Annotated in this window: 208 protein-coding genes, 7 tRNA genes and 1 riboswitch (2 of these 216 only partly in view); of the genes, 109 read left to right on the plus strand and 106 right to left on the minus strand. The window is 60.4% G+C overall.

Features of this window, described 5'->3' with window-relative positions; genetic code table 11:
- Together fadI and ACJ8IJ_RS05345 are read right to left on the minus strand one after the other, a co-directional pair.
- Window positions 1-975, minus strand: the 5' portion of a protein-coding gene (gene fadI / locus ACJ8IJ_RS05340) for an acetyl-CoA C-acyltransferase FadI (protein ID WP_442518333.1). The gene continues 336 nt to the left of window position 1, outside the view; 975 of the gene's 1,311 nt are visible here — the first part of the coding sequence; the start codon lies at window positions 973-975; its stop codon lies beyond the left edge, outside the window.
- 197 nt (window positions 976-1,172) lie between these two features.
- Entirely contained in the window at window positions 1,173-1,469 is a 297-nt protein-coding gene (locus ACJ8IJ_RS05345) for a YfcZ/YiiS family protein (protein ID WP_004936240.1), read from the minus strand.
- A gap of 405 nt (window positions 1,470-1,874) precedes the next feature.
- Here ACJ8IJ_RS05345 and fadL point away from each other — a divergent pair, with 405 nt between their 5' ends.
- A complete protein-coding gene (gene fadL / locus ACJ8IJ_RS05350; RefSeq protein WP_004936243.1) occupies window positions 1,875-3,197 on the plus strand; it encodes a long-chain fatty acid transporter FadL in 1,323 nt (440 codons plus the stop codon).
- A 115-nt stretch (window positions 3,198-3,312) separates the two neighbouring features.
- On the opposite strand, the gene mlaA is transcribed toward fadL, so the two are convergent.
- The 10 genes from mlaA to ccmA all read right to left on the minus strand — a co-directional run bounded on the left by mlaA (window position 3,313) and on the right by ccmA (window position 11,166).
- Window positions 3,313-4,071, minus strand: coding sequence for a phospholipid-binding lipoprotein MlaA (gene mlaA, locus ACJ8IJ_RS05355; RefSeq protein ID WP_033632472.1), 759 nt, complete (start codon window positions 4,069-4,071; stop codon window positions 3,313-3,315).
- A gap of 28 nt (window positions 4,072-4,099) precedes the next feature.
- Complete coding sequence (gene ccmI, locus ACJ8IJ_RS05360) at window positions 4,100-5,314, minus strand: c-type cytochrome biogenesis protein CcmI (RefSeq protein WP_442518334.1); 1,215 nt, start codon at window positions 5,312-5,314, stop codon at window positions 4,100-4,102.
- Window positions 5,314-5,781, minus strand: a complete 468-nt coding sequence (locus ACJ8IJ_RS05365) for a cytochrome c-type biogenesis protein (RefSeq protein WP_015378622.1) — start codon at window positions 5,779-5,781, stop codon at window positions 5,314-5,316. Before ACJ8IJ_RS05365 ends, ccmI begins: the two co-directional genes overlap by 1 nt.
- A complete protein-coding gene (locus ACJ8IJ_RS05370; protein ID WP_015378623.1) occupies window positions 5,778-6,329 on the minus strand; it encodes a DsbE family thiol:disulfide interchange protein in 552 nt (183 codons plus the stop codon). Before ACJ8IJ_RS05370 ends, ACJ8IJ_RS05365 begins: the two co-directional genes overlap by 4 nt.
- Window positions 6,326-8,296, minus strand: coding sequence for a heme lyase CcmF/NrfE family subunit (locus ACJ8IJ_RS05375; RefSeq protein WP_164040020.1), 1,971 nt, complete (start codon window positions 8,294-8,296; stop codon window positions 6,326-6,328). The genes ACJ8IJ_RS05370 and ACJ8IJ_RS05375 overlap by 4 nt, the downstream gene beginning before the upstream one ends.
- Entirely contained in the window at window positions 8,293-8,787 is a 495-nt protein-coding gene (gene ccmE / locus ACJ8IJ_RS05380; RefSeq protein WP_004936264.1) for a cytochrome c maturation protein CcmE, read from the minus strand. Before ccmE ends, ACJ8IJ_RS05375 begins: the two co-directional genes overlap by 4 nt.
- Entirely contained in the window at window positions 8,784-9,020 is a 237-nt protein-coding gene (gene ccmD, locus ACJ8IJ_RS05385; RefSeq protein ID WP_004936267.1) for a heme exporter protein CcmD, read from the minus strand. Before ccmD ends, ccmE begins: the two co-directional genes overlap by 4 nt.
- Entirely contained in the window at window positions 9,017-9,754 is a 738-nt protein-coding gene (locus ACJ8IJ_RS05390) for a heme ABC transporter permease (protein WP_004936270.1), read from the minus strand. The genes ccmD and ACJ8IJ_RS05390 overlap by 4 nt, the downstream gene beginning before the upstream one ends.
- Before the next feature lie 120 nt (window positions 9,755-9,874).
- Complete coding sequence (gene ccmB / locus ACJ8IJ_RS05395; RefSeq protein ID WP_442518335.1) at window positions 9,875-10,534, minus strand: heme exporter protein CcmB; 660 nt, start codon at window positions 10,532-10,534, stop codon at window positions 9,875-9,877.
- Window positions 10,534-11,166: a cytochrome c biogenesis heme-transporting ATPase CcmA gene (gene ccmA, locus ACJ8IJ_RS05400; protein WP_442518397.1), complete on the minus strand. Its 633-nt coding sequence runs from the start codon at window positions 11,164-11,166 to the stop codon at window positions 10,534-10,536. Before ccmA ends, ccmB begins: the two co-directional genes overlap by 1 nt.
- Window positions 11,167-11,395: 229 nt before the next feature.
- Here ccmA and ACJ8IJ_RS05405 point away from each other — a divergent pair, with 229 nt between their 5' ends.
- Both ACJ8IJ_RS05405 and ACJ8IJ_RS05410 read left to right on the plus strand, forming a co-directional pair.
- Window positions 11,396-12,322 (plus strand): formate/nitrite transporter family protein, encoded by a 927-nt coding sequence (locus ACJ8IJ_RS05405; RefSeq protein WP_442518336.1) that lies wholly within the window; start codon window positions 11,396-11,398, stop codon window positions 12,320-12,322.
- 129 nt (window positions 12,323-12,451) lie between these two features.
- Window positions 12,452-12,526 (plus strand) — tRNA-Arg (locus tag ACJ8IJ_RS05410).
- Between the two features lie 93 nt (window positions 12,527-12,619).
- Here the strand turns inward: ACJ8IJ_RS05410 and ACJ8IJ_RS05415 are convergent.
- The 4 genes from ACJ8IJ_RS05415 to ACJ8IJ_RS05430 form a co-directional block, all read right to left on the minus strand.
- Window positions 12,620-13,894: a lactonase family protein gene (locus ACJ8IJ_RS05415; protein WP_442518337.1), complete on the minus strand. Its 1,275-nt coding sequence runs from the start codon at window positions 13,892-13,894 to the stop codon at window positions 12,620-12,622.
- 20 nt (window positions 13,895-13,914) lie between these two features.
- The gene (locus tag ACJ8IJ_RS05420) at window positions 13,915-14,715 is read right to left on the minus strand and encodes a helix-turn-helix domain-containing protein (RefSeq protein ID WP_021505596.1); all 801 of its coding nucleotides are present in this window, start codon (window positions 14,713-14,715) and stop codon (window positions 13,915-13,917) included.
- 703 nt (window positions 14,716-15,418) lie between these two features.
- Complete coding sequence (locus tag ACJ8IJ_RS05425; protein WP_004936288.1) at window positions 15,419-15,640, minus strand: hypothetical protein; 222 nt, start codon at window positions 15,638-15,640, stop codon at window positions 15,419-15,421.
- Between the two features lies 1 nt (window position 15,641).
- Complete coding sequence (locus ACJ8IJ_RS05430; RefSeq protein WP_088381821.1) at window positions 15,642-16,613, minus strand: hypothetical protein; 972 nt, start codon at window positions 16,611-16,613, stop codon at window positions 15,642-15,644.
- 228 nt (window positions 16,614-16,841) lie between these two features.
- On the opposite strand from ACJ8IJ_RS05430, the gene ACJ8IJ_RS05435 reads away from it, so the two are divergent.
- The 3 genes from ACJ8IJ_RS05435 (at window position 16,842) to dsdC (ending at window position 20,120) form a co-directional block, all read left to right on the plus strand.
- Window positions 16,842-18,338, plus strand: a complete 1,497-nt coding sequence (locus ACJ8IJ_RS05435) for a helix-turn-helix transcriptional regulator (protein WP_033632462.1) — start codon at window positions 16,842-16,844, stop codon at window positions 18,336-18,338.
- A 134-nt stretch (window positions 18,339-18,472) separates the two neighbouring features.
- Complete coding sequence (locus tag ACJ8IJ_RS05440) at window positions 18,473-18,724, plus strand: CsbD family protein (protein WP_004936297.1); 252 nt, start codon at window positions 18,473-18,475, stop codon at window positions 18,722-18,724.
- A 466-nt stretch (window positions 18,725-19,190) separates the two neighbouring features.
- Window positions 19,191-20,120 (plus strand): DNA-binding transcriptional regulator DsdC, encoded by a 930-nt coding sequence (gene dsdC, locus ACJ8IJ_RS05445; protein WP_004936301.1) that lies wholly within the window; start codon window positions 19,191-19,193, stop codon window positions 20,118-20,120.
- Between the two features lie 11 nt (window positions 20,121-20,131).
- Here the strand turns inward: dsdC and ACJ8IJ_RS05450 are convergent, their stop codons facing one another.
- From ACJ8IJ_RS05450 to ACJ8IJ_RS05460, 3 genes are read right to left on the minus strand one after another with little or no spacing between them, the layout of a single operon-like run.
- Entirely contained in the window at window positions 20,132-20,434 is a 303-nt protein-coding gene (locus tag ACJ8IJ_RS05450) for a hypothetical protein (RefSeq protein WP_049189250.1), read from the minus strand.
- Between the two features lie 3 nt (window positions 20,435-20,437).
- Window positions 20,438-21,361 (minus strand): DMT family transporter, encoded by a 924-nt coding sequence (locus tag ACJ8IJ_RS05455; protein ID WP_044030759.1) that lies wholly within the window; start codon window positions 21,359-21,361, stop codon window positions 20,438-20,440.
- A 46-nt stretch (window positions 21,362-21,407) separates the two neighbouring features.
- A complete protein-coding gene (locus ACJ8IJ_RS05460) occupies window positions 21,408-21,698 on the minus strand; it encodes a hypothetical protein (protein ID WP_015378635.1) in 291 nt (96 codons plus the stop codon).
- 396 nt (window positions 21,699-22,094) lie between these two features.
- Between ACJ8IJ_RS05460 and ACJ8IJ_RS05465 the strand changes: the two genes are divergently transcribed.
- Window positions 22,095-23,246 (plus strand): porin, encoded by a 1,152-nt coding sequence (locus tag ACJ8IJ_RS05465; RefSeq protein WP_015378636.1) that lies wholly within the window; start codon window positions 22,095-22,097, stop codon window positions 23,244-23,246.
- Between the two features lie 56 nt (window positions 23,247-23,302).
- Here the strand turns inward: ACJ8IJ_RS05465 and mltB are convergent, their stop codons facing one another.
- The gene (mltB, locus tag ACJ8IJ_RS05470; RefSeq protein ID WP_015378637.1) at window positions 23,303-24,391 is read right to left on the minus strand and encodes a lytic murein transglycosylase B; all 1,089 of its coding nucleotides are present in this window, start codon (window positions 24,389-24,391) and stop codon (window positions 23,303-23,305) included.
- A 285-nt stretch (window positions 24,392-24,676) separates the two neighbouring features.
- Here mltB and ACJ8IJ_RS05475 point away from each other — a divergent pair, with 285 nt between their 5' ends.
- Window positions 24,677-25,132, plus strand: coding sequence for a DUF805 domain-containing protein (locus ACJ8IJ_RS05475; protein WP_442518338.1), 456 nt, complete (start codon window positions 24,677-24,679; stop codon window positions 25,130-25,132).
- On the opposite strand, the gene pgaD is transcribed toward ACJ8IJ_RS05475, so the two are convergent.
- From pgaD to pgaA, 4 genes are read right to left on the minus strand one after another with little or no spacing between them, the layout of a single operon-like run.
- Entirely contained in the window at window positions 25,129-25,569 is a 441-nt protein-coding gene (gene pgaD / locus ACJ8IJ_RS05480) for a poly-beta-1,6-N-acetyl-D-glucosamine biosynthesis protein PgaD (protein ID WP_016926824.1), read from the minus strand. The two genes, ACJ8IJ_RS05475 and pgaD, sit on opposite strands and share 4 nt — an antisense overlap.
- Complete coding sequence (gene pgaC, locus ACJ8IJ_RS05485) at window positions 25,566-26,900, minus strand: poly-beta-1,6-N-acetyl-D-glucosamine synthase (RefSeq protein WP_015378640.1); 1,335 nt, start codon at window positions 26,898-26,900, stop codon at window positions 25,566-25,568. Before pgaC ends, pgaD begins: the two co-directional genes overlap by 4 nt.
- Window positions 26,897-28,903 (minus strand): poly-beta-1,6-N-acetyl-D-glucosamine N-deacetylase PgaB, encoded by a 2,007-nt coding sequence (gene pgaB, locus ACJ8IJ_RS05490; protein ID WP_442518339.1) that lies wholly within the window; start codon window positions 28,901-28,903, stop codon window positions 26,897-26,899. The genes pgaC and pgaB overlap by 4 nt, the downstream gene beginning before the upstream one ends.
- Before the next feature lie 10 nt (window positions 28,904-28,913).
- Window positions 28,914-31,370, minus strand: coding sequence for a poly-beta-1,6 N-acetyl-D-glucosamine export porin PgaA (pgaA, locus tag ACJ8IJ_RS05495; RefSeq protein ID WP_442518340.1), 2,457 nt, complete (start codon window positions 31,368-31,370; stop codon window positions 28,914-28,916).
- A gap of 581 nt (window positions 31,371-31,951) precedes the next feature.
- Between pgaA and ACJ8IJ_RS05500 the strand changes: the two genes are divergently transcribed.
- Both ACJ8IJ_RS05500 and ypdK read left to right on the plus strand, forming a co-directional pair.
- On the plus strand, window positions 31,952-32,404 hold the full coding sequence (locus ACJ8IJ_RS05500; protein ID WP_280631342.1) for a hypothetical protein: 453 nt from the start codon (window positions 31,952-31,954) through the stop codon (window positions 32,402-32,404).
- 543 nt (window positions 32,405-32,947) lie between these two features.
- Window positions 32,948-33,022: a membrane protein YpdK gene (ypdK, locus tag ACJ8IJ_RS05505; protein WP_099782600.1), complete on the plus strand. Its 75-nt coding sequence runs from the start codon at window positions 32,948-32,950 to the stop codon at window positions 33,020-33,022.
- Window positions 33,023-33,088: 66 nt separating this feature from the next.
- Here ypdK and ACJ8IJ_RS05510 read toward each other — a convergent pair whose 3' ends face one another.
- The 3 genes from ACJ8IJ_RS05510 to ACJ8IJ_RS05520 form a co-directional block, all read right to left on the minus strand.
- A complete protein-coding gene (locus tag ACJ8IJ_RS05510; RefSeq protein ID WP_015378645.1) occupies window positions 33,089-33,613 on the minus strand; it encodes a cytochrome b in 525 nt (174 codons plus the stop codon).
- A gap of 110 nt (window positions 33,614-33,723) precedes the next feature.
- Window positions 33,724-34,953, minus strand: coding sequence for an alanine transaminase (gene alaC / locus ACJ8IJ_RS05515; protein ID WP_004936329.1), 1,230 nt, complete (start codon window positions 34,951-34,953; stop codon window positions 33,724-33,726).
- A 119-nt stretch (window positions 34,954-35,072) separates the two neighbouring features.
- The gene (locus tag ACJ8IJ_RS05520; protein WP_280631341.1) at window positions 35,073-35,612 is read right to left on the minus strand and encodes a GNAT family N-acetyltransferase; all 540 of its coding nucleotides are present in this window, start codon (window positions 35,610-35,612) and stop codon (window positions 35,073-35,075) included.
- Between the two features lie 168 nt (window positions 35,613-35,780).
- Here ACJ8IJ_RS05520 and ACJ8IJ_RS05525 point away from each other — a divergent pair, with 168 nt between their 5' ends.
- The 3 genes from ACJ8IJ_RS05525 (at window position 35,781) to ACJ8IJ_RS05535 (ending at window position 39,540) form a co-directional block, all read left to right on the plus strand.
- A complete protein-coding gene (locus ACJ8IJ_RS05525; RefSeq protein WP_442518341.1) occupies window positions 35,781-37,025 on the plus strand; it encodes a DUF1479 domain-containing protein in 1,245 nt (414 codons plus the stop codon).
- A 92-nt stretch (window positions 37,026-37,117) separates the two neighbouring features.
- Window positions 37,118-38,809, plus strand: a complete 1,692-nt coding sequence (locus tag ACJ8IJ_RS05530) for a sensor histidine kinase (RefSeq protein ID WP_131165140.1) — start codon at window positions 37,118-37,120, stop codon at window positions 38,807-38,809.
- The gene (locus ACJ8IJ_RS05535; RefSeq protein WP_004936341.1) at window positions 38,806-39,540 is read left to right on the plus strand and encodes a LytR/AlgR family response regulator transcription factor; all 735 of its coding nucleotides are present in this window, start codon (window positions 38,806-38,808) and stop codon (window positions 39,538-39,540) included. The genes ACJ8IJ_RS05530 and ACJ8IJ_RS05535 overlap by 4 nt, the downstream gene beginning before the upstream one ends.
- 4 nt (window positions 39,541-39,544) lie before the next feature.
- Here the strand turns inward: ACJ8IJ_RS05535 and ACJ8IJ_RS05540 are convergent, their stop codons facing one another.
- The gene (locus tag ACJ8IJ_RS05540; protein WP_033632450.1) at window positions 39,545-39,877 is read right to left on the minus strand and encodes a DUF2502 domain-containing protein; all 333 of its coding nucleotides are present in this window, start codon (window positions 39,875-39,877) and stop codon (window positions 39,545-39,547) included.
- 397 nt (window positions 39,878-40,274) lie between these two features.
- On the opposite strand from ACJ8IJ_RS05540, the gene ACJ8IJ_RS05545 reads away from it, so the two are divergent.
- Window positions 40,275-41,504, plus strand: a complete 1,230-nt coding sequence (locus ACJ8IJ_RS05545; RefSeq protein WP_004936347.1) for an L-lactate MFS transporter — start codon at window positions 40,275-40,277, stop codon at window positions 41,502-41,504.
- Window positions 41,505-41,573: 69 nt separating this feature from the next.
- Here ACJ8IJ_RS05545 and glk read toward each other — a convergent pair whose 3' ends face one another.
- Window positions 41,574-42,536: a glucokinase gene (glk, locus tag ACJ8IJ_RS05550; RefSeq protein ID WP_197753410.1), complete on the minus strand. Its 963-nt coding sequence runs from the start codon at window positions 42,534-42,536 to the stop codon at window positions 41,574-41,576.
- A 310-nt stretch (window positions 42,537-42,846) separates the two neighbouring features.
- On the opposite strand from glk, the gene ACJ8IJ_RS05555 reads away from it, so the two are divergent.
- On the plus strand, window positions 42,847-44,094 hold the full coding sequence (locus ACJ8IJ_RS05555; protein WP_306377601.1) for an ion channel protein: 1,248 nt from the start codon (window positions 42,847-42,849) through the stop codon (window positions 44,092-44,094).
- On the opposite strand, the gene ACJ8IJ_RS05560 is transcribed toward ACJ8IJ_RS05555, so the two are convergent.
- Window positions 44,091-44,783 (minus strand): aspartate/glutamate racemase family protein, encoded by a 693-nt coding sequence (locus tag ACJ8IJ_RS05560; protein WP_044030750.1) that lies wholly within the window; start codon window positions 44,781-44,783, stop codon window positions 44,091-44,093. The two genes, ACJ8IJ_RS05555 and ACJ8IJ_RS05560, sit on opposite strands and share 4 nt — an antisense overlap.
- 66 nt (window positions 44,784-44,849) lie before the next feature.
- A complete protein-coding gene (locus ACJ8IJ_RS05565) occupies window positions 44,850-45,302 on the minus strand; it encodes a multidrug/biocide efflux PACE transporter (RefSeq protein WP_160125672.1) in 453 nt (150 codons plus the stop codon).
- Window positions 45,303-45,401: 99 nt separating this feature from the next.
- On the opposite strand from ACJ8IJ_RS05565, the gene ACJ8IJ_RS05570 reads away from it, so the two are divergent.
- On the plus strand, window positions 45,402-46,271 hold the full coding sequence (locus ACJ8IJ_RS05570) for a LysR family transcriptional regulator (RefSeq protein ID WP_031300563.1): 870 nt from the start codon (window positions 45,402-45,404) through the stop codon (window positions 46,269-46,271).
- Here ACJ8IJ_RS05570 and ACJ8IJ_RS05575 read toward each other — a convergent pair.
- A complete protein-coding gene (locus tag ACJ8IJ_RS05575; RefSeq protein WP_442518342.1) occupies window positions 46,268-47,929 on the minus strand; it encodes an alpha-keto acid decarboxylase family protein in 1,662 nt (553 codons plus the stop codon). The genes ACJ8IJ_RS05570 and ACJ8IJ_RS05575 overlap by 4 nt on opposite strands.
- Before the next feature lie 188 nt (window positions 47,930-48,117).
- On the opposite strand from ACJ8IJ_RS05575, the gene mgrA reads away from it, so the two are divergent.
- Together mgrA and ACJ8IJ_RS05585 are read left to right on the plus strand one after the other, a co-directional pair.
- On the plus strand, window positions 48,118-49,107 hold the full coding sequence (mgrA, locus tag ACJ8IJ_RS05580) for an L-glyceraldehyde 3-phosphate reductase (RefSeq protein WP_306377884.1): 990 nt from the start codon (window positions 48,118-48,120) through the stop codon (window positions 49,105-49,107).
- Between the two features lie 222 nt (window positions 49,108-49,329).
- Window positions 49,330-49,740 (plus strand): DUF2502 domain-containing protein, encoded by a 411-nt coding sequence (locus tag ACJ8IJ_RS05585; protein ID WP_004936369.1) that lies wholly within the window; start codon window positions 49,330-49,332, stop codon window positions 49,738-49,740.
- Between the two features lie 41 nt (window positions 49,741-49,781).
- Here the strand turns inward: ACJ8IJ_RS05585 and ACJ8IJ_RS05590 are convergent, their stop codons facing one another.
- Window positions 49,782-51,017, minus strand: a complete 1,236-nt coding sequence (locus ACJ8IJ_RS05590) for an Nramp family divalent metal transporter (RefSeq protein WP_004936371.1) — start codon at window positions 51,015-51,017, stop codon at window positions 49,782-49,784.
- A gap of 377 nt (window positions 51,018-51,394) precedes the next feature.
- On the opposite strand from ACJ8IJ_RS05590, the gene ACJ8IJ_RS05595 reads away from it, so the two are divergent.
- Window positions 51,395-52,582: a NupC/NupG family nucleoside CNT transporter gene (locus tag ACJ8IJ_RS05595; RefSeq protein WP_004936373.1), complete on the plus strand. Its 1,188-nt coding sequence runs from the start codon at window positions 51,395-51,397 to the stop codon at window positions 52,580-52,582.
- A 118-nt stretch (window positions 52,583-52,700) separates the two neighbouring features.
- Here ACJ8IJ_RS05595 and ACJ8IJ_RS05600 read toward each other — a convergent pair.
- Window positions 52,701-52,776 (minus strand) — tRNA-Ala (locus ACJ8IJ_RS05600).
- Window positions 52,777-52,835: 59 nt separating this feature from the next.
- A tRNA-Ala gene (locus ACJ8IJ_RS05605) sits at window positions 52,836-52,911 on the minus strand.
- Between the two features lie 308 nt (window positions 52,912-53,219).
- Between ACJ8IJ_RS05605 and ACJ8IJ_RS05610 the strand changes: the two genes are divergently transcribed.
- Complete coding sequence (locus tag ACJ8IJ_RS05610) at window positions 53,220-54,005, plus strand: formate/nitrite transporter family protein (protein WP_004936376.1); 786 nt, start codon at window positions 53,220-53,222, stop codon at window positions 54,003-54,005.
- Window positions 54,006-54,070: 65 nt separating this feature from the next.
- On the opposite strand, the gene gltX is transcribed toward ACJ8IJ_RS05610, so the two are convergent.
- On the minus strand, window positions 54,071-55,486 hold the full coding sequence (gene gltX, locus ACJ8IJ_RS05615; protein WP_280631337.1) for a glutamate--tRNA ligase: 1,416 nt from the start codon (window positions 55,484-55,486) through the stop codon (window positions 54,071-54,073).
- Window positions 55,487-55,780: 294 nt separating this feature from the next.
- Here gltX and ACJ8IJ_RS05620 point away from each other — a divergent pair.
- The 8 genes from ACJ8IJ_RS05620 to ACJ8IJ_RS05655 all read left to right on the plus strand — a co-directional run bounded on the left by ACJ8IJ_RS05620 (window position 55,781) and on the right by ACJ8IJ_RS05655 (window position 60,506).
- Window positions 55,781-55,856: transfer RNA gene (locus ACJ8IJ_RS05620), tRNA-Val, on the plus strand.
- 29 nt (window positions 55,857-55,885) lie between these two features.
- Window positions 55,886-55,961: transfer RNA gene (locus tag ACJ8IJ_RS05625), tRNA-Val, on the plus strand.
- A gap of 39 nt (window positions 55,962-56,000) precedes the next feature.
- Window positions 56,001-56,076: transfer RNA gene (locus ACJ8IJ_RS05630), tRNA-Val, on the plus strand.
- A 7-nt stretch (window positions 56,077-56,083) separates the two neighbouring features.
- Window positions 56,084-56,159 (plus strand) — tRNA-Lys (locus ACJ8IJ_RS05635).
- A 208-nt stretch (window positions 56,160-56,367) separates the two neighbouring features.
- Window positions 56,368-57,375, plus strand: coding sequence for a Fe2+-enterobactin ABC transporter substrate-binding protein (fepB, locus tag ACJ8IJ_RS05640; RefSeq protein ID WP_004936399.1), 1,008 nt, complete (start codon window positions 56,368-56,370; stop codon window positions 57,373-57,375).
- Window positions 57,376-57,589: 214 nt separating this feature from the next.
- Complete coding sequence (fepD, locus tag ACJ8IJ_RS05645; RefSeq protein WP_004936402.1) at window positions 57,590-58,645, plus strand: Fe(3+)-siderophore ABC transporter permease; 1,056 nt, start codon at window positions 57,590-57,592, stop codon at window positions 58,643-58,645.
- Complete coding sequence (gene fepG / locus ACJ8IJ_RS05650) at window positions 58,645-59,682, plus strand: iron-enterobactin ABC transporter permease (RefSeq protein ID WP_004936405.1); 1,038 nt, start codon at window positions 58,645-58,647, stop codon at window positions 59,680-59,682. The genes fepD and fepG overlap by 1 nt, the downstream gene beginning before the upstream one ends.
- 17 nt (window positions 59,683-59,699) lie before the next feature.
- Complete coding sequence (locus tag ACJ8IJ_RS05655; protein WP_442518398.1) at window positions 59,700-60,506, plus strand: ABC transporter ATP-binding protein; 807 nt, start codon at window positions 59,700-59,702, stop codon at window positions 60,504-60,506.
- Window positions 60,507-60,534: 28 nt separating this feature from the next.
- Here the strand turns inward: ACJ8IJ_RS05655 and ACJ8IJ_RS05660 are convergent, their stop codons facing one another.
- From ACJ8IJ_RS05660 to budA, 3 genes are all read right to left on the minus strand, one after another.
- Complete coding sequence (locus ACJ8IJ_RS05660; RefSeq protein WP_442518343.1) at window positions 60,535-62,121, minus strand: ABC transporter substrate-binding protein; 1,587 nt, start codon at window positions 62,119-62,121, stop codon at window positions 60,535-60,537.
- A gap of 140 nt (window positions 62,122-62,261) precedes the next feature.
- Window positions 62,262-63,947 carry an acetolactate synthase AlsS gene (alsS, locus tag ACJ8IJ_RS05665; RefSeq protein ID WP_004936413.1) on the minus strand — a complete coding sequence of 562 codons (1,686 nt, stop codon included), beginning with the start codon at window positions 63,945-63,947 and terminating at the stop codon, window positions 62,262-62,264.
- A 32-nt stretch (window positions 63,948-63,979) separates the two neighbouring features.
- Window positions 63,980-64,759, minus strand: coding sequence for an acetolactate decarboxylase (gene budA / locus ACJ8IJ_RS05670; RefSeq protein ID WP_004936416.1), 780 nt, complete (start codon window positions 64,757-64,759; stop codon window positions 63,980-63,982).
- 451 nt (window positions 64,760-65,210) lie between these two features.
- On the opposite strand from budA, the gene ACJ8IJ_RS05675 reads away from it, so the two are divergent.
- Complete coding sequence (locus ACJ8IJ_RS05675; RefSeq protein WP_049188764.1) at window positions 65,211-66,113, plus strand: LysR family transcriptional regulator; 903 nt, start codon at window positions 65,211-65,213, stop codon at window positions 66,111-66,113.
- Here the strand turns inward: ACJ8IJ_RS05675 and eutC are convergent.
- Window positions 66,092-66,883 (minus strand): ethanolamine ammonia-lyase subunit EutC, encoded by a 792-nt coding sequence (gene eutC / locus ACJ8IJ_RS05680; RefSeq protein ID WP_049188766.1) that lies wholly within the window; start codon window positions 66,881-66,883, stop codon window positions 66,092-66,094. The genes ACJ8IJ_RS05675 and eutC overlap by 22 nt on opposite strands.
- On the minus strand, window positions 66,880-68,265 hold the full coding sequence (locus tag ACJ8IJ_RS05685) for an ethanolamine ammonia-lyase subunit EutB (RefSeq protein WP_004936427.1): 1,386 nt from the start codon (window positions 68,263-68,265) through the stop codon (window positions 66,880-66,882). The genes eutC and ACJ8IJ_RS05685 overlap by 4 nt, the downstream gene beginning before the upstream one ends.
- A 159-nt stretch (window positions 68,266-68,424) precedes the next feature.
- On the opposite strand from ACJ8IJ_RS05685, the gene ACJ8IJ_RS05690 reads away from it, so the two are divergent.
- Window positions 68,425-68,973: a nucleotidyltransferase family protein gene (locus ACJ8IJ_RS05690; protein WP_049188768.1), complete on the plus strand. Its 549-nt coding sequence runs from the start codon at window positions 68,425-68,427 to the stop codon at window positions 68,971-68,973.
- Between the two features lie 52 nt (window positions 68,974-69,025).
- Window positions 69,026-69,493 (plus strand): FlxA-like family protein, encoded by a 468-nt coding sequence (locus ACJ8IJ_RS05695; RefSeq protein ID WP_004936433.1) that lies wholly within the window; start codon window positions 69,026-69,028, stop codon window positions 69,491-69,493.
- A gap of 1 nt (window position 69,494) precedes the next feature.
- Here the strand turns inward: ACJ8IJ_RS05695 and ACJ8IJ_RS05700 are convergent, their stop codons facing one another.
- Entirely contained in the window at window positions 69,495-70,415 is a 921-nt protein-coding gene (locus ACJ8IJ_RS05700; protein WP_049188769.1) for a LysR family transcriptional regulator, read from the minus strand.
- A gap of 97 nt (window positions 70,416-70,512) precedes the next feature.
- On the opposite strand from ACJ8IJ_RS05700, the gene ACJ8IJ_RS05705 reads away from it, so the two are divergent.
- The gene (locus tag ACJ8IJ_RS05705; RefSeq protein ID WP_049188771.1) at window positions 70,513-71,505 is read left to right on the plus strand and encodes a bile acid:sodium symporter family protein; all 993 of its coding nucleotides are present in this window, start codon (window positions 70,513-70,515) and stop codon (window positions 71,503-71,505) included.
- Window positions 71,506-71,532: 27 nt separating this feature from the next.
- On the opposite strand, the gene ACJ8IJ_RS05710 is transcribed toward ACJ8IJ_RS05705, so the two are convergent.
- The 3 genes from ACJ8IJ_RS05710 to zipA form a co-directional block, all read right to left on the minus strand.
- Window positions 71,533-71,748, minus strand: a complete 216-nt coding sequence (locus ACJ8IJ_RS05710; protein ID WP_004936441.1) for a DUF3820 family protein — start codon at window positions 71,746-71,748, stop codon at window positions 71,533-71,535.
- Complete coding sequence (ligA, locus tag ACJ8IJ_RS05715) at window positions 71,748-73,769, minus strand: NAD-dependent DNA ligase LigA (protein ID WP_049188773.1); 2,022 nt, start codon at window positions 73,767-73,769, stop codon at window positions 71,748-71,750. Before ligA ends, ACJ8IJ_RS05710 begins: the two co-directional genes overlap by 1 nt.
- 79 nt (window positions 73,770-73,848) lie before the next feature.
- A complete protein-coding gene (gene zipA, locus ACJ8IJ_RS05720; RefSeq protein WP_004936446.1) occupies window positions 73,849-74,874 on the minus strand; it encodes a cell division protein ZipA in 1,026 nt (341 codons plus the stop codon).
- Window positions 74,875-75,095: 221 nt separating this feature from the next.
- Between zipA and cysZ the strand changes: the two genes are divergently transcribed.
- From cysZ to crr, 5 genes are all read left to right on the plus strand, one after another.
- Complete coding sequence (cysZ, locus tag ACJ8IJ_RS05725) at window positions 75,096-75,854, plus strand: sulfate transporter CysZ (protein ID WP_033632432.1); 759 nt, start codon at window positions 75,096-75,098, stop codon at window positions 75,852-75,854.
- 185 nt (window positions 75,855-76,039) lie between these two features.
- Complete coding sequence (cysK, locus tag ACJ8IJ_RS05730) at window positions 76,040-77,008, plus strand: cysteine synthase A (protein WP_004936453.1); 969 nt, start codon at window positions 76,040-76,042, stop codon at window positions 77,006-77,008.
- Window positions 77,009-77,407: 399 nt separating this feature from the next.
- Window positions 77,408-77,665, plus strand: coding sequence for a phosphocarrier protein Hpr (ptsH, locus tag ACJ8IJ_RS05735; RefSeq protein WP_004936458.1), 258 nt, complete (start codon window positions 77,408-77,410; stop codon window positions 77,663-77,665).
- 46 nt (window positions 77,666-77,711) lie between these two features.
- Window positions 77,712-79,439 (plus strand): phosphoenolpyruvate-protein phosphotransferase PtsI, encoded by a 1,728-nt coding sequence (ptsI, locus tag ACJ8IJ_RS05740; RefSeq protein WP_004936461.1) that lies wholly within the window; start codon window positions 77,712-77,714, stop codon window positions 79,437-79,439.
- Window positions 79,440-79,488: 49 nt separating this feature from the next.
- Window positions 79,489-79,998, plus strand: a complete 510-nt coding sequence (gene crr / locus ACJ8IJ_RS05745) for a PTS glucose transporter subunit IIA (protein ID WP_004936467.1) — start codon at window positions 79,489-79,491, stop codon at window positions 79,996-79,998.
- A gap of 84 nt (window positions 79,999-80,082) precedes the next feature.
- Here crr and ACJ8IJ_RS05750 read toward each other — a convergent pair whose 3' ends face one another.
- The 10 genes from ACJ8IJ_RS05750 to ACJ8IJ_RS05795 all read right to left on the minus strand — a co-directional run bounded on the left by ACJ8IJ_RS05750 (window position 80,083) and on the right by ACJ8IJ_RS05795 (window position 89,610).
- Window positions 80,083-81,405: an ATP-binding protein gene (locus ACJ8IJ_RS05750; protein WP_342579428.1), complete on the minus strand. Its 1,323-nt coding sequence runs from the start codon at window positions 81,403-81,405 to the stop codon at window positions 80,083-80,085.
- A gap of 6 nt (window positions 81,406-81,411) precedes the next feature.
- A complete protein-coding gene (locus ACJ8IJ_RS05755; protein WP_004936474.1) occupies window positions 81,412-82,092 on the minus strand; it encodes a response regulator transcription factor in 681 nt (226 codons plus the stop codon).
- A 252-nt stretch (window positions 82,093-82,344) separates the two neighbouring features.
- Window positions 82,345-83,226 (minus strand): cysteine synthase CysM, encoded by an 882-nt coding sequence (gene cysM, locus ACJ8IJ_RS05760; RefSeq protein ID WP_004936477.1) that lies wholly within the window; start codon window positions 83,224-83,226, stop codon window positions 82,345-82,347.
- An 82-nt stretch (window positions 83,227-83,308) separates the two neighbouring features.
- Window positions 83,309-84,397, minus strand: coding sequence for a sulfate/thiosulfate ABC transporter ATP-binding protein CysA (gene cysA, locus ACJ8IJ_RS05765; protein WP_004936479.1), 1,089 nt, complete (start codon window positions 84,395-84,397; stop codon window positions 83,309-83,311).
- Window positions 84,387-85,262, minus strand: coding sequence for a sulfate/thiosulfate ABC transporter permease CysW (gene cysW, locus ACJ8IJ_RS05770; protein ID WP_004936482.1), 876 nt, complete (start codon window positions 85,260-85,262; stop codon window positions 84,387-84,389). Before cysW ends, cysA begins: the two co-directional genes overlap by 11 nt.
- Window positions 85,262-86,101, minus strand: coding sequence for a sulfate/thiosulfate ABC transporter permease CysT (cysT, locus tag ACJ8IJ_RS05775; protein ID WP_004936486.1), 840 nt, complete (start codon window positions 86,099-86,101; stop codon window positions 85,262-85,264). The genes cysW and cysT overlap by 1 nt, the downstream gene beginning before the upstream one ends.
- Window positions 86,102-87,124: a sulfate ABC transporter substrate-binding protein gene (locus ACJ8IJ_RS05780; RefSeq protein ID WP_049188786.1), complete on the minus strand. Its 1,023-nt coding sequence runs from the start codon at window positions 87,122-87,124 to the stop codon at window positions 86,102-86,104.
- Window positions 87,125-87,324: 200 nt separating this feature from the next.
- Complete coding sequence (locus tag ACJ8IJ_RS05785; protein WP_004936493.1) at window positions 87,325-88,224, minus strand: Dyp-type peroxidase; 900 nt, start codon at window positions 88,222-88,224, stop codon at window positions 87,325-87,327.
- 177 nt (window positions 88,225-88,401) lie between these two features.
- Window positions 88,402-88,989 (minus strand): RpoE-regulated lipoprotein, encoded by a 588-nt coding sequence (locus tag ACJ8IJ_RS05790; protein ID WP_004936494.1) that lies wholly within the window; start codon window positions 88,987-88,989, stop codon window positions 88,402-88,404.
- Between the two features lie 156 nt (window positions 88,990-89,145).
- Complete coding sequence (locus tag ACJ8IJ_RS05795; RefSeq protein ID WP_286093497.1) at window positions 89,146-89,610, minus strand: DUF2919 domain-containing protein; 465 nt, start codon at window positions 89,608-89,610, stop codon at window positions 89,146-89,148.
- Window positions 89,611-89,783: 173 nt separating this feature from the next.
- Here ACJ8IJ_RS05795 and ACJ8IJ_RS05800 point away from each other — a divergent pair, with 173 nt between their 5' ends.
- A complete protein-coding gene (locus tag ACJ8IJ_RS05800) occupies window positions 89,784-90,182 on the plus strand; it encodes a YgiW/YdeI family stress tolerance OB fold protein (protein ID WP_033632426.1) in 399 nt (132 codons plus the stop codon).
- A 41-nt stretch (window positions 90,183-90,223) separates the two neighbouring features.
- Here ACJ8IJ_RS05800 and ACJ8IJ_RS05805 read toward each other — a convergent pair whose 3' ends face one another.
- Window positions 90,224-90,649, minus strand: a complete 426-nt coding sequence (locus ACJ8IJ_RS05805; protein ID WP_004936504.1) for a GNAT family acetyltransferase — start codon at window positions 90,647-90,649, stop codon at window positions 90,224-90,226.
- 204 nt (window positions 90,650-90,853) lie between these two features.
- Here ACJ8IJ_RS05805 and amiA point away from each other — a divergent pair, with 204 nt between their 5' ends.
- The 3 genes from amiA (at window position 90,854) to ACJ8IJ_RS05820 (ending at window position 93,176) form a co-directional block, all read left to right on the plus strand.
- Window positions 90,854-91,735, plus strand: coding sequence for an N-acetylmuramoyl-L-alanine amidase AmiA (gene amiA / locus ACJ8IJ_RS05810; protein ID WP_021505629.1), 882 nt, complete (start codon window positions 90,854-90,856; stop codon window positions 91,733-91,735).
- A 65-nt stretch (window positions 91,736-91,800) separates the two neighbouring features.
- Window positions 91,801-92,721, plus strand: a complete 921-nt coding sequence (hemF, locus tag ACJ8IJ_RS05815; protein ID WP_015378680.1) for an oxygen-dependent coproporphyrinogen oxidase — start codon at window positions 91,801-91,803, stop codon at window positions 92,719-92,721.
- Window positions 92,721-93,176 carry a YaiI/YqxD family protein gene (locus ACJ8IJ_RS05820; RefSeq protein ID WP_004936514.1) on the plus strand — a complete coding sequence of 152 codons (456 nt, stop codon included), beginning with the start codon at window positions 92,721-92,723 and terminating at the stop codon, window positions 93,174-93,176. The genes hemF and ACJ8IJ_RS05820 overlap by 1 nt, the downstream gene beginning before the upstream one ends.
- A gap of 22 nt (window positions 93,177-93,198) precedes the next feature.
- On the opposite strand, the gene ACJ8IJ_RS05825 is transcribed toward ACJ8IJ_RS05820, so the two are convergent.
- The 4 genes from ACJ8IJ_RS05825 to ACJ8IJ_RS05840 form a co-directional block, all read right to left on the minus strand.
- Window positions 93,199-95,460 carry a TonB-dependent receptor domain-containing protein gene (locus ACJ8IJ_RS05825; protein ID WP_442518344.1) on the minus strand — a complete coding sequence of 754 codons (2,262 nt, stop codon included), beginning with the start codon at window positions 95,458-95,460 and terminating at the stop codon, window positions 93,199-93,201.
- A gap of 122 nt (window positions 95,461-95,582) precedes the next feature.
- The gene (locus ACJ8IJ_RS05830; protein WP_442518345.1) at window positions 95,583-97,709 is read right to left on the minus strand and encodes a S9 family peptidase; all 2,127 of its coding nucleotides are present in this window, start codon (window positions 97,707-97,709) and stop codon (window positions 95,583-95,585) included.
- Window positions 97,710-97,763: 54 nt separating this feature from the next.
- Window positions 97,764-98,561: a TonB family protein gene (locus ACJ8IJ_RS05835; RefSeq protein WP_442518346.1), complete on the minus strand. Its 798-nt coding sequence runs from the start codon at window positions 98,559-98,561 to the stop codon at window positions 97,764-97,766.
- 102 nt (window positions 98,562-98,663) lie between these two features.
- On the minus strand, window positions 98,664-99,503 hold the full coding sequence (locus ACJ8IJ_RS05840; protein ID WP_049188790.1) for a ChaN family lipoprotein: 840 nt from the start codon (window positions 99,501-99,503) through the stop codon (window positions 98,664-98,666).
- 176 nt (window positions 99,504-99,679) lie between these two features.
- On the opposite strand from ACJ8IJ_RS05840, the gene mmuP reads away from it, so the two are divergent.
- Both mmuP and mmuM read left to right on the plus strand, forming a co-directional pair.
- Window positions 99,680-101,089, plus strand: a complete 1,410-nt coding sequence (gene mmuP, locus ACJ8IJ_RS05845) for an S-methylmethionine permease (RefSeq protein ID WP_015378686.1) — start codon at window positions 99,680-99,682, stop codon at window positions 101,087-101,089.
- The gene (gene mmuM, locus ACJ8IJ_RS05850; RefSeq protein WP_442518347.1) at window positions 101,079-102,017 is read left to right on the plus strand and encodes a homocysteine S-methyltransferase; all 939 of its coding nucleotides are present in this window, start codon (window positions 101,079-101,081) and stop codon (window positions 102,015-102,017) included. Before mmuP ends, mmuM begins: the two co-directional genes overlap by 11 nt.
- A gap of 49 nt (window positions 102,018-102,066) precedes the next feature.
- On the opposite strand, the gene maeB is transcribed toward mmuM, so the two are convergent.
- The 5 genes from maeB to ACJ8IJ_RS05875 form a co-directional block, all read right to left on the minus strand.
- A complete protein-coding gene (gene maeB, locus ACJ8IJ_RS05855) occupies window positions 102,067-104,346 on the minus strand; it encodes an NADP-dependent oxaloacetate-decarboxylating malate dehydrogenase (protein WP_016926766.1) in 2,280 nt (759 codons plus the stop codon).
- 214 nt (window positions 104,347-104,560) lie between these two features.
- On the minus strand, window positions 104,561-104,734 hold the full coding sequence (gene lysC / locus ACJ8IJ_RS05860; protein ID WP_004936544.1) for an Rz1-like lysis system protein LysC: 174 nt from the start codon (window positions 104,732-104,734) through the stop codon (window positions 104,561-104,563).
- A complete protein-coding gene (locus ACJ8IJ_RS05865) occupies window positions 104,715-105,095 on the minus strand; it encodes a DUF2570 family protein (protein ID WP_060444452.1) in 381 nt (126 codons plus the stop codon). The genes lysC and ACJ8IJ_RS05865 overlap by 20 nt, the downstream gene beginning before the upstream one ends.
- The gene (locus ACJ8IJ_RS05870) at window positions 105,092-105,493 is read right to left on the minus strand and encodes a M15 family metallopeptidase (protein WP_004936549.1); all 402 of its coding nucleotides are present in this window, start codon (window positions 105,491-105,493) and stop codon (window positions 105,092-105,094) included. Before ACJ8IJ_RS05870 ends, ACJ8IJ_RS05865 begins: the two co-directional genes overlap by 4 nt.
- Window positions 105,483-105,809: a phage holin, lambda family gene (locus ACJ8IJ_RS05875; protein ID WP_033643982.1), complete on the minus strand. Its 327-nt coding sequence runs from the start codon at window positions 105,807-105,809 to the stop codon at window positions 105,483-105,485. The genes ACJ8IJ_RS05870 and ACJ8IJ_RS05875 overlap by 11 nt, the downstream gene beginning before the upstream one ends.
- A 294-nt stretch (window positions 105,810-106,103) precedes the next feature.
- On the opposite strand from ACJ8IJ_RS05875, the gene ACJ8IJ_RS05880 reads away from it, so the two are divergent.
- A complete protein-coding gene (locus ACJ8IJ_RS05880; RefSeq protein ID WP_442518348.1) occupies window positions 106,104-107,603 on the plus strand; it encodes a glycosyl hydrolase family 18 protein in 1,500 nt (499 codons plus the stop codon).
- 85 nt (window positions 107,604-107,688) lie between these two features.
- Here ACJ8IJ_RS05880 and ACJ8IJ_RS05885 read toward each other — a convergent pair whose 3' ends face one another.
- The gene (locus ACJ8IJ_RS05885; RefSeq protein ID WP_033645764.1) at window positions 107,689-108,630 is read right to left on the minus strand and encodes a LysR family transcriptional regulator; all 942 of its coding nucleotides are present in this window, start codon (window positions 108,628-108,630) and stop codon (window positions 107,689-107,691) included.
- Window positions 108,631-109,033: 403 nt separating this feature from the next.
- On the opposite strand from ACJ8IJ_RS05885, the gene ACJ8IJ_RS05890 reads away from it, so the two are divergent.
- Complete coding sequence (locus ACJ8IJ_RS05890; RefSeq protein ID WP_004936574.1) at window positions 109,034-109,627, plus strand: lytic polysaccharide monooxygenase; 594 nt, start codon at window positions 109,034-109,036, stop codon at window positions 109,625-109,627.
- A gap of 63 nt (window positions 109,628-109,690) precedes the next feature.
- On the opposite strand, the gene ACJ8IJ_RS05895 is transcribed toward ACJ8IJ_RS05890, so the two are convergent.
- From ACJ8IJ_RS05895 to ACJ8IJ_RS05920, 6 genes are all read right to left on the minus strand, one after another.
- The gene (locus tag ACJ8IJ_RS05895) at window positions 109,691-110,653 is read right to left on the minus strand and encodes a sugar-binding transcriptional regulator (RefSeq protein ID WP_004936575.1); all 963 of its coding nucleotides are present in this window, start codon (window positions 110,651-110,653) and stop codon (window positions 109,691-109,693) included.
- Between the two features lie 95 nt (window positions 110,654-110,748).
- Window positions 110,749-111,405, minus strand: coding sequence for a dihydroxyacetone kinase subunit DhaL (gene dhaL, locus ACJ8IJ_RS05900; protein WP_004936578.1), 657 nt, complete (start codon window positions 111,403-111,405; stop codon window positions 110,749-110,751).
- Between the two features lie 3 nt (window positions 111,406-111,408).
- Complete coding sequence (locus ACJ8IJ_RS05905) at window positions 111,409-112,410, minus strand: dihydroxyacetone kinase subunit DhaK (RefSeq protein WP_004936581.1); 1,002 nt, start codon at window positions 112,408-112,410, stop codon at window positions 111,409-111,411.
- A gap of 29 nt (window positions 112,411-112,439) precedes the next feature.
- Window positions 112,440-113,210, minus strand: coding sequence for an SDR family oxidoreductase (locus ACJ8IJ_RS05910; RefSeq protein WP_131165018.1), 771 nt, complete (start codon window positions 113,208-113,210; stop codon window positions 112,440-112,442).
- A 35-nt stretch (window positions 113,211-113,245) separates the two neighbouring features.
- The gene (locus ACJ8IJ_RS05915) at window positions 113,246-114,514 is read right to left on the minus strand and encodes an MFS transporter (RefSeq protein WP_004936588.1); all 1,269 of its coding nucleotides are present in this window, start codon (window positions 114,512-114,514) and stop codon (window positions 113,246-113,248) included.
- Between the two features lie 66 nt (window positions 114,515-114,580).
- Window positions 114,581-115,693, minus strand: a complete 1,113-nt coding sequence (locus ACJ8IJ_RS05920; RefSeq protein ID WP_004936590.1) for an erythritol/L-threitol dehydrogenase — start codon at window positions 115,691-115,693, stop codon at window positions 114,581-114,583.
- A 318-nt stretch (window positions 115,694-116,011) separates the two neighbouring features.
- Between ACJ8IJ_RS05920 and rpiB the strand changes: the two genes are divergently transcribed.
- The 3 genes from rpiB (at window position 116,012) to tkt (ending at window position 119,627) form a co-directional block, all read left to right on the plus strand.
- Window positions 116,012-116,470 carry a ribose 5-phosphate isomerase B gene (gene rpiB, locus ACJ8IJ_RS05925; protein ID WP_004936593.1) on the plus strand — a complete coding sequence of 153 codons (459 nt, stop codon included), beginning with the start codon at window positions 116,012-116,014 and terminating at the stop codon, window positions 116,468-116,470.
- Between the two features lie 193 nt (window positions 116,471-116,663).
- On the plus strand, window positions 116,664-117,614 hold the full coding sequence (gene tal / locus ACJ8IJ_RS05930) for a transaldolase (protein WP_004936597.1): 951 nt from the start codon (window positions 116,664-116,666) through the stop codon (window positions 117,612-117,614).
- Between the two features lie 18 nt (window positions 117,615-117,632).
- Window positions 117,633-119,627, plus strand: a complete 1,995-nt coding sequence (gene tkt, locus ACJ8IJ_RS05935; protein ID WP_118891713.1) for a transketolase — start codon at window positions 117,633-117,635, stop codon at window positions 119,625-119,627.
- Between the two features lie 50 nt (window positions 119,628-119,677).
- On the opposite strand, the gene nudK is transcribed toward tkt, so the two are convergent.
- Complete coding sequence (gene nudK, locus ACJ8IJ_RS05940; protein WP_004941760.1) at window positions 119,678-120,253, minus strand: GDP-mannose pyrophosphatase NudK; 576 nt, start codon at window positions 120,251-120,253, stop codon at window positions 119,678-119,680.
- Window positions 120,254-120,611: 358 nt separating this feature from the next.
- Between nudK and narQ the strand changes: the two genes are divergently transcribed.
- Window positions 120,612-122,288: a nitrate/nitrite two-component system sensor histidine kinase NarQ gene (gene narQ, locus ACJ8IJ_RS05945; protein ID WP_442518349.1), complete on the plus strand. Its 1,677-nt coding sequence runs from the start codon at window positions 120,612-120,614 to the stop codon at window positions 122,286-122,288.
- 161 nt (window positions 122,289-122,449) lie between these two features.
- The gene (locus ACJ8IJ_RS05950; RefSeq protein WP_004941753.1) at window positions 122,450-123,082 is read left to right on the plus strand and encodes a response regulator; all 633 of its coding nucleotides are present in this window, start codon (window positions 122,450-122,452) and stop codon (window positions 123,080-123,082) included.
- Window positions 123,083-123,114: 32 nt separating this feature from the next.
- Here the strand turns inward: ACJ8IJ_RS05950 and ACJ8IJ_RS05955 are convergent, their stop codons facing one another.
- Window positions 123,115-123,393, minus strand: a complete 279-nt coding sequence (locus tag ACJ8IJ_RS05955; protein ID WP_004941750.1) for a winged helix-turn-helix domain-containing protein — start codon at window positions 123,391-123,393, stop codon at window positions 123,115-123,117.
- A 293-nt stretch (window positions 123,394-123,686) separates the two neighbouring features.
- Here ACJ8IJ_RS05955 and acrD point away from each other — a divergent pair, with 293 nt between their 5' ends.
- The gene (acrD, locus tag ACJ8IJ_RS05960) at window positions 123,687-126,824 is read left to right on the plus strand and encodes a multidrug efflux RND transporter permease AcrD (RefSeq protein WP_442518350.1); all 3,138 of its coding nucleotides are present in this window, start codon (window positions 123,687-123,689) and stop codon (window positions 126,822-126,824) included.
- Window positions 126,825-126,950: 126 nt separating this feature from the next.
- Here acrD and ypfM read toward each other — a convergent pair whose 3' ends face one another.
- Window positions 126,951-127,010, minus strand: a complete 60-nt coding sequence (ypfM, locus tag ACJ8IJ_RS05965) for a protein YpfM (protein WP_100396732.1) — start codon at window positions 127,008-127,010, stop codon at window positions 126,951-126,953.
- 216 nt (window positions 127,011-127,226) lie between these two features.
- Between ypfM and ACJ8IJ_RS05970 the strand changes: the two genes are divergently transcribed.
- On the plus strand, window positions 127,227-127,706 hold the full coding sequence (locus ACJ8IJ_RS05970) for a tetratricopeptide repeat protein (protein ID WP_154870963.1): 480 nt from the start codon (window positions 127,227-127,229) through the stop codon (window positions 127,704-127,706).
- A 9-nt stretch (window positions 127,707-127,715) separates the two neighbouring features.
- Window positions 127,716-128,147, plus strand: coding sequence for a GNAT family N-acetyltransferase (locus ACJ8IJ_RS05975; protein WP_442518351.1), 432 nt, complete (start codon window positions 127,716-127,718; stop codon window positions 128,145-128,147).
- Between the two features lie 7 nt (window positions 128,148-128,154).
- Here the strand turns inward: ACJ8IJ_RS05975 and ACJ8IJ_RS05980 are convergent, their stop codons facing one another.
- Complete coding sequence (locus tag ACJ8IJ_RS05980) at window positions 128,155-128,580, minus strand: GNAT family N-acetyltransferase (protein ID WP_004941737.1); 426 nt, start codon at window positions 128,578-128,580, stop codon at window positions 128,155-128,157.
- A 531-nt stretch (window positions 128,581-129,111) separates the two neighbouring features.
- On the opposite strand from ACJ8IJ_RS05980, the gene ACJ8IJ_RS05985 reads away from it, so the two are divergent.
- From ACJ8IJ_RS05985 to ACJ8IJ_RS06005, 5 genes are all read left to right on the plus strand, one after another.
- Window positions 129,112-129,663 (plus strand): LuxR C-terminal-related transcriptional regulator, encoded by a 552-nt coding sequence (locus tag ACJ8IJ_RS05985; protein WP_049186664.1) that lies wholly within the window; start codon window positions 129,112-129,114, stop codon window positions 129,661-129,663.
- 253 nt (window positions 129,664-129,916) lie between these two features.
- Window positions 129,917-130,303 carry an ArsC family reductase gene (locus ACJ8IJ_RS05990; protein WP_004941730.1) on the plus strand — a complete coding sequence of 129 codons (387 nt, stop codon included), beginning with the start codon at window positions 129,917-129,919 and terminating at the stop codon, window positions 130,301-130,303.
- Window positions 130,300-131,427 (plus strand): succinyl-diaminopimelate desuccinylase, encoded by a 1,128-nt coding sequence (gene dapE, locus ACJ8IJ_RS05995; protein ID WP_004941726.1) that lies wholly within the window; start codon window positions 130,300-130,302, stop codon window positions 131,425-131,427. Before ACJ8IJ_RS05990 ends, dapE begins: the two co-directional genes overlap by 4 nt.
- On the plus strand, window positions 131,424-132,098 hold the full coding sequence (locus ACJ8IJ_RS06000) for a M15 family metallopeptidase (protein ID WP_004941723.1): 675 nt from the start codon (window positions 131,424-131,426) through the stop codon (window positions 132,096-132,098). The genes dapE and ACJ8IJ_RS06000 overlap by 4 nt, the downstream gene beginning before the upstream one ends.
- A 2-nt stretch (window positions 132,099-132,100) precedes the next feature.
- Entirely contained in the window at window positions 132,101-132,286 is a 186-nt protein-coding gene (locus ACJ8IJ_RS06005; protein ID WP_004941720.1) for a YpfN family protein, read from the plus strand.
- A gap of 30 nt (window positions 132,287-132,316) precedes the next feature.
- Here ACJ8IJ_RS06005 and ypfH read toward each other — a convergent pair whose 3' ends face one another.
- The 6 genes from ypfH to dapA all read right to left on the minus strand — a co-directional run bounded on the left by ypfH (window position 132,317) and on the right by dapA (window position 139,109).
- Window positions 132,317-133,006 carry an esterase gene (gene ypfH, locus ACJ8IJ_RS06010; protein WP_015378704.1) on the minus strand — a complete coding sequence of 230 codons (690 nt, stop codon included), beginning with the start codon at window positions 133,004-133,006 and terminating at the stop codon, window positions 132,317-132,319.
- A gap of 120 nt (window positions 133,007-133,126) precedes the next feature.
- Complete coding sequence (locus ACJ8IJ_RS06015; RefSeq protein ID WP_342579265.1) at window positions 133,127-135,139, minus strand: tRNA(Met) cytidine acetyltransferase TmcA; 2,013 nt, start codon at window positions 135,137-135,139, stop codon at window positions 133,127-133,129.
- Window positions 135,140-135,195: 56 nt separating this feature from the next.
- Window positions 135,196-136,065: a KPN_02809 family neutral zinc metallopeptidase gene (ypfJ, locus tag ACJ8IJ_RS06020; RefSeq protein WP_031299899.1), complete on the minus strand. Its 870-nt coding sequence runs from the start codon at window positions 136,063-136,065 to the stop codon at window positions 135,196-135,198.
- Window positions 136,066-136,274: 209 nt separating this feature from the next.
- Entirely contained in the window at window positions 136,275-136,988 is a 714-nt protein-coding gene (purC, locus tag ACJ8IJ_RS06025; protein WP_004941708.1) for a phosphoribosylaminoimidazolesuccinocarboxamide synthase, read from the minus strand.
- Window positions 136,989-137,158: 170 nt separating this feature from the next.
- The gene (gene bamC, locus ACJ8IJ_RS06030) at window positions 137,159-138,211 is read right to left on the minus strand and encodes an outer membrane protein assembly factor BamC (protein WP_015378707.1); all 1,053 of its coding nucleotides are present in this window, start codon (window positions 138,209-138,211) and stop codon (window positions 137,159-137,161) included.
- 16 nt (window positions 138,212-138,227) lie between these two features.
- Window positions 138,228-139,109 (minus strand): 4-hydroxy-tetrahydrodipicolinate synthase, encoded by an 882-nt coding sequence (gene dapA / locus ACJ8IJ_RS06035; protein WP_004941701.1) that lies wholly within the window; start codon window positions 139,107-139,109, stop codon window positions 138,228-138,230.
- A gap of 110 nt (window positions 139,110-139,219) precedes the next feature.
- Here dapA and ACJ8IJ_RS06040 point away from each other — a divergent pair, with 110 nt between their 5' ends.
- Complete coding sequence (locus ACJ8IJ_RS06040; protein WP_369783268.1) at window positions 139,220-139,825, plus strand: glycine cleavage system transcriptional repressor; 606 nt, start codon at window positions 139,220-139,222, stop codon at window positions 139,823-139,825.
- Window positions 139,826-139,827: 2 nt separating this feature from the next.
- The gene (bcp, locus tag ACJ8IJ_RS06045) at window positions 139,828-140,292 is read left to right on the plus strand and encodes a thioredoxin-dependent thiol peroxidase (RefSeq protein ID WP_015378709.1); all 465 of its coding nucleotides are present in this window, start codon (window positions 139,828-139,830) and stop codon (window positions 140,290-140,292) included.
- Between the two features lie 44 nt (window positions 140,293-140,336).
- Here bcp and ACJ8IJ_RS06050 read toward each other — a convergent pair whose 3' ends face one another.
- Window positions 140,337-141,413 carry an AI-2E family transporter gene (locus ACJ8IJ_RS06050; protein WP_049186668.1) on the minus strand — a complete coding sequence of 359 codons (1,077 nt, stop codon included), beginning with the start codon at window positions 141,411-141,413 and terminating at the stop codon, window positions 140,337-140,339.
- An 853-nt stretch (window positions 141,414-142,266) separates the two neighbouring features.
- Here ACJ8IJ_RS06050 and ACJ8IJ_RS06055 point away from each other — a divergent pair.
- On the plus strand, window positions 142,267-142,482 hold the full coding sequence (locus tag ACJ8IJ_RS06055) for a hypothetical protein (RefSeq protein WP_131165022.1): 216 nt from the start codon (window positions 142,267-142,269) through the stop codon (window positions 142,480-142,482).
- A 6-nt stretch (window positions 142,483-142,488) separates the two neighbouring features.
- On the opposite strand, the gene ACJ8IJ_RS06060 is transcribed toward ACJ8IJ_RS06055, so the two are convergent.
- Window positions 142,489-143,181 (minus strand): B3/B4 domain-containing protein, encoded by a 693-nt coding sequence (locus ACJ8IJ_RS06060; protein ID WP_004941683.1) that lies wholly within the window; start codon window positions 143,179-143,181, stop codon window positions 142,489-142,491.
- A gap of 43 nt (window positions 143,182-143,224) precedes the next feature.
- Between ACJ8IJ_RS06060 and ACJ8IJ_RS06065 the strand changes: the two genes are divergently transcribed.
- Both ACJ8IJ_RS06065 and ACJ8IJ_RS06070 read left to right on the plus strand, forming a co-directional pair.
- Window positions 143,225-143,827 carry an XRE family transcriptional regulator gene (locus ACJ8IJ_RS06065; protein ID WP_131165024.1) on the plus strand — a complete coding sequence of 201 codons (603 nt, stop codon included), beginning with the start codon at window positions 143,225-143,227 and terminating at the stop codon, window positions 143,825-143,827.
- A 43-nt stretch (window positions 143,828-143,870) separates the two neighbouring features.
- Window positions 143,871-144,323 carry a GNAT family N-acetyltransferase gene (locus ACJ8IJ_RS06070; RefSeq protein ID WP_004941678.1) on the plus strand — a complete coding sequence of 151 codons (453 nt, stop codon included), beginning with the start codon at window positions 143,871-143,873 and terminating at the stop codon, window positions 144,321-144,323.
- Window positions 144,324-144,325: 2 nt separating this feature from the next.
- On the opposite strand, the gene ACJ8IJ_RS06075 is transcribed toward ACJ8IJ_RS06070, so the two are convergent.
- Window positions 144,326-144,943: a LysE family translocator gene (locus tag ACJ8IJ_RS06075; RefSeq protein ID WP_004941674.1), complete on the minus strand. Its 618-nt coding sequence runs from the start codon at window positions 144,941-144,943 to the stop codon at window positions 144,326-144,328.
- A gap of 194 nt (window positions 144,944-145,137) precedes the next feature.
- On the opposite strand from ACJ8IJ_RS06075, the gene ACJ8IJ_RS06080 reads away from it, so the two are divergent.
- A complete protein-coding gene (locus ACJ8IJ_RS06080) occupies window positions 145,138-145,599 on the plus strand; it encodes an Lrp/AsnC family transcriptional regulator (protein WP_021504394.1) in 462 nt (153 codons plus the stop codon).
- A 34-nt stretch (window positions 145,600-145,633) separates the two neighbouring features.
- Here the strand turns inward: ACJ8IJ_RS06080 and ACJ8IJ_RS06085 are convergent, their stop codons facing one another.
- Entirely contained in the window at window positions 145,634-146,842 is a 1,209-nt protein-coding gene (locus ACJ8IJ_RS06085; RefSeq protein ID WP_346596303.1) for an NAD(P)/FAD-dependent oxidoreductase, read from the minus strand.
- Between the two features lie 164 nt (window positions 146,843-147,006).
- Complete coding sequence (locus ACJ8IJ_RS06090; protein ID WP_004941666.1) at window positions 147,007-147,546, minus strand: RrF2 family transcriptional regulator; 540 nt, start codon at window positions 147,544-147,546, stop codon at window positions 147,007-147,009.
- Between the two features lie 339 nt (window positions 147,547-147,885).
- Here ACJ8IJ_RS06090 and ACJ8IJ_RS06095 point away from each other — a divergent pair, with 339 nt between their 5' ends.
- Together ACJ8IJ_RS06095 and arsC are read left to right on the plus strand one after the other, a co-directional pair.
- Window positions 147,886-149,355: a beta-barrel assembly-enhancing protease gene (locus ACJ8IJ_RS06095; RefSeq protein ID WP_131165025.1), complete on the plus strand. Its 1,470-nt coding sequence runs from the start codon at window positions 147,886-147,888 to the stop codon at window positions 149,353-149,355.
- A gap of 20 nt (window positions 149,356-149,375) precedes the next feature.
- On the plus strand, window positions 149,376-149,729 hold the full coding sequence (gene arsC / locus ACJ8IJ_RS06100) for an arsenate reductase (glutaredoxin) (RefSeq protein ID WP_004941660.1): 354 nt from the start codon (window positions 149,376-149,378) through the stop codon (window positions 149,727-149,729).
- A gap of 48 nt (window positions 149,730-149,777) precedes the next feature.
- On the opposite strand, the gene hda is transcribed toward arsC, so the two are convergent.
- Window positions 149,778-150,479, minus strand: a complete 702-nt coding sequence (gene hda, locus ACJ8IJ_RS06105) for a DnaA inactivator Hda (protein WP_025159568.1) — start codon at window positions 150,477-150,479, stop codon at window positions 149,778-149,780.
- Between the two features lie 272 nt (window positions 150,480-150,751).
- Between hda and ACJ8IJ_RS06110 the strand changes: the two genes are divergently transcribed.
- Both ACJ8IJ_RS06110 and ACJ8IJ_RS06115 read left to right on the plus strand, forming a co-directional pair.
- On the plus strand, window positions 150,752-151,273 hold the full coding sequence (locus ACJ8IJ_RS06110) for a hypothetical protein (protein WP_004941652.1): 522 nt from the start codon (window positions 150,752-150,754) through the stop codon (window positions 151,271-151,273).
- 33 nt (window positions 151,274-151,306) lie between these two features.
- Window positions 151,307-151,555, plus strand: coding sequence for a GlsB/YeaQ/YmgE family stress response membrane protein (locus ACJ8IJ_RS06115; protein WP_004941647.1), 249 nt, complete (start codon window positions 151,307-151,309; stop codon window positions 151,553-151,555).
- Between the two features lie 48 nt (window positions 151,556-151,603).
- Here the strand turns inward: ACJ8IJ_RS06115 and uraA are convergent, their stop codons facing one another.
- Window positions 151,604-152,893, minus strand: a complete 1,290-nt coding sequence (gene uraA, locus ACJ8IJ_RS06120; RefSeq protein ID WP_004941645.1) for a uracil permease — start codon at window positions 152,891-152,893, stop codon at window positions 151,604-151,606.
- A 76-nt stretch (window positions 152,894-152,969) separates the two neighbouring features.
- Window positions 152,970-153,596, minus strand: coding sequence for a uracil phosphoribosyltransferase (gene upp, locus ACJ8IJ_RS06125; protein WP_004941642.1), 627 nt, complete (start codon window positions 153,594-153,596; stop codon window positions 152,970-152,972).
- Window positions 153,597-153,851: 255 nt separating this feature from the next.
- Here upp and purM point away from each other — a divergent pair, with 255 nt between their 5' ends.
- The 4 genes from purM (at window position 153,852) to ACJ8IJ_RS06145 (ending at window position 156,603) form a co-directional block, all read left to right on the plus strand.
- Window positions 153,852-154,889 (plus strand): phosphoribosylformylglycinamidine cyclo-ligase, encoded by a 1,038-nt coding sequence (gene purM, locus ACJ8IJ_RS06130; RefSeq protein WP_442518352.1) that lies wholly within the window; start codon window positions 153,852-153,854, stop codon window positions 154,887-154,889.
- Window positions 154,889-155,527, plus strand: coding sequence for a phosphoribosylglycinamide formyltransferase (purN, locus tag ACJ8IJ_RS06135; RefSeq protein ID WP_004941635.1), 639 nt, complete (start codon window positions 154,889-154,891; stop codon window positions 155,525-155,527). Before purM ends, purN begins: the two co-directional genes overlap by 1 nt.
- Before the next feature lie 113 nt (window positions 155,528-155,640).
- On the plus strand, window positions 155,641-156,192 hold the full coding sequence (speG, locus tag ACJ8IJ_RS06140) for a spermidine N1-acetyltransferase (RefSeq protein WP_004941631.1): 552 nt from the start codon (window positions 155,641-155,643) through the stop codon (window positions 156,190-156,192).
- A gap of 195 nt (window positions 156,193-156,387) precedes the next feature.
- Window positions 156,388-156,603, plus strand: coding sequence for a hypothetical protein (locus ACJ8IJ_RS06145; RefSeq protein WP_004941628.1), 216 nt, complete (start codon window positions 156,388-156,390; stop codon window positions 156,601-156,603).
- A gap of 85 nt (window positions 156,604-156,688) precedes the next feature.
- Here ACJ8IJ_RS06145 and ACJ8IJ_RS06150 read toward each other — a convergent pair whose 3' ends face one another.
- The 3 genes from ACJ8IJ_RS06150 to ACJ8IJ_RS06160 form a co-directional block, all read right to left on the minus strand.
- Complete coding sequence (locus ACJ8IJ_RS06150) at window positions 156,689-156,988, minus strand: hypothetical protein (RefSeq protein WP_241766758.1); 300 nt, start codon at window positions 156,986-156,988, stop codon at window positions 156,689-156,691.
- A gap of 8 nt (window positions 156,989-156,996) precedes the next feature.
- Window positions 156,997-162,762 carry a DUF637 domain-containing protein gene (locus tag ACJ8IJ_RS06155; protein ID WP_442518353.1) on the minus strand — a complete coding sequence of 1,922 codons (5,766 nt, stop codon included), beginning with the start codon at window positions 162,760-162,762 and terminating at the stop codon, window positions 156,997-156,999.
- Window positions 162,763-162,823: 61 nt separating this feature from the next.
- Window positions 162,824-164,491, minus strand: coding sequence for a ShlB/FhaC/HecB family hemolysin secretion/activation protein (locus tag ACJ8IJ_RS06160; protein ID WP_442518354.1), 1,668 nt, complete (start codon window positions 164,489-164,491; stop codon window positions 162,824-162,826).
- A gap of 371 nt (window positions 164,492-164,862) precedes the next feature.
- On the opposite strand from ACJ8IJ_RS06160, the gene ACJ8IJ_RS06165 reads away from it, so the two are divergent.
- A complete protein-coding gene (locus tag ACJ8IJ_RS06165) occupies window positions 164,863-166,317 on the plus strand; it encodes an SIR2 family protein (RefSeq protein WP_442518355.1) in 1,455 nt (484 codons plus the stop codon).
- The gene (locus tag ACJ8IJ_RS06170) at window positions 166,314-166,805 is read left to right on the plus strand and encodes a TIR domain-containing protein (protein WP_442518356.1); all 492 of its coding nucleotides are present in this window, start codon (window positions 166,314-166,316) and stop codon (window positions 166,803-166,805) included. The genes ACJ8IJ_RS06165 and ACJ8IJ_RS06170 overlap by 4 nt, the downstream gene beginning before the upstream one ends.
- Before the next feature lie 64 nt (window positions 166,806-166,869).
- Here ACJ8IJ_RS06170 and pstB read toward each other — a convergent pair whose 3' ends face one another.
- From pstB to ACJ8IJ_RS06185, 3 genes are read right to left on the minus strand one after another with little or no spacing between them, the layout of a single operon-like run.
- Window positions 166,870-167,682 carry a phosphate ABC transporter ATP-binding protein PstB gene (gene pstB / locus ACJ8IJ_RS06175; protein ID WP_004941613.1) on the minus strand — a complete coding sequence of 271 codons (813 nt, stop codon included), beginning with the start codon at window positions 167,680-167,682 and terminating at the stop codon, window positions 166,870-166,872.
- 28 nt (window positions 167,683-167,710) lie between these two features.
- The gene (gene pstA / locus ACJ8IJ_RS06180; RefSeq protein WP_442518357.1) at window positions 167,711-169,360 is read right to left on the minus strand and encodes a phosphate ABC transporter permease PstA; all 1,650 of its coding nucleotides are present in this window, start codon (window positions 169,358-169,360) and stop codon (window positions 167,711-167,713) included.
- Complete coding sequence (locus ACJ8IJ_RS06185; RefSeq protein WP_442518358.1) at window positions 169,357-171,528, minus strand: ABC transporter permease subunit; 2,172 nt, start codon at window positions 171,526-171,528, stop codon at window positions 169,357-169,359. The genes pstA and ACJ8IJ_RS06185 overlap by 4 nt, the downstream gene beginning before the upstream one ends.
- 396 nt (window positions 171,529-171,924) lie before the next feature.
- Between ACJ8IJ_RS06185 and ppk1 the strand changes: the two genes are divergently transcribed.
- The 6 genes from ppk1 to ACJ8IJ_RS06215 all read left to right on the plus strand — a co-directional run bounded on the left by ppk1 (window position 171,925) and on the right by ACJ8IJ_RS06215 (window position 181,498).
- Window positions 171,925-173,988, plus strand: coding sequence for a polyphosphate kinase 1 (ppk1, locus tag ACJ8IJ_RS06190; protein WP_004941606.1), 2,064 nt, complete (start codon window positions 171,925-171,927; stop codon window positions 173,986-173,988).
- A gap of 10 nt (window positions 173,989-173,998) precedes the next feature.
- Complete coding sequence (ppx, locus tag ACJ8IJ_RS06195) at window positions 173,999-175,549, plus strand: exopolyphosphatase (protein WP_004941603.1); 1,551 nt, start codon at window positions 173,999-174,001, stop codon at window positions 175,547-175,549.
- A gap of 179 nt (window positions 175,550-175,728) precedes the next feature.
- Window positions 175,729-175,911, plus strand: coding sequence for a YfgG family protein (locus ACJ8IJ_RS06200; RefSeq protein WP_004941600.1), 183 nt, complete (start codon window positions 175,729-175,731; stop codon window positions 175,909-175,911).
- Window positions 175,912-176,014: 103 nt separating this feature from the next.
- A complete protein-coding gene (gene mgtE, locus ACJ8IJ_RS06205; protein WP_015378729.1) occupies window positions 176,015-177,448 on the plus strand; it encodes a magnesium transporter in 1,434 nt (477 codons plus the stop codon).
- Window positions 177,449-177,633: 185 nt separating this feature from the next.
- Window positions 177,634-180,963 carry a diguanylate cyclase gene (locus tag ACJ8IJ_RS06210; protein ID WP_442518359.1) on the plus strand — a complete coding sequence of 1,110 codons (3,330 nt, stop codon included), beginning with the start codon at window positions 177,634-177,636 and terminating at the stop codon, window positions 180,961-180,963.
- 181 nt (window positions 180,964-181,144) lie between these two features.
- Window positions 181,145-181,498: a DNA-binding protein gene (locus ACJ8IJ_RS06215; protein ID WP_004941591.1), complete on the plus strand. Its 354-nt coding sequence runs from the start codon at window positions 181,145-181,147 to the stop codon at window positions 181,496-181,498.
- Between the two features lie 8 nt (window positions 181,499-181,506).
- Here the strand turns inward: ACJ8IJ_RS06215 and alkA are convergent, their stop codons facing one another.
- Window positions 181,507-182,997: a DNA-3-methyladenine glycosylase 2 gene (gene alkA, locus ACJ8IJ_RS06220; RefSeq protein ID WP_075684604.1), complete on the minus strand. Its 1,491-nt coding sequence runs from the start codon at window positions 182,995-182,997 to the stop codon at window positions 181,507-181,509.
- 164 nt (window positions 182,998-183,161) lie between these two features.
- Here alkA and yegD point away from each other — a divergent pair, with 164 nt between their 5' ends.
- Both yegD and ACJ8IJ_RS06230 read left to right on the plus strand, forming a co-directional pair.
- The gene (yegD, locus tag ACJ8IJ_RS06225) at window positions 183,162-184,514 is read left to right on the plus strand and encodes a molecular chaperone (RefSeq protein ID WP_049186699.1); all 1,353 of its coding nucleotides are present in this window, start codon (window positions 183,162-183,164) and stop codon (window positions 184,512-184,514) included.
- 49 nt (window positions 184,515-184,563) lie between these two features.
- A complete protein-coding gene (locus ACJ8IJ_RS06230; protein ID WP_049186700.1) occupies window positions 184,564-185,130 on the plus strand; it encodes a GNAT family N-acetyltransferase in 567 nt (188 codons plus the stop codon).
- Here ACJ8IJ_RS06230 and ACJ8IJ_RS06235 read toward each other — a convergent pair.
- Window positions 185,127-185,744 (minus strand): pyridoxamine 5'-phosphate oxidase family protein, encoded by a 618-nt coding sequence (locus ACJ8IJ_RS06235; protein WP_442518360.1) that lies wholly within the window; start codon window positions 185,742-185,744, stop codon window positions 185,127-185,129. The genes ACJ8IJ_RS06230 and ACJ8IJ_RS06235 overlap by 4 nt on opposite strands.
- 61 nt (window positions 185,745-185,805) lie before the next feature.
- Complete coding sequence (locus ACJ8IJ_RS06240; RefSeq protein ID WP_369324193.1) at window positions 185,806-186,759, minus strand: aldo/keto reductase; 954 nt, start codon at window positions 186,757-186,759, stop codon at window positions 185,806-185,808.
- A gap of 272 nt (window positions 186,760-187,031) precedes the next feature.
- On the opposite strand from ACJ8IJ_RS06240, the gene ACJ8IJ_RS06245 reads away from it, so the two are divergent.
- From ACJ8IJ_RS06245 to baeR, 6 genes are read left to right on the plus strand one after another with little or no spacing between them, the layout of a single operon-like run.
- Window positions 187,032-188,285, plus strand: coding sequence for an MdtA/MuxA family multidrug efflux RND transporter periplasmic adaptor subunit (locus ACJ8IJ_RS06245; protein ID WP_442518361.1), 1,254 nt, complete (start codon window positions 187,032-187,034; stop codon window positions 188,283-188,285).
- Window positions 188,285-191,404: an MdtB/MuxB family multidrug efflux RND transporter permease subunit gene (locus ACJ8IJ_RS06250; RefSeq protein WP_015378736.1), complete on the plus strand. Its 3,120-nt coding sequence runs from the start codon at window positions 188,285-188,287 to the stop codon at window positions 191,402-191,404. Before ACJ8IJ_RS06245 ends, ACJ8IJ_RS06250 begins: the two co-directional genes overlap by 1 nt.
- A complete protein-coding gene (gene mdtC / locus ACJ8IJ_RS06255) occupies window positions 191,401-194,481 on the plus strand; it encodes a multidrug efflux RND transporter permease subunit MdtC (protein ID WP_442518362.1) in 3,081 nt (1,026 codons plus the stop codon). The genes ACJ8IJ_RS06250 and mdtC overlap by 4 nt, the downstream gene beginning before the upstream one ends.
- 10 nt (window positions 194,482-194,491) lie before the next feature.
- Window positions 194,492-195,922, plus strand: a complete 1,431-nt coding sequence (gene mdtD, locus ACJ8IJ_RS06260; protein WP_342579256.1) for a multidrug transporter subunit MdtD — start codon at window positions 194,492-194,494, stop codon at window positions 195,920-195,922.
- Window positions 195,919-197,301 carry a two-component system sensor histidine kinase BaeS gene (gene baeS / locus ACJ8IJ_RS06265; RefSeq protein ID WP_004941570.1) on the plus strand — a complete coding sequence of 461 codons (1,383 nt, stop codon included), beginning with the start codon at window positions 195,919-195,921 and terminating at the stop codon, window positions 197,299-197,301. Before mdtD ends, baeS begins: the two co-directional genes overlap by 4 nt.
- Window positions 197,301-198,017: a two-component system response regulator BaeR gene (gene baeR / locus ACJ8IJ_RS06270; RefSeq protein WP_004941568.1), complete on the plus strand. Its 717-nt coding sequence runs from the start codon at window positions 197,301-197,303 to the stop codon at window positions 198,015-198,017. The genes baeS and baeR overlap by 1 nt, the downstream gene beginning before the upstream one ends.
- Before the next feature lie 8 nt (window positions 198,018-198,025).
- Here the strand turns inward: baeR and ACJ8IJ_RS06275 are convergent, their stop codons facing one another.
- Both ACJ8IJ_RS06275 and ACJ8IJ_RS06280 read right to left on the minus strand, forming a co-directional pair.
- On the minus strand, window positions 198,026-198,415 hold the full coding sequence (locus tag ACJ8IJ_RS06275) for a type II toxin-antitoxin system VapC family toxin (protein WP_021504433.1): 390 nt from the start codon (window positions 198,413-198,415) through the stop codon (window positions 198,026-198,028).
- Window positions 198,416-198,418: 3 nt separating this feature from the next.
- Complete coding sequence (locus tag ACJ8IJ_RS06280) at window positions 198,419-198,682, minus strand: antitoxin (protein WP_004941563.1); 264 nt, start codon at window positions 198,680-198,682, stop codon at window positions 198,419-198,421.
- Window positions 198,683-199,020: 338 nt separating this feature from the next.
- On the opposite strand from ACJ8IJ_RS06280, the gene ACJ8IJ_RS06285 reads away from it, so the two are divergent.
- The 17 genes from ACJ8IJ_RS06285 to gutQ all read left to right on the plus strand — a co-directional run bounded on the left by ACJ8IJ_RS06285 (window position 199,021) and on the right by gutQ (window position 216,138).
- Window positions 199,021-199,359 (plus strand): YegP family protein, encoded by a 339-nt coding sequence (locus ACJ8IJ_RS06285; RefSeq protein WP_004941561.1) that lies wholly within the window; start codon window positions 199,021-199,023, stop codon window positions 199,357-199,359.
- 178 nt (window positions 199,360-199,537) lie between these two features.
- Entirely contained in the window at window positions 199,538-200,890 is a 1,353-nt protein-coding gene (gene trhP / locus ACJ8IJ_RS06290; RefSeq protein WP_004941558.1) for a prephenate-dependent tRNA uridine(34) hydroxylase TrhP, read from the plus strand.
- Between the two features lie 466 nt (window positions 200,891-201,356).
- Complete coding sequence (gene yegS, locus ACJ8IJ_RS06295; RefSeq protein ID WP_015378742.1) at window positions 201,357-202,262, plus strand: lipid kinase YegS; 906 nt, start codon at window positions 201,357-201,359, stop codon at window positions 202,260-202,262.
- 168 nt (window positions 202,263-202,430) lie between these two features.
- Window positions 202,431-203,645: a D-mannonate dehydratase ManD gene (gene manD, locus ACJ8IJ_RS06300; protein ID WP_015378743.1), complete on the plus strand. Its 1,215-nt coding sequence runs from the start codon at window positions 202,431-202,433 to the stop codon at window positions 203,643-203,645.
- Window positions 203,646-203,650: 5 nt separating this feature from the next.
- Window positions 203,651-204,667, plus strand: coding sequence for a Zn-dependent oxidoreductase (locus tag ACJ8IJ_RS06305; RefSeq protein ID WP_161800768.1), 1,017 nt, complete (start codon window positions 203,651-203,653; stop codon window positions 204,665-204,667).
- A 90-nt stretch (window positions 204,668-204,757) separates the two neighbouring features.
- Window positions 204,758-206,047 carry an MFS transporter gene (locus ACJ8IJ_RS06310; protein WP_015378745.1) on the plus strand — a complete coding sequence of 430 codons (1,290 nt, stop codon included), beginning with the start codon at window positions 204,758-204,760 and terminating at the stop codon, window positions 206,045-206,047.
- Window positions 206,048-206,099: 52 nt separating this feature from the next.
- Window positions 206,100-207,605: a mannitol dehydrogenase family protein gene (locus ACJ8IJ_RS06315; protein WP_442518363.1), complete on the plus strand. Its 1,506-nt coding sequence runs from the start codon at window positions 206,100-206,102 to the stop codon at window positions 207,603-207,605.
- A complete protein-coding gene (locus ACJ8IJ_RS06320; protein WP_004941539.1) occupies window positions 207,586-208,917 on the plus strand; it encodes an MFS transporter in 1,332 nt (443 codons plus the stop codon). The genes ACJ8IJ_RS06315 and ACJ8IJ_RS06320 overlap by 20 nt, the downstream gene beginning before the upstream one ends.
- 98 nt (window positions 208,918-209,015) lie before the next feature.
- Window positions 209,016-209,702 carry a GntR family transcriptional regulator gene (locus ACJ8IJ_RS06325; protein ID WP_004941533.1) on the plus strand — a complete coding sequence of 229 codons (687 nt, stop codon included), beginning with the start codon at window positions 209,016-209,018 and terminating at the stop codon, window positions 209,700-209,702.
- Between the two features lie 205 nt (window positions 209,703-209,907).
- Entirely contained in the window at window positions 209,908-210,957 is a 1,050-nt protein-coding gene (gene fbaB, locus ACJ8IJ_RS06330; protein ID WP_015378749.1) for a class I fructose-bisphosphate aldolase, read from the plus strand.
- Between the two features lie 236 nt (window positions 210,958-211,193).
- A complete protein-coding gene (gene srlA, locus ACJ8IJ_RS06335) occupies window positions 211,194-211,742 on the plus strand; it encodes a PTS glucitol/sorbitol transporter subunit IIC (protein ID WP_004941528.1) in 549 nt (182 codons plus the stop codon).
- 15 nt (window positions 211,743-211,757) lie between these two features.
- Window positions 211,758-212,738, plus strand: coding sequence for a PTS glucitol/sorbitol transporter subunit IIB (gene srlE / locus ACJ8IJ_RS06340; protein WP_033632370.1), 981 nt, complete (start codon window positions 211,758-211,760; stop codon window positions 212,736-212,738).
- 22 nt (window positions 212,739-212,760) lie between these two features.
- On the plus strand, window positions 212,761-213,123 hold the full coding sequence (gene srlB / locus ACJ8IJ_RS06345) for a PTS glucitol/sorbitol transporter subunit IIA (RefSeq protein ID WP_004941520.1): 363 nt from the start codon (window positions 212,761-212,763) through the stop codon (window positions 213,121-213,123).
- A gap of 10 nt (window positions 213,124-213,133) precedes the next feature.
- Window positions 213,134-213,913: a sorbitol-6-phosphate dehydrogenase gene (srlD, locus tag ACJ8IJ_RS06350; RefSeq protein ID WP_015378751.1), complete on the plus strand. Its 780-nt coding sequence runs from the start codon at window positions 213,134-213,136 to the stop codon at window positions 213,911-213,913.
- A 47-nt stretch (window positions 213,914-213,960) separates the two neighbouring features.
- Complete coding sequence (gutM, locus tag ACJ8IJ_RS06355) at window positions 213,961-214,317, plus strand: transcriptional regulator GutM (RefSeq protein ID WP_442518364.1); 357 nt, start codon at window positions 213,961-213,963, stop codon at window positions 214,315-214,317.
- A gap of 83 nt (window positions 214,318-214,400) precedes the next feature.
- Window positions 214,401-215,174, plus strand: coding sequence for a glucitol operon DNA-binding transcriptional repressor SrlR (gene srlR, locus ACJ8IJ_RS06360; RefSeq protein WP_004941511.1), 774 nt, complete (start codon window positions 214,401-214,403; stop codon window positions 215,172-215,174).
- On the plus strand, window positions 215,167-216,138 hold the full coding sequence (gene gutQ, locus ACJ8IJ_RS06365; RefSeq protein ID WP_004941509.1) for an arabinose-5-phosphate isomerase GutQ: 972 nt from the start codon (window positions 215,167-215,169) through the stop codon (window positions 216,136-216,138). The genes srlR and gutQ overlap by 8 nt, the downstream gene beginning before the upstream one ends.
- 39 nt (window positions 216,139-216,177) lie before the next feature.
- Here gutQ and ACJ8IJ_RS06370 read toward each other — a convergent pair whose 3' ends face one another.
- From ACJ8IJ_RS06370 to ACJ8IJ_RS06385, 4 genes are all read right to left on the minus strand, one after another.
- Window positions 216,178-216,636, minus strand: coding sequence for an inhibitor of vertebrate lysozyme family protein (locus ACJ8IJ_RS06370; protein WP_411295652.1), 459 nt, complete (start codon window positions 216,634-216,636; stop codon window positions 216,178-216,180).
- 84 nt (window positions 216,637-216,720) lie between these two features.
- The gene (gene thiD / locus ACJ8IJ_RS06375) at window positions 216,721-217,521 is read right to left on the minus strand and encodes a bifunctional hydroxymethylpyrimidine kinase/phosphomethylpyrimidine kinase (protein WP_004941504.1); all 801 of its coding nucleotides are present in this window, start codon (window positions 217,519-217,521) and stop codon (window positions 216,721-216,723) included.
- Window positions 217,521-218,312: a hydroxyethylthiazole kinase gene (gene thiM / locus ACJ8IJ_RS06380; protein WP_131165048.1), complete on the minus strand. Its 792-nt coding sequence runs from the start codon at window positions 218,310-218,312 to the stop codon at window positions 217,521-217,523. Before thiM ends, thiD begins: the two co-directional genes overlap by 1 nt.
- Before the next feature lie 35 nt (window positions 218,313-218,347).
- Window positions 218,348-218,444: riboswitch (TPP riboswitch) on the minus strand.
- A 91-nt stretch (window positions 218,445-218,535) separates the two neighbouring features.
- Window positions 218,536-219,150 (minus strand): TetR/AcrR family transcriptional regulator, encoded by a 615-nt coding sequence (locus tag ACJ8IJ_RS06385; RefSeq protein WP_004941499.1) that lies wholly within the window; start codon window positions 219,148-219,150, stop codon window positions 218,536-218,538.
- A gap of 217 nt (window positions 219,151-219,367) precedes the next feature.
- Between ACJ8IJ_RS06385 and ACJ8IJ_RS06390 the strand changes: the two genes are divergently transcribed.
- The 4 genes from ACJ8IJ_RS06390 (at window position 219,368) to ACJ8IJ_RS06405 (ending at window position 223,144) form a co-directional block, all read left to right on the plus strand.
- Window positions 219,368-219,631: a YtcA family lipoprotein gene (locus ACJ8IJ_RS06390; protein WP_131165049.1), complete on the plus strand. Its 264-nt coding sequence runs from the start codon at window positions 219,368-219,370 to the stop codon at window positions 219,629-219,631.
- Window positions 219,632-219,641: 10 nt separating this feature from the next.
- A complete protein-coding gene (gene mdtN, locus ACJ8IJ_RS06395) occupies window positions 219,642-220,679 on the plus strand; it encodes a multidrug transporter subunit MdtN (RefSeq protein WP_131165050.1) in 1,038 nt (345 codons plus the stop codon).
- Complete coding sequence (locus tag ACJ8IJ_RS06400; protein WP_257214280.1) at window positions 220,669-222,648, plus strand: FUSC family protein; 1,980 nt, start codon at window positions 220,669-220,671, stop codon at window positions 222,646-222,648. Before mdtN ends, ACJ8IJ_RS06400 begins: the two co-directional genes overlap by 11 nt.
- A 70-nt stretch (window positions 222,649-222,718) precedes the next feature.
- Window positions 222,719-223,144 carry a GNAT family N-acetyltransferase gene (locus ACJ8IJ_RS06405; protein WP_004941487.1) on the plus strand — a complete coding sequence of 142 codons (426 nt, stop codon included), beginning with the start codon at window positions 222,719-222,721 and terminating at the stop codon, window positions 223,142-223,144.
- Here the strand turns inward: ACJ8IJ_RS06405 and ACJ8IJ_RS06410 are convergent.
- Window positions 223,141-223,857: the 3' portion of an MFS transporter gene (locus tag ACJ8IJ_RS06410; protein WP_442518365.1), read on the minus strand. It continues 507 nt past the right edge of the window; only the last 717 of its 1,224 coding nucleotides appear in the window; its start codon lies beyond the right edge, outside the window; the stop codon is at window positions 223,141-223,143. The genes ACJ8IJ_RS06405 and ACJ8IJ_RS06410 overlap by 4 nt on opposite strands.

Consider the following 223,857-nt stretch of genomic DNA (forward strand, 5'->3'; position numbering starts at 1 on the left):
CAGCGGCGTGGCGTAGGAAGGCCCCAGCAGCATGTCTTCCCACACGTCGATGGCGGCAAAAGCGAAACTACGCAGATAGCCGAGCGGCTGCAGGCCCAGCTCTTTGGCGCGCGATTCGCTCATCATCAGTACCGCCGCCGCGCCGTCGGTCAACGGCGTGCTGTTGGCCGCAGTAACGCTGCCGTGTTTGCGATCGAACGCCGGTTTCAGCTTGGCGTAGGACGCCAGGCTGGAGTCTTTACGGATGTTGTTGTCTTCGGAAAGCTGCGCGCGGTATGGCGGCACGTAGGCGGTCATCACCTCATCGCGCAGCCACCCCTCCCGCCAGGCCTTGGCCGCCAGCTCGTGGGAACGGTGCGCCAGCGCATCTTGCGCTTCACGGGTGATGCCGTGGCTTTTCGCCATCTGTTCGGCGGTATCGCCCATGCGCAGGCCGGTGGAATACTCCGCCACCGCCGGCGGCACCGGCATCAGATCGCGGAATTTCAGCCGGCTGAACAATTTGAGGCGCTGCGACAACGTGCGCGCCTTGTTGACGTCCACCAGCGTGCGCGCCAGCGCCTTGCTGACGCCGATCGGCAAGACGGAAGAAGAGTCCGCCCCGCCGGCGATGCCGACGCTGATGCTGCCGGCCATGATGCTCTCCGCCACGTTGGCGATCGCCTGGAAGCTGGTGGCGCAGGCGCGCGACACGCTGTAGGCGTCGGTATGGACGCTCATGCCGGTGCCCAGCACGATTTCACGCGCGATGTTCGGCGCCTCGGGCATTTGCACCACCTGGCCGAACACCAGCTGCTCGATAAGCTGCGGATCGATACCGCTGCGCGCCAACAGCTCGCTCACCGCCGTTTTCCCTAAATCCACCGCCGGAATGCCGTGATAGGCGGTCGCCTGTTTGGCAAAGGGGGTACGCAGTCCATTCACAATCGCAATGCGGTCACCATGACGGGTCACCAACGGCAGTGCCTTACTCATAAATGCTCCTGAAGAAAATAACGTCAGCGCAATGGGCAGAAAGAGGTCTGACCTGATGAGGTCATTGTTAACCAAACGGTTACATTTGGCAAACCGGCAGAGATCAAAACTGCGAGCAGGCGCACTTTCTATCGGGAGGGGGCACGGGAAAGGAAATCCCCGGCGCGCAACAGGCGGCGCCGGGGGTAAAGCCGGGATTAACGCAGGCCGAGCTGGAAGATCAGAGTTTCCGCCTGGCAGGCGAAGGTGAAATCAGCCTCCAATTGCACGCCGCCGTCAACCGGTTTAATGCTACTGCTGATGTCACAAGGGTCGGATTCGACCGCGCGCGCCTTTTCGCTCAGGGCCGCCAACATCGCCTCCGCATCGTGTTGATTACTGAACACCTGGCTGTAGGATGCGGTGCAATCGGTGTTATCCATTACGGTGCCGACATCCACGCAGCAACACGCGGCGGTTTCCTGGGCGCTGCATTTATTAATTGCATCTGACATGATTGGTTCTCCTCAAGGGCCTCGGTTATCAGCCCAAATTGCCGTTTCACTCACCGGCACAAAGCCACAAAATTCTGCAGGTATTTTACGCTTCCGCGCCGGCAATCACTAGCACTTACTTTTACTGGGTGTTTTAAGTGATGGAAATCACAAATAAAAATGAGCGACTGCTAAGGAATGGTAAGAATTTTGTTATTTACCGCTGGCTTTTTGTTAAGCAGATCTCTTTTTTGATATCAGGTTGGAAATATTTCAAAAACAAACTTGCAACATTTTCACAGGTCAGACCTATACTTCAGCCACTGGTCTGATTTGTCTGAACGATAACGGACCCTACAATCCCGCGCTCCTTGTTACTTCGTGTAACAATAGTTTAAATAATAAACACATAATGAGGTTTTGGTCATGAGCCAGAAAAACCTATTGACTAAATCAGCTCTCGCAGCTGCAGTGGCAATTATTTCTTCAAACGTGTCTGCCGCAGGATTCCAGCTGAATGAGTTCTCATCAGCTGGTTTAGGACGTTCGTATTCTGGCGAAGGCGCCATGGCGGATACGGCGGCTTCCGCAAGCCGCAACCCGGCGTTGTTGATGATGTATACCCGCCCGGAACTTTCTTTCGGCGCAGTCTTCATCGATCCGGACGTCGATATCAGTGGCCGGTCCCCTTCCGGCGCCAGCCTGGATGCGAAAAACATCGCGCCGACAGCCTGGGTGCCGAACCTGCATTATGTTCACCCGATTAACGATCAATTCGCCGTAGGCGGCTCAGTCACCAGCAACTTCGGTTTGGCGACCGAATACAACGACGGTTACGCGGCGGGCTCCATGGGCGGCAAAACCGACCTGGAAACCTTGAACCTTAACCTGAGCGGCGCTTATCGCCTGAACAAGAACTTCAGCTTCGGTCTGGGCTTTGACGCCGTTTATGCCAAGGCCAAACTCGAGCGCTATGCCGGCGATCTGCCAAAACTGATCGCCGGATCGGGCAAGTTACCGCCACAGTTGGCCGGCCCTGTTTCGCAGATCCCGGCAGATACCCAGATTTCGCACCTGAAAGGCGACGAATGGGGCTTCGGCTGGAACGCCGGTATTCTGTACGAAGTGGATGAAAACAACCGTTACGGCTTCACCTATCGCTCAGAAGTGAAAATCGACTTTGACGGCGATTACAAAAGCAGCCTGCCTTCAGCCTTCAACCCGTTGCTGGCCTCTCAAGGTCTGCCGTGGGGCACCAACGGCACCACCATTCCGGGTTCTCTGAGCCTGCACCTGCCGGAAATGTGGGAACTGTCCGGCTACAACAAAGTGGCGCCGCAGTGGGCTATCCACTACAGCCTGGCCTACACCAGCTGGAGCCAGTTCCAGGAGCTGAAAGCCACCGGCAACAACGGCCAGACCCTGTTCCAGAAGCATGAAGGCTTCAAAGACGCTTACCGTATCGCGCTGGGCACCACCTACTTCTACGACGACAACTGGACCTTCCGTACCGGTATCGCCTTCGATGACAGCCCAGTGCCCGCCCAAAACCGTTCGATCTCCATTCCGGATCAGGACCGTTTCTGGCTGAGTGCCGGTACCACCTATGCGTTCAACAAAGACGCCTCGGTCGACGTCGGCGTGTCCTACATGCACGGCCAGAAAGTCACCATCAACGAAGGTCCTTACACCTTCACCTCCGAAGGCAAGGCCTGGCTGTACGGCGCCAACTTCAACTATCGCTTCTAATCTCGCCTGAGATGGATGCCAAAGCGCCCCGCGGGGCGCTTTTTCTTTGCCTGGCGCTCGCGCGGGCATAAAAAACCCGCCTGGCGGCGGGTTTTCATTGGCATAACGCCCGTGATTACTGCGAGTCGATCTCGTCCAGTTCGCCCTGAATCGCCTTGGCGTTCGGGTTCTCTTCCGGCTTGAGCGAGCCGCCGTTGGCGATGAAATCGTGGCGCTGGAAGTAAGCTTCGCGCACCATGACATAAGGATCGGAGGAGTTGCGCAGCAGGCCGTCGGAATCCAGCAGTTGAGCGCGGGTTTCGATACCCTCGACCACCCATTTGCCCGCCGACATCCAGAAGGTCAGGTAACTCAGCATCGGATACAGCGTATCCGCAAAGTCGCCACCTTCGTCACGCAGCGTGAAGCTGCCGTAGCCCGGCAACATCACGTACGGGCCGTAACCCACATCGTAATGGCCCAGCGTGCTGCCGAAGCGGTTCGGTTCTTCGCGCGCCAGTTTCGGGTTGGCCATGCCGGCCACGTCGATCAGGCCGCCCATCCCGAGCAGGGTGTTCAGGAAGAAACGGTTGAAGTGGATCATCCCGCGGTAGGGATCGCCCTTGAGGAAGGCGTTGACCATGCTGGCCGGCTCTTCCAGGTTGGAGGTGAAGTTGCTGATGCCGTTACGCGCCGGCATCGGCACGTAGTCACGCCAGGCCACCGCGACCGGACGCAGGATATAAGGATCCAGGACGTTGTAGTTGAAGTCGAACATCGTCCGGTTAAATCCTTCCAGCGGATCGGAACGCCCTTGCGGATCGTTGTCTGGCGCGCTGGCACAGCCCACCAGTAATACCGTTGCGAATGCCACCCCAGTCAGGCGAAAGTTCATATTTTTCTCCATAAAAACACGTTCGGTCTTATTTTTCAGGGACCTGCTTGTTTATCTGAACGCTAACCTGCTCTTTACCGCTGAATGTCTGCAGCGAGCTTTCGCCGAACCAGTCCCCCGGCTGCGGCGTGGCCAATCCGTCCTGTGAGAGGCGCACACGCACCTGCACCTGATGCTGCGCCGAGAGCAGACGCTCGGGCATCATGGCGTTGCTGTCATCCAGTGAGAAAGACAGCGGAAAACGGCTCAGCGGCAATTGTTTTACCGCGACCGGCACCGGGCTGACGCCGTCGGTGACCGAAATGACCAGCGTCCCCTGCGGCGGCATGGCTTTCGCCGCCTGCGGTGACAGCGCAACGGTCACATTCAGTTTAACATTTTCTCCGCCTGCCTGGGCTTTTGCTTGTGCAATACTGCGCTTTATCACTTCCGCGCGCGGATCGTTGGCCGGCAGCAGCTGCAGCATCACCTGCCAGGCGCCGATCGCCTGCTTGAAATCGCCCTGTTCGAAGGCATTGAACGCCAGCAGGCTCAGCACCCGCGGATCGCCGTGGTTTTCCGCGATCATGCGCCGCAACAGCTGCGCCGCCTGCTTGTTATCCTCCGGATCGTTGGAGCGCGTCAAGACCTCGGCATAGCCGAGCCGCACTTCCAGACTATTCGGATCCAATTGATAAGCATGAGCAAACGCCTGCGTAGCGGTGGTGGCATTATTCAGCGCCATGCCTACGCGCCCCAGCATCATCCAGTCATTGATGTTGCGATCGTCCTGTTGCAGCGCGGTGCGCAGCCCCAGCCCGAGGCGAGCAATCTCTTCCATGCTCAGCGGTTTGGCGCGCTCATTGGCAACGCGCTCGCGCAATTCCGGCATTTGCGCCTGCACCAGACGCCAGTCCAGCACCTGCGCCAGCCCGCCGGTTTTCAGATAAAAGCCAACGGTCACCGCCAGCAGTAACAGCACGCCCGGCACCAGCGCCCAGCGGTTGATCGGCTTCGCCTGCGCCATCTGCTCGGCCGGGATGTCGTTCAACAGGTTCTGTTGCAGCTCTTTGACCAGCTCCGGGCGCTCGGCTACCACGCCCTGCTGCTCATCCTGCTCCAACTCGCTGAGGCGATCCTGATAAAACGCCTTGTTCAGCGCATCGCGCGTGGCGGTGCTCTGTTTGCCGCGGCGCATCGCCGGCACCACCAGCAACGCGGCAGCGCCGGCCAGCAACACGCAAATAATCAGCCAAAAAGCCATTAGGGTTTCTTCCTGTCAGTCTCTTGCAACAGCGCCGCCAGGCGCTGCCGTTCCCGTTCGGAGAATGCATCGTCCACCGCCGCGTCGGGCTTGCGACGGGTGCGCAGGATCACCACTGCCCCGCCGATCAATACGAACAGCAGCGGGCCGATCCACAAGATCAGCGTCGCCGGCGTTACCGGCGGCTCGTAGGTGACGAAGTTGCCATAACGCGCCACCATGTAATCGATGATCTGCTGCTTGCTTTGCCCTTGCATCATCAGCTCGTACACCTTGGTGCGCATGTCGGCGGCGATAATGGCGTTGGAATCGGCAATGCTGTTGTTTTGGCATTTCGGGCAGCGCAGCTGTTCGGTCAACTCGCGATACTGCTGCTCCTGCTCGACGGAGTTGAAGCGATAGGTATCGATCGCCGCGGCGGCGCTCCAGCTCAGCAGCGCGGCGCACAGCAGAACAATCAGCCTCATGCCTCACCCCCGTACTTTTTATACAGCGGCAGCACTTCCTGCTGCCAGACGCGCTCATTCATGTCGCCGGCGTGGCGATAGCGAATAATCCCCTGCCCGTCGATAAGGAAGGTCTCAGGCGCGCCGTACACCCCGAGATCCAACCCCAGCATGCCGTCGCCGTCGTACAGACTGAGGGCGTAGGGATTGCCGAGAGAGTTGAGCCAGGTCACCGCCTTGGCGCGATCGTCTTTGTAGTTCAGGCCGACCACCCGTACGCCGCGCGCCGCCAGCGTATTGAGATACTGGTGTTCCGCGCGGCAGGTTGGGCACCAGGTGGCCCAGACGTTGAGCAAGATCGGCTTGCCGTCGCGCAGCACCGCCTGATCGTAGGTTTTGCCCGGCTGATCCAGTGATTCCAGCCTGAAGGTCGGCACCGGCTTACCGATCAGCGCCGACTCCAGCATGGTCGGATCTTCGCCGCCCGCGTTGCGCGTGAGCTGCACCATCAGAGCCGCCACCAGCAGCAGGAAGAGCACCAACGGGATAAACAGCAGCTTACGCTTCATGATTGCGCCTCCAGTTTGCCTTCACGCTTGAGCTTCTTGCTCATGCGATAACGCGGGTCGAGAATGCACAGCAGGCCGCCGATCGCCATAAAGACACCGCCGAACCAGATCCAGCGCACGAAGGGTTTGTAATACAGGCGCACCGCCCAGGAACCGTCTTCCAGCTCCTCGCCCAGCGCCGCGTACAGATCGCGGCTGAACCCGCCGTCGATCGCCGCCTCGGTCATCATGCTGCGCGCCACGCTGTAGTAGCGTTTCTCCGCGTGCAGCGTCGCCTCCGGCTTGCCGTTGCGCGTGACGTCGATGATGCCGACGCCGCCGCTGTAGTTCGGGCCGCGAATGTCGTGCACGTCGCGGAACACGAAGTGATAGTTGTGGATATCCACGCTGTCGCCGGCCTTCATCCGCACGTCGCGCTCCACGCTGTAATTCTGGCTGAAGGCGATGCCGATTACCGTCACCGCCACGCCGAGGTGGCCGAGCACCATGCCCCAGTGGCTGCGAGACAGCTGCCGCAGACCGCGCCAGAAACCGTGGCGGTGGGTGGCGCGCTCATGCAGCTCCATCAGCGTCAGGATGATCACCCACAGCGCCATGATCAGGCCCACCACCGTCATGCCGGCGATGCTGTCCTGCAGCAGCCACGGCAGCAGAATCGACAGCACCAGCGTCACCAGCAGCGCCACGCCGAGGCGGCGCCACAGCTTGCCCGGCTCATCGCGGCGCCAGCGCACCAGCGGCCCGATGCCCAACAGCAGCGCCAGCGGCGCCATCAGCCAGGTGAACATGGTGTTAAAGAACGGCTCGCCGATCGAGATGCTGCCCAGCCCCAGCTGTTTGTGCACCAGCGGCAGCAGCGTGCCCAACAGCACCACCAGCATGGCGGCGATCAGCAGCACGTTGTTGCCCAGCAGGAAGGTCTCGCGCGAGAAAGTCTCGTGCTGCACCCGGCTGCGCACCTGGCCGCCCTTGACCGCGTACAGCAGCAGCGAGCCGCCGATCACGATCACCAGATAGGCGAGAATAAACATGCCGCGCGCCGGGTCGGAGGCGAAGGAGTGCACCGAGACCAGCACGCCGGAGCGCACCAGGAAGGTGCCCAGCAGGCACAGCGAGAAAGCGGTGATCGCCAGCAACACCGTCCAGGCTTTGAACGTGCCGCGTTTCTCGGTCACCGCCAGCGAATGCATCAGCGCGGTGCCGGCCAGCCACGGCATAAAGGAAGCGTTCTCCACCGGATCCCAGAACCACCAGCCGCCCCAGCCCAGCTCATAGTAGGCCCAGGCCGATCCGAGCACGATGCCCAGCGTGAGGAACACCCAGGCGGCGGTGGTCCACGGGCGCGACCAGCGCGCCCAGGCGGTGTCGAGCCGGCCGGCCATCAGCGAGGCGATGGCGAACGCGAAGGCGACCGAGAAGCCGACATAGCCCATGTACAGCAGCGGCGGGTGGAAAATAAGGCCGATATCCTGCAGCAGCGGGTTGAGATCGCTGCCGTCGATCGGGAAGTTCGGCAGCGTACGGGTGAATGGGTTGGAGGTCATGATGATGAACAGCAGGAAACCGGCGGTGATCATCCCCATCACCGACAGCACCCGCGCCACCGCATCCTGCGGCATCGCCCGGCTGCACAGCGCCACCGCCAGCGACCAGCAGCTCAGCAGCAGCACCCACAGCAGCAGCGAACCTTCATGCGCCCCCCAGGTGGCGGCGATGCGGTAATACACCGGCAGTCGGGTATTGGAGTTGGTGGCCACGTAGGCGACGGTAAAGTCATTGACCACGAAGGCATGCACCAGGCACAGGAACGCCAGCGCGATCGCCGCGAACATGCCATAGGTCAGCGGCCGGGCCACCGCCATCATGCGGCTGTCCTGCCGCGCCGCGCCCCACTGCGGGTAAATACTCAGCAGCAGCGCGATCGCCAGCGCCAGGCACAGCAGAAAACTGCCCAGTTCCGGCATCATGACTTGGCGCCCTCCGCCTGCGGCGCGTTATACGCTTCCGCCGGCCCTTTGTGATTCTCCTTCATCGCGTCGGCCACTTCCGGCGGCGTGTATTTCTCGTCGTGTTTGGCCAGCACTTCGCGCGCATTGACCACGTTGCCCTCGCCCAGCACCCCTTGCGCCACCACGCCCTGCCCTTCACGGAACAGATCCGGCAGAATGCCGGTGTAGGTTACGCCGATCGCGCCACGCGCGTCGTAAATCTTGAAGCTGACCTGCAGCGTATTGGGATCGCGTTTCACCGAGCCGGGCATCACCATGCCGCCGATGCGCAGCCGTTGGCCGACCTCGGGCTTCTCGTGGTTTTCGCCCTTGCCCTGCAGGATTTCCCCCGGGGTATAGAACAGATCGATGTTGGAGCGCAGCGCGTACAGCATCAGGGTTGCGGTCAGCGCGATGCCGATCAGCACAACGATCGCCAGATAAAGGCGGCTTTTACGACGTGGATTCACAATGATTTCTCCCGCGGTGCGGCGGATTTTTGTTTTGACTGTTGCGCATGGCGAATGCGCCGTTCGCGCGCCTGACGGCGGCCGATCTCGGCGAGCAACTGCCGCCGCTGCCAGACGGTGTGCGCCACCAGCCCCAACAGCGAAATCAGCGTGGCGGCGACCGCCAGCCAGACATAAAAGGCATAACCGCCCATGGCGAAAAACGCCGACCAGGAATCGAATGCGGCATTCATGACTGACGCTCCTTATTCACCAGCCCGGCGACCCACGGGCGCTGGCGCTCCTGGAACAGGATCAGATTGCGCAGGCGCATCAGCGTCAGCGTGACGAACAACAGCAGATAGCCGAGGATCGCCCAGCGCAGCGGGGTGCGCATGCTTGGCGCGATGGATTGCTGCATATTGGTCGAACCCTGATGCAACGTATTCCACCATTCGACGGAGAAATGGATGATCGGGATATTCACCACGCCCACCAGCACCAGAATGCCGGCGGCGCGGCCCGCCAGGCGGCGGTCTTCGAAGGCGTTATACAGCGCGATGACGCCCATATAGAGGAACAGCAGCACCAGCTCGGAAGTCAGCCGCGCGTCCCACACCCACCAGGTGCCCCACATCGGCTTGCCCCAGGCGGAGCCGGTCACCAGCGCGATAAAGGTGAAGACCGCGCCGATCGGCGCCATCGCCGCCACCACGGTATCGGACATTTTCATCTGCCACACCAGGCCGATAAACGCCGCCACCGCCATCGAGGCGTAGATGCCCATCGACCACATGGCCGCCGGCACGTGAATATAAATGATGCGGAAGCTGTCGCCCTGCTGATAATCCTTCGGCGCGAAGCCAAAGCCCCATGCCCAGCCAAGCAGCAGGCAGGCCGCCGCCGCCAGCCCCAGCCAGGGGATAAAGCGGCCGCAGACGTGATACAGCCGTTCAGGCCGCGCCAGTTGATGTAACCATTTCCACATTGTCGTCAGTGCTCACGGTAATTTTTATGCGTCGGCCGCCTCGAGCGTTCGAAACGGCGAAAATCTTCTGCGGGGTACGCTCTTGCCGGCCTTGCCCCGTCTGTTCATTCAATTTGTTAGCTAGTGCACGCTCACTCGCAGCGCCGCTGCGGCGGCAAACGGCGCCAATGTCACGCTGCCCGCCAGCATCGCGCCGAGTATCGCCAGGTAACCATCAATCGGCATGCCCATCGCGGCGGCGTCGATCGCGCCGGTGGCGAAGATCAGCACCGGGATATACAGCGGCAGCACCAGCAGGCTGAGCAGCACGCCCCCTTTGCGCAGGCCGACGGTCAGCCCCACGCCGATAGCGCCGATCAGGCTCAGCGTCGGCGTGCCGAGCAGCAGCGTCCCCGCCACCGCCAACCAGGTTTGCATATCAAGCGACAACAGCAGCGCCGCCAGCGGCGACAGGATCAGCAGCGGCAATCCCGTCACGACCCAGTGAGCACACACTTTGCCCAGCACCGTCATCGGCAGCGGCGTCGGCAGCAGCAACAGCTGCTCCAGCGAGCCATCGAGGAAATCGTCGCGAAACAGCCGCTCCAGCGACAGCAGCGAGGCCAACAGCGCCGCCACCCATACGATGCCCGGCGCAATGCGCGCCAGCAACTGCGGCTCCGGGCCAATCCCCAACGGGAACAGCGTGATCACAATCAGGAAAAACCACAGCGGGTTGACGATCTCCGAACCTTTACGGCAGGCGATCTTCAGTTCGCGACGCACCAGGGTCAAAAACATCACAAACTCCCCGCGTCGTGTTCCGCCAAACGAATTTTGCCCACCGTTTGGCTGACGCCGGCCAAATCCTGATGGGTGGTCAACAATACCATGCCGCCCCGCTGTGCATGTTGCTCAAAAAGGCTAATCAACTCGGCCACGCCCTGTTTATCGATCGCCGTTAACGGTTCATCGAGGATCCACAGCGGCGCCGCGCTGAGCCACAGGCGCGCCAACGCCACGCGCCGCTGCTGCCCGGCGGAAAGCTGCGCCACCGGCAGATCTTCGTAGCCCACCAATCCCACCTGCTCCAGCGCGCGCCAGATGGCCTGCTGCTCGGCCGCGCCGCGCAACGCCTGATAAAACTGCAGATTTTCGAAGGGTGTCAATACGGCTTTGATGCCCGGTTGATGGCCGATAAACAGCAAATCTTGCTGATACGCCGCGCGATCGCGCAGCGTGTTACGCCCGCGCCAGCACACCTCACCGCCGTCCGGCCGCGCCAGACCGGCGAGGATGCGCAGCAAACTGGTCTTGCCCGCGCCGTTCGGCCCTTCTACCTGAATGATATCGCCCGGCTGAACTGAAAAGCTTAGCTCGCTAAACAGGATGCGTTCATCGCGCACGCAACTCAGACTTTTGGCTTCCAGCATCAGGGAACTCATATTTTTCTTTGGGATAGCGAATCATAGCATAAGCCTTTCCCCACACGCAGCCTGCGGCGGGCGCGCCGGGGGGCCAATATGGCGAGCAGGATCAAGAATGCGCGGAAAAAAGCGGCGGATTTTAACTCTTGTTACCTTTTTCTGTATTTCGCCGCATTTAGGCTGGGCAACTACGCTTAATGACGTGACCTCACCCTTATTGAGCAGGAGCGACAGCATGAACGAACAGCAACACCAGGAGCACGAGCAGGATGAGACGATGCGGGTAGAGAGCGAAGAGCAGGAACAGGGCAAGCGCGAAATCGAAGTCAGGGAAGAGAATCTGCCGTCGCGCGCGGCGGCGGTGCATGAACAGATCCGGATGGAAGGCGAAAAAGAGCTGGAGCGCGACGGGCTGGCATTGCTGTGGTCGGCGATCGCCGCCGGGCTGTCGATGGGCGCCTCGCTGGCGGCGAAGGGCATTTTCCACGCCCGCCTGCCGGACGATCCCAGCCGTTTCTTCCTCGAGAACCTCGGCTACACCTTCGGTTTTATCATTGTCATCATGGCGCGCCAACAGCTGTTTACCGAAAATACCGTCACGGCGGTATTGCCAATCATGCATAAACCCACGCCGCGCAACCTGCTGATCCTGCTGCGTCTGTGGGGCGTGGTGCTGCTCGGCAACCTGATCGGCACCGGGCTGGCGGCGCTGGCGTTTACCCATATGCCGCTGTTCGACGCCGGGACGCGCGGCGCCTTCATCAGCCTGGGCGAAGAGGTGATGCGCCATACGCCGGGAGAAATGTTCGCCAACGGCATCCTGGCCGGCTGGATCATCGCCACCATGGTGTGGATGATCCCGGCCGCCGGCGCGGCGAAAATCTGGGTGATCGTGCTGATGACCTACCTGGTAGCGATTTGCGATTTGACCCATATCGTGGTCGGTTCGGTAGAGATCCTCTATCTGGTGTTCAACGGCGCGATTGGGTGGCAGGAATTCGTCTATCCGTTCGCCCTGCCAACGCTGGCGGGCAACATCATCGGCGGCACCTTTATCTTTGCGTTGATAAGCCATGCGCAGATCCGCAACGATTTGAGCGCCCAAAAACGGGCGGAGCGGCAGCAAGAGGAAAAACGGCGCCACAGCGGGGAAAAACCGTGATCGCCGTCGGTCAGGCGAGGAAATTTCGGCGCTAACTGGCGAGGTATTGAGCAAACGCACCGCTAAGCGCTTATTCTGCGGGTAAAAAAAGGTATAATGCCCCGGCAGCTTCGGTTGCCGGCCCGCAGCGTCCCCGTAGTTAAACGGATATAACAAGCCCCTCCTAAGGGCTAGTTACTGGTTCGATTCCAGTCGGGGACACCATTATTTATTATCAAGCCATTCCCCATCATCGGCACCCGCAATCCCCCTTCTCCACGCCTCATATCCGATTTCCCCCGCGCGTTATGATGGGCGTTAATTGAAAAACTTGATATCCGTCGGCGTAGCAATCGTCGCCGCCTCGCCTCTGGTCTTCAACTCGCCCGTCTCATCATCGAAATCGAACAGCGTAACGGTATTGGTGAACACATTCGTGACATAAAGATGCTTGCCGGTGGCATCGAAAGCGAGCGCACGCGGTTCAATGCCGCCAGCCTCATAGCGCGTCGTCTCCCCTGGCAGCCCATCCCCACCAATTTTTAATACCAGCAAATGGTTATCGGCACCGCGATTGGTGGCAATAAGATATCTGCCGCTCGGGCTGAGGATAATGGCTCCGCCGCTTTTCGCCTCCGCTGAATCCTGCCCGCCGTTCAGTTTCACTTTACCTTGTTGCGTCAATCGATGGTCGCTGACGGTAAACACCTCGATTTCACCCGCCATTTCGGTGATGACATAGGCATACTCGCCTTTCGGCGAGAACACCATGTGCCTTGGGCCGGCGCCTGGCGCAAAGCTGACATCGCGCGATGCATCCGCCTGCAGCGGCTGTGCGCTATCCGAGCGATAGCGATAGGCGTGCAGCTTGTCCCCGCCGAGATCCGCCGCATACAGATATTTACCATCGCGGCTGAAGGTGGTTGAGTGCGCATGGCCCCCTTCCTGGCGCCCCTGCACGGCGCCAGAACCTGATATAAACGGATAATGCTGCACCTGTTCACCCAGTTTGCCGTCACTGCCAATTGGCAATACCGTCATCCCCGCGCCGCCTTTGGCGACGGAGTAGTTGGCGACAAACAGAAACTTGCCATCCGGACTGAGGGTGGCATGCGTCGGCTGCTGGCCCGCACTGCTCACCGTATTCAGCACCCGCACGCTGCCAGCTTCGTCTATTGCCAAGGCGGTCACCGTTCCCGCGTTCTCCTCATTGGTGGCATAGGCGAAACGGCCATCGCGAGATTTTACGATCCACGATGGGCTGTTCATTTTAACCACGTCGAGCAGCGTTAACGTGCCGTCGCCATTAACCGCCAGGCGATAGAGCCCTTCACTGGGTCTTGCCGGTTTCTGCACCGCAGGCGCATTCGGAATATGGGTCCAGGTACCGACTAACGCTATTTGCTGATGTTCCCGATTATTGGCCATCGCATTTCCTGAAAACATGAGAAAAATTAACACCGCAGTTAATTGAATGGCCTGCCGGCCTGAGCCGGCAACGATTGTTCGACCAAGTTCAGACAATATAGAAGGTAGCATAAAGCGAGCTGGATGGCGCTTATTAATCGAGTCGAGAGGTTTTTCTCTATTCATGATATCTTCTTGCCTCATCACTATGTCACAGGAATAAGTATATCGACATTGACAACCTTGCCATTTAGATCCTCTTGCCTATATAACTCTATAAAAAAGCTCTCCCGCATTTTGACATTGATAGCAGGCAGATAAGCGTCATACATTACATCGAAAAAGTCAATATATTCTGAAAACTCCCCCGTAAAGGGAATGACAATATATTTACCCATAGGGATATAGAAGTTAAAGATGGAATGAAAAACCTCTTGCCCCTTGCTGTTGGAATGCCATTTATTACTCCTGTTCTTTTCCACATTACATCCCCCCCGCTGCTTGCTTAACCATTTTTCATTGGTCCGTGCAATGTCGCCGGTATCTCTGAATTTTCTTATAGAATGAAAAATCAGTGATTTGTAATGCTTTAACATCTCAATGTCATCCGGCATGACCGTGTGGTAGAAGTAGGGTTTCTTATCGTTGCCATACGGCGGGATCTGCGTGGAAAAATCCCATCCCCGGCTGTTTCTAAAGCTGTTGGGCGTTTCGCCAAAGAAACGTTTGAATGCCCGCGTGTAACATTGCTGAGAGGCAAACCCGGATGCCAGGGCGACATCCAATATGTTCCCTTGGTGCTGTTTGAGCAAAATAGCAGAGCGACTCAGTTTTCTATTCCTTATATAAGTCCCTAGCGTTATACCAAAATAATGCTTAAACAGCCGCTGCAAATGCCATTTAGAGTAACCTGAGATAATGGAAACCTTTTCAACTGTCAGCCCCTCGACAATATTCTTTTCCATATACTCCAACACCTGCAAAAGAATATCTTTTCTGTAATCCATATGTGCTCCTTGCTTTTATAAGATTCGCGTCCTTTTTATTAAAATCGTTAACCAACCAAACCAAGTCATTAAGATTAATCCTAAAAAAAACCAGCCTGTCAATTCATTTTTTTCGGCATAGGAAAAACTATCGCATAAATAACTGAAAATGATCATGTTATATAAATCTCTCCGCAAAAAACCCATAAAACAAAATCAACTCGCGTAAAGTGCACTCATCAAAGATGCACTTGACACACCAGGCAGAATCACACTTTTTGCTAATTGTTTTACCTTAAAGTGTTTTTTTACAGCCAGATTGCATGGCCGAATAGGAATTTCATCATCACAAATGAAAACGCATTTTATATGCCTGGCCCGCCGATAAAACGTACTGCGAAAGAGATATAAAGTATGACCGACAGTAAAAGAAGACGGGAGGGATAAGCTCAAGGCTGAACATCGGTCTCAATAATCTCGCGTCGCAATAGCGCGTTTCTTTTTTATCGTTCCTGCGCAGAGAAAACGGATATTTTAACAAACCTTGCTCGATGCCCTGTTTTACAAACCGCGCCCATTGGGAACCCTGCCTACTCCCATGAATCGCCCATCTCTCCCCCGGTAAAATGCCGAGCCGACTCGCCCGCGCCTTGTTGTCAGAACGGCCTGCGGCCGCAAACAAAAAACCCAGCACGCGAGGCTGGGCTTTTCATTAACGGCCTGATTAATCAGCCAGATTGTCGATCTCTGCGGACCTGTGCTTGCGCAACAGGTACAGCAGCAAAGATACCCGCCGCTCGGTGCGTTCCGGGGTATCCGGTGGCAGGTTGTAGCGCAGGGTATAACGCTCGTTGTTCTCGTTGCAGAAATCGATGACGAGCACGGGAGCAGAGGCCCCCGCTACTTTTCGATAATTCAGCGAGATGCACGACAGGTTTTTTTTCATCTCAACTTACCGCGACAGTGCGGCGGGTTGATTCGGCAATCCGCCCCACGCCGGCGCTCAACGCAGCGCCCAACAGCAGCACCAACAGCGAACCCCACGCGGCGCGAGACAGCTGTTTGGCCGCTTCATCAGCCGCTTCACGCGCTTTCTGCTCGGCCTCGGCCTTGAGTTTTTCCACCTTCTGCACCGCCTGCTGGTAAGCCTGGGCGTAGTTATCGACGATTTGGCTCGCTTCATCGCGGCTCTTGCCGGTGCGTGCCGCAACGATATTCACCAGCGCGTCCTTATCGGCGGCGCTCAACGCCGGCTCACCGGACTGCTTGACGCGCTCGAACCACTGCTTAAGCTCGGTGGCGGCCTGCGCCGGATCGGCCGCGGCATCCACGGCCGACTGTTTGCCGTCGGCGGCCGCCCGATTGGCTTTCTGCTCCAACCGAGCAGGATCCAGCTCCGGCTTACCGCTCTGCTTAAGCGTGGCGTTCAACTGATTTTCCAGGCTTCCCCAGTCAAGGCTGATGCCCTTTTTATCCAGCTGTTGCTTGAGGCCTTCGCCTACGTTTGGCGCTGCCGCCGCCAGGCCGCTGCCTGCTAGCGAAAGCCCTTTACCCACCGCGCTTCCCGCCAGCCCCACTACGCCGCTCGCCAATGAAACCATCAGCCAGGTGGTCAACAAGGTGGTGATCGCCCAACTCAGCAAGCCATGCAAGCCGCCGCGATTCGGTGCGGAGCGGCCGGCGACGAACGCGCCTGCGGCCAGCGATGCCAACGTTGAAACCAGCAGCCAGATCCCGGTGCCGGTGCCAAAGCCGCTCAGCGGGTTGCCCTTTTGCATCATATCCACGGCCTGGGCACCAATAGCCGTGCCCAGCACGCTGAAGGTCAGATAAGTCACCAGCGCCACGGCACTCCCGGCCAATATCGAGCCCCATGACACCTGAAACGCTAAGCGATTTGATTCATAGACAGTGGTCATCGTTGTTCCTTATATTTTCTGGACAAGTGATTGCACGCACGGCGGGTAACCGCGCAGACAAATTCAGTCTGCCGCGCGGCGTCGTCGGCCGTCCCGGTTCATTTGCATCAGAATGCCTAGTGCATTCACACCCTGCGAATACGCACGTTATGCACTAAGCTGCTCAGCGAATAGCGTAACCCGCGGCCCCCTTAAGAGGCCGCCCCCCTTCTGTCTAGCGGAGAACACATGAGCCAATCCGTTTTGGCCAGCGAAACCCACAGCGGCCACCTGCAGCAAATCATCTCCGGCTTGTCCGACGGCGTGATCCTGACGGATACCGATCAAACCTTGCTATGGGCCAACGAGGCCGCGTTGACCATGCATGGCGTGAGTCATCAGAAAGCTCTGGGGGCCAATGCCGGCGAGTACGCGGCGCGTTTTGCCCTGCGCTATCGCAACAATCATCCGCTGGTTTTGGAACAGTACCCGCTGAACCGGGTTGCCGAAGGCGAAACCTTCACCGATGTGGTGGTGGAGGTTCGGCAGGTCGACGATCCGGACAGCTTCTGGGTGCACCGCCTGCGGAGCCTGATTATCACCGATGCGCAGGGGCAACCGGAGCTGCTGGCGCTGATCCTGAGCGACGCGACGGAGTGGGCCAGCGCCGAACAGCGCTTTGAAAAAACCTTCAACGCCAATCCGGCACCGGCAGTCATTTGTCGGCTAAGCGACCTGCGTTACGTCAAGGTCAACCAGGGGTTCCTTGATATGACCGGTTACCAACGTGAACAGGTCATGGGGCGTTCGGTTTATGAACTCGACGTTTTGGAACAGGCGGAGCACAAAGAACTGGCCGTTCAGCGCCTGGGGGAAGGAGCTACCATTCCGCAGATGGAGGCCGAGCTGAAGCTGCCCGGCGGAGGAAGCAAGCTGGTGGTGGTTGCCGGCCAACCCTTGGATATCAATGAAGACGACTGCATGCTGTTCACGTTTACCGATCTCGAACCCCGGCGCCAGGCGGAATCGGCGCTGCGAGAAAGTGAAGAACGGTTTGCCAAGGCATTTCGCCTGAGCCCGGTGCCGACGTTGTTATGTACCGCGCACGAGCGGCGCGTGCTGGATGTCAACGAAGCCTTCACCCGCACCACCGAGTACGACGCCGAAGACTTGATCGGCAAGACGGTCGGAGAGATCCCGTTTATTGACGATCCGGAGGCGAACCGCCGTTTGTTTGCCGCCCTGGAAAAAAGCGGCAACGTCGAAGGGCTGGACATCCGGGTGCGCAAGAAAGGGAGCGAGTCGATTGACTGTGTGGCCTCGGCGGATGCCGTCAGCATCCACAATGCGCCCTGTTATCTGCTGGTGCTCATGGACATTACCGAACGCAAACGCTCGGAGCTGGAGCTGGTAAGCGCCATCGAAGAAGTGATGCAGGACGCCTCCTGGTTCAGCCAAACCCTGATCGAAAAACTGGCCAACGTGAAAAGCATCAACCGGCCCGACCAAGCTGGATTTACCGCCAGCGATCTCACGCCACGCGAGCGCGATGTACTGGAATTGATTTGCGAGGGGCTGCCGGACAAGAAAATCGCGGCGCGTCTCAATCTGGCGCTCAACACCATCCGCAACCATGTCGCGACGGTCTATTCCAAACTCGGCGTGCATAGCCGCAGCGAAGCCATCGTCTGGGCCAGAGAACGCGGGCTGTTTACCGGTGGGCTGGCCTTCAGGAATGGCAAGTAGCCTGCAAATGCACTACCCAAACCGATGCAAACGCCCCTTATAGGCCAAAAGTGAAGTGCATAACATGGCGGTGCAAATGCAGGCTTCCGTCCTGTGCGGAAGCCAAACGGATCGAACCTTAGGAGCGCATCACAATGAACAGCGAAAAAGCCAATGGCATGATGGAAAAAGTGGCGGGCAAGGCGCAGGAAATCGCGGGCGACGTCACCGGCAACGAACGTTTGCAGGCCGAAGGCGCCGCGCGCCAGGCAGCGGGCGTGCTGCAAGAAAAATACGGCGATGCCCTGAGCTGCGCCGGCAACATGATGAAGAAAAACCCCCTCGCCGCATTGGCCCTCATTGCCGGCGCAGGCCTGTTGACCGGCCTGCTGCTGCGCCGCCGTTGATACGCGCCGGCGAACAAACCGCTTTTCCCTGAATGCCGCGCCCGGTGGGTAGCCACCGGGCGCGGTTCTATCGGCCTGAGGGAGGCAGTATTATCGATTGATGCCTACGCTCGTTTGCCGCTGGGATTAACGCGTATTCTGTGTCGCCATGCGACGAATTATCGCGGTGAAACCGCTATATCCCGCAGGGAACATGAGCCTTTATCGTTCAGGCTGTCGCACACCGTCTTTACTCGCTGCTTATACGGCACGTCTTTTTATTATATTCGTCCTATTGCAGATTATCATCACCCTCTCACTCAACGCGCCCACCGTCTGTTATTTCCGGTTGTTATGCAAGCCAGTTAATTTCCCTGCAACATAACGATATTTCTCAGCGTAAAAACTGAATATATCAATCAGCCTGGGTTTATCCTCCGCGCCATTAAATGTTAATATTGCCGGATTATGCGCATGGAGAAATAGCATGTTCCCCAGTAAAAAACATTCGCAGCGGGCGACACCGCTGACCAGCTATCAATTTTCCCGGCTGCATACTTTCGAATGCGTCGCCCGTCATTTATCTTTTGCGCTGGCGGCGCAAGAATTGTCGATCACCCCCAGTGCCGTGAGCCACCGCATTAATTTGCTCGAAAAGGAATTGGGGTTTCTGCTATTCCAACGCTTTCATCGCAGAATTACGCTGACGCCGGAGGGCGAGCGCATGCAATGGGCGCTGGACAGCTCCTTCAACACCTTGAATCAGGAAATCCTGGACATCAAAAATCGCGAGTTGACGGGGACCTTGACCCTCTACTCGCACCCGTCCCTGGTGCAATGTCTGCTGCTGCCGCGCATCGGTGACTTTATCGCCCAGCACCCCACCATTCACCTCAATATTCTGACCGGGCAGGAAATCATCAACCTGGCCAACCGCGGCGTGGATCTGGCGATGTACTTCGGCAAACTGCCCTCGGGGCGGCATCTGGACGAAGCCTTTATGCAGGAATCAATGGTGCCGATCTGCACGCCGCAGTACGCCGCCACGCATAACCTGTACGATGCGCCGGAAAACCTGGCCCACTGCACGCTGCTGCACGATCGCTACAACTCCGGCGAAGATGAGTGGCAAACCTGGTCGCAACACTTTGCGCTGGGGCTGGATACCGACAGTAAAAGCATGGAGTTCGACCGTTCCGATCTTGCCGTGCTGGCCGCGACGCGGCACCTTGGCGTCGCCATGGGGCGGCTCAATCTGGTGCAGGACTGGATCAAAAGCGGCGAACTGATCATTCCGTTCACCGACATGACCGTGCCCTGCGAGCACTGCTATTTTACCTCGACCATCTCCGAGCGGCAGTGGCCGAAGATCCTCGCGTTTAAGCAGTGGATCATGAAAATCTCCCCTCTGGTCTGATGGCCAGAGGATTATCGCCATACTTTGGGGGAATAAGAAAAATGCAGCGCGCAGGCGTAGAGTCGGCCGGCCTTTGAATAAGAGATATATTTGCGGTTTTTATCCCAGGCCAGCAGAGAATTATTGGCAAAATAATAAACCTCCAATTGCATCCCATTAGCCAACCTCGACCAGCCTCGGCTTCTTATCACGGTAAAATCACCGTTATCGCTGAGCGTAATCAGCGGCACGCCCCAGGCATAGCGGGATATTTGCAGCTGAATAATGAATTGGCTTTCGCAGCTTATTTGGTAGTTCTGTACATCAACATCCATAATTTATATTTTTGGTGCCACCCTTCGGTCAACATAAATAAGATATGAACAACTCACTACGATTAACCCCAGTACGATCAACACAGCACCCAATACAAATTCAATTTGCAACGGTTCGCCGAGAATGACGGCCCCCGCCAGGATGCCGAATACCGGCGTCATAAAGGTGAGAATGCCCAGCGAGGAAGCCTGATAACGGCGCAACAGTGAAAACCAGATCAGGTAGCTGAAAAACGACACGATCACCGTTTGGAACAACAGGCTGCTCCAGGCCACGGGGCTCAGGACGACGTGCAAATTGTCCGTCGCCAGCGCCAGCAGCGACAGCAGCACACAGGCGCCCGTCAACTGGAACAGCAGCGTCTGTTTGGCCGGGCACTCCGCCAGGCGCGTGGTACGGATCACCAGGGTAGAACCGCCCCAGGCGATCCCCGCCAGCAGGCCATAGAAATCGCCTTTCAGCCGATCGGCCCCGCCGCTGCCCTCGGCCATGCCCGATATGGCCAGCACCACACCGCCAAAGGCGATGAGCATGCCCAGCCACTGCACCGGCGACAGACGCTCCTGACGATTCAGGAAATGCAGGCCAAGGGCAGAAAACAGCGGCGCGGTGTACAAAAACACCGCCATATGCGAGGCGCTGGTATAGCGCAGCCCTTCGGAGACAAAAAAGAACTCCAGCGCGAACAATGCTCCCACGCTCAGACCGGCGCTCAGCGTGGCGCGATCCCAGGTGAAACACTCGCCGCGGCAACGCGCCAACAGGTATACCCCCAGCGCGGCGAGCCCCGAACGAATGGCAATTTGCAGCACCGCCGACACATCCGCCTCGGCAGCCTTGATCGCCACCTGCTGCATTCCCCAGATAGCGCAAAGCATCACCATGGCGGCGGCAGCCCTGCCGTCAATACCGATTCTTGCATTCATAATAGGGTTCTCGTCGCCGTTGAAATAATAACAGGCTGCCGTCGCGTTATTCTTTATACACCACGATTTCCTGATAAAGTTTAATAACCTCGCCGTCGCTGTCGACAGAGTCGGTATATTCAGTTTGCTGCGCCAAATGAATCACCTTCCATCCTTTGCGCGCCAGTTCCGGGATCGTCAGGCGCCCCACGCCGCGGCAGGAAAACAGGGTGTCGTCAGACAATCTGAGCTTACTAACCTCTGCATAATCATAAGCTTGAGAATGACAAACGTGCGATTCCGCCGCCATCGCCGGTAATGAAAACAGCCCCACCAACAACATTAACAGATTCCTCATGGCGACCTCCCAATCGCTTATTCCTGCCGACCGATTACGCAGAAAGCGGCTAACGTTAATACGGCGGTGACAGGCTTTAATTAATTATCTCTTGCACGGATAAAATTACAGGCTGACGCCGATGACTGACAAATGAAAAATATAAACCTTGGCGTTAGATGAATTCATCCGAATCGAAAGGCATGAAAAGCGGCCCTTTTCACCGCACGAAATGGTCAAAAACCGGCCAATAATTAGCAAGAAAAGTAATTATTTATTTTACCGTTTATGTTACAAATGCCGCCCGCCGCTAAAACACCAAAAAAACCGTCAAAATGCGTGAAAACGCAGCGTTCTGCGCAAAACATCGGCATGGCGGCGCTGATGGGGCGGTCATACATAAAACAGGGATAACACATGGCAATGAAATTGCGCGTATTGACTCAAGCGGTGGCGCTGGGTCTGGCGATCGGCAGCGCGTCGTTCGCCGCTCAGGCGGAAATCACCCTGCTGAAGCAGGATCCGCAGGCTGGCGATCCGCTCAGCCGCCTGAACTTCACCGTTGGCGGCAGTATCCGTCCGCAGTTCAACAACATGACGGGCGACGGTGACAAGGGCTCCTACAAGCGTAACGGCTTCGACGGCGGCACCCGCTTCCGTTTCGCGGCGGACTACTACCTGTTCGACGATATCAGCTGGATCAGCTACTACGAGCTGGGCGTGAACATTCCGGCGCTGTTCGACTGGGATCACCACTATGCCGACGGCGCGAGAAACACCAGCCGCCGCATGCTGTACACCGGCCTGAAAAGCAACACCTGGGGCCAGATGACCTTCGGTCAACAGAACAGCGTTTATTATGACGTAGTGGGCGCCAAAACCGATATCTGGGACTACGACATGCTGGCCCAGGCACCGGGCAACGGCATCAACGGTGACTACGACGGCTCTTACCGCTCACGCAAAATGCTGAAGTACAAGAACCGCTTCGGCGATGCGGACGTTTACGCTTCGTACCTGTTCAGCGACAGCGACTATCTGCCGGGCAACGGCCTGCGCTACAAGCGCAAAGGCGGCGGCTCACTGGGCGTGGATTACCACATTACGCCGGATCTGACCTGGGGCACCGCCTGGAACTACACCCGCGCCGAAATGCGCAATCCGTCCACCAGCGGCAGCAAGAGCTATGACCAGAACATTTTCGGTACCGCCATCAGTTGGAAACCGGACAACTGGACCCTCACCTTCGGCGGCGGTTACTACAACGACTTCCTGACCACCAAGAAAGCCGACATCAATAATTACTTCGCCGGCGACGCATGGGGTATCGAATACCTGGCCGGTTATACCGTGCCGGTTGGCCAGTACGCGGTGAAATCGGTGATGCCGTACTTCATGGGCGATCGCCTGGAATACATCACCGGCCGCAACTACCAGCGCATCGACAACGGCCTCGGGGTTACCGTGCAGTTTGACTACGGTTTCCGCGTTGACGTGGAGCACGTGCTGACATCGAGCACCGACAACCTCGGCGATATGACCGTGGTGCGTCTGCGCTACGATTTCTGATTGCTCTGAACGCAAAAAAGGCCGCGCAAGCGGCCTTTTTCGTTATTGACGCAGCGTCAGAAGCCGCCGCGCGCCGAGCGCCCGACCGCCTCGCCCAGCTGCCATACCGCCATGGCGTAATGGGTGCTGTGGTTATAACGGGTGATAACGTAGAAGTTCGGCAGGCCATACCAATACTGGTAGCCGGTGCCGATGTCCAGCCGCAGCAGGCTGGCTTCCTGATTATCGCCGAGCGAGCCCTGCGGGCTTAGGCCGGCTTCCGCCAGCGCGGCAACCGAGTAGCGCGTCTTGAAGCCGTTTTCCAGCCCCGGCGCCTGGCCGTTGGCCTGAATGGCGACCGGTTCGCCTTTGGACCAGCCGTGCGCCTTGAAGTAATTGGCCACGCTGCCGATGGCATCGACCGGATCCCACAGGTTGATATGCCCATCGCCGTTGAAGTCGACCGCATAGCTTTTGAAGGAAGAAGGCATGAACTGCCCATAGCCCATCGCGCCGGCAAAGGAGCCGCGCAGTTCGAGCGGATCGTCGCCTTCGGTGCGCGACATCAGCAGGAAGGTTTCCAGCTCACCGGCGAAGTAATCGGCGCGGCGCGGGTAGTTGAAGGCCAGCGTCGCCAGCGCGTCGATAATGCGGGTTTTACCCATTACGCGGCCCCAGCGGGTCTCCACGCCGATAATCCCCACGATGATCTCCGGCGGCACGCCGTACACCTGCCAGGCGCGCTGCAGCGCATCCTGATATTGATTCCAGAACACCACGCCGTTTTGCACGTTATCCGGGGTGATGAACTTGTTGCGGTAGCGCAGCCAGGAACCGTTCGGCCCGGTTGGGCCCTGGGTAGACGGCGTCGGCGCCTGCCTGTCCATCAGCCGCAGCACCGAATCCAAACGCCGTGCCTGCGCCAGCACGTCGTGCAGCTGCTGCCGATCAAAGCCGTGTTCCTGCACCATCTTATCGATAAAGCGCGCGGTATTCGGGTTATTGGCGAAATCCCCCCCCAGCGGCGCGCCGCTGTGCGCCGGGCTCAGCAAAAAGCCGCCCTTTACCGGGGTGCTCTGCGGCGTAGCGGTGGTACTGGGTTTCGGCGTGCTGCTACAGGCAGCAAGCAAGGTAATCAGCGGTAAAAGCGCAACCAGGTGACGCATCGGATATCCATATAGCCATGCAAGAGATAAGTGGGAGTTATGTTAATGCATTGTTCAACGCGAACAAACAGGATTATGCCGCCAATTACCGCGCCAGGTAGCCAAACGTGCCAAATTGTGACGTTTTGCACGGTGAAGGGACGCCCGATACGGCCGCGTGGAATATCAACCGCAACTAAATGAGAAAAATTATCACCTTGACGCCCGCATTTACCCCGATAAAATGCCCGGCTGCTTGCCATCCGGCCACCGCCGGGCGGTCAATGATTACGACAACGGATTGTGATGGACTCTCTCGGACAACTCGCCAAAGACCTTTATCGTGGGCGCATCTCGCGCAAACCCTTTGTTTTTTCGCTGGCGATCTTCGCCGTTGGCATCGTGCTACTGTCGTTTCTGTCGACCTATCTGGATAAAAACCATTTTCGCGCCCATGCGCACGGCGATACCGAGGAATTCGTCTCGGTGCTGCTGTATCTGCTGTGCATCATGGTGTGGGCGCTGTTCTGTTTTGGCCTGGTGGCGTGGTTTATGGCCAAAACCGCGTTTCGGCTCAACGATATCGGCCTGCCCGGTTGGGCGCTGGCCGTGGCGTGCTATGTGTGTTCGGTGCTGAACAATTACTCTCCCGGCCCGGTGGCGCGCTGGCTGCCGCTGTTCAGTCTGGCGGGGATGATCTGCGCCCTGCTGTTGCCGCCGGGCGGGCTGCGCCGCAAGCCGGACGGCAACGCTGACGATTAACGCAGCTGCACCACCTTGTTCGCTGCCGGTTCGGCCGCCGTCAGCCTGCCGCTAACCTGGCTGATACCGCCGCCGCTGTTGTGGGACACCACGGCGATCGGCAAACGCCGCAACTGCCGGGTCAGCTCCGGCGTGATATAGCCGATGTGGGTGTTCTGTTGCTGTTTCCGCCAGCGGTCGGCCGCCCTGCGACGGGAGAAATACTGGTTGTATTTGGCCCAGGCGATCAGAGTGACGGCATTGAACAACGCCACAATGATATACAGCGAGATCACTTCCAGCAGCGACAGGGCGGAGCCCACCCCGTGCTGATCCATCACCGACATCAGGCCGCGGCTGAACAGATAAAGAAAGCCGCACCAGGCGAAAAGCGTCAGCAGGCTGTCTACCATGCGCGGCAGCAGGCCGCGCTCGGAATAAATCAGGACGTCCGTCATTCTTTGATCCTCCCAATGCCCCGGTCGGGGCTTATCCAGCGCGCACGCCCGCGCCGAGCTTTCAACATCACTTTGGAAAACGCCACCAGCGTGGTCAGCAAGCTGAGCAGCCAATACACCAGCGGATACCAGATGATCCAGAACAACGAGCGGCCAAAGCCCTTCTCATAGCGCTTCTCCAGCAGCAGACTGACGGTGAACTGCAGCAAGCACACCACGCCCAGCACCAGGCCGGTAAACGCCGGCGTCAGCAGCGAGTGAATGCGGATGCCCTCCGGCAGCGGTATCGCCAGTCCAACCAGAAAAATCAGCACGCTGACCAGGTAAGTGAACGCCCACAGCGTGGAGAGGCAATACTCGGCGAACAGCAGCCACATATGCCGGTGCTCCCAGGCCCACAGGTTGCGCAGATTCTTTAAAAACACCTCGGCGCCGCCCTGCGCCCAGCGCAGGCGCTGCTTCCATAGCCCGCGCAAGGTCTCCGGCATCAGGATCCAGCACAGCGCTCGCGGTTCGAAGAAGATAGCCCAGTGCTTCAGCTGCAGCTTCCAGCTGATGTCGATGTCTTCGGTGATCATGTCCTGGCTCCAGTAACCGACATCGGTAAGCGCTTGCTTACGAAACGCCGCGACCACGCCGGAGATGGTGAACAGGCGGCCATAAACGCGCTGCGTGCGCTTGATAAGGCCGATGATCGACGAAAACTCACCGACCTGGATGCGGCCGATCAGCGTGGAGCGCGTGCGGATACGCGGATTGCCGGTCACCGCGCCGACATGCGGATTGGCCAACAGCGGCGCCACCAAATAGGCTGCCGCATCGCGATCCAGCAGCGCATCGCCGTCGATGCACACCAGATACTCGCTGCGCGCCGCCGCGGCGCCCGCCTGCAGCGCGATCGCCTTGCCCTGATTTTGCGCCAGATGGATCACTCGCAGCCGGGGGAACTCCAGCGTCAACTGGTCCAACACCTCGGCGGTGTCATCGCTGGAGCCGTCGTTGATGGCGATCACTTCGATATTGTCATAGCGCTGCGCCATCGCCGCCGAAATGGTTTCACGCGCGTTCAACCCTTCGTTGAAACAGGGGATCAGCACGCTGATCGACGGGTTGCCCGGCAGCGCCGGCGCGGGCATGTCCGGGCTCCAGCGCCAATGCCGCTCGCGATGCAGCCAGAAATAGATGCCGCCGGCGATCCAGATGCCGGACATGAACAACGGCCAGAAGAACACGAAGTTGAGCAGCATTTCGCCGGTAAACAGCAGGACGATGCCGAAAGGCACGCTCAACACCAGACACAGGATAAATAAGGCAATTAAACGATCGGTCATGGCAGTGGGAACCAGGCTGAGGACAACACCGGGCGAACGGCGTCCAGCTTAGGCCGATCGTCGAGGAAGTTGTCGGGGTAATAACCAAAGCTCTGAGCGCCATTGCGCTGCAGGCGACGCATCCATTCGGCCAGCAGTTGACCGTCATCCAGGCTGATCCGGCGCTCCTTGCGCCAGTCGACAGCCTGCAACTCAAACACCGTTTTATCGAGCGCGCCGGGGTAAGCGGCCACTTTGCCCACCAGTTGATCCAGCCAGCGGCCGCTGTCGGCGCGCGGCACGTTTTCCATCAGCGGCATCGCCATCGGCGCTACCCAGTCGTAGGCCTGCAGGAAATCCGCTAAATTCTGGCCGAACCAGGCTTCACTGGCGGGATCGAGTACCGGCATCGCATAAATATTGCGCGCGGTTTGCACCTGCGGACCGCGGATCGCCCGCACCCGTTCGGCCAGCGACTGGGTAAAGTCGATCAGCGCCCGGCTCTTGAAGCGCGTCCAGCGCGCCATCGCCTGCGGATCCTGACGAATCGCCGCCACCGAATCGGCGAAGCCGGCCTGGCGATAGGCCGCAACGGCGTCGGGGCCGGCATCTTCGAAGTCCGACAGCAGCGCATCGTCGTGGAACAGGATCCCTTTGAAAGTGGCGTGGGCCGCCAGATCCTCGTAGATCTCACCGATGCGCTGGCGCGCCACCGGACTGAACGGCGACAGGCGACGATACTGCTTGTCGTCTACCGACAGCTGCCCGCTTTGCGGATCGAGGCGCTGTACGCGCGGCACGTCAGACCCCAGCTCGAACGCCAGCACCGGCATCCAGGCATACACGGCCACGCCGGTGCGCGAAGAGAGTTGCCAGGAGACCCGGTTAAACAGGTCGGCCTTCATCGGCAGCCAGCGGTTGGGGAAATAGAGCTCGCGCACGTTGCCGTCGCCTTTTGGATCGGCGAACGCCTGCAGGAAAACGGTATTGATGCGCAGGTCGTAGATGCGCTGGATCAGCTTGTCGAGGTTTTTGGCCTGCTGCTGCGGATCGGGATCGTAGAGGTAGTCGAGATCGACGTGCACCACCCGCATGATCTGCCGGTTCTGTATCTGCGTCAGCTGCTGGGCGAAGCTCGTCAGCGACGGATTGCCGGCCACCAGCATGCGCGGCACGTTCTCAGGCGCGTTGACGTCTCCCAGCCCGTTCTCCAGCGTCAGCGCCATGCGGTAACCGCGCTTGCGCGCGATATCCAGCGCCACGCCGCCGGCCGCACCGTACGGCCAGACCCACACGCGCGGCGCCTTACCGGTGGCGGCGGTGATGCGCCGGGTGATCAACGCCACGTCCTTCTCGATGCGTTGGCGGTATTCCGTCTCGCTTTCATAGCGGCCCTGCTTGGCGTCGTACAGCCGATTGGCGACCGCCGGTTCGGTATTGCCCTGCGGGTTGGCGATGCCGCCATAATGCGAGGCGTAGGTATGCGCGCCGATCTCCACCAGCCCGGAGTCCGACACTTCCCGCACCTGCTGCCAGGTGAGGAAGCGATCGCGCGGCGTCATCAGGCCGCCGAAATCGACCGGCTTGTCGGCCGGCGCATCCAGCCAAACGCCGACCGGCGCCAGCACCGCCGGCCAGTTGTAGGCCTTCAGCAACGGGAATACCCGGCTGTAGAAGCTGCGGTAGCCGTCGTCGAAAGTCAGCAGCACCGCCTTGTTCGGCAACGCCGGGCCGCCGTTCTGCGCCTGCAGGATCTGCTCGACCGACACCGGCTGATAGCCGTTTTGCTTCAGCCAGGCGAACTGTTCGTTAAGCGCGCTGGTGCGCACCGACATGTAGCGCTGGTCCGCCGCGCCGTCTTCCACGTCGTGATACGCCAGCACCGCGTAGCGGTTGGCCGGCCACGGGCGTTCCATTGGCCCCACGGTTCGCTCCGCCGGCGGCGTGAAGCGCGGTACGTCCGCCTGACTGCAGGCGGTGGTCAGCAACGCGGCCAGCACTAAAAGCGAGGATCGAATAAGCATGATGATTCCTTTAAAAACGATAATTCAGATCAAACGTCACGCCGATGTTCCGCTCGCGTTTGCCGTCGTACGGATGCTTCTCAAACTGCAGCATCACGCCGGCGTCCAGCACTCCGTTCCAGCTGACGCGCTGGCCGTAACCCAGCTGGGTGATCGGCTTGCGCGCATAGTCCCGCTGCCAATAGCTGCCGGCGCCGGCCTGGAACTGCTGGCTCCACTCGGTCTGATAATGGCGATACAGGGTGTGATCGAGCGTTAACGACGGCAGCAGCGTGAAGTCGCGCTTCGGGTTGTAATACGGCACGTTCTCCTGGCTGTTGCGGCTGCCGGACAGCGTCAGGTTCATGTCCAGCCGATAACGGGCGCCGGCGAGCAGCCGTTGCCGCCCTTCCAGGCCGTATTCCAGCCGGTTGTTGCCGTCCGAGAAGTGCGAAGGCGCCACGCTGGCGCGCAGCTCGCGGCTTTCGCTCTGCTGCCAACGCAGCCACAGGTTGCCGCCGTTGGCGCTGATGCCGTTGGTCAACGCGCGCAGCGGCGTCTCGGCCGACAGGCGCGCCACCGAACCGCCGAGGCGCCATTGATCATTCAGGTCATACCAGGATGAGAGGCGCAGGCCGAGCTCATTGCCGTGGCCGTAGTTGCGGTTGGCCACCTCGGCTTCCAGCCACAGATCGCGCGAGCGCCACTCGGCACCGGCGCTGAGATCGCGGTTGATGCCCTTGCCCTCGTCGAACTGGCCGGTGTTGAATCCCCAGCCGGTGAACAGCCGCCAGTTGTCGCCGATCGGCGGTGAATAGAGTGCGGCGTGTATGCCGAAATCGTGGCTGCCGCTGACCGGCCCGTCAGAATCGATGCCCTGATTGCCGCTGATGCGCAGTTCAGACATATGGTGAATGCGGCGCGAACGTTCAAGCTGCTGAGCGGCGACGCTTTCCGGCGCGCGCTGGATGACGTCGTCGGCCAGCAAATCCAGTTGGCGCCACTCCTGCAACGCCTGCGCGACATAGCCCTGCTGGATCTCCAACGGCAGGCTGCGCGGCTCCAGCCCTTCCACCTGTTTCAACTCCTCCTCGGCGCGACGCGGCCAGCCGCGCGCCAAATAAACGCTGGCCAAGGAGATGCGCAGACCCTGATTGCCCGGCGCCGTTCGCGCCAGATGGGTCAGCTGCCGTTCGGCCTCGGCCAGATCGCGTTGATAAACCCGCGACTGCGCCAGCAGCGATTGGCCGACCAGCCAATCATCGTTGTAGGCCAGCGTCGGCAGCTGGTACAGGTGGGTCGCGTAGGGATAGCGCTGGCTGACGCGCTGCGCCAGCAGCGCCGCCTGATCGATGCGTTCGTTCTCCGCCTGCGCGTAAAACAGATCGGTCTCGTCTTCGGCGGTCACCGCCTGCGGCGCGGCGGCGTTCAGCCGGCCGAAAATGGCCTGCGCCTTGTCCGGCTGCTGCAGATAGAGGTAGGCGGACGCCGCCCAGCGCTGCGCATAATCCGGCACCGTGCGCCCTTCCGCCTGCAAGGTTTGATACTCGCTCACCACGTCGGCCATTCGATAGCGCGCCAGCAGCGCGCCCAGGCGATCGACACGCGCCTGTTGGTAGCTGTCCTGCGCCTCCGGCAGCGGCCGCCACTGCGTCAGCAATTGGTCATAGCGCGCCAGCGCGCGATCGGCGATGACGAAACGTTCTTGTTCGCCGCGAGCATCGATAAACGACAGCCGCACCAGTTCGGCGGCTTCATCCGCCTGCAGGCGCCGCTGCTGCGCGGGCGGCAATGCCAGCCCCTGGCTTTCACGCAGCGCCGGATCCGCGACCCGATTCGCCGCCAGCAGCGTCACGTAATAAGCCTGAATACCGGTGTCGGACGGCGCCAGCGCGCGGGCATGAGTGGCGTTTTCCAGCGCCGCCCAGCTGCGGCCGGCGGCCTGGTCCACATAGGCGCGCGTCAGATACCACGTCGCCGGCTCCAGCAGCTTCTCCGCTTTGGCCGCCTCCGTTTGCGCCTGCGCATCCTGCCCGGCATCCGCCAGCGTCATCACATAGCCACGCTGTAAGCCGCCGTCGGCGGGAGCGAGCTGCAACGCCGTACGCCACAGGCGCAGCGATGGTTGCCACTGCTTCAGGTTGCGATAGGCGCGAGCCGCCGTCGCCAGACTGGCGCTATCCCGCTGCAGCGCGGCGCCGTCGGCACGCCAAAGCGCGACTACCTCTTCATCGTGGCCGGCCCACCCGGCCACCTGGATATAATCGGCTCGCTGCTGCAGGCTCAACCCCTCCTGAGCGCGCCGCTGCGATAAATACGCCAGCACCGGCGCGGTATCGCCCGATCTGGCCTGACGGATCAGCGCGTCATAGCGTTCATCCGCCAGCGCGGTGGCCGGCAGGGATAAACCGATAAACAGCAATGACGCCGCATATTTGGTGGCGTGGCGTTCGGTAAAGCGTAATGAACGCGAGTTAACTTTAGGCACGAGGTATTCCTTTAATCCGTGAGCTGCTGTCCTGGCAAAGTAGAAATGCGAGCAGGCACCCGAAAAGTCGGCTAGAGCCGCCGGGTAATAAGCATGGAGTAATGAATATTTCTGTCTGGCGCACGCTTAAATAGAATCGAATGCGCCTTTGCCTAAAAAGAGTATTTTATAAATCCGCCAATGAATACCGCAGCCAGGTGATATCTGCCTGAAACTGGAATTTCACAATTATCAACAAGTGAAATAACAAAAACTAAAATAATATAAATCAATAAGATAAAACACATTAATGACCAATATTCTTAATTTCACTCTTTCGTGTGAAATTGTATAAAAACCGGTGTGATATTTGATTTTAATTCTCATTATCACCGATCGACAGGAATATTAATCCAAACATCCAATTAAATAACCTGCCTTGTTGGAGAAAATAACAAGATTATTGTTAACACGAAAATTAAATTTGCCTGCTAATAATTATTCAATTCAATTTAAATTCTCCCACGGATACATTCATGCTGGCTATCTCCCGAGCATGCCGTCACAATAGCGCCTCATTCTGGTTTCAATCAGGGATTGCCATGTACAGCCACTACCCCGCCCATTACACCTTCGATAGCGACAGCGACGCCTGGCAGATCGGTTTCCACGACTTCCCCGAGTGGCAATCTGCCTGCTATAAACGCGAAGACATCGAGCTGGAAGCGCAGGAAAGCCTGCTGGCCGCCATCGCCGCCGCGATGGATGAAGGGCTGCCCCTGCCTGCTCCTTCCCCGCTGCAAACCGATGACTTGAGGGTACATCTGCCGGCGCTGGTGGCGCTGAAGATCGAACTGCACAACGCCATGCTGCGCAAAAACACCGGCAAAGCGGCGCTGGCGCGCAAGCTGGGTTTCAACGGCGGGCAAATGGAGCGGTTGCTGGATATCGGCTACGCCTCGAAGGTGGAAGCGCTGGAGCAGGCGTTGTATCTGCTGGGCTACGAAGTGCGCGTGACGATAAGTGAAGTTTGCCAATCAGTTAGCGGCAGGTAAGCGAAATATTATCCAAGGGGGCTAAATTTCCCCCGTTTTGCGCCGATATGATGGCTACCTAATCACTTGTCGCAACAACGAAGGCTAAAAATGGAGTGGAGTCGCCGTCATATTTGGGCCGTTATTCTGCTGTCTTGTCTCGTTTTTTGGGTCATTTTGGCGACCGGCATCAACGCCGTCGCCTGAGCGCCTGCCACCGTATTGCAATACCCGATTTTAAAGCCCGCCACACGGCGGGCTACTTCCTGTCGCTTGCTTATAAAAAGCGTTATAAAACAGCGCGCCCTGTTCAAAAAACAGCCTAAAATTGTGATCAAAAACACAGTATTGAAATCAGACCAGTATTGAGAGTACATTAGCGCCGATCCTGTCGCGGTTCGGATTTTACCTCACGGAGCATGAGGCGCGACAACCGGACAACCCGCGCTCGAGGACGTTGTTCTTTCGCTTGGAAGAATCCGCCCGACAAGCAGGTTGCCCATAAAATACTCAGCACAACAATCGGGATCATTGCTGGCGAGGACTCCAGACAGGAGTTGTTCAGTGAAATATTTTTTGATGGGCGTGTCATTCATGCTGGTTGCCTGGGTTGGCACCTTCATGTTGATGGTTGCCTGACAGCAGCCACACCAGGAACACAGGCAAAGGGACGCGCAAGCGTCCCTTTGTCGTTTCGGCTAGCGCTCATTTGCCCGGCATCATGCGGCGCAGGGTGTCGTCCTTGCGCAGGTAGTGGTGATACAGCGCCGCCAGCGCATGCGCGCCAATGATAAAGTAGCCAACGTTTGCCAGCGTCTCATGCACCGTTTTGACCAGCTTGCGCATCACCGGATCCGGCGTCACCCACTGCGGCATCGGCCAGCCCAGCAAAGACCACGATTTCCCGCCGTAGGCCAGGGTTAACATGCCCAGCAGCGGCAACATCAGGAAGACCACGTACAGCAGCCAATGGAAAATCTTCGCGCCTACCTCCTGCCACTCCTCCAGCGGAGGCGTGGTTGGCGGCGCAGCGTGGAAAGAGCGCACCGCCAACCGAATCAGCATCAGGGCAAAGACCGATACCCCAAAGTTGAAATGCAGATTTTTGACCATCGGCGCCCACGCCTCCGGCACCGAATCTTTCAGCAACATCGCCGCATAGGTGAGGATCACCATCAGCAGCGTCAGCCAATGTAAAACGATCTGCGATCGCGCGTAGCGGTTGCTCATACACTCTATCCAAAAAATAAAATTCAGCGTAGATGAGCATAATGGGGAAATAATGAAGAAAACCTTGGGACGGAAAAAATAAGGCCGGGCGAACGCCCGGCCTGACAGGGTTATTTGGCGCTGCCGGCTTTGCCCGGCTTCAGCAGCCCGTCCGCGCGGAACATCGCCTTGATGCCGCGCACCGCCTGGCGGATACGATCCTGATTCTCGATCAGCGCGAAGCGCACGTGGGTATCGCCGTAGTCGCCGAAGCCGATGCCCGGCGAGACGCAGACCTTGGCTTCCGCCAGCAGGCGCTTGGCGAACTCCAGCGAACCGAGGTGGGCATAAGGCTCGGGAATTTTCGCCCACACGTACATCGACGCCTTCGGGTTTTCCACCATCCAGCCGGCCTCGTGCAGCCCCTTCACCAGCACGTTGCGGCGCTGCCGATACTGCTCAGCGATATCGCGCACGCACTGCTGATCGCCTTCCAGCGCGGCGATGGCCGCCACCTGCAGCGGCGTGAAGGTGCCGTAGTCGTGATAACTTTTGATGCGCGCCAGCGCGCTGACCAGCTCAGGGTTGCCGACCATGAAACCGATGCGCCAGCCGGCCATGTTGTAGCTTTTCGACAGGGTGAAGAACTCCACCGCAATGTCTTTCGCCCCCGGCACCTGCATGATCGACGGCGCTTTCCAGCCGTCATAGACGATGTCGGCATAGGCCAGGTCGTGGATCACCAGCACGTTGTACTGTTTGGCCAGCGCCACCACCCGCTCGAAGAAATCCAGCTCCACGCACTGCGCGGTCGGGTTGGACGGGAAGCCGAGGATCATCATTTTCGGGCGCGGAATGGTTTCCCGAATGGCGCGCTCCAGTTCACTGAAGAAATCCACGCCGTCCACCAGCGGCACCGAACGCACCTGGGCGCCGGCGATCACCGCGCCGTAAATGTGGATCGGGTAACTGGGGTTCGGCACCAGCACGGTATCGCCGTGATCGAGGGTCGCCAGCATCAGGTGCGCCAGCCCCTCTTTCGAACCGATGGTGACGATGGCTTCGCTTTCCGGATCGATATCCACCTGATAACGATCGGCATACCAGCGCGAGATGGCGCGGCGCAGGCGCGGAATGCCGCGCGAGGTGGAGTAACCGTGGGTGTCGTCGCGCTGGGCGACGGCGCACAGTTTTTCCACGATGTGCGGCGGCGTCGGGCCGTCGGGGTTCCCCATGCTGAAATCAATAATATCCTCACCGCGACGGCGTGCGGCCATCTTCAGTTCGGCGGTGATGTTGAATACGTAAGGGGGAAGACGTTCAATGCGCGTAAAACGGCGCTGTGGACTGTTATCAGCCATAGGGGATTCCTCGATAAACGTTAGCGCCCGGACCGTCCGAGCGACGCTGGCCAGCGAACTGACCGAATATCGAACATAGCGCAGCGCCGGCGAGCTTGTCGATACCCGGCGCGATATTTTTATTTGCCGCCCTGAAACTCCGCCGCCAACAGCCCGAACAGCCAGTCGTCGCGCCACTCTCCCGCCAGGCGGAAATTATCGCGCAGCGTGCCTTCCAGCTGAAAACCGCACGACTCCAGCAGGCCGCGCGAGGCGAGGTTGCCGGAGGTCACGGTAGCGGTCAGCTTGTGAAAACCGCAGGCGTTCACCGCAAAATCCAGCACCGCCCGCAGCGACTCCTTGCCATAGCCCTTGCCCTGGCCGGAGGGCAAACTGCCATATCCCACCTCCGCCTGCCGATACGGCAGCCACTGCGGGCGAAAGCCGGTAATGCCCACCGCCTCCCCGCTGTGCTTCTCACGCATCACCAGACACAGCCACTGATCGCCGTGTTTGTCCCAGGCCGGCAGGCGCTCTTCGAACCGTGCGCGGATCTCCGCTTCGCTGCGCGGATCGGAGATGTAACGGATCACCTCGGGATCCTGGTAAAGGCGCAGAAACAGCGGCCAGTCCTCGGCGGTTATCGACTGTAAGTACAAGCGTTCAGTGACCAGCTTCATAAAATCTCCGAAAAACGAAAAAGAGGAACTTACGAATGAAAGATATCTCTTTATTTTCCCCGATTGGTTGCCGATAATCATTCACGTTAAAACTACAAAACCATAACGTCTTGCCCGATTCCCTACAACCGTCCGCCGCAGTGACTCACGCGGCACCAGGAGAACACCATGGCCTCTTTAGTCATCGACGATATTCCGCAGACGATCGTTAACGTCAAGCGCCAGCTGCGCCAGGCCTTGCCGAACTACCGCGAAGTTTTTCTGGCGCTGGAGGAGAACATCCGCGGCCAGGTCGACCAGATCCGCCGCGAGCTGGCCGCCGGCCATAATCCGGTGCCGCAGATCGACGCGGAAGATATCCTGCAGCAGCGCATCAGCGATCAACAGATAGCGCTGATCAAGCAGCGCGGCGCCTGCGCCATTCGCGGCGTGTTTCCGCGCGCCAAGGCCGAAGGCTGGAACCGGGAAATCGGCGACTATCTCGAGCGCAACAACTTCGTCGAGCGGTTGAAAAACGCTGCCGAAGACAACTATTTCGGCAAGCTGGCCGCCAGCAAGCCACAGATTTATGGCATCTATTGGTCAAAGCCGCAGGTCGAAGCGCGGCAGGATGCGCGCATGCATGCGGTGCAGGTGTTCCTCAACAGCCTGTGGGCCACCGAAAGCAACGGCAAGCAGCATTTCGATCCGACCCGCGTCGCCACCTACGCCGATCGCACCCGCCGCCGCCCGCCGAACTCCTCGTCGCTGGGCCTGTCGCCGCACGTCGACAGCGGCACCATCGAGCGCTGGCTGGACGAGAATTTCCGCTATGTGTATCGCCACGTGTTCTCCGGCGACTGGCAGCAGTACGATCCCTTTGCCGCCGACGGCCGCACCGAAGTGCGCGAAATAGCCTCCCCGGCAGTCTGCTCGATGTTCCGCACCTTCCAGGGCTGGACGGCGCTGACGCCGCAACGCACCAACGCCGGCACGCTGAACCTGGTGCCGATCGCCAACGCCATGGCCTATGTGTTGCTGCGCGCGCTGCAGGACGACGTCGCCGACGACGATCTGTGCGATGCGGCACCGGGCCGCGCGCTGTCGATCTCGGAAAAATGGCATCCCCTTTTATTAAGTGGGATTTCCCCTATTCCCGATCTGGAGCCAGGCGACACGGTATTTTGGCATTGCGACGTGATCCACGCGGTGGAGAACGAGCATAACGGCGAGTTCGACAGCAACGTGATGTACATCGCCGCCGCGCCGGGCTGCGCGAAAAACGACGCCTACCTGCAGCGCCAACTGCCGAGCTTTATCGACGGCAGAACGCCGCCGGACTTCGCTCCCGACGACTTCGAAGTGGATTTTGACGGCCGCGCCACCGTCGAGTTGCTGACGCCGCTGGGCAAAACGCAGCTCGGCATGCGCTGACCGCCAGCCTGAGCCACGGGCCTTTCTCGCTGTGGTATACTGCCGCCATCCGTAGGCCGCAGCGAGAACCCGTCGTGCACCCTTTTTTTGAAATGCTGTTGGCGGTGTTTGATCGCGCCGCGCTGATGTTGATCTGTCTGTTTTTTCTGACCCGCACCCGGCTGTTCCGCCAACTGCTGCAAAAAGAAGACCATACGCCGCTCGAGCTCGGCATCGTCACGGCGATCTTCTCGCTGTTCGCGCTGTTCAGCACCTACTCCGGCATCAACGTTGAGGGCTCGCTGGTCAACGTGCGCGTCATCGCCATCATGGCCGGCGGCATTCTGTTCGGCCCCTGGGTGGGGATCGTCACCGGCATCATCGCCGGGGTGCACCGCTATCTGATCGACATCGGCGGCATCACCTCAGTGCCCTGCCTCATTACCAGCATCATCGCCGGCATCAGCGCTGGCTACATCAACCTCAAGGTGAGAAAAGAGCAGCGCTGGCGCGCCGGCATCGTCGGCGGCATGCTGTGCGAATCCCTCACCATGCTACTGATCGTGCTGTGGGCCAAGCCGACCGAGCTTGGGCTCGACATCGTGTCGCAGATCGCGCTGCCGATGATCCTCGGCACGGTGTGCATCGGCCTGATCGTGCTGCTGGTGCAGAGCGTCGAAGATGAAAAAGAAGTGATCGCCGCACGCCAGGCCAAGCTGGCACTGGATATCGCCCACAAGACGCTGCCCTATTTTCGCAACATCAACAGCGAATCGCTGGCCACCATTTGCGATATCATCCGCCAGGACATCCGCGCCGACGCGGTGGCGATCACCGATACCCATCAGGTGCTGGCTTACGTTGGCGTGGGGCGCGAAGCCTACCCGATCGGCCGCGAAGGGCTAAGCCGCGTTACCCGCGAAAGCATTCGCCACGGCAAAATCATCATCAAAAACAACCTGGAAAACCCGGCAGCGCCGCAGATCCATTCGCAGCTGGTGGTGCCGCTGTGGGAAAAGGGCGAAGTGACCGGCGCGCTGAAAATTTACTACTGCCACGCTCACCAGATCACCAACACGCTGAAGGTGATGGCGGTCGGGCTGTCGCAGATCATCTCCACCCAGATGGAGGTTTCGCGCATCGAGCATCTGCGCCAGATGGCGGATAAAGCCGAAATGCGCGCGCTGCAGAGCAAGATTAACCCGCACTTCCTGTTCAACGCGCTGAACGCCATCTCTTCCTCCATCCGCCTGAATCCGGACACCGCGCGCCAGCTAATCATTAACCTGTCGCGCTACCTGCGCTACAACCTGGAGCTGAACGACGAACTGATCGATATCCGTAAGGAACTGCATCAGATTCAGGACTATATCGCCATCGAACAGGCGCGCTTCGGCGCCAAGCTGACGGTGATTTACGACATCGACGACGACGTCTCGGTGCGCATTCCGAGCCTGCTGATCCAGCCGCTGGTGGAGAACGCCATCGTGCACGGCATCCAGCCCTGCAAGGGTAAAGGGGTGGTGGTGATCGCGGTGAAAGATCAGGGCGATCGGGTGAAAATTTCGGTGAAGGATACCGGCCACGGCATCAACCAGGAAACCATCGACCGGGTGGCGCGCAACGAGATGCCGGGCCACAATATCGGCCTGCTCAACGTGCATCACCGCGTGTCGCTGCTGTACGGTGAAGGGTTGCATATCCGCCGCCTGGAGCCGGGCACCGAAATCGCGTTCTATATCAGCAAAAACGGCGGCAAGCTGCACCAGGAGCCGAGCGCGCCGTCGGTCGGGGAGGCCTCATGAAAGCCATTATCGTGGAAGACGAATTCCTCGCGCAGGAAGAACTCAGCTACCTGATCAAGAAACACAGCAATATCGATATCGTCGCTACCTTCGAGGACGGCCTCGACGTTCTGAAATACCTGCAAACCCACCAGGTCGACGCCATTTTCCTCGACATTAACATCCCGTCGCTGGACGGCGTGCTGCTGGCGCAAAACATCAGCAAGTTCGCCCATCGGCCATCGATCGTGTTCATCACCGCCTATAAAGAACACGCGGTGGAAGCCTTCGAGATCGAGGCGTTCGACTATATCCTCAAGCCCTATCACGAAGCGCGCATCGTCACCATGTTGCAAAAACTGGAGGCGCTGCACCATCGCCCCGCCGGCGCGGCGGAACCGACCAGCGCGCCGAGCCGCGGCAGCCACAGCATCAACCTGATCAAAGACGAGCGGATCATCGTTACCGACATCAACGACATCTATTACGCCGCCGCCGATGAAAAGGTGACGCGGGTCTATACTCGCCGGGAAGAATTCGTGATGCCGATGAACCTCACCGAGTTTTACGGCCGGCTGCCGGAAGAGCATTTCTTCCGCTGCCACCGCTCTTACTGCGTTAACCTGGCCAAGATCCGCGAGATCGTGCCCTGGTTCAACAATACCTACATTCTGCGGCTGAGCGATCTTGAGTTTGAAGTGCCGGTCAGCCGCAGCAAGGTGAAAGAATTTCGCAAGCTGATGCGCCTGTAAGCGCTTACCAGCGCGGGCCCGGACGGTAGTAATAGCCGGGCGGCGGCGGTGGCGGCATGCGGTAATGCGGCCGATCTCGCCAGTCGCGCCGCGGCGGGCCGTAGTAAATCACCCGTGGCGGCGGGCCGTAATAGTACCCGCGCGAACGTTCATACCGGTGATGATCGGCCCACCAGCGCGGATCGCGCCAGCGATAGCCGTCCCAGTAGTGGCCGCGATGATCGCGATCGCCGATATGCAACGACAGGCCCGGCACGTTCACGCCGATGGACACGTCGGCCTGGCTCGCCAGCGGCAGCGCCAGCAGCGCAGCCAGTAACAACAGCGTTTTTTTCATTTCATGGACTCCTGCAGAGCGGACCTCGTCCGATCGCAGATAACATAGTCCCGCGCTCGCCGCCGCTCTATAGGCGCAATGCCGATTTACGCCTTGCAGACGCATCCTTCACAATTTCACCACAATCGTTCACCGGCGATTAACAATAAATCGTTGATATCTTTGATGTAGATCACGTGTTACTCCCGGCATTTCACGCGCTTTTCGGCGTAAAAACGGCAACTCACGCCGTATAAAATGCATTTCATTCCTTCTGCCGTGCAACTCATTCCCGATCCGCCGTCCGCCGGGGGGGCTGGCCATATAATAAGCCCATACCGCGGGAACACAGATTCACCCCGCAAATTTCAGCCAGCGGCTCACGCCCGGCAACGCACACACAGGAAGGAGACCGGCCATGAACACCAAACCGGCAAATCGCAGCTTAATCGTTCTCGGCACCATCATCTGTCAGATGGGTCTGGGCACCATCTACACCTGGAGCCTGTTCAACCAGCCGCTGGTCGACAAGTTCCACTGGGGACTGGCGGACGTCGCCACCACCTTCTCCATCACCAGCTTCTTCCTGGCTTTCGCCACGCTGTTCGCCGGCAAGCTGCAAGAACGCTTCGGCATCCGCAACCTGACGCTGTGTTCCGGCATCCTGGTCGGCCTGGGCCTGATCGCCAGCGCCCATGTCAGCTCGCTCGACATGATCTACCTGCTGGCCGGCGTGGTGGTGGGCTTTGCGGTCGGTATCGCCTACATCTCCACCCTGTCCAACCTGATTAAATGGTTCCCGGCCAACAAAGGCCTGATTTCCGGCATCTCCGTCGGCGCCTTCGGCAGCGGCAGCCTGCTGTTCAAATACGTCAACGCCGCCCTGATCGCCGACGTCGGCGTTTCCGGCGCCTTCTTCTACTGGGGTGCCATCGTGATGGGCCTGATCGTCGTCGGCTCCCTGTTGCTGAAAGAGCCGGTGCTGGCAACCAGCGCCGCACAGCCAGGCGCCAACGGTCTGGGCAACGACTTCAGCGTGCGCCAGATGCTGGCCACCAAAGAAGCTTACCTGCTGTTCACCATCTTCTTCGCCGCCTGCATGAGCGGTCTGTACCTGATTGGCATCGTGAAAGACATGGGCGTTCAGCTGGCCGGGATGGATTTGGCCACCGCCGCCAACACCGTGTCCGCCGTCGCCATCTTCAACACCGCCGGCCGCATCATCCTGGGTACGCTGTCTGATAAAGTAGGCCGTATGCGCGTCATCAGCTTCACCATGCTGGTTACCGTGCTGGCGATTGTCGCGCTGAGTTTCATGACCCTGAACCACACGCTGTTCTTCATCTGCGTTGGCGCGGTGGCCTTCTGCTTCGGCGGCAATATCACCGTGTTCCCGGCGATTGTCGGCGACTTCTTCGGCCTGAAGAACCACAGCAAGAACTACGGCATCATCTATCAGGGCTTCGGCCTGGGCGCGCTGGCCGGTTCGTTCGTCGCCAAATACTTCGGCGGCTTCCACGCCACCTTCATGGTGATTGGCGTCCTGTCTGCCGCTTCTTTGCTGATTACACTGTTCATCAAAGCGCCGAAAGCGGTGGAAATGGAAAGCGAAGAAACCGCACAGGCGGCGGAGCTGGCCAAAGCCTGATCCCCTGCGAAAACGACAAGGGGCGCAACCTGCGGGTTGCGCCCCTTTTTTATTGCCCCGCCGCGCGGCTTACAGCCGCATGCCCAGCGTCTGGCGCAGATGCGCGCCGGCCCCCAACAGGCCCGGTTGGCCATGGGTTATCATGAACACCGGAATGTCTCGCACATAGTCACGGAAACGCCCTTTGTCTTCGAAGGCGGCGCGGAAGCCCGAGGCCTTGAAGAATTCCATAAAGCGCGGCACGATGCCGCCGGCGATGTACACGCCGCCAAAGGTGCCCAGATTCAGCGCCAGGTTGCCGCCGAAGCGCCCCATGATCACGCAAAACAGCGACAGCGCACGGCGGCAGTCGATACAGCTGTCGGCCAGCGCCCGCTCGGTGATGTCCTTCGGCTCCAGTTTCTCCGGCAGGCGGTTGTCCGCCTTGACGATGGCGCGATACAGATTGACCAGGCCCGGCCCGGACAGCACGCGCTCGGCGGAAACGTGCCCCACTTCACCGCGCAGCACCTCCAGAATAATGTCTTCTTCTTCGCTGTTCGGCGCGAAATCAACATGGCCGCCCTCGCCCGGCAGGCTGACCCAGCGGCGATCGACGTGCACCAGGTGGGCGACGCCCAGCCCGGTGCCAGCGCCGTACACCGCGATCGGTTTGCCCGGCTGCGCATCGCCGCCGCCAAACTGCAGCACGTCGTCCGGCGAGAGCATCGGGATCGCCATCGAGACGGCGGTGAAATCGTTGATCACTTCCAGGTGACTCAGCCCCAGACTGGCCTGCATTTCTTTGATCGAGAACGCCCAGCTGTGATTGGTCATCGCCACCCAGTCTTCCGTCACCGGGCAGGCGATCGCGATGCAGGCGTCCTGCACCTCGATCTCGCACTCTTTCAGGTATTGGCGGATCACCGCCTCCAGGCTGTCGAACTCCAGGCCGGAATAGGTTTTCGCCTGGGTAATCTCACCCGTCGCAACAGTGCACAACGCCAGGCGGGCATTGGTGCCGCCAACATCACCCACGAGGGCATAGGTCATTGATTTCGTCTCCGCAAAATGAAAAATAAAACGCTGCCCACACTGTAAAATCCTGCTGCGAAAACAACAATCACCCGCCTCGGATCTGCACCTCAATAGCGATCCGGATCACAAAAAACGTTTCAGCTTGTCCGCTATGCCGCGATTTGAAACAAATTGCGGCAAAAAACGCCCCCCGGCGACTGTTAACCGTCATCGCCGCCGGGCAATATCAATGCGTGCCTGCGCGCCGATAGTCTGGCAAGCTGTGGCCACTGCCCAACCACCCGCTCTCCCTGCCCCGCAGGGAGGCATCGACAAGGGATTATTCATGCTGCATCCGCGCGCCAATGCCATGTTGGCCTTTGCTTTGCCTGCGCTGATTATCGGTTCCGTTTCCAGTCTGGTGCTGCTGTTGGTGATGAAAATTGCCGCCGCATTGCAGCAATTACTGTGGGTGACGCTGCCCGATGCGCTGAGCCTGGACGCCCAGTCGCCCTGGTGGCCGGTTGCGATGCTGACGCTGACCGGCGTGGCGGTCGGCCTGATCGTGCGTTATATGCCGGGTCACGCCGGGCCGGATCCGGCGACGGAATCGCTGATCGGCATGCCGCTGCCACTCTCCGCCTTGCCGGGGTTGGGGTTGGCGCTGATCGTCGGCCTGGCCGGCGGCGTCAGTCTGGGGCCGGAGAACCCGATCACCGCCATCAACATCGCACTGGTGGCGGCGGCCGGCGCGCGCCTGCTGCCGAAGGTGCCGCACATGGACTGGATCATCCTGGCGGCGGCAGGCACTATCGGCGCAATGTTCGGCACACCGGTCGCCGCCGCGCTGATCTTCTCGCAAACCCTGGCCGGCAATAACGAAACGCCGCTGTGGGATCGTCTGTTCGCCCCGCTGGTGGCTGCCGCCGCCGGCGCGGTCACCACGCAGATGTTCTTCGTGCCCAATTTCGCCCTGCAGCTCGATGCCTACGACGTGACGCGGCTGCCGGACATTTTCAGCGGCGCCATCGTGGCGCTGATCGCCATCGCGCTCGGCATGGTGGCGCTGTGGTGTTTCCCGCACGTTCACCGCCTGTTCCATTCAATGAAGAATCCGGTGTTGATGTTAGGGCTGGGCGGCTTTGTGCTGGGGCTGCTGGCGCTGTTGGGCGGAGAGATTACCCTGTTCAAGGGGCTGGATGAGATGAAACGCCTGGCGGTGGACGACAGCTATTCGGTGCCGGCGCTGTTGACCATTACCCTGACCAAGCTGGCGGCGCTGGTGATCGCCGCCGCCTGCGGTTTTCGCGGCGGGCGCATCTTCCCGGCGGTGTTCGTCGGCGCGGCGCTGGGCCTGATGCTGCATCAGCATGTTCCGGCGGTGCCGGCGGCGATCACCGTCTCCTGCGCCATCATGGGGCTGGTGCTGGTGGTGACGCGCGACGGCTGGCTGAGCCTGTTTATGGCGGTGGCGGTGGTGCCGGATCTGCACCTGCTGCCGGTGTTGTGCATCGTGATGCTGCCCGCCTGGCTGGCGCTGGCGGGCAAACCGCTGATGCTGGTAAACCGCCGGCAACCGCCGCGCGACGATTAGGCCAGCGCGAACGCCGCGGCGGCGCGGGCGTGGATTGCAGTGGTGTCGAACACCGGCACCGACGCATCCCGCTCGCTCACCAGCAAGCCTATTTCGGTGCAGCCGAAAATAATCCCCTGCGCCCCCTGCTGTTCCAGATCGCTGATAATCCGGCGATACTCGTCGCGCGAGGCGTCGCGAATTTTACCGAGGCACAGCTCGTCATAGATGATGCGGTGTACGATGTCGCGATCGGCACTGACCGGCGTCACCACGTCGATGCCGTGCAATTCCTGCAGGCGGCCGCGGTAGAAGGTCTGCTCCATGGTAAAGCGCGTGCCCAGCAGCCCGACGCGGCGAATATTTTTTTCCCGCACCTGCAGCGCCGTGGCATCGGCGATGTGAATCAGCGGCAGGCCGCTGGCCTGCTCGACCGCCTCCGCCACCTTGTGCATGGTGTTGGTGCAGATCACGATAGCTTCGGCGCCGGCGGCGCGCAAAGCCACCGCGGCGGCGGCCAACAGCCGGCCGGCGCCGTCCCAATCGCCCTGGTGCTGCAAGCGCTCAATCTCCTGGAAATCGACGCTGTAGAGCACGATTTTGGCCGAATGCAGCCCGCCAAGGCGCGCCTTTACCTGCTCGTTGATGGTGCGGTAATACGGAATGGTGGATTCCCAGCTCATGCCGCCCAGCAAGCCCAACACTTTCATCCTTCGTTCCTCAGCATTTCCGACGATCCTCTGACCTTACCTGAGAATCGTCGGTCTGACGACGCCTTATTTGGCGCCGGAATTGATCGGCTGGCGCGCCTCGAACCAGCGCTGACGCAGCATGTCGTACAGCCAGTTATAGGCCATGGTGTACGGCAGGAAGAACAGGAAGAAACCGATTTCCAGCATAAACGCCTGCGTCCAGGAGATGCTCAGCATCCAGGCGGCGATCGGCACGCCGATCAGGATAAAACCGGCTTCAAAGCCGACGGCGTGCAGCGCACGCACCTTCAGGTTACGCACCACCCGGCTGACCGGCCACAGGCGGTCGAACACCGTGTTGTAAACCATGTTCCACAGCATCGCGACGGTGGAGAGCATTACCGCCAACGCACCGACCTGCACCATTGAACGGTTCAGCAGCCACGCGCCCAGCGGGGCGCAAACCATCACGGCGATGACCTCGAAACCGACGGCGTGGACGATACGTTCAATGAGAGACTTATTTTGCAGTTGCATACATCACCTTTTTTTCAACAGTTGTTGCGAAAGCCAGGTGATTATCATCGCTTTTTTGGGTAGATTAAAAATAGGTTCCATCGATAAAGTAGATAGATCATGCACTATTCCCCGGAAGCGTTGCACGCGTTTGTCGAAGCCGCCGCCCTCGGCTCGTTTTCCGCCGCCGCGCGCAAACTGCGCAAAAGCCAATCCACCATCAGCACCGCCATCGCCAATCTGGAGGCGGACCTGGCGCTGACCCTGTTCGATCGCGGCGCGCGCCAGCCGGTGCTCACCGCTGCCGGCCGCAAAGTGCTGGGACATGTGCAGGCGATCCTGGCCGCCAGCGAACGCCTCGACGCCCTGAGCATTCAGTTGGCGGGCGAGGTTGAACCGCGCCTGAGCATGGTGTTTTCCGATACCTACCAGCCCAAGCATCACGATCGGTTGATGCAACTGTTCGAACAGCGCTACCCGGAGATTGAGCTGGAATGGATGATCGCTGAGGAAGGCGACGTTATCGATCTGCTGCAAAGCGGCCGCGCGCACTTGGGCATGGTGGAAGTGCAAAAAAGTTATCCGCCGGATATCGCCTTCTCCCGGCTGCCTGAGCAGACCGAAATGGGGCTGTTCGTCGCCCATCAGCATCCGCTGGCGCAGGTCGCTGCGCCGACGCCGGAGCAATTGTCCAGCACCCGCCAGTTGATCCTGAACACCTACACCGGCGCCGAGGCGGCCAGACAGGGTGGCCTGGTCTGGTCGGCGCCCAGCTATCTGCTGTTGCTGGAGATGGCGGAACAGGGATTCGGTTGGGCGGTGTTGCCGCACTGGCTGGTGCAGCAATACGGCCACGACAGACTCACTCAACTGCGGCCGCGCGGCTGGCCCAAACTGATTTCGGTGGATGCGGTCTGGTCCAAACTGACCCCGCCGGGCCCGGCGGGGTTCTGGATGCTGGAGCGCCTGCTGGGCGACACCCTGCCTTAAGCGGCGGCGTTGCGCGCCTGAATGGCGCGAGAGACGGTATCGAGGAGTTCCGGAATGTCCATCTTCGGCAGCATCACTTCGATGAAGGCCAGCCGCTCGTCGTCCGCTACCTCGCGCAGCGCCTGACGCAATCCGTCCGGATCGCTGACCCGCAACGCCTTCACCGGCCGATCACCGGCCAACGCCATCGGCAACTGCGTCCAGTTCCAGCGCGCGATGTCGTTATAACTTTGCTCAGGCCCGTGGATCGCGCGCTCAACGGTATACCCCTGATTGTTCAACACGAAGATCACCGGTTTAAGCCCGTCGCGCAGCATCGATCCCAGTTCCTGCACGGTTAACTGCGCGGCACCGTCGCCGATCAGCAATACTGCCCGGCGCTGCGGTTCGGCAGTCTGCACGCCGAACGTCGCCGGCAGGGTATAGCCGATCGATCCCCAGAGCGACTGCACGATCAGGCGGCAGCCACGCGGTAACGTCAGCGCCGCCGCGCCGAAACAGGCGGTGCCCTGATCGGCCAGCACGATATCCCCCGGCCGCAGGAAATCCTGTACTTGCCGCCAGAAGGCGTGCTGATCCAGCCCTTCCCCATCGCCTTCCGGCAGCGCCGGGCGGACGATCGGCGGCAACGGCCAATGCGACGCCAGCGACAGGCTCAGGCGGTGCAATGCCTGCACCGCCTCGCGCATCGGAATGCGGCTAAAGCGCTGCCGCCCGACCCAGGCTTCGAACGGTTGAATATCGATGCATTTTTCCACCGGCAGATGATGCGTGAACCCCGCGGTAATGGTGTCGGTCAAGCGTACGCCGACGTTGATCACCACATCAGCGTTTTCGATCAATTGTTTCACCGCCGGATCGCTGGCGCCGCCGCAGTAGGTACCAACGAAACCGGCGCGATTCTCGTCCAGCAGCCCCTTGCCGAGCAACAGCGTCGCGTGCGGCATATCGACCTCCTGCAGCCACTCGTCCAGCGCCGCTTCGGCGCCGAAGCGATCGGCCAGGAAGTCCGCCAGCAGCGACACCCGCCGTGCCGACAGCAGCTTTTCGCGCGCCGCGGCGATAAACGCCTGCAATGCGCTCTGCGACAGTTTGGCCTGGCGCAGCATCAGCGGCGCCGGTTTACTCGGCAGCGGCGCCTGCGCGACGTCGCTGGGCAACATCAGGTAAACCGGGCGATGCTCCAGCAAGGCGGCGCCGATCAGGCGGTCTATCTCCAGCGCGGCGTTGTCGGCGGTCAGGTCGGCCTGCGCGACGGTCACCTCTTTGGCTATCCGGGCGAAATGAGTGAAGTCGCCATCCCCCAGCGAATGATGCAGCAAATCACCGGCGCGCTGGGCGCGCTGCGCCGGCGTGCCAACCACGTGGATCACCGGCAGGTATTCGGCGTAGCTGCCGGCCACCCCGTTCAACGCGCTCAGCTCCCCCACGCCGAAGGTGGTGAGCAGCGCGGCCGCCGGTTTGCAGCGCGCATAGCCGTCAGCCGCATAGGCGGCGTTCAACTCGTTGGCGCAGCCTACCCAGGTGATTTGCGGATGCGCGAGGACGTGATCGAGAAATTGCAGGTTGTAATCCCCCGGCACGCCGAAGAAATGACGGATGCCGATTTGGGCCAGACGATCGAGCAGATAATCGGCCACCGTATAGGTCTGAGTCATGATCATCACCTGTCTGCAGCTGAAGCGATTATCTTAATTATCGAAGATGCCGTTCAAATTTCGAACAATCATCCCGGCATCGAACGGCAACCTGGCGTTACATGCCGGCGTCGTGATCGCTCCCGCGGCAACGCGGTGTGGAAACGTATACACTCAAAGCACTTCACCTCTCGCCGACAAGGATAACTATGTCTTACCCAGCCTCCCCCTCGCGTTATCAAGCTATGGAATACCGGCGCTGTGGCCGCAGCGGGCTGAAGCTGCCCGCCGTCTCACTCGGCCTGTGGCACAACTTCGGCGACGCCACTTTGTACGATAACGCCCGCGGCCTGATCCGCTGCGCCTTCGATCGCGGCATTACCCATTTCGATCTGGCCAATAACTACGGCCCGCCGCCCGGCGCCGCCGAGGAGAACTTTGGCCGCATTCTCAACGCCGATCTGCGGGCCTGGCGCGATGAGCTGATCGTCTCCTCCAAAGCCGGTTACACCATGTGGCCCGGCCCCTACGGTGATTGGGGCTCGAAAAAGTACCTGGTCGCCAGCCTCGATCAGAGCCTGAGGCGCATGGGGTTGGAGTATGTGGATATCTTTTATCATCATCGGCCGGATCCGGACACGCCGCTGGAAGAAACCATGGCGGCGCTGGATCTGCTGGTGCGCCAGGGCAAAGCGCTGTATGTCGGCCTGTCCAACTACCCGGCCGAGCGCGCGCGACAGGCCTTCGACATTCTGCAGCAGCTCGGCACGCCGTGCGTGATCCATCAACCGAAGTATTCGATGTTGGAACGCGGGCCGGAAACGGCGTTGCTGGATACGCTGGAGGAACATGGCGTCGGATCTATCGCCTTCTCGCCGCTGGCGGGCGGCCTGCTGACCGATCGCTACCTGCACGGCATCCCGCAAGATTCCCGCGCCGCCAGCGGCAGCCGCTTCCTGCAGCCGGAGCAGCTGACCGCCGAGCGACTGGACAAGGTGCGCCGCCTCGATGCGCTGGCGCGGCAACGCGGGCAGAAGCTGTCGCAGATGGCGCTGGCCTGGGTGCTGCGCGGCGATCGCGTGACCTCAGTGCTGATCGGCGCCAGCAAGAATGCGCAGATAGAAGACGCGGTGGGCATGCTGGCCAATCGTCACTTCAGTGAAGAAGAGCTCGCGCAGATCGAGAACATCTTATTGTAATCGTTTACAAATTCCGCCGTTCAATCGAGCGGCGATACTCCAGAAAAATCTCAAATCTTAACTTCCTGCATCATTTTCAGAGTGGCTCTCAGATTCAACCCTATATGCCGGCGCTATGATGCCGATATTGCAGCAAAAATAACGATAAGGCCGCTTTTAAACTGATGAACGCGCTTCATAAAGTGACAAACGGCCAGGCCGCGCAAGCGGGAAGGAGAAACCATGTTTAAACCTCTGCTCTTGGCCGCCATTTTGGCGGCGACGGTACTGCCCGCCGCACAGCAGGCGCATGCCGAAGGGATCAGCATCGATCTGATGCCGGGCGTTTCATTGCGCATCGGCGATCAGGATAACCGCGGCCGCTATTGGGATGGTTACGATTGGCGGGATCGCGACTGGTGGCAAGGCCATCAGGGCCGTTATCTCGGCGACCGCAGCCGTCGCGGTTACTACTGGGACGGTTATCGCTGGCGCGATGGCGACTACTGGCGTAAACACTATTACTACCATGAAGGACGCTATCGTAAATACGACAAACACTACGATAAGCACCACTGGAAGAAAGAGAAAAAGCACCATCACGATCATGACCGCGATCGCTGGCGCCGCCACGGCGATGACGACCGCGATTAACGACGACGGGCCGGCGCAACGCCGGCCCGCACTGTTTTCGCTTACAGCACGCTGCCGATCAGCAGGTAGCCGTTCAATCCCACCACCACCAGTACGATCAGCTTGCCCAGATTTTGCACCAGCGGGCCGTTGACCATTTCCCCCATCAGCGCCCGATTGCCGGTGAAAGCCAGCAGCGGCACCAGCGCCAGCGCAATGCCGAAGCTGAGCAGCACCTGGCTCAGCACCAGAATGCGCGTCGCATCCATCCCCAACATGATGACGATAAACGACGGCAGCATGGTCACCGCGCGCCGCAGCCACAGCGGAATATGGAAACGCACGAACCCCTGCATCACCACCTGCCCCGCCAGCGTGCCCACCACGGTAGAAGAGAGGCCGGCGGCCACCAGGCTCAGGCCGAACACGGTGGCGGCGGCGTGCCCGAGCAGCGGTTGCAGCGTCAGGTAAGCCACGTCAAGATCGGCGATGCCGCTGTGGCCGCTGAAATGAAACGCGGCGGCGGCGGTGGCCATCATCGCCAGATTAACGAAACCGGCGATGGTCATAGCCACGGCGACGTCGACTTTGGTGGCGGCATAGCGTTCCGCCTTGTCGTGCTCGCCGCCGATTTGGGTGAGCGACGAATGCAGATAGATCACGTGCGGCATGATGGTGGCGCCCAATACCCCGGCAGCCAGGAATACCGCATCGCCATTAGGCAAATCGGGCAGCGCCATCCCCTTCAGCAGCGGCGCCAACTGCGGCTGGGAGAACGCCAGCTCGACGATGTAAGCGGCGGCGACGAACAACAACAGCCCGCCGATCACCAGCTCCAGCGGCTTTTGCCCGCGTTTTTGCAGCATCAGAATTAAAAAGGTGGCGATGCCGGTCAGCACTGCGCCCTGCAACAGAGAGACACCGAGCAGCAGCTTGAAGCCGATCGCCGCGCCGATAAACTCAGCCAGATCGGTCGCCATGGCGATGATCTCCGCCTGTACCCAATAGGCCCACACCGCCGGCCGCGGAAAGCGATCGCGAATATGCTCGGCCAGATTTTTTCCGGTGGCGATGCCCAGCTTGGCGGACAACAGCTGGATCAGCATCGCCATCACGTTGGCCCAAACCACCACCCACAGCAGGCTGTAGCCGAATGAGGCGCCGGCCTGGATATTGGTGGCGAAGTTGCCGGGATCGATATAGCCGATAGCGGCGATGAAGGCGGGCCCCATGAGCGAGAGTTTGATTTTTCTGGCGGAGCGACCGGAGGTGGTTTCAACCACGCGACTGTTCAGCATATGTTGAACCCTTACTGAAATTACGTTTATCTCCACTCTATATAAATGATAATAATTATCAAGCGCATTTAGAGCGGTAAAACTTATCTCTGTAATAGCCAACATTAACGGTTTTATCGAAGGGTTCAGCGCGGAGCTTGCCGATTTCCGTGCTTTTCTGATGGGATTTTGGCTGCAATACCCCTGAAAGACAGGTTAGCACAAGAATACGAATTTCCTATTGCTGCTTTAACATCTTGATTTTTTATGCTTTTGCGCAACACTTTAGGAGAACTCCCACTATGATTTTCCATATTTGCAATAGAAGTCTCGTTTTTAAACGTAGCGTTACATAAAATGACAGCCGAAATTCAGCCTGCCTCAAATTTGGAGCAAACATGTCCCATATTGCGCACTTTGCGTTGGCGATAGTGGTGGTAGCGATCCTGGCCCTGTTGGTGTGCCGCGATCGTAAAAGCATCCGCATTCGCTATGTTATTCAACTACTGGTTATCGAAGTACTGCTGGCCTACTTTTTCCTGCATTCGGAAGCGGGTTTGGGCTTCGTAAAAGGATTCGCCGCGCTGTTTGACAAACTGCTCGGGTTTGCGGGACAAGGGACTGATTTCGTGTTCGGCGGCATGGGCGACAAAGGCCTGGCGTTCTTCTTCCTGAAGGTGCTGTGCCCGATCGTCTTCATTTCGGCGCTGATCGGTATTCTGCAGTACATCAAGGTGCTGCCGTTCATCATCCGCATTATCGGTACCGTGCTGTCGAAAGTGAACGGCATGGGCAAGCTGGAGTCGTTCAACGCCGTCAGCTCGCTGATCCTGGGCCAATCCGAAAACTTCATCGCCTACAAGGATATCCTGGGCAAGATGTCGGAAAAGCGCATGTACACCATGGCGGCGACCGCGATGTCTACGGTTTCCATGTCCATCGTCGGCGCCTATATGACCATGCTGGACGCCAAATTCGTGGTGGCGGCGCTGGTATTGAACATGTTCAGCACCTTTATCGTGCTGTCGCTGGTTAACCCGTACGACACCAATAAAGAAGAAGAGCTGCACCTCGGCAACCTGCACGAAGGCCAGAGCTTCTTTGAAATGCTGGGTGAATACATCCTGGCGGGCTTCAAAGTAGCGATTATCGTCGCCGCGATGCTGATTGGCTTCATCGCCCTGATCGCCGCGCTCAACGGTGTGTTCAGCGCCATTTTCGGCCTGAGCTTCCAGGAAATCCTCGGTTACTTCTTCTATCCGTTCGCCTGGATCATGGGCATTCCTAAGCACGAAGCCCTGCAGGTTGGCAGCATCATGGCCACCAAGCTGGTTTCCAACGAATTCGTGGCCATGATGGAACTGCAGAAAGTCTCTGCCGAGCTGTCGCCGCGCAGCCTGGGGATCCTGTCGGTGTTCCTGGTGTCCTTCGCCAACTTCTCTTCCATCGGCATCGTGGCCGGTGCGATTAAGGGCCTGAACGAACACCAGGGCAACGTGGTGTCCCGCTTCGGTCTGAAGCTGGTCTACGGCTCTACGCTGGTCAGCATCCTGTCCGCTTCCATCGCGGGTCTGGTGCTGGGCTAAGCCTCGAACCGACTGCGATAACAAGGCGCCTGCGGGCGCCTTTTTTATTGGCCGGCATTCGGCGAAGGTTAAATGACGCAAAGCAAAAAGCCGACCCTAAGGTCGGCTTTTTAAATGGTGGTGGAGCTAGACGGGATCGAACCGTCGACCTCTTGCATGCCATGCAAGCGCTCTCCCAGCTGAGCTATAGCCCCACAAAAGTGGTACGCTTTGACCGGCGTTACGGTATCCTCAACCTTTCTGAGAAGAAGGTTGGTGGAGCTAGACGGGATCGAACCGTCGACCTCTTGCATGCCATGCAAGCGCTCTCCCAGCTGAGCTATAGCCCCGTTCCACAATCACTTTGTGCTGTGAACGGGGCGCATAATATGAAACCCGCTCAAAGCTGTCAACGGCTAAATTGAATTACTGAATCAAGCGTTGAAAAAGCCGCCAAATCAGCATCTTTGGCGCCAAAAAATCATCACTTTGCGCAGAGTTCATCCATTTTGCGCGCTACATCTCAAAATGGCGAAAGACCCTGCATATCACGTTGATTTTTAATTAACAGAATGTTAGCGAAATGCGCTTGAGTCGGACTCCCGAGCGGCATAGACTGCCCGCGCCATAAACTTCATTACTATAAACCGAGTCCGTCATGTCTTTGCATTCACCAAAAGAAATCGCCGCCCTCGCCGTTCAGGCCGGGGTAAACAAAAGCCGCGCCCCGCTCGCTAATCTGCTGATTCTGGGCTTTCTCGCCGGCGCCTTTATCGCCACCGGCTTCCTGCTGGATATTCACGTCATCGGCACCCTGCCGGCCGAATGGGGCTCTTTCGGCGCGCTGTTGGGCGCCGCGGTGTTCCCGATCGGCCTGATCCTGACCATTCTGGCCGGCGGCGAACTGCTGACCGGCAACATGATGACCTTGCCAATGGCCTGGTTCGCTCGTGAAATCCCCGCCATCGCCGTGCTGCGCAACTGGTTTTGGGTCACCTTGGCCAACCTGGCCGGCAGCGTGGCCGTCGCCTACTTTTTCGGCCACCTGCTGGGCCTGACCGAAGGCGCGTTTTTGCATAAGACGCTGGCGATCGCGCAGGCCAAAGTGGATGCGGACTTCCTGCACGCCTTCATCTCCGGCGTCGGCTGCAACTGGCTGGTGTGCCTAGCGGTGTGGTTAGCCTTCGCCAGCAAGGATGTGCCGGGCAAAGTGATCGGCATGTGGTTCCCGGTCATGGCTTTTGTCGCCATCGGTTTCCAGCACGTGGTGGCGAACATGTTCATCATCCCGGCGGCCATCTTCGCCGGCGGCATGGGCTGGGAGCAATACCTGCCTAATTTCGTCGCGGTATTTCTCGGCAATGCGCTGGGCGGCGCCGGCTTTGTCGGGCTGATGTATTTCCTCGCCTATCGCCCCGGTTTGCCGACCAGCGAACACGCCTGACAACCGCCATGAAAAAAGCCCCGGGATTGCTCCTCGGGGCTTTTGCTTTATGGCGTAGCAGCGAATCAGGCTTGCGCTTCGCGCTCGGCGATATAAGCCAGCGCCATGTCGATGCGCTGCAGCGAACGCTTCTGGCCGATCGCATGCACGGTCACGTCCATGCCCGGCGACTGGCCGGCGCCGGTCACCGCGACGCGCAGCGGCATGCCGACTTTGCCCATGCCAACACCCAGCTCATCCGCCGTGCCCTGAATGGCGTCATGCACGTTTTCCGGCGTCCAGACGGTGATGGCGGCCAGCTTGGCGCGCACCGCTTCCAGCGGCTGACGCGCAACCGGACGCAGGTGTTTCTTGGCGGCGTCGGCGTCGAACTCGCTGAAGTCTTCGTAGAAGTAACGGCAAGACTCCGCCATCTCTTTCAGCGTCTTGCAGCGCTCGCCCAGCAGCTTGACGATGTCCTTCAGTTCCGGCCCGTTGCGGGTTTCAATGCCCAGTTGCTCAACGTGCCATGCCAGATGCACCGCCACTTCTTCCGCCGGCATATGGTTGATGTAGTGATGGTTGAGCCACTGCAGCTTCTCGGTGTTGAAGGCGCTGGCGGATTTGTTGATCGCTTCCAGCGTGAAGAACTCTTTCATCTCGTCGATGGAGAAGATCTCCTGATCGCCGTGGGACCAGCCCAGACGCACCAGGTAGTTCAGCAGCGCCTGCGGCAAATAGCCGTCGTCGCGGTACTGCATCACGCCCACGGCGCCGTGACGTTTGGACAGTTTTTTACCGTCGTCGCCGAGGATCATCGACACGTGCGCGTATTCCGGCACCGGCGCGCCCAGCGCTTTGAGAATGTTGATCTGGCGCGGGGTGTTGTTGATGTGGTCTTCACCGCGGATCACATGGGTGATTTCCATGTCCCAGTCATCGACGACGACGCAGAAGTTATAGGTTGGCGAACCGTCGGTGCGGCGGATGATCAGATCGTCCAGCTCCTGGTTGCTGAATTCGATCGGGCCGCGAATTTTATCGTCGAAGATCACCGACCCTTCCTGCGGGTTGCGGAAGCGCACCACGTGCGGCTCGTCGTCGGTGTGGCTGCACTGGCTGTCGCGGCAGTGGCCGTCGTAACGCGGCTTTTCGCCATTTTCCATCTGCTTCTCGCGCAGCGCTTCCAGACGTTCCCTGGAGCAATAGCATTTATAGGCCGAGCCCTGCTCCAGCATCTCATCGATGACCGCGTTGTAGCGATCGAAACGCTTGGTCTGGAAATACGGGCCTTCATCCCAATCCAGGTTCAACCAGTTCATGCCATCCATAATTGCGTCGATCGCGTCCTGGGTAGAACGTTCCAGATCGGTATCTTCGATACGCAGAACGAACTCACCGCCCGCATGGCGGCTGAACAACCAGGAATAAAGTGCGGTACGCGCGCCGCCGACGTGAAGATAGCCGGTCGGGCTCGGTGCAAAACGGGTTTTGATTTTCATTGGGTTCACTGCCTTATTACGCAATGCGTGTCGGCGGTTGCCGACGATTGCTCGGAATTGAAAAAAGAGTGGACGACATTGTATCACCACGCGCTAATTCCTCAACGCCGACACGATATTGCACCGGTCGATTTCGCGCGTTTTGCGGCGAGTTTCGCATAGCATCGCGCAAAGAATCGGCGCTGCTGGCGATTATTATCGCGCCCTGCCTAAATTTGCGGCGAACGATTGAAATCATTTTAAAAACCGTTGACTCACTTTGAACTATCCCTATAATGCGACTCCAACAAGACGGGGCGATTAGCTCAGTTGGTAGAGCATCTCCTTTACACGGAGGGGGTCGGCGGTTCGAGCCCGTCATCGCCCACCATCTTGTTGAGAAAAAATGAGAACGAATGAGGGTGATTAGCTCAGTTGGTAGAGCATCTCCTTTACACGGAGGGGGTCGGCGGTTCGAGCCCGTCATCACCCACCATCATTCTCTCATTTAGCAGTAACCTGGAAGTCCTGAAGTGGGTGATTAGCTCAGTTGGTAGAGCATCTCCTTTACACGGAGGGGGTCGGCGGTTCGAGCCCGTCATCACCCACCACTTCTGCGGGTCGTTAGCTCAGTTGGTAGAGCAGTTGACTTTTAATCAATTGGTCGCAGGTTCGAATCCTGCACGACCCACCAATTCAGAAAAAAGCGCCTTTTGGCGCTTTTTTCGTTTCTGTCACTCAGTTTCCTCCGCTTCTTCTTTCTATTCTTTCCTTCACCACGCGCTGAGATACGAATGGTTATCATTTTGGCGGCTTGAATGGTAAATTAGCCGGCATCCACCACGCAGCCAATCCTCAACCGGATTGATACGCCTTAGTTCAAGGAAAGAAAGAGCCCGCTCATGACCCTATCCTTACGCCAGCTGTTCATTGCATTTATCGCCACTTCCAGCCTGTTGCTCAGCGGCTGCGGCCCGGACGACAAGAGCGACGGGCAGAAACCGTCCGCCCCCGCAGCCGACGGCAGTTGGCCGCGCACCATCGACAGCGTCAAAGGGAAATTCACGCTGGAAAAACCGCCGCAGCGCATCGTGTCCACCAGCGTCACCATCACCGGCACGCTGTTGGCTATAGACGCCCCGGTGGTCGCCAGCGCCGCCACCAGCCCAAATCCCCTGGTGGCCGATAAACAAGGTTTCTTTACCCAGTGGAGCGAGGTGGCCAAACAGCGCCACGTCGAGCGGCTGTACCAGGTGGAGCCCAATGCCGAAGCCGTCGCCGCCGCCGCGCCGGATTTGATCGTCGTCGCCGCGACCGGCGGTGATTCGGCGTTGAAACTGTATGACCAGCTGTCCGCCATTGCGCCGACGCTGGTGCTCGATTACGGCGACAAAAGCTGGCAACAGCTGGCCAGCGAGCTCGGCGAGATCACCGGTCACGAAGCCGGCGCCAAACAGGCGGAAGATCGTTTCGAGCAGCGCGTGGAGCAAGTGAAACAGGCGATCGCGCTGCCGCCGCAGCCCACCACTCCGCTGGTGTATGCCGACAACGGCCGCGAGGCCATGCTGTGGACGCCGGGTTCCGCCCAGGGCAAACTGCTGACCCAGCTCGGCTTCCAACTGGCCACCCCGCCGGAAAGCGCCAAAGGCAACACCAGCATGGGTAAACGCCATGACATCATCCAGATCTCCGGCGAAAAAATGGCCGAAGGTCTGAATGGCAAAACCCTGATCCTGTTCGCCACCAATGAGCGCAAAGTGCAAGAGGTGCTGACCAACCCGTTCCTCAAACATCTGGAGCCGGTGGAACAGCGGCACGTCTACGCCGTCGGCAACGACACCTTCCGCCTCGATTACTACAGCGCCACCAACATGCTGAATCAAATCGAACGGTTGTTCAAAAAGCCCTGAATCACGCCGTCGGCAGGTCAGCCCCCTGCCGACACTTTCCGCAAGCAGGGCGAACGTTCACATTCAATCAATTGAAATATCAATAGTTATTAACATCGTCAACGCACCTTTGCCACCAACCGGCGGGTGCATGCGGGCGTAAACTCGTGCTACTATTGCCCCCCGCATGAACGCAAATAACAATGAGAATAAAAATCATACAGGAGTTACCGGTGTGAACGTACCCACTCCGACTGAGCGGACGCTTTCGTCCGCACCGCACGCAGCTTACGCCAGTGGCTTCAAACGCATCGCCGGGTTCGGTATCGGTTTGGCGCTGTTGCTGCTGTGCATCATGGCCAGCCTGATGCTGGGTTCCAAAGCCATCCCCTTCCATACCGTCTGGCTCAGCCTGCAGGGCGTCGCGAGCGGTTCCGACAGCACCATCATTCTCAATGCCCGGGTGCCCCGTACGCTGGCGGGCATCCTGGCCGGCATGGCGCTCGGCGCCGCCGGCGCGCTGATTCAGGCGCTGACGCGCAACCCGCTGGCCGATCCCGGCGTGCTCGGCATCAACGCCGGCGCCAGCTTCGCCGTGGTCATCGGCATCATGTTTTTCGGCGCCGCCACCACCGAAAGCTACATGGCCTACGCCTTTGCCGGCGCTGCCCTCACCACCCTGCTGGTCTACCTGATCGGCACGCTGGCGGGCGGGCGCATCAACCCGGTGCGGCTGACGCTGGCCGGCGTGGCGATCGGCGCGGTGCTGCTCGGCATCACCACCGGGCTGTCGCTGATCGATCCGCAAACCTTCGACCAACTGCGCTTCTGGCAGGCCGGCACGCTGGATATCCGCACGCTGTCCACGCTGCCGGTGACCGCCCCCGCCATTTTGCTCGGCTGCCTGCTGACGCTGCTCATCGCCCGGCCGCTGAATACCATCGGTATGGGGGAAGATCTGGCTATCGCACTCGGCGCGCGCGTGGTGCTGACTCAGGTAATCGCGGTGATCGCCATCACGCTGCTGTGCGGCGCGGCAACCGCCACCGTCGGCCCAATCAGTTTCATCGGCCTGATGGTGCCGCATATCGCCCGCTGGTGGGTCGGCCCCGACCAGCGCTGGATCCTGCCCTACTCCATGCTGCTGGCGCCGATTTTACTGCTGTGCGCCGACGTGGTCGGCCGCTTGCTGGCGGCCGGTGAACTGCGGGTTTCCATCGTGGCGGCCTTCATCGGCGCGCCGGTACTGATCTGTCTGGTGCGCCGCAAGAAAACGCTGGGGGGTCTGTGATGAGTCTGCCGCATACGCTGCATATCGGCCGCCCGGACGGCGTCATCAACGGGCGCCTGCCGCTGCGCCTGCTGTTGGTCAACCTTTCACTGTTGGCGCTGTGTCTGGCGATGGCCGTCGCCGCCCTGTGCTACGGCACGCTGCAACTTTCGCTGGAGCAGGTTTTTGCCGCGCTGACCGGCGAGGCGCCGAAAAACCTGGTGACCGTGGTCACCCAATGGCGCTTGCCGCGCATCGCCATGGCGCTGTTGTTAGGCGCCGCGCTCGGCATGAGCGGCGCCATTTTCCAGTCAATTATCCGCAACCCGCTCGGCAGCCCGGACGTGATCGGCTTTAACATGGGGGCTTACACCGGCGCGCTGATCGCCATCACCCTGTTCAACGGCGGCTACTATTACATCGCCGGCGGCGCGCTGGCCGGCGGCATTCTCGCCGCGCTGGCCATCTATCTGCTGGCCTGGCGGCAAGGCATCGCCGGCTTCCGGTTGATCATCGTCGGCATCGCCATCAGCGCGGTGCTGGTCTCCACCAACACCTGGCTGATCATCACCGCTTCGCTCGAGCGCGCCATGGACGCCGCCATGTGGCAGGCCGGTTCGCTCAACGGCATGACCTGGCAAAAAGCCCAGCCCGCCACGGCGTTCATCGTGCTGGCGGCCGCGGCCGCGCTGCTGATGGGCAAACGGCTGCAGCTGCTGGAAATGGGCGATGACACGGCGCGCGCGCTGGGCGTTAACGCCGAAGGCAGCCGGCTGTGGCTGATGCTGTTCGGCGTTACCCTCACCGCCGCCGTCACCGCCACCGCCGGGCCGATTTCCTTTATCGCGCTGGCGGCGCCGCAGATCGCCCGTCGCCTCGCCGGCCAATCCTCGGTCACCCTGACCTCCTCGGCGCTGATGGGCGCGGCGTTGCTGCTCGGCGCCGACGTGGTGTCCCAACATCTTTTCGCGCCGATCCAACTGCCGGTCGGGGTTGTGACCGTCTGCATCGGCGGCCTGTACCTGATTTGGCTGCTCATCCGAGAGGCCCGCAGATAATGAAGAGTGATAATGCCATGAGCCACCGCCTGCACGCCTCGCACCTGAAGCTGGGCTACGACAATAAAACCATCGCTGACGATCTGAGCGTGGCGATCCCCGACGGCGCCTTCACGGTGATTGTCGGGCCGAACGCCTGCGGCAAATCGACGCTGTTGCGCGCCCTGTGCCGCCTGCTGAAACCCAGCGCCGGCGAGGTGATGCTGGACGGCAAGAACATCAGCAGCTTCGCCACCAAGGCGCTGGCGCGCGAGCTTGGGCTGCTGCCGCAAACTTCGATCGCGCCGGACAGCATCACCGTGGCGGACCTGGTGTCGCGCGGCCGCTATCCGCACCAAAGCCTGCTGAAACAGTGGACGCAGGCCGACAAACAGGCGGTGGAAGCCGCCATGGCGGCCACCAACGTCAGCCAGCTGGCGGATCGCAGCGTCGACGAGCTGTCCGGCGGGCAGCGTCAGCGCGTCTGGGTGGCGATGGCGCTGGCGCAGCAAACCCCGCTGCTGCTGCTGGATGAGCCGACCACCTATCTGGACATCGCGCACCAGATCGAGCTGCTGGATCTGTTCCGCCAGCTCAACCGCGAGCGCGGTCAAACCCTGATCGCGGTGCTGCACGATCTCAACCACGCCTGCCGCTATGCCGACCACATCATCGCCATGCGCGACGGCAAGATCGTGGCGGAAGGGAAACCGGCGGAGATCATCACCGCCGAACTGGTGGAGCGGGTGTTCGGCATGCCGTGCATGATCATCGACGATCCGCTGTCCCACACGCCGCTGGTGATCCCGCGCGGCCGCTACCACTGCGACGCGCCGCAGGCATGAAAAAGGCCGGGTTAACCCGGCCTCTTGGTTATTTCTCCAGCGACACCTGTTTGAAGATGTGTTTGCCGAACGGGTCTATCTCGTAGCCTTTCACTTCCTTGCGCACCGGTTCGAAGATGGTCGAGTGCGCGATCATCAGCGCCGGCATCTGATCGTGCATCACCACCTGCGCCTGCTGATACATCGCCACCCGTTTGGCGTGATCGTTCTCCTCGCGCGCCTGCAGGATCAGCTGGTCGAACGGTTTGTAGCACCATTTCGCCGAGTTGGAGCCGCCGAGCGAAGCGCAGGTGAACAGCGGGCCGAAGAAGTTGTCCGGATCGCCGTTGGCGGTGGTCCAGCCCATCAGCGCGGTCTGGTGCTCGCCGTTTTTAATCCGCTGCAAATACTCGCCCCACTCGAAGGTGACGATTTTGGCCCGCACGCCGATCTTGGCCCAGTCGGCCTGGATCATCTCCGCCATGCGCTTGGCGTTGGGGTTATAGGGCCGCTGCACCGGCATCGCCCACAGATCGATATCGAACCCCTGCCCCAGCCCGGCCTCCTGCAGCAGCTGCTTCGCCCGTTCCGGCGAATACGGATAATCTTCAAGCTGCGCGTTGCTGCCCCATTGGGTCGGCGGCAGCAGATTCTTGGCCGGCTGGCCGGCACCGTGGAACACCGCGTCGATGATCGCCGGCTTGTTGACAGCCAGCGCCAACGCCTGGCGCACCTTGACGTTATCCAACGGCTTCTTCTGGGTGTTGAACGCCAGGAAGCCGATATTCAGGCCGGATTTTTCCATCACCTGCAGGTTGCCGTCCTGCCGCATGCGCGCCAGATCCGCAGGGTTGGGGAACGGCATCACCTGGCACTCGTTCTTTTGCAGTTTAGCGTAACGCACCGTCGCATCCGGCGTGATCGAGAACACCAGCCGATCGATCTTCGGTTTGCCTTCCCAGTAGCGGTCGAACGCCTTGTAGAGGATTTTTGCGTCCTTCTGGTACTGCACCAGCTGGAACGGCCCGGTGCCGATCGGATCGTTGTCCACCCGCTGCGGCGTGCCGGCCTTCAGCATCGCGTCGGCATATTCCGCCGATAAAATGGTGGCAAAATACATGCCCAGATCGGCAACGAACGGCGCCTCGGCGCGGGAGAGCTCAAAGCGCACGGTGTGGTCATCCACCTTGACGATCCGGTCAATCAGCGTACCGAACTCCATCGACTCGAAGTTGGTGTAGGCACCGTTGGAGACCTTGTGATACGGGTTGTTGGCGTCCTTCTGGCGCATAAACGAGAAGATGACGTCATCCGCGTTGAAATCGCGGGTGGGGGTAAAATATTTATTGCTCTGGAATGCCACGCCCTTGCGCAGGTGGAAGGTATAGCGCTTGCCGTCTTCGCTGACCTCCCAGCTTTCCGCCAGGCTGGGTTGCAGCTCGACGGTACCGGGTTTGAAATCCACCAGCCGGTTGTAGATCGCCGCCGAGCTGGCATCCACCGTGGTGCCGGAGGTGAACAGCTGCGGGTTGAAGCCTTCCGGCGAGCCTTCAGAACAGTAGACCAGCGTATTGGCCCGCGCGCTGCCGGCAATCGCCAACGCCAGCAGCCCGATCGTTATTGCTTTTCTTTTCATTGCGCTATCCCCAGTGGTGAAAAAACAGCCCAACGGATAGCAATAAATCATGCAGTTAGCGATGTAAAGGACAAATTCCGCGCATAAAAACGGGCAGGCGCGCAAGCCGCCTGCCCCGGTGAAACCACGCGATGATGAAATTAAATCATCTGGCTGAAGTTCATCTGCGCCATCAGCTTATAGTTGTCGGCGTAGTCGACCGGAATGGCCACCACCACCGGCCCCTGGATCGCCATCGCCTTGCGCAGCATCGGCCGCAGATCGTCCACAGACTGCACGGCGAAACCGACCGCGCCGCAGGATTCCGCATAGGCCTTGAAGTCAATCGGCCCAAATTCCACGCCGGATTTGCGCTGGTATTTGTTCACTTCCTGCATCTCCACCATGTTGTAGGCGTTATCGACCCAGATCACGTGCACGATGTTGTTTTTCAGCCGCACCGCGGTCTCCAGCTCCATGCTCGACTGCATGAAGCCGCCATCGCCGGAGATCGACACCACCTTGTCGCCGGGGCGCACCAACGCCGCGCCGATGGCCCACGGCAACGCTACCCCCATGGTTTGCTGGCCGTTGGAGATCAACAGCTGGCGGGCGCGGAAGCTGTAAAGATAACGGGCGATCCAGATGTGGAAGCTGCCCATGTCCACGCACAGCGTCACGTCGTCGCTGACGATGTCCTGCAGCTCCTTGACGATGCGCAGCGGGTGGATCGGCATGCCGCCGCGGCGCGCGGCGCGCTCCGCCAGTTCTGTGCGCTGGCGGCCGAGATCGGTGAGGATCAGCTCCACCTCCGGCGGCACGCAGACCGCCTCATTGAACGTTTCAGTCATCATGTTCAGCGTGGCGCTGATGTTGCCCACCAGCTCGACGTCAGGCCGATAGCAGGTATCGATATCCGCCGGCAGCACGTCGATGTGCACCAGTTTCAGCCGCCCATGGCTGTTCCACATGCAGGGATCGTATTCGATCGGATCATAGCCGACGCTCACCACCAGATCGGCCTTCTGCAACAGCTGATCGGCCGGCTGATTGTTGAACAGGCCAACGCGGCCGGCGAAACGGGCGAAGTGGTTGACGTCAATCACCCCCGCCGCCTGATAGGTGCCGACCACCGGCATGTGGGTGCGGTACAGCAGATGGCGCACCGCCTCGCTGTTCTCCGGCCGGCTGGCCTGCAAACCGAGCAGCAATACCGGGCATTTGGCCTGGCGGATCAGCTTCACCGCCGCCTGGATGTCGTCCGCCGCCGCGGCTCCCATGCGCGGCAAGCGGCAGCCGGCCAACACCGGCGCGCTGACCGGTTCATTGACGATATCCATCGGCAGGCTGACGAACGAGGCTCCCGGCCGGCCAAACTCGGCGCGGCGGAAGGCGTTGGCGATCACCTCGGAAATCGCCGAGCCGGCGTGCACTTCGGCGCAATACTTGGTCACCGGCCGGAACATGCTGACGGTATCCATGCTCTGGTGTGTCTGCTTCAGGCTGTCGGCGCGCTTCACCGCGCCGCCGAAGGCCACCACTGCATCCCCTTCCGAGGTGGCGGTGGCCAGTCCGGTGATCAGGTTGGAGCTGCCCGGCCCGGAGGTGACCAGCGCCACCCCGGCCTTGCCGGTCAGGCGGCCAACCGCCGCCGCCATAAAGGCCGCGTTGGCCTCATGCCGCACCACCACCGTTTCAATCGATGGCGCGTCCTCCAGCGAGTCAAACACCCGGTCGATCTTGGCGCCCGGAATGCCGAAAACGTGTTTGACGCCCTGTGCTTCCAGATTTTTCACCACCAAATCGGCGCCGCATTGCCAGTCATTGCCTGTTTTTTCCTGTGCCATGGTTCCACCTCCTAAGAAAACGATCGCCGGGGTTAGCCCTCGGCGGAACGAATCGCGCGATCCAAATCCTCTGGGCAGAGGTTGGCGCGCAAGAAATCCGCATCATGCGGCAACTGAAGATTAAGACGGGTGATGACGCCGAACTGCAGGCGGCCATGATCGAGCTGGTAGTCCAGCACGTGGCCGCCGCCGCTGCGGTCGTCGGTAACGAAGTGTTCGTGATAGCCGGCCACGCCGATGCCCTGCATGTAATCCGGCGAGCGGAAGCCGACCAGCGTGCCGCGCCGTTGATGAAACGAGAAGGTCGGCTGCTCTTCTATCGCTTCCAGCATCGGGCGATAGGGCCGTTCCTGACGCGGCACGGTGCGGGTTTCCACGTGGCTGAACTCACCGTCGACCCGCACCGCGCAAAACAGGTTCGGCGAGGCGACCTGTTCATCGATGCATTGGTGCAGCTGCGCCTTGGTGATCGGCCGGTCGAACTGCTGGCTGATACTGGGCTGGAAAAAGGTGACGACGGCGAAAGGGGTTTTCTGTTGCAAACCGGCTGGGCGGGCGCTGCCGTCGGCGCGCAGCTGGTGTATTTCCTGGTCGAAAGCGATCAGTTCGCCATCCAGGTGATTGAAGGTGCCGAGGCCGAAATCACCGTGTTTGAGCAACTCGGCAATGGTGGTTTCACCCTCGTAGACCCCGTCGATGAGCGCGCTCATCAGCGAGATTTGATAGATTTCGCCCTCCCCGGCGTTGATCGACTGCCTGGCAAAACCCTGCGCCAAATGGCGCGCACAGGAACACCCGTGTTTTTCGTTCATGACTCACTCCTCCACCAGCGCGGGATCGCGATCCTGCGCGTTCAAAAGACCCACCGACGGTGGGCCAAGATGCCCCCCAAGGCGCGTTCATCAGTTGGAACGATTCAGCCTGAGGCGACAAAAAAACCGGCACGGCTGGCCGGCCGATATCCAGAACCCACGGCATGACGTGTGAAAGTAAAGGCTCACTAATCATTAATGCCGAGTCGGATATCAAATTGAACGGTTAATCTGGTGTTGGAGCGACAATCAACTCCGCAGGCGGCTCATGCAACCTGGGAAAAACATCTGTTATTTAGTGCTAAGCGCCGCGAGGTTTATGCGTTTTCTCTCTATACGGCCGGGATGCAGCGGCGTTAAAGCCCGCCGTCAACCCGCAGCCAGAGTAGCCGCAGCACCGCCGACAGAGAAGCGGGTATTCATAAGAAACGCTTTTGCATATAATGCAAAAATGAATGACGCCCGTTATGTTGAACATCTGCCGATCTTTCTCGACGTGGCCCGCCTGGGCAGCTTTTCCGCCGCCGCTCGCCGGCTGGGCATGGTGCCCTCCTCGCTGGTGCGCCATATCGACGCCCTGGAAAGCGCGCTCGGCGCCACGCTGTTCGTCCGCTCCACCCGTGGGCTGCTGCTGACCGACGCCGGCGAGCTGCTGCTGACGCGCGCCGCCGCGCTGATGACGGACATTACCGGCATTCACGCCGAGCTGAACGCGCTGAACGAAACGCCGCAGGGCACGCTGCGCATCAGCTGCCTGCCGACCTTCGGCAAAACTTATGTGCTGCCGCTGCTGCCGACGCTGGCGGAACGCTATCCGCAGCTGTCTATCGATCTCGATCTGACCGAACGCCAGACCGATCCGACGCAGGAACGGTTGGACGCCGCCCTCCGCATCGGCGAACAGAAGGACAGCGCGCTGTACGCCAGCCGCATCGCCACGCAACGCTGGGTGATGTGCGCCAGCCCTGCCTACGTCGCCCGCTATGGCCTGCCGAGCGATCTGGAAGCGTTGCCGCAGCATCGGCTGATCGCCCGCTACCACAAACAGCAGCCGGCCTGCTGGGCGCAGATCCTCGACGCGGCGCTGATGAGCCGCTGCACCATGGCGCTGCGCTGCGACGACTTCACCGCGCAGCGCCAGGCGGCGCTGCTCGGCCTCGGCATTGCCTTCCTGCCCAACTGGGTGGTGGGGCCGGACGTGCAGAATGGGCAACTGGTTCAGATGCTCGAAGATCCGCGCCATGAGCAGCAAGGCATCTATCTGCTGCGCCCGATGGCGAAGGTGTCCGCCCGGCTGGCGGCCTTCACCGCCCTGCTGCAGCAAACCCTTGGTCAGCCGCCCAGCTGGGGGTAAAGCGGTGTCACCCGGTTGTGCAGCGCCGGATTGTCGCTCTCGTCCTTCAGCTCGATGCCGCTCAGCCGCCGCTGGAACGCCTGCTCCAGCAGCCAGGCCAGACGGAACGCCGCCTGCGGGTAATCCAGCCCCTCCGGCCGCACGTTGGAGATGCAGTTACGCTCGGCGTCCGTTCTGCGCGCATTCGGCTCCCAGGTCAAATAAATGCCCAGGCTGTCCGGCGACGACAGCCCCGGCCGTTCGCCGATCAGCACCGCCACCGCACGGGCCTGCAGGCATTCGCCAATCTCATCCCCCAGCGCCACCCGCGCCTGATGCGCCAACACCACCGGTGAGACGCTCAGCCCCAGCGTATCGAGATAGGGCCGCAGCGCCTGCAGCAGCGGCAGCGCCTGGCGGTGCACCGCCTTGGAGGAGAGGCCGTCCGCCACCGCCAGCAGCAGATCGACACGGCGCGATGGTGAGCCGAGCAGCAGGCTGCGGCTGTCCGACGCCAATTGCCGCCCCAGATCCGGACGGCGCAGATAGGCGGCGCGGTCGGCGGCCTGGCTGTGCACCGCCAGCGAGGGCCAACCGGCCTGGTGCAAATCCGCCGCCAGCCGCTCGCTGTCGAAAGGCTGATGCACCGCGTCGCGCGCCTGGGCATGGGCCAGGCCGAAGCGCAGCAGCTCGTCGGTCGGCAGGCTGGCGCCGGTGCGCCCCAACGCGATGCGCGCGTCGGTAAAGGCGCGCAGCGAGTCCCAACTGTTGACGTGAACCGGTTTGCTCATGTGCGTTCTCCCTGCAGCGCCAGCAACAGCGGGTGATTGGCGGCGGCGTCGCGCAGCCGCCCGCGCTCGTCGGTGATGTTCATCGCCGCCAGCCAGGCGGCGAACTCCGGCGCGTGCTTCAGCCCCAGCAGTTCACGGATATAGAGCGCGTCGTGGAACGAAGTGCTTTGGTAATTGAGCATGATGTCGTCCGCGCCCGGCACGCCGATCAGGAACGTCAACCCGGCGGCGGCCAACAGCGTCAGCAGCGTGTCCATGTCGTCCTGATCGGCTTCGGCATGGTTGGTGTAGCAGACGTCGCAGCCCAGCGGCAGGCCGAGCAGCTTGCCGCAGAAATGATCCTCCAGCCCGGCGCGGATAATTTGTTTGCCGTCATACAGGTATTCGGGGCCGATAAACCCCACCACGGTATTGATCAGCAGCGGCGAGAAATGGCGCGCCACCGCATAGGCGCGCGCCTCACAGGTCTGCTGATCGACGCCGTGATGGGCGTTGGCCGACAGGCAACTGCCCTGCCCGGTTTCGAAATACATCACGTTATCGCCCAGCGTGCCGCGCCTGAGGCTCAGTGCCGCCTGCTGCGCCTCCGCCAGCAGCGCCAGGCTGATGCCGAAACCGCGGTTGGCCGCCTCGGTGCCGGCGATCGACTGAAACACCAGATCCACCGGCGCGCCGCGCTCCATCAGCCGCAGCGTGTTGGTCACGTGGGTCAGCACGCAGGATTGGGTGGGTATGGCGAAGCGCTGGATCACGTCGTCCAGCATGTAGTTGAGCTTTTCCAGCAGCGGCAGGCTGTCGCTGGCCGGGTTGATGCCGACCACCGCGTCGCCGCTGCCGTACAACAAACCGTCCAGCATGCTGGCGGCGATGCCCTGCAGGCTGTCGGTCGGGTGATTGGGCTGCAGCCGCACGCTGAGGTGGCCCGGCAGGCCGATGGTATTGCGAAAGCGCGTCACCACCCGGCATTTCTTCGCCACCAGGATCAGATCCTGATTGCGCATGATCTTGCTTACCGCCGCCGCCATCTCCGGCGTAATGCCGGCGGCCACCTGCGCCAGCATGGCGCTGTCCGCCTGCTCGCTCAGCAGCCAGTCGCGAAAATCGCCGACCGTGAGGTGCGAGATGGGCTCAAAGGCGGCGGCGTCGTGGCTGTCGATGATCAGGCGCGTCACCTCGTCCTGTTCGTACGGCACCAGCACCTGCTGCAGGAACGCCTTGAGCGGCACATCCGCCAGCGCAATGCGCGCCGCCATGCGCTCTTCGGCGCTCTCCGCCGCCACCTCCGCCAGATAATCGCCGGAACGCGCCGGCGATGCTTTCGCCATCAGCTGCCGCAGATCGCCAAAGCGATAGCCGCGTTGGCCCACCGTTGCCTGAAACATAGCCCCCTCCCTTGCCCTGCGTGACGAGATAAAAGCCCTGCACCAAGTGTAGTCAGTGGGAAAAGAAAATTATTTTGCACGCGATCGCCACCATCACGCTTTCCCCCATTTCACCCGTTGCCGCTTCGGGTTACAGTAGCCGCGAAAACAGGAGGGGTGATGGATCCGCAACGGCAAATTATCGACTGGCTGCAACAAGATAACGCACGCATGGCCGCCCTGCGCACTGTGCGCCGGCTCGGCCTGAATGACTGGTGCCTCGGCGCCGGCTTTGTGCGCAATCTGGTGTGGGATCGGCGCCATGGCTATACGGAGCCCACGCCGCTCAACGATATCGACGTGATCCACTTCGATGCGGAGCGTGCGGACGCTGAGCGCGATCGCATGCTGGAGGCGCGGCTGCAACAGTGGCTGCCGCAGCCGTGGTCGGTCAAGAACCAGGCGCGCATGCACCTGCGCGGCGGCCGGGCGCCTTATCGCGACAGCGAAGAGGCCATCAGCTTCTGGACCGAAGTGGAAACGGCGATCGGCGCGCGCCTGAACGCCGACGACAGCATCACGCTGGTGGCCCCCTTCGGGCTCGCGGCGCTATTCGACGACACCATTACCTTTAACGCGAAAAACGGCGATCGCGCGGCCTATGCCCAGCGCGTGCTCGACAAAGGCTGGCTGCAGCGTTGGCCGCGCCTGCGGCAGGTAAAGATTTAGCCGCCGCTGCCGATACCCTGAACAGCGATATACCGACTCAGGGAGAGCATTCATGTCGACCACCATCACCATGATCGTACCGATCAAAAATACCGTTCCCGGCGTCAGCAACGTGTTCAGCGCGCCGGGCCATCAGGGCGAACTGCTGATGGCCAAACCGGTCAACAACCAGCCGCAAGGCGGCAAGATGGAGAAAAACGAACGCGCCAACGGCAATGACGAACCGGTCAACCTCAACGAAAGCCGCGCCTCGGCCCGCATCAAGGCGCTGAACCGGCAGATTCAGTCGCTGCAGCAAAAGTTGGTGGAGCTAAAGGACTCCGACGCCGATCCTAAGGAAATCGAAAAACAGAAGCAGCTGATCGAAGCGCAGATCAAGATGTTGCAGGCCGAGATCGCGCGCATCCAGAAAGAAGAAATGGAAAAGCAGCAGCAGGAGCAGATGGCAAAAGCCGCGGCGCAAGCCGGCGACGGCGTAAACCGCCCAACGCCGCTCAACGCGGTGGACGTCTATATCTGAGTCAATATGCCGCGTTTTCCTGCCGGCGCTGGTGCAGCAGCGCCGCCTGCTGACGCGCCACCTGCCAGATGGCCTCCGCCGCCGGCGTCAGCGAGCGGTTCTTGCGCCGCACCAGCATCAGAGCACGGTTGATCTCCGGCACCAGCCGCCGCACCCGGAGCCGCCCCCCTTCCGGCAGCGGCAACGCCAACGCCGGGAAGATGCTGATGCCGATCCCCTCCGCCACCATCGGGAACAGCGTCGCCGGATGGCCGATTTCCTGCACTACCTGCGCCTCCACGCCCTGCTGCCTCAGCGCGCTGTCGATCAGCGGTCGGCTGCCCGACGCATAGTCCTGCAACACCAGGCGGCAACCGTTCAGCGCCGACCAATGCACCGCCTGCTGCGCAGCGAACGGATGATCGTCGCGGCACAGCAACAGGAACGGCTCGTGCAGCACCGCTTCGCACTCCAGATCCACCGCCTGTACCGGATCGACCACGATGCCGAAATCCACCTCCGCGTTGCGCACGCTGTGCAGCACCTGCTGCTGCGCCTGATCGCGCAGCATGATGCGGATCTCCGGGTATTCGCGCTCGCCGGCGGCGATGCACTGCGGCATCAGATGGGCGGAAATGGTCTGGCTCGTCGCCACCCGTACCGTACCGCTGCGCTGTACGCCAAAGCTGCGCACATCCAGCAGAGTGCTCTGCAGCTCGTCCAGCAACCGTTCGACCCGGTTGGCCAGCCGCAGGCCGGCATCGGTCAACACCACTTCACGCGTGGTGCGATCCAGCAGGCGCACGCCGACCTCCGCTTCCAACTCTTTCACGCTGTGGCTGACCGCCGATTGCGTCAGACCAATCGCCTCACCGGCGCGGCTGAAACTGCCGTGGCGGGCGATGGCGACGAACACCCGCAGCTGTTTGAGTGAGTAATTCATGTGTTTTATTCATATATTAATTAAATAAATCAATTTAATTATTATATCCCCGCGCGGGAGAATAGCCCCATCGATTTTCTACCCTGAGCGCACCGCCATGAGATTTCTGCCCGATCGTTTTACCCTGACGCTGATCGCCACCGTACTGCTGGCGTCGTTCCTGCCGGCGCGCGGCGAGTTCGTCGGTTGGCTCAACGCCCTGACCATCGCCGCCATCGCCCTGCTGTTCTTCATGCACGGCGCCAAGCTGTCGCGCGAGGCCATCCTGGCCGGCAGCAACAACTGGCGGCTGCACCTGTGGGTGATGTTCAGCACCTTCATCATTTTTCCGGCGCTGGGCATGCTGTTCGCCTGGTGGGCGCCGATCGACGTCAGCCCCGAGCTGTATGCCGGTTTCATCTACCTGTGTATCCTGCCCGCCACCGTGCAATCGGCCATCGCCTTCACCTCGCTGGCGGGCGGCAACGTGGCGGCGGCGGTGTGCAGCGCCTCCGCCTCCAGCCTGCTGGGGATCTTCGTGTCGCCGCTGTTGGTCGGCCTGCTGATGAATGTGCACGGCGATACCGGCAGCCTGCGGCAGGTGGGCTCGATCGTGCTGCAGCTGCTGGTGCCGTTCGTCGCCGGCCACCTGCTGCGGCCGCTGATCGGCGGCTGGATCGAACGCCATCGCCCGCTGATCGGCAAAACCGACCAGACCTCGATTTTGCTGGTGGTGTACGCCGCCTTCAGCGAAGCGGTCACGCACGGTATCTGGCATCAGGTAGGGGTCGGTTCGCTGGCGTTTATCGTCGGCGGCAGCATCGTACTGCTGGCGATCGTGCTGGTGGTGAACACTTACATGGCACGTTGGCTGGGGTTCAGCAAGGCGGACGAGATCACCATCGTGTTCTGCGGCTCGAAGAAGAGCCTGGCGAACGGCATTCCGATGGCCAATATCCTGTTCCCGGCGGCGACAGTGGGGATCATGGTGCTGCCGCTGATGGTGTTTCATCAGGTGCAGCTGATGACCTGCGCAGTGCTGGCCAAAAGATACCAGCGCAAGCAGCAGGCGCAGCAGGCGGTGCCCAACGCACAGGCGTCGCGCGGGTAAAAAAAAGACGGGCCAAGGCCCGTCAGATCAGCTTTTCTTCAGCGGCTTGACCAGGTGATCAAGCCCTTCGATTTTAATCGCCAGCGTCATCTCCATCAGCATGCCGAGCTTGCCTTTGGGGAATTCGCCCTTGCGGGCGAACCACAGCAGGTACTCTTCGGGCAGGTCGATCAGCACCCGCCCCTGGTACTTGCCGAACGGCATCACGGTATTGGCGATCTCCAGCAGGTTTTCTTTTTCCATCAGTCACCCAGCAGGCGGATCATCTCCGCTTCATCGATCACGGCGATACCCAGCTCCTGCGCCTTCGCCAGCTTGGAGCCGGCCGCCTCGCCGGCGATCACCAGATCGGTTTTCTTCGACACGCTGCCGCTGACCTTGGCGCCCAGCGCCGTCAGGCGATCTTTGGCCTCGTCGCGCGAAAGCTGGCTCAGCGAGCCGGTCAGCACCACGGTTTTGCCGGCGAACGGGCTGTCTATCTCTTCCGCCACCACCACCACCGGCGCCGGCCAGCGGATGCCGATCTCGGCGCCCACCAGCTCGTTGATCACCTGCTGATTGAGCGCTTCATCGAGGAAATTGCGGGTGTGTTTGGCCACCACTTCGCCGACGTCCGGCACTTCTTTCAACGCCTCGATATCGGCGGCGAACAGCTTCTCCAGCGAACCGAAATGCGCGGCCAGGTTGGCGGCGGTCGCTTCACCGACCTCGCGAATGCCGAGCGCATACAGGAAACGGGCGAAGGTGGTCTGCTTGGATTTCTCCAGCGCGTTGACCAGATTCTGCGCTGATTTCGGCCCCATGCGCTCCAGACCGGTCAGAATACCGGCGGACAGGCGGAACAGATCGGCCGGGTTCTTCACGTACTCCTTGTCCACCAGCTGCTCGATGATCTTGTCGCCCATGCCCTCGACGTCCAGCGCGCGACGGGAAACGAAATGCTTCAACGCCTCTTTGCGCTGCGCGCCGCAGATAAGACCGCCGGTGCAGCGCGCCACGGCCTCGCCTTCCACGCGCTCAACGTCGGAGCCGCACACCGGACAGTGCAGCGGGAACACCACTTCGCGCGCATCCTGCGGCCGACGGTCTTCCAGCACCCCCACCACCTGCGGGATCACGTCGCCGGCGCGGCGCACGATCACCGTATCGCCGATGCGCAGCCCCAGACGCTCAATTTCATCGGCGTTATGCAAGGTCGCGTTGCTGACGGTCACCCCGGCCACCAGCACCGGCTCAAGGCGCGCCACCGGCGTAATCGCACCGGTGCGGCCAACCTGAAACTCTACTTCGCGCACCACGGTGATCTGCTCCTGCGCCGGGAATTTGAACGCCGTCGCCCAACGCGGCGCACGCGCCACAAAGCCCAGCGTTTCCTGCAGATCGATATCGTCAATCTTGATCACCACGCCGTCGATGTCGAACCCGAGCTGCGCGCGGTCCTGCTCGACCTGGCGATAAAACGCCAGCACTTCCTCGCTGCCGGTGCGGCGCTGGGCGCGATCGCTGACCGGCAGGCCCCAGGCCTTGAACTGCATCAGGCGCTCAAAGTGGCTGCGCGGCAGCTCGCCGCCTTCCAGCAGGCCAACGCCATAGCAGAAGAAGGTCAGCGGGCGTTTGGCGGTAATGCGCGGATCGAGCTGGCGCAGCGAGCCGGCGGCGGCGTTGCGCGGGTTGGCGAATACCTTGCCGTCTTTGCGCCGGGCTTCTTCGTTCATCTGTTCGAAACCGGCCTGCGGCATGAACACTTCGCCACGCACTTCCAGCCGGCGCGGGATGTTGTCGCCGGTCAGGCGCAGCGGGATGGCGCGAATGGTGCGCACGTTGGTAGTGATGTTCTCGCCGGTGGTGCCGTCGCCGCGCGTCGCCGCGCGCACCAGCTCGCCGTCTTCGTACAACAGGCTGACCGCCAGGCCATCCAGCTTCAGCTCGCAGCAGAAGGTCAGCGGATCGCTGCTCTTGAGCCTGTCCTGCACGCGCTTGTAAAACGCCAGGAAGCTCTCTTCGTCAAACACGTTGTCCAGCGACAGCATCGGCACTTCGTGGCGCACCTGGTCGAACGCCGCCAGCGGCGCCGCGCCCACGCGCTGGGTCGGCGAATCGGCGGTGATCAGCTCCGGATGCGCGCTCTCCAGCTCGCGCAGCTCGCGCATCAGGCGGTCATATTCCGCATCCGGCACTTCCGGCGCATCCAGCACATGATACTGGTATTCATGATGGCGCAGTGTGGCTCGTAGTTGATTGATTTGTTGGATTATCGATTCCATGGCTCACCATCAAAGATAAAAAACCCCCGGCTAGCGGGGGCTTTGTTGTTACGGATGTTCAGTGCGCGCGGCAATCCGGTCAGGCGTTGTTTTCCAACACTTCACGGATACGCGCTTTGTAGGTTTCCAGCTTCTGCGGCGTCATCATGCGGCGCTCGTCGTCCAGCACCACGCCGCCCACGTCGTCGGCGATGCGCTGTGCCGACTGCAACATCAGCTTGAAGTTCTGATTGGCGTCGCCGTAAGACGGCACCATCATGAACATCGACACGCCCGGCGTGGAGAAGTCGGACATCATGTCAGGATCGAACGACCCCGGCTTGACCATGTTCGCCAGGCTGAACAGCACCGGGCCGCTGCCGGCCGGGCTGATATGGCGGTGGAAGATGCCCATCTCGCCAAACTGGAAGCCCGCCTGCAACACGCTCTGCAGCAGCACTTCGCCGCCGATTACGCCGCCCTGATGGGCCGCGACGTGCAGCACCAGCACGGTCTCTTTCAGCTTGGCCTGAATTGGCGCAGCCGCCGGCTGTTGTGGCTGTGGCGCAGGCTCCTGCGCCGGCTTCACTTCCGGCGCGGGCTGCACAGGGGCCGGCTCGGCGTGGAATGCCGGTTCAGCCCCCTGCGGCGCCTCATGTTCATGCGGCAGATCGTCGACGCGCGGCTCACGGCGCGCGGCCGGTTGCGGTTGCTGCGGTTCGGCCGGTTCTTCGTCCGGCGCGTAGTTGTTCAGCAGGATGTCATCGTACTCCGGCCGCTGAGACAGCGGAGGCGGCGTCTGATGAGCGGCCGGCTGAACGGCGCGGGGCGCAGGCGCAGCCGCCGGAGCGGGCTTCGGCGCGGCCACGGGTTCTTCGCGTGCGGCATCGAAATGGCCGAATGACGGCTCGTCTTGCGGGTGAGCGGCGCGTACGCGCACCTCACCGACGCCTTCTTCGAGATCGTCGATCGGAGTTTGTTCACGTTCCTTTTGGGAACGTTTGGCTGGGCGATCGCGGAAGAGCGCTGACCGTTCTTTGCGACTGGTCCACAGACCGTGCAATAACAGCGCTATTATGGCGATCGCGCCAACAACGATTAATATCAGACGCAAATCCTGCATCATTGCTATCTCTGTTGTTCCAATACATTGCCACCGCGGCAAACATTCACTCTTTAACTCTATTTGCCCGCGCACACAAGTGCAAGTCCGTGCTGAACTTTATGCCAATAAAGATGATTATACTGCCTTTTTCTGCTGGTTTTTCAGCCAACCCTACCCTAGCCAGTGGAAAATCATCCCTATATGATAATGATGCCTGTTCAGACAACGAGATAACTTAAGATATGTCCTATACGCAGCCCTCTCCCCGATCGACCAGCGGCATTCACTATTTCGCCGAAGGCTGGCGTCTGATTTCGCGCCCGGGGATTAAACGCTATGTGGTTCTGCCGTTGCTGGTCAACGTGCTGCTGATGGGTTCCGCTTTCTGGTGGCTGTTCAGCCGCCTCGGCGACTGGATCCCGGCGATGATGAGCCACGTTCCCGACTGGCTGCAATGGTTGAGCTACCTGCTGTGGCCGCTGGCGGTCATTTCGGTGCTGCTGGTGTTCAGCTATCTGTTCAGCACCATCACCAATCTTATTGCCGCGCCGTTCTGCGGCCTGCTGGCCGAACAGCTCGAAGGCAGCCTGACCGGCAAACCGCTGCCAGATACCGGCCTGCTCGGCATCGCCAAAGATCTGCCGCGCATCATGGCGCGCGAATGGCGCAAGCTGATGTATTACCTGCCGCGCGCGCTGCTGCTGCTGGCGCTGTACTTCGTGCCCGGCATCGGTCAAACGGTGGCGCCGGTGCTGTGGTTCCTGTTCAGCGCCTGGATGCTGGCGATCCAGTATTGCGACTATCCGTTCGACAACCACAAGGTGAGCTTTGCCGACATGCGCCGCGCACTGCGCCAGCACAAAACCGACAACCTGCAGTTCGGCGCGCTGGTCAGCCTGTTCACCATGATCCCGATCCTCAATCTGGTGATCCTGCCGGTCGCCGTCTGCGGCGCCACCGCGATGTGGGTCGATCGCTACCGCTCGCAATTCGTCCGATAACCGCCGTTTTTTGCCGCCGATAGCGCGGAAATTTTCGACAGGGCGCGCATTTCGCGCCCTTATCATTGTGCTTAAAACTTATTTCCTAATAACATATAGATATACCAATTCTTTACTTCCCTGCCGGTACTGTTAGCGTATGCTTTCGATGTTCCCCACATTTTCATAGAGTTAAAGGACGGGCTATGAGCAAGATATATGAAGACAACTCATTAACAATCGGCCATACGCCGCTGGTTCGTCTGAACCGTATCGGCAACGGACGCATTCTGGCCAAGGTTGAATCACGCAACCCGAGCTTCAGCGTCAAATGCCGCATCGGTGCCAATATGATTTGGGATGCGGAACAACGCGGCGTGCTGACCGCCGGTAAAGAACTGGTGGAGCCGACCAGCGGCAACACCGGCATCGCGCTGGCCTTCGTGGCCGCCGCTCGCGGTTACAAGCTGACGCTGACCATGCCGGAAACCATGAGCATCGAGCGCCGCAAGCTGCTCAAAGCGCTGGGCGCCAACCTGGTGCTGACCGAAGGGGCGAAAGGCATGAAGGGCGCCATCGCCAAGGCGGAAGAGATCGTCGCCACCGATCCGAACCGTTACCTGATCCTGCAACAGTTCAGCAACCCGGCCAACCCGGCGATCCATGAAAAAACCACCGGCCCGGAAATCTGGGAAGACACCGACGGGGAAGTCGACGTGTTCATCTCCGGCGTCGGCACCGGCGGCACGCTGACCGGCGTCAGCCGCTACATCAAAAACACCAAAGGCAAAGCCATCACCACCGTGGCGGTAGAGCCGACCGACTCGCCGGTCATCAGCCAGGCGCTGGCCGGTGAAGAGCTGAAGCCGGGCCCGCACAAGATCCAGGGCATCGGCGCCGGCTTCATTCCGGGCAACCTCGATCTGGATCTGGTGGATCGCGTCGAGAAAGTCTCCAACGACGAAGCCATCAGCATGGCGCGCCGTCTGATGGACGAAGAAGGCATCCTGGCGGGCATCTCCTCCGGCGCAGCGGTCGCGGCGGCGGTGAAACTGGCCGAAGAACCGGCGTTCGCCGACAAGACTATCGTGGTCATCCTGCCCTCTTCCGGCGAACGTTATCTCAGCACCGCGCTGTTCGCCGATCTGTTCACCGAGCAGGAATTGCAGCAGTAATTCCGCAACTGCACAAATCGCTAAAAAAGCACCCTGCGGGGTGCTTTTTTGTGGACTGGATCAAACTTTATAGCAGTCCAAGATTGCTTTTGCCCGTCGCCTTTAGTATTTAACGGTGCATTATTTCGATGCGCAAAATTAATCACCCCCTGAGCCCGGTCGAGGCTGAATCGATTTACTCATCTGTCGCCGACGCGGCGAATCGGGCATAATGGGGAGCGGATTGGAACGACGTCTAAAGCCGAGTTTTTTGATCTGAAGTGCCTAACGCGTCGTTTTCTGTTGCATCAACGTTCGCCCCTGTCCATAGTCAGGCGCTATAACCAGACAAGTTAAAGTCAGCCCCCTGGGCTAAACTTTAACTCCACAACATTAATCCAATAAGTTGGGGAAACATCAATGTTCCAGCAAGAAGTTACTATTACCGCTCCGAATGGTCTGCATACTCGCCCTGCCGCTCAGTTCGTTAAAGAAGCCAAAGGCTTCACGTCTGACATCACCGTGACCTCCAACGGCAAAAGCGCCAGCGCTAAAAGCCTGTTCAAACTGCAAACTCTGGGGCTGACTCAAGGGACCGTAGTGACCATCTCCGCTGAAGGTGAAGACGAGCAGAAAGCCGTTGAGCACTTGGTAAAACTGATGGCAGAGCTTGAGTAATCGGCCCGTCTTTTTAGTTAACACCAGTCAAGAGTAAGGTAGGGTTATGATTTCAGGCATTTTAGTATCACCGGGCATCGCTTTTGGTAAGGCTCTCTTGCTGAAAGAAGACGACATCGTCATCAACCGGAAGAAAATCTCTGCTGATCAAGTAGAGCAGGAAGTCTCGCGTTTTCTGGCCGGCCGCGCGAAAGCGTCCGAACAGCTGGAAGCGATCAAGACCAAAGCTGGCGAAACCTTCGGCGAAGAGAAGGAAGCTATCTTCGAAGGCCACATCATGTTGCTGGAAGACGAAGAGCTTGAGCAGGAAATCATAGCCCTAATCAAAGACGATCTGGCCTCCGCAGACGCCGCCGCCTACACCGTGATCGAAGGTCAGGCGAAAGCGCTGGAAGAGCTGGACGACGAATACCTGAAAGAACGCGCCGCCGACGTGCGCGACATCGGCAAGCGCCTGCTGCAGAACATCTTGGGCATGCCGATCGTCGATCTGGGCTCCATTCAGGACGAAGTGATCCTGGTGGCCACCGATCTGACCCCGTCCGAGACCGCGCAGCTGAACCTGGACAAAGTGCTGGGCTTCATCACCGACCTCGGCGGCCGTACCTCCCACACCTCCATCATGGCGCGCTCCCTGGAGCTGCCGGCGATCGTCGGTACCAGCGACGTGACCAAGCAGGTGAAAAACGACGACTACCTGATTCTGGACGCGGTTAACAACCAGATTTACGTTAACCCGACCGCTGACGTTATCGATCAGCTGAAAGCCGCCCAGAACCAATACATCACCGAGAAAAACGATCTGGCCAAGCTGAAGGACCTGCCGGCGATTACGCTGGACGGCCATCAGGTTGAAGTCTGCGCCAACATCGGCACCGTGCGCGACGTCGCAGGTGCAGAGCGCAACGGCGCGGAAGGCGTCGGCCTGTATCGTACCGAATTCCTGTTCATGGACCGCGACTCGCTGCCGACCGAAGACGAGCAGTTCCAGGCTTATAAAGCCGTGGCGGAAGCCATGGGCTCGCAGGCGGTGATCGTCCGCACCATGGACATCGGCGGCGACAAAGACCTGCCGTACATGAACCTGCCGAAGGAAGAGAACCCGTTCCTCGGCTGGCGCGCCATCCGCATCGCGATGGACCGCCGTGAAATCCTGCACGCCCAGCTGCGCGCCATCCTGCGCGCCTCGGCGTTCGGCAAACTGCGCATCATGTTCCCGATGATCATCTCCGTGGAAGAAGTGCGCGATCTGAAAGGCGAAATCGAGACGCTGAAGGCGCAGCTGCGCGAAGAAGGCAAGGCGTTTGACGAGAGCATCGAAGTGGGCGTGATGGTGGAAACACCGGCTGCGGCGGTCATTGCTCACCACCTGGCGAAAGAAGTCGACTTCTTTAGTATTGGGACAAACGATCTAACCCAGTATACTCTGGCGGTAGATCGCGGCAACGAGCTGATTTCTCATCTCTATAACCCGATGTCCCCATCAGTACTTGGCCTGATTAAACAGGTTATTGATGCATCTCACGCGGAAGGCAAGTGGACCGGCATGTGCGGTGAACTGGCTGGCGATGAGCGTGCTACACTGTTGTTATTGGGCATGGGGCTGGATGAGTTCAGCATGAGTGCGATTTCAATCCCGCGCATCAAGAAAATTATTCGCAACACGAATTTCGAAGATGTGAAGGCGTTGGCAGCGCAGGCCTTGGCACAGCCAACGGCACAAGACCTGATGAATTGCGTCAATAAATTCATCGAAGAAAAAACGCTCTGCTAAACTTCCACGACACTGGAACGCCGCCCAATTTAATGCTTAGGAGAAGATCATGGGTTTGTTCGATAAACTGAAATCTCTGGTTTCTGATGACAAGAAAGACACGGGCACTATCGAGATCGTCGCTCCCCTTTCTGGCGAAATCGTCAATATCGAAGATGTGCCGGACGTAGTGTTCGCTGAAAAAATCGTTGGCGACGGTATCGCTATCAAACCGGCCGGCAACAAAATGGTTGCTCCGGTTGACGGCACCATCGGCAAGATTTTCGAAACCAACCATGCATTCTCTATCGAATCCGACAGCGGCATTGAGCTGTTCGTCCACTTCGGCATCGATACCGTAGAACTGAAAGGCGAAGGCTTCAAACGCATCGCCGAAGAAGGCCAGCGCGTCAAGAAAGGCGACGTCGTTATCGAGTTCAACCTGCCTCTGCTGGAAGAGAAAGCCAAGTCGACCCTGACGCCGGTCGTTATCTCCAACATGGACGAGATCAAAGAGCTGATCAAACTGTCCGGCAGCGTAACCGTTGGCGAAACCCCGATCATCCGCATCAAGAAGTAATCGAAGTTATCGCGAATGAGCAGTAAAAAACGGCGCCCTCGGCGCCGTTTTTTTATCCCTTCGGGGTATCCCCATCTCGCTGCGTCATGACGACCAGCGCGGCACGCGCAGAGTGATGATCAGCCCCTCTTTGTCGCCGTTGCGAGCCTCAACCTGGCCGCCGTGCGCCAGCACCACCTTGCGGGTAATCGCCAGCCCCAGGCCGTAGCCCTTGCCCGACAGCGCCGATTTCACGCGTACGAAAGGATCGAAGATGCTCGACAGCTTCGACTCCTCGACGCCCGGCCCCTGATCGCTGACGGCGATCTGAAACTGATTGTCGACGCGCGACAGCGCCACCGTCACCCGCTGGCCGTGGCTGGAGAAGCGCAGCGCATTACGCACGACGTTATCCACCGCACGCCGCATCAGCTCCGCATTGCCCTTGACGGTGTACTCCACATCCGATTCGGCCTGCAGCACGATATCCACGCCGGGCACCTGCGCCTCGTAGCGCGCATCGCTCACCACCGCGTCCACCAGGCCGTACAGATCGAAATACTCCTCGTCCGGCAAGCTGCTGTGTTCGGTACGCGACAGCGCCAGCAGTTCGCCGATCATTTTGTCCAACCGCCCTGACTCATGTTCGATGCGCTTCAGCGAGGTTTCGACGTTGCCGGCATTCTGCCGCGCCAGACCGATGGCCAACTGCAGGCGCGCCAACGGTGAACGCAGTTCGTGCGAGACATCGTGCAACAGCTGCTCGCGGGCGCTGACCAGCAGCTCCAGCCGCTCGGCCATGGTATCGAAATCGCGCGCCACGTCAGACAACTCGTCATGACGCCGCCGCATATTCGGGTACAGCCGCACCGACAGATCGCCCTGCGCCACCCGATCCAGGCCGCCGCGCAGCTGGCGCATCGGCCGGGTCAGGTTCCAGGCCAGCACGGCGCTGAACAGCAAACCGCCCAGCCCGCCGACCCACAGCATCGGCGCAGGAATGTTGAAGAAGTGGGAACGCCGCTCCGGCCGATACTCTTCCCGCAGCCCGCGCACGTTATAACTCAGCCAGTAACCCTGCCCTTCTCCGGTCTGCACCCAGGCGGAAATCTCTTTCGGCATCCGTCGCCCTTCAAACAGCGGTTCTTCCGGCTCAGGCGGCGGTTGGGTCATCGGCGTAACGGACAGCAGACGCCGATCGTCCTCCGGCCAGTCGCGCATCAGGGCTTCCAGCGCCGGCATGCCGCCACTGCGCAACTGGGTGGCGGCGGAGGTCAGCTGCAGGCCTATCGCCCGCCGCGCCATGGAATTCTCCGGCGGCACATAGCGGTCGCCATAAAGAGAAAACGCCACCCACAAGGCCTGCGTCATAATGAGGAAGGTCAGCCAAAAGCCGAGCAAAATTTTCCAGAACAGTCTTCCGCGCATGTCAGGTTACCGTATGCGATAGCCGATGCTGCGCACCGTCTCGATGCTCAGCTTACTGCCGGCCAGCGCGCTCAGCTTCTGGCGGATATTGCTGATATGCACGTCTACGCTGCGATCATAGGCCTCGCGCGGGCGCCCCAGTCCTTTCTCGGACAGTTCGTCCTTCGACACCACGCGGTCCGGCGCGCGCAGCAACAGCTCCAGCAGATTGAATTCCGAAGCCGTCAGATCAAACGCCTTGCCCCGCCATTCGCTGCTGCGGGTAGAAGGGTTCAGCGTCAGCTCGCCGAAGCTGATGGCGGCCTCGTCCTCCTCCTCTTGCGGCCGCTCTTCGAAGCGGCGCAGCACCGCGCGCAGACGCGCCACCAATTCGCGCGGATAGCATGGCTTGGGCATGTAATCGTCGGCCCCCATCTCCAGGCCAATCACCCGATCGATGTTGTCGCCTTTGGCGGTCAGCATGATGATCGGCAGCCGGCTCTTTTTACGCACGTCGCGCAGCACGTCGATGCCGCTCATATCCGGCAGCATGATGTCGAGGATCATCGCGGTATAGTCGCCCGACAGCGCGCCCTCTATCCCCGCCTTGCCGGTCAGCACCAGCGTGGCGTCGAAGCCTTCGCCCGTCAGGTATTCGCTCAGCATGGTGCCAAGCTCCAGGTCATCGTCGACCAGTAAAATTTTCATGCCTTGCTCCTTCACCGATTTTCGTTATTTTCCCGCCAATTCCGCCGGCCCGCAGCCGGTTTTACTCAATCCTTACACATCGCTCTTGGCGTCTCGCCACCGTTAGTGTGGCCGCTGTCGCGCGATTTCTCTACTTCAGTCATGGCATTGGCGCACGAGCAAGCGGCAGCTAGCACGCAAGCGAGGCTGCCGTCTGTCGGAAGGAAAGGGGGAAATATTCTCCCGACGGAACATACCGCCGGGAAGGAACGGTCAGTCGAACACGCCGGTGGAGAGGTAACGGTCGCCGCGATCGCAGACGATCGCCACCACCACGCTGCCGGGATTAGCCGCCGCGACGCGCAGGGCGCCGGCCACCGCACCGCCGGAGCTGACGCCGCAGAAAATGCCTTCACGCTGCGCCAGCTGGCGCATGGTCTGCTCGGCATCGCGCTGCTCGATATCCAACACCTGATCCACCAGCTCCGGGCGGAAAATACCCGGCAGGTAAGCGGGCGCCCAACGGCGAATGCCGGGGATGCTGCTGCCTTCCGCCGGCTGCAGGCCAATGATCTGCACCTGCGGATTCTGGCTCTTCAGGTAACCGCCCACGCCGGTAATGGTGCCGGTGGTGCCCATGCTGGAAACGAAGTGCGTGATGCGCCCTTCGGTCTGGCGCCAGATCTCCGGGCCGGTGGTGGTGAAGTGGGCATAGGGATTGTCGAAATTGTTAAACTGATCCAGCACCTTGCCCTGCCCCTGGCGCTGCATCTCCAGCGCCAGATCGCGCGCCCCTTCCATCCCCTGCTCACGGCTGACCAGGATCAGTTCCGCACCGTAGGCGCGCATCGCCGCCTGTCGCTCCAGGCTCATGTTCTCCGGCATCAGCAGCTTCAGCGCATAGCCTTTCAATGCAGCGATCATCGCCAGTGCAATGCCGGTGTTGCCGCTGGTAGCCTCGATCAGCACGTCGCCGGGCTTGATCTCCCCGCGCAGCTCCGCTTGCTGGATCATCGCCAACGCGGCGCGATCCTTCACCGATCCCGCCGGGTTATTGCCTTCCAGTTTGACCCATACCTCGCTGCCCGCCTGAGCGGCCAGCCGTTGCAGTTGTACCAGCGGGGTATTCCCGATGCATTGTTCGAGCGTTGTCACGATCTTTGCCTGTGTGTTGGTGTGCGTAAAGTAAAAAGGCAACCCCGGGGTTGCCTTAAAGAAAAGGACTGGCTAAAACCTATCAGGCGCTTTTGGCTAACGCAACAGGTTGCAGCAGTTGATCGCCGGCATACAGCCGCGCATTGAGGCTGCCGACGTAATAACGGCCGCCGCGCACCGGCGTGGCGTTGCCTTCCGGCAACACCACGCTGATCGGTTCCTGATGCCAGCCGATCGGCTGCACCGTCAGCTGCCAGAAATGGCCGCGCGGGCTGACTTCCAACACCTGAACCGGCAGTGGGCAGCGCTCGCTGCTCTCGGTCGCCACTTCCATTTCCCACGGGCGCAGGAACAGATCGACGCTGCCCTGGTGCATCGGCTGGAACGACAGCGGCCACTGGTGCGCGCCGACGAACAGCTGGGAGCCGCGAATTTCGCCGTTCAGACGGTTCACTTCCCCCATAAACTCCAGCACGAAGCGGCTGGCCGGCTCGCGCATAATCTCCTCCGGCGAGCCAACCTGTTCGATATTGCCCTGACTCATCACCACGATGCGGTCGGCCACTTCCATCGCCTCTTCCTGATCGTGGGTGACGAACACGCTGGTGAATTTCAGCTCTTCATGCAGCTGACGCAGCCAGCGGCGCAGCTCTTTGCGCACCTGCGCATCCAGCGCGCCGAACGGTTCGTCCAGCAGCAGAATCTGCGGTTCTACCGCCAGGGCGCGCGCCAGCGCCACGCGCTGTTTCTGGCCGCCGGACAGCTGCGACGGGTAGCGATTGGCTAAATGGCCAAGCTGCACCATGTCCAGCAACTGAGTGACTTTCTGTTTGATCGCCGCGGCATTCGGCCGCTCGCGGCGCGGCAGCACGGTCAGGCCGAAGGCGATATTGTCGAACACCGTCATGTGGCGGAACAGCGCATAGTGCTGAAACACGAAGCCCACGCGCCTGTCGCGCGCGTGCATGTGGCTGACGTCGGTGCCGTGGAAGCCCAGCTTGCCGCCGCTCTGGCTTTCCAGCCCGGCGATGATGCGCAGCAGCGTGGTCTTGCCGGAGCCGGATGGCCCGAGCAGCGCCACCATCTCGCCGGAAGCAATATCGAGCGAGATATCGTTCAATACCTTGGTGCGACCGAAGTACTTGTTGATGCCGTTAATCTCAATGCTCATGATTTTCCTCCCGCTCGAGACGCGCGTTTTGACGTTCCAGACGCCACTGCAGCGCGCTCTTCAAAAATAGGGTAACAATCGCCATCAGGGTCAACAGGGCGGCGGCGGTAAAGGCCCCGACGGTGTTGTAATCCTGCTGCAACAGCTCGACCTGCAGCGGCAGGCTGTAGGTTTCGCCGCGAATCGAACCGGACACCACCGACACCGCGCCGAACTCGCCGATGGCGCGCGCGTTGGTCAGCACCACGCCGTACAGCAGCGCCCAGCGAATGTTGGGCAGCGTCACGCGGCGGAACATCTGCCAACCGGACGCCCCCAGCAGAATGGCGGCCTCGTCTTCCTGGCTGCCTTGGCTGAGCATCATCGGCACCAGCTCGCGCACCACGAAAGGACAGGTGACGAAGATGGTCACCAGCACCATGCCCGGCCAGGAGAACATGATCTGGATGTTATGCGCATCCAGCCAGCCGCCCAGCAGGCCGTTGCTGCCGTAAAACAACAGATAAATCAGCCCCGCCACCACCGGTGAGACGGCGAACGGGATATCGATCAGCGTCAGCAGCAGCTGGCGGCCGGGGAAGGTGAAACGCGTCACCAGCCACGCCAGCAACGTGCCGAACACCAGGTTGAACGGCACGGTGATCAGCGCGATCAAGACCGTCAGCCAGATGGCGTGCAGCATGTCCGGATCGAGCAAGTTGCTCCACATCGCGCCAAACCCTTTGGAGAAGGCCTCGGCGAAAATCGACATCATCGGCACCACCAGCAGCAGCACCGAAAACAGCGTGCCGATGGCGATCAACGTCCACTTGCCCCAGTTGACGCGCGGGCGCTCGGCGCCGTTGAAGGCGGAAACATCAGCCATCAGTGCCCTCCTCCCAAACGTCTGCCGAAGCGGCTTTGCAAGACGTTAATGCTGAACAGCAGCAGCAGCGACGCCGCCAGGATCACCGAGGCGATGGCGCTGGCCGCCGGGTAATCGAACTCCTGCAAACGCACAAAAATCATCAGCGAGGTCACTTCCGTCTTCCAGGCGATGTTGCCGGCGATGAAAATCACCGCGCCGAACTCGCCCAGGCTGCGGGTAAAGGAAATGGCGGTGCCGGCCAGCAGTGCCGGCGCCACCTCAGGCAACACCACGCGGCGAAAGCTCTGCCAGCGCGTGGCGCCCAGCGTCTCGGCCGCCTCTTCGTATTCCGGCCCCAGCTCTTCCAAAACCGGCTGCACGGTGCGCACCACAAACGGCAGGCTGGTGAACGCCATCGCCACCGCGATCCCAAGCCAGGTGAAGGTGACCTTAATGTCAAAGTGCGCCAGCCACTGACCGTACCAGCCAGTGGTGGAAAACAGACCGGCCAGCGTCAGGCCGGCCACCGCCGTCGGCAGCGCGAACGGCAGATCGATCAGGCCGTCCAGAAGCGAACGGCCGGGAAAACGGTAGCGCGTCAGGATCCAGGCCATCAGCATGCCGAACACCGCGTTGAACAGGCTGGCGACGCCGGCGGCCAGCAGCGTCACTTTGTACGCCGCCACCACCTGCGGGTTGGAAATCACTTCCCAATATTGCGCCAGGCTCATCTGCGCCAGCTGCATCACCAGCGCACTGAGCGGCAGCAGCAGGATCAGACAGGTATAAAACAGGCTGCTGCCGAGGCTGAGGCCAAATCCGGGCAGCACCCGTTTACTGGACGACAACGCCAACATTTACTTGCGCCCTGCCGCTAACAGCTGATCCAACTCGCCGCCGGTGGCGAAGTGAGTTTTCATCACCTGCGGCCAACCGCCGAACTGGTCTTCCACCCGGAACAGTTGGGTGTCCGGGAATTGCCCTTTCGCCGCCGCCATCGCTTTCTGGTCATAGACGCGGTAGTAGAAGCTGGTGATCACCTGCTGCGCCGCCGGGCTGTAGAGGTAGTTCAGATAGGCTTTGGCCGCCTGCTCGGTGCCGTTGCGCTCTACGTTTTTGTCGACCCAGGCCACAGGAAACTCCGCCAGAATATCGACCGGCGGCACGATCACTTCGTACTTGTCTTCACCGTATTGCTTGCGGATGTTGTTCACTTCGGACTCGAAGCTGATCAGCACGTCGCCCAAACCGCGCTCGACGAAGGTGGTGGTCGCACCGCGGCCACCGGTATCGAACACCAGCACGTTTTTCAGGAAGCGGGTCATAAAGGCGCGGGTCTTGGCCGCATCGTTGCCGTCAGCCTGGTTGGCGGCGCCCCAGGCGGCCAGATAGGTGTAGCGGCCGTTGCCGGAGGTTTTCGGGTTCGGAAACACCAGCTTCACGTCGTCACGCACCAAATCGTTCCAGGTGTGGATGCCCTTCGGGTTGTCCTTGCGCACCAAAAATGCCATGGTGGAATAGAACGGCGAGCTGTTGTTCGGCAGGCGCGCCTGCCAGTCTGCCGGGATCAACTGCCCGCGATCGTGCAGGATCTGCACGTCGGTGATCTGGTTGTAGGTCACCACGTCGGCCCGCAGGCCCTGCAGGATCGCCAGCGCCTGCTTCGACGAGCCGGCGTGCGATTGTTTGATGGTCAGCTTGTCGTTCGGATGCTGTTGATTCCACTGCTGTTCAAAGCCGGGATTCAGCGCGACGAACAATTCACGGGAAACGTCATAAGAGCTGTTCAGCAATTCCGCCGCCGACGCGGCGCCGCTCGCCAACAGCGCAGCCGCCAGCCAACCTTTCAGCACGAGATTTTTAACCCGGTTTTGTTTCATTCTGCACCTTATCACTGAGTCATTCCTTCAGGCTTTCGCCTTATTGACGACCAGTGTATTTATAACTCGGTGCGGAGCTGTAACGCTTTTATATACCGTTTAGTGATTTACAAGCATCAAACGCTATAAGGCAGGGAATGCGAGGCGTTTTGAGGCGGGAAAACAGACCGAAGCCGGACGCGCCGGCTTCGGCGACGGCGTCAAAGTGACAGCAGGCGCGTCAGCGATGGCGCAAAGTAGTAGCTGCCGGTGACCGCACGGCTGAAACGCAACATCGCGTCGCGTTTGCCGTCCAGATCGCCGAACATGCTCAGCAGCTGCTGCTCGATATTGTGCAAGCGCGCACAATAGGCGATGAAGAACAGGCCGTGCTTGCCGCTGGCGGTGCCGTAAGGCAGGCTCTGGCGCAAAATTTTCAGGCCCTTGCCGTTCTCTTTCAGATCGACGCGGCTGACGTGCGAGGTATCCGGGCGCTGATCGGCCGGCAGCTCTTCGCTGTCGTGCTTGGTGCGGCCGATGATCTGCTCCTGCTGTTCGGTGGTAAAGCGCTGCCACTGGCGCAGGTTGTGCTCGTAGCGTTGCACCAGCACATAGCTGCCGCCGGCGTCCTCTTCGCCTTCGGCGATCGTCGCCACTGCCGGGCGCTGGTCGCCCTGCGGGTTTTCGGTGCCGTCGATGAAGCCGCTCAGATCGCGCTCTTCCACCCAGCGGAAGCCGTGGGTTTCTTCTTCAATCTTGATGACATTGCCGAACGCCGCCAGCGCCGCCTGCGCCAGCGTGAAGTTGACGTCGTGGCGCAGCGACTGGATGTGGATCAGCATATCGCGCTGGGTGGCCGGCGCCAGCCCTTTGCCGAGCGGCGTGAACGGCTTCAACTCTTTCGCACCCTGGCCGCTGGAGAGATCGTGCCAAACGTCGTAACCGAAAGCGATCACCGCGCCGAGGCGCGCATCGGGGAACTGCTGCTGCAGCTCGCTCAGGGTCTGACAAAACTGCTTGCAGCCCTGGCGCAAGTCGGCGAATTCGCCCTGTACGCTGGCTTCCATAAAAATGGCGAAACGGCAGTGCTCCAGCAGAATGCCGCTCTGAACCTGTGTCATGTTGTTATCCTCAATACCAAAACCAGGCAACAGGTATGGCGGTTGACGCGCGGGTTCCCTGTCACAAACGCGCGCTATCATACCGCAAGCGCGGACGATTGCCTTGCAGCAGCGCAAAGAAAATAGGGGTAATGGCTTGAAAAGGCAGGCGCCGCGAACCGGCGCCCGTTGAACACGTTACTGCTGCGGCTTGGCGTGCCAGATGATTTTGCTGACCGTCCAGCTTTTCAGGGTGTCGTCCGGCGGAATGATATCCTGCGCCCCGGCCCACTTGCCGCTGAAGATGTAGGTGACGTACTTGCTCTGCTCCGCCACGCATTCCACTTTACCGGCGTCTTCGCCGCTGCCCGGCTTACAGGAGCCGAACGCCTTGCTGTACATATCGCCGAACGGCGTGCCGAGCTTGTTGCCCCACTCCGTCGCCACTTTCGGATCCAGCACGTCCACGCGCTGCAGGCGCCCTTTCGGTTCGCCGGTGATCACCAGTTTCACTTCGTCGCCGGACAGCGCCTGGTAATAAGAGACGATCTGGCCGTTGTTGGTCGCCATGCCGCCGCGCAGGCGGTAGTTGCCGTCCAGCCCGTCATTGATGGCGCTTTCCGACATCGGCGTGCCGGCGTTGAGCTTGCCGACGCCCTTGGCGCCGACCTCCAGGCTGCTGCCGAACCAGTTGAACGGCGACAGGCTGGACCAGGAGAAATTGGACATGCTCGAACAGCCGGTCAGTAACAGCGGAAGCCCTAACAACAGGGGGCGAATATTCATCTCTAGCTCCTTAGACATCAATGGCACGGCGCGGTAGCCCGCGCCTGCCGCACTCGGCGTTTTGCTGCATGCCAGCCTCTCACAACGGCCCGCACTACGCCAACGGTTGCCAGCTTGGAGTGCGGAAAATGCGAAAAGTGCCGCACTTCTCGGCAATTAGTCGGCCTGCTCCGCCGGCGCGAAACAGGCTTTCAGGCGCGCATTCAGCAGCAGATAGCTCAGCGCCAGCGCGTCGAGCAACACCAACGCCAGCTCCAGCCCCGGCGCATCGCCGTCCTGGCGCCACAGGCTGAACAGCGAGCCGCCGAGCGACGCCAGCAGCGAGACAGCCAGCCCCCAGCGCCAGCAGCGCCACAGCCGCGGCCATTGGTGGCGACGGCCGCTCAGCAAAAACGCCAGCGCCGCCGGCAGGCCGAGCAGCATGCCGTACCAAAAGCGTTGGGTATCCGGATAAAACAGCGCCAACAGGCTTTCGCCCTGCTCACGTGAAGCGCCGGCCATCACGAACAACAGCCAGGTGCGCGCCTGCAAAATCAGCACGGCCCAAAATCCCAGCGGCAGCCGCAGCGCGCCATGCTGGTCGTAATCGTCCGGGGAAAACCGGGGGGAGAATGGCTTCAACGCTCGTTCCTTGCCACAGAATAAAGACTATGGCTACAGATGGGCGCCGCCAGCGAGAATTTCAATGCGTCGGCTTAAGAAGCTCTTAAGATCGGCGTGTTTTAATCCTTATCACCAAGCAAGCACCCGATATCAGCGGGATGTGATTTTCGATAACGATAAGGAAGCGCAACATGAAAAAACTGACTCTGGCTGCTCTGATCGCGCTGTGCAGCGCACCGGTACTGGCGCAACAAGGCGGGTTCCTCGATCCGGCCGCGCCGCAGGCACAAACGCAAGCCGCTCCGCAGGGCGGTTTCTCCGGCCCCAGCGCGGCGCTGACCACCGTGGACAAGGTGAAATCGCTGAGCGACGACACCTGGGTGATGCTGCAGGGCAACATCGAGCAGCGCATCGGCGACGATACCTACACCTTCCGCGACGCCACCGGCACCCTGACGGTCGAGATCGATCGCAAGCGCTGGAACGGCCAAACCGTCACACCGAAAGACAAGGTGCAGTTGGAAGGGAAAGTGGATAAAGACTGGAGCAGCGTGGAAGTGGACGTAAAAACCGTCAAAAAGCTGCCGTAATGCGCTGCGGCGGGCGGGCTATACCGCCGTCCGCCGCTCGATCAATATTCCTGATCTTCGATCAGCCGCTTGCCCAGGCTGGTGATGCCCTGGATCTCGTAGCCGAGCTTCTCGTACATCTCAACCACCGTGTCGTTGTCTTCGCGCACCATGATCTGGATTTTCGGGCAGCCGCGGGCGATCAGCTTCTTCTCCAGACGGTTGATCAACGCATTGGCGATGCCGCGCCCGCGATAGTCGGGATGCACCCCGAGGTAATACGCCGAGCCGCGGTGCCCATCATAGCCGCCCATCACCGAACCGACCACTTCGCCGCCGACTTCCGCCACCAGAAACAGCTCCGGATCGTGGTTTAGCTTGCGCTCGATGTCCATCTCCGGATCGTTCCAGGGCCGCAGCAGATCGCAGCGCTCCCACAGGGTAATGACTTCTTCAAAGTCGTCTTGTCGAAATACGCGAATTTCCATCGATGTTGGCCGCTGTTAATTAAGGTGTTTATCTGATTATCGCGTGATTATTCACTTACGCAATATCAAACTGCGATTTAGCGCGCTATTTGCCCGGGAATCGCCGGTAACAAGCGTAATAAATGGAAATAGTTATCGGGTCGATTAATGATTATCAATACGATATAACGTCGCAAAATAGAAACGTCGACGGAGCGTTGCGTCATGAAAAAGCAGGGTAAACCCTTCCTCAATTTTAAACCGCTTGCCGTTTCCCCGACGCGACGCCAACTTTTGCTTTCCGGCCTGGCGGTAGCACTGTTCGGCGTGAAAAGCCAAAACGCCAAGGCGGAAGGCCTGCTGCGCAATCAGCACAGCAAACCGGCGGCGAAACCGGCCGGCGGCAAAAAGCGGGTGATGATCGATCCCGGCCACGGCGGCATCGACTCCGGCGCGGTCGGCCACGAAGGCTCGCAGGAAAAACACATCGTGCTGGAAATCGCCAACCACGTGCGCCGTTTCCTGCATGAGCACGATCACGTCGAGGCGCGCCTGACGCGCGAAGAAGACGAATTCATTCCGCTGTTCCAGCGGGTGGAGATCGCCCACCAGCACCAGGCCGATCTGTTCATTTCGATTCACGCCGACGGTTTCACCAGCCCGTCGGCCTCCGGCGCTTCGGTGTTCGCCCTCTCCAACCGCGGTGCCAGCAGCGCCATGGCGCGCTACCTGTCCAACCGTGAAAACGCCGCGGACGACGTGGCGGGCGGCAAGTACAAGGATCAGGACAACTACCTGCAGCAGGTGCTGTTCGATCTGGTGCAAACCGACACCATCAACAACAGCCTGACGCTCGGCCGCCACGTGCTCGGCCAAATTCGCCCGGTGCACCATCTGCACAGCGACAGCACCGAACAGGCGGCGTTTGCGGTGCTGAAATCCCCGTCCATCCCCTCGGTGCTGGTGGAAACCTCGTTCATCACCAACCCGAACGAAGAGCGGCTGCTGGGCACCACCGCGTTTCGCGAGAAAATCGCCCGCGCCATCGCGGACGGCATCATCAACTTCTTCGACTATTTCGACGCACACCAACGCAAACCCCGCTGATGCCGCGGGCGGCGAATAAGAGTATACTCAGCGCCTTGTTCAGCCAGACGCTATAAAGACCCCGCATGAGTTTACCTAACATCGCTGAAGTAAAATCCTTCCTGCTGGCGCTGCAGGATCACATCTGCGCGCAGCTCGCCCAGGCCGACGGCGGCGCCGTGTTCACCGAAGACCAATGGACGCGTGAAGAAGGCGGCGGTGGCCGCAGCCGCGTGCTGACCAACGGCGCGGTGTTCGAACAGGCGGGGGTCAACTTCTCGCACGTCTCCGGCGCCACCCTGCCGGCCTCGGCGACCGCGCACCGTCCGGAACTGGCCGGGCGCAGCTTCCAGGCGATGGGCGTCTCGTTGGTTATCCACCCGCTCAGCCCCTATGTACCCACCAGCCACGCCAACGTGCGCTTCTTCATCGCCGAAAAACCGGGCGAGGCGCCGGTGTGGTGGTTCGGCGGCGGTTTTGACCTGACGCCGTTCTACGGTTTCGCAGAGGATGCCGTGCACTGGCACCGCACCGCGGCCGAGCTGTGCGCGCCGTTCGGCGACGAGGTTTACCCTAAATACAAGCAATGGTGCGACGATTACTTCTTCATCAAGCACCGCAACGAAGCGCGCGGCATCGGCGGCCTGTTCTACGACGATCTGAACACCCCTGATTTCGACCATTGTTTCGCCTTCACCCGCGCGGTGGGCCAGGGCTTCCTCGACGCCTATCTGCCGATCGTCGAAAAACGCAAGGCCTTGACCTGGGGCGAGCGCGAGCGCCAGTTCCAGCTGTATCGCCGCGGCCGCTATGTGGAATTCAACCTGGTGTGGGATCGCGGCACGCTGTTCGGGCTGCAAACCGGCGGGCGCACCGAGTCCATCCTGATGTCGATGCCGCCGTTGGTGCGTTGGGAATATAACTACCAGCCGGAGGCCGACAGCCCGGAAGCGGCGCTGACGCGCGATTTCCTGCCGGTGCGCGACTGGCTGCAGGAGCCGAAATGATGCAGATTTGGGTCGATGCGGACGCCTGTCCGAACGTGATCAAAGAGGTGCTGTTCCGCGCCGCCGATCGCACCGCCATCACCGTGACGCTGGTGGCGAACCAGCCATTGCGCACGCCGCCGTCGAAGTACATCCGTTCGCTGCAGGTGGCGGCCGGTTTCGACGTGGCCGATAACGAGATCGTGCGCCGCTGCGAAGCGGGCGATCTGGTGATCACCGCCGACATCCCGCTGGCGGCGGAGGTGATAGAGAAAGGGGCGGTGGCGCTGAACCCGCGCGGCGAGCGCTATACGCCGGACACCATCCGCGAGCGCCTCAACATGCGCGATTTTATGGATACCCTGCGCGCCAGCGGCATTCAGACCGGCGGCCCGAACGCCCTGAACCAGCGCGACCGCCAGCAGTTCGCCAACGAGCTGGACAAATGGCTGCTGCAGGCGAAACGGGCGCAGTGACTGCGCCCTGCTCTGCTGCGGTTTAGAAGCGCACCTCCCCGCCGAAGATATAAGTCCGCCCACGGGCGGTGTTGGCGGCCGTCGCGTCATCTCCCTGGATCGGTAACATATTCAGTTTGTTCAACGCCTCTGAATAGCTCTTGTTCATCACGTTTTGCACGCTGAATTTCAACATGACATTACGGTTGATCTGATAAGTGCTGTACAGGTCGATAATGGTAGGAATGTTCGGCATTTCCTGTTTCAAGATTTCACCGGTCACTTCGCTCTGTTCATAATCCGGTGACAGGCGACGCGTTTTGCCCGTGTATTTCACGATGCTGCCGACGGTCAACGATTCATCAAGGAAACGCACTCCGGTATCCAGCGTAAAGTACATATCAGGCAGTTCATTGATATCCCCGGCGCCGAAGTAGGTGCTGGCGATGGAGGTCGGCTGCTCGGTGTGCTGCTTGCTGAAAGAAGCGCGCGCGAAGGCTCGGCCGGCGTCATAGTTGGCTTCAACCTCAACACCATGCATGCGCACCGGCGTCAGGGAGTTGACGTAGATGTACATGTTGTCCGAGTAATCTTCGCTCGCATCGGCCCAATCGTTTTCCAGATTTTCGCGATAGCTGCATTTCCGTCCATTGCGGCACACCATGTAGGATTCACTGAAGATGTAATTGCGCACTTTACTGGTATAACCCACGACCTTAAGGCGCAATGAGTCTTCTTTCACCAGCAGATCATGCCCGTTGGCGTTGAATCCGGCCTGCCAGGTTTCCGCTCGCTCACCTTTGAGGAACGGATTCATCGATGCGCCACCCGAGTTGGAATAGAACACTTCTTGAATGTTCGGCGCACGCATCGACTTGCTGTAGCTGACGAACGGCTGCAACCACGGCGTCACCTGCGCTGACAGCATGACCGAAGGATTGAACCCCTGCTCTTTCAAATTGATGTTCGCCGCCCCCTGAGGGAAACACTCCACGCGATAATCGCATTCAGGCTTATAACCGGTCAGCTTATTGCTGGTGTAGTTCAGGTTGAGATCGAGCTGATAGATATCCCGGTTAAGCTGCAGGCCGGTATATAAACTGCCGATTCGCTGCTCGCCCGATGGCGCGAAGGTGTTATTTTCTATCGCTTCCTGTGCCGTCTGCGCATTCTCTATCGCCGATTCAACATGTTTGCGGTATTGGTTGCGCATCAGCTTACCGCCATAACTGAAGGCAACATCGGTATTCAATAGACTGAATCGGCTGGTGTTGTTGATATCCAACGCATCGGAGCGGTTTTCTGCGTTGGTGTTAAAGAAGGTGAACAGCGATCCGCCGTTGTATTTCTGATTGCCTTTGCTGGTACTGACGGTGAGGTTTAAATCCACCAACTCTGAAAACGGCGCATAGTGATATTTAAGATAAAGGTCATGGCTATCGATATCGCGCCGAGAAAAGCGATTTTGATAGTTCCTGGCGGAAAACTCGATGCTATTGAACTCGTTTGGTTTGATATCCAGTTTGAACAGCTGTGACTTAGGATTTTGTTTCATAAATTCATCATACCCAAAATCTTCGCTGCTCATACCGTCGCCATTATTGAAGTTCGAATAAATGGAACTCCCACTGAACGCGGCCATCGCGCCAATGCTGCCGGTATCGGTGAACGCCTGCCCCTTACCGGCGACGGCGATCATACCGCTGCGACCAATGCCATTGCTGCCGACCGAGAATTTGGTTCTCACGCCGAAAGGATTGCCAGAAAAGATCACATCATCGACACCAATAGTGCGGAAGTTGGCGCTGCCCGCCAACGCATTCACACCACTGCTGCCACTGCTCTCACCTCGCGCCACATCCACACCGACGATGAAGTTGGGGTCAATCAAAACGCCTGCCTGATTATTGGTCGAACCGTGTGACATCACGCCAGACGTAGAAGTGCCGTAATAGTTCTGGGTAATGCCGTCGATCATGGTGTTGACCCGGCCGAAGCCGCTCAGGCCGCGAATATTGACGCTGACAGCTCCCTGACTGGGATCGATCTGAGTATAGGTGCCCGGCATGCTGCGCAGAATGCTGTCTACCGACTCCAGATTTTTGTTTTCATCGCGCGAGCTGAACGCGCCAGGCCTCGCCAACGCCTCTTTTTCACTGCTCTTGCCGCCGTCGGCGGCCGAGACGTTAAGCGGGCTGAACGCCACGCTGCCTTTATTATTTTCCGCCTGTTCCTGCGCGGCCGCAGCCGGCCCGTACAGCGCCAGTCCCGCGCCGATCAGGCTCGCTATCATTTTGATTTTCATATATCCCCAGAAATAGCCAATAAGGTTTGATGGCCGACAATGCCCAGCAAAAAGCCCGCCGAAACGCGCGATAAAAGATTGTTATTGTTTTATTGCGCCGCAGCGTGCCGCGGCGCTGAAGATTATTTCTGCGTCTGCCGATCCGCCGCCAAAATAAAGGCGTACTCCAGCGCGCCGTTTTCCAGCCGCGCCAGGCGGCCCGATTTGCCGCCGTGGCCGGCGGTCATGTCGGTGGAGAGCAGCAACAGCGAATCGCCCTGTTTGAAACGCCGCAGCTTCGCCACCCATTTGGCCGGCTCCCAATACTGCACCTGCGAGTCGTACAAACCGCTGGTGACCAGCAGGTTCGGATAATGCTGCTTGCGCACGTTGTCGTACGGGCTGTAGGACTTCATCAACGCATAGGCGGCCGGCTGGTGCGGGTTGCCCCACTCCTCGTATTCCCCGGTGGTCAGCGGAATGCTGTCATCCAGCATGGTGGTCACCACGTCGACGAACGGCACCTGCGCCACCACCGCGTTGTACAGCTGCGGCGCCTGATTGATCACCGCCCCCATCAGCAAACCGCCGGCGCTGCCGCCCATGGCGTAGATGCGTCCCGGCTGGCCGTAGCCGCCGTTGATCAATGCCTGGGTGGCGTCGATGAAATCGTTGAAACTGTTCGGTTTGTGCGTCAGCTTGCCCTGTTTGTACCAGCTCTGCCCCAACTCGCCGCCGCCACGCACGTGGATCAGCGCATAGACGAAGCCACGATCCAGCAGGCTGATACGGTTGGCGCTGAACGCCGGATCCATGCTCATGCCGTAAGCGCCATAGCCGTAGACCAGCAGCGGGTTATGCCCGTTTTTGAACAGCGATTTGCGATACACCAGCGAGACCGGCACCTTCACGCCGTCGCGCGCCGTGATCCAAATGCGTTCGCTGTGATACAGGCTGGGATCGACGCCTTTCACTTCCTGTTGCTTGAGCAGGGTGCGCTCGCCCTTATTCAGATCCCACTCATAGGTGCGGGTCGGCGTGGTCATCGCCGAATAACCGTAGCGCAACCGATCGCTGTCCGGCTCCGGGTTATAGCCCAACCAGGCCATGTAGCTGGCGTCGTCGAACGGGATGGCGCGCTCGGTTTTGCCGTCCCAGCTGATTTGCCGCAGCTGCACCAGCCCGTTGGCGCGTTCCTGCACCACCAGCCAGTCGCGGAACAGGCTGAAGCTTTCCACCTCGTGCTGCGCCTGCGGCGCAATCAGCGTCTGCCAGGGTTTGCCCGCCGCCGCCGTGCGGTACAGGCCGAAGTTCGGATCCTGATGGTTGGAACGCAGATAGAACTCGCCGCGGTAGTGATCGAGATAATACTCGCGGCCGTTTTGCCGGTCGGCGAACAGCTGCGGCTCGCGCTGCGGCTGGTTGGCGTCGATCAGGCGCACTTCAGAGGTGGTGTTGCCGCTGATGGTAAGTATCAGGTAGTCACGCGAAGAAGAACGGCTGAGGCTGAGGTAGAACGCCGGATCGTTTTCCTGATACACCAGCTTATCTTCCGCCGTCGGCGTGCCGTACCGATGGCGATAGACCTGGTACGGCAACAGCGTTTGCGGGTGGTTGCGCACGTAGAACAGGGTTTGGCTGTCGTTGGCCCACACCATGTTGCCGGAGGTGTTTTCCAGCGTTTCCGGCGACCAGCGTTCGCTGCCTAACTCGCGCAGGGAGATGCGGTATTGGCGGCGGCCCTGCAGATCTTCGGCCACCGCCAGGCGGCGGTTGTCCCGGCTGACGTCCATCGCCCCCAGGCGATAATAGGCATGGCCGGCCGCGCGCTGATTGGCGTCCAGCAAGGTTTGCCACGGCGCGTCGGCGGTGAGCGCCTGGCGTTGATACCGCGCGAAATCTTTACCGGCGGCGTAGCTTTCCTGATAGCGATAGCCGTTGAGCTGATACGGCACCGAACGATCGTCTGGGTTCATGCGGCCCAGCATCTCCTGATACAGCGTGGCGCGCAGCTTTTGGTACGGCGCCATCATCTGCTCGGTGTAGCGGTTCTCCGCCTTCAGGTAGTCCAGCACCTTCGGCTCTTTTCGGCTGTCGTCGCGCAGCCAGTAGTAATCGTCGGTGCGCGTCTCGCCGTGCGCCGTCAGCACTTTCGGCGCCCGTTCCGCCAACGGCGGCTGCGGTTGCGCCAGCGCGGCGCCGGCGAGGCCTAAAGAAAGCCAGAGCGCGGCCGCGATGCGGCGACGCGGGGTGAATAACAGCGGATTCATAATCCCTCACGAAGTTTGAAAAGGCGGACGGCGGCGAGGCGGCGTCTGCGGGCATTAACGGCGGGCGTTCAGCTCCGCCAGATTGAAATCGATCGGCATCCTTACCCTGATGGCCCCCTGCTGGAGCATCTCCGGCGGCGGCGGCGGCAACGGCTGCGCGCGCGACACCACCGCTACCGCTTCCCGATCCAGCGACGCGGTGCCGGAACGCGCCAGCAGGATCACGTTTGATACCCGCCCCTGCGCGTCGACGCTGAAACTGACCTGCGGCATGCCGCTGCGCCGGCGGTTGCGGGCATCCGGGGGATATTCCTTGATGCGGTTCAGCTTGCCCTTCACCAGACTCTCCCACGACAGCTTGGCCTGCGCGCTGCTGTTGGCATCGCTGTTGATCGGCGCGGCGGTTTGGTGGGAGAGCGTCTGCGCCTGCGGCGCGGCGGCGCTGGACGCGGCGGCGTTGCGCGTCTCTTTGGCCTGTTCCTGCGGTTTCGGCTGCGCTTTTTGCGGGGGGCGGTGCTCGGCGCGCTTCTTCTGCGCCGTCACGATCTTCGCTTTATCGGCGCGCGCCAGCTTGGGCAGATCCGGCTGTTGCTGCTGCTCAGCGGGCTGCGCCGCGGCGGACTCCGCCTGCTGCACGCCCAGCGGCAGCGGTTTGCTTTCCGGCGCTTCAATCTGCGCCGCCCAGCTCATCATCACCGCCGGCGGCGGCAGGGCCACCGGCTCCCGCGCCGTCTGCGGCCAATAAAACAGCAGCACCAACGCCGCGTGCGCCGCCAGGGCGAGCAGCAGGCCGCGCGCCCAGCGCGGCTGCGGCAGCTCAAAGGCCGGAAGGGAATAAGACTGACTTAACATAGGGGCATTAGCTTGCTTAATTGCGAATGATTGCAGATCACATTTACTAATGATAATCATTTGCAACTATAATTAACACCCCTTTTCACTGCCTTAACGTATTCATTTCACTGATGGTGTGATCCACAGGTAGTCCGCCGTGTTCGCATCGACCTGTACGCCCGGCTCCGCCAGCATCAGCACCGTCGGCGCCGCCGCCGGTTGCAGATCCCGCACGTGCAGCGGCACGCCCACCGATTTGGCGGCGTGATAGCCGCCGGCGATCAACAGCGCGGGCGTGGGCGCCGCCAGCAAACGTTCCGCCATGCGCCGATCGCGCTGCTGCTGGATCGCCAACATTGCGTGCAGTTGGTCGGCCTCAATCTTGCCGCCGTGCGAAGTGCGGATGGTCTCTTCCAACGCCTTGCGCACCGCCGGCTGCGCCGATAGCTGCCCCGCCGGGAACTGCGGCTGCTGATAGAACGCCGTAATCTCGCTGCGATCCAGGTTGGCTGACCACAGCGGGTATGGCGCGCGCATCGCCGCCATCGTCACCCCGCCATACAGTTCCCACTTCCAGCCCGGCTGCCAGGCGATCAGCTCCGCCACGCGGCCGTCACGCACTGTGGGGTCGCTCTGCAGCCACTGCTTGACTTTGTCCACCTGCGCCTGCTGGTTCGGGTTGATCATCTCCATCAGCACGCTGCCCTGCGGCCGCCGCTGCGGCAGTTGCTGCAACAGCCATTGCTCAACCTGATGGTGGTAAGGATTGTCATGTTTTTCCCCGACGATCACCCGCGGCTGCTGCGCCAATCGCGTCAACAGCTGCTCCGGCGTCAGGCTCGCACCGCTGTGCAGATCGGTGATGCTCCCCAAACTCGCGACGTCATTGGCCGGCGCCTTCACCGGCGTTTGGCTGCAGGCGCCGAGCGCCAAGGCCGCCAATAAAATCAGATATCTCATCATGTTGCCCCATTATCGAAAATGGCGACATTATAGATAATAATTATCATTTGCATATAGATCCGACTTAACGATTTTTTACGCGGCGATCGCCGGTGGCGCATTGCGTTAAAAAGGCATTACGGGTATAACCAATAGCCATTCAGATATTTAGACGTCTATACGGATAGATTATTATGCACGCATCGGCGCCCGCCGCAGGGCAGTTCAAACGCAGCATGAAGGCCCGGCACCTGGTGATGTTGTCGCTGGGTGGCGTGATCGGCACCGGGCTGTTTTTCAACACCGGTTATATCATCTCTACCACCGGGGCGCTCGGCACGCTGCTGGCCTACCTGATCGGCGCGCTGGTGGTGTATCTGGTGATGCTGTGCCTGGGTGAGCTGTCGGTGGCGATGCCGGAAACCGGCGCCTTTCACGTCTACGCTTCGCGCTATCTGGGGCCGGCCACCGGCTATGCCGTCGCCTGGCTGTATTGGCTCACCTGGACGGTGGCGCTGGGCTCCAGCCTGACCGCCGCCGGATTCTGCATGCAGTACTGGTTCCCGCAGTCGCCGGTGTGGCTGTGGTGCCTGATCTTCTGCGCGGCGATTTTCCTGCTCAACGTCGTGACCACCCGTTTTTTTGCCGAAAGCGAATTCTGGTTTTCGCTGATCAAAGTGGTGACCATTCTGGCGTTCATCATTCTGGGCGGCGCCGCCATGTTCGGCCTGCTGCCGATGAAAGACGGCACGCCGGCGCCGTTCCTGCATAACCTGACCGCTTCCGGCTGGCTGCCGCACGGCACGCTGCCGATCCTGATGACCATGGTGGCGGTGAACTTTGCCTTCTCCGGCACGGAACTGATCGGCATCGCCGCCGGTGAAACCGAGAACCCGGAGAAAGTCGTGCCGCTGGCGATCCGCACCACGGTGATCCGCCTGATGCTGTTCTTTATCGGCACGGTCTTCGTGCTGGCGGCGTTGATCCCGATGGATCAGGCGGGGATCGTCAAAAGCCCGTTCGTGCTGGTGTTTGAACGCATCGGCGTGCCTTACGCCGCCGATATCTTCAACTTCGTGATCCTGACCGCCATCCTGTCGGCGGCCAACTCCGGCCTGTACGCCTCGGGGCGCATGCTGTGGTCGCTGGCCCACCAGCGCACCCTGCCGGCCTACTTTGCGCGCGTCAATGCGCGCGGCATTCCGATCAACGCCCTGACCTTCAGCATGCTCGGCGGCGTGCTGGCGCTGCTGACCAGCGTGATCGCACCGGACACGGTGTTCGTCGCCCTGTCGGCGATCTCCGGCTTTGCGGTGGTGGCGGTGTGGCTGAGCATCTGCGCCGCCCACTATGCTTTCCGCCGCGCCTATCTGCGCAGCGGCCAGCCGATAAGCGGCCTGAAATACCGTGCGCCCGGCTACCCATTGACGCCGATCCTCGGCTTTGCGCTGTGCCTGCTGGCCTGCATCGGGCTGGCGTTCGATCCGGAGCAGCGCATTGCGCTCTACTGCGGGCTGCCGTTCGTCGCCCTGTGCTACCTCACCTATTTCCTGACCCGGCGCGCCGGGCAAAAAACCGCTTTGGGAGAACAACATGTCGGTTAACAACCCCGTCGCCCGCCTGCTGGCCGAGCACCCCGCGCTGATCCTGGACGGCGCGCTGGCCACCGAACTGGAAGCGCGCGGCTGCGATCTGACCGATCCGCTGTGGTCGGCCAAGGTGCTGATTGAAAATCCCGAGCTTATCTATCAGGTGCATCTCGATTATTTCAACGCCGGCGCCCAGTGCGCCATCACCGCCAGCTATCAGGCCACGCCGCAGGGCTTCTTGCGCCGCGGCCTGGATCAGGAGCAATCGCTGGCGCTGATCGCCAAAAGCGTGCAGCTGGCGCAACGCGCGCGCCGCGATTATCTGGCCGAACACCCGCAGGCCGCGCCGCTGCTGATCGCCGGTTCGGTAGGCCCGTACGGCGCCTATCTGGCCGACGGCTCGGAATACCGCGGCGACTATCGGCTGGCGCAGGATGACTTCATTGCCTTCCACCGCCCGCGCCTCGCCGCGCTGGCCGCCGCCGGCGTCGATCTGCTGGCCTGCGAAACGCTGCCGTCGTTCGCTGAACTGCAGGCGCTGCTGACGCTGCTGCAGGAGTTCCCGACGCTCGGCGCCTGGTTCGCCTTCACCCTGCGCGACAGCCAACACCTCAGTGACGGCACGCCGCTGACGGAGGTCATGTCCGCACTGCGCGGCAACCCGCAGGTGTTGGCGATCGGCATCAACTGCATCGCGTTGGACAAGGTCGCCCCGGCGCTGCGCCAACTGGGCGCGCTGGCCGACAAACCGCTGCTGGTCTACCCGAACTCCGGCGAGCACTACGATGCGGTGAGCAAAACCTGGCACGCCTGCGGCGGCGAACACGGCAGCCTGGCCGATCAGGCGACAGAGTGGCGCGCGCTCGGCGCGCAATTGATCGGCGGCTGTTGCCGCACCACCCCGCAGGATATCCGCGCCATCGCCGCGCGCTGCAAGGCATAAAAAAGCCCCCGGCGCCTACGGCGCAGGGGGCCAGTCACTCAACCCGGCCTTACAGCGGTTCGGTCTGGGCTTCCACCACCGCCAGCGCCACCATGTTGACGATGCGGCGCACCGAGGCGATCGGCGTCAGGATGTGCACCGGCTTGGCGACCCCCATCAGCACCGGCCCGACGGTCACCCCTTCCGAGCAGGAGACGCGCAGCAGGTTGTAACTGATGCGCGCCGCTTCCATGTTCGGCATGATCAGCAGGTTGGCCGAGCCTTTCAGCGGGCTGTCCGGCATCAGATCGTGACGAATGCTTTCCACCAGCGCGGCGTCGCCGTGCATTTCGCCGTCGATCTCCAGCTCCGGCGCCAGCTCGTTCACCAGCTCCAGCGTTTTGCGCATCTTGCGCGCCGCCGGGCAATCAGACGAGCCGAAGCTGGAGTGAGACAGCAGCGCCACCTTCGGCTCAATGCCGAAGCGGCGCACGGTTTCCGCCGCCATCAGGGTGATCTCCGCCAGCTGTTCCGGCGTCGGATCGTCGTTGACGTAGGTGTCGGCGATAAAGGTGTTGCCGCTCGGCAGCAGCAGCGCGTTCATCGCGCCGGCGACGTGCGCGCCTTCACGGAAACCGAACACGTTCTTCACCACGTCGTAATGCTCGTGGTAGCTGCCGATGGTGCCGCAGATCATCGCATCCGCTTCGCCGCGGTGCAGCATGATGGCGGCGATCAGCGTCGGGTTGCCGATCACCGCGCGGCGCGCCTGCTCTTGCGAAACGCCGCGGCGTTTCATGATCTGGTAGTACTCGCCCCAGTATTCGTTGAAGCGCGGATCCGACTCGTTGTTCACCACTTCGAAATCTTTGCCCGGCGTCAGCTGCAGGCCCAGCTTTTTCAGGCGCATCTCGATCACGCTCGGACGGCCGACCAGGATCGGGAAGGCCAGCCCCTGCGACACCAGCTCCTGCGTGGCGTGCAGCACGCGTTCTTCCTCGCCTTCCGCCAGCACCACCCGCTTCACCTCTTTGCGCGCCTGCGAGAAGATCGGTTTCATGAACAGGTTGGTTTTGTAGACGAACTCCGCCAGCTTCTCCACATAGGCGTCGAAGTCTTCGATCGGGCGCGTCGCCACGCCGGAATCCATCGCCGCCTTGGCCACCGCCGGCGCGATCTTGACGATCAGACGCGGATCGAACGGTTTCGGAATGATGTATTCCGGCCCGAAGGAGAGATCCTGATCGTCATACGCGGAAGCCACCACGTCGCTCTGCTCCGCCAGCGCCAGATCGGCGATGGCGTGCACGCAGGCCAGCTTCATCTCTTCGTTGATGGTGGTGGCGCCCACGTCGAGCGCGCCGCGGAAAATGAACGGGAAGCACAGGACGTTGTTCACCTGGTTCGGGTAGTCGGAACGGCCGGTACAGATGATGGCGTCCGGGCGCACCGCTTTGGCCAGCGGCGGCAGAATTTCCGGTTCCGGGTTAGCCAGCGCCATGATCAGCGGATCGCGCGCCATGGTTTTCACCATATCCTGCGTCAGGACGCCCGGGCCGGAGCAGCCGAGGAAGATGTCGGCGTTCGGGATGGCATCGCCCAGCGTGCGCTGGCCGTTATCCTCGATGGCGTAGGCGGCTTTGGTCTGTTCCATATTGGCGTCGCGGCCTTTATAGATGACGCCCTTGGAGTCGCAGACGGTGATGTTCTGCTGACGCAGCCCCAGCGCCACCAGCAGGTTCAGGCAGGCGATGGACGCCGCGCCGGCGCCGGACACCACCAGCCGCACATCGGAGATGTTCTTCTTCACCACGCGCAGGCCGTTGAGCACCGCGGCGGTGGTAATGATCGCCGTGCCGTGCTGGTCGTCGTGGAACACCGGGATCTTCATGCGCTCACGCAGTTTCTGTTCGATGTAGAAACACTCCGGCGCCTTGATGTCTTCCAGGTTGATGCCGCCGAAGGTCGGTTCCAGCGCGGCGATAATGTCGATTAATTTGTCAGGGTTATGCTCATCCACTTCGATATCAAATACATCGATACCGGAAAACTTCTTGAACAAAACGCCCTTGCCTTCCATCACCGGCTTACCGGCCAACGCGCCGATATTGCCCAGACCCAGTACCGCCGTGCCGTTGGAAATCACCGCCACCAGGTTGCCGCGCGCGGTGTATTTGTAGGCCGCCAGCGGATCTTCGGCGATCTCGAGGCAAGGCGCGGCGACGCCCGGCGAATAGGCCAGCGCCAGATCGCGCTGGGTCGCCAACGGTTTGGTAGGGGAAACCTGGATCTTCCCTGGGACAGGAAACTGATGGAAATCAAGGGCACTCTGTTTGAGCTGTTCGTCCATTATGGATTCCTTTGTTTTTTGCTTTTATGTTGAGGTAAGGCTTTGAGGCTGCGCCCTGCCGTGGGCCATGGCGCCCAATTACAATGACAGGGCACAGCCTTGAAGTATAGTGAGAGAAACATCACAAACTTTGAAGCGCGCCATAACCTTGGTCGAAAGAGCGTTTTAAAAGTAAAAAAAGAAGGCCTGCGGGACGAGCAGAGAAACGCCGCCGTCAGCGCGGCGGCAGCGTGGCGCGCCAGGCGTTGAGCGTCTCCACCTGGCCGGCGCAAATGTGTAACGAGGTTTGTAACGCCAGGGCATAGCTCACCGCATCGCCCCAGGTCTCCCCCTGCAGCTGCGGCTGCTCACAGGGCGCGAACACCGACTCAGGGGGCAACAGCGGCACGGCCTGCGGCGCCGGCGGCCGGGCGCAGGAGCTCAAACACAGCGCCAGGCAGAGGCTGAGCGGCGCAGGGATCGTTTTTAATCGCTTCACGGTATTTCCTCTGATAAGCCTCGTGTTGCTGGCGCAGCTGCCGTTCCTGCCGCTGCTGCGCCGCCATCAGCGCACGATTTTGCGCATCTTGGGTCTGCAGGGTGGCGATCAGCCCCGCCTGCTGCGCCAGGCTTTTTTGCAGTTCCGCCGCCTGTTGCCGCGCGGACGCCAACTGGTGCGACAACAGCGAGCTGTAGCCGCCGAGGCAGATAGCCGCCAGCAACAGCAGCAGCAACCCGCCCTGCATCAGTTTCTGCAGCCAGCCGCTCATGCCGGATAGTCCCGAAACGCCAGCTGGAAGTGCGGGCCATCCTTGAGGGTTTTCCATTCACCGCCCCATTCGACGTTGATGCCGCATTCACGCGCCGCGCGCCGCACCGCCACCGCAATCTGCGCGTAGTAATCCCACTCCCAGGAGACCACGCCCGCCGGCATCGCCACCACGTCCACCGCGTGCCCGGTCAGGTGGCGGCTGCGCAACGTTTGGCTGTTGCCGGCGCGCACCATTTCCCGCTGGCGCGCCATGCTGCGCAGCCCCTCGCTGACGGAAAACGGCACCAGCGAATAACGCAGCGCCAGACGAATAACGCGCACCAGATCCGGGTGCACGCCGCGCAGGTTCTCTTCGCTGCGGGCGGTAAAGCGAATCTCTTCGATGTCATTTAACATTTTTAAACCCCGTCTTTTTGCCGATGAATTTTTTAATTAAGGCGTTGATGTAATCCGCCCCCATAAAGCCAATCAATACGCTGGCCAAATTCGCCCAGTTTAATTCCAGGCCCATCAACGCCAGCGCATCGCGCACCGTCCAGGCCAATAACGCGCACATCGCCGCATTCAATAAACGTCGCCGAATACCCACGTTGCGATAGGCGCCATGTAATAGCGCCATCACGCCGGCCAGAATGGCGTTCAATACCGGCTGAAGATATTCACATACTCGCTGGACTATTAAGCCAACAGCGTCAGGCTCTATGCTGGACATAGCTCATCTCCTTTTTTATTTTTAATTAAATGCCAATCACGGCCGGTGGGACATCGGATACTCAGAATCTAGTTAAGGATGCTATTACAAAGCAAATGAATAAATACAGGCCCTATGGTCGAATTCATTCACGCTGAACGTTGGCACAACACATAAACGCCAAGACAGGCGGCAGTGAATAAAAAATTCATTCTTATAGTGATTTATTTCGACTTTTGTTTTTACGAAAAATAAACATTAATGGCGGTGGGAAATACTTCCCCATCATAAAAACATCCACTCTGGAGAAATACCATGTCCACACACAAAGCCGTTATTGGGTATTATTTTATTCCAACCAACCAAATCAATAATTACACCGAGTCCGATACCTCTATCGTGCCGTTCCCGGTTTCCAACATTACGCCGGCCAAAGCCAAACAGCTGACGCACATCAACTTCTCGTTCCTGGATATCAACAGCAACCTGGAATGCGCCTGGGATCCGGCCACCAACGACGCCAAGGCGCGCGATGTGGTCAACCGTTTGACCGCGCTCAAAGCGCATAACCCCAGCCTGCGCATCATGTTCTCCATCGGCGGCTGGTACTACTCCAACGATCTGGGCGTGTCGCACGCCAACTATGTCAACGCGGTGAAAACCCCGGCGTCGCGCGCCAAGTTCGCCCAATCCTGCGTGCGCATCATGAAGGATTACGGTTTCGACGGCGTGGACATCGACTGGGAGTACCCGCAAGCCTCGGAAGTGGACGGCTTCATCGCCGCGCTGCAGGAGATCCGCACCTTGCTGAATCAGCAAACCGTCGCCGACGGCCGCCAGGCGCTGCCGTATCAGTTGACCATCGCCGGCGCCGGCGGCGCCTTCTTCCTGTCGCGCTATTACAGCAAGCTGGCGCAGATCGTCGCGCCGCTCGATTACATCAACCTGATGACCTACGATCTGGCCGGCCCCTGGGAGAAGGTAACCAACCACCAGGCGGCACTGTTCGGCGACGCGGCCGGGCCGACCTTCTACAACGCGCTGCGCGAAGCCAATCTGGGCTGGAGCTGGGAAGAGCTAACCCGCGCCTTCCCCAGCCCGTTCAGCCTGACGGTCGACGCCGCAGTGCAGCAACACCTGATGATGGAAGGCGTGCCGAGCGCCAAAATCGTCATGGGCGTGCCCTTCTATGGCCGCGCCTTCAAGGGCGTCAGCGGCGGCAACGGTGGGCAATACAGCAGCCACAGCACGCCGGGCGAAGATCCGTATCCGAGCACCGACTACTGGCTGGTGGGCTGTGAAGAGTGCGTGCGCGACAAGGATCCGCGCATCGCCTCCTATCGCCAGTTGGAGCAGATGCTGCAGGGCAACTACGGCTATCAGCGGTTGTGGAACGACAAGACCAAAACCCCTTATCTGTATCATGCGCAGAACGGGCTGTTCGTCACCTATGACGATGCCGAGAGTTTCAAATACAAAGCGAAGTACATCAAGCAGCAGCAGCTGGGCGGCGTGATGTTCTGGCATCTGGGGCAAGACAACCGCAACGGCGATCTGCTGGCCGCGCTGGATCGCTATTTCAACGCTGCAGACTACGACGACAGCCAGCTGGATATGGGCACCGGGCTGCGCTACACCGGCGTCGGCCCCGGCAACCTGCCTATCATGACCGCGCCGGCCTATGTGCCGGGCACCACTTACGCGCAGGGCGCGCTGGTGTCCTACCAAGGCTACGTCTGGCAGACCAAGTGGGGTTACATCACCTCTGCACCGGGTTCAGACAGCGCCTGGCTGAAGGTGGGCCGCGTGGCGTAAACCATAAAAAAACCCCGTAGCCGAATGCTGCGGGGTTTTCATTGAGTTAACCGTTTGATTTTCGCGTCCCTTCGTCTCTATTCCTTCAGTTGTGGCACCATGGATAGCCGCCATCCCGCACCACTTCGCGGCCCATCAGGCTGTAGACATCGCTTTTGCGCGTCAGCCGCTCATGCCACCAGTTAAACCCGGCGCCCTTGCTGGCCGGATGCCACGCCAGCCAAATCATTTCGTCGCCCTTTTGCATCTCCACCGGCACCGTCACCAGTTCGCCGCTGGCCAATTCCTTTTCGATCAGCGCAGGCGGCAGAAAAGCGTGGCCGATGCCGCGCTTGAGCAGCGCCAGGTTGCTTTCCACATCGCACACCACCAACTGACGCTGCAAGGGCAGCGTACCATGATTGCGCTTGGGCAGCTCATGGCTGCTGTCGGCGATCACCACCACGATGTCGTTCAACCGCTGTTTCTTGCACACCGGCTTTCTCTGCGCCGCGAACGGGTGCGAAGGCGATACGCACAGCACAAAGTTGAGCTTGCCGAGCATCAGGGTTTTGGCCTGCACGCTGTCGGGAATTTGGCCGATGGCGATGATCAGATCCGCCCGGTTGTTTTTCAGCGCATCCCAGGTGCCGTTCAACGCTTCCCGCTGCACCGAGATATTGGCGTTCGGGCAATGCTGAATATAGTCGCGGATATCCTGCGTCAGCGTTTCCAGCGGGAAGAAGGTGTCTACCGCCAGGCGGATATTATTGTCCAGCTTGGGGATGTTGCGCACCCGGCTTTCCAGATCCTGCACCGCATTTAAAATCCAACTGCCTTCCTGCAGGAGAAATTCCCCTTCATCCGTCAGGGTAATCATGGGGCCATTGCGATGAAAAAGTTTCACGCAAAGTTTGCTTTCAATATTGGAAACCCGATAAGAGATCGCCGAAGGCGTTTTATGCAGCGCCTCCGCGGCCATAGAGAAAGATCCGGTGTTCTTGATGGTGCTGATTATTTTAATCGCGTCCAGGGATAATCTAGTCATACAAATTCCTCTTTAAAATAAAATAAGAAAATGACACTAAATTCCCAAGGTGGTGGCGCACAAAAATCGATCAAATCAAACAAGGGTACTCAACGCAACAAGCAATATACTTCATAAATGAGAGCGCTATCTTAAATACTATTCATCACTACTTGATATAAATTTCATCATAGCGCCGTGCTTTTACACTGTGACAGTTAAATAAATTCGGCCTAACGATCAAAGATTGTCATCATAATATTTTTCGTTAATAGCCGGTAAAACATTCCGATCTACGGCCAAACCAGAATGGTAAAAATAAAACAAGCCGACAGAAATGGTTATTTCCAATTGCGTTATTAGTCTCTCATTTTGTCGGTGAAATACGCTCAACTTACAACATAATTTCAGTCAGGAGTGACTTATGAACAAAACTTCCCGTACCCTGCTCTCTCTGGGCCTGCTGAGCGCGGCCATGTTCGGCGTTTCGCAACAGGCGAATGCCCACGGTTATGTCGAATCGCCGGCCAGCCGCGCCTATCAGTGCAAACTGCAGCTCAACACCCAGTGCGGCAGCGTGCAGTACGAACCGCAGAGCGTCGAAGGCCTGAAAGGCTTCCCGCAGGCCGGTCCGGCTGACGGCCATATCGCCAGCGCCGACAAGTCCACCTTCTTCGAACTGGATCAGCAAACGCCGACGCGCTGGAACAAGCTCAACCTGAAAACCGGCCCGAACTCCTTTACCTGGAAGCTGACCGCGCGTCACAGCACCACCAGCTGGCGCTATTTCATCACCAAGCCGAACTGGGACGCTTCGCAGCCGCTGACCCGCGCTTCCTTTGACCTGACGCCGTTCTGCCAGTTCAACGACGGCGGCGCCATCCCTGCCGCACAGGTCACCCACCAGTGCAACATACCGGCAGATCGCAGCGGTTCGCACGTGATCCTTGCCGTGTGGGACATAGCCGACACCGCTAACGCCTTCTATCAGGCGATCGACGTCAACCTGAGTAAATAATCGGTCAAATGAGGAGATCGTTGAGGGTTCAGCCTGGCGCTGAACCCTTTTTTGCAGGTGTCGCTATTGCGACATGTTGAGGATAGTGCGCACATTGAGCGCGCTGGTGGCGATAATGTCGATGGCGCCGGTGCGCAAAGCCCCCAAAATCGCCAGCGCCTTGGTATTCTCGGAAGCAATGGCGATCACGCAAGGGATTTTGCGCAGCTCATCAATGCTCAGCCCGATCACTCTGTCATTCATCACCGTGTCGACATGCTGCCCCTGAGCATTGAAAAAGTCATAGCCGGCGATGTCGCCGATCACGCCCTGATTAAGGCTGGCGTCGATAATCTCGTGCGGCGTAAACCACCCCAATTTCACCATATAACTGTTTTCATTCATGTCGCCAATGCCGACTAACGCCACATCGGCCTTACGCGCACGATCCAGCGTTTCCTTAATCGTGCCGTTCTGCATGAAGGCGTCTTTCAGCGCGCGATTTTCGACGTAGGCCGGCGCATAGAGCGTCTCGCTGCTGCCGCCGAACTTCTTCGCCAGACGCCGGCTGATATGGTCGGCGTTGATCGCGTCGCCCGGACGGTGGGTGCCGCCGATGCCGCAGATGAACTTGCAGTTGCGTTCCGTCACACTGCCGACATGATCGGCGATCGCCGCCACGTTGCGTCCCTGGCCGACCGCCAACACCATATCGTCTTTCAGCGACATCGCCAGATAATTGGACACCAGCGCCGCCACCTGCCGACGCTGTTCCTCTTCGTCCTGATGGTCGAGCGCGATCAACGCGCGGCTGATGGGAAAACGTTCCATCATCTGCTGTTCCAGCCGGGTGCTGAATACCGGGTGATAACGCACGTTGATCTCGACGATGCCTTCTTCCTTGGCGCGCTTGAGCAAACGACCGACTTTGATCCGTGAGATGCCGAACTTTTTGGCGATCTCTTCCTGCGTGATCTCATCCTGATAATAAGCAACGGCGATTTCGGTCAGCAGTTCGTTATCCTGGGACACAGTTTGTTTTTCCATCCGTTAGACGTTTCCCCACGGCAGGCCGGTTGATGATGGCGGAGGGACGATACACGCCCCTCCGACAAGGCTGAATGCCCGCTAGTATAACGCGTTCAGGCGGCAACGGTATTCAGTCGTTGCTCCACCTCGTCCGCCAATCGGGTCAAGAGCAGGCAGCAAGATACCGCGCCGGCGTCCAGTACGCCGCGCGAACGCTCGCCCAGACGACTGGCGCGGCCGATTTTCGCCACCAGCTCGCGGGTGGAGTCCCGCCCGCGCTCTGCGGCGATTTTCATTTGTTCCAGCGCAGCGGCGAAGTCGTCACCGCGTCCCACCGCCTGCTCAAATGCCGCCACCGCCGGTATCAGCGTATCCATCAGACACTTGTCGCCCACGCCCGCGCTGCTGATGTCCTGCAGTTCGCGCAACCCGCCGTGCAACATCGCCAAAAATGCCTGCTTGTCCAGCACGCTGCGCTCACGGACGCTCTCCGCCATGCCCATGAACAGGCTGCCGTACAGCGGCCCCATCGAACCGCCGATGCCCTCCATCAGCGCATCCGATACCGCATCGAACGCCTGCGCCAGCGTGAGCTCGCGGCCGCGAATGGCATCGCCGCACATCGCGAATCCCTTCGACATATTAATGCCGTGGTCACCGTCGCCGATGGCGCCGTCGATTTCGCTCAGGTATTCGCGGTTGCTGACAATGGTTTCTATCAGCCCCGTAACGATCTCACTGCCGTACCGGGTTGAAATTTGTTCCGTCATGATTCACTCCACCTGGGTTAAGCCTAAAGATTGCGCCGGCATGTCCAGCAGCGTTTTCAGTTCGTCATCCAGCGTCATCAGCGTCAGCGTCACGCCCATCATTTCCAGCGACGTGAAGTAATTGCCGACGTAGCGCCGATGCACCCGCACGCCTTTCGCCGTCAACCGACGCTCTATTTCGGCATAATAGATATACAGCTCCATCACCGGCGTGGCGCCTAGCCCGGAGATCAGCAACGCCACCTCCTGCCCCTGTTCCAGCGGCATGTCGTTGAGCACGAAATCGAGCATGGTGCCGGCCATCGCCGACGCCGACTGGATCGGCGATACCTCAATGCCCGGTTCGCCGTGATGACCGATGCCGATCTCCATCTTGCCGTCTTCGATATGAAAATTGGGTTTGCCGACCGCGGGAATGGTGCAGGAACTGAGGCCGACGCCGATTGAACGACACCGGTCGATGGCCTTTTGCGCCGCGCCGATCACGCCGTCCAGATCGTATCCCTTGGCCGCCGCCGCCGCGCCGACCTTCCACATCAGAATTTCGCCGGCCACGCCGCGCCGTTTATCGATCTCACTGGCCGGCGCCGAGGCGACGTCATCGTTGGCCACCACGGTTTTCACCCGTATGCCGGCCGCCGTGGCCTTCTTGATCGCCATCTTGACGTTCATGTTATCGCCGGCGTAGTTGCCGTACAGGCAAGCGACGCCCGCACCGCTGTCCGCCGCCTTGAAAGCGTCGAGAAAAGCCCCCGCCGTAGGCGATGAAAAAATCTCGCCAATCGCGACGGCATCCAGCATGTTTTTGCCGACATACCCCAGGAACGCCGGCTCGTGGCCGGAACCGCCGCCGGTGACGATGCCCACTTTGCCGGCGATCGGCGCCGGCGGATATTTCAACACCCGCGCATTATCGGTGGCTGCATAATAGTTCGGGTGGGCCAGCCTGTAGCCCTGAATGGCGTCTTCTACTACGTGATCGGGATCGTTAATGATTCTGTTCATCGCGGCCTCTCTGTCGCCTGAATAAGAAATTATTGAATGGTGTAACCGCCGTCGACCACCAGGTTGGCGCCGGTGATCATCGCCGCCGCGTCGCCGGCCAAAAACAGGGCGCTGGCGGCGATATCTTGCGGCTCGGCGAAACGCCGCAGCGGGATTTTCTGCTTCATTTGTTCCGCCACCTCGCCTGACCAGGCCTTACGGCCCAGCTCCGTCAAAACCACGGTGGGCGAAATGGCGTTAACCCGCACGTTGTGCGGCCCCCACTCCAGCGCCAACACCTGGGTCAGACCGATCACGCCCGCCTTGCTGGCGCAATAGGCCAGGTGATTAGGCAAAGCCACCACCCCGGCCTGCGAGGCGAGATTGATGATGCTGCCGCCGCGCTGGCGAATGAAACGGCGCCCCACCGCCTGGCAGGTAAGAAACACGCCTTTCAGATTGACCGCCAGGGTTGCATCCCACGCCGTTTCCGGCAGCTCCTCGGCCGGATGCAGCGCGACGATGCCGGCGCTGTTGACCAGCACGTCCAGCCGCCCGAAATGCGCCTCAATCTGCGCCACCGCCCGCTCCACCGATGCGGCATCGGTGACGTCGGCCACGACGCCCACCGCCGCCTCGGCGTCCAGCTGTCGCGCCACTTCCGCAACCTGCGGCGCCCGATCGAGCAGCGCCACGCGCGCGCCGTTTTGCAGATAGCGTTCGGCAATAGCGAGACCGATCCCCGCAGCGCCGCCGGTAATCAGCGCCACCTTGCCCTGCAGCGAGAGCTCGCGCGGCGCCGTAGTTTGATGATTAATCATAAATTTCCCCTTAAAACTGTGAACTTCACCCTCGGTCAGGATATTTTCGCCAAACTCGCGCCGCGTTCTTCCTGCGCCGTCGCGCTTTCTTTCGGCAGCGTGACAAATTTCATCAGCACACCGCTGAACAGGTATAAACCGGTAAAGATCCAGATCACGCCAACGGTGCCGAGGCTGCCGATAAACAGCCCCACCACCGCCGGGCCGACAAAGGTGCTCAGGCCGGCGCCCAGATTGAGAATCGACATCGCCGCGCCCTTATTGTCCGGCGCCAGCGACGGCATGATGGCCGACAGCGGCACGAACGCCGCCAGGCAGGCGCCGAACAACCCGGCGGCACACACGGTCAACAGGTAGTTGGCGCCGAAGAATTGCGGCACGTAGTAGAACATCAGCGTGGTCAAGGCACAGCCGACGCAGCCAAACCACATCACCACATTGCGCCAGCCGAGCCCGTCGCTGATCACGCCGAAAATCAGGTTGAAAATGATGTTGACCGTCCACAGCGCGGCGTACATCTGCAGCCAATGCGTGCGGGTGAACCCCATATCCATCATGTACATGGGCATGAATACGACGAAGCCATATGCCGCGGAGGTATTAATGGTGCGCACGATGCCGCCCAGGCCGATCTTCGGGTTTTCAAACGCGATGGTGATGCCTTTCAAGACATAACCCAGCGACGCTTTTTCCCGGTTGCCGCTCTGTGCCGCGCCGTCGTCGCGATTGAGCATCAGCGCAATCACCGCGCCCAGCACGACGAAAATCAGCGCGCTCCACAGCGTGTGGATCTCGCCGAGATAAGGCAGCATGATGCTGGAATACAGCACGCCCAGCACGCTGAGCCCGCCGCTGTAGACGAACCAGAAAATCCCCACCGCCGACCCCAGCCTTTCCGGCGGCGCCTCATACGCCACCCACACCAGAAAACCGTAGGCGAACAACGGATAACCCAAGCCGCGCAGCGCATAGGTCGGCACCATGATCGCCAGGTTGTTGCTCGGCAGGCCGAACGTCAAAAAACACACCGAACCGAACAGAAACAGCAGTAGGCCGGCCAACATCACCCGCCGGGCGGTAAAGATTTCCGCCAACACGCCGGAAAACCAGGCAGCGATGGCGGCCGCAAAGCCATAAACGCTGAACAGCAGCGCCGATTCCTGAATGCTCAGCCCTTTGCCAATCAAATAGGGCGACAGCCAGCCCTGTTCCAGCCCTTCGCCCATCATGAACACCAACACGCCGGCATAGCCCAGCAGCAGTTTCGGTGACAGACCAATGCGATGAATCAGTCCATGCAACATAGAACACCCCAGCACATGTGATTATGGAGGCGCAGGCTCGCCCGCACCCGAAGAACGATGCAGGTTTCAGAGGTTTGGATTAAGCACCACTTTGATTGAACCGATGCCGCGCTTCATCAGCTCGAAGCCCTCGGCGAACTGTTCCAGCGGCAGCGTATGCGTCACCACGCCTTCGGTCGGCAGATCGCCATTGGCGATGCCTTCGATCACCAGCGGGTAGCAGTAAGGGCCGAGGTGAGAACCGAGCACGTCCAGCTCCTTGCGGTCGCTGATGATGCTCCAGTCGACGGTCACCGGATCCTTAAACACGGAAAATTCCACGAAGGTGCCAAGCTTGCGGATCAGCGTCAGGCCCTGTTCCACGGACTTCTGTGCGCCGGTCGCCTCGATGTAGATGTCGCAGCCGTAGCCCTCGGTCATCGCTTTAACCGCGGCGGGCACGTCGTCCCGGGTGGGATTGAGCGTCACATCCGCGCCGAAGCGCTTCGCCAAGGCCAGACGTTCGTCGGACAGATCCAGCACCACCAGCTTCGAGGGCCCGGATTTCTTGATGGCCCCGATCATGCCCAGCCCCAGGGTGCCGGCGCCGGCCAACACCACCACATCGCCCAGTTTGATATTGGCGCGTTGCACCGCATGGAAGGAGCAAGCATAGGGTTCGATCAGAATGGCTTTTTCGATCGGCAGGTCGGCCGGCACATGATAGTTAATCGCCTCTTTGGTGAACTTCATGTACTCGGCCATGCCGCCGTTAACGTTTTTCTGGAAACCGTACAGGTCATGCTTTTCGCACATCCAATACTGACCGCGGTTGCAGAAGCGGCATTGCCAGCAGGGAACGATTTGTTCTGATATCACGCGATCGCCGAGATTGAAGCCCTCGACGCCTTCACCGTACCCCACGACATGGCCGATGAATTCATGGCCGGGGATCATCGGCGCCTTGATGTACGCCGGTTGTTTTTCATCGCCCCAGAAGCTGGGCGCCCCTTCGAACGCTTTAACATCACCGGCGCAGATGCCGCAGGCCTCGATCTTCACCAGGATCTCTTTCGGGCCGATCTTCGGTACCGGCACCTGTTCCAGGCGGTAATCTTTCGGGGCGTACGCCACAACCGCCTTCATGATCTCGGGGATACCGGCCGCCATTTTCGCCTCTGTTATGCAGGTCTGACACATAGCACTCTCCTCTGGTAGGGAAATTTCTTTTGATCATTAACACAAACAAAGAACAAATGAACACTAACGCCATGCGTTCAATTTGCCCACAGTGAACTTATCAAAGTGTGATATCGCTCAAAAACCCGTCTTCACTAGAGTGAATAACGATTAAAAGCCCTTTTTTAGTGACTAAGATCACCTTTTACAGTGGCAAACTGAAAATCCAGGCAAAAAACAAAAGAACATTGATTGAACATTTGATTGAACAGAGATACGGTAATGAACGTGGCACCACCGAGGATCGCCACCCTTTTCGTTACCAATCAGGAGACCGCTATGCTGCCTATCGCCATCGGCGCCGATGATGCCGCCATTGAACTGAAAGATCTGATCGTTGCCCACCTGCAACAACGGGACATCCCCGTCATTGACTACACGACGGATCGCGCCGCAGAAACGGGGATCTATCCCGATATCGCCTATCGCGTCGCGCAGGCGATACGGGAGGAAAAACATCGGCGGGGCATCCTGCTGTGCGGCACCGGCATCGGTATGAGCATCGTGGCCAATAAAGTGCCCGGCATTCGTGCGGCGCAATGTCACGATACCTACTCCGCCCAGCGGGCGCGCAAAAGCAATGATGCTCAGATCATCACGCTGGGCGCGCGGGTCATCGGTGCCGAACTGGCGAAAACCATCGTCGATGCCTGGCTGGAATCGGAGTTTGAAGGGGGAGGATCGGCGCCGAAAGTCGAGCGGATCGGCTATTACGAAAACGCGGCCGGACGGCGTTAAACCGCCTGCCGTCTCGATGGCGGTCGCGCGCAAGCCGCGCTCCGCCTGGGTTTATTCGGCATTCATTGTTATTATCCATCGCAACAATCAGAAAAAGCGCATTTTCATTCTCGATCCGATGATGCAGTGTGTTCCCCCTATGATGAAAAAGGTTCTCATTTCCCTACATTGAGCTTGGTCAAGGAGCTTATCAATGAATCAATTAGACGCACTCAAGCAGCTGACCACGGTGGTCGCCGACAGCGGCGATATCGAATCCATCCGCCAGTTCGAACCCCAGGACGCCACCACCAACCCTTCGCTGATCCTGAAAGCCGCCGCGCTGCCGCAGTACAAGGCGCTGATCACCGAAGCGTTGGAGTATGCCCGCCGCCAGGGCGGCAGCAAGGAAACCCAGCTGATCAACGCCAGCGATAAGCTGGCGGTCAATATCGGCGTCGAGATCCTCAAAAGCGTGCCGGGCCGCATCTCCACCGAAGTGGACGCTCGCCTGTCGTTCGATCGCGGCATGTGCGTCGCCAAAGCGCGCAAACTGATCGCCATGTACCAAGAACAAGGCATCGACAAATCGCGCATCCTGATCAAACTGGCTTCCACCTGGGAAGGCATCAAAGCCGCCGAGGAGCTGGAAAAAGAAGGCATCAACACCAACCTGACGCTGCTGTTCTCCTTCGCCCAGGCTCGCGCCTGCGCCGAAGCCGGCGTGTATCTGATCTCGCCGTTCGTCGGCCGCATCTATGACTGGTACCAGGCCAAACAGCCTGCCGCCGACTACGACGCCGATCAGGATCCTGGCGTGAAATCGGTGCGTACCATCTATGAATACTACAAGCGTCATCGTTACCAGACGGTGATCATGGGCGCCAGCTTCCGCAAGGTTGAGCAGATCCTGGCGCTGGCCGGCTGCGATCGCCTGACCATCGCGCCAAACCTGCTGGAACAGCTGAAAAACAGCGAGCAGCCGGTCGAACGCAAGCTGACCCCGTCTACCGAAGGCTTCCACCAACCGGCTCCGCTGGCCGAAGCGGAGTTCCGCTGGCTGCATAATCAGGATGCCATGGCGGTGGAGAAACTCGCCGAAGGCATTCGCCTGTTCGCCGTCGACCAGCAGAAGCTGGAAGACATGTTGGCCGCTCAACTGTAATCGCATTGGAGTTTCGTTATGTCTTCTCGTAAAGAGCTTGCCAACGCTATCCGCGCACTCAGCATGGACGCCGTACAAAAAGCAAATTCCGGCCACCCGGGGGCCCCTATGGGCATGGCGGACATCGCCGAAGTCCTGTGGCGTGACTACCTCAACCACAACCCGACTAACCCGCACTGGGCTGACCGCGACCGTTTCGTGCTCTCCAACGGCCACGGCTCCATGTTGATTTACAGCCTCCTGCACCTCACCGGCTACGACCTGCCGATGCGCGAGCTGGAAAACTTCCGTCAGCTGCATTCCAAAACCCCGGGCCACCCGGAGTACGGCTACACCCCGGGCGTTGAAACCACCACCGGCCCACTCGGCCAGGGCATCGCCAACGCCGTCGGCTTCGCCATTGCCGAACGCACCCTGGCGGCGCAGTTCAACCGCCCTGGCCACGACATCGTCGACCACCACACCTACGCCTTCATGGGCGACGGCTGCATGATGGAAGGCATCTCGCACGAAGTCTGCTCCCTGGCCGGCACCCTCAAGCTCGGCAAGCTGACCGCCTTCTACGATGACAACGGCATCTCCATCGACGGCCACGTCGACGGCTGGTTCACCGACGACACCGCCCTGCGTTTCGAAGCCTACGGCTGGCACGTGGTGCGCAACGTCGACGGCCACAACCCGGACGCCATCAAGGCCGCGATTGAAGAAGCCCGCCAGGTGACCGACAAGCCGTCGCTGCTGATGTGCAAGACCGTTATCGGCTTTGGTTCGCCGAACAAGGCCGGCACCCATGACGTGCACGGCGCTGCGCTGGGCGCCGCCGAAGTGGCCGCCACCCGCGAAGCACTGGGCTGGAAATACGCCGCCTTTGAAATCCCGCAGGACATCTACGCCCAGTGGGACGCCAAAGAAGCCGGTCAGGCCAAGGAAGCGGCCTGGAACGACAAGTTCGCCGCCTACGCCAGGGCCTTCCCGGAACTGGCCGCCGAGTTCAAGCGCCGCATGAACGGCGAGCTGCCGGCCGACTGGAAAGCCGACGCCAAAGCGTTCGTGGAAAAACTGCAGGCCAACCCGGCCAACATCGCCAGCCGCAAGGCGTCGCAGAACGCGCTGGAAGCGTTCGGCAAGGTGCTGCCGGAGTTCCTGGGCGGCTCCGCCGACCTGGCGCCGAGCAACCTGACCCTATGGTCCGGTTCGAAAGCGCTGAACGTTGACCCGGCGGGCAACTACATTCATTACGGCGTGCGCGAGTTCGGCATGACCGCCATCACCAACGGCATCGCGCTGCACGGCGGTTTCCTGCCGTACTCGGCGACCTTCCTGATGTTCGTGGAATACGCCCGCAACGCGGTGCGCATGGCGGCGCTGATGAAGCTGCGCAACGTGTTCGTCTACACCCACGACTCCATCGGTCTGGGCGAAGACGGCCCGACCCACCAGCCGGTGGAGCAGCTGGCGAGCCTGCGCGTGACCCCGAACATGAGCACCTGGCGCCCGTGCGACCAGGTAGAATCGGCGGTGGCGTGGCAGTACGGCATCGAGCGTAACGACGGCCCGACCACCCTGGTGTTCTCGCGCCAGAACCTGACCCAGCAGCCGCGCACCGCAGAGCAGCTGGCGAACGTGTACCGCGGCGGCTACGTGCTGAAAGACTGCGCGGGCACGCCGGACGTCATCCTGATCGCCACCGGCTCCGAAGTGGGCATCACGGTGGAAGCGGCGGACAAACTGACCGCGGCGGGCCGCAAGGTGCGCGTGGTGTCGATGCCGTCGACCGACGCGTTCGACAAGCAGGATGCGGCGTACCGCGAGTCGGTGCTGCCGGCGGCGGTGACGGCGCGTGTGGCGGTGGAAGCGGGTATCGCGGACTACTGGTACAAGTACGTGGGGCTGAACGGCGCCATCGTGGGCATGACCACCTTCGGTGAGTCGGCGCCGGCGGAGCAGCTGTTCGCCGAGTTCGGCTTCACCGTGGACAACGTGGTGGCGAAGGCGCAGGCGTTGCTGAAGTAAGCGGTCTGACGCCAGCCGATAAAAAAGCCGGTCATCATGACCGGCTTTTTTTATTCCATCACCCGATGAATCTGCAAATACTGCAGCAGCATGATGGTCTTGCCGTCTTTAATGCGGCCATCGGCGATCATCGCCACCGCTTCGCTGAACGGCAGTTCGATCACTTCGATATCTTCATCTTCAATGCCGCCGCCGGCCGCGCGCCGCTCATCGTCATGGTATTCGGCGATAAAGAAGTGCACGATCTCGGTCACGCCGCCCGGCGACATGTAGGCTTCGAAGATTTTTTTGACCTCGCCCACCTGAAAACCGGTCTCTTCCACCGCTTCGCGGCGTGCGCACTGCTCCGGCGAATCGGCGTCCAGCAGGCCGGCGCAGGCCTCGAGCAGCATGCCGCTTTCGTTGCCGTTGACATAGGTCGGCATGCGGAACTGGTTGGTCAGCACCACCGTGCCCTTGGCGCGGTTGTACAGCAAAATGGTGGCGCCGTTGCCGCGATCGTAAACCTCGCGCATCTGTTGCACCGAACCGCCATTTTTGCGTTGCAGATCGAACGTGTACTTGTGCAGCACATACCAGTTGTCCGACAACAGCTCTTTCTTCACATTCTCAATTTTCGACGACATGACCCTTTTTCCTTGAGTTGCAACGTGAAAATCATACCGCGATTACGCTGCGCCGCAGCAGACGATTTGCAACAAAAATCACAACGCCTCTCCGGGCAAACCAGGATTAAAAATACATCGTGGGCGGACGCATAATCTGACAGACGAATCGCATCCGCAAAGACAAATCCTCAGTGGAAACCGAGCTGCAGCTGAACATCGGCGGGCATTTCGCTATTCATTTGATTACACGACGACAATTGTTCCCGTTTTGTTGACAACTTGATACAAATCGCGGTGCAATTTAGTTGCAAAAGTTATAGTTTTGCTTTCGAATGAAACTGGCGCAGCCCTCACCTGAGAGAAAAGGATTCCGTGATTGCTTGTTAAACGTTCCGTGACCGGCAGCCTGGCCAGGGCGCTGTTCGGCATCGTGATACTGTCGGTGCTCGCCACCGGGTTGGCGTTGACGACCGTCGCCGGCAGCCAGAGCGATGCCGAGGCGATCAACATTGCCGGTTCGCTGCGCATGCAAAGCTACCGCCTGGCCTTTGATCTCGATCGACAGAGCCCGGAGCTGGAGCTGCATCTGCAGCAGTACCGGCAATCTTTGCAGGCGCCGGCGTTGCAAAAGCTGGCGCGCTTTTACGTCCCGGCCGAGGTGCGCAACCACTATCTGGCGCTGCAACGAACATGGCAAGCGATGGAGCGGCAGATCCGTGACGGGCAAGCGGCCGCCTACCGGGCGGAGGTCGCCGGCTACGTCAACCGCGTCGATCATTTTGTTTCCGCTCTGCAGCGTTATTCCGAGTTGAAACTCACCCTGGTGGCCGCCGTCAGCGTGCTGGGCTACGCCGCCATCATCGGTCTGGTGCTGTTCTGCATCCGCTTTATGCGCCGCCAGGTGGTCATGCCGCTGCAGCATCTGGTCGACGCCAGCCAGCGCGTGCAACAGCGCGACTTTCGCCACCCGCAGCTGGACGTGGCGCTGCCGAACGAGCTCGGCGTGCTGTCGCAAACCTTCAGCGCCATGTCTGACGAGCTGGCCCGGCTCTATCAGTCGCTGGAGCTGAAAGTGCAGGAAAAAACCCGGCGCCTGCAGCAGGCCAACGAAACGCTGGAGGTGCTGTATCGCTGTTCACAGGCGCTGAGCGTGCGCCAGATCGATCAGCAGGCATTCGAGAATGTGCTGCGCATCGTGCGCCAAAGCGAACGACTGCGCTGCATCCGGTTGAACGTGGCGGACGATCATGGCCAGTGGCAACTGAACGAAGGAGAGCCGGCGCCGGCGCAAGCCTGGAGCGCGCTGCCGATCACCCAAGGCGATAAACTGCTGGGTGAATTGCGATGGCAGCCCGAAGCGCAGCCGCCGCATCCTCACCTGATGCAGAGCCTGGCCAACATGCTGGGGCGCGGCGTCTACTTCAACCGGGCGCAAAAGCAGCACCAATATCTGCTGTTGATGGAAGAACGTGGGACCATCGCCCGCGAGCTGCACGATTCGCTGGCGCAGACGCTGTCGTTCCTGCGCATCCAGCTGACGCTGCTCCGGCGCGCCGCCGACGATCCGGCGGCGAAGACGATTATCGACGATTTCGATCGCACGCTGGCCGATGCCTATCGCCAGCTGAGAGAATTACTGGCCACCTTCCGCCTCAACATTCAGGAGGCGGATCTGAATGCCGCGCTGGAGCAACTGCTGCAGCCATTAAAGGCGCTAACCACCGCGCGGATTCAGTTACACTGTCGGCTGCCCTCGCAGGCGCTCAACGCCCAGCAGCAGGTGCACGCGCTGCAGATCGTGCGCGAGGCGGTGCTCAATGCCGTCAAGCACGCAGGAGCGAGCGAGATCGCGGTGTGTTGCGAGGTCAACGCCGCAGGCGACAACGTATTCAGCATTACCGACGACGGTTGCGGTATCGCCAGTCTGGAAGAACCGGAAGGGCATTACGGCTTGACCATCATGAGCGAACGCGCGGCGCGACTGGGAGGAACGCTGCGTATCCGGCGCAGAAGCCGCGGCGGCACGGCAGTCTGCCTGACATTCTCGCCCTGACCTTGCGGCTGTTCACTCTGCGTTACGGTTGCCGCCGGGCAGAAGGCCGCCCGGAGAGGTTTGCGGTGCAGAATGCCGCTATTTTTGAAGAGACAGTCCCACTGTGAAGCACGCCTCCGGGCGCGTTTGAGTGGCTTTACTTGCTACAGGGAGCATATTTCATGGTGATGAAGCAATACCGAGTCATGATCGTTGACGATCATCCGTTGATGCGGCGCGGCATCAAACAACTGCTGGGACTGGATGCGCGATTTGGCGTGGTGGCAGAGGCCGGCAACGGCAGCGAGGCGGTTGCGCTGGCGCTGCAGCACGCGCCGGACGTGATCTTGTTGGATCTGAACATGAAGGGCATGTCCGGGCTGGATACGCTGCGGGCTCTGCGTGACGAAGGCGTGGACGCACGCATCATCGTGCTGACGGTCTCCGACGCGCGCAGCGATCTGTATGCGCTGATCGACGCCGGCGCCGACGGCTATCTGCTGAAAGACAGTGAACCGGAGCAGCTGCTGGAACACATCAGCGCCGCCGCCGAGGGGCAAAACGTGATCAGCGACGCCATGGCCGACTATTTGCTGGCGCGCAGCGAGCAGCGCGATCCCTTCACCGCCTTGACCGAACGCGAACTGGACGTCTTGCAAGAGGTGGCGCGCGGCCTGTCCAACAAACAGGTGGCGGCGCAATTGCATATCTCTGAAGAAACCGTGAAGGTGCACATCCGCAACATACTGCGCAAGCTGGACGTGCGTTCTCGCGTGGCGGCGACGGTGATGTACCTGGAGTACAAAAGCCACTGATCGCCCCGCCCCGGCCAATACGCCGGGGCCGCTTACTCGATGGCGCTGAGCAGCGCCTGATGGTGCTGATGCACCCAACTCTTGTTGAACGGCCCCCAGCTTTCCAACTGATAAAAACCGTCGTTGTTGCGCACGCCCTGCTGCACGAACTGCAGCTCGACGCCCATGCCGGGCAGCGCCTTCAGCACATCCTGCAACGTGCGGCGCGGCCAGCCGGTCAGCGCCATCAACCGCGGCACATTGGGCCGCTCACTGTGGCTGATCAGCCAGCATAAATAAAGCCGACGGGCAAATACCGGGTTAATTCCCATGCCAAGCTCCTGCTGTAAGGTGGATCCAGTTTTTATTTTTCGGCTCCCTGCGGCGAAGACATGCGCAAGGCCTTTGATAGTAATAAAAATGTCTTAATAGCGTACAATTATCGACACCGGGGCACCCACGCCGTTTCCCGCTACCGTTATTTACACTATCTCCTTTTTTTCTCCACGCTTTCCTCGACTATCCCGAGTAAAGTGCAATAGCGCCGGAATCCTTCCCTGCCGCTGAAATGCATATTTCCGATGCGTTTTAAAGATAGAACAAGTCATAACGAGGTTCGCGCTGCATGGCCAATTTTTTTATTGATCGCCCGATTTTCGCCTGGGTGCTGGCAATTATTCTTTGCCTGACCGGGGCATTGGCGATTTTTTCTTTACCGGTAGAACAATACCCGAATTTGGCGCCGCCGAACGTGCGCATCAGCGCAACTTACCCAGGCGCCTCGGCGCAAACGCTGGAAAACACCGTCACCCAAATCATTGAGCAAAATATGACCGGCCTCGACAACATGATGTATATGTCGTCGCAGAGCACCAATACCGGCCAGGCGACCGTCACGCTGACGTTCGAAGCCGGCACCGATCCCAACGAGGCGATGCAGCAGGTGCAAAACCAGCTGCAGGCGGCGATCAAACGTTTGCCGCAGGCGGTGCAGAATCAGGGTGTCACGGTCTCGAAATCCGGCGACACTACGCTGATGATGGTGGCGTTCGTCTCCACTGACAACAGCATGGACAAGCAGGACATCGCCGATTACATCGTCTCCAACCTGCAGGATCCGCTCAGCCGCATCAACGGCGTCGGCAGCATGGACGTGTATGGCTCACAATACGCCATGCGCATCTGGCTCGATCCCAACAAGCTCAACAGCTACCAGCTCACGACCCAGGACGTGGTCAAAGCCATTCAGTCGCAGAACGCCCAGGTGGCGGTCGGCCAGTTGGGCGGCACGCCGTCGGTCGATAAACAGGCGCTGAACGCCACCATCAACGCCCAGTCGCAGCTCCAGACGCCGGAACAGTTCCGCCAGATCACCCTGCGGGTCAATCAGGACGGCTCGCTGGTGACGCTGGGCAACGTCGCCACCGTCGAACTGGGCGGCGAGAACTACAACTACCTCAGCCGCTACAACGGCATGCAGGCCGCAGGCATGAACATCAAACTGGCCTCCGGCGCCAACGAACTGCAGACCGACCAGTTGGTGAAGGACAAGATCGCCGAGCTGTCGCAATACTTCCCGCACGGGCTGGAGGCCAAAGTAGCCTATGAAACCACCCCGTTCGTCAAAGCCTCGATCAAGGACGTGGTGAAAACGCTGCTGGAGGCCATCCTGCTGGTGTTCCTGGTGATGTATCTGTTCCTGCAGAACTTCCGCGCCACGCTGATCCCCACCATCGCCGTGCCGGTGGTGCTGATGGGCACTTTCGCCATCCTCTCCGCCTGCGGCTTCAGCATCAACACCCTCACCATGTTCGCCATGGTGCTGGCGATCGGCCTGCTGGTGGACGACGCCATCGTGGTGGTGGAGAACGTCGAGCGCGTGATGAGCGAGGAAGGCTTGCCGCCGCGAGAGGCCACGCGCAAATCCATGGGGCAGATCCAGAGCGCGCTGGTCGGCATCGCTCTTGTGCTATCGGCGGTGTTCGTGCCGATGGCGTTCTTCGGCGGCACCACCGGCGCCATCTATCGCCAGTTCTCCATCACCATCGTCTCCGCCATGGTGCTGTCGGTGCTGGTGGCGATGATCCTGACCCCGGCCCTGTGCGCGACGCTGCTTAAACCAATCGCCAAAGGGCACCATCACGGCAAGCGCGGCTTCTTCGGCTGGTTCAACCGCATGTTCAACCGCAATGCCGATCGCTATGAGCGCGGCGTGGGGCGCATTCTGCACGCCAGCGGCCGCTACATGGTGATTTATCTGCTGTTGCTCGGCGGCATGGCGCTGCTGTTCATCAAGCTGCCGACCTCGTTCCTGCCGCAGGAAGACCGCGGCATCTTCACCGTACAGGTGCAGTTGCCGGCGGGATCAACCCTGCAGCAAACCTCCAAAGTGGTGGAAAAGGTCGAGCGGTACTTCCTCACCGAAGAGAAACAGGACGTTTTGTCGGTGTTCGCCATCATCGGCTCCGGGCCCGGCGGCAACGGCCAAAACGTGGCGCGCCTGTTCGTGCGGCTGAAAGACTGGGATCTGCGCACCTCGGGCGCCAACAGCTCGTTCGACATCATCGACCGCGCCACGCTGGCATTCAACAAGATTAACGAAGCCCGGGTGATCGCCAGCAGCCCGCCGGCGATCACCGGTCTCGGCAACTCCTCCGGCTTCGACATGGAGTTGGAAGACCACGCCGGGCTCGGCCACGCCAAACTGATGGCGGCGCGCGATCAGCTGCTGCACCTGGCGGCGCAAAACCCGCTGCTGTCGCGCGTGCGCCACAACGGCCTGGACGACAGCCCGCAGCTGCAAATCGATATCGATCAGCGCAAGGCTCAGGCGCTGGGCGTATCGATCGACGACATCAACAATACCCTCTCCACCGCCTGGGGCTCGACCTACGTCAACGACTTCGTCGACCGCGGGCGGGTGAAAAAAGTCTACGTGCAGGCCGCGGCGCCATTCCGCATGCTGCCGGATGACATTAACAAATGGTATGTGCGCAACAGCGCGGGCGGCATGGTGCCGTTCTCGGCCTTCGCCAGCTCGCACTGGGAGTACGGTTCGCCGCGGCTGGAGCGCTATAACGGCAGTTCGGCGCTGGAGATCGTCGGCGAGGCGGCCAACGGCGTCAGCACCGGCACCGCCATGGCGGAAATGGAAAAACTGGTCAGCCAACTGCCGACCGGTTTCGGGCTGGAATGGACGGCGATGTCCTATCAGGAACGGCTGTCCGGCTCGCAGGCGCCGGCGCTGTACGCCATCTCGCTGCTGGTGGTGTTCCTGTGCCTGGCGGCGCTGTACGAGAGCTGGTCGATACCGTTCTCGGTGATGCTGGTGGTGCCGCTGGGGGTGATCGGCGCGGTCGCCGCCACCTGGCTGCGCGGCCTGGAGAACGACGTCTATTTCCAGGTTGGCCTGTTGACCATCATTGGGCTGTCGGCGAAAAACGCCATTCTGATCGTCGAGTTCGCCAATGAGCTGAACCATAAAGGGCAGGATCTGATGTCGGCGACGCTCGACGCGTCCCGCATGCGCCTGCGGCCGATCCTGATGACCTCGCTGGCGTTCATCTTCGGCGTGCTGCCGATGGCTACCAGCAGCGGCGCCGGTTCCGGCAGCCAGCATGCGGTCGGCACCGGGGTAATGGGCGGCATGATTTCCGCCACCCTGCTGGCGATTTTCTTCGTGCCATTGTTCTTTGTGCTGGTTCGCCGCCGTTTCCCGGGTAAAGCGCATCCGGCAGGCAATACGCCGGCCACCGGGGACTGATCCGCGAGATATAAAAAAAGCAGCGTCGGGTTACCGATGCTGCTTTATTTCGAACGAAAATCTCGTTCCCAAGGTGTTTCAGTGACTTTCCAATGACTCAACCTTGCCATCTGCTTCAACGCTGTGTCAGTTGCCCAACATCTCATCAATGAAGTCTTTCCAGTTTCCTAATTCACGATCAACCATAATACTTTACAACCTCAATTATTTGACGAAGCGGATTCTACGCCTGTTTTTTGACCATGTGAAGGGAAACGGGAACGATGCCGGGCTCGGAAACCGGGCTTAGCGCACATTTTCGTATTTATCTGATCAATGTTCAGTGCAGCTATTCCCTTGTGATATCAATTTCTCCACGATAGCGTGTAAAAGGTATAAAAATACGCCAATGGAGCCCAGATCATGTCCACTTCTTTGTCTCTCTTAGAGTTAAAAACGCACGGCCGCTATCAGGAAGCCACTGCGCTGGCGTTACGGCAGCTGGCGGCGGAGCCGGAAGCGGCAACGCTGCACTTTCAGCTGGCCTGCCTGTATGACGTACAGGGCCTGGAGCAACAGGCCATTCCCTGTTACCTCGCGGCGTTGGCTCGCGATTTGCCGCCCGCCCAACGCCGCGAGGCCTGGCTGGGTCTCGGCAGCACCTACCGCGCCCTGGGAGAATATCCGGCGTCGCTACGGGCTTTCGACGACGGCCTGGCCGAGTTCCCGCAGGCCAACGAGCTGATGCTGTTTCGCGCCATGGCGCTGTACAACCTGGGTGAAAATAAACGGGCCGTGACCGATCTGTTGCTGCTGCTGGCGGAAACCTCGTCAGACCCCGACATCCGCGGTTATCAACGCGCCATTCGGCACTATGCCGCCGATCTCAGTCTTATCGGTTAGAGGAAAACGATGGAAATTATCACCGACCCGAGCCGCCGCGCCATCGACTGGCAGCGGCTGTGTGAATTGCTGGAGGCCGCCGGGCTGGGCAAGCGCGATCCGCACACCTTGCGGCGCGTTTACCAACACAGCCAGTTTTGCTATTGGGGGTTTATCGGCGACGAGTTGATCGCCACTGCACATGCCATCAGCGATCTGACATCGATCGCTTATCTGGCGGACGTGGCGATCGATCCGCGCTTTCAGGGACAAGGGCTGGGGCGCAGGTTGATGGATCGGGTGATGCAAGATCTGGCGCCGCTCGGCAAGATTTTCATCTATTCCGTGCCGGAAAAGCTCGCCTTCTATAAAAAGTACGGCTTTCACGATTTGACCACCGGCATGGTGTATGCGGACGGCGCTGCGCTGCAGCGCCTGCAACAAGGAGGCTACGTGCGTTAAACGTGCATCATAAGGTTTTGCTCATAAAGATACGGCGGGTTCCCGGCGGCAAGCAAGGCACTTCACCCATACGCTGCCAGCCATGCCGTTGATAAAAATCCGGCGCCTGAAAGCTGATAGTGTACAACACGGCGGAAAGGCAACCGCGCCGGCGGCCTTCCTGCTCGAAACGGCGCAACAGTTCGCTGCCCAACCCCGCGCCGCGCAGCGCTTCCGGCAGATAAAAGAGCTCGAGAAACAGCAGCCCTAACGATGAGCGTCCGGTAATCCCTCCCAGAACTTCCCCACTGTCGGGATCTCTTACCACCACCGCCAGCGGCAGACGATCGCCGTAGCCGATATGTTGATCGTTAAAACGATCCAATCCCTCCGCGATACAGGACGTTATTTCCTGCGTTACCCGCTCGGAAATTTCGATATGACATTTTTTCACGCCGGTTCTCCGGATCAATCATCCATGTTCACACTCTGATTACAGCTTAAAACATCGCAGTTTCTTTGTTTAGAATTATCTTTGTCTCAATTTCAACGTTAATTTTTTCATGACCTCAGCGCCGACTCTGATGACGTTCAAAATAAAGCCACTCATCGTGATAAAACCAAGAAAAATCTTAGTTATTAATTCGTTAAGCCTAAACAGCCACCCTCAAATGATCGTCAAAACCGATCATTTTACATATTTTGATAGCCTTGATCTATGTTAATTCCTTTTAATTACCGCGGTATTAATAGAAGATGTCTATTCTATTAACCTTACCTTGCTTAAAAATCCGGTTGAAAAAAAGATTTACTCTTTATAAATCATGCTAGTATATAACCTTCCCTTCAAAGCTCGCGCCCAGATAACGCTCATTCATTTGCGGCGCAAGAAAAGTTCAACATGCAATTATTTGGATTATTTCTTTTTTTATGTTTTAAGATAGCCATCCTCACCGGGAAATAAAAAGTAAAGGATTATAATAAAATGGAAATTGATATTTTCAGCGAGTGTGCTTATACCACCGTCGGCATCCGACAACTCATTAACCAAACCTGGGCGGAAAAACGCGCGCCGGCTGGCTTTAGCCGCAAAAGGGTCTGCTTTATCGATGTCACCATCGCCAACTTTGAAGCGCGTTACCGCGATGAATATGCCAACCCCAATACCTACAAAATAATCATTATCACCGACTGTCTGCATGAGATGGTGATTGTCGACAATAAGACCATTATATTATCAAACCTTATATCATTGAGCCGCTTCAGCCACCTGATCGGCGACTTATATAAGCGTTACAGTCACTATACCGAGCCGCCGCAACTCTCTCAGCGCGAATCGCATTTTCTCTCGGAGTGGTCGACGGGAAAATCGCTGGCCGACATCAGCAATGCCATGAATATCAGAAATAAAACCGCCAATCATTACAAATCACGAATCATGAAAAAACTCGGCACCAGCAGGATAAAACCGCTGTTGCATATTACCCGCGTACGGTGTTTGACCGAGCGTTTAAACATAAGAATCAATAAAGATTAATTCTCTCTCCCCCGCGCCGCATTGGCGGCAGAACGCGTTCGCCGGCGTCTTTTAACAGCGCCGCCGGCGAAGATCGCCGTTTCATCAATTTGCCAACCTCTCTCCCTGGCGCCCAATCGTCTCTCGCGCGCATCGTTGTCTGGATCTCGCCGCCGCTTTACTGGCATTATCTCTGCTATCGCCGGGCGGCGAGAAGGCCTAAGACCGCGCCCGCCGCTCAGTATCGACTCGACGAGACAGGTAGCTTTACGCCATGGCAAATAAACCGCAACAGACAACGCTGACGATGTACGGCATCAAAAACTGCGACACCATCAAAAAAGCCCGCCGCTGGCTGGAAGATCAAGGCATAGCCTATCATTTTCACGACTACCGCGCCGACGGCCTGACCGAACAGCAACTGCGCGGTTTCGTCGCGCAACTGGGTTGGGAGCCGCTGCTCAATACCCGCGGCACCACCTGGCGCAAGCTGGATGAAGCGCAGCGCAACGCCTGTGATAACGCCGACGCCGCCATCGCGCTGATGCTGGCGCAGCCGGCAATCATTAAACGTCCGCTGCTGGACGACGGCAACGGCCACGCTCTGCTCGGTTTCAACGCCGACGCTTACCAACAATTTATCGCCGAGGTTGCCGTATGACTTGCCCGGTTATCGAACTGGCCCAGCAGTTGATCAAACGCCCTTCCCTCAGCCCGAATGACGAAGGCTGCCAGCAACTGATGATCGAACGCCTGCAGGCGATCGGCTTCACCGTCGAAGCCATGGACTTCGAAGACACCCAAAACTTCTGGGCCTGGCGCGGTGAAGGGCAAACTCTGGCGTTTGCCGGGCACACCGACGTAGTGCCGACCGGCGATGAAAAACGCTGGGACAACCCGCCGTTTGAACCGGCAATCCGCGATGGCATGCTGTATGGCCGCGGCGCGGCGGACATGAAAGGCTCGTTGGCCGCGATGGTGGTGGCCGCGGAACGCTTTGTCGCCGCCAACCCGAATCACCGGGGCCGCCTGGCATTTCTGATCACTTCGGATGAAGAAGCCAGCGCCACCCACGGCACGGTTAAAGTGGTCGAAGCGCTGATGGCGCGCAACGAGCGGCTGGATTACTGCCTGGTCGGCGAGCCGTCCAGCACCGAACGCGTCGGCGACGTGGTGAAAAACGGCCGTCGCGGCTCCATCACCGCCAACCTGCATATCCACGGCGTACAGGGGCACGTCGCCTATCCGCATCTGGCAGACAACCCGGTGCACCGCGCCATGCCGGCGCTGAATGAACTGGTGGCGATCGAATGGGATCGCGGCAACGAGTTCTTCCCGCCGACCAGCATGCAGATCGCCAACGTGCAGGCCGGCACCGGCAGCAACAACGTGATCCCGGGCGATCTCTACGTGCAGTTCAACTTCCGGTTCAGCACCGAACTCACCGACGCGATGATCAAGCAGCGCGTGGAAGAGCTGCTGGAACGCCACCAGTTGAATTACAGCATCGAATGGCGGCTGTCCGGTCAACCGTTCCTCACCTCGCGCGGCGCGCTGGTGGATGCGGTGGTCAACGCCGTCGAGCACTATTCTGAATTGACGCCGCAGCTGCTGACCACCGGCGGCACCTCCGACGGCCGCTTCATCGCGCAGATGGGCGCGCAGGTGGTGGAACTGGGGCCGGTCAACGCCACCATCCACAAGGTCAACGAATGTGTCAACGCCGCGGATCTGCAGCTGCTGAGCCGCATGTATCAACGCATCATGGAGCAATTGGTCGCATGATCACCGCAGAAATGCTCACCGGCCGTTCGACCGAACACCTGGCGCCGCTGAGCGGCAACCATCGGCTGCAGCCGCAGGCGGTCAATGCCTTCCTGGCGATGCAGCAGGCCGCGCGTGAAGCCGGATTCGATCTCCAGCCCGCCAGCACCTTCCGCGACTTCGACCGCCAGTTGGCGATTTGGAATGGCAAATTCTGCGGCCAGCGGCCAGTATTAGATAAGGACAGTCAACCGATCGACGTCGCGCCGCTGTCCGCCGCCGAACGCTGTGAGGCGATCCTGCGCTGGTCAGCCCTGCCTGGCGCCAGCCGCCATCACTGGGGCAGCGATTTGGACGTGTACGATCCGTCGCTGTTGCCGGAAGGGCAAAAGCTGCAGCTGGAGCCGTGGGAATATGAAGAAGGCGGTTACTTTGCGCCGCTCAACCAGTGGCTGACGGCGCATATGGCCGAGTTCGGTTTCTATCGCCCCTTTACCGAAGACAGCGGCGGCGTGGCGGTGGAGCCGTGGCATCTAAGCTACCGGCCGCTGGCGCAAGAGGCTGAACATTTGCTGACCCCGGCGTTGTTGCTGGCGGCCTGGCAAGACAAGGAGGTCGCCGGTGTCGAATGGCTCGAACGCCATCTGCCCTCGATTTTTTCGCGTTTCATACGCAGTGAAGGAAAGGAGTAGCTATGCAATGGTTAGCTGATTACTGGTGGATTATTCTGCTGGTTCTGGTGGGGATGGTCGTCAGCGGCATCAAGGAACTGCGCCGCGTCGACGTGAAAAGCTATCTGGCCAACAAGCCGGAGATACCGCCGCACCGCGACAACAACGCCCAGTGGGATGACGAAGACGACTGGCCGAAAAAGAAATGACATCAGGGCGCTCATCGGCGCCCTGAGTTTTTAGCGAAAGGCGATCAGCTCGCCGCGCTTGCCGGACAATGCCTCGTCCCAGTAGCGCTGCGGCACGTAATAATGCAGCCTTTCCAGCGCGGCGTTCATCATGCCCTGATTGATCGCATGCCCGACGTTCTCTTCCACGTCGAGCGTGAAATCCACGCCGTTGGCCCGTAACGCTTCCGCCGCCGCGTGAGCGTGTTGCACCGCGATCACCGCGTCCTCTTCACCGTGGATCAAATGCACCACGCTGTCGCCGAAAGCCTGCTCAGGCAACTGGGCGAAACGCCCGCTGAACGCGACCACGCGCCCGGCCAGCCGGGTTTCCGCTTTTAACGCCTCAAGTGCCATGATCGCCCCCTGCGAGAACCCCACCAGAGCAGTGCCGGCATAGCCCACGCCGCTCAGCTGCTGCCAATGACGCACCACGGCCACAAACTGCGGCATCACGTCTGCGATGCGGGCCGCGCGGTTCTCTTCGGTCACGTCCTGTACCGAAAACCACTGGCGCCCGGCGCCGTTGCCAAACGCTTCGGGACCACCGATGCTCACCACCTGGGCCTGAGGAAAGTCTTTGGCGAAGTAGCTGCCGATCTCCCCCATCGCCACCGGGTTGTCGCCGACACCGTGAAACAGCAAGATCAGCTGCGCCGCCGGGGTCGCCGGGCTTTGGACAACGAAATGCTCATGTTTCATCGATGACTCCTTAATAGTAACCAAACCTGGTGTGGCGACAGTCGCCGCCACACCGCTGACAGTGACTATACGCCGTTGAGAAATCGGGAAAATCGGGTTTTATTGAGCGAGTTATTCAATTTATTGCAACGACTGCACCCAGTCGCGCCAGTAGCGGCAGTGTTGCGCATTCAACTGTTCCAGCGCCTGCGCCGTTTCGTGCCGCCAGTGGCGCAGCAAGGCTTTCTGGCCGCTTACGCCCGCCTGCTCCACGCAGGCCGCCGGGGATTGCCGCCGTTGCAGGTGGCCGCGCAGCGCGGGCAGCGGCAGACTGCTGGCCAACAGCAAACGCTGCAATGCCCCCAGGCTGGCCTCCAGCGGCCGATGGGCGAAAGCGAACCCGGCCAGTTCGCGCCAGTCCTCTTCGCCGAGCGACGTGTCGCCGTCATCGCCCGGGATCGCCAGCGAAAGCTCGATACGCTGCCGCAGCCAGGGCCAGTCGCGCGCCAGATGCTTGTGCGCCGCGTGCCGCAGCGCCTCCCCTTGCTCGCTCAGGGGCAAGATAGCCATCGCGGTATAACAGCCGCTGCTGGCCTCCGGCTTGCTGCCGATGCGCACCAGCTCGAAACCGCAGGATTGCCAAAAGCGCCACAGCGGCTCGGTATAGCCGAAGCTGACCGACAGGAAATCCAGCCCCTGCGCCTGGCGGCGTTGCCGCTCGACCAGCTGACGCGCGATACCCTGCCGCCGCAACGTCGGCAGCGTCGCGATGCGGGTAATGCGCCGTGACCGCAGCGTCGGCGCCCACCACTGGCCGCCATGCGCCGCCAGCGACTGCGCCACCAGGTTGCCGCGCGGCCGGCGGCGGCCGGCCCACACGTCGTGCGCCAACTCGGCGCTCAACCCGCCCTCTTCCGCCAGCCACACGGCGCCGACCACCTCCTGTCCGGCCTGCGCCAGCCCGAAATGCATGCCGGGCGCGTCCATCAGCCGGCGTAAGTCCAGCGGCGAGGTGCGGTAATGCGCGCTGCTCAGCAGAGCATAGAAACGCGCCAGCCGCTGCGGATCGGCGCACAGTTCACGCTGCTCCGCCTGGCTGTAATCGATCGCCTGGCCATCAACCGGCCAGGCGGGCAGCTCGTTGAACAACAGCGCATTGTCCGTGACCCGTTCCAACGCATCCCCCTGCGCCCAGCGCATCGGCTGTTGCAGACTCAACGACTGATAGGACGGCAGCCCGGCGCAAAACTTCAGCAGAAAACCGCGGCCGGTGCCTTCATAGCCCTGCACCGTGGTGGTCAGCAACACGCGTGGGAAATAGCCGATCAGCTGTTGCAACAACGGCGCGGGGATCGCCGCCGCTTCATCCACCAGCAGCCAGCCCACGTCACTGACGTCCCCCTCCCGGCACTGCGCCAGCAAGGCATCGGGCGCCCAAAACTGTGCGCGCCCCTGCGCCCATTCCCCGGCCACCTCTGTGGCGGCGCGGCTCGGCCCGGTGATCCAGCAGGTCAGCGGCGACTGCGCCATCAGCATGCCGGCCAGCGTCGATTTACCGCGGCCGCGGGCGGCGGTCAGCACCCACACGCCGGACTCGGCCTGCAATAACGCCGTCAAGATCGCCTGTTGTTCCTCGGTCGGCCCGCCATCCGGCGGCTGCCAACCCTCACGCGCCGGCAGCGCGGCCAGCGTCATGGGCTCATCCTGCCGCCAGACAGTCACTTCGCTGTCGTCGGCCAAATGATGCTGCAGATGATGAATGAAATGCGGCGTGGTGATCGGCTGCGGACAATCGCTCCAGCGCAGGCTGTCGCCGTCCGGCAACTGAGGCCATTGCCGCCAGGGCGGCGTCAACAGCAGCAGCCAGCTGCCGGCGCGCAATGCGCCGCACAGCGCCGCCAACGCCTCCACGTCCAGCGAGTGACCGGCGTCGAACACCGCGTGCAGCCGCTCCTGCCCCAGCAATTGGCGCACCGCGCGGCTCGGCAAAGCCGCCTGGCCGGGCGGCGGATTCTCCCCGACCCACGGCCAGTCGCCGGGCAACGTCGCCGCCAGCCGCTGCGCCTGTTCGCGGCACCACTCGGGTTCACCGCTGAGCACCAGCAGGCGCCGGATGCCCTGCCGCCGCATGAGTTGTTGCGCTGCCTGTAGCATAAGGCTGTATCTCAATTCGAAAAAAATGCCGGAGTCAGGCTCCGGCACTTGAGGTGTTAACGGGATGCGAAGGTGTTGCAGGTATTGGGATCGCCGCTGTCGAAGCCCTGTTTAAACCAGGTGTAGCGCTGCTGCGAAGTGCCGTGGGTGAAGCTGTCCGGCACAACGCGACCCTGGCTCTGCTGCTGCAACCGGTCGTCGCCAATCGCCTGCGCGGCATTCAGCGCCGCCTGCAGGTCGCCCTCTTCCAACATCTGCTGCTTCTCGGCGTATTTGCCCCACACGCCGGCGAAGCAGTCCGCCTGCAGCTCCATTTTCACCGACAGGCGGTTCACTTCCGCCTGGCTGGCGCCTTGCTGCATCTGGCGCACCTTCGGCTCGATGCCCAGCAGGTTCTGCACGTGGTGGCCGACTTCGTGCGCCACCACATAGGCCTGAGCGAAATCACCGCCGGCGCCCAGCTTGGTCTTCATGTCCTGATAGAAAGACAGATCGATATACACCGTTCTGTCGCCCGGGCAGTAGAACGGCCCCATCGCCGACTGACCGGTGCCGCAGCTGGTGCGCGTTACGCCGCGATACATCACCAGCTTCGGCGGTTGATAGGTTTTGCCCATGCGCTGGAAAATCTCTTTCCAGTTATCCTCGGTCGAAGCCAGCACCACTGAGGTGAATTTGGCCAGTTCATCGTCTTTCGGACTGATGTTGGCGCTCTGTTGTTGACCCTGCGGTGCGACGTTACCGCCGTTCAACAGCGGCGACAGATCGATGCCGTAATAACCGGCCACCAGCACCACCACCAGAATGACGATGCCGCCCTTGCCACCCACCGGCACGCGGAAACCGCCGCCACCGCCGCCCAAACCTGAAGACTGCCCGCGACGATCCTCAACATTGTCACTTTCCCGACGCCCTTGCCAACGCATAAATACACTCCAGATATTTCCCCTGCTCGTTGAAGTTGCGCCGCGATCGTAAGCGCAAAGGCAGCTTCAAGCCTGAGTGGGATAGGTTTTAGTCATCTCACATCCATCATTATAAATGGTCTGCCGCGGAGGAAATGTAGAAATTTTCTGGAAAAACGCAGAATAGCGGGACGATCCGGCCGGATCGCCCCGAATGGCGGTGCCGACGCTTAGTCGAGTTTCACGCCGATGCGGCGCGCCACTTCTTCGTAGGCTTCGATCAGGCCGCCCAGGCTTTGACGGAAACGGTCTTTGTCCATCTTGTCCAGGGTGTTTTTGTCCCACAGGCGGCTGCCGTCCGGCGAGAACTCATCGCCCAGCACTACTTCACCGTTGAACAGACCGAACTCCAGTTTGAAGTCGACCAGGATCAGGCCGGCGTCGTCGAACAGCTGGGTCAACACGTCGTTGGCGCGGTAGCTCAGCTCGCGCATGCGCGCCAGATGCTCTTTGCTCACCCAGCCAAAGGTTTCGCAGTAGGATTCGTTCACCATCGGATCGTGCATGGCGTCGTTTTTCAGGAACAGATCGAACAGCGGCGGGTTCAGCACCAGACCTTCTTCAATGCCCAGACGCTTCACCAGCGAACCGGCGGCGCGGTTGCGGATCACGCACTCCACCGGCACCATGTCCAATTTCTTCACCAGCACTTCGTTGTCGGACAGCAGACGCTCCATCTGGGTCGGGATGCCGGCTTCTTCCAGTTTGCTCATGATGAAATGGTTAAACTTGTTGTTCACCATGCCTTTGCGATCGAACTGCTCAATGCGCTGACCATCCAGTGCTGACGTATCGTTGCGGAACTCCAACACCAACAGATCGGGATTCTCGGTGGTGTAAACGGTTTTTGCCTTTCCGCGATACAGCTCAGCTAGCTTTTGCATCTTACTTACTCCAGTGATGTATCCCCGTTGTCTCCCGAGCGCGGCCCGAAATTAGGGGGTATAGAATTGACCTAATGAATTCTTTGGCGTGCCGGACACTATTGTGCCAAACCTGCGACGCAAACGATACCGTATAGACAAAACAAAAAGGGGCCGAAGCCCCTTTTTGATTAGTTAACGCTGGTTTTGCTGAAGGCTGACTGGAATGCCGCCACCAGTGCGTCGTTTTTCGACTGGGTGAGCGGTTTGCCTTTCGGATCGATGAATTGCAGGCTGGTGCGGTTGTTGAGATCGCCGACCTGCAGTTTGTAATCGCCTTCCGTCAGTTCAGGATCCTTGACGCCCAACGCATCCCAATCGCTGCTGCTCAGGGACTTGTAGGTCACGGCGACGGTGCCCTGCGGACGGCTGCGGTCACCCACTTTCATCCCCAGTTTTTCGAGCGCCGGCGGCAGGCGATCCCACACGACGGTGTACGGGCCGCGCACCACCAGCATCGGCAGGCCGGTATCATCGGCACCGCTCTGCACGTCCAGCGCGCCGAAGCGGCTGGCCGTCTGGGAGCTCGCCAGGTTATCCTGCTTGTCCAGGCCTTCGATCAGGGTGTTGATCATCATGCCGTTGTAGCGCTGGATCTCAGACTGATCGGTCACCTGTTCGGTCTTGCCCTGCTGCTGCAGGCCAACGCTTTTCACCACCAGCGCCTGCTGATAGCCCTGCTGCTGCACGCTGATCTGATAACGGCCTTCGTACTGGTTGTCTTCGTCCAGACGGTTCCACTTCACCCAGTCGGTGGTCAGGGTCTGACCGGCGTCCTGACGGGAAGCGATCGCGATGTTCTTCGCCTGCAGCAGGCTGACGACGCGTGACCACAGGTTCTGGTTCTGCGGGCTGTTTTCCAGCAGCAGCGTGCCGCTGTCGCCGGCGTATTGCGCGCGTGAACCGCTCAGCAGCGCCAACGGCTGCACCGGCGGACGAATGTCCAACTGCTTGCCGACGTTGCCTTGCACCGTTGTGGCCGGCACGTCATAGTTGCCGCTCTGCACCGGCAGGATCATGCCGGACGGCGCGTTCAGCGCCTTGAGCGGAGCCGCGTCGAGGTAGGCCTCGTCGCCGCTGACCTGGCGCTTGTAGCGCTGATCGCTGCTGCAGGCTGCCAGCATCATCACCAATGAGATGCCCACTACTTTTGCTACCGTCGACTTTTGCAATGAATAAGCCATCAAATTTCCCTTAGAGTTACAGCAAGCCGACGCTTTTCAGCGCGCGCTCCACCACCGGGCGGGCGGCTTCGCTCAACGGCGTCATCGGCAGACGCAGCGTATCGGTTGCCATCAATCCCAACGCCTTACAGGCCCACTTCACCGGAATTGGGTTTGCTTCTACAAATAGATCCTGATGCAACGGCATCAAGCGCTGGTTTAAGCGACGCGCTTCGGCAAATTTGCCCTGCGCCGCCAGCGCGCAAAGTTCCGCCATCTCGCGCGCGGCCACGTTGGCCGTCACGGAAATCACCCCTTTGCCGCCCAGTTGCATGAAGTCCAGCCCGCTGGCGTCGTCGCCGCTCAGCAAAATGAAATCTTCATCGTCAACCAGCACTTGGATCTGACTAACGCGACTTAAGTTCCCCGTCGCTTCTTTTACAGCAACAATATTCTTGATTTTCGCCAGCCGAGCGATGGTCGGCGGCAGCATGTCGCAGCCGGTGCGCGAAGGCACGTTATACAGGATCTGCGGCAGTTCGGTGCTCTCTGCGATCGCCTTAAAGTGCTGATACAGCCCTTCCTGCGTCGGCTTATTGTAGTACGGCGTTACCGTCAGGCAGCCCACCACGCCGGTGTTGGCGAAGCGGGTGGTGAGCGCGATGGCTTCGGCGGTGGCGTTGGCGCCGGTGCCGGCGATCACCGGAATGCGGCCATCGGCCAACTCCAGCGTCTGCAGCACCACGTCAACGTGCTCGTCATGGGCAAGCGTTGCGGACTCGCCGGTGGTCCCTACGGAAACGATCGCCGCGGTGCCACTGGCTACATGATAATCGATCAATTTTTTCAGGCTCGCGCGATCGACAGCACCTTTGTCGTCCATCGGCGTAACCAGTGCAACAATACTTCCCGTAAACATTGGCCGTCCCCTCCACAAACAAGTCACTCATGGTACTTTTGCTGCCTATCCAAAAGCAAGCGCACAACCGCGTTGTAAGCGCTTGGCAGGCGGTTTTTTTTATGTTTACCATGGTAACCCCATTAAGCACGACAGGAAGCGCTATTTTGCCTCAGTCAGACGAACACTATCTCGTGATTACCGCGCTCGGCGCCGACCGCCCCGGAATCGTCAATACCATCACCCGCCACGTCAGCAGTTGCGGATGCAATATCGAAGATAGCCGTCTGGCCATGCTGGGAGAGGAGTTCACGTTCATCATGCTGCTGTCCGGCAGTTGGAACGCCATCACCCTGATCGAATCCACCCTGCCGCAAAAAGGCGCGGAGCTGGATCTGCTGATCGTGATGAAGCGCACAAACTCGCACGAAAGGCCGCCGATGCCGGCCACGGTGTGGGTGCAGGTGGAAGTGAAGGACTCGCCGCACATCATCGAACGCTTTACCGATTTGTTCGACTCCAGCCAGATGAATATCGCCGAACTGGTCTCGCGCACACAGCCGGCGGACGGCGACCTGCCGCCGCAGCTGTATATCCAAATTACCGCCCACAGCTCCGGCGATCGGGACGCCTCAAATATTGAGCAAGCCTTCCATCGCCTATGTACAGAATTGAACGCGCAAGGCAGTATTAGCGTGGTGAACTATCCACAGCATGACGAGAAAGATGGAGAGTAGTGATGAGCCCATTGAAAGCCGGTGACACAGCGCCGAAATTTAGTTTGCCTGACCAGGACGGTGAGGAAATTAATTTGGCCGACTTCCAGGGACAGCGAGTATTGGTCTATTTCTATCCGAAGGCGATGACGCCGGGCTGCACCGTGCAAGCCTGCGGCCTGCGGGACAACATGGACGAATTAAAAAAGGTCGGCGTCGAAGTGCTGGGCATCAGCACCGACAAACCGGAAAAACTGTCGCGCTTCGCCGAAAAGGAGCTGCTCAACTTCACGCTGTTGTCTGATGAAGATCATCAGGTGTCACAACAGTTTGGCGTGTGGGGCGAGAAAACCTTCATGGGCAAGACCTACGACGGCATTCACCGCATCAGCTTCCTGATCGATGCCAACGGCAAGATTGAAAAAGTGTTTGATGATTTCAAAACCACCAATCACCACGACATCGTTCTGAACTACCTGCAGCAGTAATTCTCACGAAGCGCAGCGGCCTGCTGCGCTTCGTTTCTTCCCTGTCAGTCGGCCTTGCCTTCCACCTCGACCCGCAGTTCATCCGGCCAGGCATGGATCACCGCCTTCACCAGCGTCGCCAGCGGTATGGCAAAAAACACGCCCCAAAAGCCCCACATCCCGCCGAACACGATCACCGACAGGATAATCACCAGCGGATGCAGGTTGACCGCCTCGGAGAACAAAATGGGCACCAACAGGTTGCCGTCCAGCCCCTGCACCACCAGGTAGGCGACGATCAGCGTCCAGAAATCGGCGCCGATGCCCCACTGGAACAGCGCCACCACCACCACCGGTATGGTGACCAGCACCGCGCCGATGTAGGGGATCAGCACCGAGAACCCCACCAGCACCGCCAGCAGCAGCGAGTAGCGCATGTCCAGCACGGCGAACACCAGGTAAGTCGCCACGCCGACAATCACCATCTCCAGCACCTTGCCGCGAATGTAGTTGGTGATCTGCTGATTCATCTCGTTCCAGACCTGCCCCGCCAGGCCGCGATTGCGCGGCAGCACGCGGCGCACCGCGTTCAGCAGCTGTTCTTTGTCCTTCAGCAGGAAGAACATCATCATCGGCACCAGGATCAGATAGATAGCCAACGTCAGCAGGCCGACCAGCGACGCCAGCGAGAATTTCACCACCGATTCGCCCATGCCGGACAACCGGCTGCGCAGGTTTTCCGCCATCATGTCGATGATGCCGGCATCCACCAGCGCCGGATAACGCTTCGGCAGCGTCGCGGCGAAGTTATAGAACTGATTGAGCATGCCCGGCAGATCGCTCATCAAATTGATGCCCTGCTGCCAGGCGGTCGGCGCGACGACGAACACCAGCAGCATGGCGACGCCCGCGAACACCAGCAGCATGATGCTCGCCGCCCAGGTGCGCGAACAGCCGATGCGCTGCAGGCGCGCGGTCGGCCACTCGAGCAGATACGCCAGCACGATGGCAACCAGCAACGGGGTCAGAATGCCGTGCAAAAAATAGAGAATAAGGAACCCGGCAACCAGGATCACCAGCAGCGCGATGGCCTGAGGATCGGTGAAGCGGCGGCGGTACCACTGTAATAACATCTCCAGCATCAGAGCGAGCTCCTTGAGATTTGGCGGGCGGGCATGGCGATTCCTGTGATGGGCCTGATTAAAGCATAGATAGAACGGGCGCACGCGGGATGTGCAAAGCACTCAGAGTACTCAAAGTTCGCCATACATCAACAGCGATTTGGCTGATTTTATCGCGCGGGCAGGCGATCGACGCAAAAATCCGCAGACGCGGCGACGGGCTCGATGAGCGGCCCCGAGCGGGGCCGCGGAAGATTACAGCGAAGTAGCGATAGAAAGGGGCGAACCGACCGCCAATGCGAACAACAACACACAGCCAATCGCGATCGCCGCCGCCAGATCATTTTTCATTGTCCCGTCCCCTGATGCTTAAACTGGTTATCGTCACGAACTCTGTCGGTTCTACGTTCACGGCCTTTTCCGATGCACGTCATTAAAAACCCCCGCCTAAGCGGGGGAGAAAACGTTCTGGTGCATCAAGTGTTACAAGGAGGTCATGAGGGATTGCTAACCCTAAATGACTATTTCAAGCTAGGATTATTCCCAGAACATGGCAAGCGATCGCGTCGAGGTTATCCGCACTTTGAGATAAACCTCATAAAAAAATCCCGCACGGCAGCGGGATGAAGGGATGATAACGTCATGAATTTTTTATGCGGACAATGAGGCGGTATTGTCGTCATTTGGCGACAATACCGCGCCGGCAAGGTGGTCACAAGGGAAATTTGGCCACGGTGAGGAAATCAGAATTTCGCCAATGCCCGCGATCGTGCGCCCGTCAGCATCAACGAAAAAAATGGGATTTTCGTCAGACAGCCACCGGGAAAAAACCGGTAGCATGGCCGATATAATCCCAAATGCCGTAGGGGGAAAAATGAACAGCAAACCGTGTGAATTTGATGAAGCCATCTGTCTGGCGATCGGGCGTGGCGTTTGCGAAGTCGTCAAGATAGGAGATGAAATCAGCATCTTCTCCCTGCTGGAAGCCATCGAGAGCTTCATCGAACGGCAGACGCTCAGCGAAAGCGAAATCGCGGCGGCGGACGACGCGCTGGATTTGATCACCGGTTTAGTCCGCCGCCAGTGCTGACGCCTGTTACGAGGCGCGGCCGATGAGCCGTTGCTCTACCGTGACGCCGGGCATCATTTGCCGTAAACCGGCAATCAATTCGTCGCCCGCCTCGTGCAGCGCCGCCAACGGCATCGCCGGCAGGCTCTCCAGGATGAACCACATCCGCTCGGCCTCGGCGCTCAACCGGGTTCTGACCCCCTGGCGCCAATTCCAGCGGCGGCAGGTCACGCCGCGATCGTCACGCCAAACCACTTCACCCGCCTCCGGCGATTCATGGATCACCGCCCCCTCCTTGACGGTATCAAACAGTTCGCTGCCATCCGCGATAATCAGCCGCGGCTCGCCGACATAGGCCGCGATATTCTCCCCCCCCACCGGCACCGCATAACGAATGCTGACGGCGTTGTAGAGATCGACTACCGGATCGATGCTGGGTATCGTGCCGTCGCGCAACGCGCGCTTGCGCAGGGCGTCGGCGGAACAGGGCGTACGCTTGGGTTTGGCGCCAAACTGCATGAAAACCTCGCGCCAGGCCGTGAGATGCGCCTCTGCCCAGGGGGCGTCTTCCTCGGCGAGAGCGCGACAGGCTTGCGTCAACGCCAATGCCCCTACGTTCGGATGGGCCATGGGAGCCGCAACCGCGGTAATGCTTAACGCCCGGAAACCGGGTGCCAGCGCAGCGACGGCCGGATCGATTGACGGATCGACTAAAATCATTGAATAATCCTATATTGACCATTTTATTGCATAATATTGACCGATGAACGCAAAAGTCAACAGACCGACCGAGTTCGGCGCCGACGTGCAAACCGTCAGCGAAGCGGTGTCGCACCGCATCAAGCAACAGAGAAAAAGCCAAAAGCTATCGCTGGATGAACTGTCGCGCCGGGCGGGCGTCAGCAAAGGCATGCTGGTGGAGATCGAGAAAGGCACCGCCAATCCCAGCATCGCCATCCTGTGCAAACTCGCGGCGGCGCTGGGCCTGTCGGTGGCGGACATCGTCAACGTCACCCGCGCGCCTGCCGCCTACCTGATTGAAAGCCAAGATATTCCCACGCTGTGGCATGGCGATCGCGGCGGCTCGGCACGTTTGCTCGCGGGCACCCAAGGCCCGAACATGATAGAACTGTGGCGGTGGGAAATGGCGCCGGGGGAAGCCTATGCATCGGGCGGCCACCCGACGGGCACCTTCGAGCTGCTGCACGTTGAGCGAGGCGTCTTGAGCCTTGCCGTCGAACAGACCGAGCTCAGGATTGCGCCGGGCTGTTCGGCGGTCGCCAAAACGGACGGCCCACATCGGTACGCCAACGAAGGCGAAGACACGCTGATTTTCACCATGACGGTCGCCGAACTGCACGCCTGAACGGCGACCCTGACCTGAACGCTTGCATAGGAGAAGAGCCATCATGACAACCCCTGCCCCACGGGAGTGGCAGCGTGCGGACTATCTCATCAGCACCGATCCTGCCCTGCTGGATCTCGATGCCATCCATGCATTTCTGACCCGTTCGTCATGGGCAGAGGGCATTGACAAAGAGACCGTTCGCCAGTCCCTCGCCCACAGCTTGTGTTTCGGTTTGTATCACGGCGCCAGGCAAATCGGTTTCGCCCGGCTGGTCACCGATTACGCCACTTTCGGCTATCTGTGCGACGTGTACGTGCTGGAAACATTCCAAAAAAGCGGGCTGGGCCTGTGGCTGGCGGAATGTTGCCAGGCCCATCCGCTGATGGCGACGCTGAGGCGAGTCATGCTGGTCACCAGCACCGCCCCCTGGCTCTATGAAAAAGTGGGCTATAGCGCCATCAACCGCCCCGACTTTGTCTGGCAGATCGCCCGGCCGGACATCTACCGACGGTAATGCTATTTCAGCGCCTGCTCGGCCAGCAGCCCGAGGGCGATGACGATCATCGCCGCGCCAGAGATGCGCCCCACCACCTTCGCGGCCTGCGGACGCGTGCGCAGCACCGACTGCGAACCAAACCCCACCAGCAGATACACCAGGCCGCAGCTGATCAAATGCACGACGCCCAACGCCAGCATCTGCATCGGCACCGACCATTCGGCTCGGGCGTCGGTAAATTGTGGCAGCAGCGCCAGAAACAGCAGAAACACCTTGGGGTTCAGCCCGCTGACGCACACGCCTTTGCCGGCCCAGCGCAGCCAGGAATCGGAACGCTGATCTTCACCGGCGCCGGGCACCGGCGGGTGCAACAGCATGTTGAAACCGATCCACAAGAGGTAAGCCGCCCCCAACAGGGTGAGCGCCGTCAGCGCCAGCGGGTTGCCGACCAGCAGCGCGCCGACGCCCGCCACCACGATCGCAATCATCAACAAATGGCCAAACAGCAAACCGGCGACGGCAGGTACCACCACGCGGCCGCGAATACCCGCCGAGATCACATAGGCCCAATCCATACCCGGCGTGATCACCAACAAAATCGACACCGCCCAAAACGCGGCGAACAGAGCGAGCGTCATGCCGGCGCCCTCTCAAACGCACCGCGCCACACCGAACAGAGAACCATTGCGCTTTCCTCGTGGAAGAAGAACGGCCTCCGCCTGCCGCGGCGGCCGTCAAAACCGTTCAACAGATGGCAAGAATATCCTCATGACGTTAAAATGTGCTTTCAATTACTTGCCTGAAATCGGCATAAACGGGGAAATTTTTCCAAATGGATAAGATTGATCGCAAGATTCTTGCTGAACTGCAGACCGACGGCCGGTTGTCGGTGACCGAACTGGCCGAGCGGATCGGTTTGAGCGTGTCCCCCTGTCACCGCCGGGTGCGGGCATTAGAGGAGTCCGGGGTGATCAGGGGTTACCGCGCCCAACTCGATCCCGGCAGCCTGGGCTATAACTTTTCCGCCCTGGTGTTCGTCACCATGCGCGAAGGCGATCGCCGCGCCGTTGAAACCTTCGAAAACGCCATGGTGGACATTCCGCAGGTGGTGCAGGCACAGCGGTTGTTTGGCGATCCCGACTATCTGCTGCACGTTATCGCCCGCGATCTGCCCGCCTTCCAGCAACTTTACGACGAGAAGCTCTCTGCCCTGCCGGGCGTGCAGCGCCTGAGCTCCACGCTGGTGATGAAAACCGTGGTGCCGGAGCGTTCGTTCCTGCCGTTGGGAAAATGACGACGGGAACGTTGCCGCTCCCGTTTTGACGACCTTAAGGCACAATTACGAAATCCGGATTGGCGATGGCGAACAGCGCCTCGCGATCCGCCGCCGGTGGATAAATCCACTGCGTGTTGATCTCCTGCTTAATCTTTTTGCCTTCCTGGCGGGTAAAGCGCACCTGGCGCTGCCAGCCTTCGGTATAGAGCGCGCCCCAGGGCCCCAGATCCAGGCAGGTCACATACTTCGGCTGGCTGTACGGATGCGTCGGCAACCCCGCCAGCTCCGCCGCCGCATTATGGCCGGCCACGCGGCCAAGGCTCATCGCATGCTGGCAGGTCATCAGGTTGTGATTACCGAGATCGTCGGTCGCCGCCTTCACCGTATCGCCGGTCACGAAAATGCCCGCCGCCGCCGGCGCACGCAGGAAGGCATCGCCGATCACCCGGCCGCTGCCGTCGCGCTCGCCAGGGATCTGCTCGGTCAGCGGATGCGCCCGCACGCCCGCCGCCAGGATCACCGTGTTGGCAGCGATACGCTCACCGTTCGACAGCATCACTCCCTCAGCGTCGATGGCCGAGACGCGCAGGCCGGCCCGCGCTTCCACGCCGCACTCCGCCAACGCCTGGCGTATCACCGCCCCCGGCTCTGCCCCCATCCCCGCGCCTACTTCCGGCGCGGTATCGACGATCACCACGCGCACGTTCTCGTCTTTGCCCAGCGCATCCCGCAGCCGCTGCGGCATCTCCGCCGCGCTCTCCAGCCCGGTCAGCCCCGCGCCCACCACCACGGCGGTGTTGCGCGCAGGCGTCGAAGGTTTGGCCGCCAGCGCATTGATATGGGCGCCCAAACGCTGAGCGCTTTCCAGCGTATCGACGTTGAAACCGTATTCGGCAAAGCCCGGCACCGCAGGCACGGACAGCCGGCTGCCGGTGGCCCACACCAAGCGATCGTAGGCCAACTCAAGGGGTTCCCCCGCCGTCGGCGCCACCGTGAGCGTTTTAGCAGCGGCATCGATACGCTCAACAACCCCGGCCAGGTGCCGCACGCCAACGGCGGCGAGCTGCGCGGAAATGTCCGGGTTCATGTTTTCCAACACCGCTTCATACAGGCGCGGGCGGATGGTGAGCGTTGGGGTCGGCGAGACCATGAGCACCTCGATATCGTCATGCTTACCGGCGAGGGTAATGGCGCGCATGGCGGACACGGCGGCCCAAAAACCGGCAAAACCGGAACCGGCAATCACTATTTTCTGCGTCATGGGATGACTCCTTCATACAGGGTTAACCGGGCGATAAGGCTTGCCCGCAGTGTTTTCGGATGAACGATGCCGTTCCGCTCCCGTAGCAGGGTGCAGAAGGCCCGCCCGCCCCTTCCGAGGAGGCGGGAAAAAGTGTGTTTGCTTTCTTTAGGGAAAGGCGGAGCTTAGGTTTTGGCCCGCGCCGTTTTGCCGCTGCGCGCGGTGCGTTCCGTCATGCGTTCGTCGAGCCAGAGGTTGACCTCACCGAAGAAGCCTTGCGGCGCTTTGCGGCCAAAGCGGGCCGCGACGGCGCCGAGGGTCTGCGCCGCCAGCGCATCGCGCATCGCCTTCTCCGCCTGCAGCATCACCGCATGGATAGCGCATTTGCCGGAGACCGCCCAATCCGGCGGGGAATCATCGAACACCGCACAGCGCCCGCGCACCTCCTGGCAATCGAACAGCGGCTTGTGCCCCTCGATGGCGTCGATAATTTCCAGAAAACTGATCTCGTCCGCCGGACGGGCCAGCCGGTAACCGCCGCGCACCCCTTCGCTGGCGGCGACGATCCCCGCCTTTTCCAGCTTGGGAAAAATCTTGGCCAGAAAGCTGGGGGAGATGCCTTGCAGCTCGGCGAGTTCGCGGCTGCTGAGCGCGCGCTGATTATCGCCGACCAGCCACAGCAGGCAGTGGATGCCATATTCAACGCTGGTTGTGATGTACGCCATATGTCCGTTTTCGACCGTCAGTGAATCTTCAATAACGCAGACTATATGAGTCTGCGTTTATCTTGTCAATAAAACGCGGATCAACTTTGTCCGCGTTTAATCCAAAATGCATGTCGCCAGCGACGAAAAAGCGCCCTTCAAAATGAAAAATAAAACTTTTTTGCTCGATTCGCGCTCGGCTAACGTTTCCTTGTCGCCTACGGCTGACTATGATGTGATGGGTACCGCCGCCGCGGTTTGTGAGCCGCCGCACTTTCGCGCGGATTGCGCCGCGGGAATAAAGAACTCTTGTCTGCTGCTGACGTCTTAGAAATGATTATTTAAGGGAAACGCCTGACTATGACCAACCGGTTGACCAAAACCGCGTTAGCGGTGCTGCTGCTCAGCACGCTGAACGCCACCGCCCTGGCGCCAGCACAGGCGGAAAGCCAGGACCAGTTGCCGGATATGGGCACCTCCGCCGGCGGCACCCTGAGCATCGGACAAGAGCTGGCGATGGGCGATTTCTATGTGCGCCAACTGCGCGCCAGCGCCCCGCTGATCAACGATCCGCTGCTGAGCCAGTACATCAATCAGCTGGGCAACCGGCTGGTGGCCAGCGCCTATTCGGTGCGCACGCCGTTCCATTTCTATCTGGTGCGCAACGACGAGATCAACGCCTTCGCCTTCTTCGGCGGCAACGTGGTGCTGCACTCCGCGCTATTTCGCGTCAGCGACAACGAAAGCCAGCTGGCTTCGGTGCTGGCGCACGAAATCTCGCACGTTACCCAGCGCCACCTGGCGCGCGCCATGGAAGATCAGCAGCGCAACGCCCCGCTGACCTGGGTGGGCGCACTCGGTTCCATTCTGCTGGCGATGGCCAACCCGACCATGGGCATGGCGGCGCTGAGCGGCACCATGGCTGGCACCCAGCAGGGCATGATCAGCTTTACCCAATCGAACGAACAGGAAGCCGACCGCATCGGCATTCAGGTGCTGCAGCGCGCCGGTTTCGATCCGGAAGCCATGCCCGACTTCCTGCAGAAACTCTCGGATCAGTCGCGTTACGCCTCCAAGCCGCCGGAAATGCTGCTGACGCACCCGTTGCCGGACAGCCGCCTCTCCGACGCGCGCAACCGCGCCAACCAGATGCCGAAACACATCGTGCAGTCTTCGCAGGACTACCTGATGGCCAAGGTGCGCGCCCTGGGCATGTACAGCTCGGAAGGCTACGGCCTGAACGAAGAGCTGCTCGGCTCACTCAGCAAGGGCAACGTGCGCGAACAGGCGGCCGCCAAATACGGCCGCGCCATTCTGTTCTATGAAGCGAAAAAATACGACGACGCGCGCAACCTCATTCAGCCGATGCTGGCGCAGGATGCGAAAAACGTCTGGCTGATCGACCTGATGACCGACATCGATCTCGGTCAGAAACGCGCGCCGCAGGCCATCGCCCGCCTGCAGGCGGCCAACGCCGCCCAGAACAACAACCCGGTGCTGCAGCTCAATCTGGCCAACGCCTATGTCGAAGGCAACCAGCCGGCGCAGGCGTCGAAGATCCTGAACCGCTACACCTTTGCCCATCCGGACGATCCGAACGGCTGGGATCTGCTGGCGCAGGCCAGCGCCGCTCAGGGGCTGCGCGATGAAGAGCTGTCGGCCCGCGCCGAAAGCCTGGCGCTGACCGGCCGGCTCGATCAGGCCATCGGCCTGCTCAGCAATGCCAGCTCGCTGCAGAAACTCGGCAGCCTGAAACAGGCGCGCTACGATGCGCGCATCGACCAGCTGCGCCAACTGCAACAGCGCTTCCGCCAATACCAGCGCAGCTGATTCAACAAGGAATGAACGCCATGAAAAACGTCACGATTTACCACAACCCGCGCTGCTCCAAGAGCCGTGAAACCCTGGCGCTGCTGGAGCAGCACGGTGTCGATCCCAAGGTGGTGCTGTACCTCGAAACGCCCCCTACGGTCGATGAGCTGAAAAAGCTGTTGAAGGAACTGGGCTTCACATCCGCGCGCGAGCTGATGCGCAAAAAAGAAGATCTGTACAAGGAATTGAAGCTGGCGGACGACAGCCTGAGCGAAGAGCAACTGCTGGCGGCGATGACGGCGAACCCGAAACTGATCGAACGCCCGATCGTGGTGAAAGGCAGCAAGGCGCGCATCGGCCGGCCACCGGAGCAGGTGCTGGAGATTTTGTAAATTCGAATTCGGGCGCGGACTATTGCGCCCTTTCTTTTACGGTAGCGGCTACAGCCCCAGGATCTCTTTAACGAACGGAATGGTGAGCTTGCGTTGGGCAGTGATCGAGGCGCGATCGAGCTGATCGAGGGTCATAAACAGCGTGCGCATCTCGCGATCCAGCCGCTTCAGCAGGAAGCGGCCCACGTCTTCCGGCAGCTCGAAGCCGCGCAGTTTGCCGCGCAGCTGCAGCGCCAGCAGCTTCTCTTCGTCCGACAGCGGCTGCAGCTTGTAGATCTGCCCCCAGTCCAGACGCGAAGCCAGATCCGGTAAACGCAGGTTCAGCTGACGCGGCGGGCGATCCCCGGTGATGAACAAACGGGTGCGGCCGGTTTCCAGGATGCGGTTGTAAAGGTTGAAGATCGCCATCTCCCACTCTTCGTCGCCGGCGATGCATTCGATATTGTCGATGCAGACCAGCGCCAGCTGTTCCATGCCGTCCAACACTTCAGGCACGAAGTAAGCGCGCTTGTCGAGCGGCACATAGCCCACCGCTTCCCCCTTCTGCGAAAGCTCGGCGCAGGCCGCATGCAGCAAATGGCTGCGCCCGCCGCCTTCACGCGACCAGAAATAGATATAGCTGCCATGTTCCTGACGGACGGCGGATTGGATCGCGGCTAATAGGGATGGGTTCTCGCCCGGATAAAAACTGGCGAAAGTTTCATCATCGGGAAGATAAAGTGGCAGTGAAAGCTGTGCCGGCGTATTCAGAGAAGCACCTCAACCAAAACTGGCAGAAAAACGTGGGCAGTTTAACACAGAAAACGGGCGCTGTTGAACCGGCAGGATCTTATGCCGCAATAGTGAACAATGCCTAAGCGCCGCTTGATTGGCTGCGGCGCCCGCCAAGGCAAGAATTATCCGATATCATTCCCTAACCCCATGCCTGCGCAGGTTAAATTTGTCATTTAAGCCAAATCTGGCCTAGTATAGGTAGGCTAAATGCAATCACCATCAACAAGGTTTCTGCAAGGATATAGACGATGAAAGTATGGAATAAAGTGCTGTTGGCCTCCTTTATCGGGTTGTTGGTTGCCGGCTGTGATGACTCGTCCAAGGTTGACGCCAACCTGGATAAAGCCAAAGACAGCGCCGAGCAGATGAAAGACGCCGCCCAGAAAAAAGCGGACGATCTGACGGACAAGGCGAAAGCGACGGCGGATGAAATCAAAAAAGAGGCCGCCACGCAGGCTGACCAGCTGAAGGACAAAGCTTCGGCGATTAAAGATGAAGCCGCCAAGCAGGCGGACGCCATCACCAACGACGCCAAGGCCAAGGCCGCCGCGATCAAAGATGACGCCGGCAAGCAGAGCCAGCAGTTGGTGGATCAGGCCAAGGCCATCAAAAACGACGCCATCAACGGCGCCAACGATCTGACCGAGCAGGCCAAGGCCAAGACCGAAGCCATCAAGAACAGCGCCGAAAACAAAGCGCAAGAGTTGAAACAAGAGACCGATGCGGCGGTGAACGGCAATACTCAGACTCAGCCGGCCACCCAGCAGTAAGCTATTCTCAGCCACCAAAGAAAGGAGCAGTAAATGGGGATTATTTCCTGGATTATCTTCGGCCTGATCGCCGGTATTTTGGCTAAGTGGATCATGCCCGGCAAAGACGGCGGCGGCTTTATTCTGACCGTCGTGCTGGGGATCGTCGGCGCCGTGGTCGGCGGCTATATCAGCACCTTCTTCGGCTACGGCAAGGTTGACGGCTTCAACTTCGGCAGCTTCGTGGTGGCGGTTATCGGCGCCATCGTGGTGCTGTTCGTGTACCGCAAAATTCGCAGCTGAGGCGAATGCCATCAGTCAAAAGGGCAGCCCCATGGGCTGCCCTTTTCGTTACTTCTGCTCTGCCGGTTCGTCCGGCGCGTCGAGCACCTCTTCTTCCTTGCGGAACAGGCTGATGACCTTGAACAGCAGGCTCAAGCCAATGCCGACGATGGTCGCCAGCGCCATGCCTTTCAGCTCCGCCGCGCCGATATGCACCTTGGCGCCGCTCACGCCGATAATCAGGATCACCGAGGTTAAAATCAGGTTTTGCGCTTTGTTGTAGTCCACTTTGGACTCGATCAGCACGCGAATGCCCGAAGCGCCGATCACACCGTACAGCAGCAGCGAAACTCCGCCCATCACCGGCACCGGCACCGCCTGGATCGCCGCCGCCAGCTTGCCGATGCAGGACAACAGGATCGCCAGCACCGCCGCGCCGCCGATCACCCAGGTGCTGTAGACCTTGGTGATGGCCATCACGCCAATGTTCTCGCCGTAGGTGGTGTTCGGCGTGGAGCCGAAGAAGCCGGAGAATACCGTCGAGATGCCGTTGGCGAACATCGAGCGGTGCAGGCCCGGATCGCGGATCAGGTCTTTTTTCACGATGTTGGCGGTCACCACCAGGTGGCCGACGTGCTCGGCGATCACCACCAGCGCCGCCGGCAGAATGGTGAAGATGGCGAACCACTCAAAGCGCGGGGTGTAGAAGGTCGGCAGCGCGAACCAGTGCGCCTCGCGGATCGGAGTCAAATCCACCACGCCCATGAAGAACGACAGCGCATAACCCACCAGCACGCCGATCAGGATCGGGATAATCGCCAGGAAGCCGCGGAACAGCACCGAGCCGAGCACCGTGACCGCCAGCGTCACCAGCGAAATGGTGATGGTGGTCGAGTCGGCGCTGGCGCCTTCAGCCGGCAGCAGCCCCGCCATATTGGCCGCCACGCCCGCCAACTCCAGGCCAATGACGGCGACGATCGCCCCCATCGCCGCCGGCGGGAACATCACATCCAGCCAGCCGGTGCCGGCCTTTTTCACGATCAGCGCCACCAGGCAGAACAGCACGCCGCACATGATGAAACCGCCTAACGCCACTTCATAACCGAGCGGCAACAGCAGCAGCACCGGCGAGATAAACGCGAAGCTGGAACCGAGGTAAGCCGGGATCTTGCCTTTACAGATGAACAGATACAGCAGCGTGCCGATGCCGTTGAACAGCAGCACGGTCGCCGGGTTGATCTTGAACAGGATAGGCACCAGCACGGTGGCGCCGAACATGGCGAACAGGTGCTGGAAGCTGAGCGGAATGGTCTGGAGCAGCGGCGGGCGCTCGCTGACGCCGATGGCGCGACGGGTCATGTGTGTTTTTCCTCGGTTTATTGGTTTTATAGGTTTTAGTCAAAAAAAAGCCGACTCATTAAGTCGGCTCAAATGTTTACTTGGTACCAAATATCTTGTCGCCCGCATCGCCCAGGCCAGGCACGATATAACCCTTGTCGTTCAGACACTGATCGATGGAGGCGGTGTACAGCTCAACGTCCGGATGCGCTTTCTCCAGCGCGGCGATGCCTTCCGGCGCCGCAACCAGAACCAGCACCTTGATGCTATGGCAGCCGGCTTTCTTCAGCAGATCGATAGTGGCGATCATCGAACCGCCGGTGGCCAGCATCGGGTCGACGACCAGCGCCATGCGCTCTTCGATGTTGGAAACCAGCTTCTGGAAGTACGGCACCGGCTCCAGGGTTTCTTCATCGCGGTAAACGCCCACCACGCTGATGCGCGCGCTCGGCACGTGCTCCAGCACCCCTTCCATCATGCCCAGACCGGCGCGCAGGATTGGCACTACGGTAATCTTTTTCCCTTTGATCTGGTCCACTTCAACTGGCCCGCACCAGCCTTCGATGGTGACTTTTTCCGTCTCCAGATCGGCGGTCGCTTCATAGGTCAGTAAACTACCCACTTCTGAGGCCAGCTCACGGAAGCGTTTGGTGCTGATGTCATTTTCGCGCATCAGGCCAAGCTTGTGTTTTACCAGCGGGTGTTTCACCTCAACGATCTTCATCATTTTTCTCCTATTAAGGTGGTTGCGGCCAAAAAAATCGCGGGATTATACCTCCTTTTTTTCGCTGCGCCACCCACAATAGCCCGATCGGGATCAACAAAAGTTTGAATATCAGTATAGATGACGAAAAAGCGGAGCCGGTTCACAAGCCGCTCGCAAACGTTTGCCTGCGCTGTTAGAATTGCCGCGCCTTATTCCGGAATCAACATCGGAAGCACAGTTTTCAAACCGCAAACCGTCGTGGGGAATCGCGCAGTGACCGACAAAACCTCTCTCAGCTATAAAGACGCAGGTGTCGATATCGATGCAGGCAACGCATTGGTAGATCGCATCAAAGGTGTAGTTAAACAGACCCGTCGCCCGGAAGTGATGGGCGGTCTGGGCGGGTTTGGCGCCCTGTGTGCGTTGCCGCAGAAATACCGCGAGCCGGTGCTGGTTTCCGGTACCGACGGCGTGGGCACCAAGCTGCGTCTGGCGATGGATCTGAAACGCCACGACACCATCGGCATCGATCTGGTGGCGATGTGCGTCAACGATCTGGTGGTTCAGGGCGCCGAGCCGCTGTTCTTCCTCGACTACTACGCCACCGGCAAACTGGACGTAGACACTGCGGCCAGCGTGATCTCCGGCATCGCCGAAGGCTGCAAGCAGTCCGGCTGTGCGCTGGTGGGCGGCGAAACCGCTGAAATGCCGGGCATGTACCACGGCGAAGATTACGACGTGGCCGGTTTCTGCGTCGGCGTGGTCGAAAAATCCGAGATCATCGACGGCAGCAAAGTGCAGTCCGGCGATGCGCTGATCGCCCTGGGCGCTTCCGGCCCGCACTCCAACGGCTACTCGCTGGTGCGCAAGATCCTGGAAGTGAGCAACACCGAGCCGACCGCCACCCAGCTGGAAGGCAAACCGCTGGCCGACCACCTGCTGGCGCCGACCAAGATTTACGTGAAGTCCGTGCTGGAGCTGATCGAGAAGGCGGACGTCCACGCCATCGCTCACCTCACCGGCGGCGGCTTCTGGGAAAACATTCCGCGCGTGCTGCCGGAAGGCATGCAGGCGGTGATCGACGAAGCCAGCTGGCAGTGGCCGGCGGTGTTCACCTGGCTGCAGCAGGCCGGCAACGTCAGCCGTCATGAAATGTACCGCACCTTCAACTGCGGCGTAGGCATGGTCATCGCCCTGCCGGAAGCCGAAGTGGAAGCGGCCATCGCGCTGCTGACCGCGGCAGGTGAAAAAGCGTGGAAAATCGGTAAACTGACCGCCTCTTCCGACGAACAACAAGTGGTCATCAACTGATGAAAAAGATCGTGGTGTTGGTCTCCGGCCAGGGGAGCAATCTCCAGGCGCTGATTGACGCCTGCCAGCAGGGCCGCATCGCCGCCGAAATCGTGGCGGTGTTCAGCAATAAGGCGCAGGCTTACGGCCTGCAACGCGCCGAAGCGGCGGGCATCGCCGCCCAGGCGCTGGATGCCAAGGCCTACGCCGATCGCACGGCGTTCGACGCCGCGCTGGCGGACGCCATCGACCAGTACCAGCCCGATCTGGTGGTGCTGGCCGGCTATATGCGCATCCTCAGCCCGCAGTTCGTGCAGCGTTATGCCGGCCGCATGCTGAACATTCACCCTTCCCTGCTGCCGAAATACCCAGGGCTGCATACGCATCGTCAGGCCATCGACAACGGCGACAGCGAACACGGCACCTCGGTGCACTTCGTGACCGAACAGCTCGACGGCGGCCCGGTGATTTTGCAGGCCAAGGTGCCGATTTTCGCTGACGACGAAGAGGATGACGTGGTTGAACGGGTGCAAACCCAGGAACACACGATCTATCCGCTGGTGGTGAGCTGGTTCGTCGACGGCCGCCTGGCGATGCGCGACGGCGCCGCCTGGCTGGACGGCGAACGCCTGCCTGAGCAGGGTCACGCCGCCGACTGATGCGCGCAGCCTGAACCTTGCCTAAACGGCGCCCACGCGGCGCCGTTTTTTTTCGCCTTCATCCATTCTGTGAAGTTATACTTTGCACAATTTCACGGTACAGAGGAGCCCACATGTCCAGCACTGCCAGCGTCAGATTACGCCCATTGGAACGGGACGATCTGTCGTTCGTCCACCAGATGGACAACAATGCCAGCGTTATGCGCTATTGGTTTGAAGAACCCTATGAAGCCTTTGTCGAGCTTTCCGATCTCTACGACAAACACATCCACGATCAGAGCGAGCGCCGCTTTATCATCGAGCACGAAGGCGCCAAGGTCGGCCTGGTGGAGCTGGTGGAGATCGATCACATCCACCGCCGCGCAGAATTCCAGATCATCATCGATCCTGCCCACCAGGGCAAAGGCTACGCCAGCACCGCCGCCCGGCTGGCGATGGACTACGGCTTCTCGGTGCTGAACCTGTACAAACTGTACCTGATCGTCGACAAGGAGAACCCGAAGGCGATCCACATCTACAGCAAGCTGGGCTTCAACGTGGAAGGCGAGCTGATCGACGAGTTCTTCGTCAACGGCGAATACCGCACCGTGCTGCGCATGTGCATTTTCCAGCCGCAATATCTGGCGAAGTTCAAAACGCCCAATGATAAGCCGCTGGTGAAGTGACGCTTAGCGAGAAAAAGAGAAAACCCGCCCAGGCGGGTTTTTTATTGGGAAATAAGCGACTAGTATTAATGGATGCTATTTTATCGTCAGGAAATAATCTGATGAATACGAAAGTAAATAATATCCCTCAAGATAATTAATCGAAAAATAATTAATAGTAAGAATTACCCTCTACCTCTACAAAGGAAAAATGCCATGACGACCGTCTCAAACCTGCTGCTTTTTATCGGTCTGGCGATGATCGCCATCGCCGCCGGCCTGAATACCTATAGCGGCTACGCGCCTGCAGATCCCAATAGTACCCCGCTGTTTTCCCCGCTCTGGTGGACGCGCTGGTTCCCGCTCTATGCCTCGGGGGCTGCGTTGCTGCTGGTGGGGGTGGTGCTGCGGGTTACGGGGCGGGGACGATAAAAATAGAAAACGGCTCCGAAGAGCCGTTCTCATTAAATCTCACATTTTCACCGAAAAATCTGTAGCCTGACAAAGGTGTTTTTTCTCAGTAAAAATCTTGGTCTATAAGCCCTTCTGATTTCAAAATAGATAAGAACCGAACATATGCTTTCTCATCATATTCAAGCACATCATCCAATAGATTCTCGTCAATAAGAGAATGATGAAAAATCCCATGATCATAATAAACAAACTGCCCCTCCAATCGAGGATCAACAACAGTTACTGAATCCATATTAATTGCCGTCAACCCACCACTATTTCTCGGCAAACCCAAAACTACTGTTTGTGAGTTGAACTCGACCCAGTAAATAGCAAACACATTGATCTCTTTACCATCTTTCATTTGAACTATCATGGCTTTTTACCTTCATTCAATGAGGGGCCGGGTTGAATAGTACTACGTTTGGGCGAGGTTATCTTCATATCATACGCCTTGCCTGTGTTCGAGTTGAACTGATAATGAATGCTTATTGTACTTCCATCAGGCAAATAATGCGTTGCATCCATTTTCTGGAATCCTGCTTCAACCGGGAAACGAGAGTCATTATTCAATCCTTTCAGTGGGGTTCCGTGCTCTGGGTTGTTTCTCACTATATTCCAAAGAACTTGCTCATTTAAATCGCGTGGTGAAATAACTTGTATCCCTTTCGCCGTAGATATCCCCTCAGCATCTTTGATTAACTTCTGCGTCTGTTGGCTTAGACCAACGAGATTGGGCGATTTAAATGCAGCCTTCTCAGCTGCCTTAATGGTGTTGGTGGTCACCTTAACACCCAGCTTACCTGCGCCGGCGGCCCCAGCAAACAACCCTAGCCCAGCCATCGTCAGTTTGCCGAACTCCAGACCTGCACCAAAAGCGCCATCCACGCCGGCATGTTCGTACTTCGTCTTGAATGTCTCGACCCGACCCAAGTATTCCTGTTTCACACTTTCGCCAATAATCGAGAAGCGTTCATCGTTCTTTATCAGAGCTATTAATGCATCCGCTGCCTCGCGTGGATTGCTGGCCACGGCGACTAAACCATCCACCGTATCGCTGATTTCAACCGGGATGCCCGAGACTACACCCGCCGCAAAGGCGCCATCCTGGGTGTGGCTCGTTATTCCCCAGTTCGCCAACACCACCGCTTTATCAAGCGGCGATTTCGCGGCCGCCAAATCCTTCTCCATCAATTCTTGTTGTTTGTGGCTGAGATAGTTGTATCGGAACGCATTCTCACCCCCGGTGGCGCCGCTATAAGCACCATCAGACTTGCCGGTAAAGACTGCGCCTGCGGCTGCGCCCAGCACTCGTGCCATCTGCGCCTGCTGTTCCGATTTCTTCTGCCACTCCTCCGGCTTGATGATATTGTCGCCCAATATCACCCCGGCCAGCTCCGCCGCCAGCGCCCCTGCCGCCGCACCCTTGGCATTGCCTTTGCCGATTTCTGCGGCCACGCCCGCCAGAACGGCATGGCTTACGGCCCGGCCCGGTATATCGAGAACCTGGCCGTTATCCCCAATCAGATTGGCGCCCTCGGCCTGAACCTGGTTACCGATGTTCGCCAGCAGCGCATTGGTCAGGTTGTCCTTGAAGCTGCCGCCATTAATGGCGGTATTCAGGCTGGAGCTGATGACCGATTGCCCGGCCACCCGCTGCGCCACCTTGCTCCAGTCGCCGTTGCTCAGCTGCGGCAGTTTGACGTTGTTTGGATTGAGCGGTTTGCCCGCCGCGTCCTTGCTCCAGCCCATCGCGCTGTCGAAGCCGTTGAGCGCGCCGCCGATCGCCATCGCCGTGGCGGTCGCTTTGACGTTTTCATTGCTGCCCAGCGCCTGCAGGGTTTTCGACAGGTTGCCCTGGTTCTCCACCAGCGCCACCGCCGCCTGGGAGGCCAGCGAAGACATACCAGCGGTGACTGCGCCGCTGGTTACCGCCCCGCCGCCCACGGCGCCGGAAACGCTGGAGGCTGCCGTAGCCGCCAGTGAACTGCCAGCGGTCACCGCTGCGGCCGCGATGGCGATCACCGCCGCCACCGCCGGGTTCAGGTGCTGGCTCTTGTAATCCCAGCTGTCGTAGGCGTCCTTGACCTTGCTCCACTGCACGTCGTTGCGCTTGTTCAGATCTTTGACCCAGGTGGTGCCCGGCGTATTGCCCAGCGCGTCGATGGCGCTTTGCAGCGCCTGACCGTTTTTCACCTTCACATCGGCGTTGACGCCCTTGGCGGCCTCTACGGTCAAGGCACCACCGGTATGAATGCTCGGCAACACCCACTTATTGTCTTCGTACCCTTTATTGGCCTGCTTGATAAAGAAGCCCTTCGAATTGCTGACGGCCTGTTCGAAAGAGGTGTTTTTCACCGCGCGGAAGTTAACCTGACCACGGGAGCTGGTCAGGCGCGCGTTTTGCCCGGCGGCGATTTTGCTGGCTTCATAGGTGCTGTCGTCGCGGCTCATCAGCGTGATATTGCCGGCGGCGGTAAACTCGGTAACCTTGTTGGTCACGTCATGGCGGGTCTGCTTAACCTCGGTTTTCTTGCCCCACCATTTGCGCTTGGTTTCCTTTTTCTCGTAGTGGCTGGACTCCTCCATCGCCTGGCCGTAGAGATAGCCACCCTTGGCAGCAATATCCATATTTCCGACACGCATGGCTTCGGCCTGATTATGGGCGTCGACCTGCGCTTTTTGTTTGGCTTCGTCAATGCCTTTGCTTTGGGCTTCCTGACGCAGGGCAACGAGACGTTGCTGCGACTCATCCCGTTCGCGCGTTGCCTGCACTGTCTGCGAGCCAGCCTGGTTAATAGTGTTGTTGGCCGAGTCCAGTGCAATCTTGGCCTGTTGCACTGCGTGCTTTGCGTTCACCAATCTTGCCGCTATCTCCGACTCAATATTGTGCTGTTCGTCGGTATATCCGCAACATGGGAACTTGGGTGGGTTATCCCATCGCCGTTGGGCTTCAGCTCTTTCGGCTACAGCCGCGTTGTAAGCATTTTGCAGTATGGCAAGTTGGCCTTGAGCCTGGCTTTTGCGACTGTCCGCATCGTTGATACGTTGCTGCGCTGCATTCACCGCCTGCTCCGCCGCCGCTATCCGACTCCCCCAATCCGTCACCGCTACCGATGGTTTCCAGTTCGCCCCTAATCCTTTAACCACCAGCTTGGTCGCCTGGAACAAAATACTGCCGCCGGAAATCACCGTCATAAGGCCGCCAGCATTCAGCTCGGTCCCTTGCTGGGTGCGGGTTTCGGTAAATTCGTTGCCGCCCTCGCGGTAAGTGTGGTTTTGCACCGCCTCGAAGCGCATATCGCCGCCGGAGGTTAGCGTCATGTTAGCGCCGGAGGTCAGACTGGCGCCGTAAGTCAGCAGTTGGTTATTCGCCGACGCGGTCAGGTTTTTCCCGGCGCTGAGCGTAGTGACCACATGGCGGTCGTCTTTGTTGTTGTCGTTGGCGGCATCAATGGCGGAATAGGCGACATTCGATAACCATAGATTCTGCCCGGCCAGCAGCGTGATGTTGCCGTTAGCGGAAAGTGCGCCGCCCTGGGTGCCGATGTCGCGGGCCGAGTTAATCAGCAAATTGCCGCCGGCGTGTACCCGGCTGCCCAGTTCAGGCGTGCGGGACACAGGGAAAAGCGCATTGAATCGGCCGTCAAGCTCACGGTAGTTAAGATCGGCGTTATGGGCGGCTAACAGCGTAACGTCCTTGTCCGCATTAATCTTGGTGCCGCGTAGCGCCAGATAGCCACCGCTATTGAGCAGCACCGAACCCGTTGCCCTCATTTGGCCACTGGCCAACAGTTGGTTGAAGTATTCTTGCCGTTTAGCCGGAGAAACCGGTCCCCCCAATAGCGGCCCCTCCAACAACGCGCTGTTTTTGACGATTGCAATGCTGCCGTTAGCCGTCATGGCGATATTTCGGCTTTGTGGCGCCAACAGCGTATTCAGCAACGTAATGGTGCTGCCAGCCGTGAGAGACAAATCGCGTGCAGCCTCAAGGCTGCCCAACCAGCGAGAACCGTCAGGGCGGAAGTAGTGAGGTTTCTCACTGGAATGTATTTTTATCTCACCGTTTTTGGCGTTTAACGTGACGTCCTGCCCTTTCAGCTCACTTTGCCACGCGTCGATAGTGTTGACTGCCGTCAGAGACAGCTCTTTTCCGGCGGCCAAAATGCCTTGCCCAAGAACAATTCGATCTTCGGCAATCGCGGTGATATTGCCGTCAGCACGAATCGCATCAGTGCCGACGATGTTTTTGGCATGCAGCAGAACATTCCGCGCCTTAAGCGACTCAGGTCTGCCGGAGGAGACCACTTCATTCAGCTGATTTTCATGAGGCGTCGGCGTACTGATTTCTATCTTATTTTTAAAATCCGCAGTGAGATTATTACCGGCGGTAATCGATGATTTTTGCTGCCCCTTTGCTTGCCAGACAACAAGCTCCTGCTGCTTGGTATAAGGGGCTTTTTCCGTGACATACAGCAGATCCCAATCTCCGGGAGGCGCATCTTCGTCACGGGCAAACTCCCCAACGCCAAACGTGTTCGTTCCCAGGCGCCAGTACCGATCTTTCTGACCGAGTTGAATGCTCTTGACGGTAAAATCATTCCCCGTCAGGATTAGATCTTTGGCCGCGCTGATATTCGACTGATCGTTCCATAGCGTTGTCGCGTTGATATAAGCGTTGTTGCCTGAATTTATCACTCCCGGCGCCTGTGATTTCACCAAGAGATACTCGTCTTTCCCCACATTAACCTTGTCGCCTTTCGACAGGTTGATTTCGCCAAACCAACTGCCGATGCCAAAGTCCTTCAGTTCAGGTTCCAACAGCACAATAGCGTCAACACCTTGCCGTGAGTCGTAATAACTTCCCACCAAGGATTTATTGAATGCTTTGGAGTTACCGGGGGTACTTTTCCAAACGGCTTGAACCTCTTGCCTCACATTGTTCAAACTCTCCGTGCGTATCACCAAGTCGCCGCTGTTGGTCAGGATTTTCGCCGAACGGTTCTCGACAGATTTAGCCTTGTTGCCCTGCGCATCCTTTTGGATCCACATATTTTTATTGGCGTGCAGCTTGGCATTTTCCCCGGCGTTGCGGATGTGGTCGCCGAAGATGCGCATATCGCCGCTGGTGCTGGTTTGCCCGTCATTCACCAGCGTCGTTGTCGCTAACGTGGCGTTACCGTCCGCCTGCACGATAGTGCCCGGCGTAATGTGCAATCCCTTGGCGCTGACATTGAGGTCCCCCTTGCTGTGCGTAGTGCCGTTAAGCACCAGGTTGCCATTAACGCTCAGCGTAATATCCCGCTGCTTGCTGGTGAGGTCTTTCAGGTTCACCCCTACTCCATCCTCATTGGCCACCAGGCGGATTTTGTTGGCGTACATGCCGCCCAGCGCCTTGGTATCCACCGCCAGCACAGGTTTTGCGCCTTCACCGGCGATCGGTTTGATGCTGCCGTCCTTGAAGCTGATGCGGTTGGCGCCCTGGGTCAGCGACAGATTTTGCGCATTGATTTTGCCGTTCAGCTCGGTGGCGCGGCTGATGATATCGACGTAGTCGGCGCCGCTGCCGTCCAGCCCTTTACCGCCGATGGTGACACCGCCTTTTTTCACCTCCAGCGCTTCCAGCGCGCCCTGCTTGTCGAACTGCGGTTTGCCGGTGGTCAACGTCACGCCCGGCGCATTGATAAAGCCGCAGCCGTCGCAGGTGATGCCATTCGGGTTGGCGATCATCACGTTGGCCTTGTTGCCGAATACCTCGAGTTTGCCCTGCAGCTCGGAACGACTGCCGCCGATCACCTCATTGATGATCAACTCCGCCGGTTTTCCCTTCAGGTAGGTGTTGCCCTGCGCGCTGTAGATCTCCACGCCCAGCTGCGTTTTGCCACCGTGCGTGGCGTTATTCAACACGGCGCCCTGTGGCCCAACGTTGAAATCTTTATAGGTGTTGTGCGAGATGCCTGCACCGTTCGGCGTGGCGATATTCACCACCGGTACGTTACCCGGCTTGATAACCACCTGCGTATTGCCGTTGGCGGCGGTGATACCGGCAGCGAACGCCGGGTGCAACGGCTGGAAAGCCGTCAGGTAGATCAGCAAATAGCTGGCGCCCCGCGCCAACGGAGGGTTGAGCTTATCCATATTCATTCCTTCGAAAGGATGGTGTTGTGAACGCCGAGGGCGTTCTTGCTGTGTGCTGGCGTTATAACGTGACGGTGGCTTGCCAGTAGGCCACCCAACGATCCGGTTGCAGGCTGTCTGGGTGCGTCAGCGGTTTACCGACGGTGACCGCCTGATTGAACCAGCGGCCGCTTAACGTGGCACCCAACGCCACACCGGCGACGTTGCCGCCGTCTATCTGCCCGGCGCGCCCCTGCAGCCAGCCGGCGTCTAACGCGCCGGTCAAAGAGAGCGCCCCCAGTCCCGGTAAGGTCTGCCATTGCCAGTTGAGTTCATTGCGCCAGTAGGCGCCGCGATTGCCAGTCAGGTACTGCTCTTTAAAGCCGCGCACCGAGTATTGCCCGCCGATGGAAATGCGCTCGCCGGCATACAGGTTGTCTGCGCTGGTTTGCCCGTAAGCCGAGGTCAGGTAGTAGAGGGAGGGTGCGAGCGGATAGAAATAGCTGGTGCTGAGACCAAGCTTACGGAACTCGCTGCGCGGCGCCCCGTTGCGCTCAGGATCGTCGGCGGTGGCGCCCAGCATGCGCAGCCCGCGGCTTACCGTCGGGTTCAGCGTCATATAGCCGCCGCCCGCGACCGCACTGTAATTGAGGCCCAGGCTGACGATGCTGAGCGTTGGGCTGCTGACGCCCAACCGTTCCCCCGCCAGCTTATTTTCCGTGGTGCGCCGCGCCAGCCCGATATCGACGGCCAGCTTACGTTTGCCATCCCGCAGCAACGTGCGGTTGGCGCCCAAACGCTGGGTCTGGTTATTGCCCTGATAGCGGTAAGCGGCGCCGCTGAACGGCACCTGCTGGAAAAAATCGTTCCAGGCATACTGGTAGCTGAACAGCCAATAGCCATAGGGTAAGGTGACGCTGCCGTTCAGGCTGCGGCTGCGATGATGCGGGCTGAAATCGTTATTGCGCGCTGCGGAAAGCGACCATTGATCGGCGAGACGCAGCGGATTATCCAGCGTGAAGGCGGCGTTCATCTGCCCGGTGCCGGTGCTTTTCTGGCCGCTGTTATCCGCGCCGAAAGAAAAAGAAACCGGCGCGCGCGTGGCGCCACGCAGCAAAACCACGTTGGAAAAGCCGGGTTGCTCACCAGGTTGGATATCGATAGTCACCTGTTGCGACGGCAGGCGGTTGAGCTGCTCCATGCCCTGCTCGATATCGCGCAGATTCAATACGCCACCAACCAGACCGGGGAACGCCATCTTCAACGCCGGCATCTGCTCACCGTTTTGCGTGATGGACTCGATTCGCCCTTCGCTGGCGCTGACGGTCAACACGCCGCGGGAGATATCCTGCTCCTTTAGCCAGGCCTGTGAGGTGACATAGCCGCGCTGCAAATAAGCATTGGTGGTTTCGCGCACCAGGCGGTTAATGTGCTCCAGCGTCAGACAGCGCCCCTGATACGGGCGCGCCAGGCTTTCTTTCACCGACCAGGAAAGATGCTCGGCGCCCTCAAAAACAATCTGCCGCACCGGCTGGCAAACCGCTCCTGCGGCGGCCGGCACAGGCAGCGGTAACGCCGGTAATTCAACGTTATTCTGCAGCGCCTCGCGCTGTTGCCGAGCCTGTTCCAGCAACGTTTTCTGCTGTTGGGTAATGCTGTCGCGATCGGCAGGGCTGGTGATTTCCGCGCACCACGCCGAGCTGCAAAACGCCAAAAGCACAGGCCAAATCCTCGGCTTCCATGTACACATTTAAACACATCCATTTACGTTAACTTACACATCTTAGCGAAGTATATACATTTTATGCCACCAATCAATGATAATGAGAATTATTTTTGTTTGATCAAAATCACAATGCGGGAAAAATATACGGATATGCCACAACCACTGCGTCTTATTACCCAGAGTGCATTTAATTAATATTAAAATTAAAAAAACGAATAATAAAAACAAATAAATTCAATATAAAAATAACACGCTCAATATCGACAAAAACAAACAAGCAGTGTTTACAAAGTTAATTCACCCTTTTATCTTGGTAGTTCTATTCGCATAATTAATTCATAAAAAACATAGTTATTAGTTAACCAATAAAGAAAAACAACATCGGGAATAATCTCATGTTTAACCGTGATATAGAACTGTTTATTCGTGATTACGTTAATGATATTAAGGCTGGCAGCGCTGCGCTGTTTGCCGGCGCCGGGCTGTCCATCCCCGCCGGTTTCGTCAGCTGGAAAGAGCTTATCGGCGATATCGCTTATGAACTGGAGCTGGATATCGAAAAAGAGAGCGATCTTATTTCCCTGGCGCAATATCACCTCAATGAAAAAGGCAACAGACATAAGATAAATCAAAAAATCATTACAGAGTTCGCTGAACAGGCGGAAGAAACAGAAAACCACCGGATTATCGCCAGATTACCGATAGCGTCACTTTGGACCACTAACTACGACGACCTGATTGAAAAAACCTATGCCCGTTATAATCGCGTATGCGACGTTAAAACCACACCGGAAAGCCTGACCAATAACATTCACAAACGTGATGTTGTTTTATATAAAATGCATGGTGACTATAGAAATCCCAACCAGGCGATTATCACCCGCGAACAATACGAAACTTACTCCCGAACACACCTCCCCTTTATCAACATGCTGATGGCGGAACTGACCGCTAAAACGTTTCTGTTTATCGGTTTCAGCTTCGAAGATCCCAATCTGCAGTATGTGTTGAGCCGCCTCTATGCACAGTATGCCGAAGGGAAAAGAAATCACTACTGCATTATGCGGCGCGTTCAGCTCGGCGACAGCGGCAGTGAAGATCAGGCGTCCTGTGACTACAACAGCCGTAAACAAAGCTTGATGATCAACGATCTGCGCCGTTACGGCATTCAAACGCTGCTGGTGGATGACTATCGGCAAATCACCGACCTGCTGTATGCCATCGAAACGCAGTTCAAGAAAAGCACGGTGTTTATCTCCGGCAGCGCCGACAACTACCATCCTTATGCCCGTGAAGAGTCCATCCAGTTCATACATCGTCTGGCGCGCCTGCTTATCCGCAAACAGCACCGCATCGTCAACGGTTTCGGCTGGGGCGTAGGCACGGCGGTGATCAACGGCGCACTGGAAGCCATTTACGACAGCCAAGGGAAAATCAGCGAAAGCCAACTGGTGCTGCGTCCGTTCCCCCAATTCGCCAGCGGGGGCATAGCGTTGCCAGAGCTTTGGCGGGAATACCGCCAGAACATGATTTCGCTCAGCGGCATCGCAATCTTTTTGTTCGGCAACAAACGCAACGCCGAGGGCGAATACGTGCTGGCCGACGGTTTATTGCAAGAGTTCCAAATCGCCACGGAACAAGGTTGCGTCTGTATTCCTATCGGTTGTACCGGCAGCGCATCCGCCGAGATCTACCGGAAAATCAAGGAGGAAATGAAAGAAACCCTCTACCACCGCCACCCCACCGCCATGAATCTGCTGGATCAGCTTAACGAACCGGGCAGCCTGGCGGAAAAGAAAAAATGCCTGTTGGCACTTATCGATATCATTACTAAGGATAACCCCCGATGACCAGAAAATGTTTTTACAGTTTCCATTATGAGCCGGACAACTGGCGCGCTTCTCAGATACGTGAAATGGGCACGCTGGAAGGTAACCGGCCGGCCACGGATAATGATTGGGAGGAGGTGAAAAAAGGCGGCGATAAAGCCATTGCCGATTGGATCAAAAGCCAGTTGGACAATCGCAATTGCGCCGTGATTCTCGCCGGTAAAGATACCGCTAATCGCAAATGGATTAATTTCGAAATCTGCGAGGCCTGGAAAAAAGGCATGGGCGTACTGGTGGTGTATATCCACAATTTGAAAGACAGCGCCGGCGACCAAACCACGAAAGGTAAAAACCCGTTGGATCACATCAAGCTGGGTGAAACAAAACTCTCCGCTATCGCCAAAGCCTATGATCCGCCTTACCTGACCAGCACCAATGTCTATAACCACATCAAAGAAAATCTGGCTGAGTGGGTAGAAGAAGCGATCCGCATCCGCGCAAATTACTGATGCCCCTGATAGACGAAAGGCTGCATGTTGATGCAGCCTTTCGTTTGTTTATAGCCCAAACGCCTCACCCATACCGCCCGGTAATATAATCCTCGGTGCGGCGCTGGCGCGGCGAGGTAAAAATCGCGTCGGTATCGTTGTATTCCACCAGCCGCCCCTGATGAATAAAGGCGGTGTAGTCGGAGACGCGCGCCGCCTGCTGCATATTGTGCGTCACCAGCACCACGCTATAGCGCTGCTTGAGTGCGGAAATCAGCTCTTCGATGGTCAGCGTGGAGATCGGATCCAGCGCCGAGGTCGGCTCGTCGAGCAGCAACACCTCCGGCTCGATGGCGATGGCGCGCGCGATCACCAGGCGCTGCTGCTGGCCGCTGGACAAGCGGAACGCGTTTTCGCGCAGCCGATCTTTGACCTCATGCCACAGGGCGGCGGCGCGCAGCGAACGCTCCACCGCCTCATCCAGCAAACGCCGGTCGCGCACGCCCTGCAGCCGCAGGCCGTACACCACGTTTTCATAGATCGATTTCGGGAACGGGTTCGGCCGCTGGAACACCATGCCCACCCGCCGCCGCAGCGCCGCCACGTCGATCTGCGCGCCGGAGATCGCCGCGCCGTTCAGCTGCAGTTCGCCCTCGATGCGGCAGTTGTCCACCAGATCGTTCATGCGGTTGAAACAGCGCAGCAACGTCGATTTGCCGCAGCCCGAGGGGCCGATCAAAGCCGTCACCCGGTGCTTCGGGATACGCAGCGAAATATCGTGCAGCACCTGTTTGTCGCCATAAAACAGGTTCAGGCCGTTGACCGCCAGCGCGGTCTGTTCATCGTCAAGATGCTGGACATCCAGCCGGGGCAAACTGCCTGGCGTCATCAAACCCATTACGCACTCCCCAAAAATAGCGTCATTGTTACTGCGACCATGCTCGGTACCGCTCCCTCAGCGAATGGCGGATGCCCATCGCCGCCAGATTCAAACTCACCACGATCGTCACCAGCAGGAAGGCGGTGGCGAACACCAGCGGCCGCGCCGCCTCTACGCTCGGGCTCTGGAATGCCATATCGTAGATCTGGAAGCTCAAATGCATGAACTTCCGCTCCAGGTGCAGATACGGGAAAATCTCGTCCACCGGCAGCACCGGCACCGATTTCACGACCCCCACCAACATCAGCGGCGCGGTCTCCCCGGCGGCGCGCGCCACCGCCAGGATCAGGCCGGTCATCATCGCCGGCGCCGCCATTGGCAGCACGATGCGCCACAGCGTCTCGGCCCGGCTGGCGCCCAGCGCCATCGAGCCCTGCCGCAGCGAGGCGGGAATGCGCGACAGCCCTTCCTCGGTGGCGACGATCACTACCGGCAGCGTCAGCAGCGCCAGCGTCAGCGCCGCCCACAGCACGCCGGGCGTACCGAAGGTCGGGTTGGGCAAGGACTCAGGATAGAACAGCTGATCGAGCGTGCCGCCAATCATGTAAACAAAGAAGCCGAGGCCAAAAACACCGTAGACGATCGAAGGCACGCCGGCCAGGTTGACCACCGCGATGCGGATCACTCGCGTCAGCAGATTGTTGCCAGCATATTCGTGCAGATACACCGCCGCGATCACGCCAAACGGCATCACCACGATCGACATCAGGATCACCATCAACACCGTGCCGAAAATGGCCGGGAACACCCCGCCTTCGGTATTCGCCTCGCGCGGGCTGTCGGTGAGGAACTTCTTCACCTGCTCGCCCCAGTGTGCCAGCTTCTCGGTGGTGTTCATGGCGTTCGGGTACCAGGCATCGCGCACCTGGCTGAGCGGAATGGTCAACGTCTGCCCGTGCATGTCGCGCAGTAGCAACGCATCGCGCTGGCGATCGCGGTTCAGCCCCGCCAGACGTTCGGACAACAGCTGATACTGCCGCTGCAGCTCCAGCCGCTCGGCCTTGATGGCGTCCTGTGCGCGAGCGTCCAGCTTATCGTCGCGCTGCAGGCGTTTTTCCCGCAGTCGCAGCGCGTCAAACTGCTGATTGATGCGCGCCATGTCGCGGAATTGAATGTCGTGCGCCTGGCGCGAGAGCGCGGCTATTTGCGGCAGGCGCTGCTGCAACGCCTGCCCCAGATGGCGGCCGGTCAGCGGTTGCCCGTCTTCCAGCAGCCCCGCCAGATAGCCGTAGGCGGTGCCGTGGCTGTCGCGTTCCAGCACCAACAGGCTGCGCGGCGTGCTTTGGCTGCGGATATCACTGGCCAGCAAGGTGCGGAAATCCTGCCCCTCGCGCTCGCGGTTGCCGACCTTAATCAGAAAGCGTTCGACGCTCTGCGCCTCGCCCGGCGGCGTTATGCCCGCGTCAGTCAGCTGGCGGTGAGGAATGCTTTGCTGCTGATACAACTCGCCAATCACCGTCACCGGTCCGGCGCCGTTCTGATTCAGTTCGAACTGATAAACCGGGCTCGGCCAGAAATAGCGCATCCCCTGCCCGGCCAGCAGCAACAGAATGCCGATCAGCGCCAGCAGGCTGACGGCCACCGAACCGGCGGTCAGCCATATCCACGGCGACCCGCTCTTCACCCAGTTCTTCATGGCGCCTCCTGATTCGGCGTGTAGCGCTTGCGCAGCCGCAGGCGCACCGCCTCCGCCAGCGTGTTGAACACGAAGGTGAAGACAAACAGCACCAGCGCGGTCAGGAACAGCACGCGGTAATGGCTGCTGCCGGAGACCGCCTCCGGCATTTCAATGGCGATGTTGGCCGCCAGCGCGCGCAGCCCCTGGAACAGGCTGCCGTCGATAATCGGCGTGTTGCCGGTGGCCATCAGCACGATCATGGTTTCCCCCACCGCGCGGCCAAAGCCGATCATCAGCGCGGAGAAAATGCCGGCGCTGGCGGATGGCAGCACCACCTTGATCACCGTCTGCCACTGGGTAGCGCCCAGCGCCAAAGAACCCTGGCTCAGGGTCGCCGGCACGCTGAACAGTGCGTCCTCCGCCAGCGAGAAGATGATCGGCACCAGCGCGAAGCCCATCGCCACACCTACCACCAGCGCATTGCGCTGGTCATAATTATCCCCCAGCCAGAAATGCAGCGGCTCACCGAACAGCGCCACCTCCAGCCGCGGCCCCAGGTTGAGCGCCAGCCACACCGTCAACGCCAGCAGCGGCAGCAGCAACAGCAGATCGACGCCCGGCCGGCAGCGCGGCATAAAGCGATGGGTCAACGCGCCGCACAGCAGCACCGCCGCCGCCAGCAGCAGCGGCAACGCCAGCACAGCCAACAGATACTGCTCGATGATCGGCGCCAGCCAAATGCCGGCCACCAGCCCGATCACCACCGTCGGCAGCGCGCCCATCACTTCGATAGCCGGTTTGATCACCCGCCGCAGCCCCGGCGTCATAAAGTAAGCGGTATAGATGGCGCCGGCCAAGGCCAGCGGGATGGCGAACAGCATCGCGTAAGCCGCCGCCTTAAAGGTGCCGAAGATCACCGGCATCAGGCTGAATTTGGGTTGGTAACTGTCTTCGCCGGAGGTGGACTGCCAGACATAGGCCGGCTGCGGGTAGTTCTCATACCACACCTTGCCCCACAACGAACGCCAGGTAACGTCCGGATACGGGTTGTCGAGCGCATAGCGCTGCCAGCCCTGCGCGCTCTCCAGCAGCAGGCCATCGCCGCGCGGCGCGAACGCCATCTGCCGCACCTCGGCGCCCAAACGGGTATTCAGCAGCGGCTGCGGTTGAATGGCGGAGAACAGCGAGAAGCCGCCATCGGGCCGCAGGGTGGCGAACACCCGGCGGTAAGGCTCAGCCACCGTCAGCTCCTGCCCGTCGGCGCCGTGGTCGAAATGCTGCACCGGCGTCAGACGCCAGCGCCGATCTTTTTCCACCTCGAACCACTCGCGCAGATTGCCGTCGGCGCCCTTGATCAGCAGCGCGCTGCCGCCGGGCAGCGCCGTCATCTGATACGGGGCGTGTTCGCCAAGGGTACGCGTTTCACGCAGCTGCAGCTGTGCGCCGTCGATCTGATAACGCGCCAGCCGGTTGCCGGTCAGCAGATAAAGCTGGCGGCCATCCGGCGTCAGCACCAGCTGCTCCCCGTCGTGCTCCAGCGGCCGCTCGCTGAACTGCGGCGGCCGGTCGGGGCTGAAGCGGCCGAACACCAGCCGCCGATCGTCGGTCACTCCGGCCAGCAGATACTGCCCGCGATGCGCATCCGCCAGCGACAGCAGCTTCAGCGGCTTGCGCTGTGGATCCAGCGCCAATGGCTGCTGCCCGAGCGGGAACTGCCACTGCGGCCGGCCGTTTTCCGCCGTGGCGAAATCCGCGCGCGCCACCACCAACCGGCCGTCGGCCTGCGCCAGCGCAAACAGATCGCGCTCGCCGGCGGCCTGCGCGAGCAGCGTCGGTTTGGCCAACAGCATCTGCTGCGCCAGCGGCGTCTGGGCCTGGCCGCTCGGCGCTGGCGTCAGACGATAAAATTGCCCCGCGCCCTGCGCGTCGATGCGATAACCGACGCGCTGCTGCACGTCCATGCCCAGCGCCAGCGCCGGGGCCGATACCGTGAACGGCAGCGGCTGCGCCTGGCCGAGCGAGGCGGGTTTGAACAACGGCAGCACCGCAAACAGCAGATAAACGAAGATCAGCATCAACGTCATCAGCACCATCAGCCCGCTGGCGGTCACTGCCGCCTGCACGCCGCGGTCGATGCGCCCGCGCATGCGATCTCGGGGATGTTGATTGGCCGTCGTCTGTGTCATGTGTCTCGCTGTCGCTGATGTAATCGGGCTTGCGCCGTAAGATAACCGGGCATCTTATGTCAGTTTTATGACGTTTGCATGACAAAGTTACCCGCCATAACTCAGGTTTTTTACACTGCCATCAGACAATATGAATTTGATATATTGCTGAAAAATGACCATAAACACGCTTTATAACGCCAAGAATAAGCCTGCTAACCGTCATTTCATGCTGATCGTTTCACTGCCGGGCATCCCGCCGCGGGGAAAATTTATTGCCGCCGAAAAACGCCGCGCGCCAACGCAATGGATATGTTGGACTTTCCTGTCAATCTCTCGCAATAATGATGAAGGACACTAGAGCGGCATCCGGGCGCTGCGTCCCGGATCCTATTCTAAATTTGAACTGGAGTGGCAATGGGTCAGGAAAAGCTCTACATCGAAAAAGAACTAAGCTGGTTATCCTTTAATGAGCGCGTGTTGCAGGAAGCCGCAGATAAGAGCAATCCCCTGATTGAACGTATGCGTTTTCTGGGCATTTACTCCAACAACCTCGACGAGTTCTATAAAGTCCGCTTCGCCGATCTCAAACGGCGCATCCTGATCAGCGAAGAGCAAGGTTCCGCCGGTTCCTCACGCCATCTGCTGAAAAAGATCCAGGCCAAGGTGCTGAAAACCGATCAGGAGTTCGACGGTCTGTACAACGATCTGCTGCTGGAAATGGCGCGCAACCAGATCTTCCTGATCAACGAACGCCAGGTGTCCGAGAACCAGCAAATCTGGCTGCGGCAATATTTCAAACAGCACCTGCGCCAGCACATCACGCCGATCCTGATCAACCACGACACCAACCTGGTGCAGTTCCTGAAAGACGATTACACCTATCTGGCGGTGGAGATCATCCGCGGCGCGCGCATCGACTATGCGCTGCTGGAAATCCCGTCCGACAAGGTGCCGCGCTTCGTCAATCTGCCGCCGGAAGCGCCGCGCCGCCGTAAGCCGATGATCCTGCTCGACAACATCCTGCGTTACTGCCTGGACGATATCTTCAAGGGCTTCTTCGACTACGACGCGCTCAACGCCTATTCGATGAAGATGACCCGTGACGCCGAATACGATCTGGTCACCGAAATGGAATCCAGCCTGCTGGAACTGATGTCCTCCAGCCTGAAACAGCGCCTCACCGCCGAGCCGGTGCGCTTCGTTTATCAGCGCGACATGCCGAACGAGATGGTGGAGCTGCTGCGCGGCAAGCTGGGCATCTCCAACTACGATTCGGTGATCGCCGGCGGCCGCTATCACAACTTTAAAGACTTCATCAGCTTCCCGAACGTCGGCAAGGCCAATCTGGTCAACAAGCCGCTGCCGCGCCTGCGCCACATCTGGTTCGACGGTTTCCGCAACGGCTTCGACGCCATTCGCGAAAAAGACGTGCTGCTCTACTACCCGTACCACACCTTTGAACACGTGCTGGAGCTGCTGCGCCAGGCGTCGTTCGATCCGAGCGTGTTGGCGATCAAAATCAACATCTACCGGGTGGCGAAAGACTCGCGCATCATCGAATCGATGATCCACGCCGCGCACAATGGCAAAAAAGTCACGGTGGTGGTCGAGCTGCAGGCGCGCTTTGACGAAGAGGCCAACATCCACTGGGCGAAGCGCCTGACCGAGGCCGGCGTGCACGTGATCTTCTCGGCGCCGGGGCTGAAAATCCATGCCAAACTGTTCCTGATTTCACGCCGTGAAGGCGATGAAATTGTGCGCTATGCTCATATCGGTACCGGCAACTTTAACGAAAAAACCGCGCGCATCTACACCGACTATTCGCTGTTGACCGCCGACTCGCGCATCACCAACGAGGTACGCCGGGTATTCAACTTTATCGAGAACCCCTACCGCCCGGTCACCTTCGATAACCTGATGGTGTCGCCGCAGAACTCGCGCCTGAAGTTGTATGAGCTGATCGACAACGAAATCGCCAACGCCCAGGCCGGGGAACAGGCCGGCATTATGTTGAAAATAAATAATCTGGTGGATAAAGGGCTGGTAGATCGGTTATATACCGCGTCCGGCGCCGGCGTGAAGATCCGTCTGCTGGTGCGGGGCATGTGTTCCCTGATTCCCAACCTGCCGGGGATCAGCGACAATATTCAGGTGATCAGCATCGTCGATCGCTTTTTGGAACACGATCGGGTTTACGTTTTCGACAACAAAGGTGACAAACGGGTGTATCTGTCCTCCGCCGACTGGATGACCCGCAACATAGATTACCGTATCGAAGTGGCGGTATCGCTGCTGGATCCGGCGCTGAAACAGCGCGTTCTGGACATTCTGGAGATCCTGTTCAGCGATACGGTCAAGGCCCGTTATGTGGATAAAGAACTGAGCAACCAGTACGTGCCGCGCGGCAACCGCCGCAAAGTGCGCGCCCAGGTGGCTATTTACGAGTATTTAAAAGCTCTGGAACAACCAGGACAGTAGGCCAGCAACTATGCCGCTAAAAAACACTGCAACGAACAAACCGCAGGAAATCGCCGCCATCGACCTCGGGTCGAACAGTTTCCACATGGTGATCGCCCGCGTCGTCAACGGCGCCTTACAGGTATTGGGCCGTTTAAAACAGCGGGTGCACCTCGCCGACGGATTGGACAGCAACAACGTACTCAGTGAAGAGGCGATAGAACGCGGCCTGGCCTGCCTGGCGCTGTTTGCCGAACGGCTGCAGGGCTTCCCGGCGGATAACGTCACCATCGTCGGGACCCATACCCTGCGCCAGGCGGTGAACGCTGAAGTGTTCCTCAAGCGCGCCGCCAAAGTGATCCCCTACCCGATCGAAATCATCGCCGGCCAGGAAGAAGCGCGCCTGATCTTCATGGGCGTGGAGCACACTCAACCGGAGAAAGGCCGCAAGCTGGTGATCGACATCGGCGGCGGCTCCACCGAGCTGGTGATCGGCGAAGACTTCGAGCCGCTGCTGGCGGAAAGCCGCCGCATGGGCTGCGTCAGCTTCGCCCAGCTGTTCTTCCCCGGCGGCGAGATCAGCAAAAACAACTTCCGCCGCGCGCGGCTGGCGGCGGCGCAGAAGCTGGAAACGCTGGCCTGGCAGTACCGCATTCAGGGCTGGCAGTATGCGCTGGGCGCCTCGGGCACCATCAAGGCCGCCCACGAAGTGCTGGTGGCGATGGGCGAAAAAGACGGTCTGATCACCCTCGAACGCCTGGAAATGCTCGCCGAACAGGTGCTGCAGTTCAAAAGCTTCGGCTCACTGAGCCTGCCGGGGCTGTCGGAAGATCGCCAATCGGTGTTCGTGCCGGGGCTGGCTATCCTGTGCGGCGTGTTCGACGCGCTGGCGATCCGCGATCTGCGCCTGTCCGACGGCGCGCTGCGCGAAGGTGTGCTGTATGAAATGGAAGGCCGTTTCCGCCACCAGGACATCCGCAGCCGCACCGCCAAAAGCCTGGCCGATCACTACAACATCGACCGCGAACAGGCCAAGCGGGTGCTGGAAACCACCGAACTGCTCTATTCGCAGTGGATGGCGCAAAACACCAAGCTGGTGCATCCGCAATTGGAAGCCCTGCTGAAATGGGCCGCCATGCTGCACGAAGTGGGGCTGAGCATCAACCACAGCGGCATGCATCGCCATTCGGCCTACATTCTGCAAAACTCCAACCTGCCTGGCTTCAACCAGGAACAGCAACTGCTGTTGGCGGCGCTGGTGCGTTTCCACCGCAAGGCGATCAAGCTGGAAGAGCTGCCGCGCCTCAACCTGTTCAAAAAGAAACACTACCTGCCGCTGATCCAGCTGCTGCGTCTGAGCACCCTGCTCAACAACCAGCGCCAGTCGACCACCACGCCGGAAACGCTGCGCCTGACCACCGACGACAACCACTGGACGCTGCGCTTCCCGGCCGGCTACCTGGCGCAAAACAACCTGGTGCAGCTGGACTTCGAGCGCGAGCAGGCCTACTGGAACGACGTCGTCGGCTGGAAGCTGCTGATCGACGAAGAAGGCTCGCAAGACGAACAGCGCTCCGCCTGATCCCCCGCCCCCTGCCAGCCAGGGGGTTTTCTTTCCGCCCCGCCCCGTCAACCTAAACGAAACCCTAATACGCCGCGCCGCGCGCCGGAAAAAAATGGACAACTTTTGTCATCAGCGCCTAAAATCCGGTTACAAATTCTCGAGCGAATAACACAGGACACCGGCATACCGGGTGATATATGCGCAAGAAAACCACCGGACAGATGACGAAGATAGTGTTGTTTATCAGCTTTATCATTTTAGTCGGCCGACTGCTGTACGCCGCCGTGGTGGCGGTGCCTCATCATCAGGAAAAAAAGCAGGCCGCTGCGCAAAACGCCGCCGAAGTCAGCGCGCCGCAACAGGACGCCTCCTCTGAATAACCGCCGCGCCCCGTCCGTTTCATAAAAATGACTCCGGCACTCGCTATGCTCTATCTTTTAATGAGCCTGCGTCAGGAACGTCGAGCGCCCGTTAAGGAACACCATGTCAGCCGCAACCCATAACGTCAAAAAAGTCGCTGAACACCGCCAGCGCATTCTCACTCTGCTGTTGAACAATAAGGAATTGGTCGACGGCATTCTCGGCCGGCCAGGGGATGAACACGCCCTCAGCCAAAGCGAACTGCTGAACCAGACGGCGGAAATCACCGGCCTGCTGGACGACATGCACGCCGCCGACCTGGCGGACCTGCTGGAGGCGCTGCCGCAGGACGAACGTATGGCGCTGTGGCGGCTGGTGGGCAACAGCAAGCGCGGCCAGACGCTGGTGGAAGTCGCCGAACCGGTCTGGGACAGCCTGATCGAAGAAATGAGCGATAAAGACCTGCTCAAAGCGATCAAAACGCTGGACGTGGACGAACAGGCCTATCTGGCGCAATACCTGCCGCGTAACCTGATGGGCCGGTTGCTGACCTCGCTGGAGCCGGAGCAGCGCGCCCAGGTGCGCGAGATGAGCCAGTACGCCAAAGACAGCGTCGGCTGGATGATGGATTTCGAACTGGTGACGGTGCGGCCGGACGTCACGCTCGGCGCGGTGCACCGTTTTTTGCGCATGCGCAAAACCATTCCCGACGCCACCGATAAACTGTTCGTCACCGATCGCAAAAACACCCTGCTGGGCGAACTGCCGCTCACCGCGGTGCTGCTGAACGACCCGGAAATCCCGGTGCGCGAAGTGATGGACAGCGATCCCGCCACCTTCCAGCCTGAGGACAAGGCCGATGAAGCGGCGGGCGCGTTCGAACGTTATGACCTGATCAGCGCCCCGGTGGTTGACGCCAAGGGCAAACTGATGGGCCGCCTGACCATCGAAGAGATCGTCGACGCCGTCAACGAAGAGAGCGACACCAACCTGCGCCGCATGGGCGGTTTAAGCCCGGAAGAAGACGTGTTCGCCCCGGTCAGCAAAGCGGTCAAAACCCGCTGGGCCTGGCTGGCGATCAACCTCTGCACCGCGTTTGTCGCCTCGCGAGTGATCGGCCTGTTCGAGCACACCATTTCCCAGCTGGTGGCGCTGGCGGCGCTGATGCCGATCGTCGCCGGCATCGGCGGCAACACCGGCAACCAGACCATCACCATGATCGTGCGCGCGCTGGCGCTGCACCAGATCGAAGTCGGCAACATCTCGCGCCTGATGCTCAGGGAGCTGGGCGTCGCCATCATCAACGGCGTGGTGTGGGGCGGCATCATGGGCGTGATCACCTGGCTGCTGTACGGCGACGCGGCGATGGGCGGCGTGATGACGCTGGCGATGCTGCTCAACCTGCTGCTGGCGGCGCTGATGGGCGTGGTGATCCCGATGACAATGCTCAAACTGGGCCGCGATCCGGCGGTCGGCTCGAGCGTGCTCATCACCGCGCTGACCGATACCGGCGGCTTTTTCATTTTCCTCGGCCTCGCCACCCTGTTCCTGCTGTAATACGCTCAAAGCCGGCCCTGTGCCGGCTTTTTCGTCATTCTGTCGCCGGGTTTGCGCTAACGCAGTAAAGTCGGCCCTCCCGATAGGTTTTCCTCCCGCGCTGTACTACCCTTTTTCAATAAATCATCTTGATTCATCCACGTCATGAATCCAATCACAGGCAGAGGTCATCGGTAAGGATGTCTATGGATATCAGCGCGCCGAACGCGTTCGGCACACACAAAGGCGTTATGCTGACACATTCTCTGTTCGTGGCGCTGGCGACATTTTTGCTCGCCTTGCTGAGCCTGTCGTTATCCAGTGAGGCTCATCACTTCACGCCGCTGTGGTTCCCGACCGCCGCCGCGATCGCCGTGCTGTATCGCCATCCTCCGCGTCATTGGGGTTTGCCGCTGCTGGCCAGCGGCACAGGCATCGTACTCGCCAGCTTCCTGCTGTTCGGCTTCAGCGCCATTCCGGTCAAGCTGGCCGCCATCAACCTGCTGGAAGCGGCAGTGTGCGCTCTGCTGCTGCGCCGCACGCTGCCGGCGATCGATCCGCTGAGCGATCTGGGCTGTTGGCTGCGCTTCGTGGTCTGCGCGGTGATCTTTACCCCGTTGTTCAGCGCGCTGCTGGCCGCCGGACTAACCCCCACGCCGGACCTGACGTTTTGGCAATCGTTCGGCACCTGGTTCATCTCTGAAGCGATAGGGGTGCTGTCGCTGGCGCCGCTCGGGCTCACCTATCACCGCCGTCTGTTGGCCGGGCTGAATCCGTATCCGCTGCTGTTGACCCTGATGGGCTCGCTGGCCTTCAGCTATCTGGCGCTGACGCATCTGCCCTTCCCCTTTACCTTCGTCATCCTGCCGCTGCTGTGGGCGGCTATCGCCCTGTCGCGCTTCGAAACCTTCACCGTCTGTTTCTGCACTCTCCTGCTGATCACCGTCCTGCTGTCGCTGGGTCTGCTGCACCTTCAGTCTTCCCAGCACACTTTCCTGGGCGAACTCGGCCTCTATCTGCCGATGTTGCTGATCCTGATCCCGGCGCACGCCATGGCGATGGTGATGCACACCTTCCGGGTGGAAAAGCAACATATCGTCGAGAGCGAAAGCCGCTTTCGCAGCGCGCTGGAGTATTCCGCCATAGGCATGGCGCTGGTGTCGCCGGAGGGCAAATGGCTGCAGGTCAATCAGGCGCTGTGCAAGCTGCTCGGCTATCCGCCCGAAAGACTTTATCGCCTGACCTTTCAAGAGATCACCCACCCGGACGATCTGAACGCCGACCTGACCCAACTGCACGAACTGCTCGACGGCCATATCAGCAGCTACACCATGGAGAAGCGCTATATCCGCAGCGACGGGCAGACGGTCTGGGCGCTGCTGGCGGTCTCGCTGGTGCGCGACGGCGAAGGCCGGCCGTTGTACTTCATCTCTCAGGTGGAGGATATCAGCGACCTTAAGCGCAGCGAGGCGGAGAACAACCGGTTGGTGGAGCGCATCACGCTGGCCAACCAGGTGGGCGGCGTCGGCATCTGGGAATGGGTGATGAGCCAGGAAAACTTCACCTGGGATCAGCGCATGTTCGAACTCTACGATCTCCCCCCCGACCAAACGCCGACGCTGGCGTTGTGGCGCACCCTGCTGGTGCCGGAAGATCGCGAGCGTACCGATCGCGAGCTGGCCGAGATCCTGGCGCAGCCGCGACCGTTCGTCATGGAATTTCGCATCACTACGCGCAGCGGCAAACTGCGCCATATCCGAGGCCAGGGCAACGTGATCCTCGACGATCAGGGCCGGCCGCTGCGCCTGATCGGCACCAATATCGACATGACCGAGCTCAAGAGCCTCGCCGAGGCGCTGCACGAAGAGAAAGAGCGCCTGCACATCACCCTCGACGCCATCGGCGAAGGGGTGATCTCCACCGACAGCCACCTGCGCATCACCTTTATGAATCCGGTGGCGGAACAGATGTGCGGCTGGCCACTCGACCTAGCGATCGGTATGCCCGTCGCCGGCGTGGTGCGCCTGACCAACGGCAAAGACGGCCCGGAAATCGAAAACCTCACGCAATACCCACGGCAATGGCCGGCGGATTATGCGCTGGTGCTGCACAGCCGCGACGGGCGTTATTTCGACGTACAGCAGTCGGTCTCACCGCTGAAAACCCTCGACGGGGAAACCATGGGCGCGGTGATGGTGCTGCAGGACGTCACCGCCTCGCGCGAGCTGATGAAAAAACTCAGCTACAGCGCCTCGCACGATGCGCTGACCGGATTGCCGAACCGCACCCGCTTCGAGAAACAGCTGAAAGCGGCGATCGTCGCCGGCGGGGAACCGTCGTCGCCGCATTCGCTGGTGTTCCTCGATCTGGATCGGTTCAAGGCGGTGAACGACACCGCCGGCCATGCGGCGGGAGATGCCCTGCTGCGGGATATCGCCCAGCTGATGCGGCACCAACTGCGCGGCAGCGACTGCCTGGCGCGTTTGGGCGGCGACGAGTTCGGTCTGATCCTGTACGACTGCCGGCTGGAACAGGCCAAATCGCTGGTGCAGCAAGTGGTTAATCAAATCAGCCAGCACCCGTTCTATTGGGAAGGGAAGATTTATCGCGTCGGCGCCAGCGCCGGCATCACGCGCATCAGTGCCGACGCCAAAAGCAGCGAACTGTTGGCGCAGGCCGATATCGCCTGCTATACCGCCAAGCACCAGGGGCGCGGCCAGGTTTATCTGTACGAAACGCGGCAGAAACAGCTGTTGGAGCGGCAACACGAGGTACTGAGCCAGCAGGAAGTGCAGACGATCATCAGCGAGGGGCAACTGCGGCTGCTGACTCACGCGGTCGCGCCGCCGGCGACGCCGCTGTCGGCAGCGTTTCACCAGGTGAAGCTGCAGGTGATGGCGCCGGACGAGCGCCCGCTGTCGCACGAGGCGTTCATCACCGCCGCGCAGCTGTACGGCCTGATGCCGGACATCGACCGCTGGACGGCGGCGCAACTGCTGGTGAAATATGCCGACGACATCAAACGCAAAGGGCTGTCGCTCGCGCTGCCGCTGGCCATCGACAGCCTGCTGAGCGCCGACTTCCAGCGCTACCTGACGGAAACGGTGCGCGCTTCCTCGCTGCCGCCGCAGGCGCTGCTGTTCAGCGTCGATGAGGCCGCGATACTGGAGCACGCCGCACAGTGTCGGGCATTTCTCCGCGAACTGCAGCAGCAGGGCTGCCGGCTGATCGTCAACGGCTTCGGACATAACATCAATGCGTTCGATGAACTCAGCGATCAGAAGATCGACATCATTCGCATCGATGAGCGCTTTATCACCAACGTGCACTGCAACCAGATGGACGAGCTGATGGTCTCGATGCTCAACGGCGCGGCGCATCGCATTAAAGCGCAGACCTTCGCCGGGCCGGCTCACCAGCCGGTGACGCTGCAGGCGCTGCGCGACATCGGCGTCGATCTGGCGGACGGCGACCAGGTGGCGCTGGAGCAGCCGCTGGCGGTGTTGCTCAGCGACGGCTATTTCGGCATCCGTTAACCTTCTCCCCCCTCCCAGGCGGCGCCTCGCATCTCGTTCGTTACATGATATTAACCAAGACAAGATTAGTGATATAAATAACACCTGAAGCTTAAACGATTAAGTAAGATGAAGCGCCCATGCGACTATCAGCGTATCCGTTGATTTTCCTCGGCATGTGATGGCTCAGGGATAAGGGACTATGGAAAAGAAATGGTTTTCCGCCAGGGAACTGATGGGTAAGGCGGGGTTGCCTTCAACTCCGCAAGGGGTCAATTTGATGGCCCGGCGTGAAGGCTGGGTCAGCCGCCGCCGCAGCGGCGTACAGGGCAAAGCGCTGGAATACCATATCGACAGTCTGCCGTTCGGCGCGCGCAGCCTGTCGGCGTTGCGCGAAACCGACCATCCGGATTACGACGTCAAACGCCAGGATCCGATACGGGTCTGGATCGAGTATTACTACCACCTGACGCCGGCCGAGCGGGAAAAGCTGCTGGCGTTCCTGATGCGCGAGGGCATGAGCCGCCTGCTGCAGCTGATCGACACCCCTCGCTAGCTCTACGTTCAACTCTCCCCTTTCGGCGCCCAGCCGTCGTTGTGCCACAGATGCAGCGTGGCGTAAGAGCGCCACGGGCGCCAACGTTCAGCGTAGCGTTCTATCTGGCGCGGCGTCATGCCGGGAAAACGCTGTTTGATCAGGTAATCGCCGGCCAGGAACACGTCCGGCCACGACCAGGCGCGCATCGCGATATAGCTGGCGGTCCAGCTGCCGATACCCGGCAGCGCGGTCAGCGCCTTGATGCCCTGTTCGATATCCAGCACGTTGTCGAGCTGCAGCCGCCCTTCGCCCAGCGCGCGGGCGATCTCGATCAGCGCCGCCGCGCGCTTCAGCTGCACCCCGAGCGGGCGCAGTTCTTCGGGCTGCAGCTGCGCCACCCGTTCTGCGGTGGGGAAGACATGGGTGATGCCCTCATGCGGCGTCGCCAGGGCTTCCCCCCAGCGTTCAGTCATCCGCCCGGCGAAGGTCGCCGCCATTTTTACGCTGACCAACTGGCCCAGCACCGCCCGCGCCGCCTGCTCGAAACTGTTCACGCAGCCCGGCAGGCGCAATCCCGGCGCATCGGCCGCCAGCGAGCCCAGCGCCTCATTGATGCGATCCGGCGCGGCATCCAGATCAAACAGCAGGCGCACCCGGCGCAACACCTCCGTCGTCACCAGACTGAGCGCAGGCGCGATCTCTACCCGAACCCGATTGCGCGCTTCTTCCGGCTGCACGCTGACCCAGCCGCGGTGTTCCGTGCCGCCCAGGCTGACGGCGATCGAGCGCAGGTAGCGGCGTCCGTCGACCCGCTCCACGCCCTGCACGGCGCGCGCCTGCAAGAAATTCAGCATGCGCTCCCAGTCATAGGGCGGCCGATAGCCCAGATGAAACACCAGCCCGCTGGCGGCGGCCCGTTCACCGCGCGCGCCGCCGCTGCGCAGCGCTGACGGTATCAGGCGATAGCGCGCCTTGAACAGCTCGTTGAAACGCCGCAGGCTGCCGAATCCGGCGGCGAACGCCACCTCGCTGAGCGGCAGATCGGTATCCGCCAGCAGGCGTTTGGCCTGCAGCAGCCGGTGCGACTGCGCGTAATCGATCGGTGAGGCGCCAAACTGTTCGGCGAAGATGCGCCGCAGATGGCGATCGGAAATGCCCAGCCGCGCCGCCAGCGCTTCGCAGCTGTGTTCAGACAGATACCCCTGCTCGATGAGCTGCACTGCCACCTGCGCATAGCGGTTGCCCAGATCGATCAGCGCCAGGCCGGGCGCCAGCTCCGGCCGGCATTTGAGGCAGGGGCGAAATCCCGCCAACTCTGCCGCCGCCGCGCTCGGATAGAAGGTGCAGTTTTCCAGCTTCGGCGTGCGGGCGCTGCACACCGGGCGGCAATAGATACCGGTTGAAGAGACGCCGACGAAAAAGCGTCCGTCGAATTTGCGGTCACGCGCGCGCAGCGCGTCGTACAACGCTTGCTGTTGAGTATTCATGGCAACGCTCGGGGTCGGTTTTTTCTGCATTATGGGGCTCGGCTGGCGTGCTGACGTGCGGAATTCGGACATTAAGTTAAGCACGCCGCCGCCGCGCCCGCTAAATTTTTCGACACTCGCGCATTGGCGCATTGCCCGCCGGCCTCGTCTCGGGTAAAGTCGCCCCCCTTCATTGGCATGGGGACAAAAAAGAGATGTTTATTGGATTCGATTACGGGACCGCCAACTGTTCCGTTGCAGTGATGCGCGACCACGGCCCCGAGCTGTTGACGCTGGAAAACAACGCGCCCTATCTGCCTTCGATGCTGTGCGCGCCGACCCGCGAAGCGGTGAGCGAATGCCTGCACCGCCATTGGCAGATCCCAACCGGCAGCGAAGAAAACCAGCAGTTGCTGCGCCGCGCCATCAGTTACAACCGCGAAGAAGACATTCCGGTCAACGGCGACAGCGTGCTGTTCGGCCTGCAGGCGCTGGCGCACTACATGGAAGATCCGGAAGAGGTGTACTTCGTGCGCTCGCCGAAATCCTTCCTCGGCGCCAACGGCCTGAAGCCGCAGCAGATCGCGCTGTTCGAAGACCTGGTGTGCGCCATGATGTTCCACATCAAACGCCAAGCGGAAAATGTGCTGCAGACCGGCATCGATCAGGCGGTGATCGGCCGGCCGATCAACTTCCAGGGTATCGGCGGCGACGAAGCCAACCGGCAGGCGCAGGGCATTTTGCAGCGCGCCGCCGAACGCGCCGGTTTCAAGGACATTGAATTCCAGTTCGAGCCGGTGGCGGCGGGGCTGGACTTCGAGGCGACGCTGAGCGAAGAGCAAACCGTGCTGGTGGTGGACATCGGCGGCGGCACCACCGACTGCTCGGTGCTGCTGATGGGGCCGCAGTGGCGCGACCGCGCCGATCGCCAGCAGAGCCTGCTGGGCCACAGCGGCTGCCGGGTCGGCGGTAACGATCTGGACATCATGCTGGCCTTCAAACAGCTGATGCCGCTGTTCGGCCTCGGCGGCGAAACCGCGAAGGGCATCGCCCTGCCGGCGCTGCCTTACTGGAACGCGGTGGCGACCAACGACGTGCCGGCGCAAAACGATTTCTACAGCGCCGCCAACGGCCGCGTGCTGCGCGATCTGATCCTCGACGCGGCGGAGCCGGAAAAGGTGAAACGCCTGCTGAAAGTGTACCAGCAGCGCCTGAGCTACCGACTGGTGCGTGCGGCCGAAGAGAGTAAGATAGCCCTGTCCGGCCAAACGGCCATCAGCGCGCCGCTCAATTTCGTGCAGCCCGATCTGGCGGAGAGCATCAGCCAGGATCAGCTCGCCGACGCCATCTCGCAGCCATTGATGCGCATTCAGGAGCAGGTCAGCGCCGCGCTGGCCAGCAGCCAGACCGCGCCGCAGGTGATCTACCTGACCGGCGGCAGCGCGCGTTCGCCGCTGCTGCGCGCCGCGCTGCAACAGCAACTGCCGGGCATTCCGATCGTCGGCGGTAACGACTTCGGCTCGGTCACCGCCGGGCTGGCGCGCTGGGCGCAAACGCTGTTCCGTTGACAGCCCAAGGGCGCGGCTCGCCGCGCCTTTGTTTATTGGAGGCCCTATCATGTCCACCTTGCTTACCCTCGACAGCGCCAGGCTGCGGCTGCGCCCCTGGCGTGACGACGATCTGCCGGCCTTCGCCGCGCTTAACGCCGATCCGCAGGTGATGCGCTATTTCCCGGCGCCGATGACGGCCGAGGAAAGCCGCGCGCAGGCCGAACGCATCCGCGCCTTCATGCAACAACACGGCTGGGGGATGTGGGCGGTGGAAGTGAAAGACGGCGCGCCTTTTATCGGCTTTGTCGGGCTGACGCGGCCAGGTGACGACCTGCCCTGCTCCCCCTGCGTGGAGATTGGCTGGCGGCTGGCGGCGGCTCACTGGGGCAACGGCTACGCCGCTGAGGCGGCGCGCGCCGCGCTGGCGTACGCCTTCGACACGCTGCACCTGCCGGAAGTGGTGTCCTTCACCGCCGAAGATAACCAGCCGTCGCGCCGGGTGATGACGCGCATCGGTATGCGCTTCGACGGTGAAACCTTCCTGCACCCGCGCCTGCCGGCGGGCCATCCGCTGCAACAGCACGTCTTGTACCGGCTTAACCGGCAAACGTGGCGCGAACGCCACGGCGATTAATACAGCGTATCCTTCAGCCGCTGCGGCAGCGCGCTGTCGTACTCCTCACCGTCGAAGCGCGTTTGGCTCACCGCGGCCAAGATTTGGCCGGGGCTGGGCAGCGCCGAACGTTCGAGGCGGCTGCCCTCCTCCCACAACCCCGAACGCAAGATCGCCCGGCTGCACTGGAAGAACACCGCCTCCACCCGAATGCGCAGCACCGAACGCGGCAGCTGGTTGCGGTGGGCGAAGCGCTGCAACACCGCCGGCGCCACCACGATCTCCGCCCGCCCGTTAATCCGCAGCGTTTCGCCGATGCCGGGGATCAGCAACAGCAGCGCCACCCGGTTATCGTGCAGGATATTGCGCAGGCTATCGATGCGATTATTGCCGCGCCGGTCCGGCAACAGCAGGGTTTTCTCGTCTTCGATCTGGATAAAACCGGCCGGATCGCCGCGCGGGGAGACATCCATACCGTCCGGCCCGACGGTCGAGAGGGCGGCAAACGGCGCCGCCTCGATAAACGGACGGTACGCCGGGTGGATATAGCTGACTTCTTTAAAAACCGAGGGCGCGGCAGGTTTGCCGTAAAGCTGTTCCAGCGCCGCGAGGTCGTTGATGATATCGCCAGACATTGCAGTTTCCTGAATAAGTCATATTGACCCCTTCAGCATAGAGCAAAATCGCCGGCGGCTCTTACTCAGCGCTGGCGTGGTTCAGCGTCTGAATGTCGTCCGCATCCAGCGTCAGGCGGGTGGCGCTGACCAACTCATCCAGCTGCGGCAACGAGGTGGCGCTGACGATCGGCGCGGTGATGCTCGGACGCGCAATCAGCCAGGCCAGCGAGACCTGCGCCGGAGAGCTGCCGTGTTTACCCGCCACCTGATCCAGCGCCGCCAGAATGCGGAAACCGCGCGGGTTCAGGTAGCGTTCGACGATGCGATCGCCGCGCTGGCTTTTGCCCTCGTCCGCTTTGCTACGGTATTTGCCGGTCAGAAAACCACTGGCCAGCGCGAAGAAATTGATCACCCCGAGCCCGTGGCGCTGCGCCACGCCTTCCAGCTCGGCTTCATACCCTTCGCGCGCATACAGATTGTATTCCGGCTGCAGGGTTTCGTAGCGCGCCAATCCGTTGCTTTCGCTCACCCGCAGCGCTTCTTCCAGGCGATCCGCCTGATAGTTGGAGGCGCCGATCGCCCGCACCTTGCCGGCCTTGATCAGCACATCGAACGCCGCCAGCGTCTCTTCCAGCGGCGTATCGCGGTCATCGTCGTGCGACTGGTAGAGATCGATATAATCGGTTTGCAGACGGCGCAGCGAATCTTCCACCGCCTGCTGAATATAGCGCGGCGACAGCCCCTGTTTGCCTTCGCCCATCGGTTTGCCCACCTTGGTGGCGATGATCACCTGGTCGCGCTTGCCGCTCTTCTTCAGCCATTCGCCGATGACGGTTTCCGATTCGCCGCCCCGGTTGCCCGGCGCCCAGCTGGAATAAACGTCGGCGGTATCGATAAAGTTGAGCTGATTGTCCACCAGCGCATCCAGCAGATTGAACGAGGTCGCCTGATCCGCCGTCCAGCCGAACACGTTGCCGCCAAAGGTCAACGCCGGCACCTGAATGCCCGAACGGCCCAGTTGTTTCTTGCTCATCACAAAGGCTCCATGGGTTAAATGATTTGCCTGTTAATTATTAGCGCCAAATGCAGGAAATCGTTAAAACGTATTGGCTATAAGCCGGAATAAATCACTTATAAACATAGCACGCGCAAATCACCCACTTATTAAGACAATGCTGACGGTTCCTCCATATTTCCTTCATTTTTATGCCGTCTTCGCTGGCTAAACTAGTATCCTGTAAGGAGTGTCATTTTTGTGGCAATGAGTGCCCGCGCCCCTGCCTTTTGGAGAGAATTTTCACCACCATGAATGCAAAACCCCAACGTCGTTCCCTGCTGCTGCGCCTGCTGGCTGCGGCGATTGCGATCATCGTCGCCGTTCTGGCCTGGCGCCATTTCAGCGCAGCCCAACCGACCGCCGGGACGACGCCGGACGCGCACCAGGCCGCCGGTAAAACGGGAGCGGGCCGCGCGGCGGGCGGCAGACGCGGCGCGCCGATGTCGCCGGTGCAGGCGGCGACAGCCACGCAACAAACCGTGCCGCGCTATCTTTCCGGCTTGGGCACCGCCACCGCCGCCAATACCGTCACCGTCACCAGCCGGGTCGATGGCCAGCTGATGGCGATCCACTTTACCGAAGGCCAGCAGGTCAAAGCCGGCGATCTGCTGGCGGAGATCGATCCCCGGCCGTTCCAGGTGCAGCTGACCCAGGCTCAGGGGCAGTTGGCAAAAGATCAGGCCACGCTGGCCAACGCCCGGCGCGATCTGGCGCGCTATCAGCAATTGGTGAAAACCAATCTGGTTTCCCGTCAGGAGTTGGATACGCAGGCCTCGCTGGTACAGCAAACCGAAGGCGCCATCAAGGCCGATCAGGGCGCGGTCGACAGCGCCAAACTGCAGATCACCTACAGCCGCATCACTGCGCCAATCGACGGCCGCGTCGGGTTGAAACTGGTCGACGTCGGCAACTACGTCACCAGCGGCAGCACCACCGGTCTGGTGGTGATCACGCAGACGCACCCGATCGACGTAGTGTTCACGCTGCCCGAAGGCAACATCGCCGATCTGCTCAAGGCGCAAAAAGCCGGGCCGGTGAGCGTCGAAGCCTGGGATCGCACCAACCAGAACAAGCTGACGACCGGTTCGCTGCTGAGCCTGGACAACCAAATTGATACCGCCACCGGCACCATCAAGCTGAAAGCGCGTTTCGCCAACGAAGATGACGCGCTGTTCCCCAACCAGTTCGTCAACGCGCGGCTGCAGGTGGATACCCTGCACGATGCGGTGGTGATCCCAACCGCCGCGCTGCAGATGGGCAACGAAGGCAACTTCGTCTGGACGCTCAGCGAAGACAACAAGGTCAGCAAACATCGGGTCACCGCCGGCGTGCAGGACAGCCGGCAGGTGGTGATCAGCGCCGGCCTCAACGCCGGCGATCGGGTGGTGACCGACGGCATCGATCGCCTGACCGAAGGCATGCAGGTGGAAGTGCTCGCGCCGAACGACGCGCCTGCGACGTCAAAAGCCAAGCGCGAACCTGACGTTCAGAGGAAGTCCTGATGCAGGTGATGCCTCCCAACGCCGGCGGCGGTCCGTCCCGCCTGTTTATTCTGCGCCCGGTCGCCACCACGCTGCTGATGGTGGCGATATTGCTGGCGGGGATTATCGGCTATCGCGCGCTGCCGGTATCCGCGTTGCCGGAAGTGGATTACCCCACCATCCAGGTGGTGACGCTATACCCCGGCGCCAGCCCGGACGTAGTCACCTCCGCCATTACCGCGCCGCTGGAACGCCAGTTCGGCCAGATGTCCGGCCTGAAGCAAATGGCGTCGCAAAGCGCCGGCGGCGCCTCGGTGGTGACGCTGCAATTCCAGCTGACGCTGCCGCTCGACGTCGCGGAGCAGGAAGTGCAGGCGGCGATCAACGCCGCCACCAACCTGCTGCCGAACGATCTGCCCTACCCGCCGATTTACAGCAAGGTTAACCCCGCCGATCCACCGATCCTGACGCTGGCCGTGACCTCCACCGCCATGCCGATGACGCAGGTGGAAGACATGGTGGAAACCCGCGTAGCGCAAAAAATTTCTCAGGTGACCGGCGTCGGCCTGGTGACCCTGGCCGGCGGCCAACGCCCGGCGGTGCGCGTAAAATTGAACGCCGCGGCGGTCGCCGCCTATGGCCTGAACAGCGAAACCATCCGCGCCGCCATCAGCAACGCCAACGTCAACTCGGCGAAAGGCAGCCTTGACGGCCCGACCCGATCGGTCACCCTGTCCGCCAACGACCAAATGAAATCCGCCGACGACTATCGCCAGCTGATCGTCGCCTATCAGAACGGCGCGGCGATCCGCCTGCAGGATATCGCCACCATCGAACAAGGGGCGGAAAACACCCGGCTGGCGGCCTGGGCCAACCAGCAGCAGGCGATCGTGCTGAACATCCAACGCCAGCCCGGCGTCAACGTCATCACCACCGCCGACAGCATCCGCGAAATGCTGCCGACGCTGATTAAAAGCCTGCCCAAGTCGGTCGATGTCAAGGTGCTGACCGATCGCACCACCACCATCCGCGCCTCGGTCAGCGACGTGCAGTTCGAGCTGCTGCTGGCAGTCGCGCTGGTGGTGATGGTGATCTACGTGTTCCTGCGCAACGTGCCGGCGACCATTATCCCCAGCGTAGCGGTGCCGCTGTCGCTGGTGGGCACCTTCGCCGCCATGTACTTCCTCGGCTTCTCCATCAACAACCTGACGCTGATGGCGCTGACCATCGCCACCGGCTTCGTGGTGGACGACGCCATCGTGGTGATCGAGAACATCTCGCGCTACATCGAGAAAGGGGAAAAGCCGCTCGACGCCGCGCTAAAAGGGGCCGGCGAGATCGGCTTCACCATCATCTCGCTGACCTTCTCGCTGGTGGCGGTGCTGATCCCGCTGCTGTTCATGGGCGACATCGTCGGCCGCCTGTTCCGCGAGTTCGCCGTCACGCTGGCGGTGGCGATTTTGATCTCCGCCGTGGTGTCGCTGACGCTGACGCCGATGATGTGCGCGCGCATGCTCAGCCACGAATCGCTGCGCAAGCAGAACCGTTTTTCCGCCGCCTCCGAACGCTTTTTCGAGCGGGTGATCGCGCGCTACGGCCAGTGGCTGAAAACGGTGCTTAACCACCCCTGGCTGACGCTTGGCGTGGCCGTGGGCACCCTGGCGCTGACGGTGCTGCTGTACCTGCTGATCCCGAAAGGTTTCTTCCCGGTGCAGGACAACGGCATCATTCAGGGCACGCTGGAAGCGCCGCAGAGCGTCTCGTTCAGCAACATGGCCGAGCGCCAGCAGCAGGTCGCGGCGCAGATCCTCAAGGATCCGGCGGTGGAAAGCCTGACCTCGTTCGTCGGCGTCGACGGCAGCAACGCCACGCTCAACAGCGGCCGGCTGCAGATCAACCTGAAGCCGCTGAGCGAACGCAGCGACCGCATTCCGGCGATCATCAGCCGCCTGCAGCAGCAAACGGCGCAGTTCCCCGGCGTGAAGCTGTACCTGCAACCGGTGCAGGATCTGACCATCGATACCCAGGTCAGCCGCACCCAGTACCAGTTCACCCTGCAGGCGATGTCGCTGGACGATCTCAGCCTGTGGGTGCCGCAGCTGATGGATGAGCTGAAACAAACCCCGCAGCTGGCGGACGTCACCAGCGATTGGCAGGATCAGGGGCTGGTCGCCTACGTCAACGTCGATCGCGATTCGGCCTCCCGCCTCGGCGTCACCATGAGCGACGTGGACAATGCGCTGTACAACGCGTTCGGCCAGCGCCTGATCTCCACCATCTACACCCAGGCCAACCAATACCGCGTGGTGCTGGAGCACGACGTCAGCGCGACACCGGGGCTGGCGGCGCTCAATGAGATCCGTCTGAGCGGCAACGACGGCGCCGTAGTGCCGCTGAGCGCCATCGCCAAAATCGAAGAGCGCTTCGGCCCGCTGTCGGTCAACCATCTCGATCAGTTCCCGTCGGCCACCGTTTCGTTCAACGTCGCCGACGGCTACTCGCTCGGCGAAGCGGTGGACGCGGTCACCCAGGCGGAAAAAAATCTCAACATGCCAAGGGACATCACCACCCAATTCCAGGGGGCGACCCTGGCCTTCCAGGCGGCGCTCGGCAGCACGCTGTGGCTGATTTTGGCGGCGGTAGTGGCGATGTACATCGTGCTGGGCGTGCTGTATGAAAGTTTCATTCACCCGGTGACCATCCTCTCCACCCTGCCGACCGCCGGGGTTGGCGCACTGCTCGCGCTGATGATGGCCGGCAGCGAGCTGGACGTGATCGCCATCATCGGCATCATCCTGCTGATCGGCATCGTGAAGAAGAACGCCATCATGATGATCGACTTCGCGCTGGCGGCGGAACGCGAGCAGGGCTTATCGCCGCGCGACGCCATCTATCAGGCCTGCCTGCTGCGTTTTAGGCCGATCCTGATGACCACGCTGGCGGCCCTGCTCGGCGCGCTGCCGCTGATGCTGAGCACCGGCGTCGGCGCGGAGCTGCGGCATCCGCTCGGCGTCTGTATGGTCGGCGGTTTGATCATGAGCCAGATCCTGACGCTGTTCACCACGCCGGTGATCTACCTGCTGTTTGACAAACTGGCGCGCAACACGCATCGCCAGCCGGATACGCAGGAGCTGCCGTGAAATTCTTCGCCCTGTTCATTCACCGGCCGGTGGCCACCACCCTGCTGACGCTGGCCATCGCCATCAGCGGCGCGATCGGCTTTCGCCTGCTGCCGGTGTCGCCGCTGCCGCAGGTGGATTTTCCGGTGATTTCGATCAGCGCGTCGCTGCCGGGCGCCTCGCCGGAAACCATGGCGTCCTCGGTGGCGACGCCGCTGGAGCGCGCGCTGGGCCGCATCGCCGGGGTTAACGAAATGACCTCGATGAGCTCGCTCGGCAGTACCCGGGTCATTTTGCAGTTCGATCTCGATCGCGACATCAACGGCGCCGCGCGCGACGTGCAGGCGGCGATTAACGCCGCGCAAAGCCTGCTGCCGACCGGCATGCCGAGCCGCCCCAGCTACCGCAAGGTCAACCCATCCGACGCGCCGATCATGATCCTGACGCTGACCTCGGACACCTACAGTCAGGGGCAGCTTTACGATTTCGCCTCCACCCAGCTGGCGCAGAAGATCAGCCAGACCGAGGGCGTCGGCGACGTTTCCGTAGGCGGCAGCTCGCTGCCGGCGGTGCGGGTGGAGCTGAACCCTTCGGCGCTGTTCAATCAGGGCGTGTCGTTGGACACCGTACGGCAGGCCATCGCCAACGCCAACGTGCGCCGCCCGCAGGGCTCCGTGGAAAACCCGCAGCAGCGCTGGCAGATCCAGGCCAACGACGCGCTGAAAACCGCCGATGCTTATCGTCCGCTAATCATTCATTACAACAACGGCTCGGCGGTGCGTTTAGCCGACGTGGCCGAGGTCAAAGACTCGGTGCAAGACGTGCGCAACGCCGGGATGACCGACGCCAAACCGGCGATCATTCTGGCCATCAGCCGCGCGGCGGACGCCAACATCATTGAAACCGTCGATCGCATTCGCGCCGAGCTGCCCGCCCTACAGGAGAATATCCCGGCTTCGATTCAACTCAACGTCGCGCAGGATCGTTCGCCGACCATCCGCGCGTCGCTGGCCGAGGTGGAACAGTCGCTGGCGATCGCCATCGGGCTGGTGATCCTGGTGGTGTTCATCTTCCTGCGCTCCGGGCGCGCCACGCTGATCCCGGCGGTCGCCGTACCGGTGTCGCTGATCGGCTCGTTCGCCGCCATGTATCTGTGCGGGTTCAGCCTCAACAACCTGTCGCTGATGGCGTTGACCATCGCCACCGGCTTTGTGGTGGACGACGCTATCGTGGTGCTGGAAAACATTTCCCGCCACGTCGAGGCCGGCATGAAACCGATCAACGCCGCGCTGCTGGGCGCGCGGGAGGTCGGTTTCACCGTGCTGTCGATGAGCGTTTCGCTGGTGGCGGTGTTTATCCCGCTGCTGCTGATGGAAGGCCTGCCCGGCCGGCTATTCCGCGAGTTCGCCGTCACTCTGTCGGTGTCGATCGGACTGTCGCTGATCGTCTCGCTGACGCTCACGCCGATGATGTGCGCCTACCTGCTGCGCCACCAGCCGCCGCGTTCGCAGCGGCGGGCGCGCGGCTTCGGTAAAATGCTGCTGGGGCTGCAGCAGGGCTACGGGCGCTCGCTGAACTGGGTGCTCGGCCACTCGCGCTGGGTGCTGGCGGTGTTCCTCGCCACCGTTGCGCTCAACGTTTGGCTGTATATCAGCATCCCGAAAACCTTCTTCCCGGAACAGGATACCGGGCGTCTGATGGGCTTTATCCAGGCCGACCAAAGCATTTCGTTCCAGGCGATGCGCGGCAAACTGGAAGACTTCATGAAAATCGTGCGCGAAGATCCGGACGTGGAAAACGTCACCGGTTTTACCGGCGGTTCGCGCACCAACAGCGGTTCGATGTTCATCTCACTGAAACCCCTGTCGGTACGCAGCGACGACGCGCAGAAAGTGATCGCCCGCCTGCGCGCCCGCCTGGCCAAAGAACCGGGCGCCAGCCTGTTTCTGATGGCGGTGCAGGATATCCGCGTCGGCGGCCGGCAGGCCAACGCCAGCTATCAATATACGCTGCTGGCGGACGATCTCGCCGCGCTGCGCGAATGGGAGCCGAAGATCCGCACCGCACTGGCCGCATTGCCCGAGCTGGCGGACGTCAACTCGGATCAGCAGGATAAAGGCTCGGAGATGGATCTGGTCTACGATCGCGAAACCATGGCGCGCCTCGGCATTTCGGTGTCCGACGCCAACAACCTGTTGAACAACGCCTTCGGCCAGCGACAGATTTCGACCATCTACCAACCGCTCAACCAATACAAAGTCGTGATGGAAGTGGCGCCGCCCTACACCCAGGACGTGAGTTCGCTGGACAAAATGTTCATCATCAACAACGAAGGCAAAGCGATACCGCTCTCCTACTTCGCCAGTTGGCGGCCGGCCAACGCGCCGCTGTCGGTCAACCATCAGGGGCTGTCCGCCGCCTCGACCGTCTCCTTTAACCTGCCGGACGGCGGCAGCCTGTCTGACGCCACCGCGGCGGTCGAGCGCACCATGACTCAGCTCGGCGTGCCGTCTACGGTGCGCGGCGCGTTCGCCGGCACCGCCCAGGTGTTCCAGGACACCCTGAAGTCGCAGCTGCTCCTGATCCTGGCGGCGATCGCCACGGTGTACATCGTGCTCGGCGTGCTGTACGAGAGCTATATCCATCCGCTGACTATCCTTTCCACGCTGCCTTCCGCCGGCGTGGGGGCGCTGCTGGCGCTCGAGCTGTTCGGCGCGCCGTTCAGCCTGATCGCGCTGATCGGCATCATGCTGTTGATCGGCATCGTGAAGAAAAACGCCATCATGATGGTCGACTTCGCGCTCGAAGCGCAGCGCAACGGCGGCATCAGCGCCCGCGAGGCGATTTTCCAGGCCAGCCTGCTGCGTTTCCGGCCGATCCTGATGACCACGCTGGCGGCGTTGTTCGGCGCGCTGCCGCTGGTGCTGACCCGCGGCGACGGCGCGGAGCTGCGCCAGCCGCTCGGCATCACCATCGCCGGCGGCCTGGTGATGAGCCAACTGCTGACGCTGTACACCACCCCGGTGGTCTACCTTTACTTCGACCGGCTGCAGGCGAAGTTCCGCCGCAACAAGCAACTGGCCCCGCTGCCCCATTAATGGCCGACCGATGCTGATGAAACACACCGCCACGGTACGCTGGCAACTCTGGATAGTGGCATTCGGCTTTTTTATGCAGACGCTGGATACCACTATCGTCAACACCGCCCTGCCCTCAATGGCCGCCAGCCTGGGGGAGAACCCGCTGCGCATGCAGTCGGTGATCGTCTCCTATGTGCTGACGGTGGCGGTGATGCTGCCGGCCAGCGGCTGGCTGGCGGACAAGATCGGCGTACAGCGGGTGTTTTTCAGCGCCATCGTGCTGTTTACCCTCGGCTCCCTCCTCTGCGCCCGCTCGGAAACCCTGAACGAGCTGATCGCCTCGCGCGTGATTCAGGGCGTCGGCGGTGCGATGATGGTGCCGGTCGGGCGCCTGACGGTGATGAAGATCGTGCCGCGCGAGCAGTACATGGCGGCGATGACCTTCGTGACGCTGCCGGGCCAGATCGGCCCGCTGATGGGGCCGGCGCTCGGCGGTTTCCTGGTGCAATACGCCAGTTGGCACTGGATTTTCCTGATCAATATTCCGGTGGGCATCGTGGGTGCCATCGCCACGCTGCTGCTGATGCCCAACTACCAAATGCAGACCCGCCGCTTCGATCTCAGCGGCTTTATCCTGCTGGCGATCGGCATGGCGTCGCTGACGCTGGCGCTCGACGGCCATAAAGGCATGGGGCTGTCCGGCGGCGCCATCGCCGGCCTGGTGGCGCTGGGCGCAGCGGCGCTGTTGGGGTATGTTTGGCATGCCTACGGCAATAGCCGCGCCCTGTTCTCGCTGCGGCTGCTGCGCACCCCGACCTACAAAATCGGGCTGCTGGCCAGCCTGCTGGGGCGCATCGGCAGCGGCATGCTGCCGTTCATGACGCCGCTGTTCCTGCAGGTGGGCATGGGTTTCACGCCGTTCCACGCCGGGCTGATGATGATCCCGATGATCATCGGCAGCATGGGCATGAAGCGCATCGTGGTGCAGGTAGTCAACCGCTTCGGCTACCGCAACGTGCTGGTGGCCGCCACGCTGCTGCTGGCGCTGGTCAGCCTGAGCTTCCTGCTGGCGGCGATGCTCGGCTGGCTGTGGCTGCTGCCGGTGGTGCTGTTCTTCCAGGGGATGATCAACTCACTGCGCTTCTCGGCGATGAACACCCTGACGCTGAAAGATCTGCCGGACCGGCTGGCCAGCAGCGGCAACAGCCTGCTGTCGATGGTCATGCAGCTGTCGATGAGCCTCGGCGTCAGCGTCGCCGGCATCTTGATCGGCAGCTTCGCCCATCACCAGGTGGTGGCCGATAGCCCGGCCATCCACAGCGCATTTATTTACAGCTACTGCTGTATGGCGTTGATTATCGCTCTGCCCGCGCTGGCCTTCGCGCGCGTGCCGGCCGATAGCGCGCCCAACCGCACGCTGACCAAAGAGCCGGGTACCGGCTCAACGAGGTTGCAATGAGGATAGGCATTACCGGAAAACTGTTCCTGGCCATTTTCGCTACCTGCATGCTGGTGTTGATCACCATGCATTGGGGGGTGCGCGTCAGCTTTGAGCGCGGCTTTATCGATTACATCAAGAGCAGCAACGAACAGCGCATCAACATGCTGAGCGAAGCGCTGGAGGAACAGTACAGCCATCATGGCAACTGGATATTCCTGCGCAACAACGATCAGGTGGTCTACCAGATCATGCGTTCGTTCGAGCAGAATAGCGACAGCAGCCACAATCTGCCGCCCAAGGGGTGGCGCACCCAGTTTTGGGTGGTGGACAGCCAGTTCAATCGCTTGGTCGGGCATTCGGGCCCCTTGCCGAAGGAGGGGCCGCGCCACCCGATCCGCTACAACAACGAGATCGTCGGCTGGGTGCTCACCACCCCGGTCGAGCGCCTGACGCGCAATACCGACATCAACTTCGATCGCCAGCAGCGGCGCACCAGCTGGATTATCGTCGCGCTCTCCACCCTGTTGGCGGCGGCGGTGACCTGGCTGCTGTCGCGCGGTATGCTGGCCCCGGTCAAGCGCCTGGTGGCGGGCACCCACCGCCTGGCGGCTGGCGATTTCACCACCCGCGTGGCGGTCAGCAGCCAGGATGAACTGGGCAGGCTGGCGCACGACTTCAACCAGTTGGCCACCTCGCTGGAAAAAAACGAGCAGATGCGCCGCGCCTTTATGGCCGACGTATCGCACGAGCTGCGCACGCCGCTGGCAGTGCTGCGCGGCGAACTGGAGGCGCTGCAGGACGGCGTGCGCCAGCCGACGCCGGCGTCGCTCAGTTCGCTGCAGGCCGAGGTATCCACCCTGACCAAACTGGTCGACGACCTGCACCAGCTGTCGCTCTCCGATCTCGGCGCGCTGGCCTACCGCAAGGCGTCGGTGGACTGCGTGCACCTGGTGCAGATCGCCGTCGCCGCCTTTCGCGAACGCTTCCGCGCCAAAGGGCTGGAGATCGTCACCCATCTGCCGGCCCAGGCGCCGCTGTTCGGCGATCCCGATCGCCTGAACCAACTGTTCAATAACCTGCTGGAAAACAGCCTGCGTTACACCGACGCCGGCGGCCGGTTGGAGATCGGCGTCGAGCTGCAGCCGGGGCGGCTGCTTCTTTACTGGCAGGACAGCGCGCCGGGCATCAGCGATCAGCAACTGACGCGCATTTTCGAACGTTTCTACCGGGCGGAAGGTTCACGCAACCGCGCCAGCGGCGGTTCCGGGCTGGGGTTGGCGATCTGCCACAACATCGTGGAAGCGCACGACGGGAAAATCCGCGCCGAGCATTCGCCTTTAGGCGGCGTGCGCATTACAGTAGAATTTGCTACCCCGATAAAAAATAAGGCGCCCTGATGGACATTCAGAATCAACCCGTGCAGATCATGATTGTTGAAGATGAGCCCAAGCTGGGCCAGCTGCTGGTGGATTATCTCCAGGCGGCGGGCTACGCCACCCGCTGGCTGACCAACGGCAATGAGGTGGTGCCGACCGTGCACCAGCATCCGCCGGCGCTGATCTTGCTCGATCTGATGTTGCCGGGGGCCGACGGCCTGACGGTGTGCCGCGAGCTGCGCCGCTTCAGCGACGTGCCCATCGTGATGGTGACGGCGAAAATTGAAGAGATTGACCGCCTGTTGGGGCTGGAGATCGGCGCCGACGATTACATCTGCAAACCCTACAGCCCGCGCGAAGTGGTGGCGCGGGTGAAAACCATCCTGCGCCGCAGCTATCGGCCACAGGAGAACGCGCGGGAAGATGATCTGCTGCACATCGATGAACCGCGCTTCCAGGCCAGCTATCAGGGACAGTTGCTGGATCTGACGCCGGCGGAGTTCCGCCTGCTGAAAACGCTGGCCAGCCAGCCGGGCAACGTGTTTTCACGCGAGCAGCTGCTGAATAACCTGTACGACGACTACCGGGTGGTCACCGACCGCACCATCGACAGCCACATCAAAAACCTGCGCCGCAAGCTGGAACTGATCGATGGGGAAAAATCCTTTATCCGCTCGGTATACGGCGTGGGCTACCGCTGGGAAGCCGAGCCCTGCCGGCTGATGAATGGGGTTTAGGGGGGAAATCAGCGCGTCCAGTCTTCAACCGCCAACCCGGGCACCATGGCGAATGCGCGATCGTTGGTCACCAGCGTCGCACCACGGCTCTGCGCGTGAGCGGCGATCAGTTGATCCATCGCGCCCATGATTTTGCCCTTTCTCTCCATGTTTGCCCGCATTTCACCGTAGCAGCGGGCGGCCTCGCTATCCCATGCATAGACCGTCACCGCAGCAAGAAAGGCCTCGACCATGCTTTGCAACGCCTTGTTCCGTCGTTTAGCCACACCGTAACGCAGTTCCGCCTCCGTGACGCTGGAAATACATACGGCAGAAGGCGGGAGCTTTTCCATGACGTTAAGCACCTGCGGATGCTGCCGAAACAAGTGGCTGACGGTGTTGGTATCAAACATGTACATCGCCTACTCTTCCTCTGAGAAGGGATCGCGGTCGGCAACCCCTTGCTGACGATCTTCCGCGCCAAGAAACTCTTGCGGCACCGGCGTTTGGGCGATAATGCTCAGCAGCGGTGCCCAGCTGTCCGGCTTTGCCGGATATTTGGATAAAATCACGTTGCCCTCCCGATCGCGACGGATATAGACACGATCCGTATCAAATTCAAATTCCACCGGTAACCTCACCGCCTGATTTCTGCCGTTTTTAAACAGCTTTGCGATCCTTTCCATCTCGACACCTCCACAGCAGGCATAGGCCAAAGCATATGCCTGTAGCGTGTCGATGCCAAGATGTATCGCTCATTTTTCATCCACATTGACGAAACGGCCAAACAGTAACGCACAATCTCACGGGGTGACACCCTGTTCCCCTCGTTATGCGGCGCACTGCGCAATCGCCGCCTTCTCCCTTAGCTTCCCGTGCGGCGCTGTGCTTCTCGGGCGAAAACTCCGCGCCGGCGCAAAAAAACTGCGCATTTTTTCAACTAAGCTGCTGTGAGGTTTAGCCGCCGATTTTCAAGCGATTGGCTACACTTACATCACGAATCGGAACCTACAGGAGAAGAACCATGGCAATCGGTCATTACGAGCTGAAAAAAGCAAAGAACGGACAGTACCACTTCAACCTGAAAGCCAGTAACGGCGAGATCATTCTGGCCAGCGAGATGTATGCCAGCAAAGCCTCGGCGGAGAACGGCATCGCCTCGGTGCAGACCAATTCACCGCACGAAGCGCAGTACGAACTGAAGCACAGCGCCAGCAATCAGCCCTACTTTGTGCTGAAGGCCAAGAACCATCAGGTGATCGGCGTCAGCGAAATGTACAGCTCCGAAAGCGCGGCCAAAAACGGTATCCAGTCGGTGATAAAAAACGGCCCGACCACCGATATCCGCGATTTGAGCGCCTGATCCCCCGTTTCGCCCGCGCGGTGGCGGCCACCGCGCGTTTTCCGTTTGACCGGGATCAATCTCCCTTGAATAAATCCGGTTAACTGCTGATTTCTTGCCGCGCTGCGGCTACAATCCCCCGCTTTTACTGCGCCATCAGGTGGCGTGGTGCTGACCTGAAATCAGACCGAGACACACTATGTTTACACCAGAACTTCTCTCCCCGGCCGGCACGCTGAAAAATATGCGTTACGCCTTCGCCTACGGCGCCGATGCGGTTTACGCCGGCCAGCCGCGCTACAGCCTGCGGGTGCGCAACAACGAGTTCAACCACGAGAATCTGGCACAGGGCATCAACGAAGCGCATGCGCTGGGCAAAAAGTTCTACGTGGTGGTGAACATCGCCCCGCACAACGCCAAGTTGAAGACCTTCCTGCGCGATCTGAAGCCGGTTATCGATATGGGCCCGGATGCGCTGATCATGTCCGATCCCGGCCTTATCATGATGGTGCGCGAAGCCTTCCCGCAGATGGACATCCACCTGTCGGTGCAGGCCAACGCCGTTAACTGGGCGACGGTGAAGTTCTGGAAGCAAATGGGCCTGACCCGCGTGATCCTGTCGCGTGAACTGTCGCTGGAAGAGATCGCCGAGATCCGCGCCGAAGTGCCGGACATGGAGCTGGAGATCTTCGTCCACGGCGCGCTGTGCATGGCCTACTCCGGCCGCTGCCTGCTGTCCGGCTACATCAACAAGCGCGATCCCAATCAGGGCACCTGCACCAATGCCTGCCGCTGGCAGTACAAAGCGGAGGAAGGCAAAGAGGATGACACCGGCAATATCGTGCACCTGCACGAACCGATCCCGGTGCAAACCGTCGAGCCGACGCTGGGCATCGGCGCACCGACCGACAAGGTGTTCATGCTGTCTGAAGCGCAAAAGCCAGGCGAATATATGAGCGCCTTCGAGGACGAACACGGCACCTATATCATGAACTCCAAGGATCTGCGCGCCATCCAGCACGTGGAGCGTCTGACGCAGCTCGGCGTGCATTCGCTGAAGATCGAAGGGCGCACCAAGTCCTTCTACTACTGCGCCCGCACCGCTCAGGTCTATCGCCGCGCCATCGACGACGCGGCCGCCGGCAAACCGTTCGATCCGACCCTGCTCACCACGCTGGAAGGCCTGGCGCACCGCGGCTATACCGAGGGCTTCCTGCGCCGCCACGTGCACGAAGCGCAGCAGAATTACGACTACGGCTCCTCGCTCTCCGAGCGCCAGCAGTTCGTCGGCGAATTCACCGGCGTGCGCCGTGATGGCTGGGCGGAAGTCGACGTGAAGAATAAGTTCGCGCTCGGCGACAGCGTCGAAATGATGACGCCGGGTGGCAACGTGGTGTTCACCCTCGAGAGCATGCAAAATAAGAAAGGCGAATCGATTGAGGTGGCGCCGGGCAACGGCCATATCGTTTATTTGCCGATCCCGCAGGATATCGATCTCAATTATGCGTTGCTGATCCGCAATTTGGCGGAAGAAAATAGCGCCGGGGCATAAAAATGAATCGCCGTCATTCGGCGGCGATTTTTAGCAAATATTAGAATTGGATCACATCAATGCGCGCGCAGCTTGGTTACTATCACGCTGCTTAAAACGAACAACGAAAATATTTGCATAGCAATACTAGGAACCACCTCCTTAGCCGGCCCAATCTCCCTTGGGCTGGCTTTTTCTTTATGGGTGCACCTATTTTTTCCACCATGCCTATTTCCATAACTTATTCCCGGTATCCGTTTTAATAATAATAATCACGCCGCTTCGATATATAAATAATGCTACAGCGATTAATCCTCGCTTCTTTAACACTTCGCTTATTTCTGCGTAAAATTCAGATAAATTCGCATTGCTTCATATTCACTGAGCGCCGGGAAATAACCGGAATTAGCTGAATATTCTGATGGCCTGGTGGCGGCAGCTGGTTTATCTTGAGGCATTCTTGGTTTTCCGCCGGAGGATATCGGCAATGCCTCAACACTCACATGCGTCCGCCCTGCTTATCATCAACGGCAAAGGCGCCGGTAACGAAGAGCTGCGTCAGGCGGTCAACCGGCTGCGCAAAGAACAGATAACGTTGCACGTGCGCGTCACCTGGGAGCACGGCGATGCCGCGCGCTATGTCGCGGAAGCCGCGCAGCTCGGCGTCGGTACCGTCGTCGCCGGCGGCGGTGACGGCACCATCAACGAAGTGGCCGCCGCGCTGGTGCAGCTGCCGGCGCACAACCGGCCGGCGCTGGGCATCCTGCCGCTCGGCACCGCCAACGACTTCGCCATGGCGTGCAATATCCCTCCGTCCCCCGAACTGGCGCTGCAGCTGGCGATCAAGGGCCGTTCAGTGCCGATCGATCTGGCGAAGGTCAACGGCGAGCGCTACTTCATCAACATGGCCACCGGCGGCTTCGGCACCCGCATCACCACCGAAACGCCGGAGAAGCTGAAAGCGGCGCTGGGCGGCGTGTCCTACTTTGTGCACGGCCTGCTGCGCATGGATACGCTGCAGGCCGACCGCTGTGAAATCCGCGGGCCGGACTTCCGCTGGGCCGGCGAAGCGCTGGTGATCGGCATCGGCAACGGCAAACAGGCCGGCGGCGGCCAGGAACTGTGCCCCAGCGCGCTGATCAACGACGGCCTGCTACAGCTGCGCCTGCTGATCGCCGATGAACTGCTGCCGGCGCTGGTCGCCGCCCTGTTCAACGACGAAGAGAGCAACAGCATCCTCAGCGCGGCGCTGCCGTGGCTCGAGATCGACGCGCCGCATGAGATGACTTTCAACCTCGACGGCGAACCGCTCAAAGGCCGCCATTTCCGCATCGAAGTGTTGCCGCAGGCCATCGAATGCCGCCTACCGCCTAACTGCGCCCTGCTGGGCTGACCTTGTCGGGCGCAGCCGCTGCGCCCCGCTTCTTCCCCTCTGTTCACCCGCTTCCGCGCACGATCAAATGTGATCCTCTCCGGCAAATTCATTAATTCATACTTGTATGGTAGTTAGTTCATGGCGTATTTTCGCGCTATCTCTCCGCAGCTACAGGATGTGAAGGTTATGAAAATCGTCAACGCCGAGGTGTTCGTCACCTGCCCGGGGCGCAACTTTGTCACGCTGAAAATCACCACCGATGACGGCATCATCGGCCTCGGTGACGCCACGCTGAACGGGCGCGAATTGCCGGTGGCCTCTTACCTGAAAGATCACCTCTGCCCGCAGTTGATCGGCCGCGACGCGCAGCGGATCGAGGACCTCTGGCAATTCTTCTACAAAGGCGCTTACTGGCGGCGCGGCCCGGTGACCATGTCCGCCATTTCCGCCGTCGACATGGCGCTGTGGGACATCAAGGCCAAGGCCGCCAACATGCCGCTGTATCAGCTGTTGGGCGGTGCCTCGCGCTCGGGAGTGATGGTGTATTGCCATACCACCGGCCACTCGATCGACGAAGTGCTCGACGACTACGCCAAACATAAAGAGCAAGGCTTCAAGGCGATCCGCGTTCAATGCGGCGTGCCGGGCATGAAAACCACCTACGGCATGGCCAAGGGCAAAGGCCAGGCTTATGAGCCGGCCACCAAGGGCGACTGGCCGGAAGAGCAGCTGTGGTCGACGGAAAAATACCTCGACTTCACCCCCAAACTGTTCGACGCGGTGCGCAACAAGTTCGGTTTCAACGAGCACCTGCTGCACGACATGCACCACCGCCTGACGCCAATTGAAGCGGCGCGCTTCGGTAAAAGCGCCGAACCGTATCGCCTGTTCTGGATGGAAGATCCGACGCCGGCGGAAAATCAGGCCTGTTTCCGCCTGATCCGCCAGCATACCGTCACGCCGATCGCTGTCGGCGAGGTGTTCAACAGCATCTGGGACTGCAAACAGCTGATCGAAGAACAGCTGATCGACTACATCCGCACCACCCTGACGCACGCGGGCGGCATTACCGGCATGCGGCGCATCGCCGACTTCGCCTCGCTGTATCAGGTACGCACCGGTTCACACGGCCCTTCCGATCTGTCGCCGATCTGCATGGCGGCGGCGCTGCACTTCGATCTGTGGGTGCCAAACTTTGGCGTGCAGGAATACATGGGCTATTCCGAGCAAATGCTCGAGGTGTTCCCGCACAGCTGGACGTTCGACGACGGCTATATGCATCCGGGCGACAAGCCGGGCATCGGCATCGAGTTTGATGAGAAGCTGGCGGCCCGTTACCCCTATGAACCGGCCTACCTGCCGGTCGCGCGTCTGGAGGATGGCACCTTATGGAACTGGTAAACACCATGCGCAGCGTCGTGATCGAACAGCCCGGGCGCCTGGCGCTGCAGACGCGCGCGCTGCCGCAGCCGGCGGCCGGCGAGGTGCGGGTCAAGGTGAAATTCGCCGGCATCTGCGGCTCCGACGTCCATATCTATCACGGGCATAACCCGTTCGCCCGCTATCCGCGGGTGATTGGCCACGAGTTCTTCGGCCTGATCGATGCGCTGGGCGAAGGCGTCGATCCGGCGCGCCTCGGCGAACGCGTCTCGGTAGACCCGGTGGTGAGCTGCGGCCACTGCTATCCCTGTTCGGTCGGCCGCCCCAACGTCTGCACCTCGCTGCAGGTGATCGGCGTGCACCGCGACGGCGGCTTCAGCGACTACGCCTGCGTGCCGGCGCGCAACGCCTATCCGGTTCCGCCGGCCATCAGCGATCGCCACGCCGCGATGATCGAGCCCTTCAGCATCGCCGCCAACATTACCGCCCATCTGCAACCGCGCCCCGACGACATCGCGCTGATCTACGGCGCCGGGCCGATGGGGCTCACGGTGATCCAGACGCTGAAAGGGGTGTACGGCGTCAGGCAGGTGTGGGTCGTCGATCGCATCGCCGAGCGGCTGGAGATGGCGCGCGCCAACGGCGCCGACCAAACATTCAACAACGCCGAGGCCGCATTGCCGCAGGCGCTGCAGCAGCGCGGCGTTCAGCCGACGCTGATCGTCGATGCCGCCTGCCACCCCGCCATTTTACCGGAGGCGATCGCGCTGGCTTCGCCGGCGGCACGCATCGGCATCATGGGCTTTTCCGGCGACGCCTGCACCCTGACCCAGCAGAGCATCACCAGCAAGGAGCTGTCGATCTTCTCCTCGCGCCTGAACAGCGCGCGCTTTCCGCAGGTGATCGCCTGGATGGCGGACGGCAAGCTAGACCCGCAGCGGCTGCTCACCCACTGCGTACCCGCCGACGACGTCGAACGGGCGATGCAGATGTTCGAGCGGGATCAGCGCACCTGCTGCAAGGTGCTGCTGCAGTTCGAGTAACGCCAAGGCGGCATCGGGGCATGGGCGGCGCCCGCCGCCCATGCAAACAACGAAGCATCACGATTAAAACGACACCCAGTGGAGCGCTTTATGTTTAAAAACCTGCGTTGGACCATCGTGTTCCTGCTGTTCATGGTCTACATGATCAACTACCTCGACCGCGTGGCGCTGTCGATCACCGTGCCGATGATCGAACAGGATCTGATGCTGAACGCCGAACAGTTCGGTCTGATCTTCGGCAGCTTCTTCTTCGGCTACGCCATTTTCAACTTCGTCGGCGGGCTGGCGGTCGACCGCTTCGGCCCGACGCTGGTGCTGGGCGTGGCGGTCGGCCTGTGGTCCATCTTCTGCGGCATGACGGCGATCGCCACCGGTTTTTACTCAATGCTGATCCTGCGCGTCCTGTTCGGCATGGCCGAAGGGCCGATCTGCGCCTCGGCCAACAAGATGATCAACGGCTGGTTCCCGAAGAAACAGGCGGCGACCGCCGTGGGCCTGCTCAGCGCCGGTTCGCCGTTGGGCGGCGCGGTGGCCGGGCCGATCGTCGGCTATCTGGCGCTGGCGTTCGGCTGGCGGCCGGCGTTTATGATCATCTGCGCCATCGGCATCGTCTGGATGCTGGTGTGGTTCTTCGTGGTGGCGGATAACCCGGCGAAAAGCCAACGCGTCAGCAACGAAGAACGGGCGCTGATCGCACGGTTGAAACAGGAAAATCTCGGCGAGGAAAGCGCCTTGAGCGACGCCCCGCACGGGCTGGGTTACTACCTGAAGCAGCCGATCATTCTGGTCACCGCCTTCGCCTTCTTCTGCTACAACTACATCCTGTTCTTCTTCCTGAGCTGGTTCCCCTCGTATCTGGTGCAGGCGCACAACCTGAACATCAAAGAGATGAGCCTGACCACGATGATCCCGTGGATCGTCGGCTTCGTCGGGCTGGCGCTCGGCGGCTATATTTCCGACAAGATCTTCAACATCACCGGCAAATTGCTGCTGTCGCGCAAGATCGTGCTGGTCACCAGCCTGCTGGCGGCGGCGGTGTGCGTGGCGTTGGCGGGCACCGTCAGCAGCGTGGTGCCGGCGGTGATGCTGATGTCGGTGTCGATCTTCTTCCTCTACATTACCGGCGCTCTCTACTGGGCGATCATCCAGGACGTGGTGCATAAATCCCGGGTCGGCGGCGCCAGCGGGTTCATTCATTTGATCGGCAGCGTCTCCGGCATCATCGGGCCGATCGCCACCGGCTACATCGTGCAGAACACCGGCAAATTCGACAGCGCCTTTATGCTGGCGGGCGGCGTCGCCGCGCTGGGTGCGCTGCTGGTGCTGTTGGTGATCAAGGCGCCGCGCGCAACGGCGGGCGTGCAAATCTTAAAACCCTAACGCCAGACGGGGCGGCTTCGCCCCTTTGCTTACCTCTCCAGGGACATTGAACATGAGACTTTCCGACCACAGCGCGCTGCCGGCCGCCGTTATCCGGCCCGGCTACGCACGTGAGCGCGTGAAACCGCGCATGGCGCATATCGGCTTCGGCGCGTTTCACCGCGCGCACCAGGCGATGTACGCCGACAGGCTGGCCAGCGAGCACGGCAGTGACTGGGGCTACTGCGAAATCAGCATGCAGCACGGCCGGCAAAAGATCGCCGATCTACGGCAACAAGACCTGCTGTTCTCGGTGGCGGAGATGGACGACGACGGTTGGCGGGGCCGGGTCATCGGCGTGGTGCGCCAGGCGCTGCACCTGCAAACCGACGGGCTGGCGGCGGTGCTGGCGGCCCTGACGCAGCCCGAGATCGCCATCGTCTCGCTGACCATCAGCGAAAAGGGCTATTGCCACCACCCCGCCAGCGGCCGGCTGATGGCGGAACACCCGGCGATCGCGCATGATATCGCCCAGCCGGCACAGCCGCAGTCGGCGCCGGGGCTGCTGCTGGCGGCGCTGCGCCTGCGCCGTGAACGCGGGCTGCCGCCGTTCGCCGTGATGTCCTGCGATAACATGCCGGCCAACGGCCGGGTCACGCGCCAGGTGCTGGTCGAACTGGCGCAGCGGCAGGATCCGGCGCTGGCCGACTGGGTGCGTCAAGAGGTCGCCTTCCCTTCCACCATGGTGGATCGCATCGTGCCGGCGGTAACGCCGGAGACTCGCCGGCAACTGCGCACCTGGCTGGGCGGCGTCGAAGATGAGGTCGGCGTGGCCTGCGAGCCGTTCAGCCAGTGGGTCATTGAGGACCGATTTCCCCAGGGGCGCCCGGCCTGGGACAAGGTCGGCGCCGAACTGGTGAGCGACGTGCTGCCGTACGAGGAGATGAAGCTGCGCATGCTGAACGGCAGCCACTCGTTTCTCGCCTACCTCGGCTACCTGGCCGGTTATCAGCACATCGGCGACTGCATGCAGGATGCGGATTTTGTCCGCGCCGCCCGTCACCTGATGCTGGCGGAACAGGCGCCGACCCTGCAGGTGCCGAACGTCGATTTGGCGCAGTATGCCGACTCGCTGCTGCAGCGTTACCGCAACCGCGCGTTGAAACACCGCACCGCGCAGATCGCCATGGACGGCACGCAGAAGCTGCCGCAACGGCTGCTGGACGCGATCCGCTGGCATCTGGCGCGCGGCAGCCGCTTCGACTGCCTGGCACTGGGCGTCGCCGGCTGGATGCGCTACGTCGGCGGCCGTGATGAACAAAGCGAGCCGATCGCCATCAGCGATCCGCTGCGCGAGCGCCTCGCCGCGTTGGTCGCCGGCAGCGAGGAAGGCCGGCCCCGCGTCCTGGCGCTGCTGCAACTCGACAGCGTCTTCGGCCGCGATCTGCCCGATTCGCCTGACTTCGTCCACGCCGTCAGCCACGCTTATCACCAACTGCTGAGCCTGGGGGCCAAAGCCGCCGTCGCCGCTCTGCCGCTTACCGACCGGGAGGTTTCCGATGACCGTTACCACGCATAACGCCGTCAATACCGGCAATCAACCGCTGCTGCGGCGCGTCGCCAGCGCGTCGGCCATCGGCACCGCCGCCGAATACTATGATTTCTTCGCCTACGGCACCGCTGCGGTGCTGTTCTTCGGCCAGCTGTTTTTCCCCAGCGCCGATCCGCTGATCAGCACGCTGGCGGCCTTCGCCACCTACGCGGTCGGTTTCCTGGCGCGCCCGCTGGGCGGCATCGTGTTCGGCCATATCGGCGACAAAGTCGGCCGCAAGAAGGCGCTGGTGATCACCATCCTGATCGTCGGCCTCGGCACCTTTTGCATCGGCCTGCTGCCTACCTATGAGCAGATCGGCATCTGGGCGCCGATCGCGCTGATCTTTATCCGCGTGCTGCAGGGCTTCGGCGTCGGCGGCGAACAGGCCGGCGCGGTGCTGATGACCGCCGAATACGCGCCGCCGCCGCGGCGCGGTTTCTACGCCAGCTGGGTGCAGATCGGCGCGCCTGCCGGTTTCCTGCTGCCGTCCGGGCTGTTCGCGCTGCTGACCGCCCTGCTGTCGCCGGCGCAGATGCTGGACTGGGGCTGGCGCATTCCGTTCCTGCTCAGCCTGCTACTGGTGCTGGTCGGGCTGTTTATTCGCCTGAAGATCGACGAGTCGCCGGTGTTTACCCAGATCCGCGCCACCAAAGCGGTGGAGAGCCGGCCGGTGGTGGAAGTGGCCCGCCGCTATCCCGGCCTTATCGCCAAAGGGGTGTGCGCCAAGCTGATCGAAGCCTGCGCCTTCGCCATGTTCACCGTGATCGTGCTGGCCTACGGTAAGGCCAACCACCTCAACGAAAGCATTTTGCTGGAGGCGATGATCGTGGCGGTGCTGCTGGAGATTTTCGCCATTCCGCTGATGGGCCGCCTCTCCGATCGGCTGGGGCGCAAACCGGTTTACATCGCCGGCGCGCTGCTGCAGGTGGTGTGCATCGTGCCGTTCTTTATGGCGATCAACCTCGATAATTTCTGGGTGACGCAGATCGCCATGATCGTGGTGCTGACCTTCGGCCACAGCATGTGCTACGCGCCGCAGGCCTCCTACTTCCCGGAGCTGTTCCCCACCCGCGTGCGCTGCAGCGGCATCGCGCTGATCTGGCAGATCGGCTCGCTGATCGGCAGCGGCATTCTCGGGCTGCTGGCGGTGAAGATCCTGCAGGTGACCGGCGGCCATTACTACGGGCTGGCCGGTTACATGATGGTGCTGGGCGTGGTGTCGGCCCTCGGCCTGAGCCTGATGCCGGAAACCGCGCCAGAACGGCGCAAGCAGGAATATCAGGATTGGCATCACTGAGTTCCCCTGCCTGGCGGGTGGATTTATCCCCCCGCCCTCAACCAATAATCTGCTAGTATGGTGGCATTCGAATTCCAGCCAGATGCTTGATTGTCGCCATGTCTGAAACGTACAGTCTCACCAACAACGTCCCGGTCAACCAGCAGATCTATCGCTTCCTGCGCAAAGATATCGTCGACTGCACCATCCCCCCCGGCACCCTGCTGTCCGAGAAAGAGATCTCCACCCGCTTTTGCGTTTCGCGCCAGCCGGTGCGCGAAGCCTTCATCAAGCTGGCGGAGGCCGGTCTGGTGCAGATCCTGCCGCAGCGCGGCACCTTTGTGATGAAGATTTCCGCCAAGCGCGTGGCCGACGGGCGCTTTATCCGTCAGGCGGTGGAATGCGCCATCGTTCGCCGCGCGGCCGAGCGCGCCACTCCGGCGCAGCTGATGACGCTGGAGCATAACCTGCACCGTCAAGAGCTGGCGGCGCAGAACGGGCAAACGCGCGAATTTTTGGCGCTGGACGACGAGTTCCACCAGCTGCTGACCCAGTTTGCCGACTGCCCGCTGGCGTGGGAGACCATCGAAACCATCAAGGCCACCATGGATCGGGTGCGTTTCCTCAGCCTGAGCGAAGTCTCGCCGCCGGAGAGCCTGATCAAGCAGCACTACCGTATCTACGAAGCGCTGAAAGCGCGCGATGCCGAGGCGGCGGAGCGCGCCATCCACGATCATCTGCAGGAGATGATCTACTCCATCACCCCGATCGCCCAACAGAATACCGCGTGGTTCGAGATCGAATAATCAACCGCTTAGCGCGCCGGGGGCGATCGCCCCCGCGTATTTGGCCACGCAAATGGCATTTCCTCTCAATCGCATCTATTGTTTGTCCTTGCCGGAGCAAGTTCGGTAGCATCGCTTTACAGCTTCAATCACCGCTTTTTACTGCGCCGGTGGTCAAAAACCCTTGCATTGCCGGTGTATGAAGAAGCTTAATCGGGAGTGAATCATGACTGATATTGTGCAGTTGCTAGGAAAGGAAGCGGAAGATCTGCTGCAACACCGCTGTACCACTATCCCCGCCGAGAATCTCTACCTGCCGGGCGCCGACTTCGTCGACCGCGTAATGATCGATAACAACCGCCCCAACAGCGTGCTGCGTTCGATGCAAACCCTGTTCAACCACGGTCGCCTGGGCGGCACCGGTTATCTGTCTATCCTGCCGGTCGACCAAGGCATCGAGCACTCCGCCGCCGCCTCGTTCGCCGCCAACCCGCTGTATTTCGATCCGAAGAACATCGTCGAGCTGGCGATTGAAGCCGGCTGTAACTGCGTCGCCTCCACCTACGGCGTGCTGGCGTCGGTATCGCGCCGCTATGCGCATAAAATTCCGTTCCTGGTCAAACTCAACCACAACGAAACGCTGAGCTACCCGACCCAGTACGACCAGACCCTGTACGCCAGCGTCGAGCAGGCGTTCAACATGGGGGCAGTGGCGGTCGGCGCCACCATTTACTTTGGTTCAGAGCAGTCGCGCCGCCAGATCGAAGAGATCTCGATCGCCTTCGAGCGCGCGCATGAGCTGGGGATGGTCACCGTGCTGTGGGCCTATCTGCGCAACCCGGCGTTCAACAAAGACGGCGTGGACTACCACTCCAGCGCCGATCTGACCGGCCAGGCCAACCACATCGCCGCCACCATCGGCGCCGACATCGTCAAACAGAAAATGGCGGAAAACAACGGCGGCTACCGCGCGGTGAAATTCGGCTATACCGACGACCGCGTCTACACCAAGCTGACCACCGATCACCCGATCGATCTGGTGCGCTACCAGCTGGCCAACTGCTACATGGGCCGCGCCGGGCTGATCAACTCCGGCGGCGCCGCCGGTGAGAACGATCTGCAGGAATCGGTGCGCACCGCGGTGATCAACAAACGCGCCGGCGGCATGGGCCTGATCCTGGGGCGTAAAGCCTTCAAGAAATCGATGAAAGATGGCGTGGCGCTGATCAACGCCGTGCAAGATGCCTATCTGGACAAGAAGGTCACCATCGCCTGATGTGACGGACCGCCTGTCCCAAAGCCCGGCTAGCCGGGCTTTTTTGTGCCCGTTCCCCTAAATCCTACGCCGCCAACCTTCTCTTTCTTTCACTTTAAACTTTCAAAATAAAATATTTATCTTTCAAATTGTGATCTATTTAAAACAAATAGCCCAACAAAGTGACTACTGTAAGGCCCATGGCGACAGAGCCGCCGTTCGCTCCAGGCCATAACAGTCCATTACAGGAGAACATAATGATTGAGCTAATCACCCACGGCGCCGAGTGGTTTATCGGCCTGTTTCAGAAAGGCGGTGAAGTGTTTGTCGGCATGGTGACCGGCATTTTACCTTTGTTGATCAGCCTGTTGGTTATCATGAACGCGCTGATCAAATTTGTTGGCCAGGAACGTATCGAACGATTGGCGCAGCGCTGCGCGGGCAACCCCGTTTCGCGTTATCTGCTGCTGCCGCTGATTGGCACCTTTGTCTTCTGCAACCCGATGACCCTCAGCCTGGGGCGCTTCATGCCGGAGAAATACAAGCCGAGCTACTACGCGGCGGCCTCCTACAGCTGCCACTCGATGAACGGCCTGTTTCCACACATCAACCCCGGCGAGCTGTTCGTTTACCTCGGCATCGCCAGCGGCCTGACCACCCTCGGCCTGCCGCTCGGCCCGCTGGCGGTGAGCTATTTCCTGGTGGGGCTGTTCACCAACTTCTTCCGCGGCTGGGTCACCGATCTGACCACCAGCCTGTTCGAACGCAAGATGGGCATCCGTCTGGATCGCCAGGTGCAACTTTAATTCGTGGAGTGCAGCATGAGTGCTTATATCCGTATTGAAAAAGGCGCCAGCGGCTGGGGTGGCCCCCTGGAGCTGCCGATCGAACCCGGCAAAAAAGTGGTGTACATCACCGCCGGCACCCGGCCTTCCATCGTCGATCGCCTCAGCGAATTGACCGGCTGGCCCGCCGTCGACGGTTTCAAAGAGGGCGAGCCGCCGGCGGAAGAGATCGGCGTGGCGGTGATCGACTGCGGCGGCACCCTGCGCTGCGGCCTGTACCCGAAACGCCGCATTCCGACGGTCAACATCCACGCCACCGGCCAGTCCGGCCCGCTGGCGCAGTTTATCCTCGAAGACATCTATGTCTCCGGCGTGCGCGACCACAACATCAGCCGAATCGAAGCGGCAGATAGCCAACCCGCCGCCGCCGATGCAGCGCCGCCCAAGGCGCGCGACTACGACACCAGCAAAAAGATCACCGAGCAAAGCGACGGGCTGCTGGCGAAGGTCGGCATGGGCATGGGATCGGTGGTGGCGGTATTTTTCCAGGCCGGGCGCGACACCATCGACACCGTGCTGAAGACCATCCTGCCGTTTATGGCGTTCGTCTCGGCCTTGATCGGCATCATCATGGCCTCCGGCCTCGGGGACTTTATCGCTCACGGCCTGACGCCGCTGGCCAACAGCCCGATCGGCCTGGTGACGCTGGCGCTGATCTGTTCATTCCCGCTGCTGTCGCCGTTCCTCGGCCCCGGCGCGGTCATCGCCCAAGTGATCGGCGTGCTGGTCGGGGTGCAGATCGGCCTTGGCCATATTCCGCCGCAGCTGGCGCTGCCCGCGCTGTTCGCCATCAACGCGCAGGCCGCCTGCGACTTTATTCCGGTCGGCCTGTCGCTGGCGGAAGCCAAACAGGACACCGTGCGGGTCGGCGTGCCTTCAGTGCTGGTCGGCCGCTTCCTGACCGGCGCGCCGACGGTTCTGATCGCCTGGGCCGCCTCGGCCTTCATTTATCAATAATGTGATCCCCAGGGAGACGTTTATGCACACCATTTTTCACACCACCATCACGCAGATCGGCGGCTGCGCCCGCGACGCGTTGCTGGACAACATGCTGATCACCTTCCGTGAAGGCGCCCCGGCGGATATCGAAGAGTTCTGCTTCATCCACCGCCACGGTGCAACCGCCGGCGAGCTGCAGGTCGGCGGCGTGATGGAACTGGCGCAGCAGCGCTACGCCATCACCGCCGTCGGCAGCGTCGCCACGCAGAATCTGCGCGAGCTGGGCCATATCACCGTGCGCTTCGACGGCGAAGCCGAAGCCGAATTTCCCGGCTCGATCCACGTATCCGGCCCGACGCCGACCGATATCCCGTTGGGCAGCACGCTGTCATTTATCGCATAAGGAGTAGACCATGTCTGAAGTAGCTGTAGTGATTGGCGGCGGCCAAACGTTAGGTGCCTTTTTGAGCCACGGGTTGGCGCAGGCCGGTTATCGGGTGGCGGTGGCCGATCTGAACGCCGACAACGCCAGTCTGGTGGCACAGCAGATCAACGAAGAGTACGGCACAGGCAGCGCCTGCGGTTTTCAGGCCGACGCCACCGACGAGCAGAGCGTGATCGCGCTGGCGGCGGCGGTTGACCGGGCGTTTGGCCAGGCCAATCTGCTGGTGTACAGCGCCGGCATCGCCAAGGCGGCGCCGATTACCGATTTCCCGCTGGGGGACTTCGACCGCTCGCTGCAGGTGAACCTGGTGGGCTATTTCCTCTGCGCCCGCGAGTTCTCGCGCCTGATGATCCGCGACGGCATCGCCGGGCGCATCATCCAGATCAACTCCAAGTCCGGCAAGGTCGGCAGCAAGCACAACTCCGGCTACAGCGCCGCCAAGTTCGGCGGCGTGGGGCTGACGCAGTCGCTGGCGCTCGATCTGGCGGAGTACGGCATCACCGTGCATTCGCTGATGCTCGGCAACCTGCTGAAGTCGCCGATGTTCCAGTCGCTGCTGCCGCAGTACGCGCAAAAACTGGGCATCGCGCCGGATCAGGTGGAGCAGTACTACATCGACAAGGTGCCGCTGAAGCGCGGCTGCGACTACCAGGATGTGCTGAACACCCTGCTGTTCTACGCCAGCGATAAGGCCTCTTACTGCACCGGCCAATCGATCAACATCACCGGCGGCCAGGTGATGTTCTGACGCCACCGGCGCCCCCTTCCACGGAAGGGGGCGTAAGGAGAACCCCCATGACACAAGCTTTGATCGCCTTCGCGCTGCTGGCCTGGCTGCTGCAAATCGCCTTCGGCTGGTGGCAACTGCAACGTTTCAACCGCGCCTTCGACGGTTTATGCCGGCTGGGCGCCGTGGGCGTCGGCCGTTCCGGCGGCCGTTTCCGCCCGCGGGTGGTGCTGGCGCTGGCCTTCGACGCCGATCGGCGGGTGTGCGGCAGCCTGTTGCTGCGCGGCCTGACCGTCTTCGCCCGGCCCCGCCCGCTGCCTCATTTGCACGGTTTGCATCAGCGGGATTTGCGCCCGGATGTGATCTTCCCCGAGGATCGCACATGCCAGTCTGCACTATCGTTAGCGATTGAACCCAAATCGTGATATTTTCACATTAAAAGGCATTACCTTTCATAGTGAATTATTCAGCGAGGGAAAATGCCCCACTCTTGTGAACGGGAATCGCGATGAAACCAAAGCAGCGGCAGGCCGCTATCCTTGAATATCTGCAGCGGCATGGCAAAACGGCAGTGGACGCCCTGGCCGAGCACTTCTCCACCACCGGCACCACCATCCGCAAGGATCTCACCCTGCTGGAAGAAGAAGGCGAGGTGATCCGCACCTACGGCGGCGTGGTGCTCAGCCGCGACGACGGCGATCAGCCGATCGACCGCAAAACCCATATCAACACCGAGAAAAAACGCCAGATCGCCAGCGCCGCCGTGGCGCTGATCGCCGACGGCGACTCGCTGATCTTCGACGCCGGCAGCACGGTGCTGCAGATGGTGCCGCACCTGGCGCAGTTCAACAACATCACGGTGATGACCAACAGCCTGACCATCGTCAACGCGCTGGTGGAACTGGACAACGATCAGACCATCCTGATGCCCGGCGGCACCTACCGCAAAAAATCGGCCTCGTTCCACGGCAGCCTGGCGGAATCGGCGTTTCAGCAGTTCAGCTTCGACAAGCTGTTTATCGGCGCGGACGGCGTCGATCTCAACGCCGGTGTCACCACCTTCAATGAAGTGCACAACGTCAGCAAAGCGATGTGCGAAGCCGCCGGCCGCATTATTCTTTTGGTGGACTCCTCGAAATTCGGCCGCAAGAGCCCGAACGTGGTGTGCGAACTCAGCGCCGTCGATACGCTGATCACCGACCGAGACATCAACCCCGATTACCTCGCCGCCCTGCAGGCGAAAGGCATCAATATCATTCTGGTAGGAGACCCCGATGAGTAACGCCAACGCCCTGCTCGCCTTCGCCCGCGAAACGCTGGAGATCGAGCTGACCGAAGCGCAACGCCTGCTGGCGCGCCTGGATGACAACTTCGTCTGCGCCTGCGAGCTGCTGCTGAACTGCCGCGGCAAAGCGGTGATTTCCGGCATCGGCAAGTCCGGCCATATCGGCAAAAAAATCGCCGCGTCGCTGGCCAGCACCGGCACGCCGTCGTTCTTCGTGCATCCGGCGGAGGCGCTGCACGGCGATCTCGGCATGATCGGCGCCGACGACGTGGTGGTGTTCATCTCCTATTCCGGCCGCGCCAAAGAGCTGGATCTGATCCTGCCGCTGCTGGCGGAGAACGGCATTCCGGTGATCGCCATCACCGGCGGCAAAGAGTCGCCGCTGGCGCTGGCCGCCGCCTGCGTGCTGGATATCGGCGTTGAGCGCGAAGCCTGCCCGATGGGGCTGGCGCCCACCTCCAGCGCGGTCAACACCCTGATGATGGGCGACGCTCTGGCGATGGCGCTGATGCGCCAGCGCGGTTTCAACGCGGAAGACTTCGCCCGCTCGCACCCGGGCGGCAGCCTGGGCGCGCGCCTGCTGAACCGCGTGCATCACCTGATGCGCACCGGCGATCGCCTGCCGCGCGTGAGCGAAAGCGCCAACGTGATGGAGGCGATGCTGGAACTGAGCCGCACCGGGCTGGGGTTGGTGGCGGTCTGCGACGCGCAGCAGCGGGTGGTGGGCGTATTTACCGACGGCGACCTGCGCCGCTGGCTGGTGAAGGGCAATAGCCTGCAGGATCCGCTCAGCCCGGCGATCACCCGCCCCGGCTATCGGCTGCCGGAGCAGTGGCGCGCCGGAGAGGCGCTGGAAGCGCTGCACGAACAGCACATCAGCGCGGCCCCGGTGGTCAACATGGACGGCGTGCTGGTGGGGGCGCTCAACCTGCACGATCTGCATCAGGCCGGCATCGGCTGATCGGTGCCGGGGGCGCCGGCAGCGGCGCCCCCGGTCAGATTATTTCCAGTCGGGATTGTTCTCGAACTGCTGCTTCAGCAGCGCCTTCATGTCTTCATCCGGCTTGCCGAGCCACTGGTACTTAGCATATTTCTTCGGATGATCGACGGCTTCCGGCCGATCTTCCACCTCGACCCGCACGCCCCAGGCCTGGGATTTGTCCGCGTTGAACGCCACGATCAAAAAGTTGTTGCCGCAGTCGTGCGGTTTGCACAGATTGCCGACCAGATACTCTTTGCCTTTCCAGTTCAGATTCTGCGCCGGCGTAGAGGTGCCGACGCCCTTGCGCGCCCAGCCCGGCATCCGCGCCTGGCCTTTGACCATGTTTTGCCAGCTGGCCTGATACCCCGGCTGCTGAATCAAATCCGACGTGGTGACGATCTGCTGGGCAAAGCTGCCCGCGCTGAAGCTGAGCAGTGCGCCGAAGAGGGCGCAACGCAGCGCCTGGTGTCCCGTCATAGTCCTTCTCCCTAGGTTAAATCAGGTTTCGCCCATAAAACCGGGCCTGAACTAGTCAGACCACAGTTGCGGCAAAAAGTTGACTCACCACCAGGCGTGAAAATGATGCACCGGCCCAATGCCGTGCCCCACTTCCAGCGTATCCGCCTGTTGCAGCGCTTGTTGCAGGTAGTCCTTGGCGGCGGCCACCGTGGCCGCCCAGTCGGCATGGCGCGGGCGCAGCGCCGCCAGCGCGGCCGAGAGCGTGCAACCGGTGCCGTGGGTATGGCGGGTGGCGACGCGCGGCGCGGTAAAGCGCTGCTCGCCTTCGGCGGTAAACAGCCAGTCCGGGCTCTCGCTTTCGCTCAGGTGGCCGCCCTTCATCAGCACCGCCCGGCAGCCCATCGCCAGCAGCGCCCGCCCCTGCTCGCGCATCTGCGCTTCATCTTCCGCCGGCGCGCACGCCAGCAGCGCCGCCGCTTCCGGCAGGTTCGGCGTAATGATCGACACCAGCGGCAACAGCTCGCGCCGGATAGACTCTACCGCCTCCGGCGCCAGTAACGGATCGCCGCTTTTCGCCAGCATCACGGTATCCAGCACCACGAATTCCGGCCGGTAATGACGCAGGCGTTCGGCCACCGCCTGCACGATGTCGGCGTTGGCCAGCATGCCGATCTTGACGCTGTCGATGCGCACGTCGCTGAACACCGAATCCAGCTGCGCGGCGACGAACGCCGGATCGATGTAATACACCGACTGCACGCCGCGGGTATTCTGCGCCACCAGCGCGGTGATCACCGAAGTGCCGTAGGCGCCAAGCGCCGAGAAGGCCTTCAAATCGGCCTGAATGCCGGCGCCGCCGCTGGGATCGGTGCCGGCGATGGTCAGCGTGTTAATACGTTTCATCACAGATCCTCTCCGCGCAGTTGATACAGGGCGTCGAGGAACGCCGGCGTAAAGCTGCCCGGCCCGGCGGCCTGCCTGGCCGCGAGGCCGCCGCAGTGTGACATCACCCGACAGGCGGTCGCCACGTTGTCCAGGCGATCGCCCGGCAGGGCGCAAAACGCCGCCGCCACCGCCGACAGCGCGCAGCCGGTGCCCACCACCCGCGTCATCAGCGAGGAGCCGCCTTCGATCGCCCAGTCGCGTTGGCCGTCGGTGACGTAATCCACCGCGCCGGTGACCGCCACCACCGCGCCGCTGCGCCGCGCCAGCTCACGCGCGGCGGGCAATGCCGCCAAGGAATCGTCGCCGCTGTCCACGCCGCGGCCGCTGGCCAGCAACCCGCTGAGCGCCATGATTTCCGAGGCGTTGCCGCGTATCGCCGCCGGTTTTTCGTCCAGCAGCTGTTTGGCGAAGGCGGTACGGTAGGAAAGCGCGCCGACCGCCACCGGATCCAGCGTCCAGGGCTTGCCGGCCTGATTGGCGGCGGCCACCGCCGCCCGCATCGATTCGGCGCGCAGCGCGTTGAGGGTACCGACGTTGATCAGCAGGCCGTCGGCCAGCGCGCTGAACTGCGCCGCCTCTTGCGGCTCCACCACCATCGCCGGGGAGGCGCCGAGCGCCAGCAGCACGTTGGCAGTCAGCGATTGCACCACTTCGTTGGTCAGGCAGTGGATCAGCGGAGGCCGCTGTTGGAATTGGGTCAGGCAGGCCGCGGCGCGGGCGCCGGGTAGTGCATCAGGTCGAGCGATCATATTCCTCCCAACCGGCGTTCAAGAAGGCGGCGCCGGTTGAGCGGCCGTGACTTCCCTACGCTGGCATTATCCAGATCAGGTAATACGGGTATTTCTCAGCCTTCACGCGGAAGGGCACCCCGAGTCATGAAAATCAATAGGTTGTGATCAACGCTGCGTTAATCCCTGCAGGGGATCATGCCAGCGGCGGCGCGGACAAACAAGCGATTAAATTGGCTCGCGCCTAAGCGATGCTTCCCTCTTTTCCCGCCAGATACAGGCTCAGCACGCCGGGCAGCTCCGCCAGGGTAAACGCCACGTTCTGCGGCGCCGTTTTGAAGATGTGGTGCAAGGTGCCGGCCACCAGGCTTTGCAACAGCCGGGTTTGCTGCAGGATCTCCGCTTCGGCGGTCTCGGGGCGGCGCAGCTGCAGCACTCGGGCGATCAGCGCCAGGAAGCTGGACTTTTCATCCGGCAGGTTCATTTCCCGCATCACCGGCAGGTAGTCGGCGTGCTCGCGCAGGTACTGCGCATAGGGAGAAAACAGCCGCTGGATCACCTCTTCAGCGGAGAGGCGCCGCCACTCGTCGTCGCTGGCCAACGCCATGTCGCGCACCAGCGCCTCGATCGATTCGGTGTGCCGATCCGCCAGCGCCTTGATCACCGCGTGGCGATCGGGGAAAAAGTGATACATCGAGCCGATGGAGGTTTTGGCGTGCTTGGCGAGCCGCTGCATGCTGAGCGCCGCCAGCCCGTCCTGCGCCACGATCGCCGCCGCCGAATCCAGAATGGTTTGTACGCGTTGCCGCCCTCTTTCCTGCTGCGGCTCTCGCCCGGTGATGTGTTCGTCGATTTGCATATTCGTTTCTGCCCGCTGTCATCAACGCATTATACCCATTTGCCGCCGCGAAGGCAGGGTGACACAAAAAACTAGATTAACTCCTCTAGTTTAGAGTAGAGTATTTATTCTAGTTTCTCCTTGCGCAAGCGTGGGGAAGACAAACAGTGACCTCACTCACTGAAAAAGAGTCATTCCATTCGGCCCGTCGACCAAGCCAATCGCCAGAGAACGCCCTATGCCCGACAAAAAACTGCTTATCACCTGCCTGACCGCGCTGCTGCTCACCGGGTGCTCACCGGCACCGTCCATGGTGGTGTTCGGCGCTTCGTTCCCCGACTGGCTGTTTTGCCTGTGCGGCAGCGTGGCGGGCATGGTGGCGATCCACCTGCTGCTGCGCACCCCGGAAAAACGCGCCTGGCTGGCGCCGCAGCTGCTGACCTATCCGGCGCTGACCGCGCTGATCGCCATGCTGACCTGGTTACTGGTTTTCCCCCACTGAGACTGACGCCATGACCCAACCACAAACCTCCAACAAGCGCAGACTGCTGGTGCTTACCCTCCTGGCGTTGACGCTCATCGTGGCCGCCGTCGTCGTCTGGCGGGTGGAAAACGCCCCCACTACCGACGATGCCTACGCCTATGCCGACACCATCGACGTAGTGCCGGAGGTGAACGGCCGCATCGTCGAGATGCCGATCCGCGACAACCAGGAAGTGCGACGAGGCGATCTGCTGTTCCGCATCGATCCGCGCCCTTACCAGGACGCGCTGGCGGCCAGCGAAGCGCGCCTGATCACGCTGAATGAACAGATCAAACTGACGCAGCGTTCGGTCAACGCGCAGCAGTACAACGCCGAATCGATGAACGCCATCGTCAAACGCTCGCAGGCGCTGGTGGCGCAGGCGACCGACACCCTCAACCGCCGGCAGAAGCTGCTCGGCAAGAACTACGTTTCGGCGGAAGAAGTGGAAACCGCCCGCACCTCCCAGCGCTCGGCGCAGGCGGAACTGCAGGCCGCATTGCTGCAGGCGAAACAGGCGGAAGCCGCCGTCAGCGGCGTCGAAGCCCTGGTCGCGCAGCGCGCCGAAGTGCAGGCCGACATCGCCATCGCCAAACTGAACCTGGAGTTCACCGAGGTGCGAGCGCCGTTCGACGGCCGCATCGCCTCCCTGAAAACCACCGTCGGCCAATATGCCTCCAGCGCCAAACCGGTGTTCACGCTGATCGACACCCGCCACTGGTACGTGGTCGCCAACTTCCGCGAAACCGACCTGAAAGGCGTGCATCCCGGCGTGCCGGCCACGCTGTATTTAATGAGCGACGCCGGCCAGACCTTCAGCGGCAAGGTGGAGTCGGTCAGCTACGGCGTGCAGCCCGACGACGGCGGCACCGTGCTGGGCGGACTGCCCAACGTGTCGCGCAACATCAACTGGGTGCACGTTTCTCAGCGCTTCCCGGTCAAGATCGCGGTAGAGGCTCCCAACCCGGCGCTGTTCCGCGTGGGCGCTTCGGCGGTGGCCAAGCTGAACCTGCGCCATGAAGAATAAAACGATGTCTCGCGGCTGGCTGTCCCGGTTGATCGACGAGCTGCGCCCTTCGGACAGCCGCATGAACCTGGTGATCCGCGCCCTGCTCTCCAGCGCGATCGCCATCGTGATCTCGCAGACGCTGCAGGTACCGTGGCTGGCGCTGTCGCTGATCGCGGTCTTCTTTATCACGCAGTCCAATATCGTGATCACCCGCGCAATCGGCATCCTGTTTTTCGTCAGCTCCACGCTGGCGATCGGCGCCGCTATCCTGGTGCTGAAGTTCACCTACGACTACCCGATGCTGCGCATCTTGCTCTCCAGCGCGCTGTTTTTCCTCAGCGTGTTCCTGATGCGGGTGACCAAGGTTGGGGTGCTGTTCTTCCTGATGGCGCTGGTGGTGATCTACACGCAAAGCTTTGTCGATCTCACTCCGCAGGCGGAAGTGGTGATACGGCTGGTGCTGTGGGTATGGGTGGCGATCAACTACGCCATCCTGCTCACCCTGATCGTTAATACCCTGCTGCTGCCGGCCGAACCGCTGAAACAGCTAAAGGGCCGGATGAACGCGGTGTTGGACGAAACCCGCGCTATGTTGACCAACGGCGGCGAGACGCGCGATCTGAGCGCCATCTCCCAGCACGCCACCGAGCTGCATAAGCTGCTGCGCTTTTCGGTGATGCGCAGCGATCGCTGCCGCGCCAACGAGCCCGGTTATCTGGCGCTGATCACCCTGGTGTTACAGCTCAATATCCTGGCCTACCAGCTGCCGCCGGCTTTCGGCGCGGCCGCGCGTCAATTGGCGCAAGAGATAGATGCAGCCTGCCGCGCACTGCAAACCGCGATAAGCCACGACAGCGCGCTGCGATTTTCCGTCGCGATCGCCGGCAGCGACGATCCGCAGGTGCCGGCGCCGCTCAATGAAATGGCCGGCCTCCTGCAGGTCTACGCCAACCGCAGCGACTACGCCGACGCCCTGCAGGCCGCGCCGCCACCGAAAGTGCCCTTCTTTACCCCCGACGCCCTGACCAACCCGGTTTACATCCAGTTTTCGTTGAAAACGCTGCTGACCGTGCTGGTCGCCTACGTGTTTTATACCGCCGTCGATTGGTCCGGCATTCATACCATCATGCTGAGCTGCCTGATCGTGGCGCAGCCCAGCCTCGGCGCCACACAGCGGCGGGCGCGGCTGCGTCTCGGCGGCGCGGCGATCGGCAGCCTGCTGGCGCTGATCTCGGTGGTGTGGATCATGCCTCACCTCGACAGCCTCGTCGGCTTGCTGCTGCTGACGCTGCCGGTGATCGCCCTCTCCGCCTGGATCGCCGCCGGCTCCGAGAAAATAAGCTATGCCGGGGTACAGATCCTGTTCACCTTTTCTCTGGCGCTGCTGGAAAGCTTCAGCCCGGTCACCGGGCTGACCGAGATCCGCGATCGCCTGATCGGCATCGTGCTGGGGGTAGGGTTCGCCACCTTCATTCACGCCACGCTGTGGCCGGAATACGAAGGGGAGTCACTGCGGCAGCAGGTTGCCAACGTGCTGCGGGAACTGTCGCGCTTCCTCGGCGGCGAGAACACAAACGCCATCGGCATCTGGCAAAAGATCGAGGGCTGCGAAGCGGTAGTGGCCCGGGTGACGCTGGAGCCCACCTGGCAGCTGGCGGACGATAACCATGAAAGCTTCACCCGGCATATCCAACTGATCTTTAACCAGACGCGCAGCCTGTTGCTGACCAGCGAAAAGCTCAACACCTATCTGGCAGGCAGTGGCGCGGCGCTGTCCGCGCAGGAACGCCAGGCGCTGTTCGAGGTGCAACGTCAGGGCGGGCGCGTTCTCGCCGAGTATGCGGCGCAGCTTTCACGTGCGCCGCAAGCGTTGCGGGCGCCCGACTTTCATCCACCGTTGGCCGCCCTGCACGCCGACACCGTGCGCCACCTGGCTCAGGAGCTGAGCGACGGGGTCAATCGCCTGCCCGCCTGGGGCGACGCCTAGCATTTTCCGTTTGTGGCCATGCACGCCCGGCGCCATGCGCTATAGTGAGCAAAAACCACCGGGAGATGCCATGCAAATAAGACCTTACCAAGAGGCCGATCGCCCCTTCCTGCGCACGCTGTACCTGGCGTCACGCAAGGCGGCGTTCGGTTGGCGCGATACCTCGAACTATCAGTTGGAAGATTTCGACCGCGCGACGCTGGGCGAAGCGATTTGGGTGGCGGAAGACGGCGGCGTGCTGCTGGGATTCGTATCCATCTACCGCGAAGACAACTTCATTCATAACCTGTATGTCGATCCCCATCAGCCGCCGCGCGGCGTCGGCAGTGCGCTGCTGCAAGCGGCGCAAGCCACCTTCACCGCCACCGGCTCGCTGAAATGCCTGGTGAAAAATGAAAAAGCGCTGGCGTTCTACCGCAAACACGGCTGGCGCATCATCTCCACCGGCAACGACGGCGAAGAAGATTATTACCTGATGCACTCACCGGCACGCTAGCTCTTACCCGCGGCATCCGGCATGCCGCGCAGCGTCAGCCGCCAAAACAGCAGTGCGCTCAGGCTGACGCCCGCTCCCAGCCAGCAGACGCCGCTCCAGCCCGCCCAGGCGTACATATGGGTGCCGGCAAAGGCGCCCAGCCCGCTGCCGACGGCGTAAAACAGCATGTAGCAGCCCACCAGCCGGCTATGCGACTGCGGGTGGGCGCTGAAGATCATGCTCTGGTTCAGCACGTGGATCGCCTGGCCCGCCAGATCCAGCAGCACAATGCCCGCCACCAGCCAAACCAGGCCGCTGCCGAGCAAACCGAGCGGCAGCCAGGCCAGCGTCAACAGCAGCAGACACGCGCCGCTGGCCACCTGCCCCAGCCCGCGATCCGCCAGATGCCCGGCGCGCACCGCCGCCAGCGCGCCCACCGCGCCGACCAGGCCGAACGCTCCCACCGCGGCATGGGTGAAGTTGAACGGCGCCTGGCTCAGCGGCAACACCAGCGAACTCCAAAAGAGGCTGAAAGCGCCGAACATCAGCAGCGCCAGCATGCCGCGAATTTGCAGCGTGCGGTCACGCAGCAACAGGCTCAGCATTGAACGCAGCAGCGCGGGATAACTCAGCGTGCTGGGCGCGGTGCGCGGCGCAGGCTGCAGGCGCGACAGGATCGGCAGCAATACCAGCGTCACTCCGGCTGAGAAGAAGTACACCGTGCGCCAGCCGCC

The sequence above is a fragment of the Serratia sp. CY40230 genome (genome assembly GCF_052168835.1).
Taxonomy (GTDB): domain Bacteria; phylum Pseudomonadota; class Gammaproteobacteria; order Enterobacterales; family Enterobacteriaceae; genus Serratia; species Serratia nematodiphila.

What these genes read in the sequence shown, in the direction of transcription:
- ACJ8IJ_RS05345 (WP_004936240.1), bottom strand. Translation starts at nt 1,469, where the DNA reads ATGTCAGATGCAATTAATAAATGCAGCGCCCAGGAAACCGCCGCGTGT.
- fadL (WP_004936243.1), top strand. Translation starts at nt 1,875, where the DNA reads ATGAGCCAGAAAAACCTATTGACTAAATCAGCTCTCGCAGCTGCAGTG.
- mlaA (WP_033632472.1), bottom strand. Translation starts at nt 4,071, where the DNA reads ATGAACTTTCGCCTGACTGGGGTGGCATTCGCAACGGTATTACTGGTG.
- ccmI (WP_442518334.1), bottom strand. Translation starts at nt 5,314, where the DNA reads ATGGCTTTTTGGCTGATTATTTGCGTGTTGCTGGCCGGCGCTGCCGCG.
- ACJ8IJ_RS05365 (WP_015378622.1), bottom strand. Translation starts at nt 5,781, where the DNA reads ATGAGGCTGATTGTTCTGCTGTGCGCCGCGCTGCTGAGCTGGAGCGCC.
- ACJ8IJ_RS05370 (WP_015378623.1), bottom strand. Translation starts at nt 6,329, where the DNA reads ATGAAGCGTAAGCTGCTGTTTATCCCGTTGGTGCTCTTCCTGCTGCTG.
- ACJ8IJ_RS05375 (WP_164040020.1), bottom strand. Translation starts at nt 8,296, where the DNA reads ATGATGCCGGAACTGGGCAGTTTTCTGCTGTGCCTGGCGCTGGCGATC.
- ccmD (WP_004936267.1), bottom strand. Translation starts at nt 9,020, where the DNA reads ATGAATGCCGCATTCGATTCCTGGTCGGCGTTTTTCGCCATGGGCGGT.
- ACJ8IJ_RS05390 (WP_004936270.1), bottom strand. Translation starts at nt 9,754, where the DNA reads ATGTGGAAATGGTTACATCAACTGGCGCGGCCTGAACGGCTGTATCAC.
- ccmB (WP_442518335.1), bottom strand. Translation starts at nt 10,534, where the DNA reads ATGTTTTTGACCCTGGTGCGTCGCGAACTGAAGATCGCCTGCCGTAAA.
- ccmA (WP_442518397.1), bottom strand. Translation starts at nt 11,166, where the DNA reads ATGCTGGAAGCCAAAAGTCTGAGTTGCGTGCGCGATGAACGCATCCTG.
- ACJ8IJ_RS05405 (WP_442518336.1), top strand. Translation starts at nt 11,396, where the DNA reads ATGAACGAACAGCAACACCAGGAGCACGAGCAGGATGAGACGATGCGG.
- ACJ8IJ_RS05415 (WP_442518337.1), bottom strand. Translation starts at nt 13,894, where the DNA reads ATGAATAGAGAAAAACCTCTCGACTCGATTAATAAGCGCCATCCAGCT.
- ACJ8IJ_RS05420 (WP_021505596.1), bottom strand. Translation starts at nt 14,715, where the DNA reads ATGGATTACAGAAAAGATATTCTTTTGCAGGTGTTGGAGTATATGGAA.
- ACJ8IJ_RS05425 (WP_004936288.1), bottom strand. Translation starts at nt 15,640, where the DNA reads ATGAAAAAAAACCTGTCGTGCATCTCGCTGAATTATCGAAAAGTAGCG.
- ACJ8IJ_RS05430 (WP_088381821.1), bottom strand. Translation starts at nt 16,613, where the DNA reads ATGACCACTGTCTATGAATCAAATCGCTTAGCGTTTCAGGTGTCATGG.
- ACJ8IJ_RS05435 (WP_033632462.1), top strand. Translation starts at nt 16,842, where the DNA reads ATGAGCCAATCCGTTTTGGCCAGCGAAACCCACAGCGGCCACCTGCAG.
- ACJ8IJ_RS05440 (WP_004936297.1), top strand. Translation starts at nt 18,473, where the DNA reads ATGAACAGCGAAAAAGCCAATGGCATGATGGAAAAAGTGGCGGGCAAG.
- dsdC (WP_004936301.1), top strand. Translation starts at nt 19,191, where the DNA reads ATGTTCCCCAGTAAAAAACATTCGCAGCGGGCGACACCGCTGACCAGC.
- ACJ8IJ_RS05450 (WP_049189250.1), bottom strand. Translation starts at nt 20,434, where the DNA reads ATGGATGTTGATGTACAGAACTACCAAATAAGCTGCGAAAGCCAATTC.
- ACJ8IJ_RS05455 (WP_044030759.1), bottom strand. Translation starts at nt 21,361, where the DNA reads ATGAATGCAAGAATCGGTATTGACGGCAGGGCTGCCGCCGCCATGGTG.
- ACJ8IJ_RS05460 (WP_015378635.1), bottom strand. Translation starts at nt 21,698, where the DNA reads ATGAGGAATCTGTTAATGTTGTTGGTGGGGCTGTTTTCATTACCGGCG.
- ACJ8IJ_RS05465 (WP_015378636.1), top strand. Translation starts at nt 22,095, where the DNA reads ATGGCAATGAAATTGCGCGTATTGACTCAAGCGGTGGCGCTGGGTCTG.
- mltB (WP_015378637.1), bottom strand. Translation starts at nt 24,391, where the DNA reads ATGCGTCACCTGGTTGCGCTTTTACCGCTGATTACCTTGCTTGCTGCC.
- ACJ8IJ_RS05475 (WP_442518338.1), top strand. Translation starts at nt 24,677, where the DNA reads ATGGACTCTCTCGGACAACTCGCCAAAGACCTTTATCGTGGGCGCATC.
- pgaD (WP_016926824.1), bottom strand. Translation starts at nt 25,569, where the DNA reads ATGACGGACGTCCTGATTTATTCCGAGCGCGGCCTGCTGCCGCGCATG.
- pgaC (WP_015378640.1), bottom strand. Translation starts at nt 26,900, where the DNA reads ATGACCGATCGTTTAATTGCCTTATTTATCCTGTGTCTGGTGTTGAGC.
- pgaB (WP_442518339.1), bottom strand. Translation starts at nt 28,903, where the DNA reads ATGCTTATTCGATCCTCGCTTTTAGTGCTGGCCGCGTTGCTGACCACC.
- ACJ8IJ_RS05500 (WP_280631342.1), top strand. Translation starts at nt 31,952, where the DNA reads ATGTACAGCCACTACCCCGCCCATTACACCTTCGATAGCGACAGCGAC.
- ACJ8IJ_RS05510 (WP_015378645.1), bottom strand. Translation starts at nt 33,613, where the DNA reads ATGAGCAACCGCTACGCGCGATCGCAGATCGTTTTACATTGGCTGACG.
- alaC (WP_004936329.1), bottom strand. Translation starts at nt 34,953, where the DNA reads ATGGCTGATAACAGTCCACAGCGCCGTTTTACGCGCATTGAACGTCTT.
- ACJ8IJ_RS05520 (WP_280631341.1), bottom strand. Translation starts at nt 35,612, where the DNA reads ATGAAGCTGGTCACTGAACGCTTGTACTTACAGTCGATAACCGCCGAG.
- ACJ8IJ_RS05525 (WP_442518341.1), top strand. Translation starts at nt 35,781, where the DNA reads ATGGCCTCTTTAGTCATCGACGATATTCCGCAGACGATCGTTAACGTC.
- ACJ8IJ_RS05530 (WP_131165140.1), top strand. Translation starts at nt 37,118, where the DNA reads ATGCTGTTGGCGGTGTTTGATCGCGCCGCGCTGATGTTGATCTGTCTG.
- ACJ8IJ_RS05535 (WP_004936341.1), top strand. Translation starts at nt 38,806, where the DNA reads ATGAAAGCCATTATCGTGGAAGACGAATTCCTCGCGCAGGAAGAACTC.
- ACJ8IJ_RS05540 (WP_033632450.1), bottom strand. Translation starts at nt 39,877, where the DNA reads ATGAAAAAAACGCTGTTGTTACTGGCTGCGCTGCTGGCGCTGCCGCTG.
- ACJ8IJ_RS05545 (WP_004936347.1), top strand. Translation starts at nt 40,275, where the DNA reads ATGAACACCAAACCGGCAAATCGCAGCTTAATCGTTCTCGGCACCATC.
- glk (WP_197753410.1), bottom strand. Translation starts at nt 42,536, where the DNA reads ATGACCTATGCCCTCGTGGGTGATGTTGGCGGCACCAATGCCCGCCTG.
- ACJ8IJ_RS05555 (WP_306377601.1), top strand. Translation starts at nt 42,847, where the DNA reads ATGCTGCATCCGCGCGCCAATGCCATGTTGGCCTTTGCTTTGCCTGCG.
- ACJ8IJ_RS05560 (WP_044030750.1), bottom strand. Translation starts at nt 44,783, where the DNA reads ATGAAAGTGTTGGGCTTGCTGGGCGGCATGAGCTGGGAATCCACCATT.
- ACJ8IJ_RS05565 (WP_160125672.1), bottom strand. Translation starts at nt 45,302, where the DNA reads ATGCAACTGCAAAATAAGTCTCTCATTGAACGTATCGTCCACGCCGTC.
- ACJ8IJ_RS05570 (WP_031300563.1), top strand. Translation starts at nt 45,402, where the DNA reads ATGCACTATTCCCCGGAAGCGTTGCACGCGTTTGTCGAAGCCGCCGCC.
- ACJ8IJ_RS05575 (WP_442518342.1), bottom strand. Translation starts at nt 47,929, where the DNA reads ATGACTCAGACCTATACGGTGGCCGATTATCTGCTCGATCGTCTGGCC.
- mgrA (WP_306377884.1), top strand. Translation starts at nt 48,118, where the DNA reads ATGTCTTACCCAGCCTCCCCCTCGCGTTATCAAGCTATGGAATACCGG.
- ACJ8IJ_RS05585 (WP_004936369.1), top strand. Translation starts at nt 49,330, where the DNA reads ATGTTTAAACCTCTGCTCTTGGCCGCCATTTTGGCGGCGACGGTACTG.
- ACJ8IJ_RS05590 (WP_004936371.1), bottom strand. Translation starts at nt 51,017, where the DNA reads ATGCTGAACAGTCGCGTGGTTGAAACCACCTCCGGTCGCTCCGCCAGA.
- ACJ8IJ_RS05595 (WP_004936373.1), top strand. Translation starts at nt 51,395, where the DNA reads ATGTCCCATATTGCGCACTTTGCGTTGGCGATAGTGGTGGTAGCGATC.
- ACJ8IJ_RS05610 (WP_004936376.1), top strand. Translation starts at nt 53,220, where the DNA reads ATGTCTTTGCATTCACCAAAAGAAATCGCCGCCCTCGCCGTTCAGGCC.
- gltX (WP_280631337.1), bottom strand. Translation starts at nt 55,486, where the DNA reads ATGAAAATCAAAACCCGTTTTGCACCGAGCCCGACCGGCTATCTTCAC.
- fepB (WP_004936399.1), top strand. Translation starts at nt 56,368, where the DNA reads ATGACCCTATCCTTACGCCAGCTGTTCATTGCATTTATCGCCACTTCC.
- fepG (WP_004936405.1), top strand. Translation starts at nt 58,645, where the DNA reads ATGAGTCTGCCGCATACGCTGCATATCGGCCGCCCGGACGGCGTCATC.
- ACJ8IJ_RS05655 (WP_442518398.1), top strand. Translation starts at nt 59,700, where the DNA reads ATGAGCCACCGCCTGCACGCCTCGCACCTGAAGCTGGGCTACGACAAT.
- ACJ8IJ_RS05660 (WP_442518343.1), bottom strand. Translation starts at nt 62,121, where the DNA reads ATGAAAAGAAAAGCAATAACGATCGGGCTGCTGGCGTTGGCGATTGCC.
- alsS (WP_004936413.1), bottom strand. Translation starts at nt 63,947, where the DNA reads ATGGCACAGGAAAAAACAGGCAATGACTGGCAATGCGGCGCCGATTTG.
- budA (WP_004936416.1), bottom strand. Translation starts at nt 64,759, where the DNA reads ATGAACGAAAAACACGGGTGTTCCTGTGCGCGCCATTTGGCGCAGGGT.
- ACJ8IJ_RS05675 (WP_049188764.1), top strand. Translation starts at nt 65,211, where the DNA reads ATGAATGACGCCCGTTATGTTGAACATCTGCCGATCTTTCTCGACGTG.
- eutC (WP_049188766.1), bottom strand. Translation starts at nt 66,883, where the DNA reads ATGAGCAAACCGGTTCACGTCAACAGTTGGGACTCGCTGCGCGCCTTT.
- ACJ8IJ_RS05685 (WP_004936427.1), bottom strand. Translation starts at nt 68,265, where the DNA reads ATGTTTCAGGCAACGGTGGGCCAACGCGGCTATCGCTTTGGCGATCTG.
- ACJ8IJ_RS05690 (WP_049188768.1), top strand. Translation starts at nt 68,425, where the DNA reads ATGGATCCGCAACGGCAAATTATCGACTGGCTGCAACAAGATAACGCA.
- ACJ8IJ_RS05695 (WP_004936433.1), top strand. Translation starts at nt 69,026, where the DNA reads ATGTCGACCACCATCACCATGATCGTACCGATCAAAAATACCGTTCCC.
- ACJ8IJ_RS05700 (WP_049188769.1), bottom strand. Translation starts at nt 70,415, where the DNA reads ATGAATTACTCACTCAAACAGCTGCGGGTGTTCGTCGCCATCGCCCGC.
- ACJ8IJ_RS05705 (WP_049188771.1), top strand. Translation starts at nt 70,513, where the DNA reads ATGAGATTTCTGCCCGATCGTTTTACCCTGACGCTGATCGCCACCGTA.
- ACJ8IJ_RS05710 (WP_004936441.1), bottom strand. Translation starts at nt 71,748, where the DNA reads ATGGAAAAAGAAAACCTGCTGGAGATCGCCAATACCGTGATGCCGTTC.
- ligA (WP_049188773.1), bottom strand. Translation starts at nt 73,769, where the DNA reads ATGGAATCGATAATCCAACAAATCAATCAACTACGAGCCACACTGCGC.
- zipA (WP_004936446.1), bottom strand. Translation starts at nt 74,874, where the DNA reads ATGATGCAGGATTTGCGTCTGATATTAATCGTTGTTGGCGCGATCGCC.
- cysZ (WP_033632432.1), top strand. Translation starts at nt 75,096, where the DNA reads ATGTCCTATACGCAGCCCTCTCCCCGATCGACCAGCGGCATTCACTAT.
- cysK (WP_004936453.1), top strand. Translation starts at nt 76,040, where the DNA reads ATGAGCAAGATATATGAAGACAACTCATTAACAATCGGCCATACGCCG.
- ptsH (WP_004936458.1), top strand. Translation starts at nt 77,408, where the DNA reads ATGTTCCAGCAAGAAGTTACTATTACCGCTCCGAATGGTCTGCATACT.
- ptsI (WP_004936461.1), top strand. Translation starts at nt 77,712, where the DNA reads ATGATTTCAGGCATTTTAGTATCACCGGGCATCGCTTTTGGTAAGGCT.
- crr (WP_004936467.1), top strand. Translation starts at nt 79,489, where the DNA reads ATGGGTTTGTTCGATAAACTGAAATCTCTGGTTTCTGATGACAAGAAA.
- ACJ8IJ_RS05750 (WP_342579428.1), bottom strand. Translation starts at nt 81,405, where the DNA reads ATGCGCGGAAGACTGTTCTGGAAAATTTTGCTCGGCTTTTGGCTGACC.
- ACJ8IJ_RS05755 (WP_004936474.1), bottom strand. Translation starts at nt 82,092, where the DNA reads ATGAAAATTTTACTGGTCGACGATGACCTGGAGCTTGGCACCATGCTG.
- cysA (WP_004936479.1), bottom strand. Translation starts at nt 84,397, where the DNA reads ATGAGCATTGAGATTAACGGCATCAACAAGTACTTCGGTCGCACCAAG.
- cysW (WP_004936482.1), bottom strand. Translation starts at nt 85,262, where the DNA reads ATGGCTGATGTTTCCGCCTTCAACGGCGCCGAGCGCCCGCGCGTCAAC.
- cysT (WP_004936486.1), bottom strand. Translation starts at nt 86,101, where the DNA reads ATGTTGGCGTTGTCGTCCAGTAAACGGGTGCTGCCCGGATTTGGCCTC.
- ACJ8IJ_RS05780 (WP_049188786.1), bottom strand. Translation starts at nt 87,124, where the DNA reads ATGAAACAAAACCGGGTTAAAAATCTCGTGCTGAAAGGTTGGCTGGCG.
- ACJ8IJ_RS05785 (WP_004936493.1), bottom strand. Translation starts at nt 88,224, where the DNA reads ATGACACAGGTTCAGAGCGGCATTCTGCTGGAGCACTGCCGTTTCGCC.
- ACJ8IJ_RS05790 (WP_004936494.1), bottom strand. Translation starts at nt 88,989, where the DNA reads ATGAATATTCGCCCCCTGTTGTTAGGGCTTCCGCTGTTACTGACCGGC.
- ACJ8IJ_RS05800 (WP_033632426.1), top strand. Translation starts at nt 89,784, where the DNA reads ATGAAAAAACTGACTCTGGCTGCTCTGATCGCGCTGTGCAGCGCACCG.
- ACJ8IJ_RS05805 (WP_004936504.1), bottom strand. Translation starts at nt 90,649, where the DNA reads ATGGAAATTCGCGTATTTCGACAAGACGACTTTGAAGAAGTCATTACC.
- amiA (WP_021505629.1), top strand. Translation starts at nt 90,854, where the DNA reads ATGAAAAAGCAGGGTAAACCCTTCCTCAATTTTAAACCGCTTGCCGTT.
- hemF (WP_015378680.1), top strand. Translation starts at nt 91,801, where the DNA reads ATGAGTTTACCTAACATCGCTGAAGTAAAATCCTTCCTGCTGGCGCTG.
- ACJ8IJ_RS05820 (WP_004936514.1), top strand. Translation starts at nt 92,721, where the DNA reads ATGCAGATTTGGGTCGATGCGGACGCCTGTCCGAACGTGATCAAAGAG.
- ACJ8IJ_RS05825 (WP_442518344.1), bottom strand. Translation starts at nt 95,460, where the DNA reads ATGAAAATCAAAATGATAGCGAGCCTGATCGGCGCGGGACTGGCGCTG.
- ACJ8IJ_RS05830 (WP_442518345.1), bottom strand. Translation starts at nt 97,709, where the DNA reads ATGAATCCGCTGTTATTCACCCCGCGTCGCCGCATCGCGGCCGCGCTC.
- ACJ8IJ_RS05835 (WP_442518346.1), bottom strand. Translation starts at nt 98,561, where the DNA reads ATGTTAAGTCAGTCTTATTCCCTTCCGGCCTTTGAGCTGCCGCAGCCG.
- ACJ8IJ_RS05840 (WP_049188790.1), bottom strand. Translation starts at nt 99,503, where the DNA reads ATGAGATATCTGATTTTATTGGCGGCCTTGGCGCTCGGCGCCTGCAGC.
- mmuP (WP_015378686.1), top strand. Translation starts at nt 99,680, where the DNA reads ATGCACGCATCGGCGCCCGCCGCAGGGCAGTTCAAACGCAGCATGAAG.
- mmuM (WP_442518347.1), top strand. Translation starts at nt 101,079, where the DNA reads ATGTCGGTTAACAACCCCGTCGCCCGCCTGCTGGCCGAGCACCCCGCG.
- maeB (WP_016926766.1), bottom strand. Translation starts at nt 104,346, where the DNA reads ATGGACGAACAGCTCAAACAGAGTGCCCTTGATTTCCATCAGTTTCCT.
- ACJ8IJ_RS05865 (WP_060444452.1), bottom strand. Translation starts at nt 105,095, where the DNA reads ATGAGCGGCTGGCTGCAGAAACTGATGCAGGGCGGGTTGCTGCTGCTG.
- ACJ8IJ_RS05870 (WP_004936549.1), bottom strand. Translation starts at nt 105,493, where the DNA reads ATGTTAAATGACATCGAAGAGATTCGCTTTACCGCCCGCAGCGAAGAG.
- ACJ8IJ_RS05875 (WP_033643982.1), bottom strand. Translation starts at nt 105,809, where the DNA reads ATGTCCAGCATAGAGCCTGACGCTGTTGGCTTAATAGTCCAGCGAGTA.
- ACJ8IJ_RS05880 (WP_442518348.1), top strand. Translation starts at nt 106,104, where the DNA reads ATGTCCACACACAAAGCCGTTATTGGGTATTATTTTATTCCAACCAAC.
- ACJ8IJ_RS05885 (WP_033645764.1), bottom strand. Translation starts at nt 108,630, where the DNA reads ATGACTAGATTATCCCTGGACGCGATTAAAATAATCAGCACCATCAAG.
- ACJ8IJ_RS05890 (WP_004936574.1), top strand. Translation starts at nt 109,034, where the DNA reads ATGAACAAAACTTCCCGTACCCTGCTCTCTCTGGGCCTGCTGAGCGCG.
- ACJ8IJ_RS05895 (WP_004936575.1), bottom strand. Translation starts at nt 110,653, where the DNA reads ATGGAAAAACAAACTGTGTCCCAGGATAACGAACTGCTGACCGAAATC.
- dhaL (WP_004936578.1), bottom strand. Translation starts at nt 111,405, where the DNA reads ATGACGGAACAAATTTCAACCCGGTACGGCAGTGAGATCGTTACGGGG.
- ACJ8IJ_RS05905 (WP_004936581.1), bottom strand. Translation starts at nt 112,410, where the DNA reads ATGAACAGAATCATTAACGATCCCGATCACGTAGTAGAAGACGCCATT.
- ACJ8IJ_RS05910 (WP_131165018.1), bottom strand. Translation starts at nt 113,210, where the DNA reads ATGATTAATCATCAAACTACGGCGCCGCGCGAGCTCTCGCTGCAGGGC.
- ACJ8IJ_RS05915 (WP_004936588.1), bottom strand. Translation starts at nt 114,514, where the DNA reads ATGTTGCATGGACTGATTCATCGCATTGGTCTGTCACCGAAACTGCTG.
- ACJ8IJ_RS05920 (WP_004936590.1), bottom strand. Translation starts at nt 115,693, where the DNA reads ATGTGTCAGACCTGCATAACAGAGGCGAAAATGGCGGCCGGTATCCCC.
- rpiB (WP_004936593.1), top strand. Translation starts at nt 116,012, where the DNA reads ATGCTGCCTATCGCCATCGGCGCCGATGATGCCGCCATTGAACTGAAA.
- tal (WP_004936597.1), top strand. Translation starts at nt 116,664, where the DNA reads ATGAATCAATTAGACGCACTCAAGCAGCTGACCACGGTGGTCGCCGAC.
- tkt (WP_118891713.1), top strand. Translation starts at nt 117,633, where the DNA reads ATGTCTTCTCGTAAAGAGCTTGCCAACGCTATCCGCGCACTCAGCATG.
- nudK (WP_004941760.1), bottom strand. Translation starts at nt 120,253, where the DNA reads ATGTCGTCGAAAATTGAGAATGTGAAGAAAGAGCTGTTGTCGGACAAC.
- ACJ8IJ_RS05950 (WP_004941753.1), top strand. Translation starts at nt 122,450, where the DNA reads ATGGTGATGAAGCAATACCGAGTCATGATCGTTGACGATCATCCGTTG.
- ACJ8IJ_RS05955 (WP_004941750.1), bottom strand. Translation starts at nt 123,393, where the DNA reads ATGGGAATTAACCCGGTATTTGCCCGTCGGCTTTATTTATGCTGGCTG.
- acrD (WP_442518350.1), top strand. Translation starts at nt 123,687, where the DNA reads ATGGCCAATTTTTTTATTGATCGCCCGATTTTCGCCTGGGTGCTGGCA.
- ACJ8IJ_RS05970 (WP_154870963.1), top strand. Translation starts at nt 127,227, where the DNA reads ATGTCCACTTCTTTGTCTCTCTTAGAGTTAAAAACGCACGGCCGCTAT.
- ACJ8IJ_RS05975 (WP_442518351.1), top strand. Translation starts at nt 127,716, where the DNA reads ATGGAAATTATCACCGACCCGAGCCGCCGCGCCATCGACTGGCAGCGG.
- ACJ8IJ_RS05985 (WP_049186664.1), top strand. Translation starts at nt 129,112, where the DNA reads ATGGAAATTGATATTTTCAGCGAGTGTGCTTATACCACCGTCGGCATC.
- ACJ8IJ_RS05990 (WP_004941730.1), top strand. Translation starts at nt 129,917, where the DNA reads ATGGCAAATAAACCGCAACAGACAACGCTGACGATGTACGGCATCAAA.
- dapE (WP_004941726.1), top strand. Translation starts at nt 130,300, where the DNA reads ATGACTTGCCCGGTTATCGAACTGGCCCAGCAGTTGATCAAACGCCCT.
- ACJ8IJ_RS06000 (WP_004941723.1), top strand. Translation starts at nt 131,424, where the DNA reads ATGATCACCGCAGAAATGCTCACCGGCCGTTCGACCGAACACCTGGCG.
- ACJ8IJ_RS06005 (WP_004941720.1), top strand. Translation starts at nt 132,101, where the DNA reads ATGCAATGGTTAGCTGATTACTGGTGGATTATTCTGCTGGTTCTGGTG.
- ypfH (WP_015378704.1), bottom strand. Translation starts at nt 133,006, where the DNA reads ATGAAACATGAGCATTTCGTTGTCCAAAGCCCGGCGACCCCGGCGGCG.
- ACJ8IJ_RS06015 (WP_342579265.1), bottom strand. Translation starts at nt 135,139, where the DNA reads ATGCTACAGGCAGCGCAACAACTCATGCGGCGGCAGGGCATCCGGCGC.
- ypfJ (WP_031299899.1), bottom strand. Translation starts at nt 136,065, where the DNA reads ATGCGTTGGCAAGGGCGTCGGGAAAGTGACAATGTTGAGGATCGTCGC.
- purC (WP_004941708.1), bottom strand. Translation starts at nt 136,988, where the DNA reads ATGCAAAAGCTAGCTGAGCTGTATCGCGGAAAGGCAAAAACCGTTTAC.
- bamC (WP_015378707.1), bottom strand. Translation starts at nt 138,211, where the DNA reads ATGGCTTATTCATTGCAAAAGTCGACGGTAGCAAAAGTAGTGGGCATC.
- dapA (WP_004941701.1), bottom strand. Translation starts at nt 139,109, where the DNA reads ATGTTTACGGGAAGTATTGTTGCACTGGTTACGCCGATGGACGACAAA.
- ACJ8IJ_RS06040 (WP_369783268.1), top strand. Translation starts at nt 139,220, where the DNA reads ATGGTAACCCCATTAAGCACGACAGGAAGCGCTATTTTGCCTCAGTCA.
- bcp (WP_015378709.1), top strand. Translation starts at nt 139,828, where the DNA reads ATGAGCCCATTGAAAGCCGGTGACACAGCGCCGAAATTTAGTTTGCCT.
- ACJ8IJ_RS06050 (WP_049186668.1), bottom strand. Translation starts at nt 141,413, where the DNA reads ATGCTGGAGATGTTATTACAGTGGTACCGCCGCCGCTTCACCGATCCT.
- ACJ8IJ_RS06055 (WP_131165022.1), top strand. Translation starts at nt 142,267, where the DNA reads ATGAACAGCAAACCGTGTGAATTTGATGAAGCCATCTGTCTGGCGATC.
- ACJ8IJ_RS06060 (WP_004941683.1), bottom strand. Translation starts at nt 143,181, where the DNA reads ATGATTTTAGTCGATCCGTCAATCGATCCGGCCGTCGCTGCGCTGGCA.
- ACJ8IJ_RS06065 (WP_131165024.1), top strand. Translation starts at nt 143,225, where the DNA reads ATGAACGCAAAAGTCAACAGACCGACCGAGTTCGGCGCCGACGTGCAA.
- ACJ8IJ_RS06070 (WP_004941678.1), top strand. Translation starts at nt 143,871, where the DNA reads ATGACAACCCCTGCCCCACGGGAGTGGCAGCGTGCGGACTATCTCATC.
- ACJ8IJ_RS06075 (WP_004941674.1), bottom strand. Translation starts at nt 144,943, where the DNA reads ATGACGCTCGCTCTGTTCGCCGCGTTTTGGGCGGTGTCGATTTTGTTG.
- ACJ8IJ_RS06080 (WP_021504394.1), top strand. Translation starts at nt 145,138, where the DNA reads ATGGATAAGATTGATCGCAAGATTCTTGCTGAACTGCAGACCGACGGC.
- ACJ8IJ_RS06085 (WP_346596303.1), bottom strand. Translation starts at nt 146,842, where the DNA reads ATGACGCAGAAAATAGTGATTGCCGGTTCCGGTTTTGCCGGTTTTTGG.
- ACJ8IJ_RS06090 (WP_004941666.1), bottom strand. Translation starts at nt 147,546, where the DNA reads ATGGCGTACATCACAACCAGCGTTGAATATGGCATCCACTGCCTGCTG.
- ACJ8IJ_RS06095 (WP_131165025.1), top strand. Translation starts at nt 147,886, where the DNA reads ATGACCAACCGGTTGACCAAAACCGCGTTAGCGGTGCTGCTGCTCAGC.
- arsC (WP_004941660.1), top strand. Translation starts at nt 149,376, where the DNA reads ATGAAAAACGTCACGATTTACCACAACCCGCGCTGCTCCAAGAGCCGT.
- ACJ8IJ_RS06110 (WP_004941652.1), top strand. Translation starts at nt 150,752, where the DNA reads ATGAAAGTATGGAATAAAGTGCTGTTGGCCTCCTTTATCGGGTTGTTG.
- ACJ8IJ_RS06115 (WP_004941647.1), top strand. Translation starts at nt 151,307, where the DNA reads ATGGGGATTATTTCCTGGATTATCTTCGGCCTGATCGCCGGTATTTTG.
- uraA (WP_004941645.1), bottom strand. Translation starts at nt 152,893, where the DNA reads ATGACCCGTCGCGCCATCGGCGTCAGCGAGCGCCCGCCGCTGCTCCAG.
- upp (WP_004941642.1), bottom strand. Translation starts at nt 153,596, where the DNA reads ATGAAGATCGTTGAGGTGAAACACCCGCTGGTAAAACACAAGCTTGGC.
- purN (WP_004941635.1), top strand. Translation starts at nt 154,889, where the DNA reads ATGAAAAAGATCGTGGTGTTGGTCTCCGGCCAGGGGAGCAATCTCCAG.
- speG (WP_004941631.1), top strand. Translation starts at nt 155,641, where the DNA reads ATGTCCAGCACTGCCAGCGTCAGATTACGCCCATTGGAACGGGACGAT.
- ACJ8IJ_RS06145 (WP_004941628.1), top strand. Translation starts at nt 156,388, where the DNA reads ATGACGACCGTCTCAAACCTGCTGCTTTTTATCGGTCTGGCGATGATC.
- ACJ8IJ_RS06150 (WP_241766758.1), bottom strand. Translation starts at nt 156,988, where the DNA reads ATGAAAGATGGTAAAGAGATCAATGTGTTTGCTATTTACTGGGTCGAG.
- ACJ8IJ_RS06155 (WP_442518353.1), bottom strand. Translation starts at nt 162,762, where the DNA reads ATGGATAAGCTCAACCCTCCGTTGGCGCGGGGCGCCAGCTATTTGCTG.
- ACJ8IJ_RS06160 (WP_442518354.1), bottom strand. Translation starts at nt 164,491, where the DNA reads ATGTGTACATGGAAGCCGAGGATTTGGCCTGTGCTTTTGGCGTTTTGC.
- ACJ8IJ_RS06165 (WP_442518355.1), top strand. Translation starts at nt 164,863, where the DNA reads ATGTTTAACCGTGATATAGAACTGTTTATTCGTGATTACGTTAATGAT.
- ACJ8IJ_RS06170 (WP_442518356.1), top strand. Translation starts at nt 166,314, where the DNA reads ATGACCAGAAAATGTTTTTACAGTTTCCATTATGAGCCGGACAACTGG.
- pstB (WP_004941613.1), bottom strand. Translation starts at nt 167,682, where the DNA reads ATGGGTTTGATGACGCCAGGCAGTTTGCCCCGGCTGGATGTCCAGCAT.
- pstA (WP_442518357.1), bottom strand. Translation starts at nt 169,360, where the DNA reads ATGAAGAACTGGGTGAAGAGCGGGTCGCCGTGGATATGGCTGACCGCC.
- ACJ8IJ_RS06185 (WP_442518358.1), bottom strand. Translation starts at nt 171,528, where the DNA reads ATGACACAGACGACGGCCAATCAACATCCCCGAGATCGCATGCGCGGG.
- ppk1 (WP_004941606.1), top strand. Translation starts at nt 171,925, where the DNA reads ATGGGTCAGGAAAAGCTCTACATCGAAAAAGAACTAAGCTGGTTATCC.
- ppx (WP_004941603.1), top strand. Translation starts at nt 173,999, where the DNA reads ATGCCGCTAAAAAACACTGCAACGAACAAACCGCAGGAAATCGCCGCC.
- ACJ8IJ_RS06200 (WP_004941600.1), top strand. Translation starts at nt 175,729, where the DNA reads ATGCGCAAGAAAACCACCGGACAGATGACGAAGATAGTGTTGTTTATC.
- mgtE (WP_015378729.1), top strand. Translation starts at nt 176,015, where the DNA reads ATGTCAGCCGCAACCCATAACGTCAAAAAAGTCGCTGAACACCGCCAG.
- ACJ8IJ_RS06210 (WP_442518359.1), top strand. Translation starts at nt 177,634, where the DNA reads ATGGATATCAGCGCGCCGAACGCGTTCGGCACACACAAAGGCGTTATG.
- ACJ8IJ_RS06215 (WP_004941591.1), top strand. Translation starts at nt 181,145, where the DNA reads ATGGAAAAGAAATGGTTTTCCGCCAGGGAACTGATGGGTAAGGCGGGG.
- alkA (WP_075684604.1), bottom strand. Translation starts at nt 182,997, where the DNA reads ATGCAGAAAAAACCGACCCCGAGCGTTGCCATGAATACTCAACAGCAA.
- yegD (WP_049186699.1), top strand. Translation starts at nt 183,162, where the DNA reads ATGTTTATTGGATTCGATTACGGGACCGCCAACTGTTCCGTTGCAGTG.
- ACJ8IJ_RS06230 (WP_049186700.1), top strand. Translation starts at nt 184,564, where the DNA reads ATGTCCACCTTGCTTACCCTCGACAGCGCCAGGCTGCGGCTGCGCCCC.
- ACJ8IJ_RS06235 (WP_442518360.1), bottom strand. Translation starts at nt 185,744, where the DNA reads ATGTCTGGCGATATCATCAACGACCTCGCGGCGCTGGAACAGCTTTAC.
- ACJ8IJ_RS06240 (WP_369324193.1), bottom strand. Translation starts at nt 186,759, where the DNA reads ATGAGCAAGAAACAACTGGGCCGTTCGGGCATTCAGGTGCCGGCGTTG.
- ACJ8IJ_RS06245 (WP_442518361.1), top strand. Translation starts at nt 187,032, where the DNA reads ATGAATGCAAAACCCCAACGTCGTTCCCTGCTGCTGCGCCTGCTGGCT.
- ACJ8IJ_RS06250 (WP_015378736.1), top strand. Translation starts at nt 188,285, where the DNA reads ATGCAGGTGATGCCTCCCAACGCCGGCGGCGGTCCGTCCCGCCTGTTT.
- mdtD (WP_342579256.1), top strand. Translation starts at nt 194,492, where the DNA reads ATGCTGATGAAACACACCGCCACGGTACGCTGGCAACTCTGGATAGTG.
- baeS (WP_004941570.1), top strand. Translation starts at nt 195,919, where the DNA reads ATGAGGATAGGCATTACCGGAAAACTGTTCCTGGCCATTTTCGCTACC.
- baeR (WP_004941568.1), top strand. Translation starts at nt 197,301, where the DNA reads ATGGACATTCAGAATCAACCCGTGCAGATCATGATTGTTGAAGATGAG.
- ACJ8IJ_RS06275 (WP_021504433.1), bottom strand. Translation starts at nt 198,415, where the DNA reads ATGTACATGTTTGATACCAACACCGTCAGCCACTTGTTTCGGCAGCAT.
- ACJ8IJ_RS06280 (WP_004941563.1), bottom strand. Translation starts at nt 198,682, where the DNA reads ATGGAAAGGATCGCAAAGCTGTTTAAAAACGGCAGAAATCAGGCGGTG.
- ACJ8IJ_RS06285 (WP_004941561.1), top strand. Translation starts at nt 199,021, where the DNA reads ATGGCAATCGGTCATTACGAGCTGAAAAAAGCAAAGAACGGACAGTAC.
- trhP (WP_004941558.1), top strand. Translation starts at nt 199,538, where the DNA reads ATGTTTACACCAGAACTTCTCTCCCCGGCCGGCACGCTGAAAAATATG.
- yegS (WP_015378742.1), top strand. Translation starts at nt 201,357, where the DNA reads ATGCCTCAACACTCACATGCGTCCGCCCTGCTTATCATCAACGGCAAA.
- manD (WP_015378743.1), top strand. Translation starts at nt 202,431, where the DNA reads ATGAAAATCGTCAACGCCGAGGTGTTCGTCACCTGCCCGGGGCGCAAC.
- ACJ8IJ_RS06305 (WP_161800768.1), top strand. Translation starts at nt 203,651, where the DNA reads ATGCGCAGCGTCGTGATCGAACAGCCCGGGCGCCTGGCGCTGCAGACG.
- ACJ8IJ_RS06310 (WP_015378745.1), top strand. Translation starts at nt 204,758, where the DNA reads ATGTTTAAAAACCTGCGTTGGACCATCGTGTTCCTGCTGTTCATGGTC.
- ACJ8IJ_RS06315 (WP_442518363.1), top strand. Translation starts at nt 206,100, where the DNA reads ATGAGACTTTCCGACCACAGCGCGCTGCCGGCCGCCGTTATCCGGCCC.
- ACJ8IJ_RS06320 (WP_004941539.1), top strand. Translation starts at nt 207,586, where the DNA reads ATGACCGTTACCACGCATAACGCCGTCAATACCGGCAATCAACCGCTG.
- ACJ8IJ_RS06325 (WP_004941533.1), top strand. Translation starts at nt 209,016, where the DNA reads ATGTCTGAAACGTACAGTCTCACCAACAACGTCCCGGTCAACCAGCAG.
- fbaB (WP_015378749.1), top strand. Translation starts at nt 209,908, where the DNA reads ATGACTGATATTGTGCAGTTGCTAGGAAAGGAAGCGGAAGATCTGCTG.
- srlA (WP_004941528.1), top strand. Translation starts at nt 211,194, where the DNA reads ATGATTGAGCTAATCACCCACGGCGCCGAGTGGTTTATCGGCCTGTTT.
- srlE (WP_033632370.1), top strand. Translation starts at nt 211,758, where the DNA reads ATGAGTGCTTATATCCGTATTGAAAAAGGCGCCAGCGGCTGGGGTGGC.
- srlB (WP_004941520.1), top strand. Translation starts at nt 212,761, where the DNA reads ATGCACACCATTTTTCACACCACCATCACGCAGATCGGCGGCTGCGCC.
- srlD (WP_015378751.1), top strand. Translation starts at nt 213,134, where the DNA reads ATGTCTGAAGTAGCTGTAGTGATTGGCGGCGGCCAAACGTTAGGTGCC.
- gutM (WP_442518364.1), top strand. Translation starts at nt 213,961, where the DNA reads ATGACACAAGCTTTGATCGCCTTCGCGCTGCTGGCCTGGCTGCTGCAA.
- srlR (WP_004941511.1), top strand. Translation starts at nt 214,401, where the DNA reads ATGAAACCAAAGCAGCGGCAGGCCGCTATCCTTGAATATCTGCAGCGG.
- gutQ (WP_004941509.1), top strand. Translation starts at nt 215,167, where the DNA reads ATGAGTAACGCCAACGCCCTGCTCGCCTTCGCCCGCGAAACGCTGGAG.
- ACJ8IJ_RS06370 (WP_411295652.1), bottom strand. Translation starts at nt 216,636, where the DNA reads ATGACGGGACACCAGGCGCTGCGTTGCGCCCTCTTCGGCGCACTGCTC.
- thiD (WP_004941504.1), bottom strand. Translation starts at nt 217,521, where the DNA reads ATGAAACGTATTAACACGCTGACCATCGCCGGCACCGATCCCAGCGGC.
- thiM (WP_131165048.1), bottom strand. Translation starts at nt 218,312, where the DNA reads ATGATCGCTCGACCTGATGCACTACCCGGCGCCCGCGCCGCGGCCTGC.
- ACJ8IJ_RS06385 (WP_004941499.1), bottom strand. Translation starts at nt 219,150, where the DNA reads ATGCAAATCGACGAACACATCACCGGGCGAGAGCCGCAGCAGGAAAGA.
- ACJ8IJ_RS06390 (WP_131165049.1), top strand. Translation starts at nt 219,368, where the DNA reads ATGCCCGACAAAAAACTGCTTATCACCTGCCTGACCGCGCTGCTGCTC.
- mdtN (WP_131165050.1), top strand. Translation starts at nt 219,642, where the DNA reads ATGACCCAACCACAAACCTCCAACAAGCGCAGACTGCTGGTGCTTACC.
- ACJ8IJ_RS06400 (WP_257214280.1), top strand. Translation starts at nt 220,669, where the DNA reads ATGAAGAATAAAACGATGTCTCGCGGCTGGCTGTCCCGGTTGATCGAC.
- ACJ8IJ_RS06405 (WP_004941487.1), top strand. Translation starts at nt 222,719, where the DNA reads ATGCAAATAAGACCTTACCAAGAGGCCGATCGCCCCTTCCTGCGCACG.